Source organism: Candidatus Magnetaquiglobus chichijimensis (genome assembly GCF_045865675.1).
GTDB lineage: Bacteria > Pseudomonadota > Magnetococcia > Magnetococcales > Magnetaquicoccaceae > Magnetaquiglobus > Magnetaquiglobus chichijimensis.
The window spans coordinates 1,434,851-1,665,536 of record NZ_BAAFGK010000004.1 but is presented as its reverse complement, the minus strand read 5'-3'; the positions used below and the strand labels follow the sequence as shown (position 1 = coordinate 1,665,536).

The window sequence follows — 230,686 nt, the reverse complement described above, 5'->3', positions numbered from 1 at the left end:
TCTTCCGGAACTGAACGCCATACTGCGGGGTGAATTTTCGGATACCGATTCGGATGCCGCTCACCCGCAGGATCCTCTGGCACGCATCCGGATGCGGATTCTGGCGCTGCGTGGTCGTCACGAGGAGCGGCTCAATCTGGCACGTTTCTACGGAGAGTTTGGTGAATGCGCTCAGACCTTGTTGCATCTGGGCCGTGCGGACGAAGCGGAACGGATCGCCATGACCCGCATGACCACGCCCATGGAGATGCAGACTCTGGCCCAACAGTTCATGACCGGGGCGATGTGGCGCGCGCCTTACGAATCGCGGAACGTGGCCTGGCACAAAAGGATGAGAAAGGGCAACGACTTCCTGGACGACTCGATCTGGCACGCTGGCTGCGCGACCATGCCGTGGTTGCTGGCAATCACGCCCTGGCCATGCATGCCGCCGAAGAGGCGGTCGTGGATGATTGCGAAATGGGGGATTATCTGGCACTCGAACGTCTGGCCGGGGAGATGTGGCCGTCGATACGCACGGGCGTGTTGGAGCGAGTGGTCCGCGACGAAGCCTCCTGGCGTGCCTCGGACAATCGGATTACCCTTTTGTTGCATGAAGGATGGGTGCATGAGGCGATCCGTTTGGCGGATCAATACCGGTACCTGGATGAAGCGGTGTTGCGTGCAGTGATGATGGCTGCTATGACGACGCATCCGGATTGGGTCATCCAACGCAGTCGTGCGGCAGCGGAGGAGATCATGAATGCCGCCAGATCCTCATCCTACGAGGTGGCGGCAGAGTGGCTCGCTTTGACTCGCGAAGCTCACCTCAAGGCCGATCGTCTTGTGGAATGGTCTGTCTGGCTGGCCGAACTGATTCAGAAACATGCCCGGAAATACAAATTGAAACCGTTGCTGGAGAAGCTCAAGGTGGATCCTCGGTCATGAGCGAGTATCAGTACTACGAATTCCTGGCTGTGGATCGGCCTCTGGATGCGGACGGAATGGCCTCTCTGCGGGCATTGTCCAGTCGTGCCAAAATCACGCCGACGGGTTTTGTCAATCATTATGATTTCGGCGATTTCAAGGGCAATCCGGATCGTCTGGTAGAACGCTATTTTGATTTCTTTCTGTATTTGGCGAATTGGGGTTCCCGTCAATTGCAGATTCGCATACCAGAGCGATTCTTGAACGCCGACCTGGTGAAAAAATACTGTCCCGGAGACAATGCCGCGTTTCGGCGGATTCCTGGATACTTCGTGCTCGACTATACCCGCAACCCGGAGGATGGCGGGGAGTGGGATTTCGATGATGATGGTCAGGGACGACTGGCTGCACTGGCACCCGTGCGGGAAAGCCTGATGCGGGGTGACTTGCGGCTGTTGTATTTGGGCTGGCTGTTGGCCGCGCAGGAGGATGTTCTGGAAGAGGATACCCTGGAGCCCGATCCACCACCCGGTCTGGGTCAACTGAATGGCCCGATGTTGGCGTTTGCGGATTTCATAGGTATCGACCGGGATCTGGTCGAGGCCGATGGAGAGGGGATCGAAGAGGCAGCCCAGCACTCCCTTTCCCGTGAAAAGATCGTGACCGCCATTGGCAAACTTGCGGAACAGGAGAGATGCGACTTCCTGTGCCGTCTGGCCCTGCAGGAAGAGTCCAATCTGGCCCTGGAACTTTTGCATCGCTTGGAGAACATCGTCGGCAAGAATCGAGGAAAGCAGCAACCTGGCCGGCGGACCGTGGGTGAACTGTTCGCCCGTGCCGAGGCGATTCGAGATACCCGGCAGCGTATCGAGAAGGAACGCCAGGCTGCCGAACAGGCCCGTCGGGAACAAATGCAGATCGCCGCGTGTGAGAAACGTCTCCAACAACTTGCAGGACGTGAATCCGAGGTGTGGCGTGAGGTCGAGACGCTGATCGCAGCCGGTTCCGCCAAGCCGTATGATCAAGCGGTCACCTTGTTGCTGGATCTCCAGGAGTTGGCGGCCAGGTCGGGCCAAACTATCGCTTTTGCAAAACGTATTGTGGACATCCGCCAGAGGTCTATTAGAAAAACCAGCCTGATCGATCGTTTGAACAAGGCCGAGCTACCTCAGGCCAGTCAAGGGATGGACCGATGAGCGACCTGTTCCAACCGCATGATCGACTATTCAAGGCGTTGGTCTCCAATCCCGAGACTGCCGGTGCCTTGCTGCGCGAGTACCTGCCTCAGGAGATCGTCGCCTTGCTGGCACCCGGGGATCCCGAGCTGGAGCCAGGATCGTTCGTCAGCCAGGAGTTGCAACCTTATTACTCAGATCGGTTGTTTCGATCCACCACACTGAGTGGCAGAAATCTCTTCTTCTACACCCTGATGGAGCACAAGAGCTATCCGGATCGCAAGGTCGCTTGGCAGTTGTTCCTGGGATGCAGCCGTTTTTGGGAGCAGCAGAATCAAAAAAATCCCGAATGGACACTGCTTCCTGCAATCGTGCCTTTCGTGCTCTATCATGGCGCGCAAGAGTGGAAAATCCCGAAGGAATTCCATGCATTGATCGATGCGGACGATGCGCTTCGTCCCTGGCTGGTCAACTTTCCCTTTACCGTGACCGACCTCGGCCCGATCCCTGACAGCCAACTGGCCCGCAATGCCCGCTTGAAGGCATGCCTGCTCGCTTTGAAATACGGCACCCGAAGCCCAGAAGAACAGATGACGGCTCTGGAGAGCATCGCCGCCGCTCTGATGGAAGCGCCGGAACTTCTGATTCCGATCATGCTCTATCTGTTTACCACCTTTCCTCACCTGGACCAGAGTGTCGTGCAGGATGTCGTTGTCCGGGTCTGTCCACAGGAGAATGTTGAAATGATGTCAATTTTTGCACGTGAAATCATCGAACAGCACAAACATACCTGGCTGCAGGATGGTGAACAGAGAGGCCGCCAGGAAGGATTCCTGGACGGTGAGAAGAAAGGACGCCAGGAAGAAGCCGCTTCCATGCTGCTCAAACTGATGCGCCGCAAGTTTGGCCAGACACCGGACTGGGTGACCGAAAAGGTGCGGTCGGCGGATTTGGAACTGCTTGGTGTATGGAGCGAAAACGTCCTGTTTGCAAACTCGGTGGACGAGGTGTTTATCGACCGGCATTGACCAGAAAAATGCCCTCCAAATTTTCCAATTCTCCGTTTGCGTGGCGAAAAGTTTGCACAAATTGCCATCGCCACCCGACAGGGAATCGAAATGCGGGTCCACGGCTATCCGGTGGCGCAGAGGAGAAAATCTGATGCGCCACAAAAAGATTTTTCAGATCAATCTGATTGGCGTACACTGAATCTATTGGCGACCAAGACGCCCTCAAATTCTTCTTTGTGCCGCACTGCAACAAAGTCCAGAGAATGAGTTTGAAACCGTATCATTGCTCCACCAATTTCTTTCATAAGTTATTTCTCTGCAAGCCGCCCTTTGGGGCGGCTTTTTTTGTGCCTGCCGAAAAATCCAATATTTCCAAGAGTTGCGCGGGACGGTTCGAAAACGCACTTGGTCAGGAACCAGACCAACGGGGATCAAAACACCGCCTTTTCTTTCTCTCTCCTCCCCCATTCTCCAAAACCTGTGGACCAGGGCCATGCTGGTCCAAAGATCTGTGGACCAGGTAATTCTTCAATAATATCAATGAAAGTGCTGGTCCACAGCCCTGTGGACCAGTTCGATGCATTTTTTGGTTGCGGAGAATGGCGAGAACGGGCGAACCTGGGTCCGGTTCGATAATTTGTTACCGGATTCCCCAAACGGATAATGGATACACTGTCCCCGGATTTCCCGGATTATCGTTCAATGACAATATGATACTCTGATGGTTCTATAGAGTTCCCCCCATTTTTTTTTCAGCAGTTGTTTCCTCTGTACGCCACCGCCCTTTGGGGCGGTTTTTTTTGCACCTAAAAATCCCAAATATTTCCAATGGTTTCGTGTAAAGATTTGAAATCGCCTTCAGCAATAACCTGCGCTTGCAGGATTCGAAAAGTTCGGTTACTCTTCTCTCCAAGTCCATATTCTCCAAAACCTGTGGACCCGCCAGGGTTGAGTCCGGAAATTACGGACCCACTTAATGGCATGATATTGGAAGAATATCATTGACTCCTGATGCTGAACTGGTTCGATGTGGAACTTGGTTGCGGAGAATGGGGAAAAGATTCGAAAGTGGGCCCGCAACGGCTCAGTGCTTGAATGGTTTATAGCTATAAAAGAAATCGGTATGGTGTCCCCAGATTTGCTGGTGTCCCCAGATTTGCTCCCCAGATTTGCTGGTATGGTGTCCCCAGATTTGCTCAGGAAACCGAAGTCTGGGTAGCCTCCGATCCCGACCATCTCATCCACTTCAACGGCGACCGGTTCCTCGGTCCTCATGGCTGAACAATGACAATCCCATTCGAAGCGTCCCGCTCATACGTCTATCAAGCGTCCCGGTACGAACTTCTTCCCCGCATCGCAGAAATCGCCAAGGGCTTCGGCGACGAGCCGTTCCTGCTGCGTGAAATCTCGAAGAAGCTGCTTGCCGAGACCTACACGCCCGAACAACTCGAAATCAGGGTGAAGAAGGAGAAGTCGGACAAGACGGAGAAGATGAGCAACATCTTCGGCTTCTACATCCCTTTCCTTGCCGAGAACCTGAAAGTCTTCGAGAACCTCGGCGGCGGGATGTTCAAGAACATCTCCCTCGAAGAAGAGATAGCTGAAGCCGATGCCGTAGCGACCGACGTCGAGTCCGACGACCCAGGAATCATCTACGCCTACTCGTTCCCCATCATCGTAAAGAACGATGGAAGCAGGTTCCCCATCAAGGTCGGACTGACGGCGTCGGGTGATGCGGAGGCAAGGGTCAATCAACAGTGCAAGACGACGTGCTGCTTCGATTATCCGGTCATCCTGAAGGCATGGGATGTCCAGCAAGTCGCCGCAGTAGAAGATGCCATTCACTCGACGCTGAAAGCCCGAGGCTTCAAGCGTGATTCGCCAGGAACGGAATGGTTCGACACGACGCTTGAAGAGGTCGAAAGCATCCTGAAATTCGTTCAGCCGACTGCCAAATCCCAAATCCCAAATCCAAATCCAAATCCAAATCCAAATCCCAAATCCAAATCCGGGGACACCATACCTATTTCCTTTATCGCCATAATCTGATATAATGGTCTCAAAAAAAATCGGTGGACACCATACCGATTAAATTTATAGCCATAAGGGAAATGTGTATGGTGTCCCCCGATTTCCGGACATAAGGGAAATGCGTATGGTGTCCCCCGATTTCCAGAAAAGTTCGAAAACGCATTCGGTCAAAACTTGGGCTTGCAGGATTCGAAAAGTTCGGTTACTATTCTCTCCAAGGCCACATTCTCCAAAACCTGTGGACCCGCCAGGGTTGAGTCCGAAATTTACGGACCCGCTTAACGATATGATATCTGAAGAATATCATTGACTCCTGATGCTGGACCGGTTCGATAGGAAACTTGGTTGCGGAGAATGGGGGGGGCGGATTCGAACTTGGGTCCGCAACGGCTCATCGCTTGAATGGATTTTTATAGCCATAAAAGAAATCGGTATGGTGTCCCCAGATTTACAGATTTAAATCTTTTTGTTACTAGATGGTCTGATTGTGAAGGATATTTTGTTCAGCCGGATCATGTTGCAAGAATAGCAAATATTGACGGAAAAGCTATTGACGGAAAAGCAGTTGTTGAGAATACTGCAAGAAAGATTCATAATAGTCTTGTGGCAAAATTTAACAATGTCAGAAATTCTCTTGGAACAAAAAAGTGGGCAAGAAATAAAAATTCTAATTCTCAATTTTCGCCGACAACGCATAAACTTTCATCAAGCATCCCACTTCCTTCTGAGCAAATTCATGGCAAAGAATTACTTGGCGAGCTTAACAAAACATATCCTGGACTTGTAGCTGTTAGCGACAACCTCGACGTAAGCGATCTGACGCATTTTTTGAATAACCTATTGCTTCATAAATAAAGCATAACATGTTGACGCTAGGCAAACAATAAGAATCCGGGGACAGCATTCCGATTGAATTTATAGCCATCAGAAAAATCAGTATTCTGTCCGCAGATTTCAAGCATGGTGTCTCCATTTTATTGAGAGGGTGCGGAGATTTTGACATGAAAGTTGGTTCAATTGTTGCCGTCAATGCTCATCGTGGAATGTTCATCGTGGCGATTGAAAACGGCGATTACGCAGTGTTCGAACTACTGAACGGCATAAAAATCGCAGTCGGAGACAGGATTCGGGGTGACCTGGACGCCCTGGGCGGCGAAGAACTGGTTCACTTGAGTAGTGGAAAAAGATTCAGCGCTTATGGACAGAGCGGCCCCAGCAGCTTGGCCGCGTGTCAGCGGCTCTTGTAGTCTGCGCGGAATCTGTGAAATCCGGTGACATATATGGACCCACCCCCCGTTGCAAGGGATTTTTCTTGATTGTCGACAAAAAACAGGAAGTGACCACTGGCGTATATCTGGCCTTATTGTTGGGGTAGGCAAATCCGGGGACAAAATCCGGGGACAGCTTACCGATTTCCCTGATGGCCATAAATTGGTTAAATTGGCAATTTCGGGAACCCCCACTTCTCCCTCTGCTGCTCCCATTCCATCGGGAACGGTTTTCTCAACTCTGCCCAACTCAGAACGTCCGGCTGCCGCCCGTCAAGAATCGCCTCGATGATATGACGCGGGCCATCCATGGCCCGCGCCCTTCGGGCCGACCTTCGGTCGGTCCAAATCGGCTATCCTGCCGATTTGTCCGGGCCAGCAGCGTCAGGCGCAGGATCTTGGCGATGTAGGAGGCGTCGAGATTCTCGTGGGCCGCCAACTCCCGGACGGAGGCGAAACGCTTTTCCTCCAACAACCGCAACCAATGGTGCGCCCTGGCCACCAGTTTGGCCAGAGTCTCCTCCCTTGGCGGCGGTTCCTCGCCCATGCCGGTGGGCGCGATGATCAGCGTCCGTCCGCCGCGCTTTTTCATCTGCATGGGAATGCTGACGATGATCGTGCTGCCGTCCTTGCTCATGGTCGTTTTCATCACTCTTACTCCTGTTCGGCCCGTCCGACAGGCCTTTTTCAACCTGAAAAAGCCCGTGTCACACGCCGTTTTCGATACGACCTGCAATGCACATGGTTGACAAATTTCGTCCAATTTTCTGATTTCAAAGGATTCATTGGTTGACAAATTGTCAACCAGCTCTTTTCGCATGGTTGACAAAATTCATTCAACTCTTTGATCTTGAAAGATTCGCTGGTTGACAAAATCGTTGCAACCATTTGATATACAAAGATTCGTTGTTGACAAATCTGGTTCGCATCCCAACAGGACACCGCCATGGAACTGTAAATCGAGAACTGGCCACTGGACCGGTTGATAGCCTATGGATGATGCGGTACGCAGCGTGTTCGTGACGTTTGGACGCCTGCCCGTACCTGGGCTGCACGGTCCGTACGGCCAGGTTGACGACACGCTGCAATGGGCGCTCTGACGATTCGGTCCGCAGGGCCGTGGCAGACGAACGAAGAGACCGGCTCTCTCATTCTGGAGTCGGCACAACGATCCTTGACAACGATTCATGATGCCATGCACTGTTTTACCGGGAAAACTTTCTTTTCGTGCGTGCCATGGTTAGGGGGCAAAGTGTTCTCTCCCCCGGCACGCACGTTCATCTCCTGTGCGCTGCCACAGCTTCATCCTGTCTGAACGAAAACGAGCATCGCGTCTGATGGCTGTCATGCGACAAGACAACGCTGTGTGGAACAGACACCGGCAAGCCTCCAACCGGAATCGGTTGGGTAACCCCGCATACCGTCCGGCCTTCTTCGTTGAGAAGGGATATCCTCATGGATGCCCTCGTCTGCCCACGGAAAGGTGGCCGGTAGGCACTACGACCCATAGGAGCGTTGCGGCAGCGGTTTTTTTGAGGGGCTGATGGATTGTTGGTAGCGGTACCACAGCAGCAAGGCGACCAGAATCAGATACACGTAGGGCTCGCCATTGTCGTGCGTGGACGCGAAGATGAAATGAAAGGCTACCAGGACGTTAATCGCATAGGTAATTTTATGGATCTGCTTCCACCGTTTGCCTCCCAGTTTGCGGATGGCGTCGTTGGTGGAGGTCAACGACAGAACGATCAACATGGAAAAGGCAGCCACGCCCAGCAGGATGAACTCTCTTTTATAAAAGTCTGCCAGGATGTCTCCCCATTTCAGGTTCCATTCCAGCCAGACGAAGGTCACAACATGCAGGCTTGCGTAAAAGAATGCATACAACCCGATCATCCGGCGGTACTGTCCCAGTTGTTTGATGCCGGTCAGTTCGCTGATGGGGCGCAAGGAAAGTGAGATCAACAAGAAATTGAACGCCCAATCCCCCAGATAACGGTTGATGAAGCCCACCGGCATCTGACCAACCGAACTTCCCGGAACATAACCACTGAGCAAGACCCGACCAAGCAGCCACAGAAACGGCAACAGGGAGATCATCCAGATCAACGGTTTGAGATCCAGGCGGTTGCTTCCGTGCTTGAGCAGAACATGCTGGGCATTTTCGTTCATCCTGCCGTGAATCAGCCAAACAGCGTACAGCATCAGCAAGAGATTGCCGGTTCCAATCAAAACAAAGGGAGAGCGCGGGCCCACGGCATCAAAAAAGTAGCCGCCGCTTTGCACCAACACAATCACCCCCAGACTGCCTGAAAGCGCAAAGATGCCCTGAACGGCGCTCAACAGATGCGCGGGAAACAGTTCGAGGGTCAAGACCTTGGGTGCCGTCAGACTCCCCGCCGAGCCAAACCCGATGATCATCAACGGCACGGAAAGCGCCCAACCAAATGGATTGACCACCAGACTCATCAGCAGGAATCCAAGGCCGGTGATGCAAAGACTGATGCCAATGGCCGTGACCCGACTGTGGGACGCCATGAACTGCTTCCAGAACGGAATGGCGATCAGGATTACCAACCCCACCAGACCGATCCATAAGGCCGCATGGGCAGTGGCATAGACGCGACTCACCCCGACCAGATCGGCAATCGAGATGTGCCACATGGAGAGAAACAGACTGAGAACAATCAGGTCTGCCCGGACAAAAAAGGCTGCAGCCAGGGTCAACTGCATGCGCGGATCACGGGCAATGAATTTCAGGGCATCGTCACCACGCGAGGGTTCGATGGCCAGATCCTGCTGATGGGGCAGCAGTTTCCGTTTGATCATCCATGTTCCTGCAATTCCCATCAACGCCATCATCATCATGACCGAATACACGGTGCCCGCGTCATGCGGAATCTGCATAAGGATGGCGAAAATCAGCGTACTGCCCAGCACCAGCATGATGATCTTGTTGATCATCACCTGCGGCGCTTGATGGAGAATGGAAAATCGTCCAATGATGGTGGAGATTTCCAATTGCGCCGTATTGGTGCCCAGCGAGATCAGAATGCGCATCAGATAATAAAAAGCCAAGCCACTCAAACCCAGTGCGCGATGGGTTTCATGGCTCAACGGGGCCAAGGTGGCACCAATGCCAGCCAGCAGAAATCCAAGAAACAGCAGAACACCATTGCTGACACGTTTTTGAATAAATTCGATATACCCAATCAAAACCAGACTGATCAGTTCGGTGACCACCACCAGATGCGCATTGATCACGCCACTCTCTTCGTAGGGAATGCGCAGGGCATCATCCAGATAGAGGGGTTGCAGACCCACCGCCAATGCAATAATCAGTGTGCTCAGACTGGATAACAGATAGAGGGTGTTGTTTCGCTCCGTCGGATTTTGTGGAACTGTCGAATCATCGAGAGTGGTCATTCTTCGTCCTTACTCTTCAAATCAGTCCGGGTCCAGGCGCCACGCAAATGCTTGTCGCGCAACATGCAAAACTGCCCATTGACGGAAAAACTGCGCGCGTAGCGCAAGGCATCTTGTTTGGATCCCGTCTCCTTGAAGGCCGTACCTTTGACAAACAGCCCCACGCCTATATGGCATCCTTGCTGGTTGAGATACCAATCCGGGGCAAGGTTGATCCAGGCGGCCTGATTGATGCCGTCATAGACCAGGATATGGGTGTTGATGCGACCGGATTGCACCGAATTCTCCACAATCCGCACGATTTTTCCCTGAAAACGGGTGGGGATGAACCGTTCATGCCATTCCGGGTCCAGGGCTGCCGCAGCCGGTGTCCTGGGTGGCTGCGACGTTTGCGGCAGGGCCACATGTTGCGGGACGGGAATCCGGTTGGTATCCGGTTGCACGATTTCAATCGGGGCGCTCATCACCGCGGCGGGTTTGGCGGGAGCAGGGGCGGCAGGCATGGTCGCAGGTGGTTGGTCGGGATGCAGAATGCGATGGCAATTGGCGCACGGCATCTGGTCGCGTCCATCCGCATGCGATGGAACCGGGGGTGTGCCAGCCACCAGAGGAGGGGTGGAGGCGATACCACTGTTTGGATTGTTGGCGATGATTTCATGGCAACTGGAACAGGTCATGCGCTCCCGACCATCCAGATGCGGTGCCAACATGCCAGCGGCGATGGGAGGCGCTTTATTGTAAACATGATCCTCCCACGGGTCTTCGGCAAAAACCGACAGAAAGAACAGTACCAGACTGAAGGCGATACTGACCGCCATAAGCCACTGAAGCTGCTTCATTATAAAAAAACCGAACCTTTCTAACGGTTTCCCTGTGTTACGGATTTCCAAACAAACCCGTGTTCATGGGACTGTGCAGAATCGTATCAAACGATTGTGCGGACAATTTGACCGGAGCATAGGCTATGCCCTGCAATTCCAGGCCGTGGGCAAACGCACGCAGATGATTGAATGATCCGCGCTGAATCAGGGAGTAGACCTGAATGATATCCTGTTTGCTGGTCTCCTTGATGGCATTTTCCAGGTCAAGAATATCCACCTCCTCAATCAAGGCGCCTACGCGCAAGGCATCGATCACCGATCGTTGTCCTTGTTGCATCAATTGCTGATACAACTGAGACAGATGTGGATCGACAAAGAAGCCATGACGATTTTGTTCTGCCGGATCCGCGAGTCCATAGCGCTGAATGAGTTGTCCCACGGCATCCATGTGTCGCTGTTCGGCACGCGAGATGCTCACAAACATCGACAGACCCCACAGGCGATGCATCTCCTGATAGACATCCCGCGCCAGTTTTTCCTCTTCACGCATGAACAATATGGAACGCGCCTCTTGCGGCGTGAGGGGTCCGATTGCAATTTGCTTTGCTACAGGGGTGGCATAGGCGGCGGGAAAAGCCTGGTTTGCGTTGTTTTGGCTTGGAGAGTTGGGAGGCGAGACGCTGCTTGATTGATAAATTGCCAGCACAATCAGGACAATGGCCAATCCAGCCGTGCCGAGTAACCAGAACAACAGATTTTTCTGCAGGGGCGTTTTGTCGTCGGGCGTGGTGCAGGCTTCGATACACTCCTCGTCAGGATTTTTGGGTTTTCTATGACAGCGCGTACAGGATGTCGCAGAAAACGATGCGTGATTTTGAGCCATGGCACCACTCCAGCAGGGTTGCTCTTCAAAAGAATACGAAAAAAGATTGTGCAATACAGGATCGCGATAAACAATAGACGGGAAGCGTAACGCACAAAGCGGACGTTGCGCGTCCCGGCTGCTCTGTGCGGGTTTTAGAAGGAGATGAGAAAAACATGGAATGCATCTCCATCCAGCCCAGCAGCAGACGACCTGTCGGGTTGGCCATGCCGGTCGCAGAAGCAAATCCGCGCATGCTGCTCAAACAATCAGTGTGAAAAGAACACCTCAACAAGAAATGGCCCTTCGTTGGTTCGGAAATAGCACCGTGTGGCCGATTGCGGTTTGCTGTGTCCGATCTGATGATCCCGCCCCACGACGATGCGCGGTGGGGTCAGTTGGATGCGATCTTCGCAGAGGCGGATCCGCACCGCTCCGGCAATGATGTTGGCCAACTCGCCGATGGCATCCTTGGCGGTGTCGTTGAAGAAAGGAATCTCCTCGCCAGAGAAGGCCGAAGCCAGGGCCACGGCACAGTGGAACGGGGCGGATAAATGGACTCCACCCTCAATCGTGCCGTTGAAGGCGATGATGGCGGTCACATCCGCTTGCGGCGGAAGGTAGTTCTCGCCCGGATTGGTGGTCACCGATGGGCCAGCCTGGATGCCGATATCCTTGTTGAAAAACGCGACCTCGGTCTCCTTGATCGCTTCATGGATGACATCTCCCAAATTGGCGAATTGCATGGGAATCCCTTCCTTGTTGGCTGTGGATTGCAGGGTGGTTTCGTTAAAAAAATCAATAAAAAATAGATATTTGTCGCATCAGGTCTTGCATTGGACCATCGCGGTGTAAAGATTGCACGAATGTTTTTCCAAGAATTCGACACGAATATCATCCACAGCGACATGCACGATGCGGCAGGGTGTGGCATTGCACTGGACCAGTGGGATGATATGCAATAAGGCGGTTTCGTCTGCCTTGATCCAGTTTGGAACCGCCTGAAAATGGAGCAGTGCGCCGGAATCACTCACATCGATCACCAGACAGGTCAGTCCACGACCACGGGACATCTCCAGCAACGCCCGCACATTCACCTTGATGCGCGGGGAACGGGGTGTGACCAGGTGCTTCCTGCCCTGGAAATGGCTGCGATGCTGACGATCCACCTTCAAAATATGCTGACATAGCCACTCTTTCAGAAGTGTTGCCAGTTCAACCGAAACCTGACGCGCTTGTGTTGGATCCTCTTTCAGAAATTGATGTTTCTTGTTGATTTGAAAGTATTTTTCACGAAACTGGTCGTGTAATTGTTTGTGATGGGTATAAATTTCCAGATCTGTTTTTTTTAATATTTGTTCTTCAAAAGAAAGATGTTCTGAAATATAAGATTCAATTTCAAGTAATAATGCTTCAATCTGTAACGTTCCGGAATATTTCAGGTCTGTCGCTGTTTGACATAAAATAAACAATCGCTCATGCTGTACGTCAATTTCAGCAATGTTTAACGTAAGATCTTGCTGGAAAGAAATTTCTTTTTGTGAACATAGAATTTTCAACATGACTGACTCATCCAGGTTTTACTTAAAATTTCTTGACCATTCTTGGGTTACGGTGTAAATTCTTGCTGTTAATGATCTCGCCCCCAATTGAAGGATACACTGATGAGCACGTTGCACGACAAATCCACCGCTTCCCACAGCCCTTCCATGACACTCGATCAATTGCCCGTTGGTCAAAAGGGCCGCATCGAAGGTCTCAAGGGGGATAACCTGAGCAAAAAGCGACTCATGGCCATGGGGCTGGTCCGTGGCAAGGAGATTGCGCTGGAGATTAAAGCACCACTTGGAGACCCGCGCATCTACACCTTGCTTGGTTACCGTCTTTCCATCCGCAACGATGACGCCAGGAATGTTCTGATTTCATCGATTTGAATGGCTTGGCAGGGGAGGGGCACCCTTTCAGAGGTCAGGGTGCCCCCTTCTTGAATCTGCCGACTGACCCTGCCTGCCGATTCAATGGATCGCTCTGTTCAATTGGAAAAAAGCGATCAATGCCATGCTGAATATGCCAGAGCATGTTTTCCTGGCATCAATGCCCGAGAAAATTGACCGGTTTGGCGACCTCGCCGGATTGCAGCAAGGCCATTTCGATGCGGGTCAGCAGGTAGAGAACCTCGCGACCAAGTTGCACCACGGCCTGATAGGCCTCTTCCGACTTGCGGAAATTTTTGCGTCGCAGCAAACGGATCGTCTCTTCGGCGCGCTGGTGGAACAGTTGATGCTGCTCCTCCAGTTCGCGGATCAGGGATTCGTGCTGGCGGTTCCGGCTGCCAACCTCGCGGATCCAGATGCCGAGAAAACAGGACTCAGCCGACTGCAAAGCCGCATCTTTCCCCCAATGTTGGAACGCCTTCAACAGTTGCCGCGACCAACGCAGATGCATCAGGCGCGCTTGACTCACCTCCAGCACCCTCCGGTTGATGGCATCTCCTGAATCGTGCAGGTGAATGTTGAACAGGCGATGGATCAACGTTTTGAAGGGGTGCGTTGAAAAATCTTCCAGGGGTTTGTGTTCCAGATAATCGAGTTCCGCCTCGGTGATGATGTAGACGATATCCCGGCTCAGGGTGCGGACCTGGCGCATCCCCTGATCCAACTGCTCTGGCGTGGCGGAAGCGGCGATGGACAACAGGTGCAGGGCGGAACGATGGAAGCGTTCATGCACCTCCACCAACTGCCGCAACGGGGAGAGATGATACAGTTCGCGCAACCCCTCGCCATGAAGCCATTGCCCGAGTTCACAATCCATGTGACTGGTCAGGTGGACCGTTTTGCGCTGTTGTCCGGCCAACTCTTCCAATTCAGCCTCCCACATGACGTGGGCTATGCGGGCAATTCCGAAATCGACTTGTCTCATGGATCCTCAAGGTGCGGTAGTGCGGAGAATGTAGGAGATGGTCAAGGCCGTCAGATCCTTCAGATGCAGGCCATCCGGCCTTTCCTTGACCACACGGCTGATGCTGACCGCCTTTTTGCTGTTTTGCGAGAAGGGGGTCCAGAATGCTTGCGGAATCACCACCTCCCCGTTGCGATCCACTTTGAACATGTAGGCGCGTCCGTGCTCTACCTGTAACACCAAGCGCAACTCGGCCATGGAGTCTGGCGTCAAGGTGAAGGTATCCTGGCCACGGATGGCGGTATGCCCCATCATCTCGTTGATGGAGAAGAGCATGTCCCCATCCGCATTACGTTTGACGCGCATGCTGCCATGTCGGGTGTTTTTGGCTGGTTTGAATCTTTCATAAGGCTCTTTGGTCAGGCGCACCATTTGGGTATCGTAACGGGCGAATTGTTCTTTCCAGGACAGTGCATCGGAAGATGGCTCCTCCTGGAGCGGTACCGCCGGCTTGTCAGAAGATTTGGCCGTTCCCGTTGCTTGGACATCCCGACCCGGCAATTGGTTCTGCTCTTTGATCATGAGTGAGAAACGGCTTGGCTTTCCTTTGCCTTTTTCCCCACCCGATGAACCTGGGGCGGTGATCGATTCTGGAGCGGTCGCTGTCATGCTGCCAGACTGGGTTGACGCTGGGGTGGCTGCCGTGGGCGCGGACGGTGCGGCCACGGGCGCGGGCGGCGTGACTGCGGATGCTGGCGGTGCGGGTGGCGCGGTCACGGGGGCGGGTGGTGAGGCAGGCGGTGCCGGCGCGGGTTGAGGCGGCATGGCCACGGCGGCCAACGTCGTCGAACTGCTTTCAGGCGTGGGCGCGGTCGCTGGTTTGGCGGGCGCGGGGGCTGGTGTCGTGGCTGCCGGTTTGGCGGTTGGCGACTCTTTGACCGTTTGGGGTGTTTTGTTGCTGCTGATCTCTTTGGCGGTTGGCGCGGGCGTGATCCATTGGGTCACGGATGCCGGAAGGATTGAGAGAAGATTCGCCTGCTGAGTCGCCAGCACCAGCAGACCAGCCGCCGCCACGCCGCCAAACATCCAGCGTCGCCGTCCTCTTTGGCGTCGTTCTGCCGCAAGCCGGTTTTCCGCCTCCTGGCGTTGCTGCTCTTCCACCAGACGCAGTTCGCGCTCCTGACGGCGGGCTTGCTCTTGCAGGGCATTGCTCCGTTGTCGCTGGGCGGCAGCCTCGTTGGCCGCCTGTTGTTGCTGCGCCTCTTCTCTGGCCTGCTGTTGCAGCGCTTGCAGATGGGCCTGGCGTGCCTGAAGTTCGGTCTCACCCAGCATCATCTCATCCAGGGCGTCGGCGTGGGCCGACTCTGCGTGCTCTTGCGCAGTGTTGATCTCGTCCGGGTCTGCCGATGACTGGTCGTCGTGAAGATCCTGGGCCTGTGCTTCTGCCAATGCGCGGGCTTGGAGTTCGGACTCGTGGTTCAGACGCGCCACTTCGTCGGCCACGGCGCTGCGCAAGCTCTCTGGAATCTCCAGGCGGACGATCCGTTCTTGTGGCAACTGGATTAAACCATGCAGGATCTCGCCAGGAAGAACCGTGCTCAACAGCAGGCGGATCATGCCGCCGGGGATATTCTCGCGCCAGACAAAGCGTGCGCCCAGATCCGGCTTGGCGGCGATGACGCTGGCCACCACGTCGATGGCGACCTTGATCTGTTCGAATTGATGGCGATTGGCCTCCGGGTCGCCGCCCTGGGGGATGTGCAGCGAATAGAAATCAAGCCCCTGGGTCACGGCCTGAGCCACGGCCTGTGGGTAATCCTTGAGATCGAACTCCGGCGGATCGGCGTGGTGCGTCAGCAGTGCCTGGATGGCGAGAATCTCTCGCTCGATGGACAGTGCCGGGGTACGGGTCGGATCTTCCAGCAGTTGCGAGAGTTTTTGCAGGGTCTGCATCACCACCTCGATGAATCCGGGTCGTGCATGCAGCAGATGGTCGCGGAAGCGGCCCAGGAAGGATTCCAGTGCCTGACACAAGCGCACCAGTTGGGTCAGCCCCTGAAAACGGGCCGAGCCTCCGATGCCGCGGGTGGTGCGCAGCAACCGTTCAAACGCCGCCGAACGCTTGGATAAATCCTCCTGCTCCAGGGTGGCGAGGTCTTCTTGACAGATCTTGACCCGGTTCTGGGACTCCTGAACAAACAGTCTCAACTGGGAACTGGTTTCTTCGAGCATGGCGGCACCCGGCAAAAGCGAACGGTATGAACGAGTCGAGCGGACTATTCGATTGTGAAAAAGTTTTCAAATTTCATCTGATGCAGCAGATTCCGGATGTGTGTACTGCAGTTGATCATGCGGATCGGGTCGCCGTTTTTCTCGCGGTTATGCTGGTTCAACATCAGCATGGTGCCGAAGGCGGCCTTGCCGATGTGGATCGTCTCCTGGAAATCCAGGATGTACTGGGTGTTGCGCCCGCGATAGCGGTAGATCTTGGAAAAATCGTTGCGGCAGTTGTAATCGAACATCCGCGCCACGCGGATTTTGATGAGTGTCGGCTTGCCCATCTCGCGGATCGTCTCCACATGAAACCGATGGGCATCATCGTTCTGCTCCTCATCGCCGACCAGGGTGATGCCGATGCCTGGGACGTTGAGCAGCGCGAGGGCATCCAGCATCTCTTTGCGGCAATTGAAAATGACGATGTCATCCGCTTCGCCCTGATTGTGGGCTTCGAGATCGAGCAGCATGGCCAGTCCGGAAGGGGTGACTCCGGTGACATTCTGAAAATCGAGCCGGTAACGCCAGCGTGGCGGACGTTCCCGATAGAGCTGGTTGAAGGCATCCCAGAAGTCGGCCGACAACTCGCCGCGCAACCAGATGGTGCTCTCTTCCTCGGTGTGCTGCACATATTTGACGCCGCTGCGCGAGGAGGCGCACAGTTTGCTCAAGTTGCTTGGCGTCTCCAGGGAGACCAGGGAGACCCCCGAAGGGGTGACGCGCGCCACCGACACCCGCTCTTCGATGTTTTGCTGCTCAAAGGTGAATCGCAACACCCCCTTGTGACCCACCTCGAACGACTGCCGGGTGGGAAAGACCAGAAACACCGCGATCTCGTTGATATCCAGGGCGTTTCCCGGCACGCCATCCAGTTCCATGGGTTGCCCACTGAAGACCCGGTTCAGTTTTCTTCTGGCGTGCATCGAGGCGGACATGGTCAATCCTCCCCTTCGTCTTCGTCTTCGGGAATCAGATTGAACTTGCGGAGTTTTTCCAGCAGTGCCTGACGGGTGACCGGTTTGGTGAGATAGTCGGAACAGCCACCCTTGAAATAGGCCTGCATCGCCTGCAACGAGGAGTCCATGCCGGTCACCATGATGATCGGGATCTCCTTGTACCCCTGCTTGCCTTCGGAGAAGCGTTTTTCCGTGGCGCGAATGCGTGCCAGGGCCTTTTGGCCATCCATCACCGGCATCATGATATCCAGCAACACCAGGTCATACGGTTCGCCATCTTCCATGTCGGCGGTGAACAGTTCCAGGGCCGCCTTGCCGTCGCTCACCATGTCGCAATGGGCGAGACTCTTCAGATAGTCGCGCAGCAGTTTGCGGTTGTTCAACTCGTCATCGGCAATCAGGATTTTCATGCGACTCCCTCTTGGGTTAGGCGTTGAACCAGGGCTTCCACATACTGTTCCAGGTTCGGAATCATGGTCAGGGCATCTTCCCATGCCTCCATTTCCGCCTGGCCGGTCAAGCGGATCGCGTGCGAGGCCAGGCGGTTGGCACCGATATGACCAGCCATGGTGCGCAACCAGTTGCCCTCCCGGACCACGCTGCCCAGATCACTGCGCAGCAGCGATTGATTCAACTGGCGCAGATGATCGGCAACCTCGACGACGAAGTTCTGTTTGAAGCGCCGCAGCGTCTCCTCGTCGGTCTCTACGGTACTCAGGACGATCTCACCGGTCGCGGGCTTGCGTGTGGCCTGTTTGCGGATTTTGGCATATCCGGAAACCGCTTCCACCAGTTCGTGCGTCTGATAGGGTTTGAGCAGAAAGCCGTTCATGCCGATCTCATAGCACTTGAGCTTTTCGTTCATCATCACCATGGCGGAAACCGCGACGATCGGCACCTGGGGGTTGCCGACTTCGGACGGATCGCCCTGGCGGATGCGGCGCGTGGTCTCGAAGCCATCCATGATCGGCATTTGCAGATCCATGAGGATCAGGTCCACATGCGCGCCCTGTTTGAGGATCTCCAGAGCTTCGACACCGTTGTTGGCGAGCGTCACCCGGTGTCCCTGAATGGTGAGAATATCCTGGGCGAGTTTCTGGTTGGCGGGCAGATCCTCGACCAGGAGAATCTCCAGAGGTTGGCTGGCCTTGGGCAGCATGGCCGTGCTGGCATAGGACTCTTCTTCCGGGTTGGCGTCCGTGGCGGGGTTGAGAAGCCGTTGAATTTTTTTGAGCAGAAAGAACTGGCGGATCGGTTTCTTGAGGATCATCACCTTCTGCGACACCCCGTCCAGCGTAAAATTTTTGGAGGTCAGGTGCGCGGAAATCATCACGATGATGCGGGCCTGGTAGTACTCATAAGGGGGGCGTGCCAGACAGTCGCATCCCGGCACGATTGTCTCATCGACTAGCAGCAGATCGAAGGGCGTGGGGCGCGGTTGCTCCAGAGCCGCCTCGAAGGCTTCACGACTCTCGACGGTGGTGACCTGAGCACCGTGGAAGCGTAGCAGTTGGCCGACGATCTCCGCGCCTGTCGGGTGGGTATCTGCCAGCAGAATAGCTTTTCCGGCAAGCGGGTGAGGAGGGGTGTCTCCTGGCGTGTCACGCCGCTGCTTCATCCAGGATTCAAGCGGAGCGGTGTTCTGGACCGAGCCAAATGGAATGGTGAAATGAAAACGACTGCCATGACCCTCCTGGCTTTCTACCAGCAGGTCGCCGCCCATCATTTCCACCAGATGGCGCGAGATGGTCAATCCCAGTCCGGTTCCGCCGAATTTACGGGCAATCGAACCATCGGCCTGGACAAAACTCTGAAAGATCTTCCGTTGCATCTTTTCGGGGATGCCGATCCCGGTATCGCTGACGGAAAAATGCAGTTGCCGTTGCTGCTCGTCGGTTGAATCGTGCCCCGGGACCGGTTCGACCGTCAGCACGATCTCCCCGGCACTGGTGAACTTGATGGCGTTGTTGATCAGGTTGATGATGATCTGTTTCAAACGCAGGGGATCGCCGGTCAGGGAGCGCGGCAGATCCGGGGGAATGCGGGTGTAAAGGCTCAACCCCTTTTGATGCGCCTTGATCGCCAGCATCTCGCACGTTTTTTCCAGTTGACCCAGCAGGTCGAAGGGGACCGACTCCAACTGGAAATGTCCAGCCTCGATCTTGGAGAGATCGAGAATGCCGTTGATCAGATCCAGCAGGGCGTGCGACGAGGAGCGCACGATCTCCAGGTTGCCGAGCATCTCCTCGCGCGAGAGTGGGGTGCTCAACACCAGATCGGTCATGCCGATGATCGCGTTGAGGGGACTGCGGATTTCGTGGCTCATGTTGGCCAGGAATTCACTTTTCGCCCGACTGGCCGCCTCGGCCCGCTCCTGCGACTCCTGCAACGCCTGATCGATGCGGGCGCGGATGATGATGTAGGACAACACCTGGCCGATGGGGGCAAAAATCGAATGTTCAAACACAGAGAACATGTCGTTTTCCGAGACGATCAGCCGCATCGCCCCGAGCAGTTGGGTGTCCGAGTGGAGGGGTTGGCAAAAGTCGATCTTGCCTTGCAGATCCCCGCCGCACACACTCAACTCCATATTGAATCCCTGCGGCGAGATCAGGCAGGTGGTGCAATCTACCGAGGCGTTGGGACAGGACCACACCTCAAGCAGGTGTTTTTTTTGAGGGAGCGTGGCCACCAGGTTGAAACGGGATGTGGGCTCATCGAACAGATAGAGCGCCATATTGTTTTCCAGGGAGGTGATCAGCGACAAGCGGCTGATCACATCGAGTGCCCGCTGCAGCTTTTCGTGCAACTGACCCGACTCCAGCGAGATGTGCAGCAACTTGTTGATGGTCTGCTGGGTGTGCAGGGAGATGATGGCATTGCTCGCGGTCCGCTTGACCAGTTCCAACTCCTGTTGTTCCCAGGTGAGCCGCTCTTCCGCCAGGGAGAGGCTGTCTGACAGGACTTTGTAGAAGTCTTTCAGATCAGAAAGATTGGTCAGCGAGGCGGCCAGGAATCCTTGCGAACCCATGACAAGGCTCATCAGACTCACTTCCAGGTCCAGGGCGTTCTCCTGTGAGTCCTGCCCGGTGGTGCGGATCTTTTTGACACTCTTGTGCGTCGGGATAACGCTGGCCTGATGGTAAACACTCCGCATCGCCTCCTGAAAGGCCGGACGATCCTTCTCGGCGATCAGATGGACGATGTTGTGACCGATCTGGTTGCGGGCCGTGGTGACGAACAGCAACTCCGCCTCATGGTTGAAATGGATGATTGAACCATCGCAGGCGAAAATGATCAGCGGATGCATCCCGATTTCGAACAGAAATTCGGAAAATCGGGCGCATACCTCGTGGTTGAGCGAATCCGGCTCATCCGGACGCGATTCTGTCAGGATGAGGGTGCTGGATTCAGGCCGGCGCATGGTCGCCTTCCCCGAGACTCTCGACCGAGTGGAACAGGCCAAAGGTCACGACATAAGGGATGACATGCCGGTCGGTGCCGACGTTGACATAGTAGATCCCGCGCCGTGAGGTCTGCTTCCACACCAGACGATAGCGCACCATCTGGCCTGGTTCGGTGGAAAAGTGGATCTTGACCCGGCGGGTCACCTGGGTGCCGAATTCGATGTGCAGAGCCTTTTTCAGCTCCTTTTCCACCAGACCATCCACCAGGCGCAGCACGGAGGAGCGCACCTGATTGCCCCGCTCCAGGCTGCGCTCGACGGCAAAGCTGATCTCTGCGGTGCGCACGAACTCGTGCTCGCTGGTCAGCGCCTTGTTGCCGTGGCGGTTGTCCAGCGGCACATCCTCGGTGGCCAGAATGATCGACTCTTCCTGAATCAGCCGCTCACCGACAATCTCGATCAGGGAGGTCGGGGTCCGTTCGACCAACGCGTCTTTGGGACGGTCGCCCATCTGCTCGCTCAAGATGGCCGGGCCCAACTTCTTGCCGAGCATGCCACCTAACAGTGCGGCCACGCCATAAGGAATCAATTGCAACATATCCGCCTCCCTCGCTTGATCTCATGACGCCTTCGAGTCGCCTGTGCAACCAAACTTCATCCTTGCGATGCGTCAACCCCCAACATTTTGAGCTGTTCCTGATAGGCCATATGCTTCATCAACTCCTCCTGACGCAGACGCTCCATCTTCTGGGCATGCGACAGCTGCATGCGGCGCATCTCTTCTAAGAAGTTGGGGAAGTCTTCATGCAGTTGCGCCATCATGTCATGCGCCTGCACGATGATCTCCAGATTGTTGCGGAACAGACGCCCGACGTTCTGGAACGGCGTCACCACGATCTGCAACGCCTGCTGGGTGCGCTCGAAGGCCGCTTGACACTTCTCCATCTCGCCGCTGACATTCTCCAGCATGCCGGCGATCTCCCGGTCGGTGCCGGTACGCTGGCCGGTCAGAAGTTCGTTCAGCTCTTTCAAGGCGTTGTTCTTCATCTCTTCGGCCTGACGACCCTCCTCTTCGAGCATCTCGATCAGAGGTTTCAAATAGATCATCAAACGCGGGTCAATGCGTTTTTCCAGGGTCTGGAGAATGGTGCTCTGCTGACTCTGCACCTTGTCGAACAGATCCGGCACCTGGGACAACAGATCGAGCTGCTCGGCGACCGGCGAGGTGGCGGTCAGATGCAGGCTGTCCGGACGCTCGGCAATCTGTTGCAGGGTGGCTTTCAATTCGGCCACCTCCTTGCGCATCTCGACCAACTCCTGGGCAAGTTCGGGGCTGACCCGCCCCTCTCCCGGGGTGAATCCCTCGGCGGATTCAGCATCCATGCGGCGCAGAAAGTTGGTGATCGTGTCGGAAGTGATCTCGATGCGACCGAGTTTCTCGTCCAGACTTTTGACATGGACCGCCGTGGAGAGATGTACCTCTACCACCTTCTTCAACAGATCTTCCAGAAGGGTGATGCGATTTAGCAGACCGGCATCGTCGGAAACATCGCTGTGAGCCATAACGATCGCTCCTTAAAGGCATTATTTGGTTTGTACGTAGACCAAAATGTCATGACACTTGATGCATCGCCCCGAAGGAGGATGCGGTCGGGTCGAGTTCGGCATAATCGGTGGCCCAACCTTGTAGTAGGCCGAAACCTGCTCCCACACCTTGGCAACCGGGGTGGCCGGCTGACTGCCGGCCGGGGCTCCGCCACGGATCAGATGGCAGTTGGTGCAGGGGCCCCAGGTCGGATGCGGCATGCTCGCACCCGGATTGATGGTTGGGATGCGTTTGACCAGCATGCGTTTCAAGGAGTTGGAGGGCGGGTTCACCAGTTGCAGCACCGGTTCCTTCAACGAGGGTTGTGTCGGCTTGGGAATGGAGCCGAACACCTCTCCCTGCACCTGACCGGTCGCCTCTTCGGCAAACATCGCGGCAGGAGCTTGCTTGTCCTTGCCCCAGAACGCCCAGACGCTCAATCCTGCCACGATGATCAGCACGATCACCGCTGCAAGCGTTTTGGACATCGCAGAGTCGATGGAGAGACCGCTCATGGCACCCGTCAACGCAGCTTGTTGGACCAGAGGGCAAAACCCTCGTCGTTGCGCAACTGACAGACCTTGCCATTGATGCGGATGCGTTTGGCGTAGATCAACGGACGCGCGCCACCCTTTTCGTAAGAGAAGCCCGAGCCATCCACCGCGACATCATGCGCCAGCGGACAGCCCAGATATTTCAAGAACCAGCCCGGTCCCACCGAGATGCGCGACTCCGTGCCATTGGCCGCGGTGATCCACAGATGCAACTGGCCATCGCTTTGCGGTTGCTCGGAGACCTGTTGCACCGTGCCGCTGAAGGTCACCGTGGGCGCCTGTTGCAGTTGGGTCAGTCCGGCGGCCCCGGTCCCCCCATCCGGCGGATTGCGCGGTGCGGCCACGGGAATCATCCTAAGCCCCAGCTGATCCTCTGGACGGAGCAGGGCATTGGTGCCAACCTGACCGTTCGCCAGGTTCGTTTGCGGCGGCTTGCGCTCCCACAAGCGCTCCGGCAGCAAGGCGATCACCACGATCAGCAGCATCAGGAACGCCCCTGCCACCAGAATCCATTCCGCCAAACCCATGCCTCGTTTCATCGGGTCACTCCCCTCAATCCGCCTCCCGGATATCCGGGGTCAGATAGAACTGCATGCTGCCGACGTTTTCCACGTTGTGACTCAACTTTTCCGTCAAAGCGGCCAGGATCATGTCGCCCTCGAACACCTTCAACGTCTTGTCCACCCGCAGATCGGCCTCGATGTACAGGGACTCTCCCAGGCTGCGCGCCCGCAGATAGTTGATCCCTTCGATGCGCGGAAAAGAGCGGATGATCTTGTAGATTCCTTCCAGCTCTTCCACATCCGGCGAGGCGTCCATCAGGTTGTCCACGGCTTCGATGATCAATTCGATGCCGATCTTGATCACCAGAATCGACAGGATGATGGCTGCCAGGGGGTCGGCCACCGGAAAATCCAGCACCGTGGCAAAAAAGAGACCCACCACCATGCCCACGGAAGAGAAGGCATCGGAACGGTTGTCCCAGGCATTGGCCATGATCGCCGGACTGTTGTTCTCCACAGCCACGCAGCGTTGATATTGATACATCAACTCGTTGCCGATGGTGGAGACCACTGCCGCCACCAGCGACATCCGATCCGGGGTGGCGAAGGTGTTGTTGATGATGCTCAGCAACGCATCCACCAGGATGAAAATGGAGCCGACCACCAGAATCAAGCCGACGATTCCAGAGGAGATGTGCTGAATCTTGCCATAGCCGTAGGCAAACTTTTCATCCGCCGGACGGTCCGAGAGTCTCAGGCTGAACAGCGTGAAGACGCTGGCCAACAGATCGGCCATGGAGTGGAAGGCGTCCGCCATCAACGCCGCGCAGTTGGTCACCAGCGACATGATGATCTTGTAGGTGACCATGAAGACGTTGAACCAGATCGAATACCAGGTCACGTAGTCACGGCATTGAGTGCAATGTGGATACTTCATCGGCGCTTGAGCCTCAAATTGCAGTTGTGGGCTGACCCATCCTGGTCATCAATCTACCTGTTTCCTTCCGCACCGGGTGAAGTCGGCGGCGGAGGGGGGTGTTTGCCTTCCGCACCGGATGAAACCGGTGGCGGAGGGGGTTGTTTGCCTTCCGCACCGGATGCATCCGGTGGCGGAGGGGGTTGTTTGCCTTCCGTACCCGGTGAAGCCGGTGGCGCAGGGGGGGGCACGCCGATGGCGACCGCGTTGAGATCGGGTGCGCCAGTCAGCGCAGCACCGCCCGGCCCATGCTCCGGTTTCAAGGTGTCCTTGTGATGCGAATTGCTGATCTCTCCCTCGGGAATCAGACGCATGAACTTTCTGGAATCCAGATCCATGTTCTTGTTGTCCGGACCGGGTGAGGCATTGAAGTAGGGATATCTCTGGAACCCGAGAATCCGCGCCATGATCGCCCACGGAAAGGTGGTGATCAGCGTGTTGTAGGCTTTGACATCGGTGTTGTATTCGTCGCGCCGCTGGCTGATGAGATTTTCGATATCCACCAGCTTGTCCATCAACTGCTGATAGGTGGTCGAGGTCTTGATGTCCGGATACTGTTCCACCAGCCCAAAGAGACGGGCAATCGCCTCGGCCGCCGTGGAACTGGACGGCAGTGGGGCATCCGGTGCGGGGATGGGGGCGCCCTCGCCCTCGCCGTTGCTTTTGCCGGCAGGCGGGGAACCTTTTCCCATCATCCCTATACGCCCATCCGAGACATAACGGAACACCTCCTGTTCCAGCATGGCATGGTTCAAGGTCAGATTGACCAGGTTGCCGAACAGGTTGGATCGACGCTGCAAGGCGTCATGGATGTGTCCGCGGGCGGACAACACCTGCTCTTCGGCGGCAATGAACCGATTGAAGTTGTAGAAGGTCGTTACCACCAGAAACAGGATCGACGCGATGCTGAATCCCAAAATCAGGGTTTTGGAGCGAATCGGCGGCAGTTCGACCACCGGGGTGCTCTCCACCACCTCCTCCTGGTACAACTGACGCATCAGCTTGCGCATGCGCTGCATGCGTTCGCTGCTGGTCATTTCTAGCCCGAGGTCATCCATCTCGTCCATTGGGTTGTGTTTGTCCGCCATGAAGAGTTACATCCAACCGTGGTTCAAGCGTCCTGAATGCCTTCCTTGATCTCGGAGGTCTTCTTGAAGAAGGCCACAGCCTCGTCATGCTTGCCCTGCTGATCCAGCACGAAGCCGATCGATTGATACACCTTCATCTCGTTGGGGCGAATCGACAGGGCATTCTGGAACGCCTCGACGGCGGCATCGTACTCCCCGAGATGATCCAGAGCCAAACCGAGACGGTAGTGCATGTTGAAGTTGTGCGGGGTCTTGGAGAGTCCGGCCTGCAACACTTCGACCGCCTTTTTGTACTCTTTGGCCTGAATGTAGGCCATGCCGAGGATCGAGTTCACCCGCGAACTGGAGGGATCGATCTCCCGTGCCTTTTCCAGGACCAGAATGCCTTCGCGCGTCTGGTCGGTCTTGAGATAACAGTAGCCCAGGTGAAACAGCGCCTCCTGATCCTTGGGGATCTGGCGGATCACCTGTTCGAGCAGGGGCAGAGCCTGCCAGAAGCGTCCATGCTTGGTATGATCGACGCCGCGTTCGCGATAAAAGCGGGCGCGCATCTCCTCGTCCACCGAAAAGACGCGATTGAAGGCATCGATGGCGTTGACAGCCAGTCTTTGCAGAACCCCCAAAGAGGCATACGAAACCAGTTTGATCTCATCCAGCATATTGACAGGGGTACGGGTGCTCATGGAGGTCGAATCCTTCCTTTTTCAACGGATGATGGTGTGACAGGCCTGACACGGCCCCCGATCCTTGTGGGGGGCAACCGCGTTCGCGCGAATCGGCGGCGGCGGCAGAATGATGCCATCCGGATCCGGGACAATATGCCCGGTGGTGCCGATGGCGTGACATTGGGTACACGGACCGCGATAGGGGTGTGGCATGACCTCACCCGGCAGAATCATCGGGGCGGTCTCCACCTGGGCATAGCCGAGATTGTTCTTGGCCACCAGCATGAACTGCTGCATCTTCCCTTTGCGATAGATCAGCATGGAGACCGATTTGGCCATCTGCACCCGGCGACTCTCGGTAAGCAGATCTTCCAGAGAGCGCACCGGCTTGCCGTTGACCGCTACCAGCACGTCGCCGGCCAGCAGGCCGGCTTCGGCGGAATTCAGGGTCACCTCATCGATGAGCAGACCTTCCAGTTCCATGGGGAGTTTGAGTTTCTTTTTCAATTCGTTGGACAACGGCAGGGCCTCAAGTCCCTTCCAGTGGCCTTCGGAGAGCTTGGCCTTGGGATTGATGAAGGGTTTGAGCGATGTTTCGCTGCCTGCCGCTCCAGCGGTGGCCGCCATGGGCGCGGTTGGGGTTGCCCAAGCGCTCATGGCGGGCGGTGGCGACGCGGTTGGCGCGGCAAACGATGGAGCCGTGGGGTAGGCTGCCATAGGTTGGGACGGGGCCGTTGCCGCAACTGTTGGGGCCGTGGGGTAGGGTGCCGGTCGCACGATCGGGGTGACCGAAGGCGTACCCATGCCTGGAGCCGCGGCGTTGGCCAGCGGGCCGGTTGTTGGCGCAACGGTGGATGGCGTGCTCTGCATCAATGCGGGGGAGCCCCCTTTGGCTTTCGGATCGGCCAGCAGGGCAAACACCACCAGTGCGATCAGCAGAATGAAGCCGACCATGACCAGCGTGGCGGCAGTCAGCTTCGGTTTCATGAGAGGAACATCCTTATCGCAATGATGAACATCAGCAACGCATAGATCCAGCGCAGCACGTTCAAGGGGATGACCGAGGTCAACCATGCCCCCACCAGCCCGCCGAGAAAAGCGCCGGGGGTAAGAATCAAGGCCATCACCACCGGGGTCTGGATCTCGAACGAGCCTGTGGTCACCCCGTGCCACAGGGCGACTATCGAGCCGACGATGGAGGCAAAGAAGACCAGCGTGGCGCTGTTGGCGATGGCGGTGCGCAGCGGCATGCGCGCGATATAGCGTTGCAGCGGTACCTCGATCACCCCACCGGTGATGCCCAGGATGCCACTGATGATGCCCATCGGCAGACCAAGCATCCCATGTCTGGATTTGGCGTTGGCCCAATCCGGCGGTGGCAGGTTGTCATCCACGCGACTGCCGAAATATTTTTGCATCCACACCAGCCAGGGAGACTCCTTGGGGGTGGAGCGCATCTCATCGTCCATCGTATCCCCTGCTTTGCCTTTGGTGCCGACGCGACTTTCGGTGATCTCGACGAGCATTTTGATGCCCAGCAGCAAGGCGAACACCCCGAGCAACCACTGGATGGCGGTTTTGCTCATGACATTGCCGATGAAATAGCCGAGCACCATGCCGGCCATGGCCCAGGGGATCAACGGACGGCATTGATCGAATTTCAAAAGCCCCTGCCGCTGATAGCGCAGCATCGCCGCGCCGTACATGAAGATGTTGGTGAGGTAGGCCACCGGTCTGACCAGCAGCAACCCGTATCCAAAGAACCACATCAACCCGGTCACTTTGATGATCCCGCCGCCCATGGTCATCATGCCGCCGCTGATCCCGGAGATGAAGCCGAGCAGCAGCAATCCCAGGAAGTTCCCCGGGGTGTATCCCAGGATCAGCAGTTTGGTTTCATGAACCGGATCACGCACCGCGCCCACCGGATCGCCAGGCGAATTCAGGGCGACATGCTTGCCCAGACTGATGCCCAGCAACCCCTGGACTTTCTGCCACCACAGGTCGGCGGTGCGTGGCGCGCGCGTCGACTGGGGCGGGGCAGGGGGTGGGGTCATGGCGCTTGGCGTCGCGAAGGCGGGGTCGGTCGCGACCGACGGTACGCTTGCCGGCGAGCTTTTGTGGACAAAGGTCACCACCTCCTGGAAGTGGGTCACCAGGACCGTGGTGGGAATCGCATAGCCGAAGATCTGGCCATTCGCATCCTCGACCGCCAGATTGATCCCCACCAGATAGCCACTGCCATTCACCAGCGGGCCACCGTTCTGCGCCCAGTTGTAGACGGCATCGGTGAGCATCAGGTGGGTCAGCTGCATATCCTTGATCTGCACCGGTTCGGTCAGGTCCATTTTGACCACGGTGCCGACGCGCTGAACCGCCTCGGTACCCACCGGATCGCCCCACGCCTGGACCGGATCGCCCACCTTCAAGACCGGGGTCTGTTCCAGGGCGAGATAAGGAAAAATGTCCTGGGAAACGATTTTGATCAGCGCCAGATCGTGTTGCGGCAGCACCTTGACCGTTTTGGCCGGATATTGTCGTGGGCCGTAAGGGGTCTGCACCCGCACCTGAATCTCTGCCAGATCCTGCAACAGATGCTGCGCGGTGATGACATACCCTTTCGGGTTGATGAGTACCCCCGAACCGGTGCTGATGTAGTTGCCTTCCTGACCATTGGCCGGTTTGCGGATGCCGGCGATGTTCACCATGGCCACACGGATCGGATTGATGGTCTGCGCCACCGGCTGGGTCATGGCCACGCTTTGGACGCTGGCATCGGCTGCGGAATTTTGCGTCAGGGTGAGCATGCCCATGCCCATACCCAACTGATCGGCATGATCCCTGACCAGGTGAATCCCCCAGGCGAAGGTGCCGAAAAACAGCACGATCAGCACCATGGCGGGAACGCGCCATGATTGACGACAAAAGGGCGGAAATTTGGACAGATGCCTGTACGGTCTCATCGTGCTTCCTGATAAACGATTCGTGGCCTGGAACCGGAGTTCACGCCGATTCCAATCACCCCGTTCATGGCGCAATCGCCGTGATGTAGAGGGTGGAGCACATCAAAAACAGCAGGGCAATCGGGATGCCCCATTGCAAATAGCCGTAAAAATCCAATAGTTTACCTGTCAAAGGATGATCTTCGGGCATCTCACGGGCATAACGCGCCATGGTGCTGGCAACCACCGGTCCGGCGGTCGCACCGGACAGGGTGGCCGAAGAGCCGGCCAGTACGCCCAGCGACAGCGCCCACCAGATGGCATCGCCCGGCATCTCGCCGCTCATGCTCTTGACCACCGGAATCAGCAGGGCGGTGGAGGGGCCGGCGTTGAACAGCGGGGTGACGACTCCGGCCAGCCACATCACTGCCACCAGGGTTGTGGTGCTTTGCCCCCCGCCCAGCGTCTCGATGACCACGCGGAACAACTCCAGCACGCCGGCGGCCTGCAGGCCGCCCACCATCACGAACAGTCCAAGAAAGAACAGCAGATCGCCGCCGCTCATCGCATCAAACAGATCACGACGCGGGATGCGTCCCCACAGCAGCATGCCCACCCCGGCGAGCAGGGAGATCATCGCCGGCAGGATTCCCAAAGGCTTGGCGAGAAAAAAGCCGATCAGCGAGAGCACGAACGCCCATCCGCCCACTTTGAAGAGTTGCCGATCCACATCAATGCGGCCGGATCCCGCATGGTTGGGGGAGAGTTGGGCGAGTGACGTGTGAATCGCATCCATGTCCAGGCGCACCGAGGCCGGACCCTCGGCATGCTTTTGAAACTTCAGCAGCAACAGAGCGAGCAGGCCCAGGCAGGGGACCATCATGCCGGCAATGAAGTCATCGAAGTGCAGACGCGCCACCGAGCCGATGATCATGTTGGGAAAGTCGCCCACCAAAGTGGAGGCGCCACCCAGGTTGGAGGCGATCAGTTCCGCGGCCACCAGAGGGGCGGCCGGCATGTCCAGCGACTGACACAGCACCAGCGTCAACGGCAGAACGATCACCATCACCGACAGGTTGTTGAAGCACAACGAGGCGCTGTAGGTGGACAGAATCAACAGGGTGAGGATCAGCAGTCGGTTTCCCTGGGAGTAGCCTACGGCCTTGAAAGCCAGTTGGTGGAAGATGCCCGAACGGTAGAGTACGTTCGAGATCAACGACATGCCGAACAGCAGCGCCAGACTGTCGAAATAGATCGCCTCATAGGCCTCTTGCAGGATATAGAAATCGAACAGCCACCCGAGCAGCAGGAACAGCACGGCTCCGCCAAGCATGGCGATACCGCGCTCCACCCGGTCGGTCTGTACCAGGATGAAGATCGCCACGAACAACGACAGCATCATGACAATCCGAAAATTCTCCATGGATCAGACCACTCCAAGGTCAGGAGAGTCCGTCTCAATGCGCCGGGCGAATCGCTGGCGCATTTCGGCAAGTTCGTTTTCCATCATTTGCAATTCGGGCAGTGAGCCGCTGGCGGATTTGAAATGCACGCTCACCTCACCCAGATGCGGAATCCCCTCGACCAGCCGCTCTTCCACCCACAGACTGATCTCCTTGCCCCGCTCGATGGTGATTTCCGGATCCACGCCGATCACCAGCGTCACCCAGATATCCTGTCCCACGCGACGGGTCAGCACGCTCTCGACGCTCGTCACGCCGGGTATGGTGCGGGTCAACTCCTTGACCTTGTGGATGGTCTCCTGGGGTGCGGAGACATCCATCAAACCTTGCAAAGCCTCCCAGGAGATTTTCACCCCCAGGTGAAACAGGTCCAGACACTCGCCTACCGCCACCAGGGTATCGAGCCAAGGCATGTTCAGATAATGCGAGCCGATGATGCCCAGGGCCACGGCCATGGAGGAGATGGCATCCGATTTCTGATGATCCGACAGAATGGCGACAATGGGACTGTTGACCTGTTGGGCCACGCAGCGGGTGTAGTACCACATGTAGAGGTTGGCACCGACCACGAACAGCGAGGTCCACAGGGCGATCATGTGCGGGGCCTTGTGCTGCATCATGGCACCCGACAGCAGTTTATCCGCCTCGAAATAGATGAACATCCCGGTAATGACGATCATCGACAGGCCGACGACCAGCGAGAACAGGAATTCCGCCTTGCCGTGACCGAATTGATGCTCCTCGTCGATGGGTTTTTTCGAGTATTTCAGGCCGAGCAGAATGAGAAAAGAGGTCAGAACATCCTTCGCCGAATAGAGCGCGTCGATCATCAACGCTTGCGAGCCGGAAATGAAACCGACAAACAGCTTGAGCAGGGATAAGCCGATGTTGACGACCAGACCTGTCCAACCCACGGTTTTGTGACAGATCAGGCATTGCGGATAATTCATGGTTCCTCATTCCTGCGTCGGATGCGCAAGACCTTGCGAGCCAGATGATTGACCGTTGCCAGCAGAAAACCGGCAATGAATGCCCCGGAAATGATCAGAATCAATGGCAGATCGAGTGGAGGTCCCACAATCAGGCGAATCTGCACCGAATGCATGTTCTGGGATGCAAAAATCAACAAGAGAATGGCCAGCAGAAGAGACAGGAAAGCCCGTGAACGGCTCTCCTTGTCTCTCTGCGGGGAATTTTTCTGCACCACCTTCATGACTGATTCAGATGTTTTCTGCCCAGTTGCCGATCAGGGGTAACTTCCAGGCCCGTCCGGTGAAGACGGCAACCAGGCCGATCAAGGAAAAGACAAAGCACAGCAGGCTGGAAATGCCGAAGAAGAGGCGTCCCAGACCTGGGAACACCAGGCTGTAGATGGCCAGGACTTCCCACATCCACAACACGATCCCCTGGCGCGCATGAAAGCGCACATAGGGGTCTTCGCGGTTCACCACAAGCGGCACCAGAGACAGAATGCCCAGGTAGCTCATGGCCGCCAGCAACTTGGTGGTCAAGTTGCGCGACATGGTCAATGTCGATGTCATATCTAACTCTCCGTCCGTTTGCGGTGGATGCTCAAGATTGGTTGTGCCTGATCAGGCCGAAGCGACGTGCCCGACCTGATCCCAGTATTGTGGCGGCAGTTCCATGGCCAGTTTTAGGGCGCCGATGACGCCGCAATAATCCGGATCCGGTACCTGCTGCACCTGCACGGTGCCATAATCTTTCATCATCGCCATGATCATCTCCTCCAGGCCGCGAATCTTCGAGCCGCCGCCAGTCACATAGATGTTCTGCAACGCCTCTTCCTGATCTTCCGGATCGAAGACGCTGATCAAAGCCTGGAGATGCTCGACGATTTCGCTGACGATCGATTCGCAGGCAATGCGAATCTCCTTGGTCAGATTGATCGTCACCGGTTTGCCGGCCATGCGCATGTTGACCAGGATATCCTCCTTGGGCGCGCCGACGAAGGCATATTGCTCCTTGATCTTGCGCGCCAGGTTCATGGTCATCTGCACGTTGGGATGATTTTCGCGGATCAGATTTTCCAGGACCAGATCAATGTAGTTGCCGGCCTTGAGTACCGTGACCTGTTCGTTGACACCGGGAATCGTACCCATCATGGCGCAGATATCGGTGGTGCCACCGCCGATGTCGATGATGATCGCGTTGTTCAATTGATCGATGGCGTAGGCGGCCATGAACGGTTCGGAGACCACCATGGAGAGATCCAGCAGTTCGTGGGTGATCTTGAGCAGTTGATTCTTGTTGAACAGCGAGGCGCGCGCCGGCACGCCGAGCACGCCGTAAATTTTCTCTCCCGGCAGAGGGTTCATGAGGGAGATGGCATGCTTGATCAGCAATTTGGCCGCTTCGGTGGCCTGGTCATTGGCATCCTTGAGCACACCGTCCTCAAGGGGATAGTGGATGTTCAGATAGGATTGCCGCTTGAGCGCCTCCTCTCCGATCATGTGCGATTGATGCATCAGTTTGACACCGATGATGTCCTTGGGATAGCCGACAACAGAGCGAACCGAGGCCTTGTCTCCACGGTTGGACATGATCATCGTCCTGGAGGTCCCAAGGTCAATCCCGAGCAAAAGTGGGCTGCGATCAGGTTTTGGCATGGTCTATCTTTCCCTTCGGCGAATGTGGATGGAATCGTCGTTCCTGTTCTTTAGGTACCGTGTGACGGCCCGTTTATTTTTTGACCGGTGAATGCCCGGAACACCGACCCGATGGCACCCAGGACCGGCATGGTCACGATACCCACCGCACCCACAGCGATGTTTCCGGCGCCGATGGCAATCTCCACCACGCCGCCGCCCGCACCGGTAACACCCTTGGCGATGCGACGCGCAGCGCGATCCGTACCGGAGAGTTTCGGACCCGGAGCTTCTGGAGTCGGCTCTTCACCGGTCACGCTGGTCTGGACCTTGCGGGCAGCGGAAAGAGAGCCTTCGACCACCACACCCACCATGTCGCCCAAGGCGTTGAAAATGCCACTGCCCAGGGATTCCACCGGAACCTCGATGGTGCCATCCGCAAAGCGACGACGGGTACTACTGCGTTTGCGGGGCTTGGCCTCAGGCGTCTCCTCCGGCTGATCCGCCGGCTCTTCGGCCACTGTGGGCTGGGGTTTCTTGAGTTTCATCTCCTCGGTCAAAGGCTCCTGTCCCTTCAACTGCCGCAGGAAGGCCTCGGTCAGACGCGTCTGACTGGGCGAAGGCAGCGGGTCCATCTTCATGCGCGAGCCGGAGGGCGCCTTCATCGACGGGGGCAACAACACGCCGGGCTGAACCGGAGGCAGGCTCTCGGCCACCTGGGATTCGGTCTTCTCGGCCATGCTCGCGTTGACGGTTTCGGCAACCGCCGCGCTTGCCACCGGGGCCGCGCTCTCATCCGCCGGAGCCTGGGGCGGGACGATGGTGGTGACATCCTCTTGAATGGTGAAGCCGGCGGCCGGTGCGGTTTCGGGCGCATCTGTGGCCACTGGGGACTCTTCGACGGCGGCCGGGGCTTCGGTGCCAACCGGGGCTTCGGTGCCAACCGGGGCTTCGGTGCCAATCGGGACTTCGGTGCCAGCCGGTGCTTCATCCTGGCGCGACATTCTCGCCTTGATGGAGGCGCGCAGATCGAATCCCTCCTCCATTCTCTTGGAGGCGGCATCGCGGATCATCTGCAACACGCGCTCTTTTTCGGCGGCTGCCACATAGGGATCCTTGCGGGGCATGGCAAAATCGTATTTCGGCGCTTCCGCTGGCGCGTCAGCCGCAACTTCGACGGGGGGATCGGGCAGTTTGACCGGGTCGCGCGCCAAATCCGAGAAGTGGTCCGCCAGACCGGACATTTCGGCGATTCTCTCTTCGATCAGGTTGGCGGGTGCGCTCTCAGAAGTGGCTTCAGCCACCACAGGAGCAGGCTCTTCCACGACAGGAGCCATCTCTTGCAGGAGTGGAGCATCGGCTGCAACGACGGGAGCAGCCTCTTCCGCAACGGGTGCGGCTTCGACGACGGCGGCAGCCTCTTCAACGGGTGCGGCTTCGACGACGGCGGCAGCCTCTTCAACGGGTGCGGCTTCGACGACGGCGGCAGCCTCTTCCACAACGGGTGCGGTCTCTTCCACGACGGCAATGGCTTCAGGAGCGGCATCCTCCTTGGGCTCGTCGAGTTGGGGCTCGGCCGCAACCGCTTCGGGAGAGGGTTCCGAGAGTTTCAGCACCAGTTTGGCGTCATTAGATTTGGGTGCCTTGGCGTTCTGCTTGCCTTTCAATTTGTCGTCGATCTGACGTTGCAGGACAGCATCCATCTGGGTGGCGGCAGCATCTTCGGCAATTCCGGAGTCGGTGGCCATGGATTTTTCACCAATGGATTGTGACTTGGCACTCTTTTTCTCTCCCCCAAGCCCATCTTTGCTTTTTTCCATCTCGCTGTTTCTCCTGTCAGCCGTTATTCATTGGCGATTATGAGGTTACTGCCATTTATTGCAAGGTGACGAACATGCGTTTGCCGTTACGTTCCACATCGAGAAGAATCGTTTTGGCGGTGGCGCTCGCCTTGATGGCTTTGTCCAGATCCGCATTGCTGCCGACTGGATTGCCATTGATCGCCACCACGATATCGTTGGCGCGGATGCCGGCCATTTCGGCCTGCAGGCCCGGATCGACCTCCTGGACCAGGGCACCCTGTTTGTTTTTGAGCGATGGATTCTTGGTGACGGCCGCCTTTTGGATCGGCTGCAACTCCATGCCGAACCATTCGAATTCGGTGGGGGGCTTGGGTTGTCCGGTCTTGGCATTGGTTTTCGCTTTGTTTTTGGCCGGATCTGCCGGGGGCAGGCCGGGGGCCACGGGCTGGGGCATGGGTTCGGCGGCGGGGGCGATAGCCGGGGCGACATTGACCGGTTGCGGATTCATGGTCAGCGTCACGTCCATTCTTTGCCGTTTGCGAACCAGCGAGAAGCGCGCCTTGTCGCCGGTCGGAATCTCCTGGAGCCGCTGTTGCAGTTCGTCGGAGTTGCGGACCCAGCGGCCGTTGATCTTGAAGACGATATCCCCGGTTTGCAGGCCGCCGGTTTCTGCCAGCGAATCGGGCTGCATGCTCTGGAGAAAGACTCCGGTGGAGTAGGGCGGTTGGAAGCGTTTGATCAGGGTGTCGTCCAGGGGTCTGAATTCGGCCCCGAGAATCGGTGATTGGACGGCAACCGTCTGCGCGCTGCCGTTGGCCGAGCCGACGGCGTTGCTGGTGCCGGGGGCCGTGGCCGGATTGCCGGCGGACATGCCGTTGGCGCCGACCGCATTGGCGCCCACGCCACCACCGATGGCACCAGCGCCAGGGGCTGCGGATTGCGGGGCATTCAACGAGATGTTGACCCCATTGGCGCCACCTGGGGCGGTTTGCGAACCGATCGGCTGGTTGACCGGTTGACCGCTGCGCAGGATGACATGGCAATTTTCACAGGCACCGCGATCGCCGTGCGGGGCGACGGCGTTGACGGGAATCGGTGGCGGGCCGACGCGCGTGGTGGCGGCCACGGTGCGTCCCTGTCCCAGCCAGCCGGGTTGGGTCATGGCCGGGGTCACCTCGGGAATCGACAGCACTTCGGCGATGAACTCCTTGACGCTGTTGACCGGAACCGCGAATCCCACACCCGAGAAGGCCTGGGTCGGCGAGTAGATGGCGGTGTTGATGCCGACCACATAGCCGTAGCGCGACACCAGCGGACCGCCGGAGTTGCCCTGATTGATGGCCGCATCGGTCTGGAGCAGATCCTTGTGGATGGTCCCTTCGATGGTCACCGCCTTGCGGGCCCCGGAGACGATCCCCTTGCTCACGGTCTGATCCAGACCAAAGGGACAACCAACGGTGATCACCGGGTCGCCCACGGCGAGCAGATCGCTGTTGCCCAGCGGAGCCGGCTGCAAGGGAATCGGCACATTGATTTTCAGCAGCACCAGATCACGCGAGGGATCGAGGCGCACCACATCGGCGGGATAGCGTTGCATGCCGAAGGAGCCGAACACGGTCACGAAGACATTTTGCGAGTTTTCGACCACATGAAAATTGCTGACGATGTAGCCGTCCGCCGAAACGATCACCCCGGAGCCTATGCTTTCCATGGCCACGCCCGAGAAGGGGCTGGCGAATTTGAGGCCATCCGGTCCGGTCTGGGTGGCCACATTGGCCGGTTGCGCGGCATTGGGTTGCGCGGCGGCCGGGGTGGACATGGGCATGGTGTTGGGCATGGTCAGGCTGCGGTTCTGGGTGCTGACATTCACCACGCTCGGGAGAATGGAGCGAACCACCGTGGAAAACGACTCCTGATCGGCCGGGGAGGGCGCCGGATTCTGGAACAGGGGCTGCGGCCACACCAATCCGGCCTGCTGCCCCTGCGCCCCCAGGAAGGCGGGAGCGCTCTGCACTGGCGTGCCCGGCAATTCGGCAATCGCCTGAACCCCCCGTTGGCCAACGCCACGGGTCAGGGCGATCGCTTTTTCCGAATCGATGCCGATTTCGTCGAGAAAATAGTTCAGATACCAGTAGCTTCCAATCAGGCCCAGGACGGCCATGGCCCCCAGGATATAGAGGTATTTCCTGTATTGGAGTCCACATTCGACGCTTTTGCTGGAAAACATAGCGTTCTACTCATCGGATTGAGAGGAGGACTCGGACAGTTCCGCATCCATCGGCGCAGCAGGCTGCTCTTTTTTGATTTTCGTGACCCCGGCACCCAGCGATACGACCCCCAGGATCAGCAGGGCCATGGGCACCAGGCCGCGCAGCAATTCGACGATCGACCACCACCAAGTCGAGACTCCCCAAAGACCAAGCGCTATGGCAATCAATCCGAATACGATTTTAGGCATTACGAGCCATCCTTCTGGCAAAATTTAGATGGAGGACAGATCCAGATCTTGTGACACTTTTCGCCCCTTGTGGGGCACCTTCATGACGCTCAACGCATAGACGAACAGCGCCAGATTGATGATTCCCATGAAAATGAACGGCGTGGTCGGTCCCAGCCAGTCGAAGAGGATGCCGCCGACCTGCAGGAAAAAGATCACCCCAAAGCAGCCGACGGTATTGAACACCCCCAGCACCGAGCCGCGAATCTCCTCCGGGGCCAGATCCAGAGCCAGGGTTTGCGGCACCAGCACGCAACCCGCCTGACCCACGCCGATGATGATCACCGGGATCACGATCCCCCAGGAAAAGGGGTTGAGGATCAATCCCATCGAGGCAAAGCCGATCCCGGAGATCAGCAGACCGATGACAATGGCGGGCACGCGGCCGATGCGGGCGGTTACCCGTCCCCAGATCGGAATGGAGATCAACACCACCAATCCCAGCAACCCGATCACCAAACCGGCGCGCGAGGCGGCCTGCTCGTGGCTGGTCTTTTCCAGCATGTCGGAGAAGTAGACAAACCAGGTCATCAGGAACAGACCGACGATCACCATGTCGTTGCGCGCGGTGAAGGCGGAAAGAAAGCTCAAACGCAACCCCTGCTCCCGCTTGACCAAGTTCCAGACATCGCGAAAGGGAAAGCTGCGGTCCACCATTTTCGGCTGGATCATCTCCACCAGCAGTCTTTTGGCCAGCCATGCGCCGATGAGCGCGAACACCCCGGCCAGGCACATGGTGGGGGTCACGCCGATCTGCTCGGGCAGCTGCATGAACACCGCGTAGACGATGGTCACGCCAAAGGCCATCATGAAACCGACGTTGGCCAGGAGCAGCGGACGATCCTCCTGCCGGGTATAATCCCCGGTCAGCGTGGCGATCTGCGGCCAAATCAGGGTGCCTCCCAGGGACATCAGCACCCGCACGACATAAAAGATCACCAGAACATTCACCCCGATCATCGCACTGACCTGACGGTCGAAGGGCGAGAGCAGGGCGGTGATGCCGGCCAGTAAAAATCCATAAACAATCAGAGGTATGCGGCCGATGCGATCGGAAATGTAGCCGAGATACCCCACAAACAATAAATCCACCAACTCCGTAATGGCCTGGATGTTGGCGTTGACAAAGCCGGCATTCTCCCGCGCCAGACCGAGCACGCGACTCAGATAAAGCGGCTGCAGGGCCAGAACCAGGGTCAGAAAGATCATGACAATCGCCACGATCAGATAGAGGGCGTTGTGATGGTAGCCCTTAAGATCTTCGACCAGGGAACCTTCCGCTTCCCGTTCGGCATGGACTGAAGAATGATCGCTCACGCTGTCATCTCAATCCTGACTCGTGGTTTCGGCGGGAATGCCACCCAGGGTGGCAATGACCGGAATCCGCCAGCGTTGGTTCATCACCACCGAAAACAGGCCGAACATGCTCAAAAACAGCACCAGGACCGTCGAGGTGCTGAACAGATAGGGTCCGAGTCCGGGCAGATGCATGGCAAAGTAGGAAAGCACTGTCCAGACCCACAACACCAATCCCTGCCGGGCGTGGAAGAGCACAAACGGCTCCTTGGACTCCATCAGCAAGGGAACCAGACACAACACACCCAGATAGCTGAAAGCGGCCAGCAAGCGATTTTTCATGGTTCAAACACATCTCTGGATCAAGTGACACGATTGACCTGCCGGTCAGATCCGATGGATCCGACCGGCAGGTCATACCAGCTCAACGCGTGCGGATCAGCTCAACGCGTCCTCAAGGTCGCCCTCTTCTTCCGGGCGTTTCATGTAGCTGTAGATCCCGACGCCCACGGCCGCCAGGGCTCCAACCAGCAGAATCGGCCCCCAGGCCCCCAGGCCAAGACCCAGGCCCAGGCTGGTACCGGAACCGGTCCAGATGGTGCCGGCCGCGGCCGCGCCCTTGGTGCTGGCGGCAGTGGCCGCACTGGCGGCAGCCTTGGCGCCCCCGGAGAGGGTGGCCGAACCGGTGAGGGTTGAACCACCGGCCATGGCGTTGGTGGTGCCGGTGGCGATGGAGCCGGCCCCGAGGGTCGAGCCTGCCGTGGTCACGGCAATCGCTTCGTTGCCGACGGCAGCCGTGGTGCCGACCTTGCAGGCTGCGGCACCCTTGCCGACTGTGGCGCCCTTGCCCGCCAGGGCGGCGGCGCCCTTGCCGGTTCCGGCACCCTTGCAGATCACCCCGGCTTTGCCTGCCGCACCCTTGGCCGCCGCACCTTCGACTTCGAAGTTCATCGGCTGCATGGCAACTCCCGCCGCCAAACCCGCCTTGCTGGCGGTTCCGGTCATGCCCGGATGCAGCACCAACCATTTGCCGGCAGCCGTGGCACCAATCGGCGATTTACCCACCGTGACCGTCTGACCCACCAGAGTGGACAACTGGCCAGCCTGGCGTGCCCCTTCCAGTTTGAGGGCCACCATCCCGCTGTTCGCGCCATTGCCGGAGACCGGATTCAGAAAAAGCCAGTTGGCCAGTCCATCACCCGTGGCGACGGTACTGCCCACGGTGAACGACTTACCCGCGAGCATCGGCACCTGGGCAGCCTGAGCAGCTCCGCTCAATTTGAACATCATGGTTTCCCCTGCCATCGTAACATCTCCTTGTTTTGGTGAAAATGCGCAGACATCAATATGTCCGAAATTTTTATTTTTTTGAACAAAACAAAACAAAACAATTTAAAATATTGATTTTTAATGTTGACTGAAAATTTTTTCTTTAAATTGATCCTTGGCTAAAGGATACACAGAAAAAATGTTCCAGATCAAGAAAAAAATCGAATCATCTGAAGGATCTATCTATTTAATAATGATTATCAATCATAGTCTTATTGGGGGGCGAAACGCATATTGAAAAACAATTTTATATTGAAAAAAAACTCACACCTTTAAAATATTTTTTTGCCATATTTAGCCAATTGATATAATTTATTGATCAACAATAATAATAGAAACTAATTATATAAATAATCTCTTGACTTTATTATATGCTCCTATTAAAATTTGCAAGCCGTTTGAATGCGGTCTTTACTTTTTTCATATTAGCAAGAATACATCAAGCACGCCAAGGATTGATACGCGATGATTGCCATTGCCACCTTTTTTTCCAGCCTTGGAGGCCATCTGGTTCTGGCGTTCATGGTAATCGGCGGTTTTCTGCTGAGTCTTGGGATTTTCTTCTTTCAAACCCGGAGAATCGGCAAACAGATTGTGCGCGGTCTGCGCTTGATCGAGGTCCATGCCGAATCTGCCGAAGTGTCCCGCGAGAGCGATCCGGACCGGAGAATACACCTGCGAAAAAACCAGTTTGCCCAAAACTGGCAGGCTTTCCGCCAGGACATGGAGCAGCCGAACATGGGCTATTTCGGCTCCTCCTGGGCGGAGTTCGTCAAGCACATCACGGTCCCGGCTCCCGATTCCCGGCAGGTGATCCGCACCAGCGCCGATCCGTCGCTCTATTTCAACGAACGAACCCTCTATTTCGTCAACATCAATACCCGTCTTTTCGATGCCATCCCCGGCTTTCTGACCGGTGGCGGCATTTTCGGCACTTTCGTCGGACTGGTGGCTGGCATCTATCTGGCGCAGGACGGCATGGCCGCCGGTCCGCAGGAGATGAAACAGGCGATGAAGTTCCTGATGGGGGGTGTCTCCACCGCCTTCATCACCTCGATCTTCGGTATTGGTCTCTCCATCCTCTTCTCCGTCATCGAAAAGCGTCGCCAGCACTGGATTGGTCAACTGGTCCATCGTTTTTGCGAACACTTGGAGGCCTGTTTCGAGATCCAGCATCGCGAGGACAGCGGGCTCTCGCGCATTCATATCGCGCAAATGGAGACGGTCGCGGAACTCAAGAAGCTGACCCGTCTGCTGCAAAGCAAAAGCGTGGCAGGCGAGAGCGCCAGCACCCAATCCGCAGAGATCGACCATCGCATCGGCGCCAGCCTGGCTCCGGCGATCGGCAAGATGTTCGAGTCCCTGGTGCGCTATCAGGACAACCAGCGATCCAACCAGCAGCAGGCGATGCAGGGGGCGTTTGCCCCGATGTTCGAGCAGTTCCAGGCCACTCTCGGGGAAAAGCTCTCGGCCATTGAACTTGGTCTGTTCGCCTTGAACGAAAATCTGCGCAACCAGAATGCCGGCATGGGCGATCTGTGGCGTGATCTGCGTGCCAGCGGGCAGGAGGGGCTGCTGAACACCGCCCGCAGCATCCGCGAGGCTTTCGATGATTTTGGCGTGCAGTTCACCACCTTGATGCGTGAATCCTCCGCCGGTTCGCTCAACCATCTGAATCAGGCGATGAGTCAGTTGACCGAGGCCCTGACCGCCATCCACACCGCCCAGGATGGACACCTGCGCTCGGTGGCCGAGGGGTTGAACCGCTACCAGGGTGAATGGCGTGGCGCCAGCGAGCGCCAGGGGCAAACCCTGGAACAACTGCTGGCCGGACTGCAAGGCACCACCGATCAGGGCAACCTCAAGCTCGAACAGTTGATCTCCGGCCTGCATGGCGCCGCCGATCAGAGCGGCCAGCGACTGGAGCAGCTCGTCTCCAGCCTCAACAAGGGGCTGGCCGTGCAGAACGATCGCCTGAACCGCTTTGTCGAGGATGCGGCAACCCTGCTCACCGAGTTGAAAGGGCGCGGCGACGTGCAGAGCGCGGTCGCCCAAAAAGCTGTCAGCGGTCAGGAGCAGCTCATCCAGCACCTGCTGGCCAATCTGGCCGACGTGGCGGCAGGCATGCAGCGTTCGCAGATCGAACTGGCTGCGGCCTTGAAAGACTCCTCCACCGGCATGAGCGCCCGATTGGAACGGGTGCTTGCCGATCTGGCGGATGTGGCCGCCGGCATGCGTGGCGCGCAAACCGAGATGTCCGCCCTGTTGAAAGACTCCTCAGCCGGTCTGGCCGGCACCATGCAGCGCACCATTGCCGATCTCGGGGGCGTGGCCGCCGGCATGAAGAGTGCCCAGATGGAGTTGATCACCCTGCTTAAGGAGTCGGCCAACAGCTTTGCCGGTCAGATGGGCAACTCATTAAAGGATATGGCCCAATCCTCCACCGCCATGCTGGCGGTGCAAAACGAGATGCAACGCATCTTCGGTGCCGCCCCCCATCTGCTGGCCGCCACGCAGAAGTTGCTCGACGGCATGGAGCGCTTCCAGGATTCGATGGGCACGCGGATCGATGCCGCTGTCAACGCCGCCAAACCACGGGAGATCGCCCCCTCCGGGCAACAGGAGAAGCAGTTGTTGGAGCAGATGACCCGTTACATGGACTCGACCCGCGACGCGCTGCAAGAGGAGTCCAAGACCATCTCCGAAACCATGATGATGGCCGGTGGTCTGCTGCTGCGCGCGGCCGAAAGCCTGGAGCAGACCGCGGCAGGCATGGCCAGCCACTTCGCCACCTCGCTCAATCAACTCTCCACCCAGCAATCCCAGGCCGCATCCTCCCTGCGTCAGACCAGCGATCAGGTCTCCAGTCGCATCGAGGAGTCGATCTCCACCATGCTGCTCACCATGGAGGAGATGCGCTATGCCATGGATGGCATGATGCAGCAGTCGAACAAACGGGAGGTGGTCGTGCCCCAAGCCGACCCGGAGATGCGCCTGGGTCAGCAACGGCTTGAGGAGACCCTGCTCGGCATCCTGCACTACATCGAACGTCTGGAGAGCAACCATCAAACCACGGTGCAGACTCTGGATCAGCACAAGCAGACCATCGCCAGCGCACTCCAGACCTCGCGCGATACCATGAGCCAGGGGCATGTGGAGCTGCAATCCCTGGTGGGCGCCGCCGCTTCGTCCATGGTGCAGGCCGTCGGCGAGATCAACCACGCCTTGACCCGTCTCAACGTCACCATGCAGCAGCAAACCACCCGCCTTGCCGACGACAAACGCCAGGCGCTCACCGAGGTGACCACCTTGACCCAGCAGTTCGATCCGGAGCGCGGACGCTTCGGCCATCTGGTGGAAGCCATGGAGTCAGGTGCGATGATGATCGCCGTGGCGGGCGAGAAGCTGCAAACCAGCAGCGACAAGCTGGAAAAGGTCTCCACCTCTTTGACCGCAACCCAGGAGACCGCCCGGCAGACCTTGGCTGGAATCGGCAAGGCGCACGAGCAGTTGCGCCTGCTCCTCACCAACTACGAAGCGCGCTTCGAGAAGGTCGATGATTCCCTGGGACGGACCTTCGGCCATCTCAACACCGGCCTGCAGGAGTTCTCGGAAAAGGTGCTGCACTTCATTGCCCAGACCGACGAGCACATGGGCGGAATTTCCGAAAAACTGGGCTACAGCGTCGGGGATCTGGGCAGCAAACTCGACGACATGAACGACACCCTGGGCGGATTCCTGGAGGGACTCTCGACCACCCTGCTCAAACCGCTCATCGAAAGTTCGCGACAGGTGATGCTGGCCGGACAGAAGATTCATGCCGCCATGGAGGGGCTGAACAAGCTCACAAACGATCTCAAGGCCATGGATGGGTTGACCCATCATGAGGCAGGCCAGACCTTGGCGGCGATGCGCGAGGCCCAGGAGCGCCTGAAATCGACGATGGCCACCGTGCAGAACCAGTTGCAAGCCACCTGGGGTGAACATCAGCGCAAAATCGATCAGGTCTCCAACAACATGTTCCAGACGCTTGGCACCCTGAACGGCGATTTGAAATCCTTCTCTTCGGAAAAGATTCTGGAGTTCATCGGTGGGGTGGACGAGCACATGGATCATGTGTCGCACCAGTTGCGCGGCACCATCGAGGAGTTGCACGACAAACTCGAAGAGATGAACGACACCATGAATTACTACATGCAGCAATCTCCAGATCGGAAGTGACGGAACTGCCATGTATCAGCGCAGACGCGAAACCCGAGGCCCGCAGTATACCGCGCACGACTATTCCATCTCGATCAGCGATGTGATGTCGGCGTTGTTGTATGTGTTCATTGTGATCCTGATCATCTTCTCCTTCAACATGGGCAACTCCGAGAGCGACTTCCGCTCCGAATATGAGAAGGCCACCCGGGAGCGCGAAGCGATCAAGAAACTGCACGAGGAACAGAGCGAAAAATTAAAGAAACTCGAAGTCGGGATTGTCGAGCTGCGCGATCTGGCCGCGAATCTGAAACGGGATCTGGACCAGCACATGGCCAAGACCAGTCAACTGCTTCATCAACTGCTGACCGACATCCATCATGACCTGCAGGTCGAGAATGTCCAGGTGTTCATCGACCCGAACCACGGCATTCTGCGTCTGCCCAACGAGGTGCTCTTTCCCCTGGGTGTGGCGCAATTTGCCCCAGGCGGCGAGGAGACGCTCACCAAGCTCGCCCGCGTCCTGCAACGCCATCTGCCCTGCTATGCCGGCTCGATCGACAAGGCGCAGCGTCCGTCGTTCTGCGAGGAGCGCCAATGGAATCCTGGCACCCTGGATGCGGTCTTCATCGAAGGACACACGGATAACATCCCGCTTGGCAAGGCCAATCCCTTTGCCAACAACCTGCACCTCTCCGGCATGCGCGCCATCAAGACCTTCGAGACCATTCTGGGGGGCGATCGGGGAACCTCGCCGCTCAAGGATTTGCGCAATCAGAAGGGACAACCGGTCTTTGGCATCAGCGGTTATGGCGAGCACCGTCCGGTGATTTCCCACGACACCCCAACTGCGGAACCGGCCAATCGCCGCATCGACATCCGCTTCTTTCTGGTCAATCCCAAACCGCCTGCGGTCATTCCCCAACTCTTCGGAGAGTTGGACCGCCTGACACAGAAACTCGACGCCCTGAAATGAGCCTGAAACGCGCCATCTTCGCTTATCAGCAAGCGTTCTTCTTTCCGGTCAACCTGCCGGTCGGCAGTCGGGTGGCGCTGGCCGAACAGAAATTGGCCGACCTGTTCACGCAGAACAACTTTACCCGCCTGCCGGTGGAGGATCTGCAAGTCGGTCTGTTGCGTGTGGCCGAGTGGATCGCGCAACACGACGGCATCGATGGACTCGCACGCAAGGATTTGAAGAAACTGCCCTGGTTTCTGTTCGAGGAGTTGGGGCAGGGGGTGACCCTGGCAGATCTGCCGGGGGTGTTGCCCGCGTGGCTGGCGTGGTTTGGCGATCATCCTTCCAGCGGGACGCTCTGGGCACTGCTCTATCAGGTGCTGGTCAAACCGCTGTCAACCGCGCAACGGACGCTGCTCCATCCGGTGATCCGCGCGAGCATGGCGGGCAGTGCCCATCCCAAATGGCAACTCTGGCGTGAGCGCTGCCAACGCTTTCATCTGCTGGAGCTGGATGGACCGGATCGTCTGGCGGCGCGCATCTATCAGGGGGAGATGACCTTCGAGACCATCTGCCGGGATGCGGGATTGCAGGGTGAACTGGCCAGTGGCGGGTTCGCGCAACGTATCCTGCAAAGTTTGTTGAGCGTCATGCCGTCGTATGCCGACAGTCGCACCGGTCTGAAACTGGATCGCCTCAAGGCGCTGTTACAGGGCTTTCGCGATCAACAGGGCCGATTTTTGCAGATCATCCCCGGATTCCAGTCGCAACTCGCCGAGGTGCTGTTGCGCCCCTTCATCGATCGGGAGCCGGAGGCCAATCTGAAGAATCTGGTGCGGGATTTTCTCATCAAGAGTCTGGGCGACCCCCGTACCCATCCCGCAGCCTGGCAGAGCGTCGATCCCAAGGCTCGTCAGGTGATGACCCTGTGGGTCTCTGGAAGACCTTCCCGGGTTGATGACAAGTTGTGGATGTTCATCGAAGAGGCCAACAAGCAGATCTCCGGCCTGGAAGCGGATTTCTACCAGATCAAGAAACAGATTGCCGCCGTGCCATCCAATCTGTTGGCCCAATCGGTCCAACGCCTGAACGCGATTGTCGGCGTGGCGCAATTTTTTAACCTGTTTGAGGTGATCAATACCTGTCGGACCATCGAATCCACCTTGCAGCGCATCCAACAGCCGGGGGGCGGCCAGGCTCACCTGGTGGATGAAATCTTCGACCGGCTGGCACAGTTGCAGAGTGCCGTGCGGGATGTGCCCGGATTCATCTTCCATGGACGATGACGCGCCATGGATGCCTTAGCCCCGACAGGTGCCGCCATGGCGACAGCCGAACGTCCCATCCCCATTCATGACCGTCCGATCCGCATCGCAAACAATGTCTATTGGGTCGGGTATGACGATCCGGTCAGTCGCATGTCCTGCAATCCCTATCTGCTGGTTGACCAGGATGAGGCGGTGTTGATCGATGGCGGAAGCCGTCCGGATTTCAGTACGGTGATGCGCAAAATTCTCCAGGCCGGCGTGGCGCCATCCCGGATTCACTACCTCATCTATCAGCATTACGATCCGGATCTGTGTGGCAGTCTGCCCAACCTGGAGGAGATGATCGACCGGGCGGATCTGAAAATCATCTCCAAGAGTGAGAATAACTATTTTATCAAACATTATGGTTGCAAATCCGTTCTGCACTGCATCGATGCCATGGAGCGGCGCCTGACCCTGCCCTCGGGGAGAACGTTGCAGTTCATCCCGACGCCCTATGCCCACTCTGCCGGCAGTTTCATGACCTGGGACGCCCAGGCGCGGATTCTGTTCACCAGCGATCTGTTCGGCGGGGTCTCTGTGTGCGGGGAGAGCGATCAACTCTTTTTGCAACTTCCGGCAGTGTGCCACACCTGCAATCATGCGTGTCACCAGCGTCAAACCCTGCAGTGCGACCAGACCCGCCAACCCTGTCCCGTGGTCGGCATCTGCCAGTTCCATCGCCAGGTCATGCCGTCGTGCCGCGCGGTGCGTTTGGCTTTGTCCCAGGTGCAAGCCATCGATCCGGCCATCATTGCGCCGCAGCATGGGGCACTGTTCAACAATCCGGCGGATATCTCCCTGGTGGCCAACTGTTTGCAGAGCATGAACGACATCGGAATCGATGGCGTGCTGATGGAACATCCCTCATGACCAACCTGCAAGCCCTGCTGCTGGAATGTGCCGGCGTCTCCGATCCGCTGATGAGCCAAATGTTGCATGTGGTACTCGAACAAAAGGCGCGCCTGACGGAGAACCAGTTGTATCACGACCTGCTGGTTGAGTTGATCGGCCAGTTGGTGGAATCCGAACAGCAATTGGCGCAGCACAAAGAGTCTCTCTTGTTGGCCAAAGAGGCGCTGGAAGCCCAGAATCGCCAACTGATCGAATTGGATCGCATCAAACAGGATGTGGAATTGATCGCCCGGCATGACCTCAAATCTCCGTTGAACGGGATCATCGGTTGTGCGGATCTGCTGCTGGCAACCACGCTTTCGGCTGAACAGCAGCGCCATCTCCAGAGCATCCGCAAGGCGGGCATGTCGGCCTTGCACATGATCAACCTCTCCCTCGGACTCTACCGGATGGAGCAGGGCAACTACCCGCTCCAAGCCGTGCCCGTGGATCTCGTACCGGTACTCGAAGCGATCCGCGAAGATGCAAGGGCGTTGACAAACAGCAATGATTTGTATTTAGATATTCTTCTGGAGTCCGTCCTGCTCAAGGCGGGTGATGCTTTTCTGGTCCGTGGCGAGGAGTTGCTCTGCTACTCGATGTTTGCCAACCTGATCAAGAATGCCCTGGAGGCAGCTCCCATGGCCTCTACGGTGCGTGTCCTGCTTTTTGCAACAGCTAAATATGGAGTAATTCTCATTCACAATTATGGCGAGGTTCCAAAGAGGGTGCGACCGCGTTTTTTCGAGAAATATACCACCTCGGGCAAGCGCACTGGCACCGGTTTGGGCACCTATTCGGCCCGATTGATCTGCGAAACCATGGGGGGACAGATCGCCATGTGCTCCTCGCAAGCCGAGGGCACCCGCATTATTGTCGCACTCCCCGCCGGCGGGGAAGATTGCCCCTGCCAGACGCTTGAGCCGGAGGTGCTGGAGCCGTGGAAGCACCTGTCCATCGCCGAGGTGTCAGGTGTTGCCAGGGAACCTGGACCTGAGTCCGGGAAAGAGGCCTTTCGGGTGGAGTCTTTGGCGTTGTTGGCCCAGTTGCGGCGCGCCATCGTCGCACAGGATCTGGATGGGGCTTTGGAGAAGAGTGCCGCGTTGAAGCGATTGGCCACCGTTGCCGGGGTTGCAGGGGTATCCGCACCCGCGCTGCGCCTCAGAGGGGTGATCGAGGTGGAGAGTTGGGAGGAGGCGGAACAGGCTTTTTTAAAACTGGAGAGGCGCGTCCAAATGGAGATCGCGCTTCGGTGATTGTTTCCCGAAAGGAAGATCGACCATGGATCGGACAGGATCGTGGTGATTGCCGGGCCATTCGTTTTTTTTTGCAGGAGTTGCAGGTATGTCAGATGTCTCTCCCACGGTCACGGTTGGCCTGATCGGCAACCCAAACAGCGGCAAAACCACCTTGTTCAATCGTCTGTGTGGTGCCCATGCGCCGGTGGCCAACTATCCGCGCGTGACGGTCATGGTGCACGAGCAGGTGTTCGAGCACGATGGCATGCGCTTTTTGCTGGCCGATCTTCCGGGACTCTATGCCCTCACCACGCAAACGCCGGAAGAGAGTGGCGCGCGCGATCACCTGCATGCCGAGCGTTCGTCGATTCTGGTGAATGTGTTGGATGCGGGCAATCTGGAACGTTCGCTGTTTCTCACCACGCAACTGGTGGAAATGGGCAGACCGATCCTCTTTGTGCTCAACATGATCGACGAGGCGGAGCGGCGCTGGCTGACCATCGATGCCGAGGGTTTGTCCAAACGGCTGGGTGGACCGGTGGTCAAGGTGAATGGGGTGAGCGGCGCGGGACTCGACCATCTGCGCGCCGCCCTGGTGAAGATCGCCCGTGCCATGCCCCACCATCCGGCCCCCCTGGTGATCGACTACGATGATCATCTGGCGGCGGCCATTGAACGGGTGCAAGGTTTGATTCACCAATTGCATCCCGACTCCATGGAGCCGCATCAGAGCCGTTGGCTGGCGATCAAACTGCTGGAAGGGGATGACGCGCTGTTGCGACGCGAAGGGGATCATGCCCATCTGTTGACGCTGGTGAATCGCGAGCGACTGGAGTTGGCACGGGAACACGGAGGCGAGTGCGAAATGCTTTTTGCCGATGCCCGTTTCGCCCATGTGCAGGGGTTGATCGCCGCGTGTGCCCGTCGCGCGGAACCGTTGGACACCCCGGACTGGACCGGTCGTCTCGATCGTTGGCTGCTGCATCGGGTGTGGGGTCTGCCGCTGTTCGTCGGCTTTTTGTGGGTGATGTTTCAGACCACCTTCACGTTGGGGAAATATCCCACCAGCCTCATTGAGTCGGTGGTCGCCTGGGTCAAGGGGATCGCCGATGGGCTGATTCCGGAAGGCATGCTGCACGATCTGCTGATCAACGGGGTGATCGCCGGCGTGGGCGGCACGATCATCTTTCTGCCCAATGTGGTGATCCTGTTTTTTTTCATGGCGATGTTCAGCGAGAGCGGCTATCTCACCCGTGCCGCCTTTCTGATGGATCGGCTGATGCATGCCTTCGGCCTGCATGGCAAGGCATTGATTCCGCTGGTGGTGGGCTTTGGCTGCAACGTTCCGGGGGTGCTGGCCGCCCGTACTATCGAAAGTCCCCGCGCCCGGTTGATCACCATTCTGGTCAACCCTTTCGTGCTGTGCGCGGCGCGTCTGCCGGTGTTCATTCTGTTCGCCGGGGCCTTTTTCAGTGAGGTGGCCGCCACCATGGTGTTTTTGATGTACATGATCAGCATCGGCATGGCCATGGTCGGATCGGTGCTGCTCAACCGCATGCTGCCCAAGGGCATGAAGGAGAGCTTCATCATGGAGTTGCCGCCCTATCGCCTGCCGACCTGGCGCTCCTTAAGCCGCCAGATGTGGGACAATGCGCTGGATTTTCTTAACAAGATCGGCGGGGTGATTCTGGTGGGATCCATGGTGCTCTGGTTCATGAAGGAGTTTCCCAAGGAGATCGACTGGAGCATGGATTTTGCCACGCACATCGAACAGTTGAAACGCGAACCGGAAAGCCCGCAACGTGACGAGGCGATTGCCAAACTGACACGGCAGCAGGCGCAGGAGTCTTTGTCCAACAGCTACCTGGGTCGCATCGCCCATGCGGTAAGCCCGGTCTTCGCCCCGCTGGAGTTCACCTGGCGCGATACCGTGGCCATCCTGACTGGCTTCATGGCCAAGGAGGTGGTTGTCGCCAGTTATGCGGTGCTCTACGCCGAAGAGCGCGAAGAGGCAGCCCAGTCCGCCACGCTGCGCGAACAGTTGTCCAAGGCGATGTCAGCGCGGGTGGCCTTTGCCTTCATGGTGTTCACCCTGCTTTACTCCCCCTGTCTGGCCACCATCGCCGCCATCCGCCGCGAGGCCGGCAGTTGGGGCTGGGCCGGTTTTTCGGTGCTCTTCTCCCTCTCCATCGCCTGGAGTCTGGCCTTTCTGGTGGTGTCGTTTGGGAGGTTGTTTTCTTGAAATTTCTCTCGACCCACAGGCATGGCGTCTTCCCCATACCTGATCCGGACTCCGGGATCTGAGTTGCCGGTGGTCGGTGGAGGATCTGATGAACAGGATGCGTGAACGGGGGTGAGGAGAGAAAACGATCCCGGTCTGACCGGATGAAGATCTTTCGCACAATGGACTTGCCGAATGGCATGAATTGACAGATGATGATCTTAATAATGCTCCTGGGATGTGGTTGAGGCAGCCTTGGAAACACTCCTAAGCAGGGGTGATGGAGAGGGTCCATGCAGGAGAATGAGGGTAACCGAGTCACAGATGAGTTCGACACCCCATGGAAGGATATCCTGGTGCCGTATCTCCGGGAGTTCCTGGCCTTCTTTCTGCCGGAGGCTCATGATGGGATCGACTGGGAGCACGGGTTCGAATTTCTCGACAAGGAGTTGTCCCGCATCACCCGTGAAGCGCAGATCGGCGACCGGGTCATGGACAAGTTGGTCAAGGTGTGGCGCCGGGACGGTGTCGAGCTGTGGGTGCTCATCCACATCGAGATCCAGGGAGATCGGAAGTCGAACTTTGCCGAAGGCATGTATGTCTACCAGTACAGGGCCTATGACCTCTACCAGGTTCCGGTTGTAGGTCTGGCCATTCTGGCGGACGAAGAATCTGGATGGCGGCCAACGGAATACCAGTACGAACTTTGGGGCACGAAGCAGAGTTACCGCTTCACGGCAGTCAAGCTGATCGATCATCCAGAGGCAGAACTCGAGCACTCCACCAACCCGTTTGCCATGGTCACGTTGGCCCACATTCAGGCCAAACAGACCCGCCACCAACCCGAGGAACGCTATCAAGCCAAGAGACGTTTGATTCGCCAATTGTATGAACACGGTTATGATCGCCAACAGGTGATCGATCTTTTCCGCTTCATCGACTGGGTGCTGCATCTACCGAAGGCGCTGGATGAACAGTTGGTGACGGAGATCATTGAAATCGAGGAGAGCCAGAAAATGCCATATATTTCAAGCGTTGAAAGAATTGGTGAAGAACGTGGCAGGATGATGGGGATCCAGATTGGCCGCCAAGAAGGCCGCCAGGAAGGCCGCCAGGAAGGTCGCCAGGAAGAAGCCTCTTCCATGCTGCTCAAACAGATGCGTCGCAAGTTTGGCTCGACGCCGGATTGGGTGACCGAGAAGGTGCGGTCGGCGGATTTGGAACTGCTCGGTGTGTGGAGCGAAAACGTCCTGTTCGCCAACTCGATGGATGAGGTATTCATCGACCGGCATTGACCGGAGAAATACCCTCCAAATTCTCTGTACTTGTCAAGACTTGATCTGACAAACTCGACCTATACGACAGCTCGTTTGTCTGTCTGGTGAAGTCGTTCCAGGATCTTTTCCTGGGCCAGTTTCTTGCTATCCAGAAATGTCTGCATCGAGGTCTTGCCGTAGCAGTACTTACCAGAGTGGACTCTTTCATTGTTGTATAGATCGATCCAGGCGTCCAGGTCCGCTTGCAACTCATCAAGGCTGGTGAAGAGTTTCTTACGAAACTCGACGCTGTAGAACTCATCCAGTAACGTTTTATGAAATCGCTCGCAGATACCGTTGGTCTGCGGTGATCGTGCTTTGGTTCGGGAGTGGTCTATATCCTCTACAGCCAAATAGAGTTGAAATTCATGGTGTTCTCTATTACCACAGTACTCGGTTCCTCGGTCTGTCAGAATGCGCAATAGAGGCACGTCCTGCTCTTCATACCACGGAATCACGCGATCATTGAGCATGTCCGCCGCCACCAGAGCGTTCTTGCGGTCATAGAGCTTGGCGAATGCTACCTTGGCGTAAGTATCGATAAATGTCTGTTGGTAGATGCGTCCCACGCCCTTGATCGTCCCGACGTAATAGGTATCCTGGGCACCAAGATAGCCAGGATGCTCGGTCTCGATCTCACCATGGGCTTCCTTCTCTATCTTTGGCCTTCTCCAGAGCCTTCAGTTGATCTTCCGTCAGAATGCCGCCCTCTTGGGCTACCTTGACCTCCAGAGCCTTGAGACGCTTCTTGAAAATTTCCAAATCGTGCCGCAGCCAGACCGACCGAACCCCGCCAGGAGAGATGAATATTCCTCTCTTCTTCAATTCGTTAGATACGCGGAACTGTCCATAGGCCGGAAATTCGATAGCCATCCGTACCACCGCTTGTTCGACATCTGGGTCAACACGGTTCTTCAGAATAGGCTTCTTACGGCTGATTTCCTGGAGTGCACGTGTGCCGCCCTTGTCGTAAAGCGCTTTGAAACGGTAAAAGCTATCCCTGGAGTAGCCCATCACCTTGCACGCCTGCGACACACTCCCCAGCATCTCGGCCAGATTCAACAATCCCACCTTGTTCTTGATGATCTTCTCTTCGGCATTCATCGCTGACATCCTCCTTGGTTGGTTTGAGACCATCCTACCAGAAATGTCAGATTAAGTCTTGCCTAATACACTTAAAGCGCGTTCCTGACCTGAACGGTTTCCCATGGCGTTCCCCTTTGAATTTGTTGTTGAGTCGCTCAACTCCAACATGCCGAATCTGAAGGCGGAACGCTTGTCTTTTCATTTGGTTGCGGCTATGCCGAGCTATGATCCCGGTTCAAAGCCTCCAGTTGTCCGGCAATCGTCTGCAGCAGAGGCAATGCCTCTTTCAAGCGATACTTCTGGATGAGATTGCTCAACTGTTCCAGGGAGTCCCGAAGCGGTTCCGGCCAGTGGACGCGCCGCATCTCCTCCAGAATCGGCATGCAGGGACGGGGTTTGCGTTCAAGAATCAACGGTTCCAATTCCCGCAGTCTGGTCAACAACTGGCCATGGTCCTGGGGCAGTGGTTTTTGCAGGGAGACGGTTGGACCTGTTCCCTTGGGGCGGGCCAGGGCCCCTTCGATGGTCTTGACCGCCTGATCCAGAGCCTCTTTCATGTCGATCAGAGCTTCTGTCAATCCTGTGGCAGGATCTTCCCCCCGGGAGAGGGCCCTCTCCACCTGGGCACTGGCCTTCTGCAGCGCGTTACAGCCAAGATTGCCCGCCAATCCCTTCAAGGTGTGGGCGCCTCGCTGCGCCTCCTGGTTTTTGCCCTCGACCAGGGCCTGTTCGATCCGGATCGCCGCATCTTTTTCCTTGAGCAGGAATTTCTCCAGCAGATTCAAATAGAGTTTCTGATTGCCCCCCAGCCGAGCCAGGGCCCGGGTCAGATCGAAACCGGGCAGCTGCAAATGGGTCGAGGGGATCTCGACCGGCGGACTGGGCGCGCCAGACGGACTGGCCAACGCTTCGGAGGGATGGAGATGACGCACCAACGTGGCCATCAACTGGGAGACGTCGATGGGCTTGGAAATGTAGTCGTTCATGCCCTGTTGCAGGCAGCGCTCCCGTTCACCGCTCATGGCATTGGCGGTCATGGCGATGATCGGAATCTGCCGACCCTCAACCATGCTGCGGATGACGCGAGTGGCCTCGTAGCCATCCAACAGAGGCATCTGGATGTCCATCAGGATGGCCTGGAAGGAGGATTGACCCGTCATGATGTCGATGGCCTCCTGGCCATTGCCGACAATGGTCACCTGGAAACCGGCCATGACCAGCAACTCCTCGGCGACCTGCTGATTGATCTCGTTGTCCTCCACCAGCAGCAGATGGTTGCCCCGCAGGGCGGCAATCCGGTGGTCAAAGCCGCCGTCTGCCGGATGCTCCCGGTGACGGGTGGTCAGGGCCGCGTTGCCAAAGGCCACCATGATGGCGTCAAACAACTGAGAATGGCTGAAGGGCTTGGTGAGATAACCATCCAGCAGGCACCCTATGGCCTCATCCCGGACTTGGGATTGATCGTAGGCGGTGAGCAGGATCACCTTGGGCTGCTTCTCCGGTTCAGAGAGCATGCGTATGCGCCGGGTGCATTCAAGCCCGTCCAGACCGGGCATTTTCCAGTCCATGATCACCAGTCCGAAGGGGACATGTGTTTCCAGGGAGTGTTCCAGAAGCGACAAGGCCAGTTCGCCGTTGGCCACGCTGGTTGTCTCCAGGGAGAAATCCCGCAAGGCCTGTTCGATAATCTCCCGGGCCATGGGGTTGTCATCCACCACCAGGGCGCGGCGTCCCTTGGCCAAAGCCTCCGTGGGGAGCAGCAGCGGTTTGACCGCCGGTGGATCACCGATCCGGAACCGGGCGGTGAAGGAAAATCGGCTGCCCTCTCCGGGACGACTGGTCACGGTGAATTCCCCCCGCATCATCTCCACCAGCCGACGGCTGATTGAAAGCCCCAGACCCGTACCGCCAAAACGGCGGGTGGTGGAGGTGTCTGCCTGGGAAAACGGCTTGAAGAGTTTGTCCATCTGCTCCTGGGTCAAACCGATCCCGGAGTCCTGGATGGTGAAACGCAAGGTCACCTCCGAGTCCAGATCTTCCGCCAGATCGATCCGGACGATCACCTCTCCGGAAGCGGTGAACTTGATGGCGTTGCCGGCCAGATTCACCAGCACCTGTTCCAGGCGCAACGGGTCGCCGGTGAGGTTCAGGGGAATGCGCTGGTCGATGCGATGGAGAAATTCCAGCCCCTTTTCCTGGGCCTTGAAGATCATCAACGTACTCAGATGGTCGATCACGTCGTCCAGACGGAAGGAGACCTGCTCCATTTCCAGCCGTCCCGCCTCGATTTTGGAGAAATCCAAAATGTCGTTGAGAATCCGCAACAGGGAGTGGGCGGCGGCGTTGATCTTTTCCACATAATCCTGCTGCTTGGGCTGCAACTCCGTGCGCAGACACAGATGGGTCATGCCGATGATGGCATTCATAGGGGTTCGGATTTCGTGGCTCATGTTGGCCAGAAATTCGCTTTTGGCCCGATTGGAGTCGTCAGCCTGTCTTTTGCTGATTCGCAACTCCTTGGTCAGTTTTTCCAGGGCTGCGGTTTTGTCCCGCAGCGTGGCTTCCACCTCCTGGCGTTTGCGGATCTCATTTTCCAGGACATGGTTCATCTGCTGCAGTTGTGCCCGTTGCCGGTCGGTCTCCTCAAACCGCTGGGTCAGACGGAGGGTACGTCGTCGCTGGAACTCGAACAGCAGCACGCTGATCAGCAGAATCGGCGGTACCACGCTGGAGGCCAGCAGAAAACTCCGTGAGGTCAGATGACCATAGATCCGCGCCTCTTCCACCATGGTCACCTGCGCCAGACCGGTACCCTGAATCGTCAGCTTGACGGCGACAGCCTCCATCGGCGTCCGGGAGGGATCCGAGGTTAAATGGATGCCAATCAGTTGTCCGATCCTGATGTGCTGGATCTCCTGCAGGGTCTCCGGGGAGAGTCTCCTGTCGTGGAGGGAGGCCGAATTGCCATGCTCTTGCATCAACAGCAGATGGTAGCCATTCTGGTTTTCGGATTCCGGAGGCAGCAGCGCGGCAAACGCCCCCTGGGCCAGCAAATGGCCCCGCAAGGCGTTCTTGAAGAGGATCGGGGCCTTCACAACGAGTTGACGCTGCGACAGATCGATGTCGATGGCCGGGGCATAGTGTCCGGATGGAATGCTGGTCTGCCACGCTTCGGGGCCATCAAGGGTATCGGCCAGGATCTTTCCATCGGGATCCAGCATGGTCAGACGCAGAAAATTTAGTCCCTCGCCCAGGCTCGGGTTTTCCAGTGCGTTGAGAAAACGTTCCCGAATGGTCTCCAGATTGGCATTGAGACCATATCGAGGGGACATGCCCAGATCCTGATTGGTCAGATAGGTATCGATCTCCCGGCCTTTGGTCAGTTCAATGATGTATTCCAGTTGACCGGTCAGCCGGGAGGATGTCTCCGCAGTTTGACGCATCGCCTCGTTGAGAAAACGCTGATCTGCGGCCTGTCGCAACTGTTCCTGGCTCTCGTAACCGTGCCACAGCAGGGTCGAAGCGTAGATGAAAAACCCCAGAGAGAGGAAAACCGGCAAAGATGGCAGGTTTTTTTGCATGCCGGGTTTCTCCAGGATCCCTATTTCTTGACTGTGAAGAATTCCGGGAAGTAGTTCTTGATGCCTGGATAATATTTTTTCACAATGGCATCATAGCGGCCATCCTGACGAATCTTGCGCAGATAGTCGTCAAAGGCGGCGCGAAGATGCGGGGCATTCTTGGGAAAGGCCGCCGCCATCTCCTGCACCTGGGAGACCGGACCAATCACCTTGATCTTGCCGGTCCATTTTTGCAGGTCGATCAGGGCGTCGGCCACATCCAGTAGGGAAAGTTCCGCATCCTGGTTGAGCAGGGCCGGCACCATTTCGTTGAGGTTGGTGTTCTTGGTGTATTTCCGCAGGTCCAGACCTTTGTCCTTCAGGCCATACAGTCCCGGATCCAGACAGGTTTTTTCCATCACCAGCAGGCTTTTCCCGCCGATCATTCCCTTGGTCTGCTGGATGTCCTGGTTGAGATCCTGGCTCCCCTGGATGGGAGACAAGGGTGAATCGGCGCGGGCGATGAGCCATACTTGGGTGGGAAAGATGGACGCGGAAAAATCCACCACCTTCTGTCTCCAGGGGAGCACGGTGTAACCGGTGGAGATCATGTCCCCCAGCACGGGATACTCCCCTTCCAGCAGCACATCGTCCCCTTTACGTACCACCTGTTTTCCGAGCAAATCTTTAAGAATGTTGTCAAAATCGGTAAGAACCAGGGTGTAACGCACCCCCAGACTCTTGGCGAAACCCTGGATGATCTCCACATCCATGCCATCCCCGGAACCGGTGACAAAATTGGCGTAGCGGATGCCCAGGTGGCGCAACTCTCCCCGGGCCTGGATCTCCTGCAGATCCGCCCGAGCGTTCAGGGGAAGATAAAAAAACGCAATCAGCAACCATAACCGCAGGATCCAGAGGGGCGGATGATGGGAGGTCATACAAGGAACTCCTTAAGGCAGGGGGTGGATTCTTGTAATGAATACTAAGTAAGATTTTTTTGAAAAAGTTGACATATTATTGCAATTTTTGCAAGTAAAAATGGACCGCCCAGTGAAAAAAATTCAAAAAAGCCGTTCCTCCAGGCACAAGGCGTTGGCAACCCGGTGATTGCCACAGGGTTGCAGGGCCAAGGCTGTGTACTACTGACCCCAGGAATCTGCGTAGCCCGCGAAGTTTTTCTTCAAGATGCCAATTTTGTTAGAGATTAAGTACTTGAATTCTTGGCGGTGATGAGAGCAGTAACGATGTTTCGGCCGTTGTCAGTGACTTGATAACGATGGGTGCCGGTGATTCATAATGTGGTCTCTATGCTGCAATATCAGATCAAGCGATATGCCAACCATTTCGAAGTGAGTTTTCCCGATGAATTGCCCACCCTGACCAAGGCGATGTCGGCGCGGGTGGCCTTTGCCTTCATGGTGTTCACTCTACTTTACTCCCCCTGTCTGGCCACCATCGCCGCCATCCGCCGCGAGGCCGGCAGTTGGGGCTGGGCCGGTTTTTCGGTGCTCTTCTCCCTCTCCATCGCCTGGAGTCTGGCATTCCTTGTGGTGTCGTTTGGGAGGTTGTTTTCTTGAAATTTCTCTCGACCCACAGGCATGGCGTCTTCCCCATACCTGATCCGGACTCCGGGATCTGAGTTGCCGGTGGTCGGTGGAGGATCTGATGAACAGGATGCGTGAACGGGGGTGAGGAGAGAAAACGATCCCGGTCTGACTGGATGAAGATCTTTCGCACAATGGACTTGCCGAATGGCATGAATTGACAGATGATGATCTTAACAATGCTCCTGGGATGTGGTTGAGGCAGCCTTGGAAACACTCCTAAGCAAGGGTGATGGAGAGGGTCCATGCAGGAGAATGAGGGTAACCGAGTCACAGATGAGTTCGACACCCCATGGAAGGATATCCTGGTGCCGTATCTCCGGCCGGGAAATCCGGGAAATCGGGGGACACGGGAAATCCGGGAAATCGGGGGACACCATACGCATTTCCCTTATGGCTATAAATTCAATCGGTATAGTGTTCCCCGATTTTAGTCTTAAATATATGGTGCATTTGGATGTCGCATGAAACTAAAGGGTAAGAATTCGGGTAAGAAACTTTGAATCAAATGCCGCATCGCAAAGATTATGAATTATTGAACGTTCGAATAAAATAGGTAACTTAAGATGCCAAATCCGTTGCCAAACAGTGTAATGCTGTTAGATGAACTTGAAAAACTATTCAATATGCAAATTATTGATGAATTATCTTTAAGGAGACTTAAAGATAGAGTATCGAGGCAAACATTAAAGGACGATTCTTATTATTGTTTGGAGATGGTAATTGCTTGTCTTTACTACGATTTGGAGTCATTAGAAAAATCTTACAATAAAATCTCAAACAAGACTTCCTTTTTTTCTAACTATGTTGCATGTAGACAAAGAATTGGAGCAGTGAACGAGGATATAATTCAATATTTTATTAAATATATAGAAAAAGCAATGTGTAATAGGTTGGACATATTAAATGTTATTCATGCTTCTTACGTATTTGGCATGTATGATTCTTTACCAGAATTATTTCAGATATTAGGAAGAGTAAATTTGTCAGACAAAAAGAGTGAAGAGCAAAATTACAAAGACGTAGATTGTGTTTTAAAAAGAAATCCCATTAATAAAGAAATTATTCGTAGTTCTAACATTGAGGCGATGAATCTTGTCGCTAAGAATCGATTTCATATTGCTGGGTATTTTGTGATGGTCCCATCTGAATACGACGGGATTCATAAAACGCTTATGATTAGGGGAACTCCAGAACAAGTTTATCAACTTGAAGATTCATGGATTGTTACGCACGGCAATAGATCTGGAAGTATTGAATCAATATTCTTTGAGCCATGGCCAATGAGGGAGTCTTGTTAATGGGTATTTCATTCAAAGATTTAGACGATGAATCTCAAGAACTGCTTCAAAGTGCTAGTAATGAAGCAAGGTTTAGAACAGCGGCTAGCAAGTTTTATTATTTTGCGTACCATATGTGTCGCACTTGCTTACCTGATGTGAAAGCAAGTGGCAATTATGGCATGCATAAAACGTTCTACAAGGGATTGCAAAACGTAGATGATTTAGCAATAATAGGGTCAAGACTGGAAAAATTACATGCTCTTCGAGTGAACGCTGACTATCATCTTAAGGAAATTTTTTCAAGCAGCCATTTGAAGCGTGCTAAAGATTTGTCTGATTCAATTTCAAATGATATAAAGTGTTTTCTTTCAGAAAGAGGAAAATAAATCCTGTGCGGGAATTTCGGGGATCCCATACCATTCAGTCGCCGGATGCCCTGTCTCGACAACCCTGCTGTTGACAAAATCCGAACAAATCCGGAAATCCCGGAAATCCGGGGACACCATACTATCCCGGAAATCCGGAAATCCGGAAATCCCGGAAATCCGGGGACACCATACTGATTAAATTGATAGCCATAAGGGAAATGTGTATGGTGTCCCCCAATTTCGGAACAAGGGAAAATGTATAGAGTCCCCCGATTTTGCCCCGATTTCGCAGCACCACACCGCCTGAACTGGCGGTTTTTTTGTGCCTGAAAATCCCCATCTCCCGCCTTTTGGGTGGTGGCACGTCACGATTGACTCATCCCCACCGGTTTGGCGTGGCAGGGACAGGGAGCGCCTCGGGCGGCGTCATTGAGGGAACGCAGGATGCCGCAGCGACGGTTGGTCTGCCGTTGCTCGCACTCTCCGCGCAAAAGCATCAACTGCTCCTTGAGCATTCCCATGGCGGTGATCTGCGCATCCACCCGCACGATCTGCACATCGAGCAGGGCGTTCACGCCTGCGCAGTCTCCATCCGGATGGTGGCGAAAATTCAACAACTGCCGGATTTCGATCAGTTTCATGCCCAACGAACGGCAGTGCCGCACGAACTGCAACGTCTCCAGATGGGGCGCATCATAACGGCGGTAGCCGGAACTCTCCCGCTCTGGCTCTGCCAACAACCCCTCGCGCTCGTAGTAACGCACGGTTTCCACATCACAACCCGCCCGTCGGGCCAGTTCGCCGATTCGCATGACATGCTCCTGAAAAATAGGCTTGACTCTGTAGCTGCTACAGGGTGTGTAATGATCGCACGATTTCCCGAACCGATCCACAGGAGAAATGCATGCCTTCCCAATCAACGACGACCTGCTGCTCTGGACCTTGCGCTTCCGAGAGTGCCACCGTGTCATCCGGGCTGCCTTTTCCGGATGTGCTGGATGGCGACCGTATGGTGTTGCGGGTCTCCCGACTCTGCTGTCCCACGGAGGCCGATCTGATCCGCAAGGCTTTGATGGACATGAAAGAGATTCTGCACCTTGACTTCGATTTCATCCGCCGGGAATTGATGGTGATCCATCGCGGAGCCAATCGAAGCATGATTTGCGCTGCCCTGCGTACCGTGAACATGGAACCGGACCCGGATCCGACGGTGGCCGATACGCTTCCGGGCCGTTCGCTCCCGCCCCGGACCGGCGTTTCCCGTCGGGAGTGGACGATCACGACCGTTGCCGGCCTGGCCGCCCTGGTGGCGGAAGGGTTGGTCTGGGGCGGGCTGGACGAGCAATCGCCATGGATCGTCGCTCTGGCCCTGGCATCGCTTTCAGTCGGAGGTGTGGGCACTTTGAAGCGCGGCTGGATCGCCATGCGTCATGTTTCCCTCAACATCCATTTTTTGATGAGTCTGGCGGTGTTGGGGGCCATGGCTCTGGGCCAGTGGCCCGAAGCGGCCATGGTGGTTTTTCTGTTTGGTCTGGCCGAGCGCATCGAGGCGCTCTCCATGGACCGGGCGCGCCATGCCATCCGGGGGCTGATGGCCCTGGCGCCGGAAACGGCCACCCTCCGCAACGCCACCGGGGAATGGGAGAGTGTGGCCGCATCTTCGGTGAGCGTCGGCAGCGTTCTCCGGGTCAAACCGGGGGAGCGCATCGCTCTGGACGGTGTGGTGACGGATGGGCGTTCCGATGTCAACCAGGCCCCGATCACCGGGGAGAGCGTGCCTGTCATGAAGGAGACCGGTCAGCCCCTTTTTGCCGGATCGATCAACGGTTCCGGTGTGCTGGAGTTTCGCGTTACCGCCGATTTTCGCCACTCCACCCTGGCCAGGATCATCGACACCGTGCAGGAGGCTCAGGCCAAACGGGCGCCCATGCAGCGTTTCGTGGACCGGTTCGCCCGTTACTACACCCCGGCGGTGGTGGGCATCGCGATGGGCATCGCTCTCCTGCCGCCGTTGCTGTTCGGCGCCCCCTTTTCGGTATGGGTCTACAACGCCCTGGTGATGCTGGTGGTGGCCTGCCCGTGCGCGTTGGTGATCTCCACCCCGGTGACGGTGGTCAGTGGCCTGGCCGCCGGGGCGCGGCGGGGCATCCTGATCAAGGGTGGGTTGTATCTGGAGCAGGCCCATGCCCTGCGTGCCGTGGCCCTGGACAAGACCGGCACCCTCACCCACGGTCAGTTGGAGATGACGGATTGCGTGGTCCTGAATGATCATGACAAAGAGAAGGTGCTGCGGCTGGCCGCGAGTCTGGCATCCCACTCCGAGCATCCGGTATCCGCCGCGATCCTGGCATCCTGGGGAAAAGAACGACCATTGCTCCAGGTGCGTCATTTCGAAGCCCTGGCCGGGCGGGGCGTGCGGGGAACGATCGCCGGAGAGGTTCATCATTTGGGCAATCATCGCCTGTTGGAGGAGTTGGGACTGTGCCGCCCGGAGGTGGAGAAGATCCTTCTGCCTCTGGAACAGGATGAAAAGACGGTGGTGGTGCTCTCATCTTTTTGTGAACCGTTGGCGATCATCGCCGTGGCTGACCGGATGCGGGCAGGCGCACCTCAGGCCGTGGAGCGGCTGCGAAAGTTGGGCATCACCGTGACCATGCTGACCGGCGACAACACGGCCACCGCCACAGCAATCGCCCGTCATGCCGGTATCGACGACGTGCGCGCCGAACGGCTTCCTGAGGAGAAACTGCGCGCCATCGAAGGGTTGATGGGTCGATTCGGGGTGGTCGCCATGGTGGGCGATGGCATCAACGACGCCCCGGCCCTGGCACGGGCATCCATCGGTATCGCCATGGGCGCCACGGGCACGGATACCGCTTTGGAAACCGCCGACGTGGCGATCATGAACGACGATTTGGGCAAAGTGGCCGAGTTTGTGCGCCTGGGTCGAGCCACCCGGCGGATTCTGTGGGAGAACATCGCCCTGGCTTTGGGCATCAAGAGTTTTTTTCTGATTCTGGCCGGATTGGGCGTGGCCACTTTGTGGATGGCGGTACTGGCCGACATGGGCACCAGTCTGCTGGTGATCTTCAATGGACGGCGCTTGCTGCGCTTTTTCGCCTGAGCAGAACGACGGTCACAAACAAATGACAAGCACCAAGAAGGGCGTTTTGCAACTCTTCCGTACAGTCGGAGCCACAAGGTACCGTTGCCATGAAAGAGCGGTGGAATGTCCGTGCCGTAACGATTGTTCTGGATTCACCCTGGGATTTCTATTGCATTGATGGATCGCTCGGCGTGATAATAAAAAAGTGGTAACCATTCAGAACTCCGCCAAATGTAGGAGGCATGAATGGTTGCCAAGCGCGAAAGAACCTCCTTTATCGTGGAACTCCCGTCAGGGGAGGGCACGGTACGGGGGGTGAGGGGGATCCCCCCATCATGCAAGTTAGAGCGCGCCAAAAGCTAAAGTCGAACCCTCGGAGGCGCCGCTTCCGAACCTCCGTCGGGAACCTTGCAGTCCCCGGTCCCCTGCAATCACGGGGATCCTGAACAGTCGCGAAAAAATAGTCTTTTCTCTCCAAGATCAAATGTCGGGAACAGTTATGAGCAGGGAACGACGAACGCATATTCGGGTTGCTTTCTCAATCAAGGCTGCTTTTCATTGCCGCACAGGGTTTCTGTACAATGTCCCTGTGGTCGATATCAGTTCCGGTGGGATCCGGATGGATATTCCTATTTCAGATCAGTTCTTGAGTTGCAAGGATGGTGTGCTGAAACTGTTCGTTCAACCTCAATTCCTGTTCAACATAACCCCCTATGTGTTGGAAATGCCTTGTCGATTGGCGTGGTTCAATGATTCTGGAGTGGGTGTCGAGTTCATCAATCCGGAAACGGAGATCGTGGATAGTATTGATGACATGATTACGACTGCTTCGCACAGAGAACGATGCCATTCTGTTCCAGAAAGAGCCATGTCACGGATATAATTTTCAACCAGGATGTGCGCAATGAACGGGATTGAACGACCACCTGAAAAGAAAATCATGGTTTTCAAGAAAAAAAGTGAAGCGCGCACGGAACATGACAAGCCATCCGGATCTTTGTGGAAGATCATTGTGGTGGATGATGATCCCCAGATTCATATCCTGACGGAAGAGGTGTTGCGCGATTTTACGTTCGAGGGGCGCCATTTATGGTTGATTACGGGGTATTCCGGTCAGGAAGCGCGAGAACTGTTGAGAAAACATGAGGATGCGGCGGTCATTCTGCTGGATGTGGTCATGGAGACCAATCATGCCGGTCTGGATGTCGTGAAATTCATCCGGGAAGAACTTCGTAACCAGAATTTGCGGATTTTGTTGCGGACCGGTCAGGCCGGTCAGTTCCCGGAAGAAAAGATCTTTGAAGAATATGATATCAATAACTTTTTAGAAAAGACCGATCTTACCAGCCGGAGATTGAAAACAGCGCTCAAGGTTGCCTTGCGCGCGCATCGGGATATCCGTGAGCTCGATTTGGCCCGGCAACGGGAGGTCGAATTGCGCCGGGCCGCGGATGCGGCCAGTCAGGCGAAATCCAATTTTCTGCACATGATGAGTCACGAACTTCGCACCCCTCTGCAAGGGACCAAGGGGCCGTTCGAAGAGTTCAAAAGTCAGTTCCATCTGTTCGTCGGTATGAAGAGACTCCAGGCGCTGATTGGCTCCATGCACGATGAAAACCTGAAGAGCCAATTCACCGCCGCTCTCCAGGAGACACGCGACGAGGTGGAAGAGATCGCTTCGCAAGGGCTGAAATCCGTGGAGCATCTCCTGGGGTTGATCGAAGATGTGCTGGATTTTGCCCGCATCGAGGCCGGCAAATTGACGCTCTCCATCACGCCCCATCCGGTCCGTCAACCGATTCAGGATGTCCTCGCCACCTTGCGCCCCCTGGCCGACAAAAAAGGATTGCAGATGGTGGTGCGTCTGGATGAGGATTTCTCCGTGCTTGCCGATGGAAAACGGTTCAAGCAGATCCTGTTCAACGTGCTGGGCAATGCCATCAAGTTCACCAGCGCGGGATCCGTCACCCTGTCGGTCGTTCGAGAGGAACGCCATGCGTCGTTCTGCATCGCGGATACCGGGTGCGGCATTCCTCCGGACAAGCTCTCTCTCATCTTCGAGGCGTTCGAGCAGATTGACAACTCTGCGACCCGTCAAGCCGGGGGCACGGGGCTGGGGTTGCCCATCACGCGTGAACTGGTGCGCAGACAGGGTGGAGAGATCCAGGTGCGGAGCACTCCGGGTCAGGGGGCTCATTTTACCTTCACATTGCCATTGTCTCTGGAAGGATAATTATAATCATGCCTGGTATTTTGATTGTCGATGACAACCGCGAAGAGGTGCGTCAACCCCTGAAAAGACAATTGGGCCGCGTCTTTGGTGAAGAACGCATCCTGGAGGCGGCGAATGGCCGCATGGCGGTCGAAATGGTTGCCAGGCATCGTCCGGAGGTGATCATCCTGGATGTCATGATGCCGCTCATGGACGGGATTGAGGCCTGCCGGGTGATTCGCTCCTTGCCGGAGAACAACGGCACGTACATCATCATGCTGACGGGCCGGGAGGGAGGTCTGCCCGAAGGGCTTGAAGTGGGCGCCGACGTCTATCTGCGCAAACCCTGTTCGTTCGAGGAGTTGCTCGCCATCGTGCAAAAAGGCATGGCGGCAGTGGCCGAATACCAGGCCAATCTGGAAAAGCAGCAGGTCTTGGAAAATCAGGTCGGCAATCTGAATGAAAGCCGTTGGGCCTTTCAGGATATCATCACGTCGTTGAGTGTCGGATTGATTCTGTGTGCGCCAACCCCGCTTGGACGAATCCGCTACATGAATCCTGCGGCTGTCCGGTTGATCGGGCGTCCGGCGCAGGAGTTGCGTGATCTTCCGGTAGGGCAACTGTTTTCAGAAAGCGATATGGGACCGCTTCTGGAGGATCTGCTCGCCAATACCAAGGCAAGGGAGATCCCGAAGACCATGCGGACCGGATCGGGAAAAGGGGTGCCGGTATTGCTGTCGGGACGGGTTATTTGCGATTCCAGGGGACAGGAGAAGTGGATCATGCTGGAGGTGCGGACGCTGGATTGAAAACAGTACGGCCCATCCATCTCAACGCTGAACGAACGCCTCTTTGATGCGGAGAATTTCCGGAAGAATGCCCCGAAAAAGTTCCAACATTTTCGGATCGAAATGGGATCCACTGTCCTTGTGCATGACTTCCACGGCCTTCTCCACCGGCCACTCCTCCTTGTAGGGGCGTTTCATGGTCAAGGCATCGAACACGTCGGCCACGCTGACGATGCGCGCCCAAACCGAAATCGCATCTCCCTGGATCCCCTGCGGGTATCCCTGTCCATCCCAACGTTCGTGATGTTGATGGGCGATCAGTGCGCCCATCTGAAACAGAGGATCCTGGCTTTCCAACAGGATATCCCGGCCAATAAGGGTATGGGTTTTCATGGACTGCCATTCGTCGGCATTCAGTTTGCCGGGTTTTTTCAGAATGGAGTCCGGAATGCCGATCTTGCCGATGTCGTGCATCGGTGCAGCCATTTGCAGCAAGTCGCACTCCCTCTGGGAGGCCTTGGCAGCCACGGCCAACGCCTGGGCATACGCGGACATGCGCCAGATATGCACCCCGGTATCGGTATCGTTGAATTCGCCGGCGCGGGCCAGCATGTAGATGGTCTCCCGGCGACTCTCCTCCAGCGCTCGGGTGCGTTCCCGTACCGTGACCTCCAAGGAATCGCTGTAGCGTTTCTGGGCGCGTTGCATCTGGCTCAAGGAGGCGAAGGTCTGGACGCGCGAGATGACCTCTTCGTTTTCGAAGGGTTTGTGCAGATAATCCACGGCGCCCTGTTCCCGTGCCAGGCTGCGATGCGCGCCGCTGTCCAGAAGAAAGAGCACAGGAATCTCCTGGCTTTCCGGGATTTCGTCCCGCATGCGGGTGCAGACCATCCCGCCATCGGCGAGACGGATTTTCTCATCCAGCAGGATCACATCCGGCTTGCGTTGCCGGGTGGCGAAGAGGGTTTTCTCCCCATCGAGCGCAATGGCGATTTCGAACTGTTTTTCCAGGATTCTGGCCAGCGGGCGGATTTCCGTCAGAGCCGCCGCGATGAGGACCAGGGGTTTCATGTCGGCGGATCTCTTTCCGGGTCGGCGGTGACGACCCGGTTGCGTCCGGCGTTTTTGGCGGCGTACAAAGCCTGATCGGCCCGGGTCACCAGATTTTCTGGATGGCGCGTGGTGGTGGCCACGCCGAAACTGGCGGTTACCTGGCCGGCTTGCGGGAACGTGTATTCAACCATGGCCTGGTGCAGACGCTGGGCGATTTCCAGAGCCTTGTCCTCGGAGGCTCCGGGAAGCAGCAGCAGGAACTCTTCGCCGCCATAACGCACGAAAAGATCGCTCTTGCGACTGCTTTTTTTGAGAAGTTGCGCGGCATCGTGCAGCACGATGTCCCCAACGGCATGACCAAAGGTATCGTTGATCTTCTTGAAATGATCGATATCGAACATGATCGCGGAGAGCGGTTGCGGCATGCGGTGCAGTTTGGCCGCCTCCAGGGTGAACACCGCGTCGAAGATGCGGCGCAGAAAGAGTCCGGTCAAGAGATCCTGCATGGAAAACAGGCGGTTGCGTGTGACCTCGATTCCTTTTTCGATTTGGGCGACCAGATCGTCGATGTCGTAGGGTTTGCGGAAATAGACATCGGCGCCGGCGCGCAATCCGGCGGCGATGCCGCCATCCCGTCCCGAAAGAATGATGATGTATCCCAGATTCAGAGGATTGGAACGAAAGGTTCGGCAGAAATCGTAGCCGTCCCGCTCGGGCATCATGAGATCGGTGATCACCACGTCGATGCTCTCCTGTTCGGCGTATTGAAGAGCAGCGGTGACGCTGGTCACGCCCTCGACGTTTTCGCCACCGAACACCCGGCCCAGTTGTCGTACCAAAGGGGTGAGAATCCGGTCCTCTTCGTCATCGACGATCAGGATTTTACCCATCGTGACGCTTGCCCTCTTCGTGGGATTCGATGGCCTTGATCGCGGCGATGAGATTTTGTCCGAGATTGCGGGAGGCGGAGAGAATCTCCCGCACCTCCGATTCATTGCCCCGGATGCGATCTGCGGCGGCAAAAATGGAGCGACCGCTGGCTGAAGCCAGGTTGAGATGCCCTTTGACCAACTCGAGCGTTTTGCGCAGATGGCCCAATTCCACATTCAGGGCCATGCCCACGGCGCGACGGATCTTTTGGTCGATTTCGTTCAGATTCACGGGTTTGGAGATGTAATCCGTGCCCCGTGCCTTCATGAATTCCACCGCCACTTCCGTGGATCCGACTCCGCTCATCATGATGACCGGCATCTCCGGGAAGGTGGCGCGGATTTTGTGGAACAGTTCCAGACCATCCGCGAAGGGCATGTTGTAATCGGTGACCACCACGTCGATCGGCGTCTCCTTGAGCTTGGCAAAGGCGCCAGCCGCATTGACGCTGGTGTGCACCACGTAGCCCAAACGGGTGAGAGAGCGCACCAGAGTGCTCAACTCCTCTTCCACCTTGTCGTCCACGATCAGAATTCGGCCTTCCCGTTCTTTTTTGTCTTCCATGGGGTTGTTCCTTTATCGAATGAAGCGTGTGCGTCGCGATCGATTATGCTATGCCCCTGCCACGCGTACCATGCCCCCACCCTGAAGTTGCGCCTGATTCAGGGCATCCTCGGCCAGTTGCATCAACAGCCCTTCCGCAAAATCGAAGCTGGCCACGCCAAAGCTGGCCGTCAGTGGTTTGTGACCGGGAAAGTCGCTCTCTGCGACCCGTTTGCACAAACGGTTGGCAATCCCCAGAGCATGGGCCGGTGGCGTGCTTGGCAACATCACCACGAAGTCATGACCGCCCAGATAGGCCACCCGATCACTCTCCCGAAAGGAGAGCAGGCGGGAGACCGCACGCAGCAGTTCGTCGTCCGGTTCCGCTTCCGATACGGGCAGGTCGAGACGAAACCGGATGAGGGAAAAATTGAGTTCGTAACGGGTGGCGCGGGCCAATTCACCCGCCAACAGGGAATCCAGGAAAAAGGATTCGTTGAACAGTCCGGTCACCGGATCCATGGCCGGAACGCTGCGTTCCTTGGACTGCTTGAGCCCCTTGCGCACGAAGGCGGTCAGTTCGTCGATGTCGTAGGGTTTGCGCACATAGGCGTCCGCGCCGATATCCAGACCTTCCGCCAACCCGCCTTCGCGGCCTGTCAGCATGATGATGTAGAGTCCGCTGAACTGCGGTTTGCTGCGGATCAGACGGCAGGCGGAGATGCCATCCATGACCGGCATCATGACATCCAGCAGGATGACCATGGGGTGTTCGCGTTCCACGAGTTCCAGGGCCTGCTGACCGTTTTCCGCTTCCAGGATCTTGTCCGGACCGAAGATGCGCCCCATTTGCCGGACCAGCGGACGTCGGATCTCCCGTTCATTGTCATCGACGATCAGAATTTTGGTCATTGTGTTCTCCCGCATGACTGGAAAACAGGAACGACCATCCCTGGCAATCCCGAATATCGGCGTTGCTGATCACGCCTGATCAGCGTAGCAGTGGTATTTCCATTTGAATGGTTATGCCACATCCTGGTGCGCTTTGACAAGAGATGGTTCCTCCCAGACTCTGGGTGGCCAGGTTGTAGACGATGTGCATCCCGAGACCGCTGCCGCCCAGATCGCGTCGGGTGGTGAAGAAAGGCTCGAAAATGCGGTTGCTGACCTCCTCCGTCATCCCTTTTCCATTGTCACGGTAGATGAAAATCAGTCGATCGCCTTCGACCTGAAACTCCATGGTGATCTGACCGGCCTGATCGGGATCGAAGGCGTGAATTCTGGAGTTGTTGATCAGGTTGAGGATGATTTGGGAAAAGGCGCCCGGATGGCTGCGAATCTCCAGGTCATCCGGACAGACGACGGCCACCAGCAACTGGGTATGGCGGAGTTCGTGATGCAGGGTCAGGACGGACGATTCCACATAGGCGCGCAGTTTGAAGGTGCGCAGTTTGTCGCTCGATTGATCCACGGCCACGGACTTGAAGCTGCGTACCAGGTCGGCGGCCCGTTCCAGGTTGAAACGAATCAACCCGGCCAACCGGGAGGTCGAGGCGATATACCCTTCCAACTCCTCCTCGGAAATCCCCTCGTTGCGCAACAAGGCGTTGAATGCCCGGGTTCGCTCCTCCAGTTCGGATGCCGCCGTGACGCCGATGCCGACCGGGGTGTTGATTTCATGGGCCACACCGGCCACCATGCTGCCCAGTCCGGCCATTTTCTCCGATTGGACCAGTTCCGCATACAACCGCTTCTCTTCGGATATGTCGGCGATCATGCCCAGGAAAGCGGGTTTTCCCCGCAACACGATGCGGTTGACAGCCAGACGGATCGGAAAAAACGAGCCATCCTTGCGGATGGCTTCGGATTCGAAGGCCTTCATCCCTCTTTTTTCGGATGAGAAAGGGCTCCGGATCCCTTGCGAATAGAAGTGACGCATCCCCTGCGCAATCAATGCGGAGGCCTTTTGGCCGATGGCCTCGTTTCGGGAGTAGCCGAACAAATTTTCGGCCTCGAGATTGAAAGTCAGGATATGTTCGTCGTTATCCGTGACGACGATCCCGAAAGGGGCGTACTCGATGATGGTTTTTTCCAGATGCACCATCTCTTCGAGCAGTCGTTTTTCATGCGTCATGTCGATGATGATGGCGATGAAGAAACAATCCTCCAGGCCGTGAATGCGGTTGATGGCCAAACGCACCGGAAAAACCGAGCCATCCCGACGCATCCCTTCCGCCTCGAAGGGCATCCTCAGAATATGCACATGGTGCGTATCGATGCAGCATTGCATGATGTTTTTCGAAGAGTTTTGCAGGGGCAAGGGCACGAGATCGATGATGCTCTTCCCCCTGATCTCCTCCTTGTCGTATCCGAACAACTGCTCCGCAGCGGAATTGAAGATCCGGATGGCGCCATTCTGGTTGACCGTGATGATGCCGCACGGCGTGTTTTCGATCACCATGCGTTTCATCTCTTCGCTGATTCGCACCTGCTGTTCGGTTTTCAGCCGTTTCAGCGCTCCAGCCACGATGGTCGAGGCGGTTTCGAGAAACTGGACGCACTCCGGATCCATGGGCGCACGATGGCGGAGATAGAGAACGATGACCCCCGCCACTTTGCCATCGACCAGGATGGGTACATTGAAATGTCCATGAGGGTGCATGCCGGAAAAACGGATCTCGTGCCGTTCATCGACCTCGGAGGCGAACTGAATTTGTCCGGTGAGCGCCGCCTGTCCGCACAGGCAGTGTCCCAACGGCACCACGGCGCACTGGGTCAACAGCTCGTCGGCCAGGTTGCGATGGGCCACCAGGACCAGGGCCTGCTTCTGTTCGTCCATGAGGAAAACAGCCCCTTTGTCCTGGGCTCCCAGAAAGGTCAGGTGCGGAAAAAGCTCCAACACCTCCTTGAGCAACTGATCGGCATGGGTCGCCGCCAGGGAGTGTTTAAGGAAGGCGTTGATGGCATGCTGCACCTCGATCTCCTTGCGGAGTCGTTCGAGTTGACTGGCTTGATCATCCCTTGTCATGTGCCGCTCCTGTTCGTTGTCCGGATCGGATCCTTTCCAATGGAGAGGTGTTGCGTTTTCCGGCCCTGATCCAGGGGAATTTGAATCCGGAAATGGGTTCCCTGTCCGGGGACGCTGTGGCAGTCAATGGTCCCGCCCAGGGTCTGTGTCACCAGATTGTAGACAATGTGCATCCCGAGGCCGGTTCCGCCGTGCTGACGATTCGTGGTGAAGAACGGATCGAAAATCCGCTTCACCACCGCATCGCTCATGCCGGCTCCATCATCGCTGTAACTGAAATGCAGCGAGGCCCCGACCTCCTTGAACGTGATGGTGATGCGGCCTTCCGCGGGCGGTGTGTAACCGTGAATGCGGGAGTTGTTGACCAGGTTGATGACGATTTGCGAAAAGGCTCCGGGCTGGCTGAGAATCTCCAGCGTTTCCGGACAGTCGATGTCGATTTCGAGTCGGGTCGTGCGCAGTTCGGGATGCAGCGTCTTGATCGCGGATTCGATGCAATCCCGGATCTTGAACGGACGCATCTCTTCGCAGGATTGGTCCACGGCCACGGACTTGAAGCTGCGTATCAGATCCGCGGCCCGCTCCAGATTGACCCGGATCAGCTCCGCCATCCGTCCGGAAGCCAGGATGAACGTTTCAAGTTCCTCTTCCGAGATCCCTTCCTGTCGCAGGGTGAGCGCAAAGGCGCGGATCCGGTCTTCGAGATCGGAGGAGGCGGTGATGCCGATGCCCACGGGGGTATTGATCTCGTGGGCCACCCCGGCCACCATGTTGCCCAAGGCGGCCATCTTTTCCGATTGAATCAACTCCGTGAGCAGACGTTTTTCCTCGGTGATGTCGATGATGACGGCCAGAAAGGTGAGAGACTCCTTCATCTGGATCCGGTTGACCGCCAGACGCACCGGAAAGGTGGACCCGTTCTGATGCAGAGCTTCGGTTTCGAACGGCGGAAGTCCGAGAATACGTCGCTCTCCGGTTTCCAGATGACGACGGAATCCCGTCTCATGGGCATCCTTGAAAGCTGGAGGAACCAGGTCGGTCACGCATTGCTCCAGAATCAACGGACGGGCATGCCCGAACATGCGTTCGGCCTCGAGGTTGAACTCCTGGATCCTTCCCTGTCGGTCGGCCACGATGATGCCGAAAGGGGCCTGTTCGATGATGATGCGTTTCTGCTCCTCGCCGTTTCTCAAGGCGGTTTCCAGTTCGAGCCGTTCCGTTTCGTTGCGCAGCAAGCGCCTCAAGAAGAGCAGGGAGAGGATTGTCAAGGAGAATCCAATCAGGGGAATGATGATCCATCCCCTGGAGAACACATGCGCATCGTATTGGATGTCATGGTGATGCAAGGCCGTATAAAGCCATTTCCGGTTGGCGACCGTCAGTGTTCTGTCCAGATGCAGGGCGTCGGTGGACGGTGGATGGTTTGGTGCGTCGTCTGGAGAGGCCAGCCGGGTCAGGTGACGGTAGAGAAGAACCGGTTTACCGGAGTCGGAGATGTCATGCAGCCAGAAGGTGATGCCGCGCGGCGACAGGCCGGCGATGGCGGATTCGATCAAGTCCCGGAAGCAGATCACGCCAACGGCGAATCCCGACAGATGGTGACGACGCTCCTCGACGGTTTCGACGGTTGTTCCGTTTGCGTAAATGGGATGGATGATATGCACGACGTACTGGTTGATCTTTTCCAGGATCGGCATGATCTGCGGGGTGACGATCGTCACTCCGGAGTCCCTGGCCAACTCGAACGAGGCCAGGCGCACGGGATCCGAGGCGACATCGAAACCGAACGCCTTGTCGTGGGCGGAAAATGGTTCCACATAGTCGATGACAATGGCCTCGTCGCGCAGGGCAGCCGGCACCATCGTTCCTGTGTTCGATTGCTCCGTAATCCGGAAGCCAGGGAATTTCCGCGCGGTTTCCGTCTCGAAGGCTTGCCGTTGCGCCGCGAGCACCCTTCGATTCCAGGTGAGTGAATGAAGCCCCTTCAGGCGTTTCAGGATGGGCTGGACATAGGTCGCGAATTCGTCACGATCGACCTGTTGGGAGGCGGCGAACAAACCGCTCAGATCTTCTGAGACCCCCAAATAGCGACCGAGGCGGTTGTTGATCGCCTCGAACCGTTCGCTTGCCCCTTTTTCGAACTCTTTTCGATGGATTTGTGCTTGAAGATGACCGGTCAGATAGCCTCCGGCCAGGGAGAGCAGGGTACCGCCCAAGGCGACCACGAACATGAGCAACCGAAGGGATCGTCTTTTGTCCATGCAAGGGCCATCGAAACGATTGAAGGTGATGCCGATTGATGAACATGCTGTCGGCAGACGGTGATTCAACCCGAAAGGTTACCGTAACTTGCCTGATGGGGTGAGGGATGCCACGGGGGATCACGAGAGATCCCCCGCCATGAACGTTACCGCGTGTCATCCACCAGGTTCAGCCAATTGACTCCCGAATCTTCCATGAAGGGTACATCGAGGATGGTTTGGGTCTGTTGGAGTTGGAATTTTTCCTCTTCGACGCGGTGCAACAGGTTGGCTAACTCTTTTCGTTCATCGCGCTGATTTTTGCGTTGTTCGTACTCCAGCAACCCTTTTTGCACCAGGGCGATCAACTCGTCCGTGGCGCAGGGCTTGCGGATGTAGACATCGGCGCCGACTTCCAACCCTTCCGGCAATCCGCCATCGCGTCCGGTCAGCATGATGATGTAAGTGTTATCTTGACCGTCCATGCTGCGAATCGCCTTGCAGGCAGTGATTCCGTCCATGACCGGCATCATGACATCCAACACGATCACCCCGATGGGATCTTCGGAGGATTGCAGGATATCGAGCGCCATTTTTCCGTTTTCAGCCTCCAGAATCGATTCTGGATCGAATATGCGGCCCAGCAGGCGTACCAACGGACGGCGAATCTCCACCGCGTTGTCATCGACGATCAAGATTTTGAACATGAGTGTATCCCTGTGGATAAGAGGGATGGAAAACCCTGAATTTCTTTGTTTTGCATGACAAGGATAGCATGGCGTGTAACGCTTGTAAACGGTCACATGATTTACTGATTTTCTGGTAATATTCTTTTGGATGTCATGATTCTTTCAACAGGTCGGGAATGTGGATGCGTATGCAAACCCCTTGACCCGGTTGACTCTGGCAGGAGATGGTGCCCCCCAGGGTCTGGGTGACCAGGTTGTAGACGGTATGCATCCCGAGACCACGGCTGCCTTGATCACGGCGTGTGGTGAAGAAAGGATCGAACATCCGATGACAGGTCTCTTCGGTCATGCCGCGCCCATCATCCCGGTAGATGAAACGGAGTTCATCTTCCTGACGTTCGAATGCCATCTGGATGTGCCCGCTCGCTCCAGGGGCAAAACCGTGGAGAAGGGAGTTGCTGAGCAGGTTGATGACGATCTGGGTGAATGCGCCGGGATCGTTGCGAATCTCTAGCGAATCGTCGCACAGGATCTCGATCGACAGTCCGGTGCTCTCGAATTCGTGCTGCAAGGTCTGAACCGAGACTTCCACCGAGGCTCTCGGACGGAACGTGCGCAGGCGTTCGCTGGATTGATCCGTGATCACGGACTTGAAGTTCTGCACCAGTTCGGCGGTGCGTCCCAGACTGAGTTGCACCAGCTCGACCAACCGTTTCGTGGAATCGATGTGGCTTAGCAACTCCTCCTCGCTGATCCCTTCGGATTGCAACAGCGTCTCAAAATCCGCGGTGCGATCCTGCAATTCGGAGATCGCGGTTATGCCGATGCCGACCGGCGTATTGAGTTCGTGTGCCACGCCAGCCACCATCCCACCCAGCCCCGCCATTTTTTCGGAACGGATCAGATCCTCTTGCAGGATCTTTTCTTCCGTCATGTCCACGATCATCCCCACCAGGGCTGCCCGTCCGTCCAGTTGCATCCGATTGACCGCGATGCGCATCGGAAACCGGATACCGTCACAGCGCAGCGCATCGGATTCGAAGGCAAGCGTCTCTTGCGTCATTTGATCACCCGATGCCGGATGCAACAGGGTTTCGAATCGCGTTGCGTAGCGTTTGCGCAGATCCTCCGGGATCAACATACTGATGGATTGGCCGAGGATCTCGTGAGCGGCATGGCCAAACATGCGTGTCGCCTCGGGATTGAATACCCGCATGATGCCATGATCATCGGTCACGACGATTCCGAAGGGTGCCCGGTCGATGATTTCGTTGCGTTCCTCTTTCAGTCGCTCCTCTTCGGTGATGTCGCGGATCAGCGCCGCCGTACCCACGGGGGCGCCTTCCTCCCGGAAGGTCGAGGCATAAAAATGCAGAATCCTGCCCTTGTAGGAGCGCGTAAAAGAGCGGCCATCCTCTTCGTGCTCCAGACAGTTCCGGATGAAGTCGGGATCATCCACCAGTTGGTCGAACCCCTCCGTTTCGATCTGTTCGCTGGACTTCTGCAACAGGCGTTCGGTGGAGGGGTTGATCAGGATGATCTCACCTTGGGCATCGGTGATCACAATCCCTTCGCGGGTGCTGTGGAGGATGGTATGCAGCTTGTTGCGTTCCTGGTGCATGAAGGCGTGACTGACGCTTAAACGACGCGCGGCATTTCTGGCCTCCTGCCTGGAGCTTTCGAGACGGTGTTGAATCTTGATCAGGGAGCGCTCTTTTTTGGTCAGGGCATCCAGCATCCGGTTGAAACCGGTTGCCAACTGTCCCAACTCATCCGGACGCGCATCCGGTGCGCGCAGGTTGCGCCGTCCTTTGCGCGTGGCTTCGGCCACCTTCAAGAGTTGATACAATTCCGTTGTCATGTCGTGAGCCATCCACCGGGCAAACAGGGCGCCGATCAGAATGGCCGCGAAGGTACAGATCCAGCCGTTGCGGACGACTCTCTGCCATTCGTCCTGGTTGACTTGCCGATCGAGGATGATGCGCGCCCAACCGATCATCCGCTTCTGGTCCAGGATCGGCGTGGCGACATCGACCTTGAGCGGATTCGACAGCAACACCACCGGTTGATGGGGTTCTTGTCGCAGTTTTTGTCGGACCGCATCCTCCACCAGCGTGCCGATCCGTTGCGGATCCTCGTGTCCAATCACCTCTCCCTGGGGAGAAAGCAGCATGATGCTTTGCACATCACGATCGGTCGCCAGGGTGTGCAGCATCTCCGCGACGCCGATCCTGTCGTTGGCAATCAGCTTGGAACGGCTGCTGACAGCCAACAGACGGCTCAGATTCACGGCGTGCCGTTCGCTTTGTCGTTCGAGGAACTCTTTTTGCGACACAACGAGATCGAAAATGAACAAACCGATCAGGACCGTGTATACCGAGGCCGCGCCCAGTGTCCATTGGCGACGCAGGGAGGCGGTCAGAAACCGGCGGATGCGCGCGAACACGGCTGACCCGAGATTGGTCACACGATCGGACCGGGGCCGGTCGGACTGGTTTTTACCGGGCACGGGTGTCATCGTGGTCCGCCTTGAACCGGTTGATGATTCTTGAAAATTGAGAATTTCGTCCTGTGGTCGGATGCCCTCGAATGCTCCTGCCCCCCTTTTTTCTGCCCATCGCATCCTTCCTCTTTGTGTTAAGGATTCAGGATACCTGCATTTGTAGAGAGGAATCTTCCAGACGCTTCTGCTTTTTTCGACGGTAAAAAACGACACATGCCAAACTGGGCGCGGTTTGGTCATGGGGTGCGGCATCATGCCCGATCTTCTGTCGGCGTGACGATCAGTATGGAGATTATCGCAATTCAATGGTATGCTCAAGCCTCCGGAATCCAAATTGAGCCAATTTCTTTTCGGATCAGAAAAATATTATTTTTTATAATTTTTTGATCCGGTAGTCGCGGGTGATGGCAGGTGCAAATCCATTGCCTGGTGGTACAATCCGGACTTGGAAACGTGCGTTCTTTGTTTTGACCTGCGAGAGGTTGGTTGAATTGTGCAATCATATCAGGTTTATTGGAGGATTATGAATACCTGGTCTTCCTTTGTCCATGCGGATCGAACGCAGAAGATCGTCGGTCTGGCGTTTTTCTTGACAATATTCAGTATTTTTTTGTTGCGCTTCCTGCGGATTTCGGAGATTGGGGTCGGCGGGAGTGATGAGTTCTTGTACTGGCACTTTGCCATGCGATGGAGTGATGGTCGCTATGGTCTGGAGATTCTGGAAATCGATCAGCCAAGGCTCTATCGCCCTGTTTCGTTCTATTTTTTCTCATGGGCATTGAGGGTGTTTGAGAGTAAGGACTATGCAATCAAGATTTTCAATATCTTGATTGATGCCTGTAACGCATACTTGATTCTTCTTGTTTGTCGTCGATTGTCCAATCAGTGGGTCGGATGGTTGGCATCTGTGTTGTATGTTTGTATTCCCATTCTGATCACTTATTCCAGAATCGAATTTCTGCATACGTTATCAATATTTTTTCTGTTGATGGCGTTTTATTTTCTGATTCGGTTTCTGGAAGTTGCCACGAGAGTCAGACTGTTTTATCTGTTGATGGCAGGTGTGGCGCTTGCCGAAGGCAGTCATGTCCATCCCAGTGTGCTGTTAAATGCCCCCGGATTTCTTGCTGTAATCGTGCTCGATGGGCTGTTGATCAGACAGGGCTGGAAAGCGCAAGCCAAAAAAATGGCCGTCGCCTCGGGTACGTTGATGGCCGGTATCCTGGGTGTTTATTTGATCTTGCTGACCATGATCGGGATGCATCAGCATCCGAGTGTCGCTGCTGGACAAGACCGATCGACTGTGACCACCACCATGACGCAGATAAACAGAGCGCAGTTCACGTTTGATCTTCATGAGATCAAATCAAGACTTAAACTGGTTTCCGTGCCTGTCGCATTCGTCAGGAACAACATGATGCTGTCGGATGGGCTTGTCAAAGCGCTGTTTGTGCTGTTTGGAGCGGGCATGTTTTTGTTGTTGCTGCGTCTTTTGGGTGTTTCCGTGCCCCCTGACTGGGGAGGGGAGCTGAAGGTGCATGCCCCTTGGATGGTCATGCTGTGTTTTGCTGTTGTTTTTTCTTTGTTTTTTCCGACCAGTATCCATCAGATGCGCGATCATCTGCAACTGTTGCCGCTCTTTGTCATCAGCGTGTCGGTTACCCTTTATGCGATTTCCGCGCGTTGGATCACGCCTGTTGGATCGGTTTTACTGCTGGCTTTTTTTGTTGGTTTGTTTGCATGGCATGCGGTTCCTGGGGTGGTCAAGAAAATTGTTGCGCAAAACGTGTCAATACAGCGTCAATTATACAACAAAATCGGATCCCTGGTGGATGCGAACAATCGCATCGTCTTTCTTGAAGATCCCGCGGATCGTACCCGTCCCTGGAGTATTCGTCCTTATTTCGGAGAGCATGCGATTTATTATAATGACTGCGAACAACCTCTGGATCGGTTTGTCACCCAACAATCGATCCGGTTCCTGGTGGTTCCCAACCCACCTTTACATTATACACAAAACAGCAAGATCCATGGCCGGTCTGCCGGGAAGGTCAGCCCGGTTCCTGAATGGACAAAATCATGCTATATTCGGGAACTGGATGTCGAAAAGATGAAGAGCCCCATGGTTTCCGAAAGCGGTTGGTGGCATCACCGGGTTTTGAACGCAGCTCTGGTCGAACAGGTGCTCCAGAAGCAGGCGGGTGAGATTGTCTTTCAGACGCCTTCGATGATCGTTCTCATGCTTTTTGGTCAGGATGCCGTGGACCGGGGGCGAGCCTTGGCAGAAGTGTGTATCGATCCTCAGACCCGGTGCCAGGCCGGAAAGCCGCTTGATTGAAAGCCTTGCCACGGTTTCCGGGAAACGGTGCGTTGAAAAAAACGCTGCGTGAAGCCGGATGTCCACCAGGCGTCTCCTTGGGACGACTCCGTGCGGAGGTCAGAGGACCAGGCTATTATACGGTCTGGCATGGAATCGGACGCTGGGCGCAACGCGGAAGGATGGTTTCGAGCCATCCATCCGGGCGGTGCAACGCCGGTTGGGAGGTGAGGGGGCTCCATCATCGCGGATCCGGCGGACGCGGGCAAGCGACTGATGCACCCGGTTGATCCGTCTTGCAACGTTGGAGGGATATGATTTCTTCTTATTATTCGGACAAACTGGACAGTCTGAAGGATATTTTTGCCACGGATCATGTGGGGATATCCGAAGAAGGGCTGATGGTGGACGGGCGCCTTTATCCCATTGTCGGGGATGTCATTGTGTTGCTCTCTCCCGAGGAGTACCCGCCATTCCTGAGGGGAGACCGCAATCTGGACAGTGCGCGAAGCGCCGGATCCGAAACGATGGACAGGGAGATCCAGTTCACCTTTGGCGAGGAATGGAAGACCTTCAATCGGGTGTTGCCGGAACACCGGGTGGAGTTTGATCGGTATTTCGATCTTGTCAATCTGGCAACCTTGAAGAACAGTCGGGTGTGCGATCTTGGCTGCGGTATCGGTCGCTGGAATTACTGGCTCGCGGATCGGTGTCGTGAACTGGTGCTGGTGGACTTTTCGGATGCCATTTTTGTCGCGCGCGAGAATTTGCGAACCAAGCCACAGGTGATCTATTTCCTCGGCGATTTGACACGCCTCCCGTTTCGGGAGGGATTTGCCGATTTTCTGTTCTGCCTGGGCGTCCTTCATCACCTGCCAGACGATGCACTGGAAATGACCAAAAAATTGGGCGCTTATGCATCGCGTTTGCTGATCTACCTGTACTACGCGCTGGACAATCGTCCTTTCTATTTTCGGTGGTTGTTGAACGGAGTGACGGTCATGCGGCGGATCCTGCACACCCTTCATCACCCCCTGGCGCGTTCGTTCCTGACCTGGCTGCTGACGCTCACCCTCTACCTGCCTCTGGTGGGGTTGGGACATCTGCTCGAACGCTTTCAACGGGGCAAGCTGGTGCCTTTGTATGAGGGGTATGCCAACAAATCCATATTGCGTATTCGCCAGGATGTGTACGACCGATTTTTCACCAGCATTGAGCAACGGGTCACCCGTGCGCAGATCCTGGCTCTTCAAAGCCATTTCGACACGATTACCATTTCAGACAACATGCCATATTGGCATTTTCTCTGCGAATCCGCAGCGCGGAGCGATCATGAGGGGACCCGGAGTTGACCTCCAGAGAGGGCATGAACATCCATTGGAGCTGAAAAGAGCCCAAGGAAAGACCGGGCGACAGCGTATTCTTCATGCACTGTTTCCGGTGCTTCATGATACACGAAACCTTGCGATGGGCTGATCCGTGGCATCGGCCTGACGCGCGGAGTAGAGAGGCTGCTGAATGGCAGATGATGCACGATGTGTGGAATCGCTGGTTTTTTGGAACCTGCAACCGGCAGGCAGGCAGAGGATGCGCGGACAATCATCCTTGGGATGATGGATGCCATCGTCCATCGGGGTCCGGACGATGCCGGGATCTGGCATGATCCGGTCACCGGTATCACCCTGGGACATCGACGGCTGTCCATTGTCGATCTGTCGCCAGCCGGGCGCCAGCCGATGGAATCGCCCAGTGGTCGCTTTCTGATCGTATTCAACGGTGAGATTTATAATCATCGGGAGTTGCGGCGCAAACTCGCCGACACGGGGGGGGAACCGGTCTGGCGCGGCCATTCCGATACCGAAACCCTGGTCGCCTGTTTCGATGTCTGGGGAATCGAGGAGACGATACGGCATGCCGTGGGGATGTTTGCCTTCGGCGTTTGGGACCGACACGACAGACGGTTGATTCTGGGGCGGGATCGACTGGGGGAGAAGCCGCTTTATTATGGATGCCAGCATGGTGTTTTCCTGTTCGGGTCGCAACTGAAAGCGTTGCAGGGCCATCCGGCCTTTGTGGGAGAGATCGATCGCGGGGCCATTGCCTTGCTGTTGCGATACAACAACGTTCCCGCTCCTGCTTCGATTTACCAGGATATTCACAAACTTCCGCCAGGATGTCTGTTGACGGTCGCCTGGGATGCGTTTGGCGCCAATGGCGTGGAGGCGGTTCCCAAAGCCTACTGGCGGCTTGCGGATGTGGTCGAACAGGGCATGAACGACCCTGTTCCGACCCGCGATCCCGAGGGGGTGATTGACCAGCTGGATCGGCTGCTTGGTGATGCCGTGGCGCGGCAGATGAGTGCGGATGTTCCGTTGGGGGCCTTTCTGTCGGGAGGAATCGACTCTTCCACGGTGGTGGCGCTGATGCAATCCCGTTCCGGTTGCCCGGTGCGAACGTTCAGCATTGGTTTCGACGAGGCCGGATACAACGAGGCCGACCATGCCAGAGCCGTGGCCCGTCATCTGGGTACCGAGCATACCGATCTTTATGTCACGCCGGAGATGGCCCTGGAGGTGATTCCGCGTCTGCCGGATCTGTACGACGAACCGTTTGCGGACTCCTCGCAAATTCCGACCTTTCTTCTGGCCCGGTTGACCCGTCGTCATGTGACCGTATCGCTATCCGGGGATGGAGGGGATGAGCTTTTCGGGGGGTATAACCGCTATCGTGTCGCGCCATCGCTCTGGAACCTGTTTGGAAAGTGGCCCATGCCGATGCGGCGTGCGCTGGCGTCCGTGTTGCAATCCGTGCCCCCATCCGTGTGCGATGGATGGATGAACCGGATCGGCGGATGGTTGCCACGCGAGACCCGGTTCGCGCAACCGGCGGACAAAATTTTCAAGCTTTCCAGAATCCTGTCCGCCGCCACGCCTGCGGAGGTCTATCTTGGATTGGTTTCTCATTGGCACGCCGCGCATCTGGTTGTCGGCGCGCGTGAGGATCCGTCGATCTCCTGGTGTCGTTCGGATGGTGTGATGGAGCCATCCGGTTTCGTCCAGAAGATGATGGCCTGGGATCTGGCAGGCTATCTGCCGGATGACATCCTGGTGAAACTGGATCGGGCGGCCATGGGGGTCTCGCTGGAGACCCGCGTCCCCTTTCTGGATCATCGCGTGGTAGAGTTTGCCTGGAGAATCCCGGTGTCGATGAAGATCAACCAGGGACAAGGCAAATGGATCTTGCGTCAGGTGTTGCGCCGATACCTCCCGGACACGCTGATCGAACGTCCGAAGATGGGATTCGGGGTGCCGATCGATTCCTGGTTGCGAGGGCCGATGCGGGATTGGGCCGAATCGTTGCTCGATCCCGCCCGTTTACGCCACGAGGGATATCTGGAACCTGGTCCCATTCGACAAAAATGGCGCGAGCATCTGGAAGGCAAACGCAACTGGCAGCATCAACTCTGGATTGTTCTGATGTTTCAATCCTGGTTGGAAAGGAATCGCCATTGAACCGCAAGATTCTTTTCGTGATCAACATCGATTGGTTCTTTTTGTCGCATCGTCTGCCGATTGCCTTGAAGGCGCTTGAACAGGGCTATCAAGTGCATGTTGCCACGGGCATTTCCGACAAGATGGCGGAATTGCAGGCGCATGGCTTGATCGTTCATCCGTTGCCGGTGACGCGCAGCCATGTGGGCATTGGGGAGATTGTGGGACTGCTGATCCGCTTGTGGAAGCTCTTCAGGGAGATCCAGCCGGATGTGGTCCATCTGATCACCCTCAAGCTGGTGGTGTTCGGGGGCGTGGTGGCACGTTTGGCGGGGGTGCCGGTTCTGGTGTCGGCTCTCCCAGGGTTGGGATTCGTCTTCATCTCGCGGGGGATCTGGCCGGCCATTCGGCGCAAGGTGATCGGCGTGCTGTTCCGGGTGGCGCTGGGACATGCGCATGGCATGGTGATCTGCCAGAATCGCGACGACCTGGAAATGGTCTCCCGGTTGGCGCGCCTGCCTGCCGGGCGCCTCACCCTGATTCCTGGCTCTGGCGTTGCGTTGGATCAATTCGTGGACACGCCATTGCCCACGGGACGTCCCGTGGTGTTGCTGGCGGCCCGCATGCTGATCGACAAGGGGGTGCGAGAGTTCGTGACGGCTGCCAGGGCGTTCCACGTTCGGACGAACGGTCAGGGAACGGAATCGCCCCGATTCGTGCTGGTGGGCGCGCCCGATCCAGGCAATCCCGCGAGCCTGACCCGGCAGGAGCTGGAAACGTGGGCTCGGGAGGGGGTGGTGGAGATCTGGGGAAAGCGTCGGGATATGTCGAAGGTGTTGGCTGACGCGACGATCGTGGTGCTTCCCTCCTACCGTGAAGGTCTGCCCAAGGTTTTGTGCGAGGCGGCGGCTTGCGGACGTCCGGTGGTGACCACGGATGTCCCGGGCTGTCGCGATGCGGTTCGATCCGGTGTGACCGGATTGCTGGTGCCGGCGCGTGATTCAGGGGCCCTGGCCGAGGCCATCGGACGTCTGCTCGCGGACCCGATCCTGTGCGCGCGGATGGGGCGGGCAGGTCGTCGCTGGGCGGAGGAGGTTTTTGATGTGCATCAGGTGGTCGCTGCCCATCTGAACATCTACGAGAGGTTGCAGAACGACGTGGGGTCGCCCTGATGCCGCGTTGAGTTCCGGGAGAGGTTGCAGAACGACGTGGGGTCGCCCTGATGCCGCGTTGAGTTCCGGGAGAGGTTGCAGAACGACGTGGGATCGCCCTGATGCCGCGTTGAGTTCCGGGAGAGGTTGCAGAACGACGTCGGGTCGTCCTGATGCCGCGTTGAGTTCCGGTTGGATGCGGGGGGGACGGGATGCGTCCGCTGCGGCTCTGGTCGGGGGTGCCGCCCAGGGCAACCCTTCGGGTCACGCGGGGTCGGCGTGGACGAGGATTTGGATGCTCGCTTCCAGCAGGGTGTGCAGGCTTTCCAAACGGGCGTGGGCACGGGTCGGATCCGCGAGGGTCTGGGGATCGTCGGCCAGTTCGGCGCTCTCGGCCAGCCGTTCCCAGCCGATCAGGCGCGCGCTGCCCTTGAGTTTGTGCAGGCTCTCGTGGGCTGCGTGGGCATCCCCCGCATCCAGATGCCGGCGCGCCTCGGCCAACAGGCCGCGCGCATCCGCGCAAGCCTCCTCCTTCCACGCCACCAACCCTTCGGGGGAGATGGCCGAGCCGATCAGCCGGAACTGTTTCGGATCCAACAGGGCAGGGCGGTGTGGTTCCTGTTTGGTCGGCTCCCGAGGGGGTCGATGGGAAGCGTGGACGGATGATGCCTCCGACGCCTCGGCGCCAAGGAGGGGTGCCGCGCTCCCGCCATCCTCTGGATTCCGCTCCGGCGCGGCATCATCCGCGCTCCGGTCTCGGGCAAGACGTTGCAGCACCTCCCGCAAGCGGGACGGCACCACCGGCTTGGTCACCACATCCCCCATGCCGGCCTCAAGGCAGGCATCGATGTTCTCCTGACGGGCATCGGCGGTGCAACCGATGATCGGGATGCGTCCCACCGCCCCATCCAGGGCGCGAATCCGTCGCGTGGTCGCGCACCCGTCCAGGCCGGGCATGTGCACATCCATCAGCACCAGATCGAACGGTTCCACCTCCAGGCGCTCCAACCCCTCGGCCCCGCCCGCCGCCTCGCTCACCCGACAGCCGACCTGTTCGAGCAGCCGGGCCGTGATTGCCCGGTTGAGCTGGTGGTCCTCGATCAGCAACACCCGTGGCGCGCCGATCTGCTCGGGCAGCGACTCCTCTTCCTCTTCCTCCAGCGGGGGCGCGGTGAGCGGGAAGGGCAGGGTGATCCAGAACCGGGCGCCTCCCTCCCGCAGACTCTCGCCGCCGATCACGCCACCCAACAACCCGGTCAACCGGTGGGCGATGGAGAGCCCCAGTCCCGCACCTTCGAAGGTGCGACTCGGCGTGCTGTCCACCTGGGTGAAGGGTTCGAACATCCGTTCCGCGAACCCTTCGGGAAAACCGGGACCCGTATCCCGTACCTCCAGCGTGACCAGGGCGATGGCTTCGGATTGTGTTCTGGCGCGGCAATCCAGGGTGATCTCGCCCTGCTGAGTGAACTTGAGGGCATTGTCCAACAGGTTGTTGAGCACTTGCGCCAGACGCTCTCCATCGGTGATCACCCACTCCGGGAGGTTTTCCAGACCCGCGCTCCGCAGTTCCAGACCCTTGGCCCTGGCCTGGGTGGCATACCGTCGCGCGATCCCATCCACCAGGGCCTGCAACGGACAGGGACTCTTCATCGGGGTCAAGGCATTGGCCTCGATCTTGGAAAGATCCAGGATGTTGCGGATGATCCCCAGCAGACTCTCGCCACTGGCGATCATGGTCTGCACGTAACTGAGCTGCACCGCATCCAACCCGGTGTCCCGCAACAGATGTCCCAACCCCATGATGGTGTGCATGGGGGTGCGGATTTCGTGACTCATCACCGCCAGAAAATCGCTCTTGGCGCGATTGGCCGTCTCTGCCGCCTCCTTGGCCGCCCGCAAGGCGACCTCCATCTGTTTGCGCTCCGTGATGTCGCGAAACACCGCCTGCCGCACCAGCCGTCCGGCCAGACGATGCACCGTGGCATTCGCATCCACCGGCACGATCCGTCCATCCCTGGACTGCAAGGCCAACTCCAGGCTCTGACCCGCCTCGATGGTGAACCACTCCCGGCGTGGTTCGTAGAACGCCTCCACCTCGGCCTGCATCGCCACGGGATGCAACCGGGCGGGTGGCGTGCCGCGCAGTTCCTCCAGGGAACGTCCCACCCATCGGCACGCCGTGTCATTGGCGCTGACGATGGTATCCGTGATCAGATCCGTGAGCACGATGGCATCCGGCGCGGATTCGAACAGAATCCGATAACGGGTCTCGCTATCCCGCAACGCCGATTCGGCCCACTTGCGATCGGTGATATCCTGGATCTGCGACACGAAATGGACCGGTTTGCCATCCTTGTCGCGCAGCAAGGAGGTGCTCAACAGGATCCAGAGCGTTTGTCCGTCCTTGTGGAGATAGCGTTTTTCCATCTGAAAGGTGTTTCGCTTTCCGTCCAGGGTTGCCCGGAGCAGTTTCAGATCCAGCTCCAGGTCTTCCGGATGGGTGATCTCCTGGAAATTCATGCCCAACAGTTCGGACTCGTCGTAACCGACGATCGTGCACAACGCCCGGTTGACCTTGAGAAAGAAGCCGTTCGTGGACACCAGGGCCATGCCGTGGGCTGCGGTTTCGAAGGCGCTGCGAAACCGTTTCTCGCTGAGTGCCAGATGCTCCTCGGCCTGTTTGCGCGCGGTGATGTCGTGCAACGAGATCACCGCCCCCAGTTGTTCCCCCTGCACATCGCGCATCGCCTGCGCGGTCACGATCAGCGCGCGGCGCATGTCGCCATTCCGGGAGACCAGCACCAACTCTTCGTTCAGCACCGGCTCATCACGCAAGGCGCGGGTCAGGGGTGCCCGGTCCGGAGGCAACGGCGTCACCCCGTCGGACAACCGGAACAGTCCATCCTCCACCCACGGCTCTCCGGTCGGCGCATCGCTCTCCATGGACATGAAGGCGCGATAGGCCGGATTGCACACGGTCATCCGGCCTTGACTGTCGCAGGCCGCCACCCCATCCTGGATGTTCTCCAACACCGTGGCCAGAAAGAGTTTTTGTTGCGCCAGATCCTCCCGTGCGATCTTTTCCGGCGTGATGTCCTCCACCACCGCGATGTGATGTTCCGGCGTCTCGTCGCCGTTCCAGGTGGGCGACACCGTCAGCCGGACCCACACCGTGGCCCCGCTTTTGTGAAAATAGCGTTTTTCCATGGTGAAGCTGCGGATCATGCCGTCGATCAGCAACCGCATGTTGGCCAGATCTGCCGCCAGATCATCCGGGTGGGTGATATCCTGAAACCCTCGATCCAGCATCTCCTCCACCGTATAGCCGAGCATCTCGGCATAGCGGTGGTTGAGTCGCGTGAACCGGCCTGACTCGGAGTGGATCAGCGCCACCCCGACTGCGGCCTGCTCGAAGATGGTGCGAAACAGTTTTTCACTGTGCTCCAGATCCGCGCGCAACCGGCCTTCGCGTCGGATCCCTTCATCCGCCCGTTCCAGGATGCGGTTCATCCACTGGGCGAGCAGACCGATCTCGTCGGCCTCATGTCCCTTTTCCACCGGAAGACGCATCCCCGTCCCCGGCAGGATCTCCCGCATCTTTTCGGCGAGCCGGATCACCGGTTTGCCCAGATATTGACGGATCAGCCAGGCCAGGATCAGGGTGGCCAGGAGATTCTGACCCATGGAGAGCAGGGCTTGAATCAGCGAGGTGCGAACCGCGATCGCATCGGTCTCCTCGGCGTTGACCACCAGGATCAGCGAGCCGATCACATCCTGGCCATTCACCGGAGAGTGGAGCGGAAAGGGGCTGCCGTGGGAAAAATCGACCCCGAAGCGTCGGCTTTGTTCCACGCGGAAGCCATCGATGCCGTCGATGCGCACTCCCACGAACAGGGAGTGGGCCATCAGGCCATCCACCACATCCCGGGCGATCGGTTCGTTGCGGGCGTAAACCCCGACTTCGGCCTGGGATTTGACGGTGAGGAACAGACGTTCCTGAAACCGTTCCCCTGCCGCGATTTCGTTTGTGTAGGTGAAGGAGTAGGAGACAAGGCTTACCACCAGGGAGAAGAGCAGCATGCTCAGGCCGATGATCGTGGCCAGTTTACGATTCAGACTCCGCGAAGGGGTGATCATCGGCGTGATCCTTTACCGTGGAACGCTCGTCAGGGAACTTCGCGGGCGGTGGGGAGGGGAGTCCCGCATTGAAAGTTACTCGCGCAGATCCAACAGTACCCTCACCGACTCATCCACCAATCCGGCCTCCACATAACCGATGGCCTCCGGGTTGTTGGCGACCGTCTGCAGGACGCCCTGACCATCGGTCATGAAGGTCGGCGGGTTGACCCGTCCGCTGAAGGTCAGGCGGGCCCAGTAGGTGTTGACCTGATTCAGGGACATGCCGTTGATCATGCGGAAGAAGATTTCGCGAGTCCGGCTGTCGCGCGCCTGCTCGACGATCATGGCGCGACGTCCATCGGGAAAGGTGGCGCCGCGACCGAGAAACAGATCGGAGAGTTGCGGTCGGGTCAAGGTCGCCAGCCTGTTCGAGGGGTGGACCACGACCACGAGATTTTCCGCCAGCGCCGCTTCGGGAACGAAGGCCAGCATTGGAATCAGGAGTATGAGGGCCGTTTTCATGCTTTAGAACACGAAATCCAGAGCCATGGAGAACGACTGAACCGACAGGGGCTGGGAGCGGTCCAGAAGGTTTCCGGGGCGCAGCAGATAACCATTCGGATGGATCCGGGTGGCATCCCACTGCCACTTCAGGGCTGCCCAGGGGGTCACGTCGTATCGCAACCCCAGGGAGTAGGTCTCCTGATCCATGCGACTGGAGTTGATCGCTATGATGGCGGCCTGTTGCAGGCCGTTGAGGCCATCGGCCACGCCGGCGGGCAGTCCGTCGCCCCAGTTGAAGGTCGCGGCATGGGCCGGATGATGGGGACGAATGGCGCTGACCAGCGTGTATGGGGTCCAGTCTCCCAGGCGTCGGGCCACCGCCAGGTAGCCCATGTCATGGTTGGTGGACATGTCGATGGAGGCGGAAACCCGGCCTATTTCGGCCTGAACCAGCCAATCCTTGTTGTCGAAGACCACCCCGAGCGTGGAGAGGGTGATGCTCGATCCGGCGAAGCCCATGTCGCGTCGGTATTGGGCGGCCTGGGCTTCGACCGCCGGCAGACCGGATCCTGCCAACCCGTCGAGACCGTCGTGGAGCAGGGTCAACGGTTTGGCCTCGTGGTTGAGGTGGAGCTGGGAGTGGCCGATCTTGACCTGCCAGGGCCCTTTTTCGTAGGTCAGCGTGGCCACGAACAACCGATCCAGATCGAGATGATAGAGATCGTCATCCATGGGGACGCCAATGCCCAGGGAGCGTCCGCCCTGGAGTTTGACGCGCCATCGTGCGTCGTTGACGAGCACGGCATGGGAGAGATCCGCCCCGTCGAGTGAGAACAGGGGGATCCAGCCGTGGAACTCCACCGGAGGACGAATCCAGGGGTAACCGTACCCCATGTGGCGTTGTTCGGAGATCAGGAACAGATCGTATCCCACCCGACCCAGGCGCAGCTGCGTTTCTGGAAACGGGTTCCAGGCCAACAGGGCCCAATCGACGTAGTAGCCGAAATCACGACTGATCTGATCGCGTAGCACCCCCTGCGACATCAGCGACAGCTCTGGGGAGAGGCGCATGCTGGCCTGGATCCCCAAGCGCGAATCCCGCAGCCAGGCGTCGTTGTTGAACCAGGATTGATCCTCGGGCAGGGAGTCTTTCGGACGTTGGTTGATGTCGCGGGTGAAGGCGGATCGGGCATGGTCGTCGTGGATCCACCCCAGCGTCCCATAACCATGGATGCTCGGCGGCTGGAGTTCCAGGGCCATGGCGTGGGTGGGATGGAGCCAGGCCAGGATGGATCCGACCAGGGCGATGACCAGGCTGAAGCGGGTCATCGGCAACCATGGGGATCGGATCGTTGCGTGTCGGGTCGGGTAGCGCATGGCAAGGTCCGGATTCTGCGTCAGGCGTGCCAGGATGTTGGATACCAGGAAATCATGCGTTTTCTCTATTCATGAGCCGATGATGGATGACAAGCGCGTTTTGTTCGTGGTGTTGCTGGCCGGAGAGGCCGTTTTTGGGGGCATGATCCGGCTTGTGTGCCTCGCCCTCTCACCCCTTCATGAAGATGACCGTGGAACTCCCGAAGGGATGTCCACGGTGAGGGGGGATCCCCCCATCATGCAAGTCTTTAGTACGTCGGCGCGCGCGTGACATGGGTGAAGATAATACGCCACGTTTTACAAGTTTGTATACCTTCTTTTTTACTGTGAAACTCCCGAAGGGAGGTCCAAGGTCGGGGTGAGGGGGTTCTCCCCCCATCATGCAAGTTACCGTGGCACGCCCGAAGTGAGATTCGCGGTCGGGGGGCGAGGGGGCTCCCCCCATCATGAAAGTTATTCTTTCCAAAACCGACGGATATCGGGTTGACGATTCGGTCGTCCCGTCACTTGACAAGCCTGAATCCTTCACATAGACAATGATCCAGTTGAGAAAAGAACAGAGGGTCCGATGGTTTGCCTCTGTCCGGTCCTGGTCTCCCATTATCTTTACATTCGAGGGAAAAATTATGAAAAAACAGATCCTGCTCGCAGCCTTGCTGATCGCTCCCTGGACAGGTGCGCAGGCGTTCGCCGAGGGCGATGCCATGCTCGACGAGGCCCGCAAGGTGGCGATGCTGTTGCCGCCGAAATTGATGGCCACCTTGCAGGATGAGATCGGCAAAACCGGTTTTCAGGGGGCGATCCCGGTGTGCAAGGAGTCGGCGCCCAAGATCGCAGGCGCGGTCTCCCAGGAGACCGGCTGGAAGATCAGACGGGTCAGCCTGAAAACCCGCAACGAGACGCGCGCCACCCCGGATGCCTGGGAGAAGGCGGTCCTCGAGGAGTTCGACAAGCGGGCCGCCGCGGGCGAACCGCCGGCCAAACTCGAGAAGGGGGAGAAGATCGGCAACGAATACCGCTATGCCAAGGCCCTGCCGGTGCAGTCGCTCTGCCTGGGGTGCCACGGCAAGGATGAGGTGACTCCGGCGGTCAAGGAGGTGTTGAGCAAGACCTATCCCAACGACCATGCCATCGGTTATGTGGAGGGTCAGATTCGCGGCGCCATCAGCATTCGCAAGGCCGTGCCCTGATCGATGACCCGCTCACCATGCGGGACCACCGGGAGCTTCGCGCTCCTGAGGTGGTCCCGCACGGTTTGCCATGCAGATCGAGCCCCTTTTTTTGATGGACCCTGGGGTAAAGAATCGTGCGTATCGGTCTGTCGTCCATGCCGCCGAGAGAAAAGGAGGTTATGAGCGGAGTTGCGATACCCGTTTCCGCTCCATGAGAACGGCGCGGGAAACGTCTGAACCTGTTGCCTCCTTTGCCTGAACGCCGATCCCAGCCTCACTTCGGCTTGTAGATCTCATTCGGATCCACTTCCGGCGCGCTGATGGCCCGCCAGGTTCCCGCCGCAGCCTCCAGAAAGAAACAGCTGCGCCGTCCGGTATGACACGCCACCCCCACCTGATCCACCAGAATCAACAACGTATCCTGATCGCAATCGGTGCGGATCGATTTGACCTTCTGGATATGTCCGGAGGTCTCCCCCTTTTTCCAGAACTTCTGCCGGCTGCGCGACCAGTAACAGGCAACCCCGGTATTCAGGGTTTCCTGGAGCGAATCGCGATTCATCCAGGCCATCATCAACACCTCGCCGGTGTCGTATTGCTGGGTGATCGCCGGGATCAGACCGTTGTCGTTGAACTTCAGATCATCGAGATTGAGCTGGAGAGCGTTCATTCGGACTCCTTCGGGAGGCGGACCTCCACGCCGTTCTCCCGCAGGTAACCCTTCACCTCCGGGATGGTGTGCTGACGAAAATGGAAGATGGAAGCGGCCAGTACCGCGTCGGCATGGCCTTCGCGCAACCCTTCCAACAGGTGTTCCATGGTGCCCACGCCACCCGAGGCGATCACCGGAATGGTCACCGAGTCGGCGATGGCGCGGGTGAGATCGAGATCGTAGCCGTTTTTCGAGCCGTCGCGATCCATCGAGGTGAGCAGAATCTCCCCGGCGCCCAGCTCTTCCATGCGCGTCGCCCAGTTCACGGCGTCGAGTCCCGTGGGTTTGCGTCCGCCATGGGTGAAGATTTCCCAGCGCAACGGACGACCGGCCTCGTCACGAGCCACGCATTTGGCGTCGATGGCCACCACGATGCACTGGGAACCGAACTGATTGGCCGCCTCGCGCACGAACTCGGGGCGGAACACGGCGGCGGTGTTGATGCCCACCTTGTCGGCGCCGGCCTTGAGCAGACGGCGGATATCCTCGTTGACCCGCACCCCGCCGCCTACGGTCAAGGGGATGAATACCTGCTCGGCGGTGCGCCGCACCACGTCGAGGATGGTGTCGCGGTTTTCGTGGGAGGCGGTGATATCCAGAAAGGTGAGTTCGTCCGCGCCCTCCTCGTCGTAGCGGCGCGCCGCCTCGACCGGATCCCCGGCATCGATCAGATTGACGAACTGCACCCCCTTGACGACCCGACCCTCGCGGACATCCAGACAGGGAATGATGCGTTTGGCGAGCATGCCTGAAATCTCCCTCTGTCAAGCGGCGGAAGCGTCATCCAGCCAGCGGGCGGCGGACTGGAAATCCAGACGACCGTCGTAGATCGCCTTGCCGGTGATGATGCCGGAGATGCGTCCCCGGTTGGCGAAGGGACCGGCGTTCTCCCGGGCGTGTTGGATATCCTCCAGGCACGATACGCCGCCGGAGAGGATCACCGGAATGGTGATCGCCTCGGCCAGGGCGCGGGTGGCGGGGATGTTGGGACCGCTCAAGGCGCCATCGCGGGAGATGTCGGTGAAGATGATTTCTGCCACCCCGGCATCCTCGAAACGCCGCGCCAGATCCAGCGCGGTGATTTCGGTGGTGGCCGACCATCCCTCCACCGCCACCAGTCCGTCACGGGCATCGATGCCCACCGAGATCCGTCCTGGATGGAGCCGGCAGGCCTCGCGTACCAGTTCGGGATTCCGACAGGCGATGGTGCCGAGGATCACGATGTCGATGCCGGCGGTGAGCCATCGTTCGATGGTTTCCAGGTTGCGGATGCCGCCGCCGAGCTGCACCGGGATGGTCAGGGCCTCCAGGATGGCGGCCACTGCGGCGGCGTTGACCGGTTCGCCGGCAAAGGCGCCGTTGAGATCCACCACATGCAGCCGGCGCGCTCCCAGGGATTGCCAGTGGCGCGCCATGGTCGCGGGGCTGTCGGAGTAGACCGTGGCCTGATCCATTTCGCCCTGGAACAGACGCACGCATTGACCGTTCTTTAAGTCGATGGCCGGGATGAGAATCATGATCAGGGTCTCCAGGCAACGAAGTTCTTGAGAAGTCGCAGACCGGCCTCCTGGCTTTTTTCCGGGTGGAACTGGGTGCCGAAGAGGTTGTCGCGGGCGATGGCCGCCGTGAAACGGACGCCATGGTCGCACCAGGCGGCCACATGGGCCGGGTGGTCCGCCACGCCGTGATAGGAGTGGACGAAGTAGAAATGGGTTTCGTCCGGGATGCCGCCCCAAAGCGGGTGGACGCCGGTTTGACGCACCCGGTTCCAGCCCATGTGCGGGATTTTGAGTTTCTGGTTCGGATCGTGGGGATCGGGCATGTCGTTGGCGAAGCGGACCACCTTGCCGGATACCAGATCGAGACCGGGATGGACCCCGAATTCATGGCCCTCGCCAAAGAGGAGTTGCATGCCGACGCAGATCCCCAGGAAGGGTTTGCCGGCCTGGATGTGGTCGAGCAGGGGCGGGATCAGACCGCTTCGGTCGAGGTTGTGGCGGCAGTCGGCAAAGGCGCCCACGCCGGGCAGAACCAGGTGCCCCGCGTTTTTGACATCCTCGGGGAGGCCGCTGACCCGTACCGCGCCGCCCGCGACCTCAAGTGCCTTGGCCACGGAGCGCAGATTGCCGGAGCCGTAATCGATGATGGTGATCATGCGGACAATCCTGTTTCACAATGTCAGACAAGAGTCTTGAAAGAGTCTGTCTTGAGGGGGCTAACCGCTGGTGCGCTGGATATCTGCGCCCAGGGCCTGGAGTTTCTCCTCGATCCGTTCGTAGCCGCGGTCGATGTGGTAGACGCGCGAGATCGTGGTGGCCCCTTCTGCGGCCAGTCCGGCCAGCACCAGCGATGCGGAGGCGCGCAGATCGGTGGCCATGACCGGCGCGCCGAGCAGATGATCGACCCCGTGGACCTCGGCCACGTTGCCATGCACGCGGATGTCGGCGCCAAGGCGTTGCAGTTCCGAGACGTGCATGAACCGGTTTTCGAACACGGTTTCGGTGATCACGCTCACCCCTTGGGCCAGACTGTCCAGCACGAGCATTTGCGCCTGGAGATCGGTCGGGAAACCAGGGTAGGGACAGGTCTCCAGGTTGACCGGGAGCAGGGGATCCGGCGCGCTCACGCGGATGCGACCCGCATCCTGGATTTCGATCACGACACCAGACTCACGCAGTTTTTGGATCGGGGATTCGAGGGACTCGGCATCGGTATCGGTCAAGGTGATGTCGCCATGGGTGACGGCGGCGGCCACCATGAAGGTGGCGGTTTCGATGCGGTCCGGGATGATGCGGTGTTGGGTGCCTCGCAACTCCTCGACGCCATCGATGATGATGGTCGAGGTGCCGGCGCCCTGGATGCGCGCGCCCATTTTGTTCAGGAAAATGGCCAGATCGGTCACTTCGGGTTCGCGGGCGGCGTTTTCGAGCACGGTGCGGCCATCGGCGAGGGCTGCGGCCATCATGAGATTTTCCGTGCCCGTGACTGTGACCGGATTGAGGTAGATGCGCGCCCCGCGCAGACGTTTGGCCTTGGCGCGGATGTATCCTTCGTCGAGGGAGATCTGAGCGCCCATCTTGCGCAACCCCTCGATGTGCAGGTTGACCGGTCGCGAACCGATGGCGCAACCGCCGGGCAGGGAGATTTCCGCCTGGCCGTGGCGGGCGACCAGCGGCCCCATGACGAGGATCGAGGCGCGCATGGTGCGTACCAGATCATAGGGGGCCCGGAAATTGTTGACCTGGCTGTTGTCGATCTCCACGCCGAGTTTTTCGTCGATGGTGATCGCGGAACCGTGCTGGCCGAGAAGCTCCAGCATGGTGGTGACATCCTTCAGGTGCGGGATGTTGGAGAGGTGGACGCGTTCGCCGGTGAGCAGGGTGGCGGCCAGGGCGGGCAAGGTGGCGTTTTTGGCCCCGCTGATGGGGATGGTCCCCCGCAGGGCATGTCCGCCCCGAACGATGATCTTATCCATGGTCGCGCACGATTGAGTTGTTGGCAGTGGGATGAAGCCTCATGGTATCGGGTTCGGCGCGGAGAGCGACCGTCAGGACGCGGACCGGGCCCAAGTCATGGGCAACCAGAACGATGAAGTATAACACCCTTGCGACGCGGGTGTCATTGTCCTTGGTGCGGATCCGGGGGGGATGGAACGATATTTTCCCGGATGGCGGGAAGATTTTTCGTTGACCCCAGGTGTGCTATTATCATAAGATATCGAAATAAAAGGGTAATTCATCCTTTTTTCGTCATCGCTCCGCATGGGGCCATCCAAGGAGGCGAGATCATGAAACGGGTGCTGATTCCCCTGGCCGAGGGGTTCGAAGAGGTGGAGGCCGTCACGCTGATCGATGTTCTGCGTCGCGCGGGGGTGACGGTGGTGACCGCAGGGTTGAAAGCCGGAGCGGTGAGCGGGAGTCACGGCGTGGCCGTGGTACCGGATACGACGCTGGAGGCGGTGGTCGATGACCGCTTCGATATGGTGGTGCTGCCGGGCGGTCTGCCGGGCACGACCCATCTGGACGAGGATCCCCGCGTGCATGCGCTGCTCAAGCGTCTGGAGGGGGAGGGGGGATACGTGGCGGCCATCTGCGCGGCCCCGGCGGTGCTGGCGAACGCGGGATTGCTGAGCGGCAAGCGGGCCACCAGTTATCCGACCTGCATGCCGGAGGCGTTGCTGCCGACCATGACCTATCTCGAGGAGCCGGTGGTGCGCGACGGACGGGTGATCACCTCGCGCGGACCCGGCACGGCCATGGATTTCGCCCTGACCCTGAGCGAACTGCTCACCTCCAAGGCCAACCGCGACGAGGTGGAGGCGGACCTGATGCGTCCGTGAACGCTGTTTCTCGCGGACCAGAAACTGGCCGGGGCCCCCGGCTTCCCGGCCAAGTCAATCGGACGTCATCCTGACGCGGACCAGAAACTGGCCGGGGGCCCGGCTTCCCGGCCAAGTCAATCGGACGCCATCCTGTTAAGAATGCTACGGAGTGGATGCGATCGTCACGGCTCTTGCAGTTCACAACCCCGGTTCCGTTTGATCGATTTTTCTAGGCCATCCTGCCTCAGATCGGGGAAATGCGACCATCCGCGAGATTTTGTTTGACTCGATCATGAAATTATGCAATAATCCCAATTTGTCAACCTTCTTGGCGGATCGTCTAACGGTAGGATAGAGGATTCTGACTCCTCCAGTCTAGGTTCGAATCCTAGTCCGCCAGCCATTTTTTCCGCATCTGTCGCGACCCCTTCTTTAAGCGTTTCTCTCGTTTTCTTCGAACATCACCAGGAGCGATCCATGGGCGAACGCGTCACCAGTCTGCTGCTCGAATGGATGGGGCAGCTGGATTACTTCGCCATTTTCGTGCTCATGGCCATGGAAAGTTCCATCTTTCCGGTTCCCTCAGAACTGGTCATGATTCCGGCGGGCTATCTGGTCTCCACGCAAAAACTCACCTGGGGCGGTTCGATCGTCGCCTCCAGCCTCGGCAGCATCGTCGGATCCCTCGGCAGCTACTATCTGGCCCTGTGGCTCGGGCGCCCCTTCATCGCCCGTTTTGGTCGCTACTTCCTGATCACCGAGAAGCACCTGTCGCAAACCGAAACCTTTTTCGCCAAACATGGCGAGATCTCCATCTTCACCGGTCGGTTCCTGCCTGGCGTGCGTCACCTCATCTCCATGCCCGCCGGCGTGGGACGCATGCGTCTTTCCCCGTTTGTCGGGTATACCCTGGTCGGCGCCACCCTTTGGAACATCATTCTGTTGGTGCTGGGCTACGTGATCGGCGAGAATCAGGCCTGGGTCAAGCAGAATACCCTCTGGATGGTTTCCATCGCGGTCCTGTTCGCCCTGCTCTTGATCGGCGGGTATGTGGCATGGCAAAGACGCCGCGCCTGAAACGTCTGATCAAGATGGTCTGCGCGGTCTGCGCCGGCCTTCGGCAACAGCGCGTGGAGACCGCGCAGGCGACCGCCTCGCGGGCCTTGCAGCCCAACCTGATGCTCCACGAAACCGCCATGCGCGCGGCGGCCAACACCATCGTCATCACCGATGTCGCCGGACAGATTCAGTGGGTCAATCCGGCCTTCAGCCGTTCGACCGGTTACACCTTCGAGGAGGCGGTCGGACGCAATCCACGTCTGCTCAAATCCGGTTTGCAGGACCAGACGTTCTATCGCGACCTGTGGAACACCATTTTGCGCGGCGAGGTGTGGCGCGGGGTGTTCATCAACAAGCGCAAGGATGGTACGCTGGTTCATGAGGAGTCCACCATTACGCCGGTCATCGATTCAATCGGTCATATTACCCATTTCATCGCCATCAAGCTGGATGTGACCGAACGGGTGCGGGTGGAACAGGAGTTGAAAGAGGCGACGGTCAAGGCCGAGGCGGCCAATCAGGCCAAGAGCGATTTTCTGGCCACGATGAGCCATGAGATCCGCACGCCGTTGAATGTGGTGCTCGGGGTGCTGGAGTTGCTCAAGGATGCCCATCCGGATCCTCTGAGTCAGGACAGGCTGGAACTGGCCAGCAGTTCTGGCAAGACGTTGCTCTATCTGATCAACGATATTCTCGATTATTCCAAGATCGAGGCCGATCAACTGGAGCTTGAGGAGACCCCTTTCGACCTGGCCGAACTGTTGGACGAAATGGTGTTGGCCATGATGCCTCTGGCGCACGAGAAACGGATCGCCATCGACTGTCAGTTCCCGCGAATCTTTCCCACCTCGGTTCTGGGAGATCCGAACCGGATCCGGCAGGTTTTCACCAACCTCATCGGCAATGCGATCAAGTTCACCCCGCCGGGTGGGGAGGTCGTCTGTCTGGGAGGGACGGTGCGGCGTGCGGAAGGGTTTATCGAATATCTGTTCGAGGTGCGGGATACCGGCATTGGCGTGCCCGAGGAGGAGCGGCAACACATCTTCGAGCGGTTCGCGCAGGCCAATTCCGCCACCACGCGCCAGTTCGGGGGGACCGGGCTGGGGTTGGCGATCTGTCGCAGGTTGATCCGTCTGATGGGGGGCGACATCGAGGTGGATGACAACCCGAATGCGTCATCCGGAGCGGTATTCGTCTTCACGCTCGCGCTTCGGGAGCAAAGTCCGATCACCGTGTCCCCGTCCGACGCCAGGGAGGCGTCATGGGTGGTTGCGCACCCCCCATCCATCGACAATGCGCGCATTCTGGTGGTGGATGATCAGAGCGCCAATCTGACCGTCACCCTTGGCATGCTCGCCAAGATCGGCTGTTCACGGGAGCGTTGCGTCACGGCCACCACCGGGTTGCAGGCCGTGGAGCGTTTTCAGGCCGATCCGTTCGATCTGGTGTTCATGGATTGTCAGATGCCGCTGATGGACGGCTATCAGACCACCCGTTTGATCCGTGAGTGGGAGCAGCAGCGGGAGCGGGTCGCGGTGCCGATCATCGCCCTGACCGCCGATGTCACCCAGGCGAACCGGCGCGCGGGTCGGGAGGCGGGGATGAACGATTTTCTCGCCAAGCCGGTCTCCCTGGATGAGTTGCGGCGGGTGTTGCATCGTCATCTGCCGACCGTGACCGCGGTGGAGGAGCGTGGGGTGTTGTCGTCCCAGACGTTGCCCCAGGTGGTTCAGGCGTTGGTGGCGTTGGGGTTGGACAGTGGCGAGATCCCGGGCATTGCCCGGTTGATTTGCGAGCAGTTTCCGGAGTTGCTCGATACGTTGGAACAGGAGTTGGCCGCGGGTCGTTACGAGCAGGCCCGATCCACGTCGCATGTGTTGCGCGGTTCGATGTTGCATTCGGTGTTTCCCCAGATGCAGAACGAGACGCGGCTGTTGCACGATGCGGTGCGTGCCCGTGAGTGGCCGAGTGCCCGACGGCAGTTGTCGCGGGTTCGGGCCGCATTCGAGCCGATTCAATCCGAATTGTTGGCGTGGCTTGCGGCATCGCGGACGGAGTGAATCGGACGGGTGAAAAAATCACCCTGCGTGAGGCCTGGTTTGGTTTGGCCTGGGTTGGCCTGGGTTGGCCTGGGTTGGCCTGGGTTGGCCTGGGTTGGCTTGGGTTGGCCTGGGTTGGCTTGGGTTGGCCTGGGTTGGCTTGGGTTGGCCTGGGTTGGCTTGGGTTGGCTTGGCCTTGGGTTGGCCTGGGTTGGCTTGGCCTTGGGTTGGCCTGGGTTGGCCTGGGTTGGCTTGGCCTTGGGTTGGCCTGGGTTGGCCTGGTTTGGCCTGGCCTGGTTTGGCCTGGTTTGGCCTGGCTTGGCTTGGCCTAGTTTGGCCTGGGTTGGCCTGGTCCGAATTTCGACTTGGATGGTCGCATCTTCCGTCCCACCAGGGATCTTGATTTATTCTTGAATGGATCTTGGTTTGGGACGTTGTCTCGAACCGGGTGCGTTTGGCCTTGCGCCTCGGGCATGGCCGTGATGGTTCCGGACGGTGGATTCAATGCGGCGTGGTGGCGGTTGTTCTGTTTTTTTCTTGACGTCATCCAAGGAAGCGGGTATCTTTGAAGTTTCATTGCGGCGGGGTAGCTCAGTCGGTTAGAGCTGCGGATTCATAATCCGTGTGTCGGCGGTTCAAGTCCGCCCCTCGCTACCAATTAAATCAATAAGTTGCAAGTCAGTAAAAAGCAGATTTCCTTGATTCGGGTAACTCTGGGGTAACAATATCTGGTGAAAGAATTCCCTCGGGAGTTCAATTGCTTCGCTGATCCACGCAACGTTACGGTTTGGCTGCTTTCAAGACTTGGCCTTTATGTTGGCGCCAGCAAAGTGGTGAAAAAAAGCCCGGCACACGTCCGGGCTTTTTTGCTTCGTAGCCATCACAAAGAAAATTCCTTTCCCGTTTTCGATTCATCCGCCCTCATGCCAATACAGGACAGGAAGAAATTCGCCCTGGAAGTTTCTCCCGGTATCCATCAATCCATGCGTCATTCAAACACGATGCATCCCCAGCTCCAGTCACACCCTCGTTTCGAATGTCGGACGCATCCAGACTACTGCACCACATAATGCGCGTCATCGCGCAGATCGGACAGTTTCGGGTTCACCGTGATGCCATGTTGTGCCCGGTTGTGCATCAGTTGCCGGGTACGCAGGGAGTGTCGAATCGTATCGCCCTTGATGCTGTAGCGGGGATGATGCTGGTTGAAGGCAAAAAACTGCTCACGCACCGCGTCCATGGCCCGGTCATCCCCCTTGCGCCAGGCTTCGCCATAGGCATTCAGCAACCGGTGGCGACGATCCTCGATGAACCTCTCCGCGTTCTTGATCGCCGTGTTCGCGGCATGCTGTTCGGCCACCCGCGACGGATTGAACCCGAGAGCCTGGCCGAACAGCTCCACCGCCGACAACTGGTCCTCCAGCAGCCGGTCCCCCTTCATGGTCAAAACCCCACCCTCCGCGATATAACGACCGCTCTTGAGGAGATCCCTGGCCGCCTTGGGAAGCAGCATCTCCAGGGCGCGCTCCTTGTTGCCCCTCTTGGCGATATCCATGGCCGTGTAGATCTGCTTGACATACCCGACCACTGGACCAAGGGAGTTGCTCACCAGGTGGGCAAATGCATCCGCCCCATCCACCTCCCGATCCGAGGAGCGCCAGAACAGATCGCTCAGGCCGACCCGGTGGGCCAGATCCCACCCGGTGGTGCGAAACAGACCATGGGAGAGCCATTCGGCGGGACGTTTGCCAATCAAATCCGCCGTTTTGTTGCGTAACCAGGTTTCGGCGTCGAACGGTTCGTCCTCATTGCCGAACGCCGCCGCCACGGCATTCATGATCAAAGCCTGTGCCCTTCTTGCCTGGCTTGTCGTTCCAACGCGCCAACAGACCGGCTCCGCGCAGCACCCGCCGTACCGATGAAGGGCTGACCGCCACGATATCGGCGTCCATCATCATGAAAGTGAGGCGCCGATACCGGGAGTTGCGTGTCTGGATAGATAACCCATTCAATACCCCACCAAACCCCTCGGAGCCACAGCAAATGGCCCTGCCGCTGACATGATTTGGACAGCTTTCAGCCATGAACGACAAAAGGACAACCTCAACCGCAAAACTCGTCCCAAACACGACTCAACCCGCGCCAGTATAAGGAGTCTATAGCCTACGGCAGATTATTTTGGACAGCAGTGATGTTGATTGACTCCTGAACAACTTTCCCAGCAAGGCATCGCTATCAAAGGGCATCAATCGCGTAAAGCGGGGATTTTTACTCCGCCATTGACATTCTGGAGTAGCTGTTGAACCATATCCATCATGAGGATATCGTCTGCGTATGTCATGCCGTGGGCGACGGGTTAATAAAACAAAAAAAACAGGAGAATCAACCCATGGGTCAATCACGGATGTTCTTCTCTTTAATACCTGCCCTGATGGTTGTGGCCGGATGCAAGGAAATTCCGCCGAATTACTATGAGAATGAAGGAACCACCACCTATTACAAGCAAAAAAATTACAATACCAATGTATACGCCAATGATTCCAGAAGGCACGATCATGATCTGGTTAAGAGGTGTATTCGGGATAACAGAAATGAAGATCAGAGGCGTCGCACCGTGGAGGTTTATTGTCGGTGCATGCGGGAGCAGATGCCGGAACATGAAACCCGCTCGATTTCCGAGTGGGAGCGGCATCACCCAAAGGCCGTGGCCCGTTGCGAATCAAAAGCCGGTTGGCGTTGATCGGGCGTATTGCCCACATCCATCATGCGGCATAGAGTGCGGAGCCGGGGGTTGCAAGATCATCGTCTCCGATTGCAACAAGTGGTTGGCCCGCACCTTTCGCATAACCGTTCAGATTTTCACAAAATCCGATACTGTCGGTGGCTTTCTCAAGCTGCCGACAGCAATCGGAGCGCCTTTGCTCAGGCGCACTTCTTCTCGCACGGCGCGATGTGGCGTCGCTGCCGACTGTTCTAGGATGGGAACAATCAGGATTCCTGTTACGCCTATCTGGATGTTTGTTGCCAACACCGCACAGTTTATCTGTTGCAGTATCTGTGCTTGATGGGCATAATTATGTCGCTTTATATCAGTTACAAGCAACCAACAGGAGTTGATAGATGAAACGTTTTCTTGCCGCCTCTGTTTTTCTTTCGGCACAACTAATGGTTGGCAGTTTGAGTGCCGGACCGAACCAGGATTTCACTTTGGTCAATAAGACTGGTTATGTTATTGATAAGGTCTTTGTTTCTCCAGCCCACTCCGATGACTGGGAAAATGATGTCCTGGGTCGTGAAACCATGGATGACGGTGAAGAGGTGCCCATCCATTTCTCACGCGGCATCAAGACCTGCAGTTGGGATCTTAAAGTTGTTTACGAAGTCGACAACTCCTCTGCAGTCTGGCACGATATTGATCTGTGTTCGGTTTCCAAGATTTCAATCTTCTGGAATCAAAGCTCAGGTCAAACCACGGCAAAATACGAATAATCTTCAAGACTGGCAGGCTGTTGATCCAATGGCCCGACGCATTCTGGTGTCTGGTTTTGGCACCCTCGGACGATGCGCGCATCTGCACAAAGAGATCGCGTATCTTAACGTGTTGCGTTGTGCCTGAGAGCCTTGTCAACGGCTCTCTCAGCAGTCTGCCAGGGTGGAAAAACACCCTGGCAAACCAACCGGCGGTCAGTCATATGACCTCTTCTGTGCCATGCTCCATGGACACTGCTGCACACGGCAACCAGCCCATTTTGTGCATGGATCGCAACATGGACGAACACGAGCGACGCACCATCCGTCCGTGGGAACGGTCCACCTTCGCGCCATGGCGGCGTGTGAACGCGGATTGGGAGGGTCATCGTCAACCCCGCCCCAGGGGTGGCCGGCTCTGGATGCATCAGGCCTTCTAGCCTTTTCAGGGTGGTTTGCCGGGCCGCAAGGTGGCGGCGCAATCGGGGAAGAGGCATCCTCCACTGAATCTGTTCGATTTTGTTACCCAGAAGTGCTGGCGCGGAGTCGGGAATTTTTGTCAGGATGGATGCGCCTGGCCCTTGGGGAAACTCCGCTCCGTATCGCTGTGTCAGGCGTCGCCCGCGGGTGACGACAGACAACTCCTGATCAAGGCTGGTGCCACCTTTACAGGCAAGACGACTTTTGCCACCGAGTTCCTGCCCCATGAAGTCCACTGTCTCCGCTTTGTCAACGCCGACCTGATCGCCGCCGGTTTGAGTCCATTTGCCCCGGAACAAGCCGCCGTGCAGGCCGGACGGCTGATGTTGGAGCAAATTCATGGCTATGTTCGCCGGGGAGTGCGTTTCGCTTTTGAGACCACCTTGAGTGGACGTGGTTATGCTGTCCGTATCCCGGAATGACAGGCTCTGGGCTATCGGGTGAACCTCTTTTTTCTCTCTTTGCCCGATGCCGAGTTCGCCATTCAACGGGTGCGATTGCGGGTGCGTCTGTACCCCCGATGCGGACGCGATCTTTGTCCTTCCGGTTTCGGCTTTCTGACTGTATCGCGCCAGATGGTTTTGTAAAAATATCGATCTGAACAACTTTTGAAAAAAATTTATTGTATTAATTTAATAATAAATATTAACATTAATGCAGAGGGTCTTGCGACCCTCATTTGGTAAACATTAGCGGATGTCAACAGTTCCAGATCAGCATCCTCTGTGCCAAGCTACCAACCAAGACAGCAGTCTGGCACCGTATTTAGAGAAGGCCGATTCAGGGCAAAAAGAACCTGACCAGCAGGTTCATCACCAGGAAAATAGCCCGGATCCAGGACGCGGAGGTGTCAGCCAGTTTGGCGCGGATCTCCTCCCTCAATTCCCAACAATCAGAGGGACATCACCTCCATGGACGCGCAAAAGGCCACGCTGTTACAGTTGGTAGACGGCAACAAGCAGTTTCGGATTCCGATTTACCAACGAACCTACTCATGGCGGCAGGAGCAGTGCTCCAGGCTGCTTGATGACGTCCTGGCCATCGCCAAGGCACCACCTGGGCCCTCCCATTTTATTGGGTCTGTTGTCTATGTTGCTGACGGAAATTTTATGGCGGCCAGTGTCAACTCCCTGTTAGTCATCGACGGGCAGCAACGGTTGACCACGCTCAGCCTGATGTTGCTGGCCCTTCGCAAGCGGGCGTCTGATGGGGTGGACGTCGGGGCCAGTCCCAAGAAAATAGGAAACCTCTACCTTTTCAACGGAAACGAGGAGGAGGAGTCGGACGACTACATCAAGCTTCAGCTCACGCGCTCCGACAAGGACACGTACAGGAAATTGTGCCTCGACCATCCCTTGGGCGACGGCGACAACAACCGTGTCCAGAAGAACTACCTCTTCTTCCTTTCAGCGTTCGAGTCGGGACGGGCTGACCCTGCCGAGGCATTCGTTGGAATTCAGAGGCTTCAACTGGTTTACATAGCCCTCGAACTCGGAAAGGACAACCCTCAACTGATCTTCGAGAGCATGAACTCGACGGGCCTTGACCTTGCCCAGGCCGACCTTATCCGGAACTTCGTTCTGATGGGGCTGCCCCACGGCTTGCAAGAGAGGATTTACAACAAGCACTGGTTCCCGATGGAGTCGAGGTTCGGCCAGCAATACAAGGAGCGTTTCGACGGATTCATGCGCACCTATCTGACGGTCCTCACCGGCTCGATTCCCCGCGAGGATGAGGTCTACGCTGCGTTCAAGAAATACGTTAATTCATTGTCGCCGTCTGTAAAAGGCGAGCCCCTTCTCATGGAGAGAGTTGCAGCGGATTTGGACAGGAAGTCGGCTCATTATGCGGCTATTGCGTTCGGAAAGGAGCAAGACGCGGAGCTGCACCAATCCTTCCACGACATCGCCACCCTGCGAGCTGATGTGGCCCACCCTTTCCTTCTGGAGCTTTACGGAGACTGGAAGATTGGCCTGCTTAAGCGCGAAGATTTGCTTTCCCTGACGAAACTGGTGGAGAGCTACGTATTTCGTCGGTTCTTGTGCGGCATGCCGACAAACTCCATGAACAAGACTTTCGCGGGCATCTCGAAGAGGATAGACAAGACCCGTTACTTCAGAAGCGCCCAGGCCGAGTTTCTCAAGCTTGCCACCTACCGGAAATTCCCAAGCGGCGCTGAGACGGCCCAGATGCTGGAGGGCAAAGACGTCTACAACACACCTCGTTGCGCCTATATGCTTGAGAGGCTGGAAAACCATTTTCACCCGAAGGAACCGGTGAAGGCGGCAGGATACACCATTGAGCACGTGATGCCACAGAGGCTCTCAGATGAATGGCGGGCCTGTTTGGGGGAGAACGCCGATGAAGTGCATTCTAGGCTGCTCCACACGCTGGGCAACCTCACCCTGACCGGATACAACAGTGAGTTGAGTTACCGCCCGTTCCAAGAAAAACTTGAAATGCGGGAGGGCGGATTCCTGTCGAGCCCGCTGGCCCTCAACCGCCGGATAAGGGAGCAGAAGGAGTGGGGAAAAGAGCAGATTCAGGCCCGGGGGACCGAATTGGCGGCTGTCGTCCTCAAGGTCTGGCCAGAGCCGGATCCATCGACCCTGGCAGAATTCGCGGAGCCCAAGCAGGCTGAGGCGGAGCTTTACGATCTTGACCACTACCCGCCGTTCGCGGGGGCTATACGGGGGCTCTACCTCAAGCTGGAGGAGCGTCTGTTGGCCCTACATCCGGCGGCAAGGCGCGAGTGCAAAAAGCTTTATGTTGCGTTCAAGTTTGATACGAACTTCGTAGACGTCATCCCCCTGCAGTCGAAACTTGTGCTCGTCTACAACATGGCCTTCGATCAGGCGGATGATCCAAAGGGATGGTGCCGCGACATCACGAATATTAGTTCGTGGGGCAACGGTGACGTGGAGATGTCTCTGTCCGATGAGAGGCAAATCGACTATGCCGTTGGGCTTGCCGAGCAGTCACTCGCCTTGCAGATGCAGGAGTAACTTTGCATGATGGGGGGAGAACCCCTTCACCGCCCGTATCCTGGACTTCCCTTCGGGAATTCCAGGTAAAATACAATGGGTAGGTGATGCCCGTCCCCGACTTTGGCCATTTCATGCCGTGGCGGTCAATTGATACATCAAGGCATCCCATGCCTCGGCAGGCAATTGCACGCAGTCAGCCTGCGGAGCTGAGTTGACGAAATATTGATGAGACCAAATCCCCCTCCGAACACAAGCCAACACGTCGGAAAAGACAGCCTCCTGTTTGACAGGCCAAGCCCTCTGCCTGACCATTGCCAAAGCGGTACCTTTAGAAATCTGGACCGCCCTCAGGCAGACCATGGAGAAGCGTGCCAACAAGGTCGGAGTGGTCCGTTCAATGGCCTTGTCCGACCATTGCCGCGGACTCTTCCCCTCCAGATGTCGCCGACTGTCCCAGAATGTCATCTCAATGCGCCATCGCATGACGCAGCGTTCCACGATGTGCCAAGCGGTCAAATCATGAGCGGTCGAGAAGAGGGGATGAGCCTTGCTGCCTTTGTCCTCCGGATCCCGCACCAGCACCCAGAGGATCGCAAGGGGGGGTGACCAGGGGCATCCAGAACTTCCAAGAGTTTCTGGCGCCCACTGTACCAATTGACCATGATTTCTCGCCATTTGCGGGAAGGATCGATCGCCAACTCCTGCAAACTTGGCAACCGTTCTCCTTTGCTGGGTTTGGTCCCACGTTTTTCATGTGGCACAGGAACCGGGAATTCGTACAATCCAGACCGTTTGGCTCGGCTCAGGACGTGGTGGTACTTTTCGAACCTCTTTTCGTTGGCGTGACCCATGGTCCGCAGGAATCGACGCCACAGTCCGAGGCCTCTGGCACAAAATCGCTCCTGTCGCCATCAAACGCACATGGTGCCAGACTGGAGCAGAAAACAACTTGCAAAACGGCAATAACTAACGAACAAAATATCCACTGGCAAGGATGACATCTGATTTCTCCCGATTTTTCGGTTGGTTCCCGATGATCGGTATATCAGAGTCATCCTTGCCTTTCACCTGCAGAATCCAATGGCCCAAGTCGAGGTTACATGATCTGTTTCAATCGGATGCAGTAAGTGATTGTGGACTTGTGGGTCAAGCGTTATTTCCAACCAGCCTCTTTTTCGCACTCAGCCATCTCGGCGGGGTGGGTCTGCTCCCAGGCGGTGATGGAAAGGGTTTCGTTGTCGGACATTTTGTTGTTCATGCAGGTGCAATAAATGGCCACGGTCGCTGCCGACTGGCCTTCGCGTTTGTTGTCCTTGATGCATTTTTGCACCCAGGCGACATCATCGGCGCCAGCTTGAACCGTGCCAGCCGAGAAAAGCATGCCCAAACCAAGAGCAGCAGCCAACATTACTAAACGTTTCATTTTGGCAAACCTCCAACAAAAAATAGTGTATGTTGCTCGATTTTCTGGTGTTCGGCTTCATTCTTGAATCCAGAATCGATATTCTGTCTATTATTTGATCAGCCTGTACCGAAATGCAATATAAAAAAATGGACTTGAGAATTTCAGAAAATGGAGACTGTAAAAATTAATCCTTGACATGGTGTGTGTCGCCTTCAAACGCCTGATTCAGGCCTTTGAAGGCGGCTCGCTGGAAGGCGGAATCCACCTCTTTTCCCGGAGCGCCGCCATGGAATACCAGGGATACGGTAATGTCCCCAGCATCCTTTTTTATGGGATCTCGTTTCTTGCTCGATCGCCACCTCTTCGATCCGTTCCCACCTTCATCCGCACGGCTGATCGGGGCGATGATCTCTGGTTGCGGAAGGCGCACAAGGAACCATCGCCATCTTCCGCCTCGATCTTTCGTCGTGCGACGATACGCTCCACACCCTGGAACGCTGCCGCAGAATGATTGAAGAAGCATAAATCGTTTGCAAAACAGATTTGATAAAATATACTCTATCACAGCAATGATGGGATGGACATCCATACGATGGGGTTGAACAAATTGATGATTTTACAATATTTGCCAATTTTTCGGAATATTGAATGATTACATGGTATACAAATGATAATTATGATTGCATTGATTTAATGTTATGCATGGATGAGGAGGGTATACCATGAGCAAAAATCAGGCGTTGTTGAATTCACCACCTCCAAAGGTGTTACCGGATGCCGATTTCCTGCTCCACGGGGAGTTCGTGCGTACAGGGGATCATCTGCTCATTCAGAAGGAGACGGGTGAGCGCGTTCTGTTGGAGGATTATTTCACCCAGTCTGCGCGACCGGCGCTTCAGGCTCCCAACGGTGCCCTGTTGCAGGCCGAAACCGTGGAACTCCTGACGCGCCCGGACAAGCCCGCTACCCTGGTCGCCGGACCGAGTATGTATGCCGAACCCGCGCCAACCATCGGCACCAGCACCAAACTGGTGGGCCATGTCACCGCAACCGGACCCGATGGCGTCAGCCGCACCCTTCAAGAAGGGAGCCCGGTTCACCCCAGGGATGTCATCAAGACCGACAAAGGCGCTTCGGTCCTGTTCAGATTCGTGGATGGCACCGAGTTCCAACTGAGCAATCAGGCGCAGGCGGTTCTCGATAAATACCAGTTCGACCCGGCTGAGAAGCAGGGTGCGTTCGAAGCCACCGTCACACGGGGGATTTTTCGCTATCAGAGCGGGGATTTGGCGTTTCAACATCCTGGACAGCACTCCCTGATCAAAACCCCGACCGCCATGATCGGGGTGCGTGGGAGCGAGTTGTCCGGCGAGGTGGCCGAGGATGGTTCCACCACGGTGGTGCATACCTCCGGTATTCTCGACATCTCCGACGCTGCGGGTCGCGAGACGGTCACCCTGTTGGAACCCGGAACCGCCACCTCCGTCACCTTTGGCGCGGCGGCGCCCACCCCGATTTTCCGACCTCCGGCGCCCTTTCTCAACCATCTGAAAAACAATCTCGACTTCGACATGATCCGGGATCATGGCGGGGATGGTCGCAAGGATGACGGCAACAAGTCCCACGATAAGGGGGCGGGCAGCGATGGGGTCAATCCGTCCGACAAGAGTCATGCGGCGGATGGCAAGTCGGAACATGCCGCGGATGGCGCGGGTCTGGATAAAACCGCCTCGGGACAGACTCAGCATGGCGCCACGGGCGAGGGGATCAAGGATCCTCTTTTGGCCAAGGACAAAGAGCTGTCCTCGCTTTCGACCGGAGATCTCTTTCTGACCAGCCAGGGGTGGACCGCCAGTGCCGAAGGCGACTCCCATGGGGACAAAGGGAATGGTTACGCCGGGTGGATGGCCGCGACCGCGCAACAGGATGAGATCTATCGTCCCAGGTTGATCACGCTCGATACGCAAAACAGTTCGGAGACCGTCTTGCCACCGGCGTTGCCCAGCAAGACCGGCGTGTTTCTGGACAGTCCGGTTGGTGGCGTGACGTATACCGCAGGCAATGTGACCGGAATCACCACCAGTTCGGGTGGATACGCCTACAAACCCGGCGATATCGTGGTGTTCCGAATTGGCGATATCGTGCTCGGCAGTTCCCAGGGGCAAAACTATGTGACCCCCGTGGATCTCGCCCCTGCCAAAAGTTCCAATGCCATTGTCAATATCCTCAGACTCTTGCAAACGTTGGACTCGGACGGCAATCCGAACAATGGCATTCAGATCTCCGAACAGGCCCAGGAAGCCGCCAAGGGGGTCACGGTGGATATCAACGCATCCATCGAGGAGTTCGGTTCCAACAACCAATTGATCAGCCTGGTCAGCAATCCCGATCTGTTCGATCCGGGTCTGCCGCCCAAGGAGGGGTTGTTGTCGGCGGTTGAGGCCATGGCCCATTTCAAATCCACTCTCCAGGAACTCGCGGATCTGGAAGAGGGGCAGCTTTCCGGTCTTTTGGAAGTGCTCGACGAAGTGGATGGGGCCCTGGTTGCCTCTGCCTCGGAATTGAAGCACGATGCGTTGCAGGTGGCCGAGGATGCGTCGTTCGCATTCACCATCCAGGATCTGCTCGCCAATGACCGCATTACCGGCACCACCTCCCTGGATCTCGTGCGTATCGTCCAGCCCACCCACGGCAAGATTGAACTTTCCGCGGATGGCGGGATGAGTTATACGGCTCCAGCCGATTTTCATGGTATCGACACCTTCAGCTATACCATGCCCGATGGTATTGGTGGCATGGCTACTGCCACGGTTCAGATCGACGTGACGTCGGTGAACGATGCGCCGACCGCCGCGAACAAGGTTTTGAACCTGGTCGAGGATGGGCGGTTGACCCTTCAGGTCAGTGATTTCGGCTTTGCGGATCTCGATGGGGATGCTTTGGCCGCGGTGACCATCACCAACCTGTCGGGCCATGGGACATTGTGGCTGGATACGGACCAGGATGACAGCCTGGATGCCGGCGAGGCGCTTGTTCAGGGTGGGACGGTCACGGCGGCACAGATCGGGAATGGCCAACTTCACTTCTCCCCGGTGGACAACGGGTCGGGAACGGGTTATGCCGGCATCGGCTTCACGGTGAGCGATGGGGAGCTTTCGAGCACGGCGACCACCTTGAATGTGGACGTGACACCGGTGAACGACGCGCCGGACGCGGTGGATGACACGACGCTGGCCACTCACGAGGATGCCTCCCTGACCTTCGCCGCCTCGGATCTGCTCGGCAACGATACCGACCCGGACACGGACGCGCTCACGATCAGCGCTTACGGCGCGCCCGAGCATGGGGTGCTGGTGGTCAACGAGGACCACACCCTCACCTATACCCCGAACGCCGACTACCACGGTGCGGACGGGTGGAGCTACACCATCCAGGATGGCCACGGCGGGAGCGACACGGCCACGGTTCGGATCACCATCGCGGCGGTGAACGACGCGCCGGACGCGGTGGATGACACGACGCTGGCCACTCACGAGGATGCCTCCCTGACCTTCGCCGCCTCGGATCTGCTCGGCAACGATACCGACCCGGACACGGACGCGCTCACGATCAGCGCTTACGGCGCGCCCGAGCATGGGGTGCTGGTGGTCAACGAGGACCACACCCTGACCTATACCCCGAACGCCGACTACCACGGTGCGGACGGGTGGAGCTACACCATCCAGGATGGCCACGGCGGGAGCGACACGGCCACGGTTCGGATCGCCATCGCGGCGGTGAACGACGCGCCGGACGCGGTGGATGACACGACGCTGGCCACCCACGAGGATGCCTCCCTGACCTTTGCCGCCTCGGACCTGCTCGGCAACGATACCGACCTGGACACGGACGCGCTCACGATCAGCGCTTACGGCGCGCCCGAGCATGGGGTGCTGGTGGTCAACGAGGACCACACCCTCACCTATACCCCGAACGCCGACTACCACGGTGCGGACGGGTGGAGCTACACCATCCAGGATGGCCACGGCGGGAGCGACACGGCCACGGTTCGGATCACCATCGCGGCGGTGAACGACGCGCCGGACGCGGTGGATGACACGACGCTGGCCACCCACGAGGATGCCTCCCTGACCTTCGCCGCCTCGGATCTGCTCGGCAACGATACCGACCTGGACACGGACGCGCTCACGATCAGCGCTTACGGCGCGCCCGAGCATGGGTCGCTGGTGGTCAACGAGGACCACACCCTGACCTATACCCCGAACGCCGACTACCACGGTGCGGACGGGTGGAGCTACACCATCCAGGATGGCCACGGCGGGAGCGACACGGCCACGGTTCGGATCACCATCGCGGCGGTGAACGACGCGCCGGACGCGGTGGATGACACGACGCTGGCCACTCACGAGGATGCCTCCCTGACCTTCGCCGCCTCGGACCTGCTCGGCAACGATACCGACCCGGACACGGACGCGCTTACGATCAGCGCTTACGGCGCGCCCGAGCATGGGGTGCTGGTGGTCAACGAGGACCACACCCTCACCTATACCCCGAACGCCGACTACCATGGCGCGGACGGGTGGAGCTACACCATCCAGGATGGCCACGGCGGGAGCGACACGGCCACGGTTCGGATCACCATCGCGGCGGTGAACGACGCGCCGGACGCGGTGGATGACACGACGCTGGCCACCCACGAGGATGCCTCCCTGACCTTCGCCGCCTCGGATCTGCTCGGCAACGATACCGACCCGGACACGGACGCGCTCACGATCAGCGCTTACGGCGCGCCCGAGCATGGGTCGCTGGTGGTCAACGAGGACCACACCCTCACCTATACCCCGAACGCCGACTACCACGGTGCGGACGGGTGGAGTTACACCATCCAGGATGGCCACGGCGGGAGCGACACGGCCACGGTTCGGATCACCATCGCGGCGGTGAACGACGCGCCGGACGCGGTGGATGACACGACGCTGGCCACCCACGAGGATGCCTCCCTGACCTTCGCCGCCTCGGATCTGCTCGGCAACGATACCGACCTGGACACGGACGCGCTCACGATCAGCGCTTACGGCGCGCCCGAGCATGGGGTGCTGGTGGTCAACGAGGACCACACCCTCACCTATACCCCGAACGCCGACTACCACGGTGCGGACGGGTGGAGCTACACCATCCAGGATGGCCACGGCGGAAGCGACACGGCCACGGTTCGGATCACCATCGCGGCGGTGAACGACGCGCCGGACGCCGCGAACAAGACCCTCTCTCTGGCCGAGGACGGGCGGTTGACCCTCCAGACGAGCGACTTCGGGTTTGCCGACATCGATGGGGATGCCCTGGTCTCGGTGACCCTCACCAGCCTGTCGGGCCATGGGACGTTGTGGCTGGATGGGGACCAGGATGGCAGCCTGGATGCCGGCGAGGCGCTTTCCCAAGGTGCGACGGTGACGGCGGCCCGGATCGCGGGCAATGAATTGATTTTTTCACCGGTTGCCGATGCGATGGGAACGAACTATGCCGCCATCGGTTTTTCGGTGAGCGATGGGGCGCTCTCGAGCGCGGTGCACACCCTGAGCATGGATGTGACGGCGGTGAACGATGCGCCGACCGCCACGAACAAGAGCCTCTCCCTGGTCGAAGATGGCCGCTTGACCTTGCAGGCGAGCGACTTCGGGTTTGCCGACATCGATGGGGATGCCCTGGTCTCGGTGACCCTCACCGCCCTGCCGGGCGCGGGTAGCCTGTGGCTGGATGCGGATCAGGATGGCAGCCTGGATGCCGGCGAGGCGCTATCCGAGGGTGCGACGGTGACGGCGGCCCAAATCACCAGCGGGCAGCTTCTGTTCGCCCCGGTGGCCAACGCTTCGGGGACCGGGTACGCCGGGATCGGCTTCACGGTGAGCGACGGCGGGCTTTCGAGCGTGCCGGCAACCTTGAGCGTGGATGTGACGGCGGTGAACGATGCGCCGACCGCCGCGAACAAGAGTCTCTCCCTGGCCGAGGACGGTCGTTTGACCTTGCAGGCGAGCGACTTCGGGTTTGCCGACATCGATGGGGATGCCCTGGCCTCGGTGACTCTCACCGCCCTGCCGGGCGCGGGTAGCCTGTGGCTGGATGCGGACCAGGATGGCACCCTGGATGCCGGCGAGGCGCTATCCGAGGGTACGGCGGTGACGGCGGCCCAAATCACCAGCGGGCAGCTTCTGTTCGCCCCGGTGGCCAACGCTTCGGGGACCGGGTACGCCGGGATCGGCTTCACGGTGAGCGACGGCGGGCTTTCGAGCGTGCCGGCAACCTTGAGCGTGGATGTGACGGCGGTGAACGATGCGCCGATCGCCACGAACAAGAGCCTCTCCCTGGTCGAAGATGGCCGCTTGACCTTGCAGGCGAGCGACTTCGGGTTTGCCGACATCGATGGGGATGCCCTGGTCTCGGTGACCCTCACCGCCCTGCCGGGCGCGGGTAGCCTGTGGCTGGATGCGGACCAGGATGGCAGCCTGGATGCCGGCGAGGCGCTATCCGAGGGTACGGCGGTGACGGCGGCCCAAATCACCAGCGGGCAGCTTCTGTTCGCCCCGGTGGCCAACGCTTCGGGGACCGGGTACGCCGGGATCGGCTTCACGGTGAGCGACGGCGGGCTTTCGAGCGTGCCGGCAACCTTGAGCGTGGATGTGACGGCGGTGAACGATGCGCCGACCGCCGCGAACAAGAGCCTCTCCCTGGCCGAGGACGGGCGTTTGACCTTGCAGGCGAGCGACTTCGGGTTTGCCGACATCGATGGGGATGCCCTGGCCTCGGTGACCCTCACCGCCCTGCCGGGCGCGGGTAGCCTGTGGCTGGATGCGGACCAGGATGGCAGCCTGGATGCCGGCGAGGCGCTTTCCCAAGGTGCGACGGTGACGGCGGCCCAAATCACCAGCGGGCAGCTTCTGTTCGCCCCGGTGGCCAACGCTTCGGGGACCGGGTATGCCGGGATCGGCTTCACGGTGAGCGACGGCGGGCTTTCGAGCGTTCCGGCAACCTTGAGCGTGGATGTGACGGCGGTGAACGATGCGCCGACCGCCGCGAACAAGAGCCTCTCCCTGGTCGAGGACGGGCGGTTGACCTTGCAAGCGAGCGACTTTGGGTTTGCCGACATCGATGGGGATGCCCTGGTCTCGGTGACCCTCACCGCCCTGCCGGGCGCGGGTAGCCTGTGGCTGGATGCGGACCAGGATGGCACCCTGGATGCCGGCGAGGCGCTTTCCCAAGGCGCGGTCGTCACGGCGGTCCAGATTGCGGGTGGCCAGATGTTCTATTCGCCGGTCGCCAATGCCTCGGGGAGCGGATATGCCAGCATCGGTTTTTCGGTGAGCGACGGCGGGCTTTCGAGCGTGTCGGCAACCCTTGCCGTGAACGTGACCGCGGTGAACGACGCGCCGACCGCAGAGAACAAGAGCCTCACCATGGACGAGGATGCCCTGTTGACGCTGAAGATCATGGATTTCGGCTTCGGGGACGTGGATGGCGATGCCATGGCTTCGGTGACGGTTACCACGCTGACCGGAGCGGGCACTCTGTGGTTGGACGCGGACGGTGATGGCGTCCTCGATGCCGGGGAGGGGCTTTCACAGGGTGCCACGGTCACTGTGGAGCAGATCAAGAGCAACCATCTGATTTTTTCGCCCGTTGACAACGAGTCGGGAACGAACTACGCCACCATCGGTTTTTCGGTGAGCGATGGGGCGAGATCCAGCGACTCCCGGACGCTGACCGTGGATGTGACCCCGGTGAACGACGCGCCCACTGCGGCCAACACGACCCTGACCACGCTGGAGGATCTTCCGTTGATCCTCCAGACTTCGGACTTCAGTTTCAGCGGCGTGGATGGCAACAGCCTCTCCTCGGTGACGATTGGCAACCTGTCGGGAAAGGGCACCCTGTGGCGGGATGCGGATGGGGACAAGATCCTGGATTCCGGCGAAGCGCTCACCCAAGGCTCGATCGTCACGGCGGCCCAGATCACGGCTGGCCAATTGATCTTCTCGCCGGAAGCCAACGGGTCTGGCCGTGGTTACGCCGGTATCGTTTTCACGGTGAGCGATGGCGAACTGTCGAGCGATCCAAGCACCTTGACCGTGAACGTGACTGCGGTGAACGACGCGCCGACCGCCGCGAACAAAACCCTCTCCCTGGCCGAGGACGGGCGGTTGACCTTGCAAGCGAGTGATTTCGGGTTTGCCGACATCGATGGGGATGCCCTGGCCTCGGTGACCCTCACCACCCTGCCGGGCGCGGGTAGCCTGTGGCTGGATGCGGACCAGGATGGCAGCCTGGATGCCGGCGAGGCGCTCTCCCAAGGTGCGACGGTGACGGCGGCCCAAATCACCAGCGGGCAGCTTCTGTTCGCCCCGGTGGCCAACGCCTCGGGCGCCAGGTATGCCGCCATCGGTTTTTCGGTGAGCGATGGGGCGCTTTCCAGCGACTCCCGGACCCTGAGCCTGGATGTGACCGCCGTGAACGACACGCCGACCGCGGCCAACAAGAGTCTCACCGTGGCCGAGGACGGTCGTTTGACCTTGCAGGCGAGCGATTTCGGTTTCGCGGATATCGATGGGGATGTCCTGGCCTCGGTGACGATCACCAGTCTGTCGGGGAAGGGGACGCCGTGGCTGGATGCGGATGGGGACGGCAGTCTGGATGCCAACGAGGCGCTTTCGTTGGGTGCGACGGTCACCGCGGCCCAGATCGCCGGCGGTCGGTTCTTTTTCACCCCGGTTGCCAACGAGTCGGGAACGAACTATGCCGCCATCGGTTTCACGGCGAGCGATGGCGCGCTCTCCAGCGCGGCCCGGACCCTGAGCGTGGATGTGACCGCCGTGAACGACGCGCCGACCGCGGCCAACAAAACCCTCACCGTGGCCGAGGATGGTCGTTTGACCGTGCAGAGCGGTGATTTCGGTTTCGCGGACGTGGATGGCGGCGATACCCTGGCTTCGGTGACCCTCACCACTTTGCCGGAGAAGGGCTTCTTGTGGCGGGATGCGGATGGGGATGGCGTTGTGGATGCCGGCGAGAGACTCTCCCAGGGTGCGACCATCACGGTGGCCCAGCTTCGGAGTGGCCAGTTGAATTATGCCCCGGTGGCCAATGCCTCGGGCAGCGGCTATGCGGCCATCGGTTTCACGGTGAGCGATGGCAAGCTCTCCAGCGCGGCTGGCACCTTGACCGTGGATGTGACCGCCGTGAACGATGCCCCGACCGCGGCCAACAAAACCCTCACCATGGACGAGGATGGCCGTTTGACCCTGCAAAGCGGTGATTTCGGTTTTGCCGATATCGACGGCGACCCTTTGGCCTCGGTGACCCTCACCACCCTGCCGGGAAGGGGTACCCTGTGGCGGGATGCGGATGGGGACGGGGTTCTGGATTCCAACGAGAGCCTCTCCCAAGGTGCGACGATCACGGCAGCCCAGATCGCGGGTGGCCAGTTGAATTATGCGCCGGTGGCCAATGCCTCGGGCAGCGGCTATGCGGCCATTGGTTTCACGGTGAGCGATGGCAAGCTCTCCAGCGCGCCCGGCATCTTGACCGTGGATGTGCGGGCGGTGAACGACGCTCCGAACGCCGTGGATGACGGTTCGCTCACCACCCGTGAAGACACGGCTTTCAACTTCGCGACTTCGGTGCTGCTGGGCAACGATACCGACCCGGACAGTGGCGACACCCTTTCGATCACCGGTTACGGCACGCCGGGCCACGGAACCCTGGTGGTCAATGCCAATGGCACCCTGACCTATACGCCGACCGGCAATTTCAACGGTACGGATCAATGGAGCTACACCATCAGCGATGGCCACGGCGGGACCGACACGGCCACGGCGCGCATCGTCGTTACCGCAGTCAATGATGCGGTCGAAGTGCCTGTCAGCGTTCCGGTGAATGGTCTGCTGGCCCATTACGCCTTTGACGGCAACCTGAACGACGGTTCGGGACAGGGATTGAACGCCTCGGCCAAGGGATCCCTGATCTATTCGACCGGCCATGCGGGCCAGTCCCTCTATACCGCTTCCGGCTATGCCCTGACTCCGACCTTGAGCAGCATCACCAACAATACCGGTTTTGCCGGTGTCACCCTGTCTGCCTGGTTCAAGCTCTCCTCGACCGGCACCAACCAGATCCTGGAAGCCCATACCACCAACGATGAACTCTACATCGAGGGCAGTGCCTCCTCCATGACCTTCAAGGTCAACACCATCGCCCTGTCCGCGCCGATTTCATCCGCCAACACCTGGCACCAGATCGTGGGGACATTCGACAACGCCTCGAATCTTCAGGCCCTGTACGTGGATGGCACTCTGGTCACTTCCACCAGCAACACCGTCAATTTCGCGATCACCACCCCTTTTACCATCGGGCGCGACTACGAACAGAACATTCAGAATTTCAACGGCTATCTGGACGATGTGCGCATCTATGGCCGCGCGCTGAACGACACCGAGGTTCGTTCCCTGTACAACGAGCAGTATCAAGAGGTTTCGACCCATAAAAATACCGCCACGACGATCACCCTGGGCAGCGATCCGGACGGGGATGCCCTGACCAGTACCATTCTGACCGCGCCATCCCATGGGACCCTTTCCGGAAGCGGTGCGCAACGGATCTATACCCCGGCGAACAACTGGCTGGGAAGCGACTATTTCGCCTACAGCCTGAGCGACGGCACGACCACCAAGAGCGCCGGGGTGAAGATTGTGGTCGATCCGTTGGTGTTGGATCTCAACGGCGACGGCATTCATCTGACCGTATCCGAGGCGGGTTCTTCGGCGTTTGCCATGTCGCCGGATGGGTCGTTGAGCCGCGCGGGGTGGATTGACGGCGCGGATGGTTTCCTGGTACGGGATCTCAACGGCAATGGACGCATCGACGACATCACCGAGATGTTCTCGGAGTTTTATGCCGGATCCCGGCACGCGAGCGGCATGGATGCGCTGGCTACCCTGGATGGCAACCACGACGGCCAGGTGGACCGGACGGACTCCGGGTTCGAGTCGTTGTCGGTCTGGCGGGACGGCAACGGCGATGGCCAGACCGACGCCGGCGAGTTGACCTCGCTGGACGCCTGGAATCTGACGGCCATCAGCCTGGAGAAGGCGTTGGTGGGGGTGAACGATGCCGGTGGACAGGTGTTGTCCCACGGGCGGGCCGAAACTGCGGAGGGTGGCGGGATGCTCCTGGCAGAGGTGGCCTTGACTGTCGATAACCATTCGTTGGAAAATGGGGCGTTTTCGCCATCCTCCCAGGAGCCGATGGCGCGGGATCCGGCTCATGCCAGCCTGGACCACGCCCGGCCCGATGCCTGGAACCCGGAGTCGTTTTTGGGGAATCTGGTCGCCAGCGACGCGCCCATTGTGCGGCTGCATGCGTTGGATACCCACGAGGCGCTGCCCGACACGCATCCCTGGATGGAGAGTGGGATTTCGCCCTTGTGGACCGGGGGGGGCGCGAACGTTCTGCCCGCGTTGTTTGATCAGGGGGGGGATGCGGGACGGGAGCATGCCTGGATCGTGGCGCACGAAGCGCTTCAGCCGTCTGATCCCTTCATTCATCCTGATCCTGCTGTTCATTTTTCCGCCTTGGGAGGATGACCCCTCCTCGAGGTCTGGCAAGGGAGTCCATGATTCATGCATAAGAGAACAGGCCGGTCCGGAGCGCGCTTGCTGCGTGCCTCCGTTCTGGCGGGCTTGATGTTTCTGCTGCCCGTCCAACCCGCGCGCGGCATCACCCTGTTTGAGTCCGTACACCATGCCCTGGACAACAATCCGGAGGTTCTGGCCGCGCGCGACAATCTTCAGGCGGTGCTCGCCACCCTTCCCAAGGCCAAGGCGGGCTATTATCCGAGCATCGACCTTTCCAGCACGTATGGCCGCGAAACCAGCGACAACCCCACCACGCGTGCGGTCAACAATCCCGGGGATCACAACCTCACCCTGACGCGGGGTGAGACCGGCGTGATCATCACCCAACCGGTTTTCGATGCCCTGCGCACCCGATACAACCTGGGACAGGCAGAGGCCAACGTCGATTCCGCCGGGCAGAATCTGGCCAACGTCGAGGAGACCATCGGCATCACCGTGGTGGAGGCCTACCTGGAGGTGATGCGTCTGCAACAACTGCTGGAGCTGGACAAGGATTATGTGTTGTTGCATCAACGGGTGAAGAAGGTGGTGGAGGAGAAGGCCGAAGCCGGCGGAGGCAGCGTGGCCGACGTGGAACAGACCGAGAGTCGCCTGGCGCTGGCCCTGGCCAATCTGGCGGCCAATCAGGGACAGTACGACAGCGCGGTGGCCCGGTTTCTGCGGGTCGTCAACCGCAAGCCCGACCGCTTGACCATGCCGGCCATGCCCAAGGGGTTGCCGGATACCCTGCAAGCCGCGATCGAGGCGGCTCTGGTCGATCACCCTTCCGTGTTGATGGCCAAGGCGGATGTGGTCAGCGCCGAGGCTTCCAAGGATCTCACCCGGTCCAATTTTCTGCCGGCGGTGGATCTGAAGCTGAATCTGTCGAACAATGCCAACGTCAACGGTGTGGAGGGGCATGACAATTCGGTTTCGGCCCTGGTGACGATGAACTACAACCTCTACCGGGGCGGCAGGGATCGGGCGGAACGGGATGAGATGTCCAAGCGTCTCGGGCAACGGCGCGAGATTCTGGACAACACCCGCCTCATGGCGCGGGAGCGGATCGAGCGGGCCTGGGCGGGTCTGCAATCCTCCGAACCCCGTGTCCGTCACCTGAAAAAACATGTCGAGGTCACGGCCAGCGTCACCCAGGCGTATCACAATCAGTTCCAACTGGGCAAACGCACCTGGCTGGATGTGCTCAATTCGGAAAGTGCCCTCTACGTGGCGCGCAAGGATTGGCAGGCCGAGGAGTTCAAACGGGTGCTTTCGGCCTATCAAATCCTCAGTGGCATGGGACGCCTGCGGGATACGATGGGCGGTGAACCCAAATCAGCGGGCAGGTGATTCGCCCCCGATCCCGCTCACCGTTCCGACAGGGCAAAGGTCATGTTGGCCAGGAAGGGTGAGAGGATCGTCTCCAGAATGGAACGGGTTCCGGTGATGATGCCGGCGCTCACCACCACGCCAGGCACCAGGTCATAGCGGTTGTTGTTGTTTTCGAAGTACTCCCGTTCCACCATGATGCGCACCAGATAATAGGTGAACCCCTCCTGGGTCACCAGGGTATCGGCCCCGATGTGGACCACGGTCCCGTTCAGGCGCCCGAACCGGCTGGCATCGCGGGACGACAGCTGCACATGGGCCGGCTGGCCCAGCCGAACATGCCCCACGTCGGCGGCCAGCAACCGGGCTTCGACCAGCAGTCGCTCATCCCCAGGCACCAGATCCAGCACCGTCTCCCCCGGTCCGACCACGCCGCCGATGGTAACGTGATGGATCGTCTTGATCGTGCCGGCCAGCGGCGCGCGGATCGTGGTCCGTTCCAGGCTGTCGGCCAGCTTTTCGAACTGGAGGACCGCTTCGTTGAGCTTGCGCTGGTTCTCTTCCAACCCGATGCGCACCTCCTCGTGGAAACGTCCCAACATGGTGCGCCGCTCCTCCTGAGCCTTTTTCAGGGCGGCATCGGCCTTTTTGATGGCCGCGCCATCCTCGGAGATGCGACTGGTCAAAGAGGTCTTCTCCTTGAGCAGACCCAGGTGTTCAAAGCGACTCGTGGCCTTGGCCTTGATCATCTGGGCGCTGATGCTCAACTGTTCGTCGATGATGGACACCGACTGTTCCAGACTTTTCAGCCTGGCCTGGATCTGGGCGATATCCTGTTCTTTCTGGCGGATATCCTCGTCCTGGGTGCGCAGTGCGGACTGCACCTTTTCCCGGCGCGCCTGAAACAGCTCTCCGGTCTGACGCAGCAGTTGTTCCTCGTTGACCCGCGCCAGCAATGCGGCGCCCAAGGCTTCGTCGTTTCCATCCAGCCAGGCGCGCACCGAGGGCGGCCAGGCAAAACCGGGCTCCAGGGCGAATCGTTCGGAATCCCCGTCCTCGGCCATGAAACGGTGCATATCGACTTGATGGGTGCGGATTTTTTGCAGCACACCGCCCAGATCCGAAGCGTTGGCCAAGGTATCCAGCACCACCATGGGTTGCCCCGCTTCAACCTTTTGTCCCTCCTGGACCAGGATCTCCCGGATGATCCCTCCTTCGAGATGCTGGATCTGCTGCAACTGACTGGAGGGGACGATCTTGCCTTCCGCGAGACTCATGATGTCGAGCTTGCCGACCTGAGCCCAGGTGATCAGCAGCGCGAAAGCGACGCCAAGCCCGAGGTTGAACAGGGTTTGCAGACGGTTCGAAGCGAGATTCTCCGGGGATGGGCCGGCAAGGGTGGCGAAGGCGACGGGTCTGGCGGATGTTTCGGTCTGGAGGGCGGGAGGCTGTCCCTGGGGGTTGGCGCGCAAAGCCGGAGTCGGCTTGACATCCAGATCGCAGCTCCAGTTGGCATTGGCGAGCAGTTTGTCGTTGCTGGAGAAGAGGAGGATGGTGCATCCGCGGGCGCGGAGATTCTGGATCACCCGCGCCACATGTTGACACCCCTCCGGATCCAACCCCTCGAAGGGTTCATCCAGCAGCGCCAGGCGTCCATCTCCCACCAGCGCCCTGGCCAGGGCGAGACGGCGCCGGATTCCGAACGGGAGGCTGGCGCCGCCTCGGGTCAGGATGCGCCCCAGCCCCTCGGGGCTTTCGGTGAGGAACCGTTCCAGCCCCACCTCCCGCAGGATGGCCAGCAGCCGCGTTTCGCTGACCTCGGGATCGAGGATGGCGAGATTGTCCTTGAGGGAGCCTTCGAAGAACTGGACCTCCTGGGGCAGATAGATCACCTGATGTCGCCACCAGGCGGGTTGGAGTTGGCGCAGATCGATGCCATCGGCCAGGATGGCGCCGCGTGCCGGTTCGATCAACCCCATGATCAGGCGGGCGAGGGTGGTTTTGCCGCTGCCGTTGCCGCCATGCACCAGCAGCAATTCGCCGGGTTGGAGGTTCAGGTTGAGCGACTCGAACAGCACCGTGGCCGATCCGGGGTGGTGAAAGGCCATGTCCGCGAAACCGATGCGTCCGGCGTGGTGGGGCGGTTGGGTTCCCTGTTCGGACTCGAGAGGGGCTTCGAGGAGTCGTTTGAGAAAGGTGAGCGACTGTTTGGCCTGCACCAGGCTGGTATGCAGTTGGGCATGTCTGCCGATCAGGGCCAGGGCGCGGGCGGAGAGCAGATTGATGCCGATCAGGGTGCCGGTATCCAGTTTGCCGGCCACCACCAGTTGGGCGCCGAGAGCGATCACCACCAGGGTGAGGATCCCCTGTCCGGACTGGGCCAGGGATTGCAGCAGGGATTGCAGGGCATGGAGGGTGCGCCGGTGTTGGATGGTTTCGGCGAACCGCTCGCCCAGCAAGCGTTCCAGCCAGGGGGCGGCGTTGGCGCAGCGCACCAGGTCGAGGTGTTGATAGGATGCCTGGATCATGCCGAGGCGCGCCTGGGATTGGGCGAGTTGGCTGGATTGGTCGTTGGCCGAGAGCCCGAAGGCGAAATTGGCCAGGGTCATGGTCACCAGCACCACCAGCACCGCCAGTCCCAGCTCTCCGTTGAGCAGAAAGATCGCCAGACAGAACAGGGCGGAGAAGGGGGCATCGGTCAACCCCAGCAGGTTGACCGGCGACCAGGTGTTTTGCAGTTGGTTCAGGGCGCGCAGGGCCTCTGGATGGGTTTGGGAACCCAGCCGTTCCAGGTGGGGAATCCGGGCGCGGGCCAGCACCGCGAAAAGCCGATCCTGCAACCAGGTTTCCGGCTGGCGCAGAAACCCTTCCGCCATGCGATGCCGGGCCTGACGGAACCCGAACTCCAGAACCACCGCCAACAGCAAACCCGCCGCCAGGGTGATCAGGGTGGAGGCGATGCCATGTCCCAGGTAGCGGTTGAAAACATGGATCACGAACAGCGAGGAGGCCAGTCCGAGCAGATGGATGATCAGGGAGGCGAGCAGGATCTGCGTTCCCAATCCAGGCTGTTGAACCAGTCGATCCCACAGTGAGACAGGATAGGAAAGAGCGTGTTTGGTTGTGTCCATGGCGCCGCGTCAAACCGGATGGATACGTTGGTGGGCATGAAAGGGGCGATGCATGGCGCGTACCTCAGTCCAGGCCTTGCCAGGCTCCGCAAACGGAGATGGGCAGGGGGCATGGCGGAATTTCCCGGAACGGCCTCGCGAAAAAGGCTGACCATGTTCCCTCCCCATGCGGGCAACGCCCTGCAAGGGCGCTCCAGAAAAAGTCTGGCCATGCCCATTCCCTCCCCATGTGGGCAACGCCCTGCAAGGGCGCTCCAGGGATGGCCTCACCCGTCATCGCCAGGGGGCATTGGAACACTTTTTCCGCCAGATCACCACCCCTCGCGATCCGTGGCGTGCCGACCGGGTTTCCCGCAGTGGCAAAAGGGAGGGTGTCGGCTCTTTGTCAACGGGTCTGAACCGTCGTTTTCGTGCATCCTGGCAGCGTTCGATTTACACTTCTCCAAGGGAGTCGGTTGACGTATGATCGCGGTGATATTCCTGCTGCGTAACCATTATCCAACGGAGAGACAGCCATGAAAGACTGGCAAGATTCGATGGTCAAAGTGCTATCGTCCTATCTGAAAAATCGCAACGCCTACGCGGATGCGCTGTTTTATGACGTGGATGCCCTGACCGCCTCGGAACGCTCCCAACTCACGCCTTTGATCGAAGGGGAAGGATCCATCGTCGTGGTCTCCCCGGCGCGGAGCACCCGATGCCCGTCGATCCGCCATTATGCATCGGTGGAGGCATTTTTCGAAAGTCAGGATCACCCGGCCAAGGCCATTGTGCTGGCTGGTGTGGGCAGCTCGGTTCTGGGCGCGGCGGCACTGGCGCGCAACGTCGCCAATGTCTACCAGATGGATGTGGTCGCCGTGGTGACCGGCTATGGCATGCTGGATATCATGGACGAAGCGCTGAACGGGTGGTACTTCTACGGCGCCGTGGACCAGACCCGCATGGAGTTGGAGCATTTTCTCGACCGGCTTCCGCAAATGACCTGGGGGATGAAGGTGGCTCAGGCAGCCACGGCAGGAGAGTGGCACAAACTGCCATTCATCGCCCCGCCTGGCGACCAGGATACCAGAACGTTGATGACGCTCTTGTCCAGACAGACGGGGGATCTGCGCCTGCTGTTGGGACACAGCAAGGGGAGCCTGATGATCAGCTACGTGCTCGAACAGTTCCTCCGCGAACAGGCCGGGCATGTGTGCTTGAACAAACTCCAGGTCGTGACCCTGGGCGCGGTCACGGATCTGCCCAAAAGCTGCCAGAAGAAACACCAGTTCATCGGCACGCTGGACTGGTTTGGCGGCATGAACTCCCGCATTGGGGTTCCGTTCACGCCGGTATTCAATGCCTGGCATCACACGAACACCCAGTTGCCATGCCACCTCGCGGTCGAAAAGGTGCTCAGGGCGGTCCATCTGTTGCCATGAAGCGTGAATCGAGCCTCGCCCCTTTTAAATGTGCAGGATGGGGGGGAGGGTGGCCACCCGCAACGTCCGGATTCAGGATGATCAGACGCGCGCGCATCGCGTTGATGATGGGGTGGATGCTCGTTGCGCCGCTCGGGACGGTTCATGCGGATGGACCCTATCAAAAGGTTCAACCCCTGCTGACCACCCGTCAGACCGTGTTGAACGAGCCGTTGCATCTGCCCGACGGCGCGCCGATGCACATCACCTCGACCATCGTCACCATCGACCCTGGCGAGGAGACCGCCTGGCACAAACACGGCGTCCCGTTGTATGCCTACATCCTCTCCGGCGAGGTCACCATCGACTATGGCGATCAGGGCACGCGCACCTTTCAGCCCGGCAGCGCCTTCATGGAGGCCATGAACCATTGGCACCGGGGCACCAATCGCGGCGCCGTGCCGGTGCGGATCCTGGCGGTTTACATCGGGTCGGATGGTTTGAGCCATGTCATTCCAAAACCATGACCAAAGCCCGCATGTCGCATGCGCGGCGGGTGACGGGGTGAACGCGGCGGGTGACGGAATGGGCGCGGCGGGTGACGGAATGAGCGCGGCGGGTGACGGAATGGGCGCGGCGGGGGATGGAATGAGCGCGGCGGGCCGGTTGATCTTTCTCGGCAGCCTGAACGCTCTGTTGGCCGTGGCCCTGGGGGCGTTCGGGAAGCATGCCCTGATGGCGTCGCTCTCCCAGGCGGCCATGGAGACCTGGCGGACCGGCGCCTATTACCACCTGATTCATGGGGTGGGTCTGGTGCTGGCCGGCGTGGTGGCGGAACGGGCTCCCCAACCGCGCCGGGCCATCCGGGCGGGATGGCTGCTGATGGCGGGGATCGCGATCTTTTCGGGCTCCCTGTATCTGCTCGCGCTCACGCAGATCCGCGTTCTGGGGGCGCTGACCCCTCTGGGCGGTTTCTGCTTCTTGAGCGGCTGGCTGTTTCTGGCCTGGTCGGTCAAACCCCGGCGAGGGTGAGCGGAGCCGGATCCGGCCCGTTTGGAAGGCTTGGGCTCAGCTGGTCAGGCGGCGGTAGATGTCCGTGATCTTCAAGGGGAGCAGGCGCACATCGTCGAGCACCACGTAGCGGGCCGGTCCGTAGAGTTGGGGCAGATACTCCCCCGCCTCCCGGTCGATGGTGATGCAAAACGGATGGATGCCCAGATGTTTGGCCTCGATCAACGCCTGGCGGGTATCCTTGAGCCCGTAACTCCCCCGATACCCATCCTGAAAGCTGTCGTAATCCTCGGGCTTGCCATCTGAAAGGGTGATCAGCAGCCGGATGCGCGCCTGTTGTTCGTTGAGCAGATGGGTGGCGTGCCGCAAGAACACCCCCATGCGGGTATAGTCCTTGGGCGCGATGGCCGCGATGCGACCTTCGACCTGCGAATCCAGGGGCTGATCGAACCGCTTGATGACATACCAGTCGCAATGCTTGCGGGTCATGCTGGAAAAACCGTACACCGCGAACCGGTCCTGCAACATCTCCAGCGCCTTGCACAACAGCACCAGACTTTCGCGAATCGCCTCGTTGACCCACCCTTTGGTGGATCCGCTCATGTCCACCAGGATCAAGGTGGCGATGTTGCGTTCGTCGTGGCGGCGCTGGCGGAACAGCCGGGGATCGGTCTCCCGTCCCATGCGCGCCTCCATCCAGGCGTCCAGCCAGACATCGGTGTCCACCTCGTCGCCCTGTTCCTGGCGTCGCAGCCAGCGGTCCCCCCCGCGCAGCCATTCGAGTTTGCGGCGCAACTGTTGCCACAATCCCTGGTGTTTCTGGAGCGTTCTGGCAAACACCGGATCGTCGGAGCCATCCAGCGTCTTCTCCCGCAACAAACACCAATCCCGCCGGTAGCCCTGACGATGGTGATCCCATTCGGGGTAGAGAAACGCATCCTCGGGCAGATCGCCCGGGGAGATCCGGGCGGAATCCGGATCCGCCTCGTCCTGTCCGCTGGTGTCGGCCCGATAGCCGCCCGGACCGGCGGCTTGCAGGTATTCCGGCGGCAGGTGTCCCAGATCCTGAACGATCGAACGGGCCACGGTCTGCAAGTCGTCCGGAAGGATCAGCGGTTGACCGTCCAGACGGAGTTCGAGGGTCATGCCGTCCTCGAGGGGTATCGCCTCCAGGGTCGATTCCGTCCGATCCGTGGGCATCTGGCGTGGTTTCTGGTTGGCCAGGGTGGTGCCGAGGATCTTTCGGAACAGCCGTTTCTCCCGTTCCAGACGCTGTTGCAGGGTCGAGAGTGCCGGCTTGAAATCGAGCGCGGCATGAAACGGGGGTGGTTCGGGCAAGGGCGAACCATATACCGCATCCAGCCGGTTGAGACTCTCCTGACGGGAGCCGTCCGTGGCCAGCAACGCCGCCAGATGGGTGTTCCAGGGCGGGACGAAGCGGTTGGGGTGGAGCCATGGCGCCATGAACCGTCCCAAACCCGGCAGTCGCCGGGCCAGAATCCCATCCACCCGATAGGCCTCCAGGGTGAGATAGCAGCGGCTGGCCTCCTCGGGATCCGGATGGTGGGACATGTGTTCCGGCAGTTCCAGGAAATAGGTTCCGAATCGTCCCAACGCCCACAGATGGGCGGTCTGGCATTGGTAGAGCTTGAGCGTGTCGTGGGGTTTGCCCGGCAGGGAGAGGGTGGGGGGCAGAATCAGGGTTTCGGTGGTGGTGAGGGGGATGGCCCCTTCCTGAATCGCCAGGCGTCGGCCTCCCAGACCGGTGACGAAGTGATGCAACACCCCCATCACCGCGCTCAACCGCACGCTGGCCGCAGCGTTGCGCACCGAATCGCCACCGCCCCGCAACGCTTCGAGAGCGGCCTGCAATCCGGATTGATCGTACCGGTGCATCACCTCCTGGAGTCGGTGCTTGAGCGTTTCGGGATCCAGATCGTCGAGCCAGGCCGGCACGATGCGGGCGCACTGAAAGCCCAGTTCCGGATTCAGACCCGCCACGATCGGCAGCCAGTGCAGGAGCAGCCGGCGTTGATCGGGGGTGCGTTCGGCCCAGATCCGGGCGATCCCGGTGACGGTGCGCCGGGAGGAGAGCGCGGCTTCGAGAATCGCTTCCAGCCGCGTTTCGATCTCCTCGAGCGTGTCGGTTGGGGGATCGCGTGGACGCATGGTCAGAAGATCGTTTCGCTCAACGCCTGGATGGCGGACAACATCTCGGCATCGTCGGTGAGCACGCGGGTGATGGCCGCCTCGCAGGCCAGGGCGGGCTGGGTGCCGGATTGAATCAATCGGGCGGCATGGACCAGCAGACGGGTGCTGGCCCCCTCTTCGAGGCCGTTGCCTTTCAGGTTGCGGGTGAGTTGTCCGAACCGCACCAGCAGATCGGCCAGGGTTGGATCGATGCCGGTTTCGCTCGCGAGGATGGTCGCTTCCAGATCCGCGGAGGGATAATCGAACTCCATGGCCACGAACCGTTGCCGGGTGCTCTGTTTGAGATCCTTCAAGACGCTTTGATAGCCGGGATTGTACGAGATCACCAGGCAGAATTCGGGCGCGGCCTTCAACAGCATGCCGAGTTTGTCGATGGGCAACACCCGTCGGTCGTCGGCGAGGGGATGGATCACCACGATGGTATCCTTGCGCGCTTCGACGATTTCATCGAGATAACAGATGCAGCCGTGGCGCACCGCGCGGGTCAGGGGACCATCCTGCCAGATCGTCTCACCTCCCACGGCCAGAAAACGCCCCACCAGATCGCCCGTGGTCATGTCCTCGTGGCAGGAGACGGTAATCAGGGGACGCTGGAGCCGCCAGGCCATGTGTTCGACGAACCGGGTCTTGCCGCATCCGGTCGGGCCTTTGAGCAGCACGGGAATGCGATTCCGATACGCGGCGTCGAACAGCTCGATTTCAGACCCCTGGGAGGCGAAATAGGGTTGTTCGCGAATCAGATTGGCTTCCACTTCAATGGCATTGTTGGGCATGACCGGTTGTACTCCCTGGGAGCCTGGCGCCGCGATGGGGCGATGCGAATGGGAGCGCTGATCCTGCGCCACCCGTTGGGGAAGATCAAGCAGGAATGATGGGGAAGGAAAAATTCCCGTCACCGACCGGCGGGTGACGGGAAAGCCGAGGCGATGCGATTCCTGGGGCATCCGAGGTGAGCTGGACAGGGGCCTGTGTCCCACGCCTCCGGATGGTTCCCCCATTGATCTTGCCGCGCCGTTTCCCGCATACTTGAAGCCTGACGCGAAGCCGTGGCAGCCCTGAGCCGGGGGCGTTGAGATGCCAGGGGATCGGGACCGGATTGGGGGGTGTCGGATTCCCTGGAGCGTTGTTGATCATCCTTCAGGTTTTTATCTTGTCTTTTTGATTCGGGAGTCAGGGCCATGCAGGGATCCGTGGGACGTGGGATGCGGTATGCGGTCAACGGGGTGGTGATCTCCCTGGTCCTGGTGTTGCTTTTGGCCATTGCGGAGGCCGGGGAGGGGGCGGCGGCACCCAATGCCGGGGTTCGCATTGAACACTTCACCGTGCCATCCGGTTCACAGCGCCGCCAGGCCACTTTCCGATTCAACCGCGCCATGGTCCCCTTCGGCGATCCGCGTCAACGGTCAGAGCCGTTCACCCTCGATTGCCCGGTCACGGGGCAGGGCCGCTGGGTGGATGACCGCAACTGGGCTTTTGATTTCGATCACCCTCTGCCAACAGGGCTCAAGTGCGCTTTCATCCGCGAGGCCGGGTTGCGGGCCGTGGATGGGCAGCCGGTCGGCGGAGAGAGACGCTTTGAGTTCACCACCGGGGAGCCGGTGCTGACGGTTTTCGATCCGCGGCAGATGATCAGCGAGGATCAGGTGTTCTTGTTGGGTGGGCTGGCCCGACTCGATCATGCGTCGGTGCGCCAGAATCTGTTCTGCGACATTCCGGGGATCGGCGAAGAGGTGGGGGTGCGGTTGATCACCGGCGAGCCGTTGCAGGCCCTGGTCAAGCTCTCCCATCCGTTGATGAACCACTACGCACGGGAGTTGACCTACGGCGGTTTGGGGAGGCACTTCACCCCCGGACTCCCCGAAACGGCCACCCGCGAGCAGCGGGTCGTCGCCCTGGCCCAACAGGAGGATGCCCCTTTCGTCGCCGTGCAGTGTACCCAACGCTTTCCCAGCGATGCCAGCGTGGGATTGGTGATGAAACCGGGCATCCGTTCCACGGCGGGGGTGACCACCCGTCAGCCGTTGCGGGTGGCGTTCAAGGTGAAGAAGGGGTTCACGGCGGAGTTCACTTGTCCCCGCGCCAATCTGGATGCCCAGTGCATGCCGATTCTGCCCATGAGTCTCGATTTTTCGGCCCCCATCGCGCGCGTCGATGCCGAAAAGATTCGCCTGAAATCCCAGAGCGGCGAAATCTACCCGCCCAGGTTCGACGACGAGGACAGGCAGTGGGTGAACCGGGTCCTCTTTCCCGGACCGTTCCCGGTGGATCACGCATTCACCCTGGCGTTGCCGCCCGGTCTCAAGGACGATGCGGAGCGACCCCTGCTCGACGCCGACCGCTTCCCCTTGACGGTGCGGACCGACTCCACCCCACCCTTGGCCAAGTTCGCGGCGGGATTCGGTTTTCTCGAGGCGAACGTGTCGAATGGCGGGAGCGGTCCCGCACCGGGCGGCGCCGCGTTGCCGGTAACCCTGCGCAATCTGGAGTCCCTGTTACCCTTGGACGCCGCCCATCCCGGCTCCGAGGAGGCCGAGATCGCCTCGGCCCGCGCCGCCACCCCCCTGGAGCGCCATTGGGAGGCGTTCCGGGATCGTTATTGGCCCAAATCGTCGGAAATACGCGGTCATCGGCTGAGGGTGGAGGATCCGCTGGCCTTTTTGCGCTGGATGGAACGGCGGACCGCGGTGACCCAGCCGCGTGCGGTGAAACATCCGCAAGGGGAGGAGCAAGAGGAGATCAAACCCGGCGAACAATCGGTTTTCGATACGCCGTTGTTGGAAAACAAGTCGCTGCCAGAGCCGTTTTCCGTGCCCAGACCGGGGAGCGGCAAGTCGTTCGAGGTGGTGGGGATTCCGCTGCCCAAGCCAGGACTCTATGTGGTGGAGTTGGCCAGCGACCGGCTCGGAGCCCACCTGCACGGCGAGTCCAGGCCCTATTATGTCCCGGCCACGGTGGTGGTGACCAATCTGGCGGTCCATTTCAAACGGGGTCGGGACTCCTCGCTGGTGTGGGTCACCTCTCTGGATCGGGGCGCACCGGTGGCCGATGCCCAGGTGACCATCGGGGATTGCGCCGGCAACCGCTTCGTCGAGGGGCGCACCGATGCCCAGGGCATCTTCACGGTTTCCGGCCCGCTGCCGGGTCCGGAGAGTCTGCCCGTCTGCGCCGGGGGGCAGAGTCGCTCCCATCTGGTGACCGCCCGACTCGGCGAGGATCTCTCCTTCGATCTCTCCCATTGGGGCGAGGGGCTGGGGGTCTGGGATTTCAATCTCGGCTACGAGGCCTGGGCAGAGCGGGATTCCAACGAGGCCCGCTTTGCCACGGTGTTCGACCGCGCGTTGTTCCGGGCCGGCGAAACGGTCTCCATGAAACATTTCGCCCGGCAGACGGTGGAACGGGGCCTGGAACTCCCGGACAAGAAACGGCTCGGCAAAGCCTGCAACATCCGCCATGACGGCAGTGGCCGGGTTTATGCCAACCTGCCCATGAACTGGGACGAAAAAGGGACGGCACTCAACACATGGACCATCCCGCCGGAGGCCAAAAGCGGCACGTATGAGGTGTTCCTGACCGAAGCGGGCCAGAAAAACGGCCACGAAATTCCCACCGGCCAGTTCCGGGTGGAGTCGTTCCGGGTGCCGGTGATCCGGGGGAGCATCTCGCCCAAGGCGGACACCTCGCCGGCCAGTGGCGAGGTGACGCTGGATCTGCACGCGGCGTTCTTTTCCGGCGGGGCGGCGGGCCATCTGCCGGTGCGGGTGCGCGCCATGTTGCAACCCAGGCAGCTCGAATTCGACGGCTATCCGGGCTTCGAGATCGCCAATGGCCCCTTGCCCAAGACGCACCGGGGCGTCGCGGGCGAGGAGGAGGAGCCGGACGGCGAGGTCGGGGATGAGCGGGAAGGTCTGAAAAAGATCCTGCCGGTTCAATCGCTGGTTCTGGATGCCACCGGGAGCGGACGGGTCGCGTTGCAGGATCTGCCGCGCACCGAGACCCCCCAGACCCTGCTCGCCGAGATGGAGTTCCTGGATGCCAACGGCGATCGACAGACCCACACCACCCGCATCCTCCGGCTTCCGTCCAAGGTGTTGCTGGGGATCTCCTCGGACCGGCGCATGGATGCTCCACGTCAGTTGGGGTTTCAGGTGGTGGCGGTGGATGGGGAGGGCAAACCCCAGGCCGGGGTGAAGGTGGCGGTGGAGCTGTTCGAACGCAAGCTCTATTCGCATCGCAAGCGGCTGATCGGCGGTTTCTACGAATATGATCATCATCGCGAGGCGCGATCGTTCGGCGAGTTCTGTTCCGGGGTCACCGATGCCCAGGGCCGGCTCTTTTGCAACCGGGAGTCGCCGGTCAAGGGGGAGGTGGCGTTGCAGGCGAAAGCCGTGGACGCGGATGGGCAGCCCAGTTTCGCCCATGGCATCGTGTGGTTGAACGATTCCGAATCCCAATGGTTCGAGTCGGTGCAGAACAACCGCATGGACCTGATTCCCGAGAAGCCGGAGTATGAACCGGGCGAGGAGGCGGTGGTTCAGGTGCGCATGCCCTTCCGGGAGGCCACCGGTCTGATCACCGTGGAGCGGGAAGGGGTGCTGGAGGCCTTCACCCGTCCGTTGAGCGGGGAGAATCCGATCATCCGCGTGCCGATCCGGGATCATTACGGCCCCAACGTCTTCATTTCGGTGCTGGCGGTGCGGGGACGGGTGACCGGCATGGCCCCGACCGCTCTGCTGGATCTGGGCAAGCCGGCTTTTCGGGTGGGGTATGCCCAGCTCAAGGTGGGCTGGAAAGGGTATGCGTTGGGGGTGAAGGTGACTACCGACAAGGCGGTCTATCCGGTTCGGGACAAGGCCGAGGTCGCCATCGCGGTGACCCCGCCCCAGGGACGTTCCCTGCCGCCGGATGCGGAGGTGGCCGTGGCGGTGGTGGATGAGGGGTTGCTGGAACTCAAGCCCAACGACTCCTGGAATCTGCTCGCCACGATGATGTCCAAACGGTCGCTCCACACCGAAACCAGTACCGCCCAGCAGCATGTGATCGGGCGGCGCCATTTTGGACGCAAGGCCGGCCATCCGGGAGGCGGGGGCGGACGGCATCCGGCCCGACAGCTTTTCGATACCCTGCTGCTTTGGGAGGGGCGGGTGATCCTGGACGCCAAAGGCGAGGCACGGGTCACCGTTCCCATCAACGATCAGCTCTCCTCGTTTCGGGTGGTGGCGGTGGCCAGCGCGGGAACGGATCTGTTCGGCACCGGAGCCGCCGGTTTCCGCACCGGCCAGGATCTGATCCTCACCTCGGCCCTGCCGGATCTGGTGCGGGAAGGGGATCGTTTTCGGGCCGGTTTCCATGTTCGCAACAGCTCCGACCGTCCCCTGACGGTGGAGGTGAACGCCACCGCGTCGGTTCTGGTGCCGGCGGGCGGAAAGAACCCGGAAATCGACGTGCCGGCGGGCAATCCGGTCACCCTGACTCTGGCTCCCGGAACCGGCGATCTGGCGATCTGGGAGATGGCGGTGCCCACGGATGCGGGCGGGCTGCGCTGGAACGTGACCGCCACGGCGCCGGATGCCTCCGATCGGCTGATCACCACCCAACAGGTGCGTCCCGTCCATCCCGTCGAGGTGATCCAGGCCACCCTGCAATCCCTCGCCGGGCCGACGACGCTTCCGGTTTCCATCCCACAGGATGCCCTGCCGGGCAAGGGCGGAATCCGCCTTCTGCTCCAGGAGAGCCTGATCGGGAGTCTGGACGGGGTGCGCGAGTACATGGATCAATACCCCTTCACCTGTCTGGAGCAGCGGGTTTCCAAGGCGGTGGTGATGCGGGACGCGGAGTCCTGGAACAAGGTGATGGCCTCCCTGCCGGGTCATCTGGACCAGGATGGCCTGGCCCGGTATTTTCCGGGCTCCTCGCCGGGCAGCGACAGCCTGACCGCTTATCTGCTCGCCGTGTCCCACGCCGGAGGGCTGGCCATTCCCGAGGAGTCCCGAACCCGCATGCTCGACGGCTTGCAGCGGTTTGTCGAAGGGAAGCTCCTGCGACGTACCCCCATCCCGGCTGCGGATCTGAATCTGCGCAAACTCGCCGCGCTGGAGGCGATCTCCCGTCATCGGCGGGTGCCCGTGGCGTTGGCCGGAACCCTGGGGGTGGATGTGGAGCAGTGGCCCGCTTCCGGTCTCATCGACTGGGTGAATCTGCTCAACCGCACGCCGGAGATCCCCAAACAGAAGCAGCGTCTGACCGAAGCCATGAAGGCGTTGCGCGGTCGCCTGCACATTCAGGGCACGGCCATGACCCTCTCCTCGGAGAGCCGGGACAACCTCTGGTGGTTGATGGTCTCCCCGGAAACCAACCTCAACCGTCTGCTGCTCACCGTGGCCGAGGATCCGGCCTGGCGGGACGATCTGCCGCGACTGGCGCGGGGGATTCTCGCCCGACAGGTGCGGGGTCACTGGGCCACCACCCCGGCCAACGCCTGGGGGGTGGTGGCGCTGCACGCCTTTGCCAGCCGGTTCGAGAGCGGCCCGGTCACCGGGACCAGCCAGGGTGCATTGGCCGGCGAGAGCCGCTCTTTGAACTGGCGGGATCAGCCGCGAGGCGGAACCATGGCGTTCCCCTGGCCGTCCGAGGGCGGACCGGCGGAACTCAAGGTGTCGCATCAGGGGGAGGGGAAACCCTGGTTGACAGTGCAGAGCCGGGCGGCGATCCCCTTGCGAGAGTCTCTGAACAGCGGCTATCGGCTGACCCGCGCGGTGACGCCGATCGTGCGCAAGAACGCAGAGGTCTGGAGCGCCGGGGATCTGCTGCGCGTCCGGCTCACGATCGACGCCATGACCGACATGAGCTGGGTGGCGGTCAGCGATCCGGTGCCGGCGGGCAGCGTGATTCTGGGCAGTGGGCTGGGCAACGATTCGGCGATCCTGGATGCCGGTCGCAAGAAAGGATGCATGATCCGTTTCGAGGAGCGCACCCCGGAAGGATACCGGGCCTATTTCGAGTGGCTTCCCAAGGGCGAATGGGTGGTTGAATATACCCTGCGCTTGAATCATGCCGGACGTTTCGAGCTTCCGGCGGCCCGTGTCGAGGCGATGTACGCGCCGGATCTGTTCGGTGCGTTGCCCCTGGAGCCGATGATCGTGGCGCCGTGAGCGGGTCCGGGTTATCCCCCGCAAGCGACCCGACCCCGCATGGATGGTTGAATCCACGGCGGGGAGGGGGGCTGCGTGGGGTCGTGATCGGAGTGGTGGGGGTGTTGCTGATCGGGTTGCTGCTGGAGCGGGGTCTGCTTGACCTCCCTGACGCGCCAGAAGTTCCGGAGTTCCAGACCGTGCGCGCGGCCCATGCCAGCAGCGATGTGTGGCTGTTGGATCGGGAGGGTCGTCCGTTGCAGCCGATCCGGGTGGATCATGCCCGTCGGCGGTTGAATTGGACCCCTCTGGAGGAGATCGCCCCCAATCTGGTGGAGATTCTGGTACGGGTGGAGGATCGCGCCTTTCACCAGCATCGGGGGGTGTCGTGGCTGTCGGTGCTCGGGGCGATCAAGGATCGACTTCTGCACGGCAGTCGGCGTGGGGCGAGCACCTTGACCATGCAGTTGGTCGGTCTGCTCGAGCGGGGTTCCGGTGGCTGGAGCGGACGTCGCGGGTTGAGGCAGAAGTGGCTCCAGATGCGTGCCGCCTGGGCCATGGAGCGATCCTGGAGCAAGGCCGAGATCCTGGAGGCCTACCTGAACCTGGTGCCGTTCCGGGGAGAGTTGCAGGGGATCGCCGCCGCCAGCCGCAGCCTGTTCGACAAGGCCCCGTCCGGGTTGCTGCCCGCGGAGTCGATCCTTCTGGTGGCGCAACTGCCCGCGCCCAACGGGCCGGTGGTCCGCACCACGGCCCGTGCCTGTGCCCTGGCCGCCAGGATCGATCCGGAAATCTCCTGTCCGGAGTTGACGACGCGGGCCGAGCGTCTGTTGCGGGGACGCCTGCCGCCGGTGCGCGCCGAGGTCGCCCTGGCGCCCCACGCCGCCCGCTGGCTGATCAGGGGACGCGGACCGGAGATCGGCAGTTCCGCAGGGTTGCGCTCCACCCTGGATGCCGATTTGCAACGGAGCGCGAGCGAGTCCCTGGATCGACAGTTGGCGCAACTGGCTGGTCACAATGTTCGGGATGGGGCGGTGCTGGTGGTGGAAAATGCCACCGGGGCGGTGCTGGCCTATGTGGGAGGTGGCGGCGTCGATCCGTCGGCCCGGCATGTGGATGGCGTGCGGGCGCTGCGTCAGGCCGGTTCCACCTTGAAGCCGTTCTTGTACCAGTTGGCCATCGAGGAGCGTCTGATCACCGCCGCCTCCCTGCTGGAAGACTCGCCGGTGGAGCTGGTGATGCCGACCGGCATCTACCAGCCCAACAACTACGACCGGGAGTTTCGCGGCTGGGTCAGCGCCCGCACCGCCCTGGCCTCCTCCTTGAACGTCCCGGCGGTGCGTGTGTTGATGGTGACCGGTCTCGCCCCGTTCGCGGCCCGGCTCAGGCAGTTCGGCTACTACGTCCGCGAGGAGGGGTCGTTCCATGGCCATGCCCTGGCCCTGGGATCGGTGGAGGTGACTCTTTGGCAACAGGTGAACGCCTATGCCACCCTGGCCAACGGCGGTCTGTTCGTCCCCCTGGTCCTGGAGTCGGACCGGCAGCCACCCGCACCCCGGCGGATCACCTCGGCGGAGAGCGCCTTCATCCTTGCCGACATCCTCTCCGATCCCCTGGCCCGCACCCCCACCTTTGGATTGGGCAATCCGCTCGCCACCCCCTTCTGGAGCGCGGTCAAGACCGGAACCAGCAAACGGATGCGGGACAACTGGTGCATCGGCTTCACGCCCCGGTTCACGGTGGGGGTCTGGGTGGGCAATTTCGATGGCCAGCCGATGCGCGAGGTGTCGGGCATCTCCGGCGCCGCCGAGGTGTGGCTCGAGGTGATGCTGGCGGCGCGTCACCGCTTCGGATCTGGTGGGGACGATCCGGAGTTGCCCCCGGGGGCAGACATGATCCACAGGTCGATTCTCTTCGAGCCTGCCGTGGAACCGCCCCGTCGCGAGTGGTTCCTGACCGGCACCGGCAGCGATACGATCCGACTCCACGATGGGGCGCTGCGTCCCTCCCGAATCCGTTCGCCGGGGGATGGCGCCATCCTGGCCATGGATCCGGACATCCCGCCCGGTCTCCAGAGGCTTGTCCCCCGGATGAGTCCGGTGCATCCGGGCAACCAGTGGCGGTTGGATGGCGTGCCTTGGCCAGCCGTGCCGGAAGGGTGGGAGTTGGTGCCCGGATCCCATCAATGGGAGTTGTTGGATGGCGAGGGGCGTCTGCTCGACCGCGCCCGTTTCCAGGTGCGGGGCGCGACCCGGCATGTGGAGCGGGAGTGAGCGGGATCGTTGGGACGGGGGGTGGGCAATGGATACACGAAACATCCATTGAAATGTCATGTTCCGTATGGTGGTGTTTTGGTGTTGCCTGCCCTGTTGGAGATACCACCAACCATCATGCCATCCCCGTTCTGCGGCAAAGCGCTCCGGGTCGTTGATGAAACGCTCCAGATCGTCCATCAAGGCCACGATTTGGGAAGGCTCCTGAGGGGGTGTATAGATGATTTCCTGACGGCTGTTTTTCAGTGCGGTGCCTGGCAATTGGCGAAATCCGGCACGATTCTGTTCCAGTTCGGATTGAATGGCGAGGATATGGTTGTTGGTGATCAGGCCGGTCTGTTGCACCAATTCAAAACCAAGCCGCAAAGCCTGCCGGTAACGCAACACCTCTTTGGCTGCCGGATTGAGATGCTCATCCGGCAGCACCGCATCCTTGAACAGTTCGTCGTGGGTGGTGACGATGTTTTCGATTTCGGAACTCTCCTTGGCCTCTTTGAGCCCCAGGGAGCTGATCAGGATGCCCTGATTGGGTTGGAGGACGCCAGCCCTTTGAGTTCTGCCAGCTGCCGACTGCTGCTGGCCAATTTTTTCAAGATTTCCGGGGTATCGAAACGCGCGGGATGCAGATCGTTGAGAGAGGGGAACGGTTTCATGACACCCCCGTGCGCGGAGACGACATGTATAGAAAATCGATTTTTCTATACATGTTATCCGTGTCATGTATAGAGAACGAGGCATGTCTATACATGTCAGCCTTGTTAGACATGCGCAACCCGGCATGGAGACAAGCGGCAAGGTTGGGATTGCCGGATCGAATCATGCGATCACCTCCCCAACGCTCCGCTCCACCTCTGGCAGACGGAGTTGGCCGGAGATGAGACGGGGGAGCAGGGTATCGCGGAGGGTGGTGAGGATTTGGGCTTGATGTTGATTTTCAGTAACTTTCACTAATAATGGCGAGGATAACTTGTGAAAAACTTTCACAACCAAATCATCAGGTAAAACACATTGAATGGTTTCGATTACTTCAGGACGAACAGCCGGATACGCACCCCCATCTGCAAGATGAGAAAGACAGTCAATGCTTGATGGTTGTGTTGAGATTAGAAAAACTAATTCAGTATATAAATTTTTGTTTGGTCGTAGTACAGCAAACCCAGTACTAGCGGTCAGATTTATTGGTGGCTCATGGATAAAAGCAAAAGAGCGGTTGCCCGGACGCACAGTACCAACAATGGTATCTCCATTACGTAGCACCCGCCGAGCACGGCTAGGAGCCTCATCAAATGTGTAGTCTGTAATAACTGATATTATATTGTCTTTGGTGTTGGCTAAATCAATGTAGGCCACTGTAGTTGGATGGTTCTTGGTCGTCCATGATTCAGGATTAAGAGTTGCAATATCACCCAACACTCCTACCCTCCACCCCTTCGGAATCAACCCCAACTCCGACTCCTCAAAGCTGTCCGGGAACGGAGCGGCGGTGGCTTCATCCATGCCTTCCGGGGCAAGACCCTGCTGCCTGGCATGCACGGGGTCGAAATCGATGAACCAGGATTTGAACAACGCCTGGGCAATGGCTTCCAGGGTGGCGTTGGTCTCGCGCAGGAGGGTGATGCGGTCGTCAAGCGCTTTCAGAATATTAGTGATTTTATGTTGAGCGCTAACTGGTGGTATGGTCAGTTCAAAATCTGGAATTTCCCGACATTTCAAACTATCAAAAACAGCCCAAACATTAATATACTTCCTCACCTCTTCCCACCACTCTGGACTTTGCAAAAGCCATCTGAGGAATTCAGGTAATACCATTGTGCCATCAGCACGCAAAACGACCAAATTTTGACCTATGGTGCATTCAAGACCTTTCGGGACAACAGCCGTATCGCCAGAATTGCATCGACGAACAACAATTACATCATTATGTTGTGGTTTTAACTTCCGTGTCCACTCAGTATAGTGCTCATATGAAATTCGTCGAACTCCTTCAAGAGTAATTTTTCCATCCCTGATTTGCGGAATAGCTATATATGGATATCCAGAATCTGACTCTGGTGGTGTTTTATGGTCACAATCGATTAAAATTATACCGGATTGTTTTAGAGATAATCGTGGCCAGGATGTTTCTTCTAATGTGTGAGCCGGTTGCTTTCTATCTTGCACTACCACCTTCTCTCTCTCAATTATCCTCCTGAACGACTCACTGGACGTCGCCAACTCCACCACATCCACCCGGAATGGCAATGCACTGGCCGAGAAGGCATCGCGCAACCGTCCCAGACGCTCGAAGCCCAGGAATTCGTCACCACAAATGCACAAATCCAGATCCGAGACCGGGCGCGCCGTTCCACGAACCCGCGACCCAAAAGCCCACACCGCCCGCTCCGGTACCTGTCGCCGCAGGATCTCCTGGACGATCGCCAGGGCGTCTGGCTGAAGATCAAGCGACATCTTTCAACCTTGCGACCAGCTCCCGGACATCCGGCAGAAACAAGGCAACGCGCTCGAACACTCGCACCGCCAGCTCGGCATAATAAATATGCGCCGTCTGGTTGCGGGCTTCGTAATGTCCCAACCAACGGCTCGTCTCCTCGATCAGTTCGTACTCCGCCGCGACCCGGAACATGTCCTCCTTGGTGCGGATCAATCCCGGATTGATCGTTAGGATATCCTTCAATGTGCGCTGGAGCAGTTTCCAGGAGAGATCCATGGCGATTTCAAAACGCTGGATCACGCCGTCCCGCGTGGTCAACACCGGATGCTCCGCATATTCACGCAACCCTTCTTCCAATGCCGTCACCGCCCTCTCCAACGCCTCGACACTCAATCGCGACATGGTTTCATCTCCTGCACTCCCTATGGTTCACTCCACCACAGCAATATGATTTTTCCCGAACAGCAACAGGGCCGTTACGCGTTACGGTCTGCCCGCCGGTTGCGCCTGCCTCTTCGTGCGCCCCATAGTACCATTCCCGATTAACTTCGGAGATCATGCGCACCGGGTTTACCTGGGAGAGATCATTATAGCCCCCCTCATAGCCAGCCACCACCACCGGCATACCTGGATCGTGCGCCTTCAACCGTTCAATCAACTCCGCCACATTCATGATCCGTTCTCCTGGAAATCAAGACCATCAGAACGCATACCCCAACGAACCCAACTTCTGCCGAATCAACTGGTCCAACTCGGCACCCTTGGCCATCTGTTCTCCGAGTTTTTCCGTCAATTTTTTCATTTTCTCGTTGAACACCTCATCATCATCTTCCACCTTTTCGGCTCCCACATGGCGACCGGGGGTGAGAACATGACCATGTTCGGCAATCTCTGCCAACTTCACACTGCGGCAGAAGCCGGGGGTATCCTGGTAGGCATCAAGCCCGGCACGCCACGCCGCCACCGTATCCCCAATCCGGTTGATGACCTCATCGGTCAATTCCGCCTGGGAGCGACTAATCATGGTTCCCAGCTTGCGGGCATCGATGAACAGCACCTCACCCTTGCGGTGGCTCTTCTGCCTGGCCAGAAACCACAAACAGGCCGGAATCTGCGTGTTGAAGAACAGTTGACCAGGAAGTGCCACCATCACTTCCACCACGTCCGCTTCCACCATCCTGCGGCGGATGTCGCCTTCACTGTTCTGGGAAGAACTCATCGAACCGTTGGCCAGCACGATGCCTGCCCGTCCGGTGGGCTTCAAGTGATGCAATATGTGCTGCAACCAGGCATAGTTGGCATTGCCAGCCGGAGGGGTACCGTAGACCCAACGCGGGTCACCCGTTAATGAGGCGTGCCACCATTCATCATCATTGAAGTGGGGATTTGCCAGAATGAAATCGGCGCGCAAGTCAGGATGTTGGTTGCGTGTGAAGGTGTCTGCGGGTTCTCTGCCTAGGTTGAAATCGATCCCGCGAATGGCCAGATTCATGGCGGCCAGACGCCATGTGGTGGGATTGGACTCCTGACCATAGATGGAGGCATCCCCACGTTTGCCACCATGCGCCTCGATGAATTTTTCGCTCTGCACGAACATCCCGCCACTGCCACAGCAAGGGTCGTAGACCTTGCCATGATGAGGAGCCATCACTTCCACCAATGTTTTGACGACAGAGGCAGGCGTGTAAAACTGACCACCTCTTTTACCCTCAGCACTGGCAAACTTTCCCAGAAAATATTCGTAGACCTGACCCAACACATCACGCGCCTTTCCGGCATCGGTGTTGAATCCGATGGTGGAGATCAGGTCAATCAGCGACCCCAACTTCCCGTCCGGCAGTTGCGCACGGGCATAGCGCTTGTCCAGAATATCCTTGAGCCTGGGATTCTCGGCTTCGATGAGGGTCAGGGCTTCATCAATCAGCTTGCCAATTTGAGGCTGCTTGGCCGAGGAACGCAACACCTCCCAACGCGCCGCTTCAGGAACCCAAAATACGTTGGCTGCGGTGTAGTAATCCCGCTCCTCCAGCTCTGCCTGGATATCCTCTGGCGTTGCCTGTGGGAGGTGGTACTCGTCTTGTGGGTCGGAAAATTTTTTGGTCAACTCCATGCGACGGGCATTGAAGGTGTCGGAGATGTATTTAACAAAAATCAATCCCAACACCAGATGCTTGTATTCTGCCGCATCCATGTTGGCGCGCAGTTTGTCCGCTGCTGCCCAAAGCGTTTTTTCAATATCATCAAGCATATGATTTCCAAGCCATCATGTGTGGTTTGACCCCCAAGGATAAAGATAAGTCAGTCTAGCAGAGGCATGTGAGCCAGTCTATAACAAAGCGGGTAAGGTATATTCGGATACGATCCGAAGCATGGACTGCCGCCTTTGAAGCGAATCCACAGCGGTTCAAGGGAAAGTGTCTGGCGCCAAGGCGTTCACCCCAGAAGGTTTGGATCAACCCGCCCAAGCCGCCGGCAAAGACCGGTATGGACGTCAAGATTGAATCGTCGTAGACTCAAAATGCGTGGTGAAACGGAAGCGGACTCTGCTGGGGAGCAACCCGCCGAGGAATACCAGGCAGGGCTCACCGAGCCGATGATTGTGACGAGGGATCTTCCCCCTCGTTCCCTTCAACGCATCGGACGGCAGACCCTCAATGCTTAAAAAAACCGCCCAAAGGGCGGAAGCCGAGCCTGCGGACACACGGGCTTCGAGATTCAATTCTGAAGACGCGTCTCTTGTGTTCATGGACACATTCCGCAGGGATGGGAATCACCCCCTCTACAAACCGTGTGACGGAAAAAGACTGGCGCATACCCTCCAAGGGTATCACCAAACCAGGCAATCGGAGAACCATACCGTGAAATTGTCGTTGTTGTATGTCGGCAGTACGCTCAATCCCTATGGGTTCCGCAAAATCGGGGCTGTGGCCAAGGAAATTCTCCCGGATACCAGACTCTATTTCGTCATGCAGGGCTTTTTTCGCTCTTTCAAGAATATCTTCAAGCCAAGCAGCCAAGCCGAGCAGTTCCAGGAGGAGGAGCTCCAGGCCATGGCGCAAAGCTTCCGCGATACCGACATCCTCGGGATCGCCACCATGAGTACCAACGCGGATTCGGTCAAGGCGCTGCTGAGTCGGATTCGACGAATCAATCCCGAAATCATCATCGTTTGGGGCGGGGTGCATGCCATCTACTACCCGGATGATGCCATCGAGCATGCGGATGTGATCTGTTACAGTGAAGGGGAACTGGCGTTCCAACGCTTCTTGCGGTCCATGATGGCCGGAGAAGGACTCTCCCAGGTGCCCAATATCTGGTATCGCGAACAAGGCGTGGTGATCAAGAACCCCCATATGCCACTTTTGACCACCGAGCAGATGAGTCAACTTCCGTTCATCAGCTATGGGGTGGATGATTGGGTGTTCGATCAAAAGATACGAGCCTTCCGTCCAATCGAGGTCAGGGATTATCTGGATTCGGATGCCCTCTCTTTCAAAGTGATCTGGACTCGGGGCTGTCCCTTCAAGTGTACCTACTGCGCCAATTCTGAACTGCTGAAACTGGATAAGGGGTATGCACGCATTCGTCACCCCTCGGTGGATTATTTGATCGGGGAGTTGCGGTCCGTGCTGGATCGTCATCCGTACATCCAGACCATCCATTTTCTCGACGACTGCTTTCTGGCTGTCCCGGCGGACACCTTGCAGGCGTTCGTCAATCTGTGGATACGGCATATCAAACGCCCCTTCGTGGTTTCAGGCATCACGCCGGTCCATGCGGATCAGGAGAAGATGGATATTCTGCTGCGGGGAGGATTGAATCGGGTACGGATGGGGGTGCAAAGCGGATCGGATCGGGTCTTGAAGTTTTTCAAGCGTCCCAACCGTCCTGGTCTGATCAAGCAGGCCGCGGACATCGTGGGAGGATACGGCAGGCGCATGATTCCTCCGGCCTATGATCTGCTTGTGGACATCCCCGTGGAGACCCAGGAAGACATCCATGCCACGATACGCCTGGTCAATGATTTCAAGCGCCCCTTCACCATCAATTTCCATTCGTTGCGCTCCGTGCCGAACAGCGCCTTGGAAAAGCAGTTGCAAGAGATGAACAGCGAAGTCCTGCAACTGACCCACAGTTCCGAAGTGCTGTCCACCACCTTTGCCAATGCGGTCCTGATGCTGATCGCGACGTTTCGCATTCCGGACGGCGTGCTCAAACGGTTGCTGCCCCATTGCAAGCCATCCCACGAAAGCTCTCAGGCCTTTGGCCTGTTCTATTGGTCCTGTCGCACGCTGTATCTGGGCAAACGGTTGCTGGATCATCTGCGCTTTTTTGATTTTTCCGTGGTGTTGGGGCGCACGGGTTGGTGGCTGTGGCGTCTGGGGCTGCTCAAGCCTGCCAGTCCAGGCAATTGAAAGGAGGTAGGACCATGAACGAATATCTGGGTACCCTGAAGCCCGAAGACCTGTATGCCGGTTGTCAGCCCATGCGACGTAATCAGCATTTGTCTGGTTTCTTTCGTGATTTTCCCAGCCCTGTGAACGGACGCAGCCTTATGGAGGCGCGAGGCGTGGGGTTTCTCTCTTTGGTGCGGGAAAGCAAGGAGTTGTTCGGTCGCACGCCTTCCTTTGAGGTGATTGGTCAGGGGATTCAATTGACCATCTTTGCGGGCGGCGTGGATGCGGATTTTTGACCGACTGATTCAGGCGGACCATACCACGAGTGCCAACGACCTGTTCTGATCTTTGGCTGGGTTTGGTCCCGCATGATTCTTCTCGGGGGGCGCAGGTCACTCTTTGATCTTGCCTGCCTCGTTGGGGATCAGAATGAATTTCAAACCGCGGATGATCGCCTTGGCCAGAATGAGCGGTGAGCGTGGGTAGGCGTGCGGGAAGATTCTGGAACTCACGATCCAGGTCCAGGTGAGGCTGCTCACCAAACGATAGACCGGCGTTAACGGCAGACGCAACATCAGGGGGAATATTTTGAGGAAAAAGTCCGGCAACAGACAGAAAAGCTGACCAAGATAGACCAGATGGAGCTGAAAACGTTTCTCCTCTGGGGTGTAGTTGTTCAGAGGCGATGAGTCGGTGGTGGAGATCTTCTTGAAATCGGTTTGCGGATCCAGCACCCCCAGGGAGATGGCATAATCGGTGAGATGGGTGTTTGGATAGGGGGCGAAGATCGAGAAGGTCGGGCACCCTGGTTTCATCTCCCTGGCGAAAAGAAAGGAGTTGTAATCGTCTTTCGGGGTCGTTCCGGGGATGGCCAGGATCGTGTTTGCAAAGGCGTTGATGCGATACTTGCGTGCCACGGTGAATGCGGAGCGCATCATCTCGTCACTCATGTGGCGACGCAGAACCTTGTTGCGGATCTCTTCGGAACCGGCTTCGATCGACATGCTGATGCTGCGACAGCCGGCATGACTCAGCATTTTTCCAATCTCTTCGGTCAGGGTGTTGCAGCGAATCAGACAATAAAACGGGATGCCGATCTCTTTGGGATAACGCTCGGTGAACTCTTCCAGCCACGCATCCGGACGGATGACAAACACATCGTCCCCAAAACGCACATACCGCAAGGTGGGATACCGGTCCCGGACCTCCCGTATTTCGGCGAACAGGTTATCCACCGAGCGGCGCCGGAAGAGTTTCACCCCAGGCCCCTTGAAGAGAAGGTTGTACGAGTGGTTGAAACAGTAGGTGCAGCGATACGGACAACCCCGCTGGGTCATGAAGGAGCGGATCCCCTGTTGTTGCAGATCCGGATCGGCGTTGTAGATCAGACTCCGATCCGGGAAGGGGATGGCATCGAGATCTTCCGGCACCTCCTTGGTGCAGGAGGTTTGACCGGCCAGCAGCAGATTGGGGATCCCTTCCAGCGACTGGCCGGTCTCCAGGGCGGTCAGCAGTCTGGGAAAAAGCAGATCCCCCTCGCCCACGCAGATGGCATCCAGCTTCATGTCGTTCAACACCTGCTGGAAGAACGTGGCGTGCGGTCCCCCCATGATGCGGAAGACCTTGCGACCGCTGGTGGCCTGGTATTGACGGACCACTTGATCGGCCTGATAAAACATATGTTCATACGCGGTCATGGCGCTGTAGGCCACGACGTCGGGATTGAATGCGTGCAGGATCGTGGCCATGCGTTGTCGTTTCAGGGCGACCAGCAGGGTTTGGTGACCGTCTTTGCGTGCGATCGCGCTCAGCAGCATCACCCCAAGGGGTTCGGAAAAGAACAGATCGGAAACGACAAACAAGATGCGCATGACGGGTAGGCCTCATCCCTTCAGAAAAATCCGAGCACTCAACCTGTTTGACCCGGTTTGTGCGTGGCGGTTTGCTTTGCGAGTGGGCGGGCCATCCATCCACCCGCGTCGGCTGTTTTGACAAAGACCAACCAGTTGGCCAGTCAGTCCATGGCGTTCTGGTTGGTTGCCTGGCTGATTTTCATCACCTCTCCATTGCGAATGAAGGCGCTGCGAATAAACAGGGGTCTTTGTTTGCTTTCGCTCAGAATTTTTGCGACATACTCCCCAACCAGGCTGATTGCCAGGAGATTGGAGGCTCCAAAAAACATCATGACCAGCATCAGCGTGGTGATGCCGCGCGGGGCGATCTCCGGCCAGATCAGTTTGCTCAGGATCTGGAACCCTCCAAACACCATCACCAGAAAGAACAGGATCCAACTGGCGGTGCTCAGGAGTGTGAGGGGGGTGTTGCTGAACGAGAAGATCCCTTTTTTGGCCCACTCCAGATTGGCGAACAGATTGTTGGTCGAGCGGCCAAACATGCGCTCCGGACGGATATAGTCCACGCCGGTTTGACGGAAGCCGACAAACGCGCGCACCCCGCGCAAAAAGAGGTCGCGTTCCGGAAAACGGAGCATGGCGGTCACCACCCGGCGGTCGATGAGCGAAAAATCCCCGGCGTCGCGGGGGATTTCCATGTAGGCAAAGTGGCTGAAAAGTCGATAAAAACCCTTGTAGGCAAGTTGCATGTACCAGGGCGCGACCCGTTTCACCCGGCGTCCGTAAACCACCTCGTAGCCGTTGCGCCATTGTGCTACGAACTGTTCGATCAATTCGGGGGGATCCTGGAGATCCCCATCCATCAAGACGCAGGCGTTTTTTTTGGCGATTTCCATGCCGCTCCTGAAGGCGGCCTGGGAACCGAAATTGCGCGAGTGGCTGATGCCAATGGTGTGGTAATCCTGATGCGAAAGCGCGCGAATAATCTCTTCGCTGTTGTCTGGGCTGCAATCGTTTACCAGGATGATCTCATAATCGATCTCGAGTTTCTTGAACGTTTTCGTCAACCGTTCGTGCAGATAGGGGATGGCCTGGCCATCTTTGTAGCAGGCGACGATGACGCTGACGGAATAGGGTTCGTCGGCTTTCGATTTTGTGGAGGCCAGATAGGCTTCCGGGCTGGACAGTTGCCGATACCAGGCAATGGTTTTGTCGAAGCCCTCTTCGAACGACGTTCGTGCCGACCAGCGCAGCCGGGTGTTGGCGCGGGTCGGGTTGGCATACCAGTCCGGCAGATCCCATTGTCGATTGGGCATGGAAAAGGTGGGTTGGTCAGCGATGGCGAAGCGTGTTCTGGCCATCTCCGCCACCTCGCGAATGGTGACCTTTCGGCCTGAACCGATGTTGAAGGAGTGACCATAGTCGGCCTTCTCCAGATTGAGCGCGGCATCGATGAAGGCTTCGCAGGCATCCGCCACATAGATGAAATCACGGGCGATATCGGGGTGAACAAAGGAGGGAAGCTCACCTTGCAGCCCCTTGGCGATCAGGGTCGGAATCAGGCGCGACGCATCTTCGTAGGGTCCGTAGATCGAGTAGAGGCGCAGGTTGACGCAGGGGAGACCATGATGCTGTCCCATGTACTGGATGGCATGGGCCGCAGACACCTTGGAAACCGCATAGTGGCTGTTGGGCAGACAGGGGGTGTCTTCAGAGGGGCCGGCACTCTGGGAGCCATATTCCGAGGAGCTGCCCGCATGGATATACCGGTGGACGCCCCGTTGTCTCAGGGCCTCCAGCAGCCTGACCACCAGGATGTAGTTGGTTTGATGGATGCGTTCCTGTTTCTCTTCGAAGGAGTAGGCGCCGTAGGCGATGCAGTCGAAGACGGTCCGTGGTTTCACCTGGTCGAGCAGACGATGCAGGTTGGTCAAGGAGAGCAGGTCGGTCACCAGGATCTGTTCCAGGGGGATGTTCTCCAAGCGCCAGGGGTTGGCGCGGGTGGTCACCCCGAAAACGTCCTGACGCACGGCGAACAGGGCATGAAACAGATTGGCACCCACGAAACCACTGGCCCCCAGAATCAGAATGGGACCTTGCAGCTTGAGGTATTTCTGGTGCGGATCTTCTGACATGATTATCCAATGTGTAGAATTTTCAATAGGTTGTCCGGATCCAGGCCGCACTCTTGGCGATGGAACGCCTGCGAGCCATAGGTGTGGGAAGGATACCCCAAAGCATGGACATGAACAAACCGTTCCATTGGCATGCCCAGGCACATCAAGGCGTGTGCCAGCATGTGTCCGATCCCCCCATGGGTCACATGCTCTTCGATGACCACAAGCCGCTTGCGTTCTCGCAAGAGTTCCAGAAACGGTTCGGGAGGCGGACATGCCGAGACGGGCAATTCCGTGAGGCCCCAGATCTCCGGACGTTGCCGGGGCGGCAAGGTCAGGCAGACCCGCAACAGGCCGCCGGTCAAGGGACCGACCGTCAACGCCGGGGTGCCGTCACCCGCCAGCAAGCGCCGCCAGGGGGCATAGGCCGGGGGTTGATAGCCGGTCGGCATTTCGCATCGTCCAAGGCGCAGATAGCCCGGATGGGGGGATTGGGCCATGCTCCGGACGATGGGATCCACGTCGGAGGCGAAGATCGGAACATAGGCCAGCATGTTCGGAAGGGTCAACAAGGCGCCGTAATCTTCCAGGGCATGGTGGGTCGCGCCCATGGCCCCGTATCCATAGCCGCCCCCATTGCCGACGATCTTGACCGGCAGGTCATGTTGACACAGATCGTTGCGAATCTGCTCGAACGGGCGGGCATAACAGAACGGAGCGATGCTGTAGACCCAGACCAGCATCTCATGGCGTGCCATCCCGGCGGCCACGGAGATCATGTTCTGTTCCGCGATGCCCGCATTGATGAACCGTTCTCCCATCGCCTGGCGCAGGGGTTCCAGGGCCTGGAAGCCCAGATCGCCGGTCATGAAGACGAAGGGGTGGCTCCGAAAGAGATTGACCCAACTCGCACAGGCCGCGTTTCTCATGACAAGGCATCCAGATCCGCCATGGCCTGGGTGTAACTGGCCTGGTCCAGGGGGAGATAATGGGACTCCATGCGGTTTTCCATGCTGGCCACCCCCTTGCCCTTGATGGTGCGCAACAAGACGACGCGCGGCGCGGTGCGGCTTTTCCCGTGCGGCGTCACGGCCTGGAACAGGCTGTCCATATCGTGTCCATCCGTCTCTTGAACGCTCAAACCGAAGGCCCGGAAGCGTCCGGCGAGATCCTCCATGGAGGCGACCTCCCGGGTGGAACCAAATCCTTGCCAGCCGTTGACATCCACCAGGATGGTCAAGCGGGTCAGGTTCTGGTGACAGGCAAAAATCACCGCCTCCCAATTGGCGCCCTCCTGCCACTCTCCATCGGAGGTCAAACAGTAGACCTCTCCGGGTTGGTTCTGGAACCGTTTGGCCAGCGCGAATCCGGCGGCCAGGGAGACCCCATGTCCCAGGCTGCCTGTGGCCATGGGAATCCCGGGTGTCCAATAGGGCATGGGGTGACCGGCCAGATGGGTGCCATTCTGGTGGAAGGTGGACAAATCTGCGTCGTCCAGCTCGCCCATGGTCCAGAGCGTCACATACAGCGCTCCGGCGGCATGTCCCTTGGAGAGCAGAAATCGATCCTGGGGGGTCATGATCTGGTGATGCAGACAGAGCAAGGCATCCAGCGCGGAGAGATTGCCGCCGAGATGACCGATCTGACTCTCGAAGTGCATGCGCAGGAGTCGTTTCTTGGCTTGCACGGCCATTTTTGCGAGGTTATTCATGTATTTGTCAGGGTGTCTTGACTTTTTTTCGTTGAATCGTGGCCGAAAATTCAGAATAAACGCCCCGTGCGTTCTTTGCGGGCTGTCCGGGTCGGACAGGGGGCGGCGGGAGCCATCCGACCCCGATCAGGGGGCGCCCGGAGCGATGGCCGTCACGACATACCCCAACGTATCGTCTTCCGACCCCCAACCCCACCGCAAGGAAACGTGCCCCAGGATCAGACCCGCGCAGAAGAGCGGCAGGCAGGCCAGACCGGCCAGGGTCGGCACCGGACGCCTGCTCAAGACGGCGCGATAGACGACGCTGATCAGTTTATAGGCCAACACCGTGATATCCGTACCCCTGGGCCTGACCTGGATCTCGTGGAATCCGGCCTCCTGCAACAGTCTTTCCAGGGAGGCGGGTGTCAGACGCCAATAATCAAAAGGGATGTAGTGATAACGCGCCTGAAAGGGAATGGTGAAGAACAGGGTGCCGCCAGGCCGCAGAACCCGTTGGCACTCGGCCAGAAAACCCGCAGTATCCCATACATGTTCCAGTACCTCGGTATGGAACAGATGCTCGGCCCAACCGGTTTCGATGGGGAAACGGTCTCCTTGATACCATTCGGTCTCCTGGGTTGAGTAATTGAAATGTTCAGGCGCGCCCGTCCAGTCCAGGCCGCGATAGACGCATTGATCCGACAGATAGTGACGATAGGGTTGGGCTCCGCACCCGACCTCCAGGATTTGTCCGCGACACGCTTGCAACCAGGGGATCAGAGGATGCCGTATCGATGCGGATTGCAGGTCCAACCAGGGACGCAGATTGAAGAGCCATCGGCTCCAGAGGGTCGAACCAGGGGGGAGATTGTCTGGGGGCCGAAACGCTTCGGAATCCGCGGAATTCGCCATCGTGTTCACCTGTCGGATGAGGATCGGCTGTGTCAACCCGTTGGAACGGAAGGTTGCAGTCGTGCGCGGCCATGCCGAATCAGTTGCATGAACCGATCAATCAGCAGGGTCACGCCTGTCAAACCCGCCAGAATGAAGAAAAGGTCATGCGGAATACGGTAGGAGGCCAGAGGATCGACCATGGAGCCTGAAATGGCCGATGCCATGAAATGGGGAATGATCATCAGCCACAACAAACGCACCTCCCGTCGATGGATACCCAACAAGAGCAGGATGGCCGCATAGCAGAAATCGCGGATGGGGGGATATTTATAATTCAGGCTCCTGAAAAATTCCGCGACAGCATGATTGCCCGGCTCTTTTGAGAAAAGGTTGTCAACGGTGTCCACATACTGCTTGGCCTCTTCGTGGTGGCGACGATCTTCCTGGCTCAATTTCGAATGCGCCTGGTCCCGTCGTTCACGCGCGACATTGGTCGGGATCGGAGCGCATTCCGCGTATTGACAATTCTTTGTGTCAGGATTGTCCCCCTGGGGTTGCGACTGACCTCCGGTTGCCGGTTTCGGGGGTGGGGGCAGATCGAAGGGGCGGGAGAACTGGTAATGGATGTTTTTGTAAACCGATTGCCAGAACCGCGCGGGCTGGGCGCGGATGGCCTCCATGGAGACATCGAAAATAAAGTCCTCGTTGCCAAAATTATCTATAATATCATGAAAGAAAATGGGTTTCGGGGTTGAGAGGAATTTTTCCAGGGTGATTCCGTTGTCCCGGTAGAGCGGGTTGGACAACAATTTTTCTTCGATCAGGTTGATCAGACGTTGCGAAGCGGGGCCGTTCTCCGGAGCTATGATGCGGCTGAACATGTAGATGTTGCGAAACGGGATCGCGTGTTTGCCACCCTTGAACAGGCCAAAGTCATGGAATACCAGGGCATGATAGGAGGCCAACAGGAGCAGTCCAGCCGCGAAGGCGGACAGCGTTGCCCCGGCCAGGAGAAAATTTCGCCTGGAGAATCCAAAACAGAGTACAGGCAGCACGAACACGAACAGATAGAGCTGCGACATGGGGCGGATCAGAACCGGCAAAAAGGAGACGAACCCGATGACGGCATAGGCTGTCGGCGTGCGCACCTGATGCAGGCGAACCAGGACCACGCCCCAGATGGTCAGAAACAGTGCCAGAACCGGGTCGCTGGTCAAGAAATGACAGAAAAGGGTGTACTGGAAATGGAGCAGGGCAAACAGGGTGACCACGCGGGCGAGGTTTCTGCCGAACAGCCGCCCAATATAATAGATCCCCAATATTGAAACCAGATAGATCGTGAGAAGGAACAGCTGAATGGAAACAATCCCGCCCCGAGCCACCAAACCAACGATGATGGAGATTCCTGGCGGGGTGATCCAGAGACCTTGCTGCTGGTTGCCAGAAAGGAAGAGATCAAAATAGTACAGAAAATAACGATATCCGTCCCGCCCGATCCCGATCGGCCACCCGATTGAGACGATGAAATACAGTACCGTCGCGGCCAGCATGACCAGAAGCACGAACCGTCGGTCTTCGGCAATCGTTTCGCGGATGGAGATGGGATGGTCGAACCGAATCCATGGCTGTGCAAACGACATCGAGTTGCCCCATACCATCATGGTGTTGCATTCCTCTCCGAGCGGTTGTCCGGTGCGTCATTCAGGTGGCGATGACCAAAGCGTCCATGCCGGATTCAGACCGTTTGGCCACAACGCGCATACCGATCATGGGTATTCGCCATCAGAATCTCATGCATCGTAAGGCAAACAGTCCTTATAAGCAAGCCGTGAGCCGAGGTTCGAGCCGTTGCAAGAACTCCCGGCTCCATCGTTCGCTGCTGGCCGTGTCCAGGTGACTGCCATCGAGCGTGTTCAGATCGTCCATGGGAAAAACGATCCGATCCATTTCCAACGCCTCGGCAAGGCGTTCAGCGAGAAATGTTTTGCTATGGGCATGGGGAACATAGGTCAAAACGATGCATCCGCGCTTGACGGGAAGTTTCTCGACAAAAGCCCTGGCCGTGGCGATGTGGGATTGAAGAACGGCTTCATCCTCGGGTTCTTCCGGCAATTCGACCACCGGGATCTCTCCGACCTGCGGTTCGGGAAAAATCCAGCGTCCATCCTCCAGCGAGCGGAACACGGTGGGCTTGACACCACAGAGCAGGGGTTCGAACAGGGGAAATCGACCATGGCAGGCGACTCTGAGTAGGGTATGCCAAACCTTTTTGACCCGGGCATAACCATTCTCCCGCCAGGGGTCTTCCAACAGCCGGACGGCATGTTTGCTGAGTTTCCTGGCAAAGAAATTGTCCGTATTGATCACGATCAGGGATGGTCTGGGTTTGATCCGATCCAGGATGGCCTGTGCAAATTCATCTTTTTCATTATGGCCGAACCCCAACAGATAAGGTCGTGCCGTTGGATGACGCAACGCAAAATCATGGAACGCCTGCGTGGAGAAGCCGAATTGCAGGCGGCTGCTGCCAAGAAACAGCAGTCTGGCTTCACGAACACGGTCGTTCATCCCCTCTTCGAGGTCAAACAAATGCGCGGCATGATCATAATGTCCATGGGTGGTGACATTGCAATAAGCCATGTAGGTGCCATCCGGGCCGAAATCATGACAACGGGCGGCACTTTTGTCCGTCAGGAATTTGAATGGCACGGTCAGCAACATCATGGTCAAGAGGCTGATAATGAATACTCTGTGGCTCATCATCTCCAATCTTCCTCAACAAGAGACGGTCTGGCACTGGCTGACCTGCATCATGGGGGGTGAGGGGGCCATCCTGGATGGTCCGCCAAATGGCGAAGCAAGGTGTTCAGGCACGGTTCGAAGCCTTCCAAACCGTGCGCGTCGGGTGACGCAACGGTCCAGCCCGGTCAGAAATTGAAATACAGAAATTCCTTCGGAACGTTCGTGTTCATATAGACCAGGGAGGTGAGCATGGCGGTCGTGGCAAGAAGAAGATTCTTCCAGGTCGGCATGAACTCCATGGAGAGCTGGTTTGAGTTTTTTTTGTGGAAGATCATCAGAACACCCATGATGATCGGGATGAGAAGATCAAGCCTGCTGGTGATGTAGAGGGAGGAACGATGCCAGGATTCGTTGCTGAACGGCGCCTGCGTATTGACCAGTGAAGCGATCATCTCCCATGCGTGGGGCACCGTATCGGCCCGAAAGAAAATGAAGGCGAGGTTGATGTACAGGATGGTCACGAACCACGCCAGCCATGCCGGCAGGCGTGGTTTCTTGTTCTTCTTGCGGAGTTGGTTGACGATGAGTCCCAGGCCATGAAGTGCGCCGAAAATCATGAAGTTCAAGCTCGATCCATGCCAGATTCCGGCGATCATCATGGCCGCGAAGGTCGCAAACATCGCCTTGGCAAAGGTGATTTTGCGGAAAGAACGGATGATCGGTGTGTAAAGATAGGTGGTGATGAAGTTGGAGAGCGAGATGTGCCAGCGCATCCAGAAATCAACGATCGAGCGGGCCTGGTAAGGGGAGTTGAAATTGATCGGGATCCGTATCCCGAACAACAGGGCCGTGGCCACGGCCATATCCGAATAGCCGCTGAAATCATAGTAGATTTGCATGGTAAAGGCGGCGCTGGATACCCAGGCTTCCATCATGGAAAGCGATGCGGTCGAGGCATGACCCGCATCCGCCAACCTGGAAAAGCTGTCCGCGATGACGGTTTTTTTGCACAGCCCGATCGAAAAGAGAAACAGGGCCTGGGCCAGATGCCGGGCATTCAAACCAAGGGTCGCGGGATTGTCCAGTTGTCGCGTCATCTCCCTGGCGCGCAGGAGCGGTCCCATCGAGACGGTCGGAAAGAATGCGGCCAACAGGGCATGTTCGCGGAAGGTGGCTGGGGGGACCACGCCCTGGTAACAATCGACGAGATACATCACCTGGGTCAGCGTGAAAAAGCTGATACCAAGCGGGAGTTGGCTGAAATATTTGTAATAACCAAGCAACAGCAGATTGAAGGCAATGCCGAGAAACAGCAGGAACCCGCGGCGATGCTTCGTTCGCACGGCAGGCGGGGTGGCGTCATCCGCCCCCATGGCGCGTGCGATTGCGTGGTTTGCCAGCAGCGAACCCAGGAGAATGGGAAAATTTTCCGGATTCTCCCAGGAATAGAAGACAAAGGAGAGGCCGATCAACCAGTCGAATGCCATCTTTCCCTGCGTGGATCTGGCCAGAAGATGAAATCCGAGGACGCTCAACGGAAGGAACAGAAAAATGAAGCCGTAGGAGTTGAACAGCATCAGAGGATCCCCCCCGCGGTGACGGGCAGATTGACGCCACTGATATGGTCGGAGTCGCTGGAGAGCAGAAAGCGCAAGGCGGGAACAATCTCCATGACGGTGGCATTCTTTTTGGTCGGATGTGCCGCGGCGGTCATTTCGATATATTTGGGCGGGATGTCGGACAGGAATTGGGTGTCCACCATGGAGGGCGAAAGGGCATTGAAACAAATCGGTCGGTCCGCGTATTCGACCGCCAGCGAGCGCAGCAGACCCAACAGGGCATATTTGGCCATGGTGTACTGTGCCATGTATTTGGGGGGGGCGCCCAAGGTCACGCTGGAGAGCATCAACACCACCTTGCACCTCCGGCGGGATTTGAGCATATCCGGCAGGAACGCTTGCAGGATCATCGCGATGGAGCGGAGCTGGATTTCCAGATCCGGGATCAACCTGTCCCAGGAGAACTCCGTGAGGCGTCGCAATTCGATGCGTGCGGCAGCCAGATGCACGATCTGTGTCGGAAAACCATGACGAGCCCGGATGGTCGCCAGCATATGGCCCAGCTCCGACTCCTGACGGAGATCCGCCTGGATGATCTCGAGCGGTTTGTCCAGACTGGAGATCTCTTGTTGCAGGCAGGCCAATTTCCCTCCCCCTGAACAGGCATGGGCGATTATTTGCCCGCGGAACGGGGTGTGGTCTGGGGTTGTGCGGGTGAGTTGTCGGATCAGCTCCCGACCGATATCCGAGGAGCTGCCTGTAATCAGCAGGGTTTCGTCGTGGCTCATGCTGGCTCCTTGTCGTCAACCAGTCCGACCTTGATTTTGGCTTTCGAGACCACGACTTCCGCGTCGTTGACAATGGTGGCGCCGACCTGAAGCTGTTTGCAGGCCTCATTCAGATAGACGATCCGGCCCGATATCGTCAGGGTGTCACCGATGAAAACCGGCTTGGAGAAGGCGATGTCGATCCCGTGCAGCAACGCGAACCGGCCCGGAAGATAGACCCCGGCCAGGGTGGAATAGAACGAGGCCGTCAGAAGCCCGTAAACCACGCGATCCCTGAACCCTTGGCGCACCGCGAAGGTGGCATCGACGTGCAGCGGATTGCAATCCCCGCTGATGGCGAGAAAGCGCTCCATCATCGTTTCCGTGATGGTGGCCTGAAACGCGTGTTCCAGCCCGATCCGCAGATCCTGCCATTGGTACGCGTTGATGGTGTGGGTGGACATGGATCGGAGGCGCGGGATCAACGGGACAATTTTTTTTCCATCAGGTCGATCATGTCGCCCACGTTCTTCAGGGACTCCAACTCGCCCAGGGCGAAGCGGATGTGAAACTCCTGCTCGATGGCGGAGACCAGATTGATATGGACGAGGGAGTCCCAGCCATCGATCGTCGCGGCGCTGGATTCACGGGTGACGACCAGATCCTCGATATCAAAGATATCTCTGAAGATGGGTTGGAGAAGGGTGAGAAGGTCATGCATGGTGGATATCCTTGATGCTGACGTTTCTGGATTGGTGGATGGTTGGGTCGAGTCGCCACACCGAAGAGGATCCGTCTCCGGCTTGTGCCACGCATTCAAAACCCAACGTGCCGTAATGATCCGCGACCATGCCATTCTTGGCGGTACGATGGTAGTAACCGAGGATCTCGCGGATGCCGCGTTGGTTGGCCCTGGCGACCAGAGCATCCAGCATGGCATGCTCCATATCCCGTTTCAGAACCCGACAACTCATGAGCCAGAGTTGGATGTGGGCCGTGTGTCGTTCCACCTTCGCCGCGATCACCGTCACCAACCCGTTGTCTCCAAACCGATCCGCCAGGCGACCGTACAGGGTGATGTGATCCGGAGAGGCGGCCATTGCCTGCATCTCGGCCAGGGTACACCGTTTGGTGGTCAGATTGAACTGATTGGTTTTGTTGGTGAGTTGGGTGATGCGATCCAGGTAGACCGGCGTGAATGGTCCGATTTCGGCTTTCATTTCCAGGGAAGCCAGGAACGCGCCATAGTCGGCGAACTGGCTTGCAAGAAGCGTGCGTTCCGCGTTGTCGGCGTAATAGGCGGTGCGTCGGGCATCCTCCTGATTGAGTCGCGGCACCTCGAAGAACCCTTCGCGATCCACGAATTCGATGAAACGCGATACCTCCGACCCCACATCCGGAACCGCCACGGGAGGCAGTTGGGCCTTGACAAGCGCGCGCTCGGCTGGATTGTCGTCCACGAAGACGAGCGCATCGAGTCCGATGTTGATCTCCTGGGCAATCTGGGCGATGTTGTCGGGTTTGGGGTGCCAATTGGCCTTGAAGGCCGTGAACCGATCCGATTGGAGAATCATGTCCGGATGGGTCAGCCCTTGTTGCGCATTTTCGAGGTCGTTCTTGGAACAAACCGCCAGCAGGATGCCCCGTTCGTTCAGTTCCCGGCAATAGTTCTGGAAAGCGGTGAAGGCCTCCCCCTGCGGGGTCTCCTTTCCCAGAACGATCCCCTGCACCCCGTCATCCCCGATTACGCCGCCCCAAAGGGTGTTGTCCAGATCCAGCACCAGGCATTTGCGACTTTTGCCGTAGGCAGCCCGGATCAGTGTGGCCAGGGCGTGCGCCAGATGGACCGTGCCGGTATGGGTGACCGCCATTTTGTAGCTGAACCAGTAATCGAGATCAAACCATTGTTCCAGACCGATACGGGCCGAAAGATAGTGAATGTCGTTGATGATCAGGCCGGACAGTTGTCGGGCAGCCCGTGCAAATTCAAGATTGAGGCGAAGGATGTAATGGGTTTTTCCATATGGCTCGGTCGTATCCAGACCGCCCAGAGCGCGGGTTGGGGGTAAATCAAAATTGTTTTGAATGACCTGACAGTGCAGTTCGGTGATCAGTTTGTTCCAGATCGCCTGATAACGTGCCATCTCCTTGTGCAAGGAGTCTGCAATCCGTTCTTCGGAATCGAAGACCTTGGGCGAGAAGAGGAGGTTGACGTTTGTCGTGTGAATGAAGGCGACATCCGGTTTGAATGCGCGCAGGGATGTGTCGTCGATGACCACATCCTCAAAATATTTTCCGTATTCGGATTCGAAAAAGGTCGGTTTGAAACCGGATTTCAGCAGGAACAGTTCAAGAATGCCACGAATTTCAGCGGTCGTGGAGCCTCCCAGCAGGGCGATCCGGATGTTCCGCAGATCCGGTTGTTGGAGCAGATCCTGGCAAATGGCCTTCCGCTTGCGCAGGATGGTCTTGATGTCGAACGGATAGTCCAAGGATTCAGTGAGCATGGCGTGGATTCGTGTTCATTTGGGAAACGGGCGTGGTTTGGAAATGAGCTGGAGACCGGTCCGTCGCGCGTGTCCTGACGTTGCGAACAAGGGCGCGCCCGTTTTTATCGGGAGTCGTCGAGTGTGGGGTTACGAGTAACGCACCAGACGGAAACCCAGATCATCATGGGCCAGGCCGGACTCCACGCGCTGACGTCGGGCGGTGCGGCACTCCTTGGCCAGACAGGCGAAACCACTGCCGCGCACCACCCGCGCCTCGTCCACCACACCCGGTTGCGTGTTGCCGGCGTGCGTGCGACCGGCGGCGAAATCGGCCTGGAACCGGTCTTCGGTCCACTCGCGCACATTGCCCGCCATGTCGTACAACCCCCAGTCGTTGGGTTTCTTTTCGCCCACCGGACGGGATTGCCCGCCGGAGTTGCTTTTCAGCCAGGCGTAGTCGGTCATGCTCCAGTGGTCCTCGTCCCCGGAGATGAACGGCGCGGCCTGACCCGCCCGCGCGGCGAACTCCCATTCCATCTCCGTGGGCAGGCGCACGTTCAGGTGCTCGCCGAGCATGCGATTGAACTGCCTCAAGAATTTCTGCACGTCGTTCCAGGAGACCCGCGCCACCGGATGGTTGATCTTGCTCTCCCGGTACTGTCCCGGTGGATAATCTCCCATCACCCGATGCCAGCGACCCCAGGTCATCAGATATTTGCTGATCCAGAACCCCTCGATGCGCACATCCCGTTGCGGCAACTCCTCGGGTCGGCGTCCCGTCTCGCCGGGCGGGGAACCGATCCGGGCAACGCCCCCCGGCAACCAGATGAACTCCATGCGCAGCAGCGGATCGATCCACAAGGCGCCCCGTTTGCGCGGCGCCGCCGGAGCCTGTGGGGGCGCGGCGGGCGCGGGCGCGGCGGGCGCGGTCACCGGGGAGGGGGTGGCCGCGGCCACCACTTCGCGGGCCCGGGTCGAGAGCCCCGCCGGTCCATCGGGTCCGCCCGAGGTGCTGGCCACATCCCCGCGGGTGGGATGCAGCACCTCGCTTTTGCGCGCTTGCAGTTCGTCGGGATCGACCTGGGTGGCAAATTCGTTCATCGAGGCGATGAAGCTGCGCCAACTGCTCTTCTTGCGGACTCCGCCGCATTCGGCGCCACCCATCATGCCGGGTTCCGGCGGACGGAGGATGGTGGCGCCATCGCTGGCGTGGGCAGCCTCGCCGGAACTCCCATCCCCCATCAGACTGAGTCGCCATTCGCGCACCGATTGCGGGCGCTCTTTTTCCAAAACCATCAACGCCCAGTCGATGGCCTGGAGAAAGGGGACCGAATAACGCTCCTTGCCGATCTCGACGGCGGGGGTGAGGGGATCGGGTTCGCCGCGCAGGCGGGCCGAGATCCGTTTGGAGGCATCGATGGGTTTGTCCCCGGCGATGCAGCGGTAGAGCACGCCACCCATGGCGTAGATGTCGGACCAGGGCCCCTGCCGATCTCCCGACGAGTCGTACTGTTCGAACGGCGAATAGCCGAGGCTCAACAGGCTGGTCATCTGATCGCCCTGTCCGGCCACGGCCTGACGCGCGGAACCGAAATCCAGGATCACCGGCGTGCCGTCGGCGCGGATCAGGATGTTGGGCGGCTTGAGATCGCGATGGATGAAGGCGGATTTGTGCAGAAGTTCCAGGCCGTCGAGAAGCGGCGGCAGGATCCGTTTGATGGTCGGCTCGGGCAGCACCTTGCGCCGTTTGAGAATGGCGTCCAGCCCCTCGCCCTCGACGTACTCCATCACCATGTAGGCGGTGTTGGCGTTGCGGAAGAAGCTCACCACCCGCACGATGCTCGGATGGCGGAAACGGGCGACGATCTGGGCCTCCTTGAGGAAGCTGTCCAGACCCCAATCAAAGGTTTTTTTGTCTTCCGGGGAGTTGGGCAGAACCTGACTCCCCTGGCGACGCGAGGCGAAGGCGGTGGGGAGATACTCCTTGATGGCCACCATCTGGTTCTGATTGGTATCCCGGCCCAGATAGGTGATCCCGAAGCCGCCCTTGCCCAACACCTGGATGATCTCGAACCAGAGCAGTTTCGAACCAGGGGGCAATGCGCTGCTGAAGGGTTCCGAATTCATGAGACCCAGCCGGATGGTGCGGATTCTTGGGGAGTGAACATGAACACCGTGGTCCTGACAAGCGAAAACGTACAAGATGGGGGGTGAACCGCCTCATGCCCGGCCCCGCGAGCCTCCTGACGGGTGTTCCACGTTGGAAGCCGGAATCCTCTCTGAAAAGAGGTCAGACGGGTCGCGACAGCGTGGACAGGCGGGCGCGCAGGGCGCCGATCTGATCCTCCAGATGATCGTCCGGAAGCCCCTCTTCCTCGGCATCCAGCCTCTGAACTTTAGTCCGTTCCACTTCCGGGCGCAATGGAGATTGCACGCCTGCGGTTTCGGAGATGGCATCCAGGGACGGGTCGTGGCCGGTCTGTCCGATCAGACGCACCGATCCGCCGTGTTCATCGCCATCATCGCGGTGCCAGACGCTCTCCTCCTGCTCTTCGAGCGTCTCCTCGAGTTCCCAGGGGCGGGGGCGGCGTCGGGTCAGTCCCACCATCATGTCCCGACCATCGCGGATCCAGTCGGCAACGTGATCCATGCCATTCCGGAACATCAAGGTGATCCCCGCCGCCAGAACGATCCCTCCTTCCAGCAGGCGCACCCCGAACGGATGTTCCCCGGCGCTGGCGGCCAGGGCGCTGCGACGTTTCTGGGTTTCGCGCGCCGCCTGTTGTTGGGCCCGTTGCTCGATGCGCGCCCCCTCCTGGCGTATCTCGTGCAAGCGCACGCGCTGTCTGGGTTCGATCTTCTGGTTGTCCAGAATCGAAGGACGTCCGGCCCGTTCGGCCAGGAGCCGTTCGTTGGAGGTAGAGCGGCAACCGGGTTTGCGTTTGTTAAGGTTCATGGTCACTGATCCGTCGTTCCTTGCCGTCGATCCTTGGCCGAGACGCCTGGCCGTCGTTTTTTGGAAAAGTCGCTTGACGTCACCACCGATTCGGTTTACCACTAGAAACAAGGATGATTCGAGAAGAATTTATCATCTCAAATCGTGTAAATATTCTCCTGGGTTCCGCGTCAGCCTGTGACGCATCCCCCACCAAGACATGAAGACAGGAGGTCTGCATGCTCCCATCCGCCCCCCACAGCCCCTCCCATCCTGAACTCGGTCACCTCACCCCCGACGAGGCCCATCGACTGGTTCAGCAACCCGACACCCTGTTCATCGACATCCGTTCCGAGGTGGAGCATTTCTTTGTCGGCAGTCCGCCCGGGGTGGTCAACATTCCCTGGCAGGATGCCCCGGATTTCGAACTCAATCCGGATTTCGTCCCGGACGTGCTGCGCGCCGCCCGATCCAAGGAGCGCACCATTGTTCTGATCTGCCGTTCCGGTCACCGCTCCATCGATGCCGGCAACTGCCTGCTCAAGGAGGGGTTCCTTGTGGTCCACCACGTCCTCAAGGGGTTCGAGGGGGACCGGGATGAGTCGCACCACCGTTCCAGCGTCAATGGCTGGCGTTTTCGCGGGCTACCCTGGGTGCAGTGCTGAAACGGTCCCTCGCGTCGCGTCTCCCTGGAGCGGGTCAGCCGTTCAGGGAGCGCTGCGCGATCCCCAGCATCTCGGGAACCAGATAGATCAGAAATCCGATCACCGACAACACCACCAGCAGCACCATGCCGCCCACCACATTCACGGTGAGATCCCCGAATCCGTCAGAACGGTTGCGCATGGCGGCGATGTCGCGCATCGACACCACCCCCATGAAACGTGGTCCGTTGAACACCACCAGATGGCGGATGCGGTGTTCCTTCATCAGATCCAGGCTGTGCTTGCAGGTGGCATCGAACTCGACCCGTACCAGATTCCGGGTCATTACCTCATGGATCGGCGTTTGGGCGGGATCGCGTCGTTTGCCGACCACCCGCACCAGCAGATCGCGTTCGGTGAAATAGCCCACCACGCTTGCCCCTTCCATCACCACCAGGGATCCGACCCCGCGGTTGACCATGATCTCCACCCCCTCGGAGACCGTGCGGTACTGGTTGACGGTGGCAACATCGTCCTGAATGGCGCTGGTGATCCGGCATGACATGATGTAAAGATCCTTGTTTGGCATCGGAACAGTGACCCGTCGCGTCGGGGGTGACCGTATTCGGAAGGCCATCCAACCCGATGGTTCGAATGCATGCGAACGAGCGTCAAAAAGGCGTAGGATCCGTGCCGGTTACCAGCTTGCTGGCAGGGAATACGCAAATTTCATACCAATTTTATCAACCCCTTGTCCACGCCAACCCCGCGTGGCTGAATCGGGGCGTCGGCATGCGTGAACCTCCCTGCTCGGGGGCACGCATGCCGAACCGTTCCGTCACCCCGGCGCCGCTTCGCCGCGCGGACGGGCCGTGGTGCGCAGATGCAGCTCGCGCAGTTGCGCGGCATCCACCACCGACGGAGCCCTGGTGAGTGGACAGGCCGCCTTCTGCGTCTTCGGGAAGGCGATCACGTCGCGGATCGATTCCGCGCCGAGCATGATGGCCATCAACCGATCCAGGCCCAGGGCCAGGCCGCCGTGGGGCGGCGCGCCGAACTCCAGGGCGCGCAGCAGGAAGCCGAACTTCTCTTCCGCCTCTTCCGGGCCGATGGCCAGCAGTTCCAGCATGCGACGCTGCATCTGGGGGTCGTGGATACGGATCGAGCCGCCACCCACCTCGCTGCCGTTGAGCACCAGGTCATAGGCGCGGGAACGCACCTCGTCCACCCCCTCGGCGCCTGCGGCGTTCATGCGGTCGAAATCCTCCACCAACGGCGCGGTGAACGGGTGGTGGACCGAGGTGAACCGTTTGGCCTCCGCGTCCCACTCCAGGAGCGGGAAGTCGGTCACCCAGGCAAACGAGAAGGGCGTATCGTCCATGATGTGACGCTCCCGGCCCAGTTTCACGCGCAGCCGTCCCAGGGATTCGTTCACAACCTTCAAGCGGTCGGCGCCGAAAAAGAGCAGATCTCCGGTCTGAACCCCGGTCGCCGTGGCGATGGCGGTCAGTTCGGACTCGTTGAAGAACTTGACGATCGGCGACTGCCAGCCACCCTCGGCCCACGGACCGTTCACCTTGACCCAGGCCAGACCCTTGGCCCCGTAGATCGACACGAACTCGGTGCATTCGTCGATCTCCTTGCGGGTCAGGGCCGCGCCGCCCGGCACCCGCAACGCCTTGATCGCCCCCTGCTGTCCGCGCATGCCGGTCAGCTTCGCCGCGTCGGCGAACACCTTGAAACCGGTGCCGGCCAGCGTGGCGGTCAGATCGGTCAGTTGCATGCGGATGCGGGTATCCGGGGCGTCCAGACCGTAGCGGTCCATTGCCTCGGCATAGGTCATGCGCGGAAAGGGGAGATTCAGACGGATGTCCAGCACCTCGGCGAACAGCCGCGCCACCACCCGCTCGACCAGCCCGATCACCTGATCCGGGTCCACGAAGCTCATCTCGAGATCGACCTGGGTGAACTCCGGCTGCCGGTCGGCGCGCAGATCCTCGTCGCGGAAACAGCGGGTGATCTGAAAATAGCGATCATACCCGGAGATCATCAACAACTGCTTGAAAAGCTGCGGGGATTGCGGCAGGGCGTAGAACTCGCCGGGATTGACCCGCGACGGCACCAGATAGTCCCGCGCCCCTTCCGGGGTGCTGCGGGTGAGCATCGGGGTTTCGATCTCCAGAAAGCCCTCCTCGTCCAGACCGCGCCGGATCGCCTGCATGGCCCGGTGACGGGCGATGAGGTTGCGTTGCATCTCCGGACGGCGCAGATCGAGAAACCGATGGGTCAACCGCACCGACTCGCTCACCTCCTCGTCGAGCTGGAACGGCAGCACCGCCGCGGCGTTCAACAGGGTCACCCGCTCCACCCGCACCTCGATCAGACCGGTCGGGAGTTTGGTGTTTTCGGTCTCCGCCGGACGTCGCGCCACGATGCCTTCCACCTGGACCACATATTCGTTGCGCAGCACATGCGCCTGGCCATGGGATTGGCCATCCTCGGGGCTGAACACCACCTGCACCAGACCGGTACGGTCGCGCAGGTCCACGAAGATCACCCCGCCATGATCCCGACGCCGGTTCACCCAGCCGCACAGCGTCACCCGTTGACCGGTCAGGGACTCCCGCACGTCGTTGCAATAGTGACTACGCTCCATCACGCCTCTCCTTCGTCGTCCTTGGCATTTCCGGGCTCTCCATCGCCCTCCGACTCCTCCTCCATCAGCGGTTCGCCCGCCTTGGCACGCTTCAAGGCCTCCTCGACCAGTTCGAGCATGTAGGCCTGCTCCTGCTCGCGGAAGCCGGAACTCAGCTCCATGGCCCGTTCGTAGGAGGAGACCGCGCCCTCGAAATCGTCGCTGCCGTGGCGCAACAACCCGCGCAGGTAGTGGTTGAAGGGGTTGTCCGGCTTGCCGGCCAACGCCAGTTCGACCCACTCGCCAGCCCCGTCGAGATGGCCCTGGTCGATGTGGAAGGCGGCCAGTTTTTGCGCCACCTGCCATCCTTCGATCTTGCGCTGGCTCTTGTACTCTTCCAACAGGAACCGTTCCCCCTCGTCGGCCAGACCCGCCTCCACCAGCCACTCGGCGTAGCGGGCGATCCAGTAGTCGATCAACAGGAACGGATCCTCCCGATCGCCGTCGAGCATGCGCTTCAAGAGGGTCAGGGCGGTATCGGTCTCGCCCTCCTTCTGATAGGCCGCCGCCATCTCGGCGAGGGCCAGCGGCGAACACTTCTCCACCGGCACGGTGTCGAGCAGATCCAGATTCGCCTCTCCGATGATGCGCGTGACCGCCATGGCCCGCATCATCGGGGAGGGGGAACCGATCTTCCAGATCACCGAATCCTCGGACTCCAGGTGGCACTGCTTGAACTTTTTTCCCGATCCGCACGGGCAGGCATCGTTGCGACCGATCTTGGGGGGGCTCACCGGACGGGCCGGACGGGCTGAAAAACCGGTTTCCGGATGGGGCGCCATGGCCATCAGACGCTCGGCGAAGTATCGGAACCATTTGTAGAACGGTCCGGTTTCGGCCTGTTCGTCATCGGCCAGCCAGCGGGTCAAGGCTTCGACATCGTTCAGCCGCGCGGCCTCCACCAAGGCATTGACATAGATTTCCGGTTGATTGAGATCTTTGGGTGAACCCACGGCGCACAGCTCCTTCCTGAGTTGATGGGGAAAGCCTCCTTTTTAACGCATCTTGGAATATTATCCAAATGCTTTTGTCAACGCCAGTCTGGACAAAATCGAATTCTTGAAAAAAAATAGATTCCTTGGACCGGGTGACGCACAATCGTCCATCCTGGAACGTCACAACCCTTCAATCGTGCCGGATGGCTCAGGTTTTCCGGCGTTCATCGCTTGTTTTTCTTGGGAACCCCTCATGACGCTACGCACCCGTTTCGCCCCTTCGCCCACCGGCTTTCTGCATATCGGCGGCGCCCGCACCGCACTGTTCTGCCATCTGCACACCCGTCGCCATGGCGGTACCTTCATTTTGCGCATCGAGGACACCGATACCGAACGCTCGACGCAAGAGGCGGTGGATGTGATCCTCGAGGGGCTTGCCTGGATGGGGCTTTCGCCCGACGAGGGGCCTTTTTTTCAATCGGATCATACCCAACGCTATCTCGAGGTGGTGGATCGGATGCTTGCCGAAGGGCATGCCTACGTCTGCACCTGTTCGAAGGAGCGGCTCGACACGGTGCGCGAGGAGCAGCGCGTCCGGGGCGACAAGCCCCGTTACGACGGCTTGTGCCGGGAGTTGAACCTGTCACGCGGGGCGGTGCCGCATGTGATCCGTTTCAAGACCCCGCGCGACGGGGAGGCCTCCTGGGAGGACATGATCCAGGGGACGATCCGCTTCGCCAACGACGAACTCGATGACCTCATCCTGGTTCGTTCGGACGGCTCCCCCACCTACAACCTGGCCGTGGCGGTGGATGATCACGACATGGGCATCACCCTGGTGATCCGCGGCGAGGATCACATCAGCAACACCCCCCGGCAGATGCACCTGTTTCGCGCCATGGGGTGGCCGATCCCGGAGTATGCCCACATGCCGCTTTTGCACGGCTCGGATGGCGCCAAGCTCTCCAAGCGCCACGGCGCGGTGTCGGTGTTGCAGTTCCGGGAGGAGGGGTTTCTGCCGGATGCGATCAACAACTATCTCGTCCGCCTCGGCTGGTCCCATGGCGAACAGGAGATCTTCACCATGGCGGAGCTGCGCCGGCTCTTCGACGTGCGTGAACTGGGTCGCTCGGCGGCGATCTTCGACCGCGCCAAGCTCTCCTGGATCAACGGCCATCACATTCGCGCCGCCACGCCCGAACAGCTCGTGCCGGAGCTGGCCTTTCAGCTCGGTCGGCTCGGTATCGACCCGCTTCCCTCCCATGCCGATCTGGCGCGCATCCTGCCGGAGTTCCAGCCCCGCGCCGCCACCCTGGTGGAGATGGCCCAGAAGTGCCGGTTCCTGTTTATCGATTCGGTGCTTCCCTACGAAGAGAAGGCGGCCCGCAAGCATCTGACCCCCGCCGCGCGCACTCCCCTGGCCACCCTGGCCGATCATCTGGCCAGCCTGGGCGAATGGACCGTTCCGGCCATTGACGGGGTGTTCCAGGCCACCCTTTCCGCCCATGGCCTGACCATGGGACAGCTCGCCCAGCCGTTGCGCGTGGTCCTGACCGGAACCGCCGCCTCGCCGGGGATTGTCGAAACCCTGTGGATGCTCGGCCCGGCCAGGTGTCAGGCCCGCATCGGCGCCGGGCTGGCGGTGCTGGATGGGATGGGGTGAGGGATCAGGCGTCCGGATCCGGAAAGGTGCGTTCCGGCAGGGGGGGCCGTGACCGACCCAACCGACGCGCATGCCATGCAGAACCAGGAACGTGCATCGATGCTGCCGGCTGAAAAAATCAAAAGCAACCCGATGTCGAAGCCCGAGATGCCGGGCGATGGCGATCCCACCAAACAGGGTGAACGGTCTCGGAATCCCCCGCAACTCCGGCCACAGGCGGCATTGCGGGAGAGGGGGATCTCCAGACAGGGGGGTTGGAAGGGGTTGGGAGACAGGCGCGGGAGAGATCGGTTACTGCTCGCTTTCGAAGTCCAGCCCGATGCCGCGCGGGTTGATGCGCGCCACGGTGCAGGGGAACGAGACTTCGTAGGTGGAGCCCTCCTCATGCATTTCCAGGAATACCACCCCCTTGTCGCCCACCACGATCTCCCCGGTGGGTTGGGTGGTCTCCATGAAGGCGCCGCTCATGCTCACATCGGCGGTATGGCCTTGATAGACCTGTCCCAGGGCGATCTCCAGGCGGATCCTGGTGTGGAACGGAAAACGGGCCTCGGCCCTGGGGCGTTCGGCCACTTCGGTTTCGGCTGAGGCGGTCGCGGCTGGAACGGGTGAATCCGAGGTCATGGGGCTCTCCTTGGATGGTGACAGGATGTTTCGATAACGCGCTTCCCATTCTGGACCCAAATTCCATCGGACGCAATCACGCCAGTGATTTCGAGGCGATCTCGTAGCTGTTGCGCGACAGACCGGGCAAGGTGACGATGGTGTCGATGGCCTGGCGCATCGCCTCGCGCCGGCGCGGCTCGAACTGCCGCCAGCGGGTCAGGGCGCCGACCAGATTGGCGGCGATCTGCGGGTTGTGCGGATCCAGATCCCGGATCAGTTCGGTGAGGAAGCGATATCCCGAGCCGGACGGGTCGTGAAAACAGACCAGGTTGCCGCGACAGTAGGTGCCGACCAGGGCGCGGATGCGGTTGGGATTGCGCGGGTTGTAGGCCGGATGGGACATGAGTCTCTGGACCCTTGCCAGGGTATCGGGCAGGGGGGCCATGGCCTGGATGGAGAACCACTTGTCCATGGCGAGCGGATTGTCCCGCCAGCGGTGTTCCATGGCGGCCAGAAGCTCCTCGGCCTCGGGACGACCGGTATGCACCAGGGGCACCAGTCCGCCCATGCGATCGGTCATGTTGTCGGCCTGCCGCACCTGATCTGCGGCCATGCGCGCCGCCAGGTCGTTGTCCGGATCGGCCAGGAGCAGTCCGAGCATGAAATTTTTCAAGGTGCGCTTGCCGATCGCTTCGCCGCTGACCCGATAGGGTCCGGGGGTGAGGTTGGCGGCGTGGAGCGCCAACAGGGTGTCCCGGCAGTCGTGGGCCAGGCGACGGCGCAGGCTCTCGCGCACCGTGAACAGGGCGCCGGGATCGGCCTCCGGCATCGCCTCGATCAGCACGCCGATCCCCGGCAGGGTGATGGCCAGGCTTTTCATGGCCGGATCGAGATCCGGGGAGGTCAAGGTGGCGGCAAAGGCGGCCACAAAGGAGTCCGGGGTTGCGAAGGGGTGGTCGGGGAGGGCGCGGGCTCCCTCCACCAGGATGCGCATGGCCAGTTGTTGACCCGCGTCCCAACGGTTGAAGGGGTCGTTGTCCGCGCCCCAGGCCAGGGCCAGGTCGTCGTTGGAGAGGGGGCTGTTGAGCTTGACCGGCGCCGAGAAGCCGCGCAACAGCGAGGCCAGAGGCGGGCGCGGGATGTTCTTGAAACGGTAGGTCACGACCGGTCTGGTCACCTCCAGAACCCGCTCAAGCGGAGCGTTTTCCGGGCTCTCTCCCTCCAGGATCAGCGGCAGGGGGGCGCGGGTGTCGCGATCGAGCAGGGCCATGGCCAGGGGGATCACCAGAGGCTCGCCCGCTTCGCTCTGGCCATGGGCGCGGCACTGCTGCATCACGGTGATCTCCAGCACCTCCGCGTCGGGGTCGTGTTGCTGACGGATGGTCAACTCCGGGGTGCCGGCCTGGCGATACCAGCGCGAAAACGGTCCCAGATCCTGCCCCGAGGCGGTTTGCATGGCGTCCAGGAACGCCTCGACCGTCACCGCCTGTCCGTCGTGACGCGCGAAGTAGAGATCCATGCCGCGCCGGAAGGTCTCCTTTCCGAGCAGCGTCAACAGCATGCGCACCACCTCGGCCCCCTTGTTGTAGACCGTGGTGGTGTAGAAATTGTTGATCTCCATGTAGGAGTCCGGACGCACCGGATGGGCGGTCGGTCCGGCATCCTCCGGGAACTGGAAGGCGCGCAGGCTCTGCACGTCGCGGATTCGCTCCACCGGTCGCGATCCCACATCCGCCGAGAACTCCTGATCGCGGAAGATGGTCAACCCCTCCTTGAGACTCAGCTGGAACCAGTCGCGGCAGGTGATGCGGTTGCCGGTCCAGTTGTGGAAATACTCGTGGGCGATGACGCTTTCGATATCCTCGTAGTTGGAATCCGTGGCGGTTTCCGGATCGGCGAGCACATAGACGGCGTTGAAGATGTTGAGTCCCTTGTTCTCCATGGCCCCGGAGTTGAAATCGTTGACCGCCACGATCATGTAGCGGTCCAGATCGTACTCCCGTCCGAAGCGTTCTTCGTCCCAGCGCATCGACTTTTCCAACGAAGCCAGGGCATGGGCGCAGCGTTCGGCGTTCTCCGGCTCGACCCAGATCTGCAAGGTGACCGGGCGTCCGGATGCGGTGGTGAAGGGCCCTTCGTGGCAGGAGAGATTGCCCGCCACCAGCGCGAACAGATAGGCCGGTTTGGGATGGGGATCTTCCCAGAGTGCGAAGTGACGGCCATTTTCCAACGCGCCGCTCTCGATCAGGTTGCCGTTGGAGAGCAGCACCGGATAGCGGACGCGTTCGGCCTCGAGGCGCACGGTGAAGCGGGCCATCACATCCGGACGGTCCGGGTAGAAGGTGATTTTGCGGAACCCTTCCGCCTCGCACTGGGTGCAGAAGAGCCCGCGCGAGCGGTAGAGCCCCTCCAGGGAGAGGTTGGTTTCCGGATGGATGCGGGTGGTGATCTCCAGGGTGAACCGCTCCGGCGCATCGGGCAGGGTGAGATGTTCCGAATCCAGCGTGTAACCCGCGGTGGACAACGGCGCGCCGTCCAGACGGATTTCGACCAGCTCCAGCTCGCGCCCGTCGAGCCGCACGGCGCGTTGGTTCGTGGGTGCGTCCGGATTGCGGCGCAGGGTCATGCGGGAGGCGACCAGGGTTTCGGTCTCGTCGAGGTGAACATCGAGGTGGATCGTCTCGACGAGGTGCGCCGGCGGGGTGTAGTCGGCCAGACGGGTGATCTCTTTGGGTTTGTCGCTCATGGGATGCGTGCTTTCCGGGGGTGGACCGAAGCTGATGACAGGGGGGTGACGCGTTGAATGAATCCGGTTCCATGATATCACGAATTCGGGGGTGGCAGACAAAGGACTTTCTGTGGTCCTGATCACGGGAGCGGTCACCGATTCGCCTTTTATCCCTGACGCGCGTTAAAAATGCCTTGTTGTCCGGCCATCGGTTGGCTTAATCTGTACGTTTCAATCTTGCTCATTCCGCTCGCCATTTCCTGGTTGGAGAACCGCGATGTCCGCGCAAACCCTGTTTCACAAGATCTGGAATGCCCATGTGATCCGTTCCGAGCCGGACGGCACGTCGTTGTTGTACGTGGATCGCCATCTGGTCCACGAGGTGACCAGTCCGCAGGCCTTCGAGGGGCTGCGTCTGGCGGGTCGCAAGGTGTTCCGTCCAGGACAGACCTTCGCGGTGCCGGATCACAACGTGCCGACCCGTGATCTGGAACTCGGCATTCGTGATCCGGTTTCGCGGTTGCAGGTCGAAACCCTGAACGCCAACTGCGCCGAATTCGGGGTCACCGAGTACGGGCTGGGCGATCCGCGTCAGGGGGTGGTGCATGTCATGGCCCCGGAACAGGGGATCACCCTGCCCGGCTTCGTCGTGGTGTGCGGCGACTCCCACACCGCCACCCACGGCGCTTTCGGCGCGCTGGCTTTCGGCATCGGCACCTCCGAGGTGGAACATGTTCTGGCCACCCAGACCCTGCCGCAGAAAGAACCCCGCACCATGCGCATCACCGTGGAAGGCGCGCTGCCTTTCGGCGTCACCGCCAAGGATGTGATCCTGCACATCATCGGCGCCATCGGCACCGCGGGCGGAACCGGTCATGCCGTCGAATTCGCGGGCGAGGCGATTCGTTCCCTCTCCATGGAGGGGCGCATGACCCTCTGCAACATGGCCATCGAGGGCGGTGCGCGCGCCGGCATGGTGGCGGTGGACGAGAAGACCCTGGCCTATCTGCACGATCGTCCGTTGGCTCCCAAGGGGGCGTTGTGGGACCAGGCGGTCGGGCAGTGGCGGCAGTTGCACTCCGACGAGGGGGCGGTTTTTGACCAGGAGTTGACCTTCCAGGCCGCCGACATCGCGCCGCAGGTCACCTGGGGCACCTCCCCGGAGATGACCCTGCCGGTGACCGGTCGGGTGCCGGATCCGGCTGCCGAGAGCCATCCGGTCAAGCGCGGTTCCATCGAGAAGGCCTTGGCCTATATGGGGCTTGAGGCTGGAAAAGCGTTGACCGGGATTCCGGTCGATAAAGTGTTCATCGGTTCCTGCACCAACGGACGCATCGAGGATCTGCGCGCGGCGGCGGCCATGGTGCGGGGACGGCGCAAGTCCGACGCGGTGAAGCTGGCGATGGTGGTGCCGGGCACCGGACTGGTGCGGGCCCAGGCCGAGGAGGAGGGGTTGGATCGGGTTTTTCTGGATGCCGGATTCGAGTGGCGCATGCCGGGTTGTTCCATGTGCCTGGCCATGAATGACGACATCCTGCAACCCGGGGAACGGTGCGCTTCGACCTCGAACCGCAACTTCGAGGGGCGGCAGGGTCCGGGCGGGCGCACCCATCTGGTCAGTCCGGCCATGGCCGCAGCGGCGGCGATCGCCGGCCATTTCGTCGATATCCGCGTGGCTCCCTGGGCCGACGCCTGATCTGGTCATTCTCATCGAAGGGAGTTTTCGCTCATGGAACCATTCAAGACCCTGACCGCCATCGTGGCTCCGCTCGATCGGGCCAATGTGGATACCGACGCCATCATCCCCAAGCAGTTCCTCAAATCGATCCGGCGTACCGGTTTCGGTCCCAATCTGTTCGACGAGTGGCGCTATCTGGATCGGGGCGAGCCCGGTCAATCCTGCGAGGGGCGGCCCCTCAATCCCGATTTCGTGCTCAACCAGCCCCGCTATCAGGGGTCGGAGATCCTTTTGTCGCGCGAGAACTTCGGTTGCGGCTCGAGCCGCGAGCATGCGCCGTGGGCGCTGCTCGGATACGGTTTCCGGGTGATCATCGCCCCGAGCTTCGCGGATATTTTCTTCAACAACTGCTTCAAGAACGGGATTCTGCCGGTCCGGTTGCCGGCGGAGGTCGTCAACGGGCTCTTTGACGCGGTTACCGCACGCGAGGGGTATCGGCTCACCGTCGATCTGCCGGCCCAGACGGTCACCACGCCGGATGGCATCGCCCATGCCTTCGAGGTGGATCCGTTCCGCAAGCACTGTCTGCTCAATGGCCTGGACGACATCGGCCTGACTCTGGAACATCGGGGTCAGATCGAGGCGTTCGAGTCGCAACGTCGCCAATCGGCGCCCTGGGTTTTTGTCGCGTGAGAGGGGTCTGAAATCATGGAGAAGAGCATCTATCTGTTGCCCGGCGATGGCATCGGCCAGGAGATCATGGCCGAAGCGGTCAAGATTCTCGACTGGGTGCAAGGGCAGGGGTTGGCATCCCTCGCGATCCGCGAAGGGTTGATCGGCGGCACCGCCTATGATCGGACCGGTACCCCGTTGCCCGCGGTCACGGTTGCCGAGGCCAAGGCGGCGGATGCCGTGCTGTTGGGCGCGGTTGGCGGGGTGAAGTGGGAGTCGCTCGATTATGCGGTGCGTCCGGAACGTGGATTGCTCGGCATTCGCAAGGAGTTGGATCTTTATTGCAACCTGCGTCCGGCCCAGGTTTTTCCGCAGTTGGCCAATGCTTCGACCTTGAAGCCCGAGGTGGTCGCCGGAATCGACATCATGGTGGTGCGGGAACTCTCCTCCGGGATCTATTTCGGGCAGCCGCGCGGGGTCGAGACCCTGCCGGATGGTCGCAAGAAGGGGGTGAACACCGAGGTCTACTACACGGATGAGATCGTGCGCGTGGCCAGGCGGGCTTTCGAGATCGCCGGCAAGCGTTCCGGGCGGCTCTGTTCGGTGGACAAGGCCAACGTGCTCGAGTGTACCGAGTTGTGGCGCAAGACGGTGATCGAGGTGGGTGCGGACTATCCTGGCATCGTGTTGTCGCATATGTATGTGGACAACGCCGCCATGCAGTTGATTCGCAATCCGCGACAGTTCGACGTGATTCTCACCACCAATCTGTTCGGGGATATCCTGTCGGACGAGGCGAGCATGTTGACCGGTTCCATCGGCATGTTGCCGTCGGCGTCGTTGGGCGATCGGAGTGCGTTGTATGAACCGATTCACGGTTCTGCTCCGGACATCGCCGGCATGGGGGTGGCCAATCCGTTGGCGATGATTCTTTCCGTGGCGATGATGTTCAAGTATACGTTGAACCTGCCGGAGGTGGCGGATCGGATCGAGCGTGCGGTGCATCGGGTGTTGGATGCCGGGTTGCGTACCGCGGACATCATGCAGGAGGGGATGACCAAGGTCGGGACCGTGGCCATGGGCGATGCGGTGGTCAAGGCGTTGGCGTAGAAAGGGTTTTGAACCGTTGCCGGGAATGGGGGACCGAAGGTCTGCGGTTTACCACTATCGCAGGGGACGGGGGACCGAAGGTCCCCGGCAGAGGTTCGGAGACGGAGTCTCCGAGGTTTGGTTTTTGACTTTGTTTTGAAAGGGTTTTGAACCAGTTCGGAGACGGAGTCTCCGAGGTTTGGTTTTTGACTTTGTTTTGAAAGGGTTTTGAACCAGTTCGGAGACGGAGTCTCCGAGGTTTGGTTTTTGACTTTCGTTTTTTAGCGCGCTCTTCAAAAAAGCGTTTTTTCGCGTTTTTTGCGAAAAAACGCTGCGCGCCGCCTTGACTGCGGCATCGTTTCGCGTCTTTGGCGAAACGATGCCGCGAACATGGCCCGGAATCATGCCGACCGAGGCGACGTCTTCCGCCAGCCATTCACCCCCTCCATGGCCCTGACGGGCAACGGAGGGGGCCTGTGAGACGGTGCGCGCTTGCGCGATTTTTCGCAAAAAACGCGAAAAATCGCTTATCGTGAAAAGCGCGCGAAAGGATCAATCAAAAGATAAAGTCCCAAGGGCTTTGCCCTTGGATCCCACCGGGGACCTTGCGGTCCCCGGACCCCTGCAACAGTGGGGTTTGTCTCGGATCCCACCGGGGATCTTGCGATCCCCGGACCCCTGCAACAGTGGGGCTTGTCTCGGATCCCACCGGAGACCTTGCGGTCCCTGGCCCCCTGCAACAGTTACCGCACTTCTGTGACGAAGGGACCACGAACATGGCATCGGAACATGCGCCTGAGTTGAGCCGTGAGCTGGCATCTCGATTGCCCCTGTTCGCGGATCCCGGTTTTGAACAGGCGCAAGAGGCAGCCTCGGCGGGTAACCTGGCGGCGGCGCTCGCCGGCTACGAGGCGATCGATCGCGCCAACGCCGCCCGCAATTTTCAGGATGCCCTGCTGTTCGGACAACGCGGCGATCCGGGCTCCCTGGTCATGCTGGCCAAAAAATGCGTGGCCGCCGATCCGAACCATTATCCCGCCTGGCGCATGCTGGCCGATCTGCTGAGTGGTCGGGAGGCGGAACAGGCTTGCCTGAAGGCGTTGGAAGGGTATCCGGACGAAACCGGTATACGTATGCGCTGTGTGAACCTGCTCACGGAACGTCAGGATCTCCGTGGCGCGGTGGCGCTGCTCGAGGCGACGCCGGCGGCGAGTCGGGAGTCGCCGGAGGTTCAACGCGCCCTGGCCGATCTGAGTTGGAAACTGGGGGATTTCGCCACCGCCGAGCCGGCGCTGCGCCACTGTCTGCGCCTGAATCCCGCCGATTCCCAATCCTGCCAGACCCTGATCGAGATCCTGGATCGCCTGGATCGCCTGGATGAGGCGGTGCAGGTGTGTCGGGCGTTTCTTGGCGACAATCCCACCGATGGGGTGATCTGGGTGGCGCTCGCCGACATGCTGGTTCGTCAGGGCGACTGGAGCGAGGCGGAAGCGCTGTTCCAGGCGTTGCTGGGCGGACAACCCAGCTGGTTGCGGGTGCGGCAGAAATATGCGGAGATGCTCGAAAAGGCCGGGCGCCACCAGGAGGCGATCGATACCTGTTGGCAGAACATCCAGATGGCTCCCAACGATCTGGAGAGCTATCTGTGTCTCACCGACATGCTGCATCGCTTCAACAATCGCCCCCATGCCGGGATCGTGTTGCAACGGGTGTGCGAACAGTACGCCCCGAGCGGAGATTGGGGGGCCTCGGTACTGCCGCCCTCTCTGTCCACGCGGCTGATCTATCACCATCTGCCCGAAATCGCCAGCCACTACTGCACCGGACGGCGCGCCCTCATCGACCACACCGGCATCACCCTGACCGCCAACCCGGAAGAGCATGGCAAGGTGGTGGAACTGTGCTGCATCGTGGTGGGGGATGAGCACATCCGCTTTCTGAACGATGTCGCTTTTCCGTCGCTGCTGGCCACCGAGGGATTCGAGGATTTGCGTCGATCCCGTCGGGTTGTCTATAATCTCTATACCACCCGTGTCAATCTGCCGGGTCTGGAACCCTTTCTGGCCCAATTGCGGCGCCATTCGATCCCGTTTCGCGTGAACGTGGAACTCTTGTCGCTCTCCCAGGATCTGTATGAGGTGCTGTGCCTGCCGATCATCGACCAGGTGCGCCGCTCGCTGGAGAGCGGCTCGGTGGTGGTGATGGCGGTTCCGGACGCGATCATGACCGGATCGATCGCGCGGGTGATCGGCGATATGCGGCCCCATGAAACCGTGGTCTGCCCCATGCCGCGCATCGACTCCGCGCGTGCCTATCCGGTGCTCAAGCAGGCGTTGGCTCTTGGCAAGGGGTTGCGGAGTCGGGATTTCGTGCGACGCTGCATGACCGAGTTCCAACATCCCCAGACCTACGCGGCGTTGCGCGGCGACAGCAACTGCCTGCGCTATCGGGAGCGCGACGGCTATTACGAGGCCCGGAATTTCGCGCCGCCCCCGTTGTGTTTTCAGGCCCGCCCGGAGATGCTCGACCATCTGATCCAGGCCCCCATGTGCGGTCCCACCTCGCATGCGTGCTTTTACATCGTGGACCACGATTTCGTGGAGTCGGCGTTCCGATCCAACACCATGCGGTTGATTCAGAACAGCGACTATTTCTTTTGGGCGGAATTCACCGGTCCCCTTCGGCATGCCGATTTTCTGGCGGGTCGCAAGGGGGAGCATTATTATTATCCGGAGTCGTCGCGTTTCATCCATCACCAGGAAGTCAAATGGATCCATTCGGACTGAAACGCCCGTTGTGATCGGGCCGCTCCGATCGTGTTTGACCGTTTACCGTATTGGCCATATTCATCATTTTTGGAAGGAAGACCATCATGGACGTTTTCAATGTCGCCATCGCCGGCGCGACCGGCAATGTGGGTCGGGAGATTCTCGCCATTCTGGAGGAGCGCAATTTTCCCGTGGGTGAGCTGCATCTGCTGGCCTCGGAGCGTACCGCCGGCAGTCGCGTCGAGTATCGCGGTCGCGAGATCGTGGTGAAGAACCTGGCCGAGTTCGATTTTTCCGGCGTGCATGTCGGGCTGTTCTCGCCGGGCGGTTCGGTCTCTGCGGTGCATGCTCCGCGTGCCGCCGCCGCCGGGTGCGTGGTGGTGGACAACACCTCCCATTTCCGCATGGAGCCGGATGTCCCGCTGGTGGTGCCCGAGGTCAACCCCGAGGCGATCGCCGGTTACAAGAAACGGGGGATCATCGCCAACCCCAACTGCTCGACCATCCAGATGGTCGTGGCCTTGAAGCCGATTCACGACGCCGCGTGCATCAAGCGGGTGGTGGTGGCCACCTATCAGGCGGTCTCCGGCGCGGGCAAGGCGGCCATGGACGAACTCATGGAGCAGTCGCGCGCCTTCTACATTCCGGGCCGCGACGTGCCACCCAAAAAGTTCATCAAGCCGATCGCCTTCAATCTCATTCCGCATATCGACGCCTTCCTGGAGAACGGCTATACCAAGGAAGAGATGAAAATGGTGAACGAGACCCACAAGATCCTCGATCCGAACATCCGCGTCACCGCCACCACGGTGCGGGTGCCGGTGTTCAACGCCCACTCCGAGGTGGTGACCATCGAGACCGAAAAGCCGCTCTCCCCGGAGGAGGCTCGCGAGTTGTTGCGCAACGCGCCGGGTATCGAGGTGGTGGACGATCCCACCAAGCCCAGCTACATCACCCCGCGTGAGGCGGCGGGCAAGGATGCCACCTTCGTGTCGCGCATCCGCAAGGACTTCAGCGTGGAGAACGGCCTGCAGATGTGGGTGGTCTCTGACAATCTGCGCAAGGGTGCTGCGTTGAACGCGGTGCAGATCGCCGAGGTGCTGATTCGCGACCATCTGGGTAAGTGATTTGGGAGCAAGGGGGTGAGGCGGTGCCCATGAGAAGGAGTGTGCGACGCTGGCTCGGGAGTGCGTGGGTCGGAATCATCGGCCTGACGTGGATCCTGTGTGGGATGGCGGATGAGGCGCTTGCCCTCACCATGACCGGACCGATGTCGGTGAAAAGCGCCTTGAACGCTCCTTTCTCCGCCGAAATCCCCTACACCCTCGAGCCGGGTGAGCCCCCGTTGCAGGTCGAGGTGTTGGTCGGAACGAACTCCGACTTCACCTCGGGGGGCGCCCGGTCCCGTTTGAACGCCCGTCTGGTGGACGAGGGCGCGGCGGGGGGCAGGATCGTCATCACCGGGACACAGCCGGAAAACGAGCCTTTTTTCACCCTGTTGTTGCGGGTTACCCAGGGGAATCTTTCCTTTGTACGCAACTATCCGGTGGCCCTCGACGCGGCGGCCTCGGGGGTCACTCCGGCCTTCCCGGTCAAGGGTGGCAAGGCCGCCGCCGGCGAACCCCTGCCCGCGCTGAGCGCCATTCCGTCGGATCAACCGACCCAGACCCCGGCCTGGCGATCCGCCTGGTTGGCCTGGAACCGCTGGATCAACGGTCTGCCTCGTGATGTCCTGGCCGGAATCGCGGGTGGTCTGGCGTTTCTGTTTCTGGTGCTGCTGCGCTGGTCGCGGCGTCGTCGGGCAGAGGCTTTTCAAACGGTGGGTGAAGGGAGCGGACGCTACGAACGTCAGGAACCGGTGGCGGTCGATGCCCCCCCGGTATTCGAGCCCGCGCCGATCGCGGCCCTGGCGGTTGCCCCCTTCCTGGTTCCTGAGGAGTCGCCTCCCGAACCGGGATTCGCGCCAGATCCGATGGGTGAGTTGCCGGCCACCGCGCCGCCCGAGGAGTCCCTGGCCGATCACGTCGTGCCACCAGCGCCCGTCTCCCTGGAAAAAACGCCGCTTCCCGAGACTCCGGCGATGCTCTCCTTGCCGGTTGTGTCGTCTCCCCCGGTGATGACCGCCGATCCCGTGGAGCCAACGAAAAGGGTGCCTGAACCCGACACCATGGAACAGGCCGAGCCATCCGTTTCCGGCTCTCCCTTCGATGCGCTGTCACCGGTTGCCGACCCTCCCTTCGATGTGTTGTCACCTGTTGCCGATCCTCCGTTCGATGTGTTGTCACCGGTTGCTGACCCTCCCTTCGGTGCGCTGTCACCTCCAGAGTTGGGTGCGGAGTCGCTGGCGGGAGGGTCTGGCCAGGACTTCGAAGCCGGGTTGGAGGCGGTGCTGGAAGAGTCGTTGTCCGAGTGGTCCGCGCCGAGCGAACCCCGGGATTTGGCGCATGGGATGGAGACGGGCGAATCCGATCTGGATCTGACCGAGCTGTTGATGGCGTTGGAGTCCGCTCCGGAGAGCCATCCGGCGCACGACATGCTGAGTGGCGTGGCGGAAGAGGAGTTCCTGTCCCTGGAAGCGGTCGAGTCCGGGTCGGGAGCGGTCGAGTCCGGGTCGGGAGCGGTCGAGTCCGGGTCGGGAGCGGTCGAGTCCAGGCCGGGAGCGGTCGAGTCCAGGCCGGGAGCGGTCGAGTCCAGGCCGGGAGCGGTCGAGTCCAGGCCGGGAGCGGTCGAGTCCAGGCCGGGAGCGGTCGAGTCCAGGCCGGGAGCGGTCGAGTCCAGGCCGGGAGCGGTCGAGTCCAGGCCGGGAGCGGTCGAGTCCGGGTCGGGAGCGGTCGAGTCCAGGCGGAGAGCGATGGCGCTGGACGCGGCGGACACGGGGGATGCCGAGGCTTTCCTGGCGTCGTTGGAGGTGACCGGTTTGGATCTGGTGCGCGAGCCGGCCTTCGAGGGGGATCCGGATTGGGGCGTTGCCGGGGATCTGGACGGGTTCGGGAGTCTGGATGCCGGGGAATGGGGGATTGATGATGGCTTGACGGCCAGCGAGGAGACGTTGCGCGCCGAACTGGATCGTGCCGCCCGCGAGTCCCTGGTCGCCTCGCCTGAGCAGACCAGACCGCTTTCAAAGGGCGAGGCCATGTCCGCCCCGTCCGAAGCGCCACGTTTCGAGGCCATGTCCGCCCCGTCCGAAGCGCCACGTTTCGAGGCCATGTCCGCCCCGTCCGAAGCGCCACGTTTCGAGGCCATGTCCGCCCCGTCCGAAGCGCCACGTTTCGAGGCCATGTCCGCCCCGTCCGAATCTCCGCGTTTCGAGGCGGTGTCATCTCCGTCCGAATCTCCGCGTTTCGAGGTCGTGTCCGCCCCGTCCGAACCTCCGCGTTTCGAGGCCGTGGACGAAGCCCCCATCCCTGAGTCCCCGATCGCATTCGTGGCCCCAGAGGTCGAGGTGGTGGCCGATGTTGCCGAAGCGACGGTGGAAAGGAAGCCGGAACCGTTGGTGGAGCGCCTCGAATCCGCGGATGTCGCCCCCGAGGCCTGGAAGATCGATCCGTCGGCCTCGGTTGCCACGGAGCGATCTCCCTTCGAGCACGGCGCGGAGGGAATCGAGATGATTCCGTTCGATTTTGAGACCGTTCAGGCCGACACGACCGCTGCCAGGCCTTCCGTCGGCGCGTTGGAGGATCACGCCCCCGCCTGGGAGTTCATCCCCTTCGAGTTGGAGGAGGGGGCGAAAAAACGGGAACTGCGGATCACCCGGTGAGCGGGCCTCGGGACGCACGGGCTTTGTTGCTGGCGTTCGGCCTGTTGTGGCCGGTGGTGTTGTCTGCGGATCTGATGTCACTGCATTGGTGGATCGCGTGTGGCATGGTCCTGGTGGTGATTCGGGCCGCGTCTCTCTCCGGGCGGGAGTTGGGACGCGGCCTTTTTCGTTTGCGCTGGCTGTTTTTCGCGCTTTTCATGACCCATGCGTTGCTCACACCGGGTGAGTTCCTTGCGCCTGGCCTGACATGGGTGACCCGCGAGGGGATGTTGGCGGGGTTCAGTCAGTCCCTGCGTTTGCTGCTGTTCGTGGCCATGGCCCTGGCGCTGGGACGGATGACCACGCCGCTGGCACTGGCTTCCGGGTTGGGTTTCTACCTCGGTTGGCTGGAGCTGTTCCGGCTGCCGGTGAGGCGTGGCTTGTCGATCCTGGCTTTTTGTCTCACCGGGTTGACGCGCTTTCAGGAACAGACGATCCGGGTTCGTCAGGAGATGCGCATGCGTCAGGGCGAGCGTGATGGATCTGGATGGATCGAGCGTCTGGAACGTCTGGCTTTTGGCGCGGCGGCGTTGTTGCGTGGCTTGCTGATCGATCTGCGGCAACGTGAAGAGGGGTTGCGGGTGTTGGGGTTTGACCGGTTGCCCGCGCTGACCTCTGGAACGACTCCCGTCATGGGGGGGCGGGCGTGGTTTTGGAGCGTGCCTCCGGCGCTTTTGTGGCTGGCATGGATTGGATTGTGATTGAACAACCAGAATGATCGTCGCAGGGGGCGTATGCCGGGGGGAATCCCCCCGGCACGACAACAGGTCACTCCAGGATGAACAACTGGGAGAAGTTGGCGACCTCCAGGATCTTTTTGACCTGTTCGTTGCAGTGGAGGAGTTTCACGCGCGTCCGGTCCCCGCCGGCGCCCTCCTCCTTGAGCAGCAACAACATCCCCAGGGCTGAACTGTCCATGTAGGAGACGCGCCGGAAATCGACGATGTAATGGGTGGCCGAGGGGCGGTCTTGATAGGTGCCACGGAAGGCGCGATGGTCACTGAAGACGAATTTGTCGTCCAACAGAATGGTGACGGTATTGCCCTCTTCATGGGTGGTGATCGGCATGGGGTATTCCTTGGAACTTTGGAACAAGGCACAAAAACGAATGATGGGTTCCTTTGGAGGGTGATCGCCTTGGAGTGGGATGAACGTTTTGAATATAATTTTGATTATAGCAAAAACGGTCGTTTCCGGACTCCATCAAGGAAATGCAGGCTCCATTACTGTTAATAATCCCTTTGGAGAGGACAATCAAGCGGCATTTTCGACTTGGGGCGATTTTGTCCCGCTCTTGCTTCCGGCATCCTGCAACACGGACAGTTCCTCGTGGGAGAAGAGCCGGTCGGTATCGAGCAGAATCACGAACTGCTGTCCTTGTTTGCCCATGCCACGCACGAAATCCGAACGCAGCCCCGTGCCGATGCGCGGCGCGGGTTCGATTTGATTCGGATCGAGTTCCATCACCTCTTTCACCGAATCGACCATGGCGCCGATCACCGTGGTTTCGTCTTCCTGGATCACGTCGATGATGATGATGCAGGTGTTGACGGTTTTCTCGCTGTGCGGCATGGCGAATTTGGCGCGCAGATCCACCACCGGCACCACACTGCCACGCAGATTGATCACCCCGCACATAAAATCCGGGGTGCGCGGGATTTTGGTGACGTCGCTGTACTCCAGAACCTCCTTGATTTTGGAGATGTCGATGGCGAACACCTCCTGTTCGAGGTGAAAGGTCAGAAATTGCGTCACCGTGGTCAATCCGGCAATGGGCATGAGCTGTACTCCTTTTTTTTCAGGGACGGGATCCCGCTCTTGCGCGGGATGGGGAACTCCGAGGAGCCAGGATACATGGGGGCTCCTCGGAGACGTACCGTTGATCAGAAGGTTTCGAACTCGTCATCCGAAGGGCGACCCGCTCCCATGTCGAGATTGACCCCACCACCCCTGGCCGATTTCGCGGCAGGCGCGGGCAGGGCCTTGGGGGCATGTTTGGCGGTCGGCGCCGGCAGTCTGGCCGGAGTGCCCGCCTTGGCGCGGGCTGGGGCGGACTTGGCGCGCGGGGCGACCGTGGTTCCGTGGTTGCCGATCTTGAAGAAGGAGATCGAGCTGTTCATGATGTCCGCCTGGGCGCTCAACTCCTCGGCGGTGGCGGCCATCTCCTCGGAGGCGCCGGCATTCTGCTGGATCACCTGATCCAACTGCTGGATCGCCTGGTTGATCTGAGTGGCCCCCTGATTCTGCTCCTGACTGCCGGCGGCGATCTCCTGGATCAGTTCGGCGGTCTTCTGGATGTCCGGAACCAGTTTGTTGATGATCCCGCCGGCCCGCTCCGCCACCTCGACGCTGGAGGAGGAGAGATGGCTGATCTCGCCGGCGGCGGTCTGGCTGCGTTCCGCCAGCTTGCGCACCTCGGCGGCCACCACCGCGAAGCCCTTGCCGTGCTCGCCGGCCCGGGCCGCCTCGATGGCGGCGTTCAGGGCCAGAAGGTTGGTCTGACGGGCGATCTCTTCGATGATGCCGATCTTGGCCGCGATCTCCTTCATGGCGGTCACCGCCTCGCCGACCGCCTGTCCGCCCTCTTCGGCATCCTTGGAGGCCTTCTGGGCAATGGTCTGGGTGGTGCTGGCGTTGTCGCTGTTCTGTTGGATGTTGGAGGTCATCTCCTCCATGGCCGAGGAGGTCTCCTCGATGGAGGCGGCCTGTTCGGTGGCCCCCTGGGAGAGGTTTTGCGCGGCATTGGAGATTTCGTTGCTGCCCGCCGACACCTGACTGGCGGCGGCGGAGACCTCGCCGATCACCTCGCGGAGTTTGGCGGCCATCTCCTTCAAGGCCGTGGCCAACTGGCCCACTTCGTCCTTTTGTTCCAGATCGATGGTGGCGGTGAGATCCCCCCCGGCGATCTCACGGGCGAACACCACACCCTTGGTGAGCGCGGAGACGATGATCCGGGTGAGCAGGAAGGCGATGATCAGCCCGATCAGCACCGCGCCGATGCTGGCCAGGGTGACCATGGTGGAGGAGGATTGGACCTGGGCCGTGGCCTTGGCTTTTTGTCCATCGACCACATGATCGACCTTCTCTTCGGCCTTGCGACGGGCCTGGATCAACTCCTGTTCGGCCTTGTTCTGGGCGGTGATCGCCTCGACCATGGTGGTTATCTCTTTTTGGTACTGCTCGACGCCGGCGACGACCTTCTTGGCCTGCTCGATGTTGGCGGGCTGCTTGAAGCTTGCCAGCAACTCCTTGGCATTTTTCAAGGCGCCGTCAGAGCCGGCGCGGTTGCGCTGGATCTGTTTTTCATCCTGGCCACTGGTGAGAAAGATCTCCTTCTCGCCGATGCGGGCATCCTTGAAGTCGATCAGGAGTTGCCCGGCCTTGGCCGCTTTGCCCGCGCGATCCTCGATGGCCGCCGATCGCTTGGCTTGGGCATCCTTGTCCGCCGGGTTCTCCAGAGGCTGGGCGAGCAGTTCGTGCAGTTTTTTCGTCTGGTCTTCCTGCATCTTGGTCGCTTCCACGCGCACCGTGTTGTCGGCGATGTCGCGGATGCGCGCCAGACTTTCGTTGCGGGTTCTTTCCAGGGCGACATACTGGGCGAAAGCCTTGCCATACCCCTCGGCCAGGTTGATCACCTCATCCATGGCGGATTTGTCTTCCGCGGCATTGAACTTCTGGTCCCGGTCGATGATCGCCTGTTTTTTCAGCGCGTCGAGGGCTTTCTGGTTATCCTCCACCAGTTTGAAATCCTTGCGGATGATGAAGTTTTTCTCCGCGATGGCCGCCTTGGCGATCTGATCAAGAATGATGGCCATGTCGTTGCTTTTGTCGATGCGGTCCGCCAGTCCCATCAAGCCGCTGTAGCCGCTCATGGCGACAAAGGCGGTCAAGAGCAGCACCAGCCCAAAGCCGGCACCGAGTTTGATGCCCAATTTTAAATCTTTCATGATTGATATTCTCCTGACGGTTCGCCATTTTTTATTGTGAGGGGGGGTCACAAATTCCCTTGATACATCTTATCGATGATTTCGTCAACTTGCCAGCTTTCTGTTCAGCGTGAATTGATCAAGATCAATATAGGTTGCGGCGTTCGCGCAGGGTGGCAAAGGCCGAGACCGGATCCAGACCCGCCAGACCGATCCGCGCCAAAAATGCCGGGTTGTCGGCATTCAGGAAGGGGTTGAGTCGTTTTTCCAGTTGGAGCGGATGGGGGAGCGTGAAACCACCGTCATCGAGGATGGTCATGAACCGGTGATGCAGTTCGGCCAGTTCCGGATTGTCCGGGTCCAGGGAGCGGGTGAAGTCGAGATTGGCCAGGGTGTATTCGTGGCCGGCGAACAGCCGGGTATCGTCGGGCAAGGCACGCAGTTTGCTTAGAGAAGACCACATCTGTGCGGGCGTTCCCTCGAAAAGACGTCCGCAGCCGAAACCGAACAGGGTATCGCCACAAAAGAGCCCATCGCCGATCCGGTAGGCCAGGTGACCCAGGGTGTGACCGGGGAGTTCGATCACCTCGGCCATGAGGGTGCGGTTCAAGGCCACGCGGTCACCCTCGCGGACGGTCAGATCGAGCGATGGCAGTCGCTGGGCATCGGTCTCGGCGCCGATGACGAAGGGGCCATACTGCGTGCGCAAGGGTTCGACCCCGCCGATGTGATCGCCGTGGTGATGGGTGATGAGAATGTGCGAAAGGGTGGCCTGGCGTTCGGTAAGAAAAGCCGCGACCGGGCCAAACTCGCCGGGATCGACGACCGCATAGGCATCCGTGGCGGTCGGGATCATCCAGACGAGATTGTCGCGACCGACGAGTACGGGTTCAACGTTCAGGGAGGGCTGGGACATGGGGGTGACTCCTTGGATGGTCGGATGGGGTGGAACCGGTTGGCGCCGCCCGATCCTCATGACGGTTTAGGTGTGGCGCGTGGATGCGATCCGGTTGCAGAGTTGGTACAACACCCCGCTGGGCGAGAGCTCCGCGCGCCTGATCGCCGATTCGATGGGACGCTGGCTGGGGGGCAGACCGGCGGAGCGGACCCTTGGATTCGGCTTTCCCCATCCCTATCTCAAGGCATTGACCCCGCATCTGGGCGCGATCCTCGGGGCCTCGCCCGCTGAAATGGGGGTGGCGCGCTGGCCCAAGGATGGGGGCAACCGCATCGCCCAGGTGCGACCCGATGCCCTGCCGTTTCCGGACGAATCCTTCGATCGCATCATCATGACCCATCTGTTGGAAGGTGTGCAATCCCCGCGCGCCACCTTGCGTGAAACCTGGCGCGTTCTGGTGCCTGGCGGTCGGGTGCTGGTGCTGGTGCCCAACCGGGGCGGCCTGTGGGCCAGACGCGACATGACGCCGTTCGGCTGGGGTCGCCCGTTCTCTCCGAGTCAGTTGCGGGTCACCCTGGAAGAGTCGCTGTTTCTCTCCCGACAATCCTGCTATGCCCTGTTCATGCCCCCCTTTCAGGGAAAAAGCTGGCTGGGCGGGGCGCAGGCCTGGGAAAAGGCCGGCGCGCGCTGGTTTGCCCCACTCGGGGGGGTGATCCTGTGTGAAGCCGAAAAAGTGGTTTATGCCGTGCCGGTGATCGATGCGGGGAACCGCCTGGTCAAGCGACCGCGCCGTATCCCGGTCCCGATCGGCAACAATCGTGTATGCGAGAGAAAAGAAACCGGTTTATGAATGGTTCGCTGTTCCTCTGCGATGCCTCGGGGTGGGATATCGAGAACCGGTTTATTAAAAACCCTCCCTCCATCTTGATCGTGCCCCACTGTTCATGGAAACCGGTTTATGATCGATCTCGAACGCATTCAAGCCTTCCTCGATGAACTGCTGGTGGAACGCGGCCTGGCCGATCACACCATCACCGCCTACCGCAACGATCTGGAGGCATTCGCAGCCTTTTTGCAGGCGCATGGCGGCGACCTGTCCACCGCCAGCCGCGAGGATCTCTCCGCGTGGCTGGCCGATCTGGCCCAACGCGGCCTGATGGCCAGCTCCGTGGCGCGCAAACTCTCCGCCGTGCGCCGTCTGTTCCGGCATCTGCTGGAGCGCGGGGTGCGCGGCGACGATCCGTCCCGACTCTTGTCCGCACCCAAGAAACGACGCACCCTCCCCAAGGTGCTCGACGAGTCCGAGGTCGAAGCGCTGATCGCCGCGCCGGATCGGGCCACGCCGCTGGGTCTGCGCGATGCCGCCATGCTCGAAATCCTCTATGCCACCGGCATGCGCGTGTCCGAACTGGTCTCGATCGGTTTTGGCGATCTGAATGCCGAGGCGGGATTCTTCCGGGTGGTCGGCAAGGGGGACAAGGAGCGTCTGGTGCTGGTCCACGCGCCTGCCCTGGAGCTGCTCGATCGCTACGTGCGCCAGGTCCGCCCGCTGCTGATGGCGGGGAGCCCGCCCACCGACGCCCTTTTCGTCACCGCGCGCGGCGAGGCGATGACACGCCAGAACTTCTGGTACCTGATTCGCCGTCACGCGGCCATGGCCGGGATCCTCAAGACCATCTCCCCGCATGGTCTGCGTCACTCCTTCGCCACCCATCTGGTCAAACATGGCGCGGATCTGCGCGGGGTGCAGATGCTCCTCGGCCATGCCCAGGTCACCACCACCGAAATCTATACCCATGTGGCCAACGATCGCCTGCGCCAGGTGCATGCCCGCTATCATCCCAGGTCGGGTCGCGTGCAAGAGTCGTGAATGACCCTGGACGCATCGATTGTGAAGGGAGTCAAATGACGATCAACGGCTTCAAGGATCACTTCTCCACCGTCTCCGATCACTACGCGCGCAGCCGTCCCACCTACCCCCCCGAGCTGTTCGCCTGGCTGGCCGGACAGTGCCGGGAACGCGACCTGGCCTGGGATTGCGGCGCCGGCAGCGGACAGGCCTCGGCGGCTCTGGCCGACTTTTTCACCAAGGTGGTGGCCACCGATGCCAGTGCCGCGCAGATCGCCCAGGCCCAACCCCATCCGCGCATCGACTATCGCCAGGCCAGGGCCGAGGCGAGCGGTCTGGAGCGCGCCTCGGTGGATCTGGTCACCGTGGCCCAGGCGCTCCACTGGTTCGATCCGGAGCCGTTTCATGCCGAGGTGCGGCGGGTTCTGAAACCGGGCGGGGTGGTTGCGGCCTGGTGTTACGGGGTGTTGCGGGTCGAGGGCGAGGCGGTGAACGACATGGCCTGGGATTTCTATGCCAACCAGGTCGGTCCCCACTGGCCCCCCGAACGGCGTCTGGTGGAAAATGGCTATCGCGATCTGTCTTTTCCGTTTCAGGGCATCGAACCGCCGGCGTTCGCCATCACGGTGGCGTGGAATCTGGAGCAGTTGTTGGGCTATTTTGCCAGTTGGTCGGCCACGGCGCGCTATCGGCAGGTGCATGGCGTCGATCCGGTGGAGCGGTTGCTCCCTGGTCTCCGGGCCGTCTGGGGCGACCCGGAGCGGTCGCGGCGCGTGACCTGGCCGATCTCGTTGCGGGTCGGAAGGTAAGCGTGCCCGCGTGCGGGCGCGGGGCGTGGTGGTCGTGATCCGGTTTCTCCGCCATCCGCACGGACCGGCTGTTCACTCGTGCGGATGGATCGCCTGGCCCCGGCTGATGAATGCCTTGGCCTGGGTTCCCCAGTGATAGACCTGCACGGTCTCGGCGATCGGCTGGTTGATGGGCCGTTCCGACCGCCAGGTCACCACGAAATTGGCGCCCGTTCCCCCCTCCCGATCCTGATGCTCGACAAAATAGGCCACGGTTCCCATGGGACCGAGCGTGCGCGGTTCCTGGAGATACTCTCGCAACAGCTTGCCCGCGGTATCGTAATATTTCACCGAGGTGAGGGTCAGACTGTACTTTGGATCGGTGTTGCGCATGCTCAACATCACGGAAAGGAGGATCTCCGAGGGCCTGCCCCGGTCGTTGAGATTGCCGTGCCACACCGAGGAGTAGGTTGGCACGTAAAGCGTCTGACCCGCCGAGAGGGGGGGTGGATCGTCGGCGCGGAGCAGGCTCGTCGGTGCGGCGAACGAGAGGGTCAAGAGCAGCGCGAAGGTGCGAACGGGTTTCAGATTGGGCATGGGATCGCCTCCGGGATCGCCTGGGATTGGCATGCGTGGTGAAAGGAAACGCGCGCTTCGCGGGTGCCGATCATGGCCACCAGATCGCCCGCCTCGAAGCGGAATCCGGCACCTGGATTGTCGTGGATCTCGCCGTTCCGCAGAACGCACAACACCGATGCCCCGGTACGGGTACGCACCTCGGAGCCTTCCAGGGTGCTCCCCTCGAGCGTGGATCCCTCCTGAATCGCCACCCACTCCAGATCGAACAACCTTTCGGCTTCGCGCAGGCGGTTGAGGGTTTGAAAGGTGTTGCCGTTCTCCCCCAGGGCGGCGTAGCTTTCGTGGCGCACCTGCTGGGTCAGATGGTGGATCGCCGTGGCTGGCAGTTCCAGAAGGGTCAAGGCGTGTCGGGCCATCACCAGCCCGGCCTCCAGGTGCGGCCAGACCACCTCGGTCACCTCCGCCTCGCGCAGCGCCTCGATGTGGTCGATGCCGGTGGCCCGGGTCATCAACGGCAGATCGGGGCGTGACGCGCGGATGTGTGCGATTACCGCCAGACTGGCGACCGGATCCGGTAGGGTCACCAGCGCCAGCCGCGCCTGGTCGATCCGGACGGCGTGGAGCACCACGTCGCTGGAAGCGTCCCCATAGATCACCGGCGATCCCTGGTTGTGCAGCTTCTCCAGTCGGCCCAACTCCATCTCCACCACCACATGCGGGATCGCGGCGCGGCGCAGCACCGTGGCGATCTGTGTGCCGACCCGTCCGGCTCCGATCACCACGACGTGTCCGTTCAGGCTCTCCTTGGGTGGGGCGAAGTTATGCGTCGGCTGAGGAGCCCGGTCGCGCACCCGGGCATAGAGCGGGGTGGTCAGTCCCGAGATGAGGGGCGTGACGAGCATGGTGACGATGGCCACAGTCAGAAACAGGGTGTGGGTATTGGCGTCGAATGCACCCTCGGCGTGACCGATGCGCGCCAGAATGAAGGCGAATTCGCCGATCTGGAAGAGTCCCAGCCCCACGGCCCAGGGTACGACGTTGCCGTAGCCGAACAGGCGCGTCACGATAAAGAAGATCGTTCCCTTGCCCAGACTGACCAAAAGGACAAGGCCGAGCACCAGGCCGAGGTGGTTGAACAGATAGCCAGGATCGAGCATCATGCCGACCGAGACGAAGAACAGCATGGCGAACAGATCGCGTACCGGGGTGATGTCGTTCAAGGCCTGGTGGCCGAAGTGGGAGCCGGCCAGCACCATGCCGGCGACAAAGGCGCCGAGGGCAAAGGAGAGTCCCACCAGATAGGTGGCGTAGCCCACCCCGAGCCCCACGGCCAGAAGCGACAGCACGAACAGTTCGCGGGAGTTCCAGCGGGCGACGTGGCGCATCATCCACGGCAGCAGACGATTGCCCAGCAGCAGCATCACGACCAGAAAGGCGATCGCCTTGAGCGCGGCCCAACCCAGAACCGAGATTCCCATGTCCGGGTTGTCGAGTTCCGGCAGGATGATCATCATCGGGACCACGGCCAGATCCTGGACGATCAGCATGCCGATCATCACGCGGCTCGACAGGGTGCCCATGTAGCCCTGATTCATGAGGGTTTTGAGAATCACCATGGTGCTCGACAGGGAGATCATCGCCCCGAACCACAACGAGACGGTGGTGGTGAATCCCAGCCATCGTCCCACGCCGAATCCGAGCGCCAGGCATGCGACCAGTTGAATGGGGGTGCCGATCAGCGCCACGCGGCGCACCGGCTGGAGTTCCTTGAAGGAGAACTCCAGGCCCAGGGCGAAGAGCAGCAGGGCCACGCCGATCTCGGCCAGAAGTTCGATGTCGTGGATCTGGGTGACGGTGATGCCGCCGGTGTGCGGACCCACGAGCAATCCGGCCAGGATGTAGCCGAGAATCAGCGGTTGGCGCAGCAGGTTGGCGATGCCGCCGCCGAGCAGGGCAGCCAGAACGATGATGATGAGGTCGGTCGCGATACCCATGGTTTCAGGATCTTCAATTGGCAGGAGTGAGGCACGGGAACCCGAGGTCCATGCGGTGGATGGTCTGCATCACGGCGGCGGGGAGGTGCTGGAGCACGTGGCCATGAGAATCCGCGCGGCCATCTCGCCCATGCGTCGGATTACCGCAGGATCGTTTTCCGCCTTGGCCAGCAGGATCGCCCCTTCGAGCAGGGAGAGGATCGCCTCGGCCATGATCGTGCTCTCCTCGCGCGGGGCGATGACCTTTTCGATGTGGTGGATGGTCTCGCGCAGGACGCGGGTCAGATAGAGCCGGAAGGTTTCGTCCTCGTTGCTCATCTCGAGGGTCAGGTTGCCGAGTGGACACCCTCTGACCGCGCCGGTTTCGGTGAGGAACAGTTCCTGGATTTCTGCCGCCCGGTCGAAGAGTCGCGCGATCCGTCCCTCCGGGGGGAGATCCGGAGCCAGGGCCTCGGCGAGCAGGCGGCTGGATTCGTCGTGCAACCGTTCCAGAACCGCCAGTCCCAGGGCGCTCTTGGAGGCGAAGAAGTGGTAGAAACTTCCTTTGCGCACCCCGGCGCGCGTGCAGATCTCCTGGACCCCGGCGCGCGCGTAGCCGCCGGCATGCAGAAGTTCCATGCCGCTCTGGATCAGACGTTCCTTGGCGTCGCTGGTGCGTCCCACGGTTCGGGTCTCCTCCGGATGATCAGGGGTCGCTTTGGGTCGGATGGCGGGTTTCCATGTGCATCCGTTTCAAGAATGAGGTCAGGGACTCCATGTAGAGCGGATCATCGAGCAGGAAGGCGTCATGGCCGTGGATGGAGCGGAACTGCTCGAAGGTGACGTTTTTCTGATGCCAGTTGAGCATCTTGACCAGCTCTTTGGAACGGGAGGTGTCGAAACGCCAGTCGGTGTCGAAGCTGATCACCAGCATGCGCGCCGCCACCTTGTGGAGTTGTTTGGCCGTGGTTTCCGGATCCGGGAAGGGATCGAAATAGTCCATGGCCTTGGTGATGTAGAGGTAGGTGTTGGCATCGAACTTGTTGACGAACGAGGAGCCCTGATAGTGGAGGTAGCTTTCCACCGCGAAGTCGCGTTCGAAACCGAAGGAGAGTTCGCGCCGATCCTGAAGCTGGCGACCGAATTTTTCGTGCAGCCCTTTTTCGGAGAGATAGGTGATGTGGGCCACCATGCGTGCCAGGGCCAGGCCGTTGACCGGTCGCGGGACGTTTTCGCCGTAGTAGTCGCCGCCGTTGAAGTTGGGATCGACCATGATCGCCTGGCGCGCCACGGCGTTGAAGGCGATGTTCTGGGCCGAGAGGCGGGGCGTGGAGGCGATGATGACGCAGGCGCGCAGGGCGTTGGGGTAGTCCAGGGCCCACTGGAGGGCGATCATCCCCCCCATGGAGCCGCCGGCCACGGCCAGCAGGCGCGGAATGCCGAGATGATCGATCAGCCCTTTTTGCAACCGGGCCATGTCGGCGATGGTGATCATCGGAAAGCGCAGACCGAAGGGTTTGCCGGTGGTCGGATCGAGGCTCGACGGGCCGGTGGTGCCGTCGCAGCCGCCGAGGTTGTTGGAGCAGATCACGAAGAACCGTTCGGTGTCGAAGGGTTTGCCGGGTCCGATGAAGTTGTCCCACCATCCGGGTTTGCGATCGTCGGCGTGATGGCGACCGGCGGCGTGGGCGGTACCGGAGAGGGCATGGCAGATGAGAATGGCGTTGCTCTTGTCGGCGTTCAGGGTGCCGTAGGTTTCGAAGGCGACCCGTACCGGCGCGAGCGTGGCCCCGCAATCCAGGCGCAGGGTGGAGCGACCATCGGAGAACAGCTCCACATACCGGGTCTGGACGATCCCGACCGAGCCGGGAGGCGATGATTCGGCGGTGTTCATCGGATTCCTTGGACCATGCGCAAGGGTGCGGTGGATGGGCGATGTTTGACGCGAGGCCGCGTCGGGCTTCCTGATCCGACATTGTAAGGTCATGGCGCGCGCGAAGGGAAGGGGGATGCGCGCGAAAAGGGTTTCGAATCCTGGGCATGATATTTGCTTGATATCTGACAGGGATTCTCCGGGCCGGATCCGGACGCTCGTCGTGGACTTGTGGGAGCCAGAAAAGCATGACACAATTCTTGAAACGATTCAAAGGACTGAACGATATCGTCATGGCCATCGGCATCATCATGGTGCTGGCCATCATGATCATTCCGATTCCATCCTGGCTGTTGGATGTCTTCTTGTCTGTCAACATCTCCCTGGCCATCGTCATCCTTCTGACGACCGTCTATGTGCATCGACCGCTGGATTTTTCCTCCTTTCCCAGCGTGTTGCTCATCACCACCATGTTCCGGCTGTCGCTCAACATCGCCACCACCCGTCTGATCCTCCTGCACGGCGCCGAGGGCGAGGGGGCCGCCGGCGAGGTGATCCGCTCCTTTGGCCAGTTCGTGGTCGGGGGCAATCCGGTGGTGGGTACGATCATCTTCGCGATCCTGGTGATCATCAACTTCGTGGTCATCACCAAGGGTGCCGGGCGCATCGCCGAGGTGGCTGCCCGCTTCACCCTGGACAAGATGCCCGGTAAACAGATGGCCATCGACGCGGATCTGAACTCCGGTCTGATCTCCGAGTCCGAGGCCAAGACCCGGCGGCGCGAGATCGAACAGGAGTCGGAATTCTTCGGAGCCATGGACGGTGCCTCGAAGTTCGTGCGCGGGGATGCCGTGGCCGGCATCATCATCGTTTTCATCAACATCATCGGCGGTTTCATCATCGGTGTCGGCCAGCACAACCTTTCCGCCGCCGATTCGGCCAACATCTACACCATCCTCACCGTCGGCGACGGTCTGGTGGCGCAGATTCCGGCCCTGGTGATCTCCACCGCCGCCGGTTTCCTGGTCACCCGCGCCTCTTCGGACGAAAACCTCGGCGATCAGGTCGGCGGTCAGATCACCGCCCAACCGCGGGTGATCCTGCTTAGCGCCGCAGTGCTCGGCCTGTTCGCCATTTTGCCCGGCATGCCCACCGTGCCGTTCTCGCTGCTGGCGATCCTGATGGGCGGTTGGGCCTACCTGCTCTTCAAGCGCCTGGAGAAGGCGGAACTGGTCCAGGCCCGCACCGAGACCATCCGCGCCCAGAGCGAAGCCCTGACCGAAGAGCCGATCGAGAATTTCCTGGCCCTGGACCTGTTGCGCCTGGATGTGGGGTATGGCCTGATCTCGTTGGTGGATGAGAGCCAGCAGGGAACGTTGTTGGAGAAGATCCGTTCCATTCGCAAGCAGTTCGCCTCGGACATGGGTTTCGTGGTGCCGCCGATCCACATCAAGGACAACCTGCAATTCCGTCCCGGCGAATACGCCTTCATGATTCGCGGGGTGGAGGTGGGACGCGGAGAGCTCAAGCCGTCGCAATACCTGGCCATGGAGGGCGGCGCGGTCTCGGGACGGATCGACGGCACCCCGACCGTGGAGCCGGCTTTCGGACTGCCGGCGTTGTGGATCTCCGGCAACGACCGGGAGCGCGCCGAGATGATGGGCTACACGGTAGTCGATCCCTCGACGGTTCTGGCCACCCACATTACCGAACTGGTGCATACCCATGCCCACGAGATGCTCAACCGCCAGGAGGTTCAGAACCTGCTCGACCTGACCGCCAAGGGACAACCCAAGCTGGTCGAGGAGTTGATCCCGCACATCATCACCCTGGGAACGCTGCAAAAGGTGTTGCAAGGGCTGCTGCGTGAGCGGGTGTCGATTCGCGACATGAGCACCATTCTGGAGACCATCTCCGACTATGCCCGGGTCGTCAAGCAGCCGTCGCAACTGGTGGAACTCTCCCGTCAGGCCCTGGCCCGTTCGCTGGTGACCCGCTATCTGGACGAGGAGGGACGTCTTTCGGCGTTGATCCTGGGCGCGGACGCGGAGAATCTCGTCAACGAGGCGATCGTCGATGGCGAGTACGGCTCTTATCTCTCCCTGGCGCCCAGGGCCGCCGGGTTGCTGATGGTGCGCATCCGCGAGTCGGTGGATCGCATCGCCGCCCATGTGCAGCAGCCGGTGATCATCACCGGAGCACGGGCGCGACCGTTCTTCAAGCAGGCGGCGGAGGCGACTTTGCCACACCTGGCGGTGCTGTCGCAAAACGAAATCCCCACGAATATCCCGGTCCATTCTCTGGGCACGGTGACGCTTTCGTGATGGCATGATGGATAGAAAACCGTTCAAGGATCCGACCGTATCATGAACATTTCCAAATTTCAGGCGCGCGACATGCGCGAGGCGCTCCAGATCGTCAAGGATCAACTTGGCGCCGACGCGGTGATTCTCTCCACCCGCAGCATCCGGGAGAAGGGACCGGGTGGTTTGGCTCTGGGCAAGACGATGATCGAGGTGACCGCCTGCCCGAGTCCGGCGGCCCAGTCCGCGGCGGGGGGAGGCGCGGCGCGCGCCGAGGCGGGACGCTTCTCGGCGGTGGTGGATGATCCGATCGACATGGACAGGGATGATCCCCCACCGGTCCGTCCGATGGCCCGGTCTGCGGAGCGGTCCACCTCTCGGATTGCGCCAGCGGCCCCGACGGCGCGCGGACGCGATGCCGACATGCCGATGCCCACGCCGATCGTGCCGACCCTGGGGGATCTTCCTCCGGAGTTTCCGATTGTGGGCGATGCCTCGGGACTCGACATGATGGGCAAGCGTCACTACGGTACCATGCTGATGCATGGCGTGGAGGAGCCGATCGCCCGCAAGATCGCCATGATGGATCAGACCGGCAAGGAGCGCGGCCTGGATGTGGCCTTTGCCCGGACCTTGAAATTCCGCGATCCCCTCGATGGCAAGTCGCGGGTGATTGTGCTGGTGGGTCCGACCGGGGTCGGCAAGACCACCACGCTCGCCAAACTGGCGGCGGATCTGATTCTGAACCGTCAGCGTTCGGTGGGCATGATCACCCTGGACACCTTCCGTGTTGGCGCGGTGGCGCAGCTGGAGACCTATGCCAAGCTGTTGCAGGTGCGTCTGGTGGTGGCGCGCACCCTGTCGGAGGTGAAGGCCGGGCTGCATTCGCTCAACCGCTGCGATTTCGTGCTGGTCGATACCGTGGGATCGAGCCCCTACAACCGTCGTCAGGTCAACTCCACCGCCGGGCTGCTGCCGATCATGGGGGATGACCGCGAGGTGATCCTGACCATGGCCGCCAACGTGCGCGAAACCGAACAACAGGCGATTTTCCGACGCTTTTCGGTGTTGAAACCGACCGGATTGATCTTCACCAAGCTCGACGAGACCGTCACCTACGGCGGCATCCTCAACGTGGCTGTGCGCGCCGGTCTGCCTCTGACCATGTATACCGATGGCCAGCGGGTGCCGGAGAATCTCGGTTGGATGTCGCCCAAGACCATGGCGCGCTGGTTTCTGGAGGAGCGCGATCTGGAACAGTGATCGGGTGAAAAGACCTGCTTCACGCTTGGAATGCGAATTGCTAGGGTTTGTAGAGTTGTGAAAAAAAATTCACCCTTTTTCCGTGCTGAACCGTCGGGTCCCGACCAACGGGATGGCGGTGTGGCGGGGGAGTCATGATCAAGGATCTGGACAATCAAGTCGCGACGTTGAAAGAGTTGGCCGAGCGCCGCAAGGCGGCTGGGATGGTCAAGGGCGCGCTTTCCGCGCCGCCGGTGAACGAGGAGCTGTCGCAACGCAAGGTGCCTCACACCATGGCCATCACCAGCGGCAAGGGTGGCGTCGGCAAGACCCTGATCACGGTCAACCTCGCCATCCAGTACGCCCGCCAGGGACTCAAGGTGCTCCTGATCGACGCGGATCTCGGCCTGGCCAACATCGACGTGGTGTTGGGCATCGAGGCGCCGCAATTCACCATCCAGGATGTGCTTGAGGATCGCCTGACCCTGGACCAGGTGGCGATCCAGGGACCGGAGGGAATCACCATCCTGCCGGCGGCCTCGGGCGTGGCCGGACTCTCCGCGCTCACCGAGGAGCAGAAGCTCTCCCTGATGGATCATATCGACCGCTGGAACGCCGATTTCGATGTGGTGCTGGTGGATACCGGCGCCGGCATCTCCGAGAACGTCCGCTTTTTCGTGCTGGCCGTGGAGCGGATCATGGTGATCGCCACTCCGGATCCGACCAGCGTCACCGACGCCTATGCCCTGATGAAGGTGCTGTTTCTGAACCATCGCGCCTCCCATTTCGACCTGGTGGTCAACCAGGCGCGGGACGAGGCCGAGGCCAAGGATGTCTTTCGCACCCTGGCGCAGGTGGCGGACAAGTTCTTGAATGTGGTGCTCAATTTTGTGGGTTCGGTCCCCGAGGACGCGCTTTTGGCCCAGTCGGTTCGGGTGCAGAAACCGGTCTCCATCACCCATCCGGAGGCTCCGGTTTCCAAGTCGTTCCAGAAGATCGCCACCAGCCTGATGCGTCTGTGGCGCGAGAAACGTCACGAGGAGGGCCGGATGATCTTCTTCTGGCGGCGTCTGCTCGACGATACGCTCATGCATTCGGAGTCGTAGGGGCCATGGTGGCGGCGGTTACCCAGAAGCGGGCAGAGAGCCCCAAGGATCCGGCGGACAACGATCAGGGCGCGACCTGGGAGGGGCTGAGTCGTGACGAGGTGATCCTCAAGTACGCGCCGATCGTCAAGTACGTGGCCAGCCGCATCTCGATGAAGCTCCCTCAATCGGTGGACATCGACGATCTGGTCCAGGTGGGGATTCTGGGACTCATCGACGCGGTGTCCAAGTTCGATCCGCATCGGGGCATCAAGTTCCAGACCTATGCCGAATTCCGGGTGCGCGGCGCGATTCTCGATGAGCTGCGCTCCATGGACTGGGTGCCGCGCGCGGTGCGTCAGACCGCCGCCCATATCCAGGAGACCTATCTGCTGCTCGAAGGGCAGATGGGCAAGTCGGTCGAGGATCAGGAGGTGGCCGCCCATCTCGGCCTGACCCTGGACGAGTTCTATCGCAATCTCGACGCGGTGCGCGGCATCGCCATTCTCTCCTTCGACGACTTGCGCCCCTCCCTGGACGAGGAGGAGTGGGACGTGCTGGAGATGCTCGCGGATCCGGAGATCATCGATCCGGTGGAGAGCATCGGTCTGCAACAGCTGCGTCTGGCCCTCTCCGAGGCGATCTCCTCCCTGCCGGACAAGGAACGACTGGTCGTGACGCTGTACTATTTCGAAGAGTTGACCATGAGTGAAATCGGGGAGGTGCTCGGACTCACCGAGTCGCGCATCTCCCAACTGCACAGCAAGGCCGCCATGCGCATGCGGGCGCGGATGAAACGGGTATTGGGGCGAATCTCGTGAACATTTGGAATCTTCTCGTTGTCGTCTGTTTCCTGGTCCTTTATTTGGCCGTTTTCATGGTGTTCCAGCAGGTGCAGAAGCTGCGCGAGGAGACCAGGGCCACCACGCCCGCCGAGCCGGATGTGGAGCCGTTCGATTCCGCCGAGTGCATCAATGCCATGCATCGCGAGATCGCCGCTCTGGAGGCGCGTCTCGGCGAGGCGATCCGGACCATTCCCGAGCAGTTGAAAAAGGATCTCCAGGGGATCCAGGCCGATCTGCACTACATGTCCCGTCCCAATCCGGGCAACATGGGGATGGGCATGCCCATGGGGCATTCCGTCAAGATGGCCGACTCCGGTCAGCCTGCGAGCATGTCCGATGCCTATCGCGAGGCCCGTCTGCTGCTCTCCAACGGCGTGGACGAGGATCGGGTGGTCACCGAGACCGGTCTGGCGGTCGAGGAGGTGAGTCTGCTCAAGCGTCTCCATCGCAACCAGGATGAGCGCGATTAACGTGCATGATGGGGGGAGAACCCCCTCACCCCCCTTGCCATGGACCTCCCTTCGGGAGTTCCACGGCAAGGGGTAACCCGCGTTGTTCGTCAGTTTCGGGGTCAGGGGGGTCTGATTCGACCCGCGACCCCGGCTTTCGGACTCACCTTTCTGACCAACTCCCCCTTGTCCCACCCTCCGGTCCGCGATGATTCTCTCCTTCATCCCGCCATCCCCCGGCGAAAGCGGTCCTGTCTCCTCCACCCCGTTCTCCGCGCCCGACATTCCGAAACTCTTCGAAGGCCAGATGCTGGTCGGTCGCGTCGCGAACGTGGGCGTGGATGGCCAGGGGGTGATCCGGTTTCCCAACGGTTCCGGCATCGCGTTTTCTGGTGGCCGCGCCCTGCAACCCGGTGAACAGGTGACCCTGGAGGTGACCCGCCTGACTCCGGAGGTGAGCGTGCGGCTGGTGGCGAGCGAATCGGGTGGGGCGGTGCAACTTGTCCAGACCGCCGAACAGAGCCTGGCGCGCGGGCCGGAGGTGCTGGGACGGCTGATGGTGCTTTCGGGTCTGGCCCGTGGCGCCACCGGTGCGGCGGGAGAGTCGGCGTTGCTGGCGGGCGGACGCTCCGGGGTGCTGGTGGCGGGTCGCGAAACCCTGGCCGGGGTGTTGCAACGGGCCCTGCCGAATGTGGGACTGGGCGATCTGATGAAAGGGGATCTCGCCGGGCTGACGCGGGTGCTCGAGGCCGGCAGTCGCCAGGAGGTGGCGGACGCGGTGCGGCTGGTGCGTCAGGCCGCCGAACATCTGCATCACGAGCCGACCCGGACCGCCAGCAACGCCACCCCGGCCACCCGCGAGGAGGTGACCGCCGAGGTGGCCGGCGCGCGTCACGCCTTGCAGCGGCTCGGGGATCTGCTGGCGTTGCAGCACATCCTACCCCAGGCGGCGGCCTCACCGGAGGAGGGGGCCTATCTGTTGGGCTATCGTCTGTTCTGGATGAACGATGGCGGACTGGGCGAGGCGGTGTGGCGCCGCGAACGCGACCGGCGCCGGAAGGATGGGAAATCCGGGGACGGGTCGTTGCTCTCCGTGCTGCTGTCGTTGAACATGACCCGCATGGGGATGGTGCAGGCCCGGCTCGAGCATGGGGCGGGGATGGTGCGGGTGGCGATCTCGGCCCAGGAGGATGCCTCGCTGGTGGCGCTGCGCGGTGGGGTGGGGGAGTTGCGCGGCGCTTTGCTGGAAGCTGGCGTGCCGCTCCACTCCCTGGATCTGGCCATGCTCGGCGCGGGCGGCATGCGGGCCGAGCGGGCCCAGTTTCTTGGCCTGGGAAGCGGCTTTCATACCGAGGCGTGAGGATGGTTCCGTCGTTTCGTGAATGATTGAGTCTGAGGATGGATTCGGTTTCATGTGATGTCAAACATGGACATCCAAAGAGCCATCCATGGCCAGCGACGTTCAGTTCACCCCGGAATTCGAGACCTTGTCGGATTCGTGGTCACGCCTGATCGGTTTTGTTGTGTGTGCCTTTGACCACCAGAACCGGGCAGTTGGCTTTGCCGATCAGCTTCACCAGATCGTTGATGTTGAAAAGCCGGTCGAACATGGAACGGTCGCGCGGTTCGCAGACGATCAGGTCGTCGGAGCGTTGCCGCGCCACCTCCAGGACCACCTCGTCGAGATCGCCGCCATGCACCAGTCCCTCGGCGGTCACCCCGTGCAGTTGCGCCAGGGCTACCAGTCGGTTGACGGTCAGATTGGCATCGCGGCACGCTTCATCCTTTTCATCCACGACCAGCAGGATGGTCAAGGGGATGTTGGCCCCGTGGGCCAGGCGTATCGCCACCAGGGCGGCCTGGTCGCCGGCGGTTTCGTCCGGATCGATCACCAGAAGGACGCCACTGCTCCAGAAGGAGAAGAGGCGCGGCACGACCAGGACCGAACACTCCAGTTTGTCGAGGAGTTTGGTGGTGGCTTCGCCGACGTTGTTCTTGGCCAGTCCCCGGCGTCCGCGTCGGCCCACGATGACCAGTTGGGCGTTGATCTCCCGTGCGGCGGTCAGGATGCCGGTGGTGGGATCCTCGGCGGGGCGGATCATGCGGGTGTGTTCGATGCCGGCGGCCAGACACTGGTTGGCGATCTGGTCGAGTTTGAGGTTGGCGTCCTGCTCTTCGACGATCGAGGCGTCGGTGCCGGGTTCGGCCAGGAGCAGGCGGAGCATGTGGAGATGGGATTGGCTGTGTTGCGCCAGTTCGAGGCCCACGGATTCGACCCCGGCGGAGAATTCCGACCCGTCGGTGGCCAGCAGAACGACTTTGCAGGGATCCGTCATCGCGACATCGGTGTCGATCATGGAGTGGCCTCTTTTTTGATTCGTATTGTTTGCTTGATTGAATATTTAGTTGTATTTTACGGTCCGTCGGTATTCTGACCATCAGAATAGCAGATGGCATCCAGGCAGTTCAAGTTTCTGTTCTGGTTTTTCCCAATTAAGAGAATTTTTTTTAACAATCTTAACAGAATCTGTTGACGTGATGTTCATTTTTTGCTAAACTGTGAAATATAATTAACTTTTAACGGAGGGTGTGTGGACACGCCGAGTTTGGTGACTCTGACGCGCCGTCAGGAGGGTGACATGGCCTGAATCCGTTCTGCCATCGGCATCTCCCCCCTTGCAAAGCCCGCCAGAGTCCATTCCCAAACCTGATTGAACGTCTCGTCAGGGATCCTGTTCCTAAAAGTTTCCTGGAAAAGAGTTGTTGCTACGCAATAACTCCGAGATTGCGTTTGTCTCGTTGTCGCGTGCGTTTTTTTGTGGCGCGGCAGCTCTGCGCATCGGTGCGTCCAAAACCTCCTGTCACCCTTTTTGACCCTGGAATGCCCGCAAGGGAGGTCCGGGGTCGGGGGTGAGGGGGATCCCCCCATCATGCAAGTTTTTTTTCGTTCATCGGATATTCCATTCTTGGCAAGGAAGGACGCGACATGAGCATGATCGTGGTTGACGAACCGCAAGCACCCATGGAGACCGGTCATGCCCCCCGATTCGTGGAGATGATCCGTCGTCTCTACCGCAAGGGGGCCACTGCCCAGCTCTCGCGCATTCTCGACAAACTCCTGCCCGCCGATATCGCCCAGGTGATCAACACCTCCGAAGATCTCGACGAGGCGGCGGACATCTTCCACCTGATCACCGCGCCCCAGCACGCCGGCGAAACCCTCAAGGAACTCAACGAGGATTTCCAGATTCACATCATCTCGGTGTGCAGCCTGGAACGCGCCGTGCCGATCCTGGAGAGCCTGCCGCCGGATACCCGCGGACACATTCTCGGTCAGCTCAATCCCGAGGTCGGCCAGCACATCATGAATGCCCTGGACCGGGAGACCCAGAAGGAGGTGCAGACCCTGCTGCAATACCTTCCGGATACCGCCGGTCACATCATGAACTCCCAGTTCTTCGCCATCGAGGAGACCACCACCGCCAAGCAGGCGCTCCAGGCCGTGCGCGATCTGGACTACCATGAGTTCGTCTTCTACGTCTACGTGCTCGACGAACAGCAGCGGCTTGTCGGCGTCAGCTCGTTGAAACGGCTGCTGCTCTCCTCTCCGGATCGTCTGGTGCGCGACATCATGGACGACCGGGTACACACCGTGAACGTCGATACCCCCCAGACCGAGGCCGCCAAGATCGTCACCGAAATGGATCTTATGGCCATCCCGGTGGTCAACGATCTGGGCGTGATGCGCGGCATCATCACCGTGGACGATCTGATCCATGTGATTCAAAACGCGGATACCGAATCGATGATGAAATCGGTGGGCGCCGATGCCGAACATAAACTCAGCCTGCTCTCCGAATCGATCACCAGCGTGGCGCGCACCCGGCTTCCCTGGCTGGTGGCGCCCTTCCTGGGCGGTTTGGCCGCCGCGTGGATCCTGGGTCATTTCGAGGATACCATGTCCAAAGTGATCCAATTGAGCTTCTTCATGCCGATGATCTTCGGCATGGCCGGCAATGTCGGCAGTCAGACCGCCGTGGTGGCGGTGCGCGGTCTGGCCACCGGCGTGATCCAGGTGAGCGACTACTTCGCGCTTCTCTTCAAGGAGACCCAGACCGGCGTCCTCATCGGTCTGTTTTACGGCGCCTGTCTCTCCGGCTACGCGCTGGTGGTTTTCAAGAGCACGACGCTTGCCTTCGTGGTGGGGATCAGCATCCTGAGCAACATCACCTATGCCGGGGTGATCGCTTCGAGTCTGCCCTTGCTGCTTCAGAAGTTGGGGCATGATCCGGCGGTGGGCGGTGGCCCCTATGTATTGACCACGGTCGATGTGCTCGGGGTGATCAACTATCTGTTGATCGCCACGGCGGTCTATGGCTTGTGAGACCGCTTTCGTCCCTTTCGACGACTCGACAACGACTCTCTTGAAATCGATGAGGATTCCGCCATGGCCATGATGGTTCTGGATGACAATAAGGCAGCGGCCAAACCCGCCCCCAAGAACAGCAACATCGCCGAGGCGATCGTGCGTCTGCACCGGCGCGGGGCGACCGCCCATTTGACCCAACTGTTGAGCAAACTCAAGCCTTCCGACCTTGGCGAGGTGTTGAACGGCTTTCCCGGCCCGCGCGCCATGGAACTTTTCTGCCGGATCGCCCCGCCCGAGCATGCCGCGCAGGTGTTGACCGAACTCGATGACGACCATCGTCGTTACGTGGTCTCCAACTGCCCCGGCGAGCAGATCAGAACCATCCTCGACACCCTCCCGCCGGAGGTGCGGCAGATGGCCCTCACCGGTCTGGATCCGGAGGTGGCCGAGCGGCTCTCCAAGATCGTGAACCGCTTCGAAAAATCCTCCGGGGATGGCGACGAGATCATCTATACGCCGGGAACCGCCGGCAGTCTCATGGAGACCAACATCATCGCCATGTCGGATCAGACCACCGCCGGCGATGCCATTCTGGCGATCCAGGCCCTCTCTTCCCACGACGCGATCTTCTATCTCTATGTCCTCGACGACATGCAGCGGCTGATCGGTGTCTGCTCGCTGCGGCGCCTGATCGTGGCCGATCCGAAGAAAACCTTGCGGGAGTTCACCCAGACCCGTCTGATCAAGGTGCATGTCGATACCCCCCAGGGCACGGTGGCCAACCTCATCAGCCGTTATCGCCTGCTGGCCATGCCGGTGGTGGACGAATTCGACGTGCTGGTCGGACAGATCACCATCGACAATCTCATCGAGATCATCCAGGAGGAGAACACCAATTCCATCCTGAAGATGGCCGGTATCGGCTCCAAGGATACCAATGTCCTGGCCCAGTCGCCGTTCAAGATCTTCCGGACCCGCGTTCCCTGGTTGATCACCGCCTTCATCGCCTACATTCTGGTCTCGGCGATCCTGGAAGGGTTTGAGCAGACCTTGGAAAAGGTGGTGCAACTGGCCTTCTTCTTCCCGATCGTCATCGGCATGTCGGGCAACGCCGGCAGTCAGACCGGCGCGGTGGTGGTGCGCGGCCTGGCCTTGGGCACCATCCACAACGCCCATTTCTTCCGGTTGCTGTTCAAGGAACTTGGCATCAACATCATTCAAGGGGCGGTCTATGGTCTCTGTCTGGCCGGGGCGTCGTATCTGATCTTCCAGAATCCGTTGCTTTCGGTCACGCTTGGGATTGCGATGACGTTGAGCATCACCTGTTCGGCGGCCATTGCCATGTCGTTGCCGTTCTTTTTCAAGCGTCTCGGCGCGGATCCGGCGGTGGCCGCCGGGCCGTTGGCGCTGGCCTTCATCGACATGGTGGGCTCGATCAACTATCTGACCGTGGCCTTCATGGTGTTCAAACTGTAGGCGTGCCGTCGTGACCATCCCGCGCGCGGGGGTGGTCGGTGGCCAACAAACGAAACAGCCCACTTCGGCTCTCGAAGTGGGCTGTTTCGTTTCTGGTCGGGGATCGGACGTTGTTTTGGCGCGTTTGTCTGGATCATTCGGGCGGGAGCCGACAATGGGACCAGACGGGTGCGAACCGTTCTTTCTGGCGTCGTGTCTCAATCCTCCTCGAACCACTTCAACCGCTTGAAGACCAGGTAGCAGAGCACCATCAGCGCGAACAGTCCGATGCATTCGAACAGAAAGCCATACGGGGTGTTGGTGCCGGCCTGGCCGGGAATCCCCTCGATGTTGGTGCCCAAAAGACTCGTCACCGCGTTCATCGGCAACAGGAAGGCGGTGAAGACCGCGATGATCTTCATGGTGCGGTTCATGTTGCGATCGAGGCGGGCCATGATCTCGTCCTGCAGCAGGGCGGCATGTTCGCGACAGGAGTTGATGTCCTCGATGGCGCGGTTGATGTGGCTGTTGGCCTCGCGCAGTTGCCGCTTGCAGAGGTCCGAGAGCCAGAAGGCCCGGTCGCCGTACAGCGAGCTGAGCACCCCGTGTTGGGGCATCAGATAACGGCGCGCGGTGATGATGCGGTGGCGCATCACCGAAAGCTCCTGCTGAGTGGTGCCGATCTTGGCCGCCAGCAGGATCCGGTCTTCCAGCAGGTCGAGTTCATGGTCGATGCGGCTGGTGAAGGGGCCGAGGCGGGTCATGATCCGGTCCATGAGCCGGGAGAAGAGTTCACCGGTGTCGCGGGGAATCTGCCCCTCCTTGAGTTCGTTGCGCACGTCGTCGCAGGCCAGGATTTTCTTCATGCGGATCACGATGATGCGCGTCTGGTCCACCCAGATGTTGACGCCGATCAGGTCGTCGTCATCCTCGTTGACGCGGCTCTGGTTCACGGCGCGCAGGGTGATCAGGGTTCCCTCGGCGGTGAAGGTGGTTTGCGGGCGGTTGTCGTCGTTCAAGAGCGTGGCGACCACCTGGGGATCGAGTCCGCTTTCGTTTTGCAACCAGCGGCGCGTCTCTTCCCCTTCCGGGCGGCTCACCAGCCAGAAATAGCCGTTTTCCGGCTTCCAGACGCGGATCTCATGCCATCCGATGGCTTGGGCCTTGCCTTGTTTGTCGATCTGATAGGCGTAGATCGATCCGGCTTCACTGCTCATGGCGCGCCTCCATTCGTTGCCGTGGGTTGGAGAGTTTTCGATGCGGATGCGTCAAGTCAATGGTCAATCGATGAAAAAGTGAGCGATCAGGAAGTAACTGGCGATTCCACTGACATCGATGATGGTGGTGAGCATCGGGCCGGTCAACGCGGTCGGATCTCCGCCCTTGCGTCCCAGGAGCAGAGGCACCGTGGTGGCGAGGATGCTGCTCAGGGTGATGGTCAGGGTGGCGGCGGTGGCCACGACCTGCACCAGATCGGTGTTCCGGAACAGGATGTAGGCGGTGAGTCCCAGGAGGGCGCCTGTCAGGATGCCCATCAGGAAGCCGGCGCCGACCTCGCGCGGGAACACTTTCCAGAAGGCGTTGGCCTTGATTTCGCCGGTGCGCAACCCCCGGATCACCACGGTGGCCGACTGGTTGCCCACATTGCCGGCCAGGGCCGTGACCACGGGCAGGAAGTAGATCATGGAGATCATCTCCAGCACCTCCTGTTCGAAATAGTGGTAGATTCCGACCCCCATCACGCCACCCAGGAACACCAGCATCAGCCAGGGCAGACGGATACGCACGATCGGCAGGGAGGAGTCGGCCTCGATTTCGTCGCTGTGGGCGCCGGCCATTTTCAGCATGTCCTCGGTGACTTCATCCTGGAAGATCGGGAAGATGTCGTCCACGGTCACCAGACCGACCATTACCCCCATTTCATCCACCACCGGGATGCCGAGCAGACGGTAATGGCGAACGATCTCCACCACCTCCTCCTGGGGGGCGTGGGTATGGATCTGGACGACGCGGGTGTTCATCATCTCGCGCAGAGGTTTGCGCGGGTTGGCCAGCAGCAGTTGTCGCAGGGAGCTGACCCCGGTCAGGCGTCCCGATTCGTCGGTGACATAGAGGTAGAAGACCATCTCGTAGGTGGGCAGGGTGCGCACCGCCGCGATCGCCTCCGAGACCAGGGTATCCTCGGGCAGGGCGAAGAACTGCGAGGTCATGACGCCGCCCGCGCTTTCCGGAGGGTATTGCAGGAGGTTTTCGATCTCGGTTTTGGTCTCCTGGTCGAGCTGGGCGATGATTTTTTCAGCCACCTCTTTGTCGAGATGGCTGAACAGATCGGTGCGTTTGTCCGGGGCCATGCGGGCGACCACCGGGGGGAGCGATTCGAGGCGGCAGGCCTCGACCACGGCCTGTTGCAACGCTTCGCCGAGTTCACCCAGCACTTTGGCGCGCTGATCGTTCTCCTGGATCAGCAGAAACAGCTCCGGGACGGTCTCCGGCGGGAGCATTTCGAAGGCAGAGGCCAGATCCGCGGGATAGGCCTTGGCCAGGATGTTCTGGAGCGTGCGGTTGGCGGCCTTGGCGTGGAAGGTCTGGATGTTCTCGAACAACAGCTGGGCCTTCTCGAGATTTTTCGGTGAGTGCTCGCTCGGAGTGGTTTTTTCGGTGCCTGGGCTGTCTTCGTCCTCCGATGCGGCATCGCCGCCATCCTTGCTGGAGCATCCCATCATCCGGTCGTCGATCAGGGTGGTGGGACGTTGCCGCATGCTGAGCAGCATGCGAATCTGGGCCTGTTTGTTTTTTTCGACGCGACTGGCCAGTTGGTTCAACTCGTCGGGGGGCAGTTCCTCGAGGATCGGCAGGATCTCGCGGATTTCGGCCAGGGAGACGAGGTGGGCCCGTTGATCCGTGGAGAGGGCGCGCAGCACCCGGATCGCCTTGACGCGCGGCAGGAGGGGCAGGATGCGTGCGCTCTCCTCGTCGAGCATGGCCTTGAACAGGGCGATCAGATCGGTGTCCGAGGTTTTCCCGAGCAGGTTTTCCAGATGGGGTAACGATTGTTTGCGGTGCAGACGGGAAACCGTCTCGAGCATCACGCCGATACGATCCTGGGCCATGGCGCCTCCCAAGGGATGGGTGAAAGGGGTGTGGATACCGGGAGTGACCTTCCTGGAGCCGAAAGAGGGGCTCTGGAAGATTTTATGGCGCGCGGGATCAGCTTTCCGGCGGTTGCCAGCAGGCGGTTCCGTCCGGGCCGCGCGCATTTTTGGCCATGCCCTGCTTGGTGAGGGTCAGTCCGCCGCATTTGGTGTCGGCGAGCTGTTCGTCCTGGGGTTCGGCGGCGAGGGCATAGGTGTTCTCGTCGGCGGAGAGGATCACCAGTTTGTAGAGTTTTTTCGGGGAGAAGACGCTCAGGTCCGCGACATCCTCATAGCCGAGGGCGGCCAGATCGGTGGTGTAGGCCTTGGATCTGGCGAAGAGACTTTCCTGGCGTTTGGCCAGATCGAGCAGGGCGTCGCGACCATCGGCGCGCTGCTCTTCGATTTTGGCGGTTTGTGCCAGCCGTTGGCTGTAGCGGTAGTCGTAGACACCGACGCCGGTGATCAGGGATGTGAGGATCAGGCCCAGAATGACGATCATCGAGGTGTTCATGATGGCTGCTCCGTTGACATCATAAGTTTTTGATGCCCAAAATAAAATAAATTTATTTCACAACCGTTTGGGTTGTGACGGATTTGGGTCAGATTGGTTTTCCGAGAGATCCAGGAGGTTGAACAGGGTGGATTACGATGGAGAAACTGCAATATTCTCTAATAGATGAAAGAATTTGTCAAGGAAAGATTTTGTTGGGATGGCGTGGGCCGCGCATTTTTTTTTCGAGGATTGGATCGTGGTATAAAAAATTAATTTTATAATTATTTTGCAATGCAATACAACTATTTAAGGTATAAATGTGAAAAATATTTCACAAACTGCCGTGTTATGATAAATCGCGATCTAGCATTAACATCCGGTCCAGATTTTGCTTGATTTTCTCTTTTGGTCCAAGTCTCCAGTCGGTTCAGCCGTCAGGCGGAGCGCTTGGTCGCAGGAAGATTCAAGGAGTCTCACACCAAATGTCCACCGATCCATTGATTCACGCCTGGCGCTTCGATGCCCAGGATGCGGGACGGGGGCTTGCCTGGAACGAGGTGGGATCAACCAACATCTTCTCCCTCGGCCATTTCTGGTTGCATCTCCACCACCGCTCCGATCTGGCCATCGACTGGATCAAGGGTCGCTCGGCCATCGACGAATGCGCGGTCAAGGCGCTCCTGGCTCACGAAACCCGACCCCGTTACACCCGCTTTCAGGATGGCGCGGTCCTGATGCTGCGTAGCGTCAACGAAAACCGCGGCCACGACTACCACGACATGGTGGCCTTGCGCATGTGGGTGGATGACATCGGCATCGTCAGCCTGCGCGGACGACCGATCGCCTTCATCGACGAAATCCGCCGGACCATGGAGTATGGAACCGGTCCCCGGTCGCCGGGTGAGTTGCTGCTGGCGTTCCTGGAACAGCTCACCACGCGCATCGGCTCGACCTTGGAGCGCATGGACGATCAGCTCGAGGAGCTGGAAACCTATACCCTGACCGAACACGAACCCTACGAGACCCGTCGGAATGGCCCCCGGATTCGCCAGAGGCTCGGGGATCTGCGCGTGGCCGCCGTGGCCATGCGTCGCTATCTGGCCCCGCAGCGGGAGGCGATCGCCCGTCTTCTGGCCGATGAACTCCCCTGGGTGGACGAATCGCTCAGGTCGCGTCTGGCCGAGGTGGTCAACGAGTCCACCCGTCAGCTCGAGGATCTCGACGAGATCCGCGATACCGCCGGGATCATCCAGGATTCGGTGGCCAACGCCATCAGCGAGGGGTTGAACGATCTGCTGTTCAAACTCACCATGATGTCGGCCTTCTTCATGCCACTCTCGTTCGTGGTGGGCTGGTTCGGGAGCAACGTCAGCGGATTGTTCCTCAATGCCGACAGCACCTGGTTTCCGAGCCAGCAGGGGTTCGTGATGGAGGGGGTGCTGCTGGTGGTCATCGGTCTGATCGAGGTGTGGATCTTCAAGCGGCTTGGATGGTTGTGACCGGGAGGATGCAATGTGCGCGGCCAAGGTCAAGGAGGAGGGGGATGACTCGGAGTTGCCGGTGCATCAGCGTCGGGCGGTGGCGTTGCGCTATCAGCGCGCCAGGGATGCCGCGCCGCGCGTCACCGCCTCGGGCCGGGGACTGGTCGCCGAGACCATCCTGAAAAAGGCCCGCGAGGCGGGTGTCACCTTGATGGAGGATCCGGATCTGGTGAACCTGTTGGGCAAGGTGCCGGTGGGGGACGTGATCCCGCCCGATCTCTACAAGGCCGTGGCCGAGGTGTTGGCGTATGTCTATCGGTTGAACAAGAACTTTCCTCACTGAGTGTCCCTATGTTAAGGTGGCTGCGTTTGGCTGGGTGAAAGGGTCCGGGGGGGAGGGTTGGAGGCGAAACATGGCCAGGGAAAAAAAGTGTGACCCCACGGATTGTGATCTGCTCGCCGGCGAGGTGCATGCGCGCATCGATCATCTTTATCAGCGTCAGGCCAAGCTGCTGCGCCGCATGGACGAACTCGAGCGCGCCACTCGCGCGCAGTTGGATCGTTTTGCCGCCGCCTGGCCGAGTCAGTTGATCGAGGGGTTGGTCACCCGTCAGGGGGAGCTGTTGCGCCGCATCGAGGAGCAGGAAGAGGAGAGCGCCCGCATCTACGCCAATCAGAACGACCTGTTGCAATCCCTGGACGTCACCCTGAACGATATTCGTGAACGCATCCGTCAGATCGCGGAAAGGCAGGAGAGCCTGTCGCCGTCGGTTGCCGTGGACGCGGGATCAGAGTAGGATTCATTAATATTTCCCACCCTGGACTTCCCATAACACCATTTCGGAACACGATTCATAAAAACGCTCATGAACGACATCAACCCCTCTGCGGATTTCATTCGCGACATCATCGCCCACGATCTGCTCCACGGCATCAACGAGGGTCGCCTGCAGACCCGTTTTCCACCCGAACCCAACGGTTATCTGCACATCGGCCATGCCAAGTCGATCTGTCTGAACTTTGGCGTGGCCGCGGAGAATCCGGGTGGACGGTGCAACCTGCGTTTCGACGACACCAATCCGGCCAAGGAGGATGTGGAGTATGTCGATTCGATCCAGGAGGATGTGCACTGGCTGGGTTTTGACTGGGAGGATCGCAAATACTATGCGTCCGACTATTTCGGGGAGCTCTACCGTTTTGCCGAGGAGTTGATCGAAAAGGGGGTGGCGTATGTGTGCGATCTGACCGCCGACGAGATGCGCGACTATCGTGGCACGTTGACCGAACCGGGACGCAACAGCCCGTATCGGGAGCGGAGCGTGGCCGAAAATCTCGATCTGTTCCGACGCATGCGGGCCGGGGAGTTCTCGGATGGGGCGCGGGTGTTGCGCGCCAGGATCGACATGGCCTCTCCGAACATCAACATGCGCGATCCGGCCTTGTACCGCATCCGGCGCGTCTCGCACCACCGCACCGGCGACGACTGGCTGATCTATCCCACTTACGATTACGCGCACGGCATCTCCGATGCGCTGGAGTGCGTCACCCATTCGCTCTGCACCCTGGAGTTCGAGGATCACCGTCCGCTCTACGACTGGATCCTCGATCAACTGGATATCCCGTGCCGTCCGCGTCAGATCGAGTTCTCCCGTTTGTCGCTCGAGTACACGGTGATGAGCAAGCGCAAACTCAACGCCCTGGTGCAATCCAAGGTGGTCTCGGGCTGGGACGATCCGCGCATGCCGACCATTTCCGGTCTGCGCCGGCGCGGTTACACGCCGGAGTCGATCCGTGAGTTCTGTCGTCTGATCGGCATCTCCAAATCCCCGAACCGGGTCGAGCACACCCTGCTCGAAACCTGTCTGAGAAGCGATCTGGATGCGCGCGCGCCGCGTACCATGGCGGTGTTGCGGCCTTTGAAGGTGGTGATCGATTCGTTGCCCGAAGGGTACGAGGAGTCGATCAGCGCGCCGAATCACCCCCAGAACGAGGCCATGGGCCGGCGCACCATCCCTTTCACCCGCGAAATCTTCATCGAGGAGGATGATTTCCGCGAGAGCGCACCCAAGCAGTTCAAGCGGCTGGTGAGCGGCGGCGAGGTGCGCCTGCGCAATGCCTATGTGATCCGCTGTCGCGAGGTGGTGAAGGATCCGACCACCGGTCGCGTCGTCGAGCTGCGTTGCGACCACGATCCGGCCACCCTGAACGCCAATCCGGTGGGTCGCAAGGTGGCTGGCGTGATCCACTGGGTCTCCGCGACCCGCTCCGTGGTGGGGGAGGCGCGGCTGTACAATCCGCTCTTTTCGGTCCCCGAACCCGATGCCCTCAAGGGGGATATCGTCGAGCATGTCAGTCCGGAATCGATCGAGGTGCTGGATGGCTGTCGTTTCGAACCGGCTCTGGCCGAGGGCGGGCAGACGTTGCCGTATCAGTTCGAACGGCTTGGTTACTTCCACCGGGATCCGGACTCCACCCCCACCCATCCGGTCTTCAACCGGGCGGTCGGGTTGCGGGATGGGTGGACGAAGATCGAGCAGAAACTGTAGTCTGGTTGTGACCTGATGGGGACCGTGGAGCTTCGGGTCGAGGCTCCATGGTTCTCTTTTTCCCCTCCAAACCCCTCCCGCATCGCTCCCTGATTTTCATCCTGGGGTCACCCTGTTTGGTCTGTTTGTTGCAATATTGCTACTGCTTGGCCATCGATCGTGTGTCGATAGTGGATGACATGCGCCGATTTTCCGGGCGACTGGCTCCGTTCTGCGACGGATTCCGGTTCGGTTCGTCAGGATTTTGGCATTTTGACCAGCTCTGGGGTGCACACAATGAAACTGGATATCTCTACCGTCATCGGCCTGGTTCTGGCCATACTGATCGTCTTCGGTCTGATGGGGCACAATCTGGGCCTGTTCTGGAGCATGCACGCCTTCATCGTCGTGGTCGGTGGTCTGATCGCCAGTACCTTCGTGAAATTCAGCATCGAGGACATCATGAACACCATGGCGATCCTCTCCAAGCTGTTCAAAATTCCCAAGGAGCATCCGAAGGAGATCATCGAGCAGATCATCAACTGCTCCAACATCGCCCGCAAGGAGGGTATCCTGGCCCTGGAGAAGGTGCAGATCCATCACCCGGTCCTGAAAACCGCCATCACCTTCTGCGTCGATGGCGTGGATCCGGCCTACCTGCGCGAGATCCTCACCAAGGAGATGGAGTATATGCAGATCCGCCACCACGTCGGGGTGGTGATGTTCGAAAGTATGGGTGAGGCCGGACCGGCCATGGGTATGGTGGGTACGCTCATCGGCATGGTGGAACTGCTCTCCAACCTCTCCAACCCGGATGCGATCGGTCCCTCGATGGCCACCGCGCTCCTGGCCACCATGTACGGCGCCATCGTCGCCAACATCGTCGTGATCCCCTTCGGCATCAAACTGCATCACTACAGCACCCACGAATCGGTCATCTACGAACTGGTCATGGATGGCGTGCAGGGGATTCAACGGGGCGTCAACCCGCGTATCCTGGAAAAGTCCCTGATCTCGGCCCTGTCGCGCAAGCATCGCGAACTGACCGCCTGATCAATCAAGGCGTGGATCCAGCACCAGATTTAAGGATGCCCGAGAATGGCAAAGAAATGTCCAACCTGTAAAAAGGGAACCCCGCTTTGGTTCATCTCCTGGGCGGACATGGCCACGCTGCTGCTCTGTCTTTTCGTGATTCTGTTCTCGATGTCCACGGTGAACGCCACGAAGTTCAAGAAGTTGCAGGGAACCATGAAGAATGCCTTTGGCCTGAACCACTCGGAACAGGTCAATCCCGTGGGTGGCGACTCCCTCGTGAGCGTGGATTTTCAACAGGAGATCAAGCTGGTGCAGTTGATCGAAAAGTTGGATCTGATGGTGAACAACCTGGTGGACAACGGCGAGGCGGAGCTTAAGGAGACCGAATCCGGCATCTTTTTGAAACTCTCCAAGAAAACGCTGTTCAAACCGAAAACGCTGGAAATTCATCCGGAAAGTAAGCTAAAATTGAGTCAGATCGCCACCATGTTGCAAAGCCTGCGCAACGAGATCCAGGTGACCGGCCTGCCGGACCCGTCACCGCCGCCGCATCTGGCCGGACTCCTCAACCCCTGGGCCGCCGGCGTGGTCGAGGCTCAGGCGATCGCCGAGTTCCTGATCGGCGAGGGTGGCATCGATCCACGCCGCGTGCGCGTGGTCTCTCCGGCCCGTAAACCGGGTGAAGTACCAGGCGCGCGCCACGATCCCCACGAATTCGTGGTGGAGATCGGCGTCATGCGGACTTCCGAGGCTCGGGGCGAGGGTGACTCGTCCGTGCCTGCCGACCAATGATTCTTGCTTGATTGAGAGGGGATTTGACCATGGCTGCTCAGGAAGAAGTGGTGGTCCGCCGCAAGGAGCGGCGTAAAACACTCCTCAATCCGACTGGCAACCCCTTGCTTTGGTGCAAGTGGGTGAGTTTTCTGTTCTGGTCCATGGGCATGTATTTCGCCCAGAACGCCAAGCCGGCGGACGAGTCGTTCTTTCACCGGATCATGAACATGGGGGTCGCCAGAAACTGGAATCGCGACCTGCTGACCTTGAGCTGGTTCTTTTTGTGGTTGACCGCCCTGGTGGCCATCGGGGGGCTGATCCTCAACGGCATGCGGTTGCGGCGCAAGGACGATCATCTGAGCGTGGCGCTTCTTCTGGTCGTGGTGGTGACCCTTTTCTCCATGGCGGTGCTGCCGGCTGGCAACTCCATTGCCACCTTCCTGATGCATCTGAAAAACTGATTCTCCGCTTCGCCAGACTGCCGTCACGGGCAGGCCAGGTCATCTGAAAACAGGGTTTCGATTCCGGTCGGCCCCTGTTTTCATTATGCATCTGAAAAACTGATTCTCCGCTTCGCCAGACTGCCGTCACGGGCAGGCCAGGTCATCTGAAAACAGGGTTTCGATTCCGGTCGGACCCTGTTTTCGTTATGCATCTGAAAAACTGATTCTCCGCTTCGCCAGACTGCCGTCACGGGCAGGCCAGGTCATCTGAAAACAGGGTTTCGATTCCGGTCGGACCCTGTTTTCGTTTGTGAATTTCGCGCGGGGAACCTGTCCGATTGTTCTGGAAATCTGGTTTGCTTTTTGCTTGATGGTGGGGCATGCGTCAAGCAGGCAACGGTTCGTGATTCGGGGTTTGGGGTGGCTCCGGATCGCGAACCGGAACCGATCCCACCCGTCCCGTGGAACGCCCGAAATCGTGCTCCATGGTCGGGTGGTGTTGGGGGCATCTCCCCCCATTTGGGTCCGTTTGTCACCCCGCACGCCAAACATGAGGAGTCAAGCTGGAGATGAGCAGCGAGCAGAACGTGGCCGAGGGATCGAATGTCACCGTCAAAATCCTCAATGCCCTGTATGTGGGTGGGGCTTACGGTCTGATTCTGATGACCGTGGTGCAGGTGCTGATTCTGGTCTCCTGGATCCGCCACGGGTAGTGCGTTTCCTCTGATTCATCCGGATTTTTCGATACCATCTCCTTCCAGAAGTCTCATCAGGGCCCACAGTCCTTCCAGGAGCGGCGCGGAATGACCGACGCGACGGGCGGCGCGTACCGCAGCGCCCAGGATCGCGTCGGTCTCCATGGCTCGACCCGCCAGGTGGTCGAGCGCCATGCTGGTATGATAGGGGGGAATCGAGCGCGTGGCCTCCAGATGGGCCTCGATCAACCCTTCCGGCAGGTCGTGACCGTGGGCCGCGGCGATTTCGATCACCTCACGCATGATGTCGCGTACCAGTTTCTCCCCCTCGGGCAAACGCAAAATCTCCTCAGTGGTCCGATCTCCGGCCAGCACCGAGGTCGGGTTGAAGGCGGCGTTCCAGACCAGCTTGATCCAGCGTGCCCGTGCCGGGGTGTCGGTGATCTGACAGGGGAGGCCGGCGGCGGTGAACAATGCCGCCAGTTGACGCACCTTGGGCGAGATGCCGGAGGGGTGGCGTCCCAGGGTGATCTTGCCGTGACAGAGATGGCGGATATGGCCCGGCGCGATCTTTTGCAGGCAGACGAAGGCCAGACCGGCGATGATTTCGTGTTCCGGAAAGGCGGTTTGGACCGGTTCCTCGATGTCGAGGCCGTTTTGCAGCAGGATGATGGCGGTTTGATCGCCAACCGCCGGACGGATGATCTCGGCCACGGGCGGGTCGGGCAGGGCCTTGAGGCTCACCAGCAGAAAATCGGGCGGGTCGGGCAGGGCCTCCAGCCGGTCGATCACCCGATGGGGATGGAAGATCTCCTGACGATCCAGCCCGTCGATGCGTATGCCGTACTGGCGCACCTGTTCGTAATCGGAGCGGTGCAGGGTGGTGACATGCGCCCCTGCGCGCGCCAGGGCGGCGCCGTAGAATCCACCAACCGCGCCGGCGCCGATCACCAGGACCGTGGGTGGGGACAAAGGGGAGTCGAGCGCGGTGGTTGGCGTCGGGGCGTGGGGACTCATGGGTTATTTTCAAGTGAACTGGAGGTGAGAGGTCCAATCCGACTTGGCTGTGTCCGGTAGCGGTCGGATGTTATGGTGAAATGATCTTCTCGCAGGAGCAATCAACGGATACTGCCGGATCTGGGATCAGAGGTGCAGAAATCAACTGTCAACAATCACTCATAACAAATTGTGATTCTGTATAATAATGTTGATAAAACACATAGTGAATTGCAATAGATTCAAGAGGGGAGTGTAACGCTTGTTTATTGATCATCCTGACAACGTTACCAGTGCAATACCTTTGTGATTCTCAATGATTTTGATGGTTTGAGTTTTGGCTATCGTCAGCATATAGGCGTGGTGTACAGTCAGAACCAAATCTTGAAATTTATTGTCATTTTCAAGCAATTCAATATTCAGACCAATCTCCAGGCATTTGTCAAAAGAGATATGTCTGGAATGCGACTTTGTAATATCATGGTTGCTTAAGAATTCGACCACTTTTTTGGCATCATTCACACTGGTTTGCCTGCCTGCGAACATATTGTTGGCAAGCCAGTTTTCAACCATCTGTGAGGCCCATTGTATGGCTTGTTGACACTCCCACAAGAATGTCGGATGGTACTTGCCAATGATGGCTTGCCAGATTGGAAGCGATGCAGGTTCATGCTCGACCTGTTTGATCGCGACCTGAAACTCCTCAAGAACCCCCTGGGCTGGCAGACCATTTAATTGAGGATCGATCGGGCCAAGACTGGACTGCTTGCCCATAACGATTGTCCTTGCCGCACACGCGACCATTGTTCCAGCGGACATTGCCAACTGGGGAACGATTACGCGCAGATCACGATCAAACATTTTCCAAAGATAACTGACCAGAGCCTCCGTAGCTGCAATATCTCCACCGGGTGTATGCAACAACAGATCAAGGCCACGCGATCTGTCCAAAGCATGAACCACCGACATGAAACCGTTAAGATCGTCATCACCGATCGTCATGTTTGGAGTTTGTGGAGGTTTGGTCAGCCATCCAGAATAATAGGCAATTATGTTTCTTTTAGTGTGTCTGTTGAGTTTTAATAAATAGGCGCGTCTTACCAGATCTACGGACTGATGGCCCGCTTTTTCCTTTTCGGTAATTTCCTGTAAAACTTTGTTCCAGGTTGGCATGATCAGACCAGATTGGTTGAGTCAGCAATCGTGATACGGATGGACGGATCGATCATTGTGAATTGTTTGAATACGCCATGGCGACCAGCATCAGCAGGTGGTGTGAAGTATTGTTGATAGGTTTCAAAGATTTTGGAATCATGCACGACAGGTTGACATTTTTGAGTATCGTGTGAACTTTTAACCACGAAATTTGTGAAGGACGTTTTCATGCATGCGCTCCTTGGTTCACAGAATGCGTTACATCCTGCATATCAGTTTAATGCATTGTTCATTCCTGGGTCAAATTCTGCCGAAGCAATGAAGCGAGAATTTTTAAATTGTTTGTTTTTGTTGATTTTTTACAAACGATCCCAGGCGAGCACAACGCAAAAGAAGCGTTGCCGATCAGTGAAACACCACCGTCCGACCTTCCCACTGGATGATCTTGCGTTCCGTGAACTTGCGCAAGGCCGAGGCGAGTACCTGCTTTTCGATGTCCGCGCCCACCTGCTTCATGTCGGGCACCGAAAACTGATGACCGATCCGCACCACATCCTGATGGATGATCGGTCCCTCGTCCAGATCACAGGTGACGAAATGGGCCGTGGCGCCGATCAGCTTTACCCCGCGCCGGTAGGCCTGTTCATACGGATCGTTGCCGATGAACGAGGGGAGGAAGGAGTGGTGGATGTTGATGATCGGCGTGCGCACCTCGCCCAGGAAATGGGGTGAGAGGATTTTCATGTAACGGGCCAGCACGATCAGATCCGGGCTGTGCTGCTCGATGATGCGGATCTGCATCGGCTCGAACAGGCTCGCGTCGCCGGTGGTCGGGGTGTGATAAAAGGGGAGATCGAGCTTGCGGATGATCGGTTCGATCGCCAGATGGTTGCTCACCACCGCGCGCAGATCGATGCGCATTTCGCCGCTCAACCAGCGGGAGAGCACCTCCAGCGGGCAGGGCAGGGTCTTGGAACAGAACATCACCACCCGCAACCGTTCCAGAGGATCGTGGAACGAATAGGCCATGTCCAGTTCGCGGGCGATGGGAAAGAACTTTTCGGTCCAGGTCTGAATGGACTGGGGCGATCCCTCTTCGCTCCCTTCGATGCGGATGAAAAAGCGTCCCCGTTCCGAGTGCTGGGAGAGGTCGAGGATGTTGAAAAGTTCGTCGGCGAAAAAGCCCGTGATGCGCGCATCCAGACCCACACGGTCCGGACAGTGGCCGAGAAAGATGATCTCCGAGGATGGTTTGGTCATGGGAAACGCCCAACCGATGCCGAACAACCAAGCCGAATCAACCTGCCAGCCCCTCCCGGGTTGAGCCTCACCAGCGCACCAGCGCCGATCCCCAGGTGAAGCCGCCGCCAAAAGCCACCATCATCACCCGTTGACCGGCCTGGATCCTGCCGTCCCGCACCACCTCGTCGAGTGCCAGGGGCACGCTCGCCGCCGAGGTGTTGCCATGCCGGTCCACGGTCACCGCCACCCGTTCCATCGGCATGCCCAACCGTTTGGCCGTACCCTGGATGATGCGGATGTTGGCCTGATGGGGCACCAGCCAATCCACCTGCTCCTTGGAGATCTGGTTGGCGGCCAGGGTTTCGTCCACGCAGGACTCCATGGCCTTGACCGCCTGCTTGAACACCTCGTTGCCCTGCATGCGGATCACCCCCATCCCGCCGCCCGGCGCCGGACCGCGGGAGATCCCGCCGTCGGTGAGCAACAGGTCGATCTGCGAGCCGTCGGCATGCAGATGGGTGGAGAGCAGTCCGCGTTCGCCATCCAGTTCCGCCTCGAGCAGCACGGCGCCCGCGCCATCGCCGAACAGGATGCAGGTGCCACGATCGTTCCAGTCGATGATGCGCGAGGCGGTCTCGGCGCCAATCACCAGCACCCGCCAGCAGCTGCCGGCGCGAATGAACTGATCGGCCACGGAGAGGGCGTGCATGAACCCGGCGCACACCGCCTGCACGTCGAAGGCCGGCATGCGGGTGTGGGAGAGCCCCAGTTTGTGTTGAACGATCGAGGCGGTGGAGGGGAAGATCAGATCCGGGGTGGTGGTGGCGACGAGGATCAGATCGATGGTGGCGGCGTCGATGCCGGCGGCCTGGATGGCGTTGCGACCCGCCTGCGCGGCCAGATCCGAGGTGTATTCCCCTTCGGCGGCGATGCGTCGTTCGCGGATCCCGGTGCGTGAGAAGATCCATTCGTCGGAGGTATCGACCATCCGGGCCAGATCGTGGTTGGTGAGCCGTTTTTCCGGGAGATGGGAACCGGTGCCGATGATGCGCGCCCTCAACCTGGACATGCCTGCTCTCCCCCGTTTCCGGCAGAAACGCCGGCATGCGCCGCGATGTCGCGGCGAATCTTTTCGTTGACACGATTGGCGGCCAGATCCACGGCCACGCCGATGGCCCGGCTGAAGGCATACGGATCCGCCCCGCCGTGACTCTTGACCACGATGCCGTTGAGTCCCAGCAGGATCGCGCCGTTGTATTTGCGCGGATCGACCCGTGAACGGAAACTGGTCATGGCGGGACGGGCGGCCAGATAGCCGAGTTTGGTCCAGACCGAAGCGCCGAACGACTCCTTGAGGAAATGGGTCAACATGCGCGCCATCCCCTCGATGGTTTTCAAGGTGACGTTGCCGACGAAGCCGTCGCACACCACCACATCCACCCCGCCGGCGAAGATCTCCGAGGCCTCGACATTGCCGATGTAGCCATCGCCGCCATCGGCCTTGAGCCGTTCGCCGGCCTCCTTGACCACCTCGTTGCCCTTGATCTCCTCCTCGCCGATGTTGAGAAGACCGATGCGCGGTTTTTTCAGTCCCATCACCGCCGACGCATAGACCTTGCCCATCAGGGCGAACTGACAGAGATGATCCGCCGAGCAATCGACGTTGGCCCCGACATCGAGCATCAGGGTCTGACCGGTGATCGAGGGCATGACCGCCATGATGGCCGGTCGATCGACGCCGGGGAGGGTCTTGAGGACATAGCGGGCCGTGGCCATGAGCGCCCCGGTGTTGCCTGATGAGACGAAGGCATCCGCCACGCCGCTCTTGACCAGATTGGCGCCCACCCGCATCGAGGAGTCCTTCTTGGTGCGCAGGGCCACGGAGGGTTTTTCGGCCATGCCGACCACCTCGCTGGCCGGATGAATGACGAACCGTCCCGGATCCGCGCCGATGCGCGCGAGTTCGGTGGCGATCACCTCAGGCTGTCCCACCAGGGTGAAGGCGCATCCAGGGTGCTGTCCCAAGGCCAGAACAGCCCCCTCGATGGGGGCTGCCGGAGCCTTGTCGCCCCCCATGGCATCCAGCGCGATGCGAATGGTCACGATCGGTCGTCCCTTGGGCTGAGGCGGGGTACGCCCCTTACTCCTTGACTGCCACCACCTCGCGACCCTTGTACCACCCGCAGTGGGGGCACACCTTGTGGGGGGGGCGCGGTTCCTGGCAGTTCGGGCAGAGCGATAACGCCGGGGCGGTCAGGGCGCTGTGGGCGCGACGCATGCCGCCACGCGCGGAGGAAACTTTCTTTTTGGGTACGGCCATGGGTGTTCTCCTTGCTTTAAGATCAAACCAACGTGTTCATGCGATTTGTCGTCTTCCCGCGTCCCAGGGAGGCGCGATTCAGGTGGATCGCAACGATTTCAACGCCGCGAACGGGCCTTGCGGCTCGCTTGCACGGCAGGTACACGGAGCGCGATTGAGATCCGCCCCACACCCCGCACACAGTCCAGCACACCCGGAGAAGCAGACCGGGTTCATGGGCAGGGTAAGCAACAACTCCTCTTCGACCAGATGGGAGAGCGTGAGCACCCCATCCGGCAGATATTCGACATCCTCCTCGAAGCGCCAGTTCTTGTTTTTGACCGCCGGGTCGCTTCCGACCGCGAAGGCGGCATCGATTTCCGCCTCCAGAGGCGCGGAGAAGTCAACCAGGCAGCGCACGCAGGTCAAACGCAGCGTGGCGCGACAGAATCCCCGTACCCGCGCGATCAACCGTCCTTCCTGACGCACCGGTCTGGCATCGAGCAGCAACTCGGCCCGGCCTTCCAGGGCGCCGGCCTCGGTCAGTTCGGTGAAATCCTCCTGGCCAAACACGCCGTGGGCCTTCCAGGGGTGGGCGCGATGCAGCAGGTGGTTCAGATCCAGGGTGACACTCCCCAGGGCGCGGGGCGTGTCGCCCAGCAACTCCCATCGCGGCTGGAAAGCGTCGTCGTCCCGATCTTCGTCCGTCCCGAGAGGCGCCATCGTCTCATCCTCGCGCCAGATAGACCAACCACAACCCCACCGCCATGAGCAGGAATCCGGTACGTCGCAACATCTCTTCCGGCAGTTCGGCGATCGCCAGTACCCAACGCCGCATCCGCTCGGGAGCCAGGAAATAGGGCACCCCTTCCACGATCAGCACCATGCCCAGGATACTCAAGAAATCCTTCATGCCACCTCGATCCGACTGCCGGCATCACCGATCACGTTTTCTGTCCTTCCCGTGCGTCGCACGCGTTACCCATGCATGCCACCGGTTTCATGCCCGTCACGAGAGCCCCCCGCGCATCAGCGACCCGGCGGCGTCAACCCTTGAAGATAGCGGAAGAAACCCGAAGGCTCCAGCACCACGGTGGTCGAGGAATCCTTGCTCATGGCTTTGGCATAGGCCTCCAGGGTCCGGGTGAACTGGTAGAAACGTGGATCGGACTGATAGGCCTCGGCATAGACCTTGGTGGCCTCGGCGTCCCCCTCGCCCCGGATCTCCTGGGCCGACTTGTAGGCCTCGGCGAGCAGCACCTCCCGTTCGCGCACCGCCTTGGAGCGGATCTTGACCGCCTCCTCTTCGCCCTGGGCCCGGTACTGCTTGGCCTGACGCTCGCGTTCGGTCTGCATGCGCCGGAACACCGCCTTGGAGTTCTCTACGGGCAGATCGGTCCGCTTGATGCGCACGTCGATGATTTCGATGCCGTACTTGTTGGCCTGGACGTTGGTCTGCTCGCGGATGCGCTGGGTCAGATCCGAACGGGAGGCCGAAACGATCTCCATCATGGTGAACTGCCCCAACACTTCGCGAATGTTGGAGTAGATGATGTCGTTGAGCCGGTCGGCGGCACCGTTTTCGTCGCGCACGGTTTGGAAGAATTTCAACGGATCGACGATGCGCCAGCGCGAATAGCTGTCCACCTTGAGGTTTTTCTTGTCCGCCGACAGGATCTCCTGCGGCTCCTGATCGAACTCCAACAGGCGGCGATCGAAGAAGTGGACCTCTTGCAGAAACGGGAACTTGAAATGGAGTCCCGGCTCGGTGATGGCCGGTTCCACCGGTTTGCCCAGTTGCACCACCAGCGCCTGACGCCACTGCGCCACGGTGTAGACCGACTGGGTGACCAGCACCAGAATCGCCACCCCCACCAGGGAGAGCCCCAGGGAAAGATTTTTGTTCATGGCGTCGCCTCCCCTTTGGCCGGCGCGGCGCCGCCCCGAACGCCACCTGGCGCCGGAATCGGCATGTAAGGCAGCAGATTGTGTCCGGCCCGCGGCTCGACGATCACCTTGTTCACGCCGCTCAACACCTCCTCCATGGCCTCCAGATAGAGGCGGGTCTCGGTGATGTCACGCGCCTTCTCGTACTCTTTCAGAATCGCCAGAAAACGGTGTATGTCGCCCTGGGCACGGGTCACCTTGGCGGCGCGATAGGCTTCGGCCTCCTGGAGTTGCTTGGCTGCCTCGCCTTTGGCCTTGGGAAGGATGTCGTTGGCATACCCCTGGGCCTCGTTGATCGCCCGTTCACGGTCTTCCCGCGCGCTGGCCACGTCCTTGAAGGCATGCACCACCTCGGGCGGCGGCGAAACTTTCTGGAGCTGCACCGTGACGATGGTGATGCCGCTGTTGTAGCTGTCCAGGATTTTCTGCATGGTCAGCTTGGCATCGGACTGGATTTTTTCCTTGCCGGCGGTCAGGGCGCTGTCGATTTCGTTGCGACCGATCACCTGTCGGATCGCCGACTCCGCCGCGTCGCGCACCACCTTGTGGCGATCCGTCGAGGGGTTGCGCAGATTGAACAGATTGTTGGCCGCGCCCCCATCCTTGATACGGTACTGGACGCTCATGTCGATGTCGATGATGTTCTCATCGCCGGTGAGCATCAGGGACTCGGCGGGAACATCCACATCGTCGCCACCCGAACGGGTGTCGCCCCGTGAACGGGTCCGGTAACCGATCTCGATCCGCTCCACCTTGGTCACCTTCGGGGTGAGCACCGTGGCGATTGGGTAGGGGAGACGCCAATGGGGGCCGGGACCGGTGGTCTCCACATGCCGCCCGAAACGCAACACCACCCCGTTCTCGTCCGGTCCGACCACGTAGATGCCGGTGGACATCCAGATGAGCAGCGCCAATGCAAGCACGATCGGCCAGACCCGCGCGAGCGGATTTTCTCCCTGGAACCGCTCGCGCAGAAGCTGGAAGATCTGATCGATATCCGGTGGTTGTGGGGGCACGCCACCGCTCGGTCCCCAGGGGCCCGGATTGCCACCACCATCGTTCCACGCCATGGTTTGCACACTCCTCGTTCAAGGTATGAACGTCAATCAGAGATCCGCGTCAAACCCCATCGGGCGGATGACTGGATAAACCGTACATTTTCCCACAAAGATCCGGGCAAGTAAAGCGTTGGCCGTGATCTTCCGAACCAAATTCGTTCAGGTGTCGCCGGATACCTCGTCAAGCGCCCCGGCATCCCGTACCCGATCGGTCCACCTCCCTTTCCGTCCGGCATCCTCGCCTGGCCTTGAAGCAGATTGATGTCGCTGGCAGCGCAGCGGCATCAGGGCCTCTGGAGGATCCCCGATTGTTAGGGCATGCCCGGTGGTTTGTTGCCACCGAACAGCCCCGCGCCCGGAAAACCGCCCCCGCCGCCCAGTCCCGGGATGCCGCCCCCGCCGCCCAGTCCCGGGATGCCGCCCCCGCCGCCCAGTCCGGGAAAGCCGCGCAGGAACCCCTTGCCGCCGAGTTTTCCGAACCGTTTCATCAGGGTCTGGGTCTGGATGAATTGTTTCAACAGTTGATTCACCTCCTGGACCGTGGTACCGGAGCCCATGGCGATGCGCTTTTTGCGCGAGGCGTTGATGATCTGATGCTTGCGCCGTTCGGTGGGGGTCATGGAGAGGATGATCGCCTCCACGCGACGCAGGTGCTTTTCGTTCACCGCCATGTCGCGCCCCTTCATCGCCTGTTTCACCCCTGGGATCATGCCCATGATCTCCTCCAGAGGGCCCATCTTTTTGATCTGGCGCATCTGGGCCAGGAAATCCTCCAGGGAGAAGGTCGAGGAGAGGAGTTTCTCCTGTAATTTCGAGGTCTCCTTGAGATCGACCTTCTCCATAACGTTTTCGACCAGGGAGAGGATATCGCCCATGCCGAGGATACGCGAGGCCACCCGGTCCGGATGGAACGGTTCCAGACCTTCCATGGTTTCGCCGGTGCCCAGGAACTTGATCGGCTTGCCGGTGACGTGGCGTACCGACAACGCCGCGCCGCCGCGGGCATCGCCATCGGTCTTGGTGAGGATCACGCCGGTCAGGGAGAGCTTCTCGTCGAAGTTGCGGGCCACGTTGACCGCGTCCTGACCGGTCATCGAGTCCACCACCAGCAGGGTTTCGGTGGGTTTGACCAGGGCGGACACATCCACCAGTTCGTTCATCAGTTCGGTATCGACATGCAGACGTCCGGCGGTATCCAGCAGCAGCACGTCGTAACCGCCGGTGCGGGCGGTTTGCAAAGCCCGTTTGGCGATCTCGCGCGGATCCTCGCCCGGCGAGGTGGGCATCACCTTGGCGCCGACCGCGTTGCCCACCGTGGCGAGCTGGTCCATGGCCGCGGGACGATAGACGTCCAGGGAGGCCAGCAGCGGCTTGCGGCGCTCCTTTTCCAACAGACGCTTGGCGAGTTTCGCGGTGGTGGTGGTTTTGCCCGACCCCTGGAGTCCGACCATCAGCACCACGACCGGCGGTTGGGCGGCGAGGTTCAACCGTTCGTTGATCCCGCCCATGACATGGATCAGCTCCTTGTGGACCAGGTGGACCACCTGCTGACCGGGGGTGAGGGAGCCCATCACCTCCTGGCCGAGGGACTTCTCCCGCACCCTGGCGACGAAGGATTTGACCACGTCGAGATGGACATCCGCCTCGAGCAGGGCCATGCGCACCTCGCGCATGGCGTCGCGGATGTTTTTCTCGTTGAGCGAACCCTGGCCCTTGAGTTTCTTGAAGACCGCTTCCAGGCGGTCGGAGAGGGAATCGAACATGGCAATCCTCCAAAAATCCCCTAACGGGGCGTGTCGCCGGCCACCACCGGCAGGTCGTACAGGCGCCATTCGGAGATCGAGCCGTCGTAGAGACGCACCTTCTCCCAGCCGAGATGACGCAACACCGCCCAGGTGTGCGCGGCGCGATGGGCGGTTTCGCAGTAGACGATCACCTCGCGCGTCGGATCGTCGATGCCGATGGCGGCGTACAGCGCACGCAGCGCCTCGTCGGATTGCAGACGGGGATCCTGACGTCCCATCAGGGTGTCGATCCAGTCCAGATGCACGGCGCCGGGCAGATGGCCGCGCGGTCCGCGCAGGGTGAGCCCCAGGTATTCGTTGCGCGAGCGGGAATCGAGCAGCATCCCCTCCGCGTGGCTGGCGATGGTGGCCAGCACCTGTTCCCGATCCGCCTCACACGCTGCGTCCGGACGGGCCGTGAAGGTCACGGCCTCGATGCGGGGGATGGCCGAATCCAGAGGCAGTTGGCGTTGATACCAGACCGGCAGCCCGCCATCCAGAATCGCGCGGGCCCCTGCGTGTCCGGCGCGGGCCAGGGTCCAGGCGAAGCGTGCCGCGTCGGTTCCGCCCACCAGATCATACACCACCACCGGGGTCTGAACACCGATTCCGAGGCGTCCGAACAGCCGTTCCAGATCCGCCGGTTCCGGAAACATGGCCGGCAGTCCATCCCGTTGCGCGGTGAACTCCGGATAGGTCACCAGAACCGCGCCCGGCAGGTGCATGCGTGGATAGTGACTCTCTCCGCCCACCTGCACCAGACGGAGCCCGGTGCGCCCCAGATGCTCCAACAACCAGTCTGTGGTCACGAAACCGGACCGAAAATCCAAACCGTTCATGCCAAGATCATCCCCTCCGATGAATTCCAGACCCGTCCCGCAAGAACCGGATCACCCCTCCTCGTGATCGGCCATGATCTCCGCCATGGCCACCGGATCGCCCCGACCCAGGGCGCCGAAGATCTCCCGATTGAGCAACACATGGTCGAACGCCAGTCCGACGTTGGTGGAGTAGAGCTGGATCAGCTCCCGGTCCCACTCCCCGAACGGGCCGGAACCGCGCAGATGCAGCAGGTTCACCGACCCCTGGCGGGTCTGAAAATAGCCCACGAAGCGATCCTCCTCGAACAGGCTCTCCCGGCTCTCCAGGGAGCGCTGGATCAAGACCAGGGTGTCGGGATCGACCACCGCTTCGACCGGCTCGCCGATCCGGTCCGTGTAGCGTCCGGTTCCGGCATACAGGACCATGCGTCCGCCATCGCCGTTGACCGCGAATCCCGACGCCTGGGCATAGAGGGCGCTTTCGTCCAGGCCCAGAATCGACACCAGTTGCGTGAGCACGCCGTTGGCCAGTTTGCGGATCGAGCGCGGCTCGAACAGGCTTCCGGTGGCCTGGATGATTTTCTGCAACCCTTTTCGGTTCTGTTCGATCACCATCATGTCGCGGTAGGAGCGCAACGCCGTGATCACCGCCGTGGTCAGGCGGATATCGGTGAGATCGGTTTTTTCTTTGTAATCGTTGATGTCGTAATCCAGGATCACCCGTTGTTCCGGCGCGTGACCCGGCTGACCGGTGCGCAGGATGATGCGCACGAAACGATTGCGCAAGGTTTCGCGAATGAAACGGACCGCCTCGAGTCCCGCCTGATCGCTCTCCATCACCACGTCCAGGAGCAGCACCGCAGTATCCGGATGTTCGTTCATCAGACGTTCGGCATCGGCCCGTGAGTAGCCGTGCAGAAACCGCAGGCCTCGTCCCTCGAAACGGAAGGTGCGCAGCACCATGGTGCTCAAGGTATGCACGTCCGGGTCGTCATCGACGATCATCAGTTTCCAGGCATTCGATTCGGGCAGGCGTCCGGTTCCGTCCGACGGACGCGGGGCGGCCTCATCGGCAAAAAGAAGGTCGCTCATGCTACTCCATCCTTAAAGCAGGGAATCAATCCTTGGAATGTTCGCGGCTGGCTGGAAACGTGATCGTGAAGCTCGCGCCCGCGCCGGGCGCGGAGCGGCATTCGATTTCGCCGCCCAAGGGCCCGCTGACCAGGTTGTAGACGATGTGCATCCCCAAACCGCTTCCCCCCTTGTGACGCGCCGTGGTGAAAAAAGGTTCGAAGATCCGTTTTCGAGCCTCTTCCTCCATGCCCAGTCCATCATCCGCGTACCGCAGAAGGATCTGGTCACCACGCGACTCGACGGTGATCGTGATCCGACCGGTCCGATCATCGGCAAAGCCATGCAGCAATGAATTTATCACAAAATTGGTCACGATCTGGGAAAAAACGTCGGGTCGCCCGAAATAGGTCAACTCTTCCGGGCAGATCACCTCGATCCGGTGGGGTGTTTTCTTGAGACGGGGGTGGAGGCTTTGCAGGATCTGCCGGATCAGTGTGGCGAAATCGAAACTCCGGCACGCTTCGCTGCTGGTATCCACCGCCACCTGTTTGAAACCGCGCACCAGTTCGGCGGCACGCATCAGGTTGGAGAGGATCATGGTCGAGGAGTCCGAGGCGTCCTGAAAGTATCCTTCCAGATCGGCGCGGGCCAATTTCCCTTCGTCGTAGCGGCTTCGGCACTCTCGGGTGCGGTTTTCCAGAAACGAGGCCGCGGTGACGCCGATCCCCACCGGGGTGTTGATCTCGTGGGCCACCCCGGCCACCAGACCGCCGAGGGCGGCCATCTTCTCCGAGGAGAGCAGCTGGGCATGGGTGCGCTTCAACATGGTCAACGACGACTCCAGGGCCCGATTGCTCTGGGCGAGCCGTTCCGAAGCTTCGGCCTCGCGGGCGCGGGCCTCCTCGATCTCCTGGGTAAGGATCTCGAATTGATCGATGAACTGTTGCAGGGCGTTGCCGGGCGCGGCGGTGGAGAGGGTCAGGTTGAGCCGCTGGCGGGCAAAGGAGACCATTTTCCGGGTCACCGAGCGCATCATCCGGCCCAGCCAATAGATGATGCCGACGAACAGGGCAATCAGGAGAAACAGGCCGGCGGCCCATTCGCTTCGGCCCTCGCCGACCAGGGTGGTGGTCAAGGCGTCGAGCCGTTCCTTGGGCAGCAACCCCACGAACCGCAGGAACATGGTGGCCGAATAGGTTTCCGCGCCAAGCTCCTTGCTGAAGATCAGGTGATCGGCATGCAGGGACGACAGGAGGGTTCTGGCCGGAATCCGCTCCGGGCGACTGCTCGCCATGACCCGCTCCCCGGCCTCATCGAGAAAGGCCAGAATGCCATCCTGATACCATTCGGCGTGGAACGATTGCAGAAAGTCGTCATCGAGCGGAGCGATCAACACCAGCAGCGCCTTGGCCCGACCGTCGGCATGGCGCAGATCCGCGCAGGTGAGAAAATGGGGAACCCTCTGGTCGTAACGCACCGCGCTTCTGACTTCGTGGGCCAGACAGGCGTCGATGAAGGGTTGGAGGGGCAATTCGGGTTGGGCCTTGCCGTGTGCGGCCACGAAGGCCCGTGCGCGTCCCGAGCCGTCGGTGAGCAGCGCATGGACCTCATACCCCAACTCACGGGTGATGCGCCGCGCGGGAAACCAGACCAGGGTGGTTTCGGACGGCTCTCGGGAGAGATCGTCCCGGGGCTCCTCCACCAGCCAGCCGGCTGCGTCGCGCTGGTCGAAGGCCGCGGAGAATTCGGCGCGCTCCACCAGCCAGCGCACCAGCCGCTCCTGGGATCGCAACCGTTCGTCCAGCCGGATCCCGTCGATTTGGGCGTCGCGGCGCATCTCGGCGAGCAGATGGTGTTGCACCAGCGACTCCATGCGCCGGGCGTGCAGGGCATCCTGGAAGAACCAGAAAAAGGCTCCGGCGGCACCGGTGATGAGGAGTGCCTGGACCGTCAACGGCACTGTGTGCCGCAGGCGTCCGATTCGCCAGATCAGGAGACGCGCAAGCCGCCAGATCTTCACACCACCGGCATCCCGATGCGTTCGAGCATGCCGGTCAGGGCGATCAGGGGGAGCCCCATCAAGGCGGTGGGATCCTCCCCTTCCATGCGGGAGAAGAGGGCGATGCCCAGTTGTTCGGATTTGAAGCCGCCCGCGCAATCGAACGGGCGGTCCCGTTCCAGGTAACGCTGGATGGTGTCTTCACGCAGCGGACGAAAATGAACGCGAAACAGGATCAGCGCCTGTTGCAGGCGGGGCTCGACCGGGGCGAGGAGCGCCAGGCCGTTGTGAAACACCACCTCGCGTCCCGAGGCGAGACGCAGTTGGGCGGCGGCGTTTTCAGGGGAGCCGGGTTTGCCGAGCACCCGGCCATCGATCACCGCTACCTGATCCGAGGCGATGATCACTGCATCCGGAAACCGCTCGGCCACGGCACGGGCCTTGGCCTCGGCCAGGCGTTCCACGAGCGCTTCCGGGGGTTCGTCGGGCAGGCGGGTTTCGTCGGTCTCCGGGGAGGCGACCGTGAAGGGGACGCCAAGACGTTCAAGGAGTTGGCGGCGGTAGATCGAGGTCGAGGCCAGGACGAGCGGGGCCACCAGGCTCATGGCCGCGCTTCCTCCGTCACCGGGCGTCCGAACTGGGCGCCCATGATCTTGGCGGAGAGTTTGCCGTTCCAGTTGGCCGGAAGTTCATCGGTGGTGACCAGGAAACTGCGTCCCGAGCCGGACGGGAGGAT

At 59.5% G+C, this 230,686-nt stretch carries 181 protein-coding genes, 2 tRNA genes and 4 pseudogenes (2 of these 187 cut by a window edge); 75 read left to right on the top strand and 112 right to left on the bottom strand.

The genetic code is table 11. The features are described from left to right. The 8 genes and pseudogenes from ACOY6C_RS11325 to ACOY6C_RS11290 all read left to right on the top strand — a co-directional run. Window positions 1-670: the 3' portion of a hypothetical protein gene (locus tag ACOY6C_RS11325; RefSeq protein ID WP_420906130.1), read on the top strand. It extends 584 nt beyond the left edge of the window; 670 of the gene's 1,254 nt are visible here — the last part of the coding sequence; the start codon falls outside the window, past its left edge; its stop codon occupies window positions 668-670. Then, complete coding sequence (locus tag ACOY6C_RS11320) at window positions 655-927, top strand: hypothetical protein (protein WP_420905586.1); 273 nt, start codon at window positions 655-657, stop codon at window positions 925-927. The genes ACOY6C_RS11325 and ACOY6C_RS11320 overlap by 16 nt, the downstream gene beginning before the upstream one ends. After that, window positions 924-2,102 carry a hypothetical protein gene (locus tag ACOY6C_RS11315; RefSeq protein WP_420905585.1) on the top strand — a complete coding sequence of 393 codons (1,179 nt, stop codon included), beginning with the start codon at window positions 924-926 and terminating at the stop codon, window positions 2,100-2,102. Before ACOY6C_RS11320 ends, ACOY6C_RS11315 begins: the two co-directional genes overlap by 4 nt. After that, window positions 2,099-3,109 carry an Rpn family recombination-promoting nuclease/putative transposase gene (locus ACOY6C_RS11310; protein ID WP_420905584.1) on the top strand — a complete coding sequence of 337 codons (1,011 nt, stop codon included), beginning with the start codon at window positions 2,099-2,101 and terminating at the stop codon, window positions 3,107-3,109. Before ACOY6C_RS11315 ends, ACOY6C_RS11310 begins: the two co-directional genes overlap by 4 nt. A gap of 1,176 nt (window positions 3,110-4,285) precedes the next feature. Beyond that, a pseudogene (locus ACOY6C_RS11305) lies at window positions 4,286-4,372 on the top strand (BsuBI/PstI family type II restriction endonuclease); the annotation flags it as partial. A 3-nt stretch (window positions 4,373-4,375) separates the two neighbouring features. Beyond that, a complete protein-coding gene (locus tag ACOY6C_RS11300) occupies window positions 4,376-5,140 on the top strand; it encodes a GIY-YIG nuclease family protein (RefSeq protein ID WP_420905583.1) in 765 nt (254 codons plus the stop codon). Between the two features lie 384 nt (window positions 5,141-5,524). Then, window positions 5,525-5,977: a hypothetical protein gene (locus ACOY6C_RS11295; RefSeq protein ID WP_420905582.1), complete on the top strand. Its 453-nt coding sequence runs from the start codon at window positions 5,525-5,527 to the stop codon at window positions 5,975-5,977. A 146-nt stretch (window positions 5,978-6,123) separates the two neighbouring features. Further along, window positions 6,124-6,369, top strand: coding sequence for a hypothetical protein (locus ACOY6C_RS11290; RefSeq protein WP_420905581.1), 246 nt, complete (start codon window positions 6,124-6,126; stop codon window positions 6,367-6,369). A gap of 271 nt (window positions 6,370-6,640) precedes the next feature. On the opposite strand, the gene ACOY6C_RS11285 is transcribed toward ACOY6C_RS11290, so the two are convergent. The 6 genes from ACOY6C_RS11285 to ACOY6C_RS11260 form a co-directional block, all read right to left on the bottom strand. Continuing rightward, on the bottom strand, window positions 6,641-7,039 hold the full coding sequence (locus ACOY6C_RS11285) for a hypothetical protein (RefSeq protein WP_420905580.1): 399 nt from the start codon (window positions 7,037-7,039) through the stop codon (window positions 6,641-6,643). An 848-nt stretch (window positions 7,040-7,887) separates the two neighbouring features. Further along, window positions 7,888-9,813 carry a magnetosome biogenesis transporter MamZ gene (gene mamZ, locus ACOY6C_RS11280; protein ID WP_420905579.1) on the bottom strand — a complete coding sequence of 642 codons (1,926 nt, stop codon included), beginning with the start codon at window positions 9,811-9,813 and terminating at the stop codon, window positions 7,888-7,890. Continuing rightward, window positions 9,810-10,703 (bottom strand): magnetochrome domain-containing protein, encoded by an 894-nt coding sequence (locus ACOY6C_RS11275; RefSeq protein WP_420905578.1) that lies wholly within the window; start codon window positions 10,701-10,703, stop codon window positions 9,810-9,812. Before ACOY6C_RS11275 ends, mamZ begins: the two co-directional genes overlap by 4 nt. Next, complete coding sequence (locus tag ACOY6C_RS11270) at window positions 10,690-11,517, bottom strand: DUF2202 domain-containing protein (RefSeq protein WP_420905577.1); 828 nt, start codon at window positions 11,515-11,517, stop codon at window positions 10,690-10,692. Before ACOY6C_RS11270 ends, ACOY6C_RS11275 begins: the two co-directional genes overlap by 14 nt. Window positions 11,518-11,765: 248 nt before the next feature. After that, on the bottom strand, window positions 11,766-12,242 hold the full coding sequence (locus tag ACOY6C_RS11265) for a chemotaxis protein CheX (RefSeq protein ID WP_420905576.1): 477 nt from the start codon (window positions 12,240-12,242) through the stop codon (window positions 11,766-11,768). Between the two features lie 78 nt (window positions 12,243-12,320). Further along, complete coding sequence (locus ACOY6C_RS11260) at window positions 12,321-13,058, bottom strand: hemerythrin domain-containing protein (RefSeq protein ID WP_420905575.1); 738 nt, start codon at window positions 13,056-13,058, stop codon at window positions 12,321-12,323. Window positions 13,059-13,160: 102 nt separating this feature from the next. Between ACOY6C_RS11260 and ACOY6C_RS11255 the strand changes: the two genes are divergently transcribed. Further along, window positions 13,161-13,430, top strand: a complete 270-nt coding sequence (locus ACOY6C_RS11255) for a FeoA family protein (protein WP_420905574.1) — start codon at window positions 13,161-13,163, stop codon at window positions 13,428-13,430. Window positions 13,431-13,587: 157 nt separating this feature from the next. Here the strand turns inward: ACOY6C_RS11255 and ACOY6C_RS11250 are convergent, their stop codons facing one another. From ACOY6C_RS11250 to ACOY6C_RS11125, 26 genes are all read right to left on the bottom strand, one after another. Next, a complete protein-coding gene (locus tag ACOY6C_RS11250; protein WP_420905573.1) occupies window positions 13,588-14,415 on the bottom strand; it encodes a CZB domain-containing protein in 828 nt (275 codons plus the stop codon). Window positions 14,416-14,421: 6 nt separating this feature from the next. Beyond that, the gene (locus tag ACOY6C_RS11245; protein WP_420905572.1) at window positions 14,422-16,626 is read right to left on the bottom strand and encodes a hypothetical protein; all 2,205 of its coding nucleotides are present in this window, start codon (window positions 16,624-16,626) and stop codon (window positions 14,422-14,424) included. Window positions 16,627-16,670: 44 nt separating this feature from the next. Beyond that, complete coding sequence (locus tag ACOY6C_RS11240) at window positions 16,671-17,603, bottom strand: STAS domain-containing protein (protein ID WP_420905571.1); 933 nt, start codon at window positions 17,601-17,603, stop codon at window positions 16,671-16,673. A gap of 2 nt (window positions 17,604-17,605) precedes the next feature. Next, on the bottom strand, window positions 17,606-18,034 hold the full coding sequence (locus ACOY6C_RS11235) for a response regulator (RefSeq protein ID WP_420905570.1): 429 nt from the start codon (window positions 18,032-18,034) through the stop codon (window positions 17,606-17,608). Beyond that, window positions 18,031-21,048 (bottom strand): response regulator, encoded by a 3,018-nt coding sequence (locus tag ACOY6C_RS11230; protein ID WP_420905569.1) that lies wholly within the window; start codon window positions 21,046-21,048, stop codon window positions 18,031-18,033. The genes ACOY6C_RS11235 and ACOY6C_RS11230 overlap by 4 nt, the downstream gene beginning before the upstream one ends. Beyond that, a complete protein-coding gene (locus ACOY6C_RS11225; protein ID WP_420905568.1) occupies window positions 21,035-21,628 on the bottom strand; it encodes a hypothetical protein in 594 nt (197 codons plus the stop codon). Before ACOY6C_RS11225 ends, ACOY6C_RS11230 begins: the two co-directional genes overlap by 14 nt. A 56-nt stretch (window positions 21,629-21,684) precedes the next feature. After that, window positions 21,685-22,593 carry a hypothetical protein gene (locus ACOY6C_RS11220; RefSeq protein ID WP_420905567.1) on the bottom strand — a complete coding sequence of 303 codons (909 nt, stop codon included), beginning with the start codon at window positions 22,591-22,593 and terminating at the stop codon, window positions 21,685-21,687. A gap of 21 nt (window positions 22,594-22,614) precedes the next feature. Continuing rightward, a complete protein-coding gene (mamT, locus tag ACOY6C_RS11215; RefSeq protein WP_420905566.1) occupies window positions 22,615-23,130 on the bottom strand; it encodes a magnetosome protein MamT in 516 nt (171 codons plus the stop codon). Window positions 23,131-23,138: 8 nt separating this feature from the next. Continuing rightward, the gene (locus tag ACOY6C_RS11210) at window positions 23,139-23,708 is read right to left on the bottom strand and encodes a MamS/MamX family magnetosome protein (protein WP_420905565.1); all 570 of its coding nucleotides are present in this window, start codon (window positions 23,706-23,708) and stop codon (window positions 23,139-23,141) included. Window positions 23,709-23,721: 13 nt separating this feature from the next. After that, the gene (gene mamB / locus ACOY6C_RS11205) at window positions 23,722-24,609 is read right to left on the bottom strand and encodes a magnetosome biogenesis CDF transporter MamB (RefSeq protein ID WP_420905564.1); all 888 of its coding nucleotides are present in this window, start codon (window positions 24,607-24,609) and stop codon (window positions 23,722-23,724) included. Window positions 24,610-24,662: 53 nt separating this feature from the next. Continuing rightward, window positions 24,663-25,736: a LemA family protein gene (locus ACOY6C_RS11200; RefSeq protein WP_420905563.1), complete on the bottom strand. Its 1,074-nt coding sequence runs from the start codon at window positions 25,734-25,736 to the stop codon at window positions 24,663-24,665. 23 nt (window positions 25,737-25,759) lie between these two features. Then, the gene (mamA, locus tag ACOY6C_RS11195) at window positions 25,760-26,419 is read right to left on the bottom strand and encodes a magnetosome protein MamA (protein ID WP_420905562.1); all 660 of its coding nucleotides are present in this window, start codon (window positions 26,417-26,419) and stop codon (window positions 25,760-25,762) included. 21 nt (window positions 26,420-26,440) lie between these two features. Then, window positions 26,441-27,388, bottom strand: coding sequence for a magnetosome magnetite formation protein MamP (gene mamP, locus ACOY6C_RS11190; RefSeq protein WP_420905561.1), 948 nt, complete (start codon window positions 27,386-27,388; stop codon window positions 26,441-26,443). Beyond that, entirely contained in the window at window positions 27,385-29,298 is a 1,914-nt protein-coding gene (locus ACOY6C_RS11185) for a TSUP family transporter (RefSeq protein WP_420905560.1), read from the bottom strand. Before ACOY6C_RS11185 ends, mamP begins: the two co-directional genes overlap by 4 nt. A 130-nt stretch (window positions 29,299-29,428) precedes the next feature. Next, entirely contained in the window at window positions 29,429-30,766 is a 1,338-nt protein-coding gene (mamN, locus tag ACOY6C_RS11180) for a magnetosome biogenesis transporter MamN (protein ID WP_420905559.1), read from the bottom strand. A gap of 3 nt (window positions 30,767-30,769) precedes the next feature. Beyond that, window positions 30,770-31,756 (bottom strand): magnetosome biogenesis CDF transporter MamM, encoded by a 987-nt coding sequence (mamM, locus tag ACOY6C_RS11175; RefSeq protein ID WP_420905558.1) that lies wholly within the window; start codon window positions 31,754-31,756, stop codon window positions 30,770-30,772. Then, entirely contained in the window at window positions 31,753-32,019 is a 267-nt protein-coding gene (locus tag ACOY6C_RS11170) for a LapA family protein (RefSeq protein WP_420905557.1), read from the bottom strand. Before ACOY6C_RS11170 ends, mamM begins: the two co-directional genes overlap by 4 nt. Window positions 32,020-32,026: 7 nt before the next feature. Next, window positions 32,027-32,347, bottom strand: coding sequence for a DUF4870 domain-containing protein (locus tag ACOY6C_RS11165; RefSeq protein WP_420905556.1), 321 nt, complete (start codon window positions 32,345-32,347; stop codon window positions 32,027-32,029). Window positions 32,348-32,398: 51 nt separating this feature from the next. Then, window positions 32,399-33,433 carry a MamK family actin-like protein gene (gene mamK / locus ACOY6C_RS11160; RefSeq protein WP_420905555.1) on the bottom strand — a complete coding sequence of 345 codons (1,035 nt, stop codon included), beginning with the start codon at window positions 33,431-33,433 and terminating at the stop codon, window positions 32,399-32,401. 50 nt (window positions 33,434-33,483) lie between these two features. Beyond that, the gene (locus ACOY6C_RS11155) at window positions 33,484-35,232 is read right to left on the bottom strand and encodes a hypothetical protein (RefSeq protein ID WP_420905554.1); all 1,749 of its coding nucleotides are present in this window, start codon (window positions 35,230-35,232) and stop codon (window positions 33,484-33,486) included. A 55-nt stretch (window positions 35,233-35,287) separates the two neighbouring features. Next, complete coding sequence (locus ACOY6C_RS11150) at window positions 35,288-37,375, bottom strand: trypsin-like peptidase domain-containing protein (RefSeq protein WP_420905553.1); 2,088 nt, start codon at window positions 37,373-37,375, stop codon at window positions 35,288-35,290. 72 nt (window positions 37,376-37,447) lie between these two features. After that, window positions 37,448-37,672 carry a magnetosome protein MamI gene (gene mamI / locus ACOY6C_RS11145; RefSeq protein WP_420905552.1) on the bottom strand — a complete coding sequence of 75 codons (225 nt, stop codon included), beginning with the start codon at window positions 37,670-37,672 and terminating at the stop codon, window positions 37,448-37,450. Between the two features lie 24 nt (window positions 37,673-37,696). Continuing rightward, window positions 37,697-39,028, bottom strand: a complete 1,332-nt coding sequence (gene mamH, locus ACOY6C_RS11140; RefSeq protein ID WP_420905551.1) for a magnetosome biogenesis transporter MamH — start codon at window positions 39,026-39,028, stop codon at window positions 37,697-37,699. A 9-nt stretch (window positions 39,029-39,037) separates the two neighbouring features. Beyond that, entirely contained in the window at window positions 39,038-39,349 is a 312-nt protein-coding gene (locus tag ACOY6C_RS11135) for a magnetosome magnetite crystal formation protein family (RefSeq protein WP_420905550.1), read from the bottom strand. A 96-nt stretch (window positions 39,350-39,445) separates the two neighbouring features. After that, complete coding sequence (gene mamD / locus ACOY6C_RS11130) at window positions 39,446-40,312, bottom strand: magnetosome protein MamD (RefSeq protein WP_420905549.1); 867 nt, start codon at window positions 40,310-40,312, stop codon at window positions 39,446-39,448. A gap of 444 nt (window positions 40,313-40,756) precedes the next feature. After that, a complete protein-coding gene (locus ACOY6C_RS11125) occupies window positions 40,757-41,116 on the bottom strand; it encodes a hypothetical protein (protein WP_420905548.1) in 360 nt (119 codons plus the stop codon). Between ACOY6C_RS11125 and ACOY6C_RS11120 the strand changes: the two genes are divergently transcribed. From ACOY6C_RS11120 to ACOY6C_RS11090, 7 genes are all read left to right on the top strand, one after another. Further along, the gene (locus ACOY6C_RS11120; RefSeq protein WP_420905547.1) at window positions 41,075-44,557 is read left to right on the top strand and encodes a hypothetical protein; all 3,483 of its coding nucleotides are present in this window, start codon (window positions 41,075-41,077) and stop codon (window positions 44,555-44,557) included. The two genes, ACOY6C_RS11125 and ACOY6C_RS11120, sit on opposite strands and share 42 nt — an antisense overlap. A gap of 10 nt (window positions 44,558-44,567) precedes the next feature. After that, the gene (locus ACOY6C_RS11115) at window positions 44,568-45,512 is read left to right on the top strand and encodes an OmpA/MotB family protein (protein ID WP_420905546.1); all 945 of its coding nucleotides are present in this window, start codon (window positions 44,568-44,570) and stop codon (window positions 45,510-45,512) included. Continuing rightward, window positions 45,509-46,780 (top strand): EH signature domain-containing protein, encoded by a 1,272-nt coding sequence (locus ACOY6C_RS11110; RefSeq protein ID WP_420905545.1) that lies wholly within the window; start codon window positions 45,509-45,511, stop codon window positions 46,778-46,780. Before ACOY6C_RS11115 ends, ACOY6C_RS11110 begins: the two co-directional genes overlap by 4 nt. Window positions 46,781-46,786: 6 nt before the next feature. After that, entirely contained in the window at window positions 46,787-47,674 is an 888-nt protein-coding gene (locus ACOY6C_RS11105; protein WP_420905544.1) for an oxygen-binding di-iron domain-containing protein, read from the top strand. After that, window positions 47,671-48,951, top strand: coding sequence for a sensor histidine kinase (locus tag ACOY6C_RS11100; RefSeq protein WP_420905543.1), 1,281 nt, complete (start codon window positions 47,671-47,673; stop codon window positions 48,949-48,951). Before ACOY6C_RS11105 ends, ACOY6C_RS11100 begins: the two co-directional genes overlap by 4 nt. Before the next feature lie 88 nt (window positions 48,952-49,039). Then, on the top strand, window positions 49,040-51,175 hold the full coding sequence (gene feoB, locus ACOY6C_RS11095) for a ferrous iron transport protein B (RefSeq protein ID WP_420905542.1): 2,136 nt from the start codon (window positions 49,040-49,042) through the stop codon (window positions 51,173-51,175). Window positions 51,176-51,447: 272 nt separating this feature from the next. Continuing rightward, on the top strand, window positions 51,448-52,449 hold the full coding sequence (locus tag ACOY6C_RS11090; protein WP_420905541.1) for a DUF4351 domain-containing protein: 1,002 nt from the start codon (window positions 51,448-51,450) through the stop codon (window positions 52,447-52,449). Between the two features lie 59 nt (window positions 52,450-52,508). On the opposite strand, the pseudogene ACOY6C_RS11085 reads toward ACOY6C_RS11090, so the two are convergent. The 3 genes and pseudogenes from ACOY6C_RS11085 to ACOY6C_RS11075 all read right to left on the bottom strand — a co-directional run bounded on the left by ACOY6C_RS11085 (window position 52,509) and on the right by ACOY6C_RS11075 (window position 58,057). Next, window positions 52,509-53,574: pseudogene (locus tag ACOY6C_RS11085) on the bottom strand (IS481 family transposase). Window positions 53,575-53,768: 194 nt separating this feature from the next. Then, window positions 53,769-57,137: a hybrid sensor histidine kinase/response regulator gene (locus tag ACOY6C_RS11080; RefSeq protein WP_420905540.1), complete on the bottom strand. Its 3,369-nt coding sequence runs from the start codon at window positions 57,135-57,137 to the stop codon at window positions 53,769-53,771. A 20-nt stretch (window positions 57,138-57,157) separates the two neighbouring features. Next, a complete protein-coding gene (locus ACOY6C_RS11075; protein ID WP_420905539.1) occupies window positions 57,158-58,057 on the bottom strand; it encodes a transporter substrate-binding domain-containing protein in 900 nt (299 codons plus the stop codon). Between the two features lie 369 nt (window positions 58,058-58,426). Here ACOY6C_RS11075 and ACOY6C_RS11070 point away from each other — a divergent pair, with 369 nt between their 5' ends. The 3 genes from ACOY6C_RS11070 to ACOY6C_RS11060 all read left to right on the top strand — a co-directional run bounded on the left by ACOY6C_RS11070 (window position 58,427) and on the right by ACOY6C_RS11060 (window position 60,392). After that, window positions 58,427-58,696: a hypothetical protein gene (locus ACOY6C_RS11070; protein WP_420905538.1), complete on the top strand. Its 270-nt coding sequence runs from the start codon at window positions 58,427-58,429 to the stop codon at window positions 58,694-58,696. A 593-nt stretch (window positions 58,697-59,289) separates the two neighbouring features. After that, the gene (locus ACOY6C_RS11065; RefSeq protein ID WP_420905537.1) at window positions 59,290-60,024 is read left to right on the top strand and encodes a hypothetical protein; all 735 of its coding nucleotides are present in this window, start codon (window positions 59,290-59,292) and stop codon (window positions 60,022-60,024) included. Continuing rightward, a complete protein-coding gene (locus ACOY6C_RS11060) occupies window positions 60,024-60,392 on the top strand; it encodes a hypothetical protein (RefSeq protein ID WP_420905536.1) in 369 nt (122 codons plus the stop codon). The genes ACOY6C_RS11065 and ACOY6C_RS11060 overlap by 1 nt, the downstream gene beginning before the upstream one ends. A gap of 347 nt (window positions 60,393-60,739) precedes the next feature. On the opposite strand, the gene ACOY6C_RS11055 is transcribed toward ACOY6C_RS11060, so the two are convergent. After that, window positions 60,740-61,186: a Cd(II)/Pb(II)-responsive transcriptional regulator gene (locus tag ACOY6C_RS11055; protein WP_420905535.1), complete on the bottom strand. Its 447-nt coding sequence runs from the start codon at window positions 61,184-61,186 to the stop codon at window positions 60,740-60,742. 152 nt (window positions 61,187-61,338) lie between these two features. On the opposite strand from ACOY6C_RS11055, the gene ACOY6C_RS11050 reads away from it, so the two are divergent. The 4 genes from ACOY6C_RS11050 (at window position 61,339) to ACOY6C_RS11035 (ending at window position 66,501) form a co-directional block, all read left to right on the top strand. After that, window positions 61,339-63,498 carry a heavy metal translocating P-type ATPase gene (locus tag ACOY6C_RS11050; protein WP_420905534.1) on the top strand — a complete coding sequence of 720 codons (2,160 nt, stop codon included), beginning with the start codon at window positions 61,339-61,341 and terminating at the stop codon, window positions 63,496-63,498. A 481-nt stretch (window positions 63,499-63,979) separates the two neighbouring features. Then, window positions 63,980-64,363, top strand: coding sequence for a PilZ domain-containing protein (locus tag ACOY6C_RS11045; RefSeq protein ID WP_420905533.1), 384 nt, complete (start codon window positions 63,980-63,982; stop codon window positions 64,361-64,363). Window positions 64,364-64,384: 21 nt separating this feature from the next. After that, on the top strand, window positions 64,385-65,713 hold the full coding sequence (locus ACOY6C_RS11040) for an ATP-binding response regulator (protein ID WP_420905532.1): 1,329 nt from the start codon (window positions 64,385-64,387) through the stop codon (window positions 65,711-65,713). 8 nt (window positions 65,714-65,721) lie between these two features. Next, window positions 65,722-66,501: an ATP-binding response regulator gene (locus tag ACOY6C_RS11035; RefSeq protein ID WP_420905531.1), complete on the top strand. Its 780-nt coding sequence runs from the start codon at window positions 65,722-65,724 to the stop codon at window positions 66,499-66,501. A gap of 21 nt (window positions 66,502-66,522) precedes the next feature. Here the strand turns inward: ACOY6C_RS11035 and ACOY6C_RS11030 are convergent, their stop codons facing one another. From ACOY6C_RS11030 to ACOY6C_RS10995, 8 genes are all read right to left on the bottom strand, one after another. Next, a complete protein-coding gene (locus ACOY6C_RS11030; protein ID WP_420905530.1) occupies window positions 66,523-67,551 on the bottom strand; it encodes an HD-GYP domain-containing protein in 1,029 nt (342 codons plus the stop codon). Beyond that, the gene (locus ACOY6C_RS11025; protein WP_420905529.1) at window positions 67,548-68,423 is read right to left on the bottom strand and encodes a GGDEF domain-containing response regulator; all 876 of its coding nucleotides are present in this window, start codon (window positions 68,421-68,423) and stop codon (window positions 67,548-67,550) included. Before ACOY6C_RS11025 ends, ACOY6C_RS11030 begins: the two co-directional genes overlap by 4 nt. Further along, complete coding sequence (locus ACOY6C_RS11020; protein ID WP_420905528.1) at window positions 68,416-69,027, bottom strand: response regulator; 612 nt, start codon at window positions 69,025-69,027, stop codon at window positions 68,416-68,418. The genes ACOY6C_RS11025 and ACOY6C_RS11020 overlap by 8 nt, the downstream gene beginning before the upstream one ends. Before the next feature lie 48 nt (window positions 69,028-69,075). Continuing rightward, a complete protein-coding gene (locus tag ACOY6C_RS11015) occupies window positions 69,076-69,918 on the bottom strand; it encodes a response regulator (protein WP_420905527.1) in 843 nt (280 codons plus the stop codon). 79 nt (window positions 69,919-69,997) lie between these two features. Next, window positions 69,998-72,034, bottom strand: coding sequence for a PAS domain S-box protein (locus ACOY6C_RS11010; RefSeq protein ID WP_420905526.1), 2,037 nt, complete (start codon window positions 72,032-72,034; stop codon window positions 69,998-70,000). Beyond that, window positions 72,031-74,295, bottom strand: a complete 2,265-nt coding sequence (locus tag ACOY6C_RS11005) for a CHASE domain-containing protein (protein ID WP_420905525.1) — start codon at window positions 74,293-74,295, stop codon at window positions 72,031-72,033. The genes ACOY6C_RS11010 and ACOY6C_RS11005 overlap by 4 nt, the downstream gene beginning before the upstream one ends. 146 nt (window positions 74,296-74,441) lie before the next feature. After that, window positions 74,442-75,077 carry a response regulator gene (locus ACOY6C_RS11000; RefSeq protein ID WP_420905524.1) on the bottom strand — a complete coding sequence of 212 codons (636 nt, stop codon included), beginning with the start codon at window positions 75,075-75,077 and terminating at the stop codon, window positions 74,442-74,444. 37 nt (window positions 75,078-75,114) lie between these two features. Next, window positions 75,115-77,409 (bottom strand): PAS domain S-box protein, encoded by a 2,295-nt coding sequence (locus ACOY6C_RS10995; protein ID WP_420905523.1) that lies wholly within the window; start codon window positions 77,407-77,409, stop codon window positions 75,115-75,117. Window positions 77,410-77,989: 580 nt separating this feature from the next. Here ACOY6C_RS10995 and ACOY6C_RS10990 point away from each other — a divergent pair. From ACOY6C_RS10990 to ACOY6C_RS10975, 4 genes are all read left to right on the top strand, one after another. Further along, complete coding sequence (locus tag ACOY6C_RS10990; RefSeq protein ID WP_420905522.1) at window positions 77,990-79,804, top strand: ArnT family glycosyltransferase; 1,815 nt, start codon at window positions 77,990-77,992, stop codon at window positions 79,802-79,804. 293 nt (window positions 79,805-80,097) lie between these two features. After that, a complete protein-coding gene (locus ACOY6C_RS10985; protein WP_420905521.1) occupies window positions 80,098-81,135 on the top strand; it encodes a class I SAM-dependent methyltransferase in 1,038 nt (345 codons plus the stop codon). Window positions 81,136-81,318: 183 nt separating this feature from the next. Beyond that, the gene (asnB, locus tag ACOY6C_RS10980) at window positions 81,319-83,295 is read left to right on the top strand and encodes an asparagine synthase (glutamine-hydrolyzing) (RefSeq protein WP_420905520.1); all 1,977 of its coding nucleotides are present in this window, start codon (window positions 81,319-81,321) and stop codon (window positions 83,293-83,295) included. Further along, on the top strand, window positions 83,292-84,446 hold the full coding sequence (locus tag ACOY6C_RS10975) for a glycosyltransferase family 4 protein (RefSeq protein ID WP_420905519.1): 1,155 nt from the start codon (window positions 83,292-83,294) through the stop codon (window positions 84,444-84,446). Before asnB ends, ACOY6C_RS10975 begins: the two co-directional genes overlap by 4 nt. Before the next feature lie 243 nt (window positions 84,447-84,689). On the opposite strand, the gene ACOY6C_RS10970 is transcribed toward ACOY6C_RS10975, so the two are convergent. The 3 genes from ACOY6C_RS10970 to ACOY6C_RS10960 all read right to left on the bottom strand — a co-directional run bounded on the left by ACOY6C_RS10970 (window position 84,690) and on the right by ACOY6C_RS10960 (window position 90,377). Continuing rightward, window positions 84,690-88,562 (bottom strand): PAS domain-containing hybrid sensor histidine kinase/response regulator, encoded by a 3,873-nt coding sequence (locus ACOY6C_RS10970; protein ID WP_420905518.1) that lies wholly within the window; start codon window positions 88,560-88,562, stop codon window positions 84,690-84,692. A gap of 75 nt (window positions 88,563-88,637) precedes the next feature. Further along, window positions 88,638-89,066 (bottom strand): type 2 periplasmic-binding domain-containing protein, encoded by a 429-nt coding sequence (locus tag ACOY6C_RS10965; protein WP_420905517.1) that lies wholly within the window; start codon window positions 89,064-89,066, stop codon window positions 88,638-88,640. A 3-nt stretch (window positions 89,067-89,069) separates the two neighbouring features. Beyond that, window positions 89,070-90,377, bottom strand: a complete 1,308-nt coding sequence (locus tag ACOY6C_RS10960; protein WP_420905516.1) for a hypothetical protein — start codon at window positions 90,375-90,377, stop codon at window positions 89,070-89,072. A gap of 674 nt (window positions 90,378-91,051) precedes the next feature. On the opposite strand from ACOY6C_RS10960, the gene ACOY6C_RS10955 reads away from it, so the two are divergent. Continuing rightward, complete coding sequence (locus ACOY6C_RS10955) at window positions 91,052-91,615, top strand: Tll0287-like domain-containing protein (protein WP_420905515.1); 564 nt, start codon at window positions 91,052-91,054, stop codon at window positions 91,613-91,615. 256 nt (window positions 91,616-91,871) lie between these two features. Here the strand turns inward: ACOY6C_RS10955 and hisI are convergent, their stop codons facing one another. The 5 genes from hisI to murA are packed head-to-tail and all read right to left on the bottom strand — an operon-like array spanning window position 91,872 to window position 95,784. Further along, window positions 91,872-92,267, bottom strand: a complete 396-nt coding sequence (gene hisI, locus ACOY6C_RS10950; RefSeq protein ID WP_420905514.1) for a phosphoribosyl-AMP cyclohydrolase — start codon at window positions 92,265-92,267, stop codon at window positions 91,872-91,874. Further along, complete coding sequence (hisF, locus tag ACOY6C_RS10945) at window positions 92,264-93,055, bottom strand: imidazole glycerol phosphate synthase subunit HisF (RefSeq protein ID WP_420905513.1); 792 nt, start codon at window positions 93,053-93,055, stop codon at window positions 92,264-92,266. The genes hisI and hisF overlap by 4 nt, the downstream gene beginning before the upstream one ends. An 18-nt stretch (window positions 93,056-93,073) precedes the next feature. Further along, window positions 93,074-93,826 carry a 1-(5-phosphoribosyl)-5-[(5-phosphoribosylamino)methylideneamino]imidazole-4-carboxamide isomerase gene (gene hisA / locus ACOY6C_RS10940; RefSeq protein ID WP_420905512.1) on the bottom strand — a complete coding sequence of 251 codons (753 nt, stop codon included), beginning with the start codon at window positions 93,824-93,826 and terminating at the stop codon, window positions 93,074-93,076. A gap of 2 nt (window positions 93,827-93,828) precedes the next feature. After that, window positions 93,829-94,464: an imidazole glycerol phosphate synthase subunit HisH gene (gene hisH / locus ACOY6C_RS10935; protein WP_420905511.1), complete on the bottom strand. Its 636-nt coding sequence runs from the start codon at window positions 94,462-94,464 to the stop codon at window positions 93,829-93,831. 60 nt (window positions 94,465-94,524) lie between these two features. After that, the gene (gene murA, locus ACOY6C_RS10930) at window positions 94,525-95,784 is read right to left on the bottom strand and encodes a UDP-N-acetylglucosamine 1-carboxyvinyltransferase (protein ID WP_420905510.1); all 1,260 of its coding nucleotides are present in this window, start codon (window positions 95,782-95,784) and stop codon (window positions 94,525-94,527) included. Between the two features lie 312 nt (window positions 95,785-96,096). On the opposite strand from murA, the gene ACOY6C_RS10925 reads away from it, so the two are divergent. From ACOY6C_RS10925 to ACOY6C_RS10905, 5 genes are all read left to right on the top strand, one after another. Beyond that, window positions 96,097-96,648 (top strand): DJ-1 family glyoxalase III, encoded by a 552-nt coding sequence (locus ACOY6C_RS10925; protein WP_420905509.1) that lies wholly within the window; start codon window positions 96,097-96,099, stop codon window positions 96,646-96,648. A 311-nt stretch (window positions 96,649-96,959) separates the two neighbouring features. Continuing rightward, a tRNA-Gln gene (locus tag ACOY6C_RS10920) sits at window positions 96,960-97,033 on the top strand. Window positions 97,034-97,107: 74 nt separating this feature from the next. Further along, the gene (locus ACOY6C_RS10915; RefSeq protein WP_420905508.1) at window positions 97,108-97,707 is read left to right on the top strand and encodes a DedA family protein; all 600 of its coding nucleotides are present in this window, start codon (window positions 97,108-97,110) and stop codon (window positions 97,705-97,707) included. Then, entirely contained in the window at window positions 97,686-99,749 is a 2,064-nt protein-coding gene (locus ACOY6C_RS10910) for an ATP-binding protein (RefSeq protein ID WP_420905507.1), read from the top strand. The genes ACOY6C_RS10915 and ACOY6C_RS10910 overlap by 22 nt, the downstream gene beginning before the upstream one ends. Window positions 99,750-100,308: 559 nt before the next feature. Then, a tRNA-Met gene (locus ACOY6C_RS10905) sits at window positions 100,309-100,385 on the top strand. Window positions 100,386-100,782: 397 nt separating this feature from the next. Here the strand turns inward: ACOY6C_RS10905 and ACOY6C_RS10900 are convergent. Both ACOY6C_RS10900 and ACOY6C_RS10895 read right to left on the bottom strand, forming a co-directional pair. Then, complete coding sequence (locus tag ACOY6C_RS10900) at window positions 100,783-101,565, bottom strand: PLxRFG domain-containing protein (protein ID WP_420905506.1); 783 nt, start codon at window positions 101,563-101,565, stop codon at window positions 100,783-100,785. Continuing rightward, on the bottom strand, window positions 101,534-101,686 hold the full coding sequence (locus ACOY6C_RS10895) for a hypothetical protein (RefSeq protein ID WP_420905505.1): 153 nt from the start codon (window positions 101,684-101,686) through the stop codon (window positions 101,534-101,536). The genes ACOY6C_RS10900 and ACOY6C_RS10895 overlap by 32 nt, the downstream gene beginning before the upstream one ends. 341 nt (window positions 101,687-102,027) lie before the next feature. Here ACOY6C_RS10895 and ACOY6C_RS10890 point away from each other — a divergent pair, with 341 nt between their 5' ends. From ACOY6C_RS10890 to ACOY6C_RS10870, 5 genes and pseudogenes are all read left to right on the top strand, one after another. After that, on the top strand, window positions 102,028-102,468 hold the full coding sequence (locus ACOY6C_RS10890; protein WP_420905504.1) for a hypothetical protein: 441 nt from the start codon (window positions 102,028-102,030) through the stop codon (window positions 102,466-102,468). A 380-nt stretch (window positions 102,469-102,848) separates the two neighbouring features. After that, window positions 102,849-103,217 (top strand): argininosuccinate lyase, encoded by a 369-nt coding sequence (locus ACOY6C_RS10885; protein WP_420905503.1) that lies wholly within the window; start codon window positions 102,849-102,851, stop codon window positions 103,215-103,217. Window positions 103,218-103,495: 278 nt separating this feature from the next. After that, a complete protein-coding gene (locus ACOY6C_RS10880) occupies window positions 103,496-103,636 on the top strand; it encodes a hypothetical protein (RefSeq protein WP_420905502.1) in 141 nt (46 codons plus the stop codon). A gap of 165 nt (window positions 103,637-103,801) precedes the next feature. Then, window positions 103,802-104,185, top strand: a pseudogene (locus ACOY6C_RS10875) (ATPase); the annotation flags it as partial. Between the two features lie 402 nt (window positions 104,186-104,587). Beyond that, on the top strand, window positions 104,588-106,681 hold the full coding sequence (locus ACOY6C_RS10870; RefSeq protein ID WP_420905501.1) for a GmrSD restriction endonuclease domain-containing protein: 2,094 nt from the start codon (window positions 104,588-104,590) through the stop codon (window positions 106,679-106,681). A gap of 111 nt (window positions 106,682-106,792) precedes the next feature. Here the strand turns inward: ACOY6C_RS10870 and ACOY6C_RS10865 are convergent, their stop codons facing one another. Together ACOY6C_RS10865 and ACOY6C_RS10860 are read right to left on the bottom strand one after the other, a co-directional pair. Next, window positions 106,793-107,245: a hypothetical protein gene (locus tag ACOY6C_RS10865; RefSeq protein ID WP_420905500.1), complete on the bottom strand. Its 453-nt coding sequence runs from the start codon at window positions 107,243-107,245 to the stop codon at window positions 106,793-106,795. Window positions 107,246-107,816: 571 nt separating this feature from the next. Then, a complete protein-coding gene (locus ACOY6C_RS10860; protein ID WP_420905499.1) occupies window positions 107,817-108,086 on the bottom strand; it encodes a hypothetical protein in 270 nt (89 codons plus the stop codon). Window positions 108,087-108,790: 704 nt separating this feature from the next. On the opposite strand from ACOY6C_RS10860, the gene ACOY6C_RS10855 reads away from it, so the two are divergent. Together ACOY6C_RS10855 and ACOY6C_RS10850 are read left to right on the top strand one after the other, a co-directional pair. Continuing rightward, the gene (locus tag ACOY6C_RS10855) at window positions 108,791-119,698 is read left to right on the top strand and encodes a tandem-95 repeat protein (RefSeq protein WP_420905498.1); all 10,908 of its coding nucleotides are present in this window, start codon (window positions 108,791-108,793) and stop codon (window positions 119,696-119,698) included. A 69-nt stretch (window positions 119,699-119,767) separates the two neighbouring features. After that, a complete protein-coding gene (locus ACOY6C_RS10850; RefSeq protein WP_420905497.1) occupies window positions 119,768-121,078 on the top strand; it encodes a TolC family outer membrane protein in 1,311 nt (436 codons plus the stop codon). 17 nt (window positions 121,079-121,095) lie between these two features. Here ACOY6C_RS10850 and ACOY6C_RS10845 read toward each other — a convergent pair whose 3' ends face one another. Next, window positions 121,096-124,188, bottom strand: a complete 3,093-nt coding sequence (locus tag ACOY6C_RS10845) for an HlyD family type I secretion periplasmic adaptor subunit (protein ID WP_420905496.1) — start codon at window positions 124,186-124,188, stop codon at window positions 121,096-121,098. A gap of 515 nt (window positions 124,189-124,703) precedes the next feature. Here ACOY6C_RS10845 and ACOY6C_RS10840 point away from each other — a divergent pair. The 3 genes from ACOY6C_RS10840 (at window position 124,704) to ACOY6C_RS10830 (ending at window position 126,620) form a co-directional block, all read left to right on the top strand. Then, on the top strand, window positions 124,704-125,609 hold the full coding sequence (locus ACOY6C_RS10840; RefSeq protein ID WP_420905495.1) for a hypothetical protein: 906 nt from the start codon (window positions 124,704-124,706) through the stop codon (window positions 125,607-125,609). Between the two features lie 77 nt (window positions 125,610-125,686). Next, a complete protein-coding gene (locus ACOY6C_RS10835; RefSeq protein ID WP_420905494.1) occupies window positions 125,687-126,115 on the top strand; it encodes a cupin domain-containing protein in 429 nt (142 codons plus the stop codon). Beyond that, entirely contained in the window at window positions 126,096-126,620 is a 525-nt protein-coding gene (locus ACOY6C_RS10830; RefSeq protein ID WP_420905493.1) for a DUF423 domain-containing protein, read from the top strand. Before ACOY6C_RS10835 ends, ACOY6C_RS10830 begins: the two co-directional genes overlap by 20 nt. Before the next feature lie 36 nt (window positions 126,621-126,656). Here the strand turns inward: ACOY6C_RS10830 and ACOY6C_RS10825 are convergent, their stop codons facing one another. After that, entirely contained in the window at window positions 126,657-128,768 is a 2,112-nt protein-coding gene (locus tag ACOY6C_RS10825) for a nitric oxide reductase activation protein NorD (protein WP_420905492.1), read from the bottom strand. Window positions 128,769-128,770: 2 nt separating this feature from the next. Next, window positions 128,771-129,583 (bottom strand): CbbQ/NirQ/NorQ/GpvN family protein, encoded by an 813-nt coding sequence (locus tag ACOY6C_RS10820; RefSeq protein WP_420905491.1) that lies wholly within the window; start codon window positions 129,581-129,583, stop codon window positions 128,771-128,773. 405 nt (window positions 129,584-129,988) lie between these two features. On the opposite strand from ACOY6C_RS10820, the gene ACOY6C_RS10815 reads away from it, so the two are divergent. Together ACOY6C_RS10815 and pbpC are read left to right on the top strand one after the other, a co-directional pair. Beyond that, complete coding sequence (locus ACOY6C_RS10815) at window positions 129,989-135,958, top strand: alpha-2-macroglobulin family protein (protein ID WP_420905490.1); 5,970 nt, start codon at window positions 129,989-129,991, stop codon at window positions 135,956-135,958. Between the two features lie 47 nt (window positions 135,959-136,005). Beyond that, the gene (gene pbpC / locus ACOY6C_RS10810; RefSeq protein ID WP_420905489.1) at window positions 136,006-138,210 is read left to right on the top strand and encodes a penicillin-binding protein 1C; all 2,205 of its coding nucleotides are present in this window, start codon (window positions 136,006-136,008) and stop codon (window positions 138,208-138,210) included. 408 nt (window positions 138,211-138,618) lie between these two features. Here pbpC and ACOY6C_RS10805 read toward each other — a convergent pair. The 5 genes and pseudogenes from ACOY6C_RS10805 to ACOY6C_RS10785 form a co-directional block, all read right to left on the bottom strand. Next, window positions 138,619-138,930, bottom strand: a pseudogene (locus ACOY6C_RS10805) (Fic/DOC family N-terminal domain-containing protein); the annotation flags it as partial. A gap of 96 nt (window positions 138,931-139,026) precedes the next feature. After that, window positions 139,027-140,658: a restriction endonuclease subunit S gene (locus ACOY6C_RS10800; RefSeq protein ID WP_420905488.1), complete on the bottom strand. Its 1,632-nt coding sequence runs from the start codon at window positions 140,656-140,658 to the stop codon at window positions 139,027-139,029. Then, window positions 140,648-141,043, bottom strand: a complete 396-nt coding sequence (locus tag ACOY6C_RS10795; protein WP_420905487.1) for an HI0074 family nucleotidyltransferase substrate-binding subunit — start codon at window positions 141,041-141,043, stop codon at window positions 140,648-140,650. The genes ACOY6C_RS10800 and ACOY6C_RS10795 overlap by 11 nt, the downstream gene beginning before the upstream one ends. A gap of 4 nt (window positions 141,044-141,047) precedes the next feature. Beyond that, a complete protein-coding gene (locus ACOY6C_RS10790) occupies window positions 141,048-141,314 on the bottom strand; it encodes a hypothetical protein (RefSeq protein WP_420905486.1) in 267 nt (88 codons plus the stop codon). A gap of 27 nt (window positions 141,315-141,341) precedes the next feature. After that, window positions 141,342-142,889, bottom strand: coding sequence for a class I SAM-dependent DNA methyltransferase (locus tag ACOY6C_RS10785; protein WP_420905485.1), 1,548 nt, complete (start codon window positions 142,887-142,889; stop codon window positions 141,342-141,344). Between the two features lie 610 nt (window positions 142,890-143,499). Here ACOY6C_RS10785 and ACOY6C_RS10780 point away from each other — a divergent pair. Together ACOY6C_RS10780 and ACOY6C_RS10775 are read left to right on the top strand one after the other, a co-directional pair. Continuing rightward, complete coding sequence (locus ACOY6C_RS10780; protein ID WP_420905484.1) at window positions 143,500-145,056, top strand: B12-binding domain-containing radical SAM protein; 1,557 nt, start codon at window positions 143,500-143,502, stop codon at window positions 145,054-145,056. A 14-nt stretch (window positions 145,057-145,070) separates the two neighbouring features. Then, on the top strand, window positions 145,071-145,334 hold the full coding sequence (locus ACOY6C_RS10775; protein WP_420905483.1) for a hypothetical protein: 264 nt from the start codon (window positions 145,071-145,073) through the stop codon (window positions 145,332-145,334). 96 nt (window positions 145,335-145,430) lie between these two features. On the opposite strand, the gene ACOY6C_RS10770 is transcribed toward ACOY6C_RS10775, so the two are convergent. The 14 genes from ACOY6C_RS10770 to ACOY6C_RS10705 form a co-directional block, all read right to left on the bottom strand. Beyond that, the gene (locus ACOY6C_RS10770) at window positions 145,431-146,909 is read right to left on the bottom strand and encodes a B12-binding domain-containing radical SAM protein (RefSeq protein ID WP_420905482.1); all 1,479 of its coding nucleotides are present in this window, start codon (window positions 146,907-146,909) and stop codon (window positions 145,431-145,433) included. Between the two features lie 143 nt (window positions 146,910-147,052). Beyond that, complete coding sequence (locus ACOY6C_RS10765) at window positions 147,053-149,026, bottom strand: NAD-dependent epimerase/dehydratase family protein (RefSeq protein ID WP_420905481.1); 1,974 nt, start codon at window positions 149,024-149,026, stop codon at window positions 147,053-147,055. Window positions 149,027-149,028: 2 nt separating this feature from the next. After that, entirely contained in the window at window positions 149,029-149,937 is a 909-nt protein-coding gene (locus tag ACOY6C_RS10760; RefSeq protein ID WP_420905480.1) for a transketolase family protein, read from the bottom strand. Next, the gene (locus tag ACOY6C_RS10755) at window positions 149,934-150,719 is read right to left on the bottom strand and encodes a transketolase (RefSeq protein WP_420905479.1); all 786 of its coding nucleotides are present in this window, start codon (window positions 150,717-150,719) and stop codon (window positions 149,934-149,936) included. The genes ACOY6C_RS10760 and ACOY6C_RS10755 overlap by 4 nt, the downstream gene beginning before the upstream one ends. Before the next feature lie 126 nt (window positions 150,720-150,845). Next, window positions 150,846-151,613: a class I SAM-dependent methyltransferase gene (locus ACOY6C_RS10750; RefSeq protein WP_420905478.1), complete on the bottom strand. Its 768-nt coding sequence runs from the start codon at window positions 151,611-151,613 to the stop codon at window positions 150,846-150,848. 32 nt (window positions 151,614-151,645) lie between these two features. Further along, on the bottom strand, window positions 151,646-153,235 hold the full coding sequence (locus tag ACOY6C_RS10745; RefSeq protein WP_420905477.1) for an ArnT family glycosyltransferase: 1,590 nt from the start codon (window positions 153,233-153,235) through the stop codon (window positions 151,646-151,648). A gap of 175 nt (window positions 153,236-153,410) precedes the next feature. Next, window positions 153,411-154,358, bottom strand: a complete 948-nt coding sequence (locus ACOY6C_RS10740) for a hypothetical protein (protein ID WP_420905476.1) — start codon at window positions 154,356-154,358, stop codon at window positions 153,411-153,413. Between the two features lie 164 nt (window positions 154,359-154,522). Further along, a complete protein-coding gene (locus ACOY6C_RS10735; protein ID WP_420905475.1) occupies window positions 154,523-155,914 on the bottom strand; it encodes an MBOAT family O-acyltransferase in 1,392 nt (463 codons plus the stop codon). Further along, a complete protein-coding gene (locus ACOY6C_RS10730) occupies window positions 155,914-156,684 on the bottom strand; it encodes an SDR family NAD(P)-dependent oxidoreductase (protein ID WP_420905474.1) in 771 nt (256 codons plus the stop codon). The genes ACOY6C_RS10735 and ACOY6C_RS10730 overlap by 1 nt, the downstream gene beginning before the upstream one ends. Further along, complete coding sequence (locus ACOY6C_RS10725) at window positions 156,681-157,127, bottom strand: MaoC/PaaZ C-terminal domain-containing protein (protein WP_420905473.1); 447 nt, start codon at window positions 157,125-157,127, stop codon at window positions 156,681-156,683. Before ACOY6C_RS10725 ends, ACOY6C_RS10730 begins: the two co-directional genes overlap by 4 nt. A gap of 17 nt (window positions 157,128-157,144) precedes the next feature. Then, entirely contained in the window at window positions 157,145-157,384 is a 240-nt protein-coding gene (locus tag ACOY6C_RS10720) for an acyl carrier protein (protein ID WP_420905472.1), read from the bottom strand. Beyond that, complete coding sequence (locus tag ACOY6C_RS10715; RefSeq protein ID WP_420905471.1) at window positions 157,377-159,170, bottom strand: HAD-IIIC family phosphatase; 1,794 nt, start codon at window positions 159,168-159,170, stop codon at window positions 157,377-157,379. Before ACOY6C_RS10715 ends, ACOY6C_RS10720 begins: the two co-directional genes overlap by 8 nt. 129 nt (window positions 159,171-159,299) lie before the next feature. After that, the gene (locus ACOY6C_RS10710; protein WP_420905470.1) at window positions 159,300-161,279 is read right to left on the bottom strand and encodes an SUMF1/EgtB/PvdO family nonheme iron enzyme; all 1,980 of its coding nucleotides are present in this window, start codon (window positions 161,277-161,279) and stop codon (window positions 159,300-159,302) included. A 163-nt stretch (window positions 161,280-161,442) separates the two neighbouring features. Further along, a complete protein-coding gene (locus ACOY6C_RS10705) occupies window positions 161,443-162,108 on the bottom strand; it encodes a hypothetical protein (RefSeq protein WP_420905469.1) in 666 nt (221 codons plus the stop codon). A 218-nt stretch (window positions 162,109-162,326) separates the two neighbouring features. On the opposite strand from ACOY6C_RS10705, the gene ACOY6C_RS10700 reads away from it, so the two are divergent. Further along, on the top strand, window positions 162,327-162,752 hold the full coding sequence (locus tag ACOY6C_RS10700; RefSeq protein ID WP_420905468.1) for a rhodanese-like domain-containing protein: 426 nt from the start codon (window positions 162,327-162,329) through the stop codon (window positions 162,750-162,752). A 34-nt stretch (window positions 162,753-162,786) separates the two neighbouring features. On the opposite strand, the gene ACOY6C_RS10695 is transcribed toward ACOY6C_RS10700, so the two are convergent. The 3 genes from ACOY6C_RS10695 to ACOY6C_RS10685 form a co-directional block, all read right to left on the bottom strand. After that, entirely contained in the window at window positions 162,787-163,296 is a 510-nt protein-coding gene (locus tag ACOY6C_RS10695; protein ID WP_420905467.1) for a CBS domain-containing protein, read from the bottom strand. 273 nt (window positions 163,297-163,569) lie between these two features. After that, the gene (aspS, locus tag ACOY6C_RS10690; RefSeq protein ID WP_420906115.1) at window positions 163,570-165,387 is read right to left on the bottom strand and encodes an aspartate--tRNA ligase; all 1,818 of its coding nucleotides are present in this window, start codon (window positions 165,385-165,387) and stop codon (window positions 163,570-163,572) included. Then, window positions 165,387-166,379, bottom strand: coding sequence for an SEC-C metal-binding domain-containing protein (locus ACOY6C_RS10685; RefSeq protein WP_420905466.1), 993 nt, complete (start codon window positions 166,377-166,379; stop codon window positions 165,387-165,389). Before ACOY6C_RS10685 ends, aspS begins: the two co-directional genes overlap by 1 nt. A 235-nt stretch (window positions 166,380-166,614) precedes the next feature. Here ACOY6C_RS10685 and gltX point away from each other — a divergent pair, with 235 nt between their 5' ends. Then, the gene (gltX, locus tag ACOY6C_RS10680; RefSeq protein WP_420905465.1) at window positions 166,615-168,024 is read left to right on the top strand and encodes a glutamate--tRNA ligase; all 1,410 of its coding nucleotides are present in this window, start codon (window positions 166,615-166,617) and stop codon (window positions 168,022-168,024) included. Between the two features lie 291 nt (window positions 168,025-168,315). On the opposite strand, the gene ACOY6C_RS10675 is transcribed toward gltX, so the two are convergent. Beyond that, a complete protein-coding gene (locus ACOY6C_RS10675; RefSeq protein WP_420905464.1) occupies window positions 168,316-168,648 on the bottom strand; it encodes a PilZ domain-containing protein in 333 nt (110 codons plus the stop codon). 76 nt (window positions 168,649-168,724) lie between these two features. After that, entirely contained in the window at window positions 168,725-171,376 is a 2,652-nt protein-coding gene (pepN, locus tag ACOY6C_RS10670; protein ID WP_420905463.1) for an aminopeptidase N, read from the bottom strand. Between the two features lie 259 nt (window positions 171,377-171,635). Between pepN and leuC the strand changes: the two genes are divergently transcribed. The 7 genes from leuC (at window position 171,636) to ACOY6C_RS10635 (ending at window position 182,062) form a co-directional block, all read left to right on the top strand. Then, window positions 171,636-173,054 carry a 3-isopropylmalate dehydratase large subunit gene (gene leuC, locus ACOY6C_RS10665; RefSeq protein ID WP_420905462.1) on the top strand — a complete coding sequence of 473 codons (1,419 nt, stop codon included), beginning with the start codon at window positions 171,636-171,638 and terminating at the stop codon, window positions 173,052-173,054. A 33-nt stretch (window positions 173,055-173,087) separates the two neighbouring features. Then, on the top strand, window positions 173,088-173,729 hold the full coding sequence (gene leuD / locus ACOY6C_RS10660; RefSeq protein ID WP_420905461.1) for a 3-isopropylmalate dehydratase small subunit: 642 nt from the start codon (window positions 173,088-173,090) through the stop codon (window positions 173,727-173,729). Window positions 173,730-173,744: 15 nt separating this feature from the next. Further along, on the top strand, window positions 173,745-174,818 hold the full coding sequence (gene leuB, locus ACOY6C_RS10655; protein WP_420905460.1) for a 3-isopropylmalate dehydrogenase: 1,074 nt from the start codon (window positions 173,745-173,747) through the stop codon (window positions 174,816-174,818). A 755-nt stretch (window positions 174,819-175,573) separates the two neighbouring features. Further along, window positions 175,574-177,583 carry a tetratricopeptide repeat protein gene (locus tag ACOY6C_RS10650; protein WP_420905459.1) on the top strand — a complete coding sequence of 670 codons (2,010 nt, stop codon included), beginning with the start codon at window positions 175,574-175,576 and terminating at the stop codon, window positions 177,581-177,583. An 86-nt stretch (window positions 177,584-177,669) separates the two neighbouring features. Next, window positions 177,670-178,692, top strand: a complete 1,023-nt coding sequence (locus tag ACOY6C_RS10645) for an aspartate-semialdehyde dehydrogenase (protein WP_420905458.1) — start codon at window positions 177,670-177,672, stop codon at window positions 178,690-178,692. A 29-nt stretch (window positions 178,693-178,721) separates the two neighbouring features. Beyond that, window positions 178,722-181,322, top strand: a complete 2,601-nt coding sequence (locus ACOY6C_RS10640; protein WP_420905457.1) for a FimV/HubP-related protein — start codon at window positions 178,722-178,724, stop codon at window positions 181,320-181,322. Beyond that, window positions 181,319-182,062 carry an energy-coupling factor transporter transmembrane component T family protein gene (locus ACOY6C_RS10635; protein WP_420905456.1) on the top strand — a complete coding sequence of 248 codons (744 nt, stop codon included), beginning with the start codon at window positions 181,319-181,321 and terminating at the stop codon, window positions 182,060-182,062. The genes ACOY6C_RS10640 and ACOY6C_RS10635 overlap by 4 nt, the downstream gene beginning before the upstream one ends. 67 nt (window positions 182,063-182,129) lie before the next feature. On the opposite strand, the gene ACOY6C_RS10630 is transcribed toward ACOY6C_RS10635, so the two are convergent. The 4 genes from ACOY6C_RS10630 to gloB form a co-directional block, all read right to left on the bottom strand. After that, complete coding sequence (locus tag ACOY6C_RS10630; protein WP_420905455.1) at window positions 182,130-182,429, bottom strand: STAS domain-containing protein; 300 nt, start codon at window positions 182,427-182,429, stop codon at window positions 182,130-182,132. Window positions 182,430-182,615: 186 nt separating this feature from the next. Beyond that, complete coding sequence (locus ACOY6C_RS10625; protein WP_420905454.1) at window positions 182,616-183,140, bottom strand: chemotaxis protein CheW; 525 nt, start codon at window positions 183,138-183,140, stop codon at window positions 182,616-182,618. Window positions 183,141-183,244: 104 nt separating this feature from the next. Next, window positions 183,245-185,308, bottom strand: coding sequence for a methyl-accepting chemotaxis protein (locus tag ACOY6C_RS10620; protein WP_420905453.1), 2,064 nt, complete (start codon window positions 185,306-185,308; stop codon window positions 183,245-183,247). A gap of 124 nt (window positions 185,309-185,432) precedes the next feature. Then, window positions 185,433-186,203, bottom strand: coding sequence for a hydroxyacylglutathione hydrolase (gloB, locus tag ACOY6C_RS10615; RefSeq protein ID WP_420905452.1), 771 nt, complete (start codon window positions 186,201-186,203; stop codon window positions 185,433-185,435). Between the two features lie 79 nt (window positions 186,204-186,282). Here gloB and ACOY6C_RS10610 point away from each other — a divergent pair, with 79 nt between their 5' ends. The 3 genes from ACOY6C_RS10610 to ACOY6C_RS10600 all read left to right on the top strand — a co-directional run bounded on the left by ACOY6C_RS10610 (window position 186,283) and on the right by ACOY6C_RS10600 (window position 188,843). Further along, window positions 186,283-187,035 carry a class I SAM-dependent methyltransferase gene (locus ACOY6C_RS10610; RefSeq protein ID WP_420905451.1) on the top strand — a complete coding sequence of 251 codons (753 nt, stop codon included), beginning with the start codon at window positions 186,283-186,285 and terminating at the stop codon, window positions 187,033-187,035. Between the two features lie 108 nt (window positions 187,036-187,143). Continuing rightward, window positions 187,144-188,055, top strand: a complete 912-nt coding sequence (xerD, locus tag ACOY6C_RS10605; protein ID WP_420905450.1) for a site-specific tyrosine recombinase XerD — start codon at window positions 187,144-187,146, stop codon at window positions 188,053-188,055. A 35-nt stretch (window positions 188,056-188,090) separates the two neighbouring features. Beyond that, entirely contained in the window at window positions 188,091-188,843 is a 753-nt protein-coding gene (locus ACOY6C_RS10600) for a class I SAM-dependent methyltransferase (RefSeq protein WP_420905449.1), read from the top strand. Between the two features lie 72 nt (window positions 188,844-188,915). On the opposite strand, the gene ACOY6C_RS10595 is transcribed toward ACOY6C_RS10600, so the two are convergent. The 4 genes from ACOY6C_RS10595 to metX form a co-directional block, all read right to left on the bottom strand. Beyond that, window positions 188,916-189,419 carry a DUF3124 domain-containing protein gene (locus ACOY6C_RS10595; RefSeq protein ID WP_420905448.1) on the bottom strand — a complete coding sequence of 168 codons (504 nt, stop codon included), beginning with the start codon at window positions 189,417-189,419 and terminating at the stop codon, window positions 188,916-188,918. Then, entirely contained in the window at window positions 189,407-191,395 is a 1,989-nt protein-coding gene (locus ACOY6C_RS10590; protein ID WP_420905447.1) for a monovalent cation:proton antiporter family protein, read from the bottom strand. Before ACOY6C_RS10590 ends, ACOY6C_RS10595 begins: the two co-directional genes overlap by 13 nt. A 69-nt stretch (window positions 191,396-191,464) precedes the next feature. Beyond that, a complete protein-coding gene (locus tag ACOY6C_RS10585) occupies window positions 191,465-192,058 on the bottom strand; it encodes a TetR/AcrR family transcriptional regulator (RefSeq protein WP_420905446.1) in 594 nt (197 codons plus the stop codon). A 22-nt stretch (window positions 192,059-192,080) separates the two neighbouring features. Next, the gene (gene metX / locus ACOY6C_RS10580; RefSeq protein ID WP_420905445.1) at window positions 192,081-193,268 is read right to left on the bottom strand and encodes a homoserine O-acetyltransferase MetX; all 1,188 of its coding nucleotides are present in this window, start codon (window positions 193,266-193,268) and stop codon (window positions 192,081-192,083) included. A gap of 227 nt (window positions 193,269-193,495) precedes the next feature. Between metX and flhA the strand changes: the two genes are divergently transcribed. The 6 genes from flhA to ACOY6C_RS10550 all read left to right on the top strand — a co-directional run bounded on the left by flhA (window position 193,496) and on the right by ACOY6C_RS10550 (window position 200,531). After that, a complete protein-coding gene (gene flhA / locus ACOY6C_RS10575) occupies window positions 193,496-195,571 on the top strand; it encodes a flagellar biosynthesis protein FlhA (RefSeq protein ID WP_420905444.1) in 2,076 nt (691 codons plus the stop codon). Between the two features lie 42 nt (window positions 195,572-195,613). Beyond that, a complete protein-coding gene (gene flhF / locus ACOY6C_RS10570) occupies window positions 195,614-196,813 on the top strand; it encodes a flagellar biosynthesis GTPase FlhF (RefSeq protein ID WP_420905443.1) in 1,200 nt (399 codons plus the stop codon). Between the two features lie 134 nt (window positions 196,814-196,947). After that, window positions 196,948-197,898 carry a MinD/ParA family protein gene (locus tag ACOY6C_RS10565; protein WP_420905442.1) on the top strand — a complete coding sequence of 317 codons (951 nt, stop codon included), beginning with the start codon at window positions 196,948-196,950 and terminating at the stop codon, window positions 197,896-197,898. Between the two features lie 5 nt (window positions 197,899-197,903). After that, complete coding sequence (locus tag ACOY6C_RS10560) at window positions 197,904-198,698, top strand: FliA/WhiG family RNA polymerase sigma factor (RefSeq protein WP_420905441.1); 795 nt, start codon at window positions 197,904-197,906, stop codon at window positions 198,696-198,698. Beyond that, window positions 198,695-199,192 carry a hypothetical protein gene (locus ACOY6C_RS10555; protein ID WP_420905440.1) on the top strand — a complete coding sequence of 166 codons (498 nt, stop codon included), beginning with the start codon at window positions 198,695-198,697 and terminating at the stop codon, window positions 199,190-199,192. The genes ACOY6C_RS10560 and ACOY6C_RS10555 overlap by 4 nt, the downstream gene beginning before the upstream one ends. 187 nt (window positions 199,193-199,379) lie before the next feature. Then, window positions 199,380-200,531, top strand: a complete 1,152-nt coding sequence (locus tag ACOY6C_RS10550) for a flagellar hook-length control protein FliK (RefSeq protein WP_420905439.1) — start codon at window positions 199,380-199,382, stop codon at window positions 200,529-200,531. 142 nt (window positions 200,532-200,673) lie between these two features. On the opposite strand, the gene ACOY6C_RS10545 is transcribed toward ACOY6C_RS10550, so the two are convergent. Beyond that, window positions 200,674-201,528, bottom strand: a complete 855-nt coding sequence (locus ACOY6C_RS10545; protein ID WP_420905438.1) for a universal stress protein — start codon at window positions 201,526-201,528, stop codon at window positions 200,674-200,676. A 629-nt stretch (window positions 201,529-202,157) separates the two neighbouring features. On the opposite strand from ACOY6C_RS10545, the gene mgtE (ACOY6C_RS10540) reads away from it, so the two are divergent. Continuing rightward, a complete protein-coding gene (mgtE, locus tag ACOY6C_RS10540) occupies window positions 202,158-203,555 on the top strand; it encodes a magnesium transporter (protein ID WP_420905437.1) in 1,398 nt (465 codons plus the stop codon). A 63-nt stretch (window positions 203,556-203,618) separates the two neighbouring features. Beyond that, window positions 203,619-205,016, top strand: coding sequence for a magnesium transporter (gene mgtE, locus ACOY6C_RS10535; protein ID WP_420905436.1), 1,398 nt, complete (start codon window positions 203,619-203,621; stop codon window positions 205,014-205,016). 197 nt (window positions 205,017-205,213) lie between these two features. On the opposite strand, the gene ACOY6C_RS10530 is transcribed toward mgtE (ACOY6C_RS10535), so the two are convergent. The 3 genes from ACOY6C_RS10530 to ACOY6C_RS10520 all read right to left on the bottom strand — a co-directional run bounded on the left by ACOY6C_RS10530 (window position 205,214) and on the right by ACOY6C_RS10520 (window position 208,640). Further along, complete coding sequence (locus ACOY6C_RS10530; protein WP_420905435.1) at window positions 205,214-206,212, bottom strand: CorA family divalent cation transporter; 999 nt, start codon at window positions 206,210-206,212, stop codon at window positions 205,214-205,216. Window positions 206,213-206,275: 63 nt separating this feature from the next. Further along, a complete protein-coding gene (mgtE, locus tag ACOY6C_RS10525; protein ID WP_420905434.1) occupies window positions 206,276-208,105 on the bottom strand; it encodes a magnesium transporter in 1,830 nt (609 codons plus the stop codon). Window positions 208,106-208,202: 97 nt separating this feature from the next. Continuing rightward, window positions 208,203-208,640 (bottom strand): type IV pilin protein, encoded by a 438-nt coding sequence (locus tag ACOY6C_RS10520; protein WP_420905433.1) that lies wholly within the window; start codon window positions 208,638-208,640, stop codon window positions 208,203-208,205. Between the two features lie 464 nt (window positions 208,641-209,104). Here ACOY6C_RS10520 and ACOY6C_RS10515 point away from each other — a divergent pair, with 464 nt between their 5' ends. The 8 genes from ACOY6C_RS10515 (at window position 209,105) to ACOY6C_RS10480 (ending at window position 215,593) form a co-directional block, all read left to right on the top strand. Then, window positions 209,105-210,121 (top strand): CorA family divalent cation transporter, encoded by a 1,017-nt coding sequence (locus tag ACOY6C_RS10515; RefSeq protein WP_420905432.1) that lies wholly within the window; start codon window positions 209,105-209,107, stop codon window positions 210,119-210,121. Between the two features lie 13 nt (window positions 210,122-210,134). After that, window positions 210,135-210,446 carry an EscU/YscU/HrcU family type III secretion system export apparatus switch protein gene (locus tag ACOY6C_RS10510; protein ID WP_420905431.1) on the top strand — a complete coding sequence of 104 codons (312 nt, stop codon included), beginning with the start codon at window positions 210,135-210,137 and terminating at the stop codon, window positions 210,444-210,446. Between the two features lie 70 nt (window positions 210,447-210,516). Then, on the top strand, window positions 210,517-210,900 hold the full coding sequence (locus ACOY6C_RS10505) for a hypothetical protein (protein WP_420905430.1): 384 nt from the start codon (window positions 210,517-210,519) through the stop codon (window positions 210,898-210,900). Window positions 210,901-210,969: 69 nt separating this feature from the next. Then, the gene (locus ACOY6C_RS10500) at window positions 210,970-212,649 is read left to right on the top strand and encodes a glutamine--tRNA ligase/YqeY domain fusion protein (RefSeq protein WP_420905429.1); all 1,680 of its coding nucleotides are present in this window, start codon (window positions 210,970-210,972) and stop codon (window positions 212,647-212,649) included. Window positions 212,650-212,925: 276 nt separating this feature from the next. Then, the gene (locus ACOY6C_RS10495) at window positions 212,926-213,681 is read left to right on the top strand and encodes a motility protein A (protein WP_420905428.1); all 756 of its coding nucleotides are present in this window, start codon (window positions 212,926-212,928) and stop codon (window positions 213,679-213,681) included. Between the two features lie 45 nt (window positions 213,682-213,726). Further along, window positions 213,727-214,455, top strand: coding sequence for a flagellar motor protein MotB (locus ACOY6C_RS10490; protein ID WP_420905427.1), 729 nt, complete (start codon window positions 213,727-213,729; stop codon window positions 214,453-214,455). Between the two features lie 29 nt (window positions 214,456-214,484). Then, a complete protein-coding gene (locus tag ACOY6C_RS10485) occupies window positions 214,485-214,898 on the top strand; it encodes a hypothetical protein (RefSeq protein ID WP_420905426.1) in 414 nt (137 codons plus the stop codon). Between the two features lie 551 nt (window positions 214,899-215,449). Further along, window positions 215,450-215,593 (top strand): hypothetical protein, encoded by a 144-nt coding sequence (locus tag ACOY6C_RS10480; RefSeq protein WP_420905425.1) that lies wholly within the window; start codon window positions 215,450-215,452, stop codon window positions 215,591-215,593. A gap of 15 nt (window positions 215,594-215,608) precedes the next feature. Here ACOY6C_RS10480 and ACOY6C_RS10475 read toward each other — a convergent pair whose 3' ends face one another. From ACOY6C_RS10475 to ACOY6C_RS10395, 17 genes are all read right to left on the bottom strand, one after another. Then, complete coding sequence (locus ACOY6C_RS10475) at window positions 215,609-216,592, bottom strand: ketopantoate reductase family protein (RefSeq protein ID WP_420905424.1); 984 nt, start codon at window positions 216,590-216,592, stop codon at window positions 215,609-215,611. Between the two features lie 252 nt (window positions 216,593-216,844). Beyond that, entirely contained in the window at window positions 216,845-217,744 is a 900-nt protein-coding gene (locus ACOY6C_RS10470; RefSeq protein WP_420905423.1) for an SDH family Clp fold serine proteinase, read from the bottom strand. A gap of 2 nt (window positions 217,745-217,746) precedes the next feature. After that, window positions 217,747-217,956, bottom strand: coding sequence for a hypothetical protein (locus ACOY6C_RS10465; protein WP_420905422.1), 210 nt, complete (start codon window positions 217,954-217,956; stop codon window positions 217,747-217,749). Between the two features lie 175 nt (window positions 217,957-218,131). Then, window positions 218,132-218,986: a formyltetrahydrofolate deformylase gene (locus tag ACOY6C_RS10460; protein WP_420905421.1), complete on the bottom strand. Its 855-nt coding sequence runs from the start codon at window positions 218,984-218,986 to the stop codon at window positions 218,132-218,134. A gap of 67 nt (window positions 218,987-219,053) precedes the next feature. Further along, entirely contained in the window at window positions 219,054-220,037 is a 984-nt protein-coding gene (locus tag ACOY6C_RS10455; protein ID WP_420905420.1) for a beta-ketoacyl-ACP synthase III, read from the bottom strand. Continuing rightward, window positions 220,025-221,071, bottom strand: a complete 1,047-nt coding sequence (gene plsX, locus ACOY6C_RS10450; protein ID WP_420905419.1) for a phosphate acyltransferase PlsX — start codon at window positions 221,069-221,071, stop codon at window positions 220,025-220,027. Before plsX ends, ACOY6C_RS10455 begins: the two co-directional genes overlap by 13 nt. A 37-nt stretch (window positions 221,072-221,108) precedes the next feature. Continuing rightward, the gene (gene rpmF / locus ACOY6C_RS10445) at window positions 221,109-221,288 is read right to left on the bottom strand and encodes a 50S ribosomal protein L32 (RefSeq protein ID WP_420905418.1); all 180 of its coding nucleotides are present in this window, start codon (window positions 221,286-221,288) and stop codon (window positions 221,109-221,111) included. A gap of 78 nt (window positions 221,289-221,366) precedes the next feature. Continuing rightward, window positions 221,367-221,990, bottom strand: coding sequence for a DUF177 domain-containing protein (locus ACOY6C_RS10440; RefSeq protein WP_420905417.1), 624 nt, complete (start codon window positions 221,988-221,990; stop codon window positions 221,367-221,369). A 4-nt stretch (window positions 221,991-221,994) separates the two neighbouring features. Continuing rightward, window positions 221,995-222,180 (bottom strand): DUF2065 domain-containing protein, encoded by a 186-nt coding sequence (locus ACOY6C_RS10435; RefSeq protein WP_420905416.1) that lies wholly within the window; start codon window positions 222,178-222,180, stop codon window positions 221,995-221,997. A gap of 116 nt (window positions 222,181-222,296) precedes the next feature. Continuing rightward, window positions 222,297-223,175, bottom strand: coding sequence for a protease modulator HflC (gene hflC / locus ACOY6C_RS10430; RefSeq protein ID WP_420905415.1), 879 nt, complete (start codon window positions 223,173-223,175; stop codon window positions 222,297-222,299). Then, complete coding sequence (gene hflK / locus ACOY6C_RS10425) at window positions 223,172-224,284, bottom strand: FtsH protease activity modulator HflK (protein ID WP_420905414.1); 1,113 nt, start codon at window positions 224,282-224,284, stop codon at window positions 223,172-223,174. Before hflK ends, hflC begins: the two co-directional genes overlap by 4 nt. Window positions 224,285-224,583: 299 nt before the next feature. Continuing rightward, complete coding sequence (gene ffh, locus ACOY6C_RS10420; protein WP_420905413.1) at window positions 224,584-226,035, bottom strand: signal recognition particle protein; 1,452 nt, start codon at window positions 226,033-226,035, stop codon at window positions 224,584-224,586. Window positions 226,036-226,055: 20 nt separating this feature from the next. Beyond that, entirely contained in the window at window positions 226,056-226,895 is an 840-nt protein-coding gene (locus ACOY6C_RS10415; RefSeq protein ID WP_420905412.1) for a sulfurtransferase, read from the bottom strand. Window positions 226,896-226,946: 51 nt separating this feature from the next. Next, window positions 226,947-227,969: a DUF3369 domain-containing protein gene (locus ACOY6C_RS10410; RefSeq protein ID WP_420905411.1), complete on the bottom strand. Its 1,023-nt coding sequence runs from the start codon at window positions 227,967-227,969 to the stop codon at window positions 226,947-226,949. Between the two features lie 25 nt (window positions 227,970-227,994). Beyond that, entirely contained in the window at window positions 227,995-229,971 is a 1,977-nt protein-coding gene (locus tag ACOY6C_RS10405; RefSeq protein ID WP_420905410.1) for a sensor histidine kinase, read from the bottom strand. Further along, entirely contained in the window at window positions 229,968-230,555 is a 588-nt protein-coding gene (locus ACOY6C_RS10400; protein WP_420905409.1) for a Maf family protein, read from the bottom strand. The genes ACOY6C_RS10405 and ACOY6C_RS10400 overlap by 4 nt, the downstream gene beginning before the upstream one ends. Further along, window positions 230,552-230,686, bottom strand: the end of a protein-coding gene (locus tag ACOY6C_RS10395) for a hypothetical protein (protein ID WP_420905408.1). 489 nt of this gene lie beyond the right edge of the window; the window shows 135 of its 624 coding nt (coding positions 490-624); its start codon lies beyond the right edge, outside the window; it ends in the stop codon at window positions 230,552-230,554. The genes ACOY6C_RS10400 and ACOY6C_RS10395 overlap by 4 nt, the downstream gene beginning before the upstream one ends.

What these genes read in the sequence shown, in the direction of transcription:
- ACOY6C_RS10455 (WP_420905420.1), bottom strand. Translation starts at nt 220,037, where the DNA reads ATGTCCAGGTTGAGGGCGCGCATCATCGGCACCGGTTCCCATCTCCCG.
- ACOY6C_RS11250 (WP_420905573.1), bottom strand. Translation starts at nt 14,415, where the DNA reads ATGAGACAAGTCGATTTCGGAATTGCCCGCATAGCCCACGTCATGTGG.
- feoB (WP_420905542.1), top strand. Translation starts at nt 49,040, where the DNA reads ATGTCAGATGTCTCTCCCACGGTCACGGTTGGCCTGATCGGCAACCCA.
- ACOY6C_RS10740 (WP_420905476.1), bottom strand. Translation starts at nt 154,358, where the DNA reads ATGATGAGCCACAGAGTATTCATTATCAGCCTCTTGACCATGATGTTG.
- xerD (WP_420905450.1), top strand. Translation starts at nt 187,144, where the DNA reads ATGATCGATCTCGAACGCATTCAAGCCTTCCTCGATGAACTGCTGGTG.
- mgtE (WP_420905434.1), bottom strand. Translation starts at nt 208,105, where the DNA reads ATGGCCCAGGATCGTATCGGCGTGATGCTCGAGACGGTTTCCCGTCTG.
- hisF (WP_420905513.1), bottom strand. Translation starts at nt 93,055, where the DNA reads ATGCTCGCCAAACGCATCATTCCCTGTCTGGATGTCCGCGAGGGTCGG.
- ACOY6C_RS10860 (WP_420905499.1), bottom strand. Translation starts at nt 108,086, where the DNA reads ATGAAACGTTTAGTAATGTTGGCTGCTGCTCTTGGTTTGGGCATGCTT.
- ACOY6C_RS11295 (WP_420905582.1), top strand. Translation starts at nt 5,525, where the DNA reads ATGGATTTTTATAGCCATAAAAGAAATCGGTATGGTGTCCCCAGATTT.
- ACOY6C_RS10965 (WP_420905517.1), bottom strand. Translation starts at nt 89,066, where the DNA reads ATGAAAACGGCCCTCATACTCCTGATTCCAATGCTGGCCTTCGTTCCC.
- ACOY6C_RS11030 (WP_420905530.1), bottom strand. Translation starts at nt 67,551, where the DNA reads ATGAAACCCCTGGTCCTCATCGCGGCGGCTCTGACGGAAATCCGCCCG.
- ACOY6C_RS11185 (WP_420905560.1), bottom strand. Translation starts at nt 29,298, where the DNA reads ATGGTGCTGATCGTGCTGTTTTTCGGCACCTTCGCCTGGGGGATTCAC.
- mamA (WP_420905562.1), bottom strand. Translation starts at nt 26,419, where the DNA reads ATGAGCACCCGTACCCCTGTCAATATGCTGGATGAGATCAAACTGGTT.
- ACOY6C_RS10910 (WP_420905507.1), top strand. Translation starts at nt 97,686, where the DNA reads ATGGCAAAGACGCCGCGCCTGAAACGTCTGATCAAGATGGTCTGCGCG.
- ACOY6C_RS11035 (WP_420905531.1), top strand. Translation starts at nt 65,722, where the DNA reads ATGCCTGGTATTTTGATTGTCGATGACAACCGCGAAGAGGTGCGTCAA.
- ACOY6C_RS10485 (WP_420905426.1), top strand. Translation starts at nt 214,485, where the DNA reads ATGGCTGCTCAGGAAGAAGTGGTGGTCCGCCGCAAGGAGCGGCGTAAA.
- ACOY6C_RS11310 (WP_420905584.1), top strand. Translation starts at nt 2,099, where the DNA reads ATGAGCGACCTGTTCCAACCGCATGATCGACTATTCAAGGCGTTGGTC.
- ACOY6C_RS10590 (WP_420905447.1), bottom strand. Translation starts at nt 191,395, where the DNA reads ATGGGTATCGCGACCGACCTCATCATCATCGTTCTGGCTGCCCTGCTC.
- ACOY6C_RS10400 (WP_420905409.1), bottom strand. Translation starts at nt 230,555, where the DNA reads ATGAGCCTGGTGGCCCCGCTCGTCCTGGCCTCGACCTCGATCTACCGC.
- ACOY6C_RS11200 (WP_420905563.1), bottom strand. Translation starts at nt 25,736, where the DNA reads ATGGCGGACAAACACAACCCAATGGACGAGATGGATGACCTCGGGCTA.
- ACOY6C_RS11260 (WP_420905575.1), bottom strand. Translation starts at nt 13,058, where the DNA reads ATGTTGAAAATTCTATGTTCACAAAAAGAAATTTCTTTCCAGCAAGAT.
- ACOY6C_RS11225 (WP_420905568.1), bottom strand. Translation starts at nt 21,628, where the DNA reads ATGTTGCAATTGATTCCTTATGGCGTGGCCGCACTGTTAGGTGGCATG.
- hisH (WP_420905511.1), bottom strand. Translation starts at nt 94,464, where the DNA reads ATGATCACCATCATCGATTACGGCTCCGGCAATCTGCGCTCCGTGGCC.
- ACOY6C_RS10730 (WP_420905474.1), bottom strand. Translation starts at nt 156,684, where the DNA reads ATGAGCCACGACGAAACCCTGCTGATTACAGGCAGCTCCTCGGATATC.
- ACOY6C_RS11210 (WP_420905565.1), bottom strand. Translation starts at nt 23,708, where the DNA reads ATGAAACGAGGCATGGGTTTGGCGGAATGGATTCTGGTGGCAGGGGCG.
- ACOY6C_RS10495 (WP_420905428.1), top strand. Translation starts at nt 212,926, where the DNA reads ATGAAACTGGATATCTCTACCGTCATCGGCCTGGTTCTGGCCATACTG.
- ACOY6C_RS10465 (WP_420905422.1), bottom strand. Translation starts at nt 217,956, where the DNA reads ATGAAAACGTCCTTCACAAATTTCGTGGTTAAAAGTTCACACGATACT.
- leuC (WP_420905462.1), top strand. Translation starts at nt 171,636, where the DNA reads ATGTCCGCGCAAACCCTGTTTCACAAGATCTGGAATGCCCATGTGATC.
- ACOY6C_RS11270 (WP_420905577.1), bottom strand. Translation starts at nt 11,517, where the DNA reads ATGGCTCAAAATCACGCATCGTTTTCTGCGACATCCTGTACGCGCTGT.
- ACOY6C_RS10565 (WP_420905442.1), top strand. Translation starts at nt 196,948, where the DNA reads ATGATCAAGGATCTGGACAATCAAGTCGCGACGTTGAAAGAGTTGGCC.
- ACOY6C_RS11115 (WP_420905546.1), top strand. Translation starts at nt 44,568, where the DNA reads ATGTATCAGCGCAGACGCGAAACCCGAGGCCCGCAGTATACCGCGCAC.
- flhA (WP_420905444.1), top strand. Translation starts at nt 193,496, where the DNA reads ATGACACAATTCTTGAAACGATTCAAAGGACTGAACGATATCGTCATG.
- ACOY6C_RS11040 (WP_420905532.1), top strand. Translation starts at nt 64,385, where the DNA reads ATGAACGGGATTGAACGACCACCTGAAAAGAAAATCATGGTTTTCAAG.
- ACOY6C_RS10500 (WP_420905429.1), top strand. Translation starts at nt 210,970, where the DNA reads ATGAACGACATCAACCCCTCTGCGGATTTCATTCGCGACATCATCGCC.
- ACOY6C_RS10960 (WP_420905516.1), bottom strand. Translation starts at nt 90,377, where the DNA reads ATGACCCGCTTCAGCCTGGTCATCGCCCTGGTCGGATCCATCCTGGCC.
- ACOY6C_RS10770 (WP_420905482.1), bottom strand. Translation starts at nt 146,909, where the DNA reads ATGCGCATCTTGTTTGTCGTTTCCGATCTGTTCTTTTCCGAACCCCTT.
- mgtE (WP_420905437.1), top strand. Translation starts at nt 202,158, where the DNA reads ATGAGCATGATCGTGGTTGACGAACCGCAAGCACCCATGGAGACCGGT.
- ACOY6C_RS10695 (WP_420905467.1), bottom strand. Translation starts at nt 163,296, where the DNA reads ATGTCATGCCGGATCACCAGCGCCATTCAGGACGATGTTGCCACCGTC.
- mamD (WP_420905549.1), bottom strand. Translation starts at nt 40,312, where the DNA reads ATGGCAGGGGAAACCATGATGTTCAAATTGAGCGGAGCTGCTCAGGCT.
- ACOY6C_RS10720 (WP_420905472.1), bottom strand. Translation starts at nt 157,384, where the DNA reads ATGCATGACCTTCTCACCCTTCTCCAACCCATCTTCAGAGATATCTTT.
- ACOY6C_RS10880 (WP_420905502.1), top strand. Translation starts at nt 103,496, where the DNA reads ATGGACGAACACGAGCGACGCACCATCCGTCCGTGGGAACGGTCCACC.
- ACOY6C_RS10435 (WP_420905416.1), bottom strand. Translation starts at nt 222,180, where the DNA reads ATGAAGGATTTCTTGAGTATCCTGGGCATGGTGCTGATCGTGGAAGGG.
- ACOY6C_RS10510 (WP_420905431.1), top strand. Translation starts at nt 210,135, where the DNA reads ATGTGCGCGGCCAAGGTCAAGGAGGAGGGGGATGACTCGGAGTTGCCG.
- metX (WP_420905445.1), bottom strand. Translation starts at nt 193,268, where the DNA reads ATGAACACCGCCGAATCATCGCCTCCCGGCTCGGTCGGGATCGTCCAG.
- ACOY6C_RS11220 (WP_420905567.1), bottom strand. Translation starts at nt 22,593, where the DNA reads ATGGCTCACAGCGATGTTTCCGACGATGCCGGTCTGCTAAATCGCATC.
- ACOY6C_RS10705 (WP_420905469.1), bottom strand. Translation starts at nt 162,108, where the DNA reads ATGAACCTTAACAAACGCAAACCCGGTTGCCGCTCTACCTCCAACGAA.
- ACOY6C_RS10925 (WP_420905509.1), top strand. Translation starts at nt 96,097, where the DNA reads ATGAAACGGGTGCTGATTCCCCTGGCCGAGGGGTTCGAAGAGGTGGAG.
- ACOY6C_RS11005 (WP_420905525.1), bottom strand. Translation starts at nt 74,295, where the DNA reads ATGGACAAAAGACGATCCCTTCGGTTGCTCATGTTCGTGGTCGCCTTG.
- ACOY6C_RS11230 (WP_420905569.1), bottom strand. Translation starts at nt 21,048, where the DNA reads ATGCGCCGGCCTGAATCCAGCACCCTCATCCTGACAGAATCGCGTCCG.
- mgtE (WP_420905436.1), top strand. Translation starts at nt 203,619, where the DNA reads ATGGCCATGATGGTTCTGGATGACAATAAGGCAGCGGCCAAACCCGCC.
- ACOY6C_RS10885 (WP_420905503.1), top strand. Translation starts at nt 102,849, where the DNA reads ATGAAACGTTTTCTTGCCGCCTCTGTTTTTCTTTCGGCACAACTAATG.
- ACOY6C_RS11045 (WP_420905533.1), top strand. Translation starts at nt 63,980, where the DNA reads ATGAGCAGGGAACGACGAACGCATATTCGGGTTGCTTTCTCAATCAAG.
- ACOY6C_RS11300 (WP_420905583.1), top strand. Translation starts at nt 4,376, where the DNA reads ATGACAATCCCATTCGAAGCGTCCCGCTCATACGTCTATCAAGCGTCC.
- ACOY6C_RS10600 (WP_420905449.1), top strand. Translation starts at nt 188,091, where the DNA reads ATGACGATCAACGGCTTCAAGGATCACTTCTCCACCGTCTCCGATCAC.
- ACOY6C_RS10830 (WP_420905493.1), top strand. Translation starts at nt 126,096, where the DNA reads ATGTCATTCCAAAACCATGACCAAAGCCCGCATGTCGCATGCGCGGCG.
- leuD (WP_420905461.1), top strand. Translation starts at nt 173,088, where the DNA reads ATGGAACCATTCAAGACCCTGACCGCCATCGTGGCTCCGCTCGATCGG.
- mamN (WP_420905559.1), bottom strand. Translation starts at nt 30,766, where the DNA reads ATGGAGAATTTTCGGATTGTCATGATGCTGTCGTTGTTCGTGGCGATC.
- ACOY6C_RS11135 (WP_420905550.1), bottom strand. Translation starts at nt 39,349, where the DNA reads ATGAAAAATCGCTTGCTGGCCGCTTTCAGCTATCTGGGTGTGTTGTGT.
- ACOY6C_RS11090 (WP_420905541.1), top strand. Translation starts at nt 51,448, where the DNA reads ATGCAGGAGAATGAGGGTAACCGAGTCACAGATGAGTTCGACACCCCA.
- ACOY6C_RS10440 (WP_420905417.1), bottom strand. Translation starts at nt 221,990, where the DNA reads ATGGCGCCTCTCGGGACGGACGAAGATCGGGACGACGACGCTTTCCAG.
- ACOY6C_RS10835 (WP_420905494.1), top strand. Translation starts at nt 125,687, where the DNA reads ATGATCAGACGCGCGCGCATCGCGTTGATGATGGGGTGGATGCTCGTT.
- ACOY6C_RS10915 (WP_420905508.1), top strand. Translation starts at nt 97,108, where the DNA reads ATGGGCGAACGCGTCACCAGTCTGCTGCTCGAATGGATGGGGCAGCTG.
- ACOY6C_RS10745 (WP_420905477.1), bottom strand. Translation starts at nt 153,235, where the DNA reads ATGTCGTTTGCACAGCCATGGATTCGGTTCGACCATCCCATCTCCATC.
- ACOY6C_RS11025 (WP_420905529.1), bottom strand. Translation starts at nt 68,423, where the DNA reads ATGGGTAAAATCCTGATCGTCGATGACGAAGAGGACCGGATTCTCACC.
- ACOY6C_RS10750 (WP_420905478.1), bottom strand. Translation starts at nt 151,613, where the DNA reads ATGGCGAATTCCGCGGATTCCGAAGCGTTTCGGCCCCCAGACAATCTC.
- murA (WP_420905510.1), bottom strand. Translation starts at nt 95,784, where the DNA reads ATGGATAAGATCATCGTTCGGGGCGGACATGCCCTGCGGGGGACCATC.
- ACOY6C_RS10760 (WP_420905480.1), bottom strand. Translation starts at nt 149,937, where the DNA reads ATGAGAAACGCGGCCTGTGCGAGTTGGGTCAATCTCTTTCGGAGCCAC.
- flhF (WP_420905443.1), top strand. Translation starts at nt 195,614, where the DNA reads ATGAACATTTCCAAATTTCAGGCGCGCGACATGCGCGAGGCGCTCCAG.
- ACOY6C_RS10955 (WP_420905515.1), top strand. Translation starts at nt 91,052, where the DNA reads ATGAAAAAACAGATCCTGCTCGCAGCCTTGCTGATCGCTCCCTGGACA.
- ACOY6C_RS11255 (WP_420905574.1), top strand. Translation starts at nt 13,161, where the DNA reads ATGAGCACGTTGCACGACAAATCCACCGCTTCCCACAGCCCTTCCATG.
- ACOY6C_RS10725 (WP_420905473.1), bottom strand. Translation starts at nt 157,127, where the DNA reads ATGTCCACCCACACCATCAACGCGTACCAATGGCAGGATCTGCGGATC.
- ACOY6C_RS10785 (WP_420905485.1), bottom strand. Translation starts at nt 142,889, where the DNA reads ATGCTTGATGATATTGAAAAAACGCTTTGGGCAGCAGCGGACAAACTG.
- hflC (WP_420905415.1), bottom strand. Translation starts at nt 223,175, where the DNA reads ATGAACAAAAATCTTTCCCTGGGGCTCTCCCTGGTGGGGGTGGCGATT.
- mamM (WP_420905558.1), bottom strand. Translation starts at nt 31,756, where the DNA reads ATGAATTATCCGCAATGCCTGATCTGTCACAAAACCGTGGGTTGGACA.
- gltX (WP_420905465.1), top strand. Translation starts at nt 166,615, where the DNA reads ATGACGCTACGCACCCGTTTCGCCCCTTCGCCCACCGGCTTTCTGCAT.
- ACOY6C_RS11265 (WP_420905576.1), bottom strand. Translation starts at nt 12,242, where the DNA reads ATGCAATTCGCCAATTTGGGAGATGTCATCCATGAAGCGATCAAGGAG.
- ACOY6C_RS11060 (WP_420905536.1), top strand. Translation starts at nt 60,024, where the DNA reads ATGGGTATTTCATTCAAAGATTTAGACGATGAATCTCAAGAACTGCTT.
- ACOY6C_RS10475 (WP_420905424.1), bottom strand. Translation starts at nt 216,592, where the DNA reads ATGAGTCCCCACGCCCCGACGCCAACCACCGCGCTCGACTCCCCTTTG.
- ACOY6C_RS11285 (WP_420905580.1), bottom strand. Translation starts at nt 7,039, where the DNA reads ATGAAAACGACCATGAGCAAGGACGGCAGCACGATCATCGTCAGCATT.
- ACOY6C_RS10415 (WP_420905412.1), bottom strand. Translation starts at nt 226,895, where the DNA reads ATGAACGGTTTGGATTTTCGGTCCGGTTTCGTGACCACAGACTGGTTG.
- ACOY6C_RS10550 (WP_420905439.1), top strand. Translation starts at nt 199,380, where the DNA reads ATGATTCTCTCCTTCATCCCGCCATCCCCCGGCGAAAGCGGTCCTGTC.
- ACOY6C_RS10520 (WP_420905433.1), bottom strand. Translation starts at nt 208,640, where the DNA reads ATGAACACCTCGATGATCGTCATTCTGGGCCTGATCCTCACATCCCTG.
- ACOY6C_RS11105 (WP_420905544.1), top strand. Translation starts at nt 46,787, where the DNA reads ATGGATGCCTTAGCCCCGACAGGTGCCGCCATGGCGACAGCCGAACGT.
- ACOY6C_RS10480 (WP_420905425.1), top strand. Translation starts at nt 215,450, where the DNA reads ATGAGCAGCGAGCAGAACGTGGCCGAGGGATCGAATGTCACCGTCAAA.
- ACOY6C_RS10645 (WP_420905458.1), top strand. Translation starts at nt 177,670, where the DNA reads ATGGACGTTTTCAATGTCGCCATCGCCGGCGCGACCGGCAATGTGGGT.
- ACOY6C_RS10825 (WP_420905492.1), bottom strand. Translation starts at nt 128,768, where the DNA reads ATGCGTCCACGCGATCCCCCAACCGACACGCTCGAGGAGATCGAAACG.
- ACOY6C_RS10870 (WP_420905501.1), top strand. Translation starts at nt 104,588, where the DNA reads ATGGACGCGCAAAAGGCCACGCTGTTACAGTTGGTAGACGGCAACAAG.
- leuB (WP_420905460.1), top strand. Translation starts at nt 173,745, where the DNA reads ATGGAGAAGAGCATCTATCTGTTGCCCGGCGATGGCATCGGCCAGGAG.
- rpmF (WP_420905418.1), bottom strand. Translation starts at nt 221,288, where the DNA reads ATGGCCGTACCCAAAAAGAAAGTTTCCTCCGCGCGTGGCGGCATGCGT.
- ACOY6C_RS10515 (WP_420905432.1), top strand. Translation starts at nt 209,105, where the DNA reads ATGTCCACCGATCCATTGATTCACGCCTGGCGCTTCGATGCCCAGGAT.
- ACOY6C_RS10595 (WP_420905448.1), bottom strand. Translation starts at nt 189,419, where the DNA reads ATGCCCAATCTGAAACCCGTTCGCACCTTCGCGCTGCTCTTGACCCTC.
- hflK (WP_420905414.1), bottom strand. Translation starts at nt 224,284, where the DNA reads ATGGCGTGGAACGATGGTGGTGGCAATCCGGGCCCCTGGGGACCGAGC.
- ACOY6C_RS11315 (WP_420905585.1), top strand. Translation starts at nt 924, where the DNA reads ATGAGCGAGTATCAGTACTACGAATTCCTGGCTGTGGATCGGCCTCTG.
- ACOY6C_RS10675 (WP_420905464.1), bottom strand. Translation starts at nt 168,648, where the DNA reads ATGACCTCGGATTCACCCGTTCCAGCCGCGACCGCCTCAGCCGAAACC.
- ffh (WP_420905413.1), bottom strand. Translation starts at nt 226,035, where the DNA reads ATGTTCGATTCCCTCTCCGACCGCCTGGAAGCGGTCTTCAAGAAACTC.
- ACOY6C_RS10900 (WP_420905506.1), bottom strand. Translation starts at nt 101,565, where the DNA reads ATGAATGCCGTGGCGGCGGCGTTCGGCAATGAGGACGAACCGTTCGAC.
- hisI (WP_420905514.1), bottom strand. Translation starts at nt 92,267, where the DNA reads ATGAACGCTCTCCAGCTCAATCTCGATGATCTGAAGTTCAACGACAAC.
- mamB (WP_420905564.1), bottom strand. Translation starts at nt 24,609, where the DNA reads ATGAAGTATCCACATTGCACTCAATGCCGTGACTACGTGACCTGGTAT.
- ACOY6C_RS10985 (WP_420905521.1), top strand. Translation starts at nt 80,098, where the DNA reads ATGATTTCTTCTTATTATTCGGACAAACTGGACAGTCTGAAGGATATT.
- ACOY6C_RS10990 (WP_420905522.1), top strand. Translation starts at nt 77,990, where the DNA reads ATGAATACCTGGTCTTCCTTTGTCCATGCGGATCGAACGCAGAAGATC.
- ACOY6C_RS11235 (WP_420905570.1), bottom strand. Translation starts at nt 18,034, where the DNA reads ATGAAAATCCTGATTGCCGATGACGAGTTGAACAACCGCAAACTGCTG.
- ACOY6C_RS10700 (WP_420905468.1), top strand. Translation starts at nt 162,327, where the DNA reads ATGCTCCCATCCGCCCCCCACAGCCCCTCCCATCCTGAACTCGGTCAC.
- ACOY6C_RS10505 (WP_420905430.1), top strand. Translation starts at nt 210,517, where the DNA reads ATGGCCAGGGAAAAAAAGTGTGACCCCACGGATTGTGATCTGCTCGCC.
- ACOY6C_RS10840 (WP_420905495.1), top strand. Translation starts at nt 124,704, where the DNA reads ATGAAAGACTGGCAAGATTCGATGGTCAAAGTGCTATCGTCCTATCTG.
- ACOY6C_RS10820 (WP_420905491.1), bottom strand. Translation starts at nt 129,583, where the DNA reads ATGCCCAACAATGCCATTGAAGTGGAAGCCAATCTGATTCGCGAACAA.
- mamP (WP_420905561.1), bottom strand. Translation starts at nt 27,388, where the DNA reads ATGAAACCGAAGCTGACTGCCGCCACGCTGGTCATGGTCGGCTTCATT.
- aspS (WP_420906115.1), bottom strand. Translation starts at nt 165,387, where the DNA reads ATGGAGCGTAGTCACTATTGCAACGACGTGCGGGAGTCCCTGACCGGT.
- ACOY6C_RS10460 (WP_420905421.1), bottom strand. Translation starts at nt 218,986, where the DNA reads ATGACCAAACCATCCTCGGAGATCATCTTTCTCGGCCACTGTCCGGAC.
- ACOY6C_RS11075 (WP_420905539.1), bottom strand. Translation starts at nt 58,057, where the DNA reads ATGACCTCCCATCATCCGCCCCTCTGGATCCTGCGGTTATGGTTGCTG.
- ACOY6C_RS10765 (WP_420905481.1), bottom strand. Translation starts at nt 149,026, where the DNA reads ATGTCAGAAGATCCGCACCAGAAATACCTCAAGCTGCAAGGTCCCATT.
- ACOY6C_RS10795 (WP_420905487.1), bottom strand. Translation starts at nt 141,043, where the DNA reads ATGTCGCGATTGAGTGTCGAGGCGTTGGAGAGGGCGGTGACGGCATTG.
- asnB (WP_420905520.1), top strand. Translation starts at nt 81,319, where the DNA reads ATGTGTGGAATCGCTGGTTTTTTGGAACCTGCAACCGGCAGGCAGGCA.
- ACOY6C_RS11065 (WP_420905537.1), top strand. Translation starts at nt 59,290, where the DNA reads ATGCCAAATCCGTTGCCAAACAGTGTAATGCTGTTAGATGAACTTGAA.
- ACOY6C_RS10715 (WP_420905471.1), bottom strand. Translation starts at nt 159,170, where the DNA reads ATGCTCACTGAATCCTTGGACTATCCGTTCGACATCAAGACCATCCTG.
- ACOY6C_RS10800 (WP_420905488.1), bottom strand. Translation starts at nt 140,658, where the DNA reads ATGTCGCTTGATCTTCAGCCAGACGCCCTGGCGATCGTCCAGGAGATC.
- ACOY6C_RS10790 (WP_420905486.1), bottom strand. Translation starts at nt 141,314, where the DNA reads ATGAATGTGGCGGAGTTGATTGAACGGTTGAAGGCGCACGATCCAGGT.
- ACOY6C_RS11165 (WP_420905556.1), bottom strand. Translation starts at nt 32,347, where the DNA reads ATGACATCGACATTGACCATGTCGCGCAACTTGACCACCAAGTTGCTG.
- mamT (WP_420905566.1), bottom strand. Translation starts at nt 23,130, where the DNA reads ATGAGCGGTCTCTCCATCGACTCTGCGATGTCCAAAACGCTTGCAGCG.
- ACOY6C_RS10470 (WP_420905423.1), bottom strand. Translation starts at nt 217,744, where the DNA reads ATGCCAACCTGGAACAAAGTTTTACAGGAAATTACCGAAAAGGAAAAA.
- ACOY6C_RS10710 (WP_420905470.1), bottom strand. Translation starts at nt 161,279, where the DNA reads ATGAATTCGGAACCCTTCAGCAGCGCATTGCCCCCTGGTTCGAAACTG.
- ACOY6C_RS11120 (WP_420905547.1), top strand. Translation starts at nt 41,075, where the DNA reads ATGGGCTATTTCGGCTCCTCCTGGGCGGAGTTCGTCAAGCACATCACG.
- ACOY6C_RS10775 (WP_420905483.1), top strand. Translation starts at nt 145,071, where the DNA reads ATGAACGAATATCTGGGTACCCTGAAGCCCGAAGACCTGTATGCCGGT.
- ACOY6C_RS10410 (WP_420905411.1), bottom strand. Translation starts at nt 227,969, where the DNA reads ATGAGCGACCTTCTTTTTGCCGATGAGGCCGCCCCGCGTCCGTCGGAC.
- ACOY6C_RS11150 (WP_420905553.1), bottom strand. Translation starts at nt 37,375, where the DNA reads ATGGCCGTCCTGGGCCTGATTGGAAGCTACTGGTATCTGAACTATTTT.
- ACOY6C_RS10545 (WP_420905438.1), bottom strand. Translation starts at nt 201,528, where the DNA reads ATGATCGACACCGATGTCGCGATGACGGATCCCTGCAAAGTCGTTCTG.
- ACOY6C_RS10970 (WP_420905518.1), bottom strand. Translation starts at nt 88,562, where the DNA reads ATGATCACCCCTTCGCGGAGTCTGAATCGTAAACTGGCCACGATCATC.
- ACOY6C_RS11240 (WP_420905571.1), bottom strand. Translation starts at nt 17,603, where the DNA reads ATGTCCGCCTCGATGCACGCCAGAAGAAAACTGAACCGGGTCTTCAGT.
- ACOY6C_RS10755 (WP_420905479.1), bottom strand. Translation starts at nt 150,719, where the DNA reads ATGAATAACCTCGCAAAAATGGCCGTGCAAGCCAAGAAACGACTCCTG.
- ACOY6C_RS10895 (WP_420905505.1), bottom strand. Translation starts at nt 101,686, where the DNA reads ATGATGATGGACGCCGATATCGTGGCGGTCAGCCCTTCATCGGTACGG.
- ACOY6C_RS10625 (WP_420905454.1), bottom strand. Translation starts at nt 183,140, where the DNA reads ATGCCCATTGCCGGATTGACCACGGTGACGCAATTTCTGACCTTTCAC.
- ACOY6C_RS10845 (WP_420905496.1), bottom strand. Translation starts at nt 124,188, where the DNA reads ATGGACACAACCAAACACGCTCTTTCCTATCCTGTCTCACTGTGGGAT.
- ACOY6C_RS10815 (WP_420905490.1), top strand. Translation starts at nt 129,989, where the DNA reads ATGCAGGGATCCGTGGGACGTGGGATGCGGTATGCGGTCAACGGGGTG.
- hisA (WP_420905512.1), bottom strand. Translation starts at nt 93,826, where the DNA reads ATGATTCTCATCCCGGCCATCGACTTAAAGAACGGTCAATGCGTGCGT.
- pepN (WP_420905463.1), bottom strand. Translation starts at nt 171,376, where the DNA reads ATGAGCGACAAACCCAAAGAGATCACCCGTCTGGCCGACTACACCCCG.
- ACOY6C_RS11155 (WP_420905554.1), bottom strand. Translation starts at nt 35,232, where the DNA reads ATGGAAAAAAGCAAAGATGGGCTTGGGGGAGAGAAAAAGAGTGCCAAG.
- ACOY6C_RS10855 (WP_420905498.1), top strand. Translation starts at nt 108,791, where the DNA reads ATGAGCAAAAATCAGGCGTTGTTGAATTCACCACCTCCAAAGGTGTTA.
- mamI (WP_420905552.1), bottom strand. Translation starts at nt 37,672, where the DNA reads ATGCCTAAAATCGTATTCGGATTGATTGCCATAGCGCTTGGTCTTTGG.
- ACOY6C_RS10640 (WP_420905457.1), top strand. Translation starts at nt 178,722, where the DNA reads ATGAGAAGGAGTGTGCGACGCTGGCTCGGGAGTGCGTGGGTCGGAATC.
- ACOY6C_RS11055 (WP_420905535.1), bottom strand. Translation starts at nt 61,186, where the DNA reads ATGCGAATCGGCGAACTGGCCCGACGGGCGGGTTGTGATGTGGAAACC.
- ACOY6C_RS11015 (WP_420905527.1), bottom strand. Translation starts at nt 69,918, where the DNA reads ATGACCAAAATTCTGATCGTCGATGACAATGAACGGGAGATCCGACGT.
- ACOY6C_RS11245 (WP_420905572.1), bottom strand. Translation starts at nt 16,626, where the DNA reads ATGCTCGAAGAAACCAGTTCCCAGTTGAGACTGTTTGTTCAGGAGTCC.
- ACOY6C_RS11110 (WP_420905545.1), top strand. Translation starts at nt 45,509, where the DNA reads ATGAGCCTGAAACGCGCCATCTTCGCTTATCAGCAAGCGTTCTTCTTT.
- ACOY6C_RS11070 (WP_420905538.1), top strand. Translation starts at nt 58,427, where the DNA reads ATGCTGCAATATCAGATCAAGCGATATGCCAACCATTTCGAAGTGAGT.
- ACOY6C_RS10530 (WP_420905435.1), bottom strand. Translation starts at nt 206,212, where the DNA reads ATGAGCAGTGAAGCCGGATCGATCTACGCCTATCAGATCGACAAACAA.
- mamZ (WP_420905579.1), bottom strand. Translation starts at nt 9,813, where the DNA reads ATGACCACTCTCGATGATTCGACAGTTCCACAAAATCCGACGGAGCGA.
- ACOY6C_RS10735 (WP_420905475.1), bottom strand. Translation starts at nt 155,914, where the DNA reads ATGCTGTTCAACTCCTACGGCTTCATTTTTCTGTTCCTTCCGTTGAGC.
- gloB (WP_420905452.1), bottom strand. Translation starts at nt 186,203, where the DNA reads ATGTCCCAGCCCTCCCTGAACGTTGAACCCGTACTCGTCGGTCGCGAC.
- ACOY6C_RS11170 (WP_420905557.1), bottom strand. Translation starts at nt 32,019, where the DNA reads ATGAAGGTGGTGCAGAAAAATTCCCCGCAGAGAGACAAGGAGAGCCGT.
- ACOY6C_RS11100 (WP_420905543.1), top strand. Translation starts at nt 47,671, where the DNA reads ATGACCAACCTGCAAGCCCTGCTGCTGGAATGTGCCGGCGTCTCCGAT.
- ACOY6C_RS11080 (WP_420905540.1), bottom strand. Translation starts at nt 57,137, where the DNA reads ATGCAAAAAAACCTGCCATCTTTGCCGGTTTTCCTCTCTCTGGGGTTT.
- ACOY6C_RS11290 (WP_420905581.1), top strand. Translation starts at nt 6,124, where the DNA reads ATGAAAGTTGGTTCAATTGTTGCCGTCAATGCTCATCGTGGAATGTTC.
- ACOY6C_RS10560 (WP_420905441.1), top strand. Translation starts at nt 197,904, where the DNA reads ATGGTGGCGGCGGTTACCCAGAAGCGGGCAGAGAGCCCCAAGGATCCG.
- mamK (WP_420905555.1), bottom strand. Translation starts at nt 33,433, where the DNA reads ATGCCAAAACCTGATCGCAGCCCACTTTTGCTCGGGATTGACCTTGGG.
- ACOY6C_RS10650 (WP_420905459.1), top strand. Translation starts at nt 175,574, where the DNA reads ATGGCATCGGAACATGCGCCTGAGTTGAGCCGTGAGCTGGCATCTCGA.
- ACOY6C_RS11020 (WP_420905528.1), bottom strand. Translation starts at nt 69,027, where the DNA reads ATGGAAGACAAAAAAGAACGGGAAGGCCGAATTCTGATCGTGGACGAC.
- ACOY6C_RS10490 (WP_420905427.1), top strand. Translation starts at nt 213,727, where the DNA reads ATGGCAAAGAAATGTCCAACCTGTAAAAAGGGAACCCCGCTTTGGTTC.
- ACOY6C_RS10630 (WP_420905455.1), bottom strand. Translation starts at nt 182,429, where the DNA reads ATGCCGATCACCACCCATGAAGAGGGCAATACCGTCACCATTCTGTTG.
- ACOY6C_RS10620 (WP_420905453.1), bottom strand. Translation starts at nt 185,308, where the DNA reads ATGAAAGATTTAAAATTGGGCATCAAACTCGGTGCCGGCTTTGGGCTG.
- ACOY6C_RS11010 (WP_420905526.1), bottom strand. Translation starts at nt 72,034, where the DNA reads ATGACAAGGGATGATCAAGCCAGTCAACTCGAACGACTCCGCAAGGAG.